The sequence below is a fragment of the Mycolicibacterium neworleansense genome, from assembly GCF_001245615.1.
GTDB lineage: Bacteria > Actinomycetota > Actinomycetes > Mycobacteriales > Mycobacteriaceae > Mycobacterium > Mycobacterium neworleansense.
On record NZ_CWKH01000002.1, the window covers coordinates 168,099 to 398,784 of the forward strand.

The 230,686-nt window shown below is 66.6% G+C and carries 209 protein-coding genes, 1 tRNA gene, 6 pseudogenes and 2 riboswitches (2 of these 218 only partly in view); of the genes and pseudogenes, 98 read left to right on the forward strand and 118 right to left on the reverse strand.

Going from position 1 to position 230,686, the window contains the following annotated elements; translation table 11 throughout:
* The 8 genes in view from BN2156_RS16535 to BN2156_RS16570 are tightly spaced (at most 12 nt apart) and all read right to left on the reverse strand, a layout consistent with a single transcriptional unit that may run on beyond the window.
* Positions 1-1,277, reverse strand: partial view of an MCE family protein gene (locus tag BN2156_RS16535; protein WP_090516133.1) — the 5' portion only. The gene continues 292 nt to the left of window position 1, outside the view; the window shows 1,277 of its 1,569 coding nt (coding positions 1-1,277); the start codon lies at positions 1,275-1,277; its stop codon lies beyond the left edge, outside the window.
* The gene (locus BN2156_RS16540; RefSeq protein WP_090516134.1) at positions 1,277-2,560 is read right to left on the reverse strand and encodes an MCE family protein; all 1,284 of its coding nucleotides are present in this window, start codon (positions 2,558-2,560) and stop codon (positions 1,277-1,279) included. Before BN2156_RS16540 ends, BN2156_RS16535 begins: the two co-directional genes overlap by 1 nt.
* Positions 2,557-4,014: an MCE family protein gene (locus BN2156_RS16545; RefSeq protein ID WP_090516135.1), complete on the reverse strand. Its 1,458-nt coding sequence runs from the start codon at positions 4,012-4,014 to the stop codon at positions 2,557-2,559. Before BN2156_RS16545 ends, BN2156_RS16540 begins: the two co-directional genes overlap by 4 nt.
* Positions 4,011-5,093 (reverse strand): MCE family protein, encoded by a 1,083-nt coding sequence (locus tag BN2156_RS16550; RefSeq protein WP_090516136.1) that lies wholly within the window; start codon positions 5,091-5,093, stop codon positions 4,011-4,013. The genes BN2156_RS16545 and BN2156_RS16550 overlap by 4 nt, the downstream gene beginning before the upstream one ends.
* Entirely contained in the window at positions 5,093-6,124 is a 1,032-nt protein-coding gene (locus tag BN2156_RS16555) for an MCE family protein (protein WP_090516137.1), read from the reverse strand. The genes BN2156_RS16550 and BN2156_RS16555 overlap by 1 nt, the downstream gene beginning before the upstream one ends.
* Complete coding sequence (locus BN2156_RS16560; RefSeq protein WP_090516138.1) at positions 6,121-7,308, reverse strand: MCE family protein; 1,188 nt, start codon at positions 7,306-7,308, stop codon at positions 6,121-6,123. Before BN2156_RS16560 ends, BN2156_RS16555 begins: the two co-directional genes overlap by 4 nt.
* Before the next feature lie 12 nt (positions 7,309-7,320).
* On the reverse strand, positions 7,321-8,181 hold the full coding sequence (locus BN2156_RS16565) for an MlaE family ABC transporter permease (RefSeq protein WP_090516139.1): 861 nt from the start codon (positions 8,179-8,181) through the stop codon (positions 7,321-7,323).
* A complete protein-coding gene (locus BN2156_RS16570; RefSeq protein ID WP_029110801.1) occupies positions 8,178-8,948 on the reverse strand; it encodes an MlaE family ABC transporter permease in 771 nt (256 codons plus the stop codon). The genes BN2156_RS16565 and BN2156_RS16570 overlap by 4 nt, the downstream gene beginning before the upstream one ends.
* A gap of 276 nt (positions 8,949-9,224) precedes the next feature.
* On the opposite strand from BN2156_RS16570, the gene BN2156_RS16575 reads away from it, so the two are divergent.
* Positions 9,225-10,070 carry an alpha/beta fold hydrolase gene (locus tag BN2156_RS16575; protein WP_090517422.1) on the forward strand — a complete coding sequence of 282 codons (846 nt, stop codon included), beginning with the start codon at positions 9,225-9,227 and terminating at the stop codon, positions 10,068-10,070.
* On the opposite strand, the gene BN2156_RS16580 is transcribed toward BN2156_RS16575, so the two are convergent.
* Positions 10,067-10,702 (reverse strand): TetR/AcrR family transcriptional regulator, encoded by a 636-nt coding sequence (locus BN2156_RS16580; protein WP_090516140.1) that lies wholly within the window; start codon positions 10,700-10,702, stop codon positions 10,067-10,069. The genes BN2156_RS16575 and BN2156_RS16580 overlap by 4 nt on opposite strands.
* Before the next feature lie 219 nt (positions 10,703-10,921).
* On the opposite strand from BN2156_RS16580, the gene BN2156_RS16585 reads away from it, so the two are divergent.
* Positions 10,922-11,725: an IclR family transcriptional regulator gene (locus BN2156_RS16585; protein ID WP_235625376.1), complete on the forward strand. Its 804-nt coding sequence runs from the start codon at positions 10,922-10,924 to the stop codon at positions 11,723-11,725.
* Between the two features lie 39 nt (positions 11,726-11,764).
* Here BN2156_RS16585 and BN2156_RS16590 read toward each other — a convergent pair whose 3' ends face one another.
* Genes BN2156_RS16590 through BN2156_RS16615 form a run of 6 tightly spaced genes read right to left on the reverse strand, consistent with a single transcriptional unit; the run spans position 11,765 to position 16,734 of the window.
* The gene (locus tag BN2156_RS16590; protein ID WP_090516142.1) at positions 11,765-12,538 is read right to left on the reverse strand and encodes a hypothetical protein; all 774 of its coding nucleotides are present in this window, start codon (positions 12,536-12,538) and stop codon (positions 11,765-11,767) included.
* A gap of 9 nt (positions 12,539-12,547) precedes the next feature.
* Positions 12,548-13,042, reverse strand: coding sequence for a nuclear transport factor 2 family protein (locus BN2156_RS16595; protein WP_090516143.1), 495 nt, complete (start codon positions 13,040-13,042; stop codon positions 12,548-12,550).
* Complete coding sequence (locus BN2156_RS16600) at positions 13,039-13,887, reverse strand: TIGR03619 family F420-dependent LLM class oxidoreductase (protein WP_162490875.1); 849 nt, start codon at positions 13,885-13,887, stop codon at positions 13,039-13,041. Before BN2156_RS16600 ends, BN2156_RS16595 begins: the two co-directional genes overlap by 4 nt.
* A gap of 2 nt (positions 13,888-13,889) precedes the next feature.
* Positions 13,890-14,684 carry an SDR family NAD(P)-dependent oxidoreductase gene (locus tag BN2156_RS16605; RefSeq protein WP_090516144.1) on the reverse strand — a complete coding sequence of 265 codons (795 nt, stop codon included), beginning with the start codon at positions 14,682-14,684 and terminating at the stop codon, positions 13,890-13,892.
* A gap of 8 nt (positions 14,685-14,692) precedes the next feature.
* Positions 14,693-15,160 carry an SDR family oxidoreductase gene (locus BN2156_RS16610; protein WP_090516145.1) on the reverse strand — a complete coding sequence of 156 codons (468 nt, stop codon included), beginning with the start codon at positions 15,158-15,160 and terminating at the stop codon, positions 14,693-14,695.
* Complete coding sequence (locus BN2156_RS16615; RefSeq protein WP_210436702.1) at positions 15,160-16,734, reverse strand: flavin-containing monooxygenase; 1,575 nt, start codon at positions 16,732-16,734, stop codon at positions 15,160-15,162. The genes BN2156_RS16610 and BN2156_RS16615 overlap by 1 nt, the downstream gene beginning before the upstream one ends.
* A gap of 170 nt (positions 16,735-16,904) precedes the next feature.
* On the opposite strand from BN2156_RS16615, the gene BN2156_RS16620 reads away from it, so the two are divergent.
* From BN2156_RS16620 to BN2156_RS16645, 6 genes are all read left to right on the forward strand, one after another.
* Positions 16,905-17,966: a ferredoxin--NADP reductase gene (locus tag BN2156_RS16620; protein ID WP_090516147.1), complete on the forward strand. Its 1,062-nt coding sequence runs from the start codon at positions 16,905-16,907 to the stop codon at positions 17,964-17,966.
* Positions 17,967-18,064: 98 nt separating this feature from the next.
* Positions 18,065-19,246 (forward strand): acyl-CoA dehydrogenase family protein, encoded by a 1,182-nt coding sequence (locus BN2156_RS16625; RefSeq protein WP_090516148.1) that lies wholly within the window; start codon positions 18,065-18,067, stop codon positions 19,244-19,246.
* Between the two features lie 14 nt (positions 19,247-19,260).
* Positions 19,261-20,169, forward strand: coding sequence for a biphenyl-2,3-diol 1,2-dioxygenase (gene bphC / locus BN2156_RS16630; RefSeq protein ID WP_162490876.1), 909 nt, complete (start codon positions 19,261-19,263; stop codon positions 20,167-20,169).
* Positions 20,166-21,632 carry an FAD-dependent oxidoreductase gene (locus BN2156_RS16635; RefSeq protein WP_210436657.1) on the forward strand — a complete coding sequence of 489 codons (1,467 nt, stop codon included), beginning with the start codon at positions 20,166-20,168 and terminating at the stop codon, positions 21,630-21,632. The genes bphC and BN2156_RS16635 overlap by 4 nt, the downstream gene beginning before the upstream one ends.
* Positions 21,633-21,822: 190 nt before the next feature.
* Positions 21,823-22,662 carry an IclR family transcriptional regulator gene (locus BN2156_RS16640; RefSeq protein ID WP_090516150.1) on the forward strand — a complete coding sequence of 280 codons (840 nt, stop codon included), beginning with the start codon at positions 21,823-21,825 and terminating at the stop codon, positions 22,660-22,662.
* On the forward strand, positions 22,659-23,582 hold the full coding sequence (locus BN2156_RS16645) for a LipP1 family hormone-sensitive lipase (RefSeq protein WP_090516151.1): 924 nt from the start codon (positions 22,659-22,661) through the stop codon (positions 23,580-23,582). The genes BN2156_RS16640 and BN2156_RS16645 overlap by 4 nt, the downstream gene beginning before the upstream one ends.
* Here BN2156_RS16645 and BN2156_RS16650 read toward each other — a convergent pair.
* Positions 23,559-24,764: an NADH:flavin oxidoreductase gene (locus BN2156_RS16650; protein ID WP_090517425.1), complete on the reverse strand. Its 1,206-nt coding sequence runs from the start codon at positions 24,762-24,764 to the stop codon at positions 23,559-23,561. The genes BN2156_RS16645 and BN2156_RS16650 overlap by 24 nt on opposite strands.
* Positions 24,765-24,864: 100 nt before the next feature.
* Here BN2156_RS16650 and BN2156_RS31540 point away from each other — a divergent pair, with 100 nt between their 5' ends.
* Positions 24,865-25,845: a Dabb family protein gene (locus tag BN2156_RS31540; protein WP_090516152.1), complete on the forward strand. Its 981-nt coding sequence runs from the start codon at positions 24,865-24,867 to the stop codon at positions 25,843-25,845.
* 8 nt (positions 25,846-25,853) lie between these two features.
* On the opposite strand, the gene BN2156_RS16660 is transcribed toward BN2156_RS31540, so the two are convergent.
* The 3 genes from BN2156_RS16660 to BN2156_RS16670 are packed head-to-tail and all read right to left on the reverse strand — an operon-like array spanning position 25,854 to position 29,987.
* Positions 25,854-27,125, reverse strand: coding sequence for an HNH endonuclease signature motif containing protein (locus BN2156_RS16660; RefSeq protein ID WP_090516153.1), 1,272 nt, complete (start codon positions 27,123-27,125; stop codon positions 25,854-25,856).
* A 52-nt stretch (positions 27,126-27,177) separates the two neighbouring features.
* Entirely contained in the window at positions 27,178-28,065 is an 888-nt protein-coding gene (locus BN2156_RS16665; RefSeq protein ID WP_090516154.1) for an SDR family NAD(P)-dependent oxidoreductase, read from the reverse strand.
* On the reverse strand, positions 28,062-29,987 hold the full coding sequence (locus BN2156_RS16670; RefSeq protein ID WP_090516155.1) for a flavin-containing monooxygenase: 1,926 nt from the start codon (positions 29,985-29,987) through the stop codon (positions 28,062-28,064). The genes BN2156_RS16665 and BN2156_RS16670 overlap by 4 nt, the downstream gene beginning before the upstream one ends.
* Before the next feature lie 103 nt (positions 29,988-30,090).
* Between BN2156_RS16670 and BN2156_RS16675 the strand changes: the two genes are divergently transcribed.
* The 9 genes from BN2156_RS16675 (at position 30,091) to BN2156_RS16715 (ending at position 39,545) form a co-directional block, all read left to right on the forward strand.
* Positions 30,091-31,677, forward strand: coding sequence for an acyl-CoA synthetase (locus BN2156_RS16675; protein WP_090516156.1), 1,587 nt, complete (start codon positions 30,091-30,093; stop codon positions 31,675-31,677).
* Positions 31,678-31,688: 11 nt separating this feature from the next.
* On the forward strand, positions 31,689-32,795 hold the full coding sequence (locus tag BN2156_RS16680; protein WP_090516157.1) for a zinc-binding dehydrogenase: 1,107 nt from the start codon (positions 31,689-31,691) through the stop codon (positions 32,793-32,795).
* A gap of 12 nt (positions 32,796-32,807) precedes the next feature.
* Positions 32,808-34,238, forward strand: a complete 1,431-nt coding sequence (locus BN2156_RS16685; RefSeq protein ID WP_090516158.1) for an aldehyde dehydrogenase family protein — start codon at positions 32,808-32,810, stop codon at positions 34,236-34,238.
* Entirely contained in the window at positions 34,235-35,014 is a 780-nt protein-coding gene (locus BN2156_RS16690) for a crotonase/enoyl-CoA hydratase family protein (protein WP_090516159.1), read from the forward strand. The genes BN2156_RS16685 and BN2156_RS16690 overlap by 4 nt, the downstream gene beginning before the upstream one ends.
* Complete coding sequence (locus BN2156_RS16695) at positions 35,011-36,129, forward strand: acyl-CoA dehydrogenase family protein (RefSeq protein WP_235625377.1); 1,119 nt, start codon at positions 35,011-35,013, stop codon at positions 36,127-36,129. The genes BN2156_RS16690 and BN2156_RS16695 overlap by 4 nt, the downstream gene beginning before the upstream one ends.
* Complete coding sequence (locus tag BN2156_RS16700; RefSeq protein WP_235625378.1) at positions 36,126-37,187, forward strand: acyl-CoA dehydrogenase family protein; 1,062 nt, start codon at positions 36,126-36,128, stop codon at positions 37,185-37,187. Before BN2156_RS16695 ends, BN2156_RS16700 begins: the two co-directional genes overlap by 4 nt.
* A 69-nt stretch (positions 37,188-37,256) precedes the next feature.
* Positions 37,257-37,742, forward strand: a complete 486-nt coding sequence (locus BN2156_RS16705; protein WP_090516161.1) for a polyketide cyclase — start codon at positions 37,257-37,259, stop codon at positions 37,740-37,742.
* Positions 37,739-38,602 (forward strand): SDR family NAD(P)-dependent oxidoreductase, encoded by an 864-nt coding sequence (locus tag BN2156_RS16710; RefSeq protein WP_090516162.1) that lies wholly within the window; start codon positions 37,739-37,741, stop codon positions 38,600-38,602. The genes BN2156_RS16705 and BN2156_RS16710 overlap by 4 nt, the downstream gene beginning before the upstream one ends.
* A 1-nt stretch (position 38,603) precedes the next feature.
* The gene (locus BN2156_RS16715) at positions 38,604-39,545 is read left to right on the forward strand and encodes an alpha/beta hydrolase (protein WP_090516163.1); all 942 of its coding nucleotides are present in this window, start codon (positions 38,604-38,606) and stop codon (positions 39,543-39,545) included.
* 11 nt (positions 39,546-39,556) lie between these two features.
* Here the strand turns inward: BN2156_RS16715 and BN2156_RS16720 are convergent, their stop codons facing one another.
* The 4 genes from BN2156_RS16720 to BN2156_RS16735 are packed head-to-tail and all read right to left on the reverse strand — an operon-like array spanning position 39,557 to position 43,861.
* Complete coding sequence (locus BN2156_RS16720) at positions 39,557-40,567, reverse strand: zinc-dependent alcohol dehydrogenase (protein ID WP_090516164.1); 1,011 nt, start codon at positions 40,565-40,567, stop codon at positions 39,557-39,559.
* A gap of 50 nt (positions 40,568-40,617) precedes the next feature.
* Positions 40,618-41,367: an SDR family NAD(P)-dependent oxidoreductase gene (locus BN2156_RS16725; RefSeq protein WP_090516165.1), complete on the reverse strand. Its 750-nt coding sequence runs from the start codon at positions 41,365-41,367 to the stop codon at positions 40,618-40,620.
* Positions 41,364-42,614, reverse strand: coding sequence for an MBL fold metallo-hydrolase (locus tag BN2156_RS16730; protein ID WP_090516166.1), 1,251 nt, complete (start codon positions 42,612-42,614; stop codon positions 41,364-41,366). Before BN2156_RS16730 ends, BN2156_RS16725 begins: the two co-directional genes overlap by 4 nt.
* The gene (locus BN2156_RS16735) at positions 42,614-43,861 is read right to left on the reverse strand and encodes a sulfotransferase family protein (RefSeq protein ID WP_090516167.1); all 1,248 of its coding nucleotides are present in this window, start codon (positions 43,859-43,861) and stop codon (positions 42,614-42,616) included. The genes BN2156_RS16730 and BN2156_RS16735 overlap by 1 nt, the downstream gene beginning before the upstream one ends.
* Before the next feature lie 58 nt (positions 43,862-43,919).
* Here BN2156_RS16735 and BN2156_RS16740 point away from each other — a divergent pair, with 58 nt between their 5' ends.
* From BN2156_RS16740 to BN2156_RS16750, 3 genes are all read left to right on the forward strand, one after another.
* Entirely contained in the window at positions 43,920-44,846 is a 927-nt protein-coding gene (locus tag BN2156_RS16740; RefSeq protein ID WP_159402845.1) for a helix-turn-helix domain-containing protein, read from the forward strand.
* Positions 44,847-44,855: 9 nt separating this feature from the next.
* Positions 44,856-45,092, forward strand: a complete 237-nt coding sequence (locus BN2156_RS16745) for a nuclear transport factor 2 family protein (protein ID WP_308208263.1) — start codon at positions 44,856-44,858, stop codon at positions 45,090-45,092.
* A gap of 79 nt (positions 45,093-45,171) precedes the next feature.
* Positions 45,172-46,161: an LLM class flavin-dependent oxidoreductase gene (locus BN2156_RS16750; RefSeq protein ID WP_090516169.1), complete on the forward strand. Its 990-nt coding sequence runs from the start codon at positions 45,172-45,174 to the stop codon at positions 46,159-46,161.
* A 17-nt stretch (positions 46,162-46,178) separates the two neighbouring features.
* Here BN2156_RS16750 and BN2156_RS16755 read toward each other — a convergent pair whose 3' ends face one another.
* A complete protein-coding gene (locus BN2156_RS16755) occupies positions 46,179-47,069 on the reverse strand; it encodes an LLM class flavin-dependent oxidoreductase (RefSeq protein ID WP_159402846.1) in 891 nt (296 codons plus the stop codon).
* Between the two features lie 230 nt (positions 47,070-47,299).
* On the opposite strand from BN2156_RS16755, the gene BN2156_RS16760 reads away from it, so the two are divergent.
* The 3 genes from BN2156_RS16760 to BN2156_RS16770 all read left to right on the forward strand — a co-directional run bounded on the left by BN2156_RS16760 (position 47,300) and on the right by BN2156_RS16770 (position 49,909).
* On the forward strand, positions 47,300-47,842 hold the full coding sequence (locus BN2156_RS16760) for a TetR/AcrR family transcriptional regulator C-terminal ligand-binding domain-containing protein (protein WP_090516171.1): 543 nt from the start codon (positions 47,300-47,302) through the stop codon (positions 47,840-47,842).
* Positions 47,843-47,970: 128 nt separating this feature from the next.
* Positions 47,971-49,047: a hypothetical protein gene (locus tag BN2156_RS16765; protein ID WP_090517427.1), complete on the forward strand. Its 1,077-nt coding sequence runs from the start codon at positions 47,971-47,973 to the stop codon at positions 49,045-49,047.
* A 259-nt stretch (positions 49,048-49,306) separates the two neighbouring features.
* Positions 49,307-49,909, forward strand: coding sequence for a TetR/AcrR family transcriptional regulator (locus BN2156_RS16770; protein WP_159402847.1), 603 nt, complete (start codon positions 49,307-49,309; stop codon positions 49,907-49,909).
* A 16-nt stretch (positions 49,910-49,925) separates the two neighbouring features.
* Here BN2156_RS16770 and BN2156_RS16775 read toward each other — a convergent pair whose 3' ends face one another.
* Complete coding sequence (locus BN2156_RS16775; RefSeq protein WP_090516173.1) at positions 49,926-50,204, reverse strand: ferredoxin; 279 nt, start codon at positions 50,202-50,204, stop codon at positions 49,926-49,928.
* A 2-nt stretch (positions 50,205-50,206) separates the two neighbouring features.
* Complete coding sequence (locus BN2156_RS16780) at positions 50,207-51,352, reverse strand: 3-ketosteroid-9-alpha-monooxygenase, oxygenase component (RefSeq protein ID WP_090517428.1); 1,146 nt, start codon at positions 51,350-51,352, stop codon at positions 50,207-50,209.
* Positions 51,353-51,454: 102 nt separating this feature from the next.
* On the opposite strand from BN2156_RS16780, the gene BN2156_RS16785 reads away from it, so the two are divergent.
* The gene (locus BN2156_RS16785; protein ID WP_090516174.1) at positions 51,455-53,158 is read left to right on the forward strand and encodes a 3-ketosteroid-delta-1-dehydrogenase; all 1,704 of its coding nucleotides are present in this window, start codon (positions 51,455-51,457) and stop codon (positions 53,156-53,158) included.
* Positions 53,159-53,188: 30 nt separating this feature from the next.
* On the opposite strand, the gene BN2156_RS16790 is transcribed toward BN2156_RS16785, so the two are convergent.
* On the reverse strand, positions 53,189-53,854 hold the full coding sequence (locus tag BN2156_RS16790) for a PadR family transcriptional regulator (protein WP_090516175.1): 666 nt from the start codon (positions 53,852-53,854) through the stop codon (positions 53,189-53,191).
* A gap of 127 nt (positions 53,855-53,981) precedes the next feature.
* Here BN2156_RS16790 and BN2156_RS16795 point away from each other — a divergent pair, with 127 nt between their 5' ends.
* The 3 genes from BN2156_RS16795 to BN2156_RS16805 are packed head-to-tail and all read left to right on the forward strand — an operon-like array spanning position 53,982 to position 56,387.
* Positions 53,982-54,518 (forward strand): flavin reductase family protein, encoded by a 537-nt coding sequence (locus BN2156_RS16795; RefSeq protein ID WP_162839238.1) that lies wholly within the window; start codon positions 53,982-53,984, stop codon positions 54,516-54,518.
* Positions 54,519-54,524: 6 nt separating this feature from the next.
* Positions 54,525-55,127: a PaaI family thioesterase gene (locus tag BN2156_RS16800; RefSeq protein WP_090516177.1), complete on the forward strand. Its 603-nt coding sequence runs from the start codon at positions 54,525-54,527 to the stop codon at positions 55,125-55,127.
* A gap of 24 nt (positions 55,128-55,151) precedes the next feature.
* Entirely contained in the window at positions 55,152-56,387 is a 1,236-nt protein-coding gene (locus tag BN2156_RS16805; protein ID WP_090516178.1) for an APC family permease, read from the forward strand.
* Here BN2156_RS16805 and BN2156_RS16810 read toward each other — a convergent pair.
* Positions 56,363-57,034, reverse strand: coding sequence for a hypothetical protein (locus BN2156_RS16810; protein WP_090516179.1), 672 nt, complete (start codon positions 57,032-57,034; stop codon positions 56,363-56,365). The genes BN2156_RS16805 and BN2156_RS16810 overlap by 25 nt on opposite strands.
* An 11-nt stretch (positions 57,035-57,045) precedes the next feature.
* The gene (locus BN2156_RS16815) at positions 57,046-57,519 is read right to left on the reverse strand and encodes a nuclear transport factor 2 family protein (RefSeq protein ID WP_090516180.1); all 474 of its coding nucleotides are present in this window, start codon (positions 57,517-57,519) and stop codon (positions 57,046-57,048) included.
* A gap of 107 nt (positions 57,520-57,626) precedes the next feature.
* On the opposite strand from BN2156_RS16815, the gene BN2156_RS16820 reads away from it, so the two are divergent.
* Complete coding sequence (locus BN2156_RS16820; protein WP_235625379.1) at positions 57,627-58,229, forward strand: TetR/AcrR family transcriptional regulator; 603 nt, start codon at positions 57,627-57,629, stop codon at positions 58,227-58,229.
* A gap of 6 nt (positions 58,230-58,235) precedes the next feature.
* Here the strand turns inward: BN2156_RS16820 and BN2156_RS16825 are convergent, their stop codons facing one another.
* Entirely contained in the window at positions 58,236-59,927 is a 1,692-nt protein-coding gene (locus BN2156_RS16825; RefSeq protein ID WP_090516181.1) for a SulP family inorganic anion transporter, read from the reverse strand.
* 18 nt (positions 59,928-59,945) lie between these two features.
* Here BN2156_RS16825 and BN2156_RS16830 point away from each other — a divergent pair, with 18 nt between their 5' ends.
* Positions 59,946-61,232, forward strand: a complete 1,287-nt coding sequence (locus BN2156_RS16830) for a uracil-xanthine permease family protein (protein ID WP_090516182.1) — start codon at positions 59,946-59,948, stop codon at positions 61,230-61,232.
* Here the strand turns inward: BN2156_RS16830 and BN2156_RS16835 are convergent.
* From BN2156_RS16835 to BN2156_RS16855, 5 genes are all read right to left on the reverse strand, one after another.
* Positions 61,201-62,217, reverse strand: a complete 1,017-nt coding sequence (locus BN2156_RS16835) for an NAD(P)/FAD-dependent oxidoreductase (protein WP_090516183.1) — start codon at positions 62,215-62,217, stop codon at positions 61,201-61,203. The genes BN2156_RS16830 and BN2156_RS16835 overlap by 32 nt on opposite strands.
* Positions 62,214-62,723 (reverse strand): isoprenylcysteine carboxyl methyltransferase family protein, encoded by a 510-nt coding sequence (locus tag BN2156_RS16840; RefSeq protein ID WP_090516184.1) that lies wholly within the window; start codon positions 62,721-62,723, stop codon positions 62,214-62,216. Before BN2156_RS16840 ends, BN2156_RS16835 begins: the two co-directional genes overlap by 4 nt.
* Positions 62,723-63,790, reverse strand: a complete 1,068-nt coding sequence (locus BN2156_RS16845) for a type III polyketide synthase (RefSeq protein WP_235625380.1) — start codon at positions 63,788-63,790, stop codon at positions 62,723-62,725. The genes BN2156_RS16840 and BN2156_RS16845 overlap by 1 nt, the downstream gene beginning before the upstream one ends.
* Before the next feature lie 78 nt (positions 63,791-63,868).
* Positions 63,869-65,305 (reverse strand): M28 family metallopeptidase, encoded by a 1,437-nt coding sequence (locus BN2156_RS16850; protein WP_090516186.1) that lies wholly within the window; start codon positions 65,303-65,305, stop codon positions 63,869-63,871.
* Entirely contained in the window at positions 65,302-66,807 is a 1,506-nt protein-coding gene (locus BN2156_RS16855; RefSeq protein ID WP_210436658.1) for a M28 family metallopeptidase, read from the reverse strand. Before BN2156_RS16855 ends, BN2156_RS16850 begins: the two co-directional genes overlap by 4 nt.
* A gap of 336 nt (positions 66,808-67,143) precedes the next feature.
* Between BN2156_RS16855 and BN2156_RS16860 the strand changes: the two genes are divergently transcribed.
* The gene (locus BN2156_RS16860; protein ID WP_090516188.1) at positions 67,144-67,842 is read left to right on the forward strand and encodes a slipin family protein; all 699 of its coding nucleotides are present in this window, start codon (positions 67,144-67,146) and stop codon (positions 67,840-67,842) included.
* Between the two features lie 7 nt (positions 67,843-67,849).
* On the opposite strand, the gene BN2156_RS16865 is transcribed toward BN2156_RS16860, so the two are convergent.
* The 9 genes and pseudogenes from BN2156_RS16865 to thiO all read right to left on the reverse strand — a co-directional run bounded on the left by BN2156_RS16865 (position 67,850) and on the right by thiO (position 73,927).
* Entirely contained in the window at positions 67,850-68,608 is a 759-nt protein-coding gene (locus BN2156_RS16865) for an ABC transporter permease (RefSeq protein ID WP_090516189.1), read from the reverse strand.
* Complete coding sequence (locus BN2156_RS16870) at positions 68,605-69,516, reverse strand: ABC transporter ATP-binding protein (protein ID WP_090517430.1); 912 nt, start codon at positions 69,514-69,516, stop codon at positions 68,605-68,607. Before BN2156_RS16870 ends, BN2156_RS16865 begins: the two co-directional genes overlap by 4 nt.
* A 47-nt stretch (positions 69,517-69,563) precedes the next feature.
* Positions 69,564-69,854 carry a WXG100 family type VII secretion target gene (locus BN2156_RS16875; RefSeq protein ID WP_090516190.1) on the reverse strand — a complete coding sequence of 97 codons (291 nt, stop codon included), beginning with the start codon at positions 69,852-69,854 and terminating at the stop codon, positions 69,564-69,566.
* A 16-nt stretch (positions 69,855-69,870) separates the two neighbouring features.
* On the reverse strand, positions 69,871-70,170 hold the full coding sequence (locus tag BN2156_RS16880; protein ID WP_090516191.1) for a WXG100 family type VII secretion target: 300 nt from the start codon (positions 70,168-70,170) through the stop codon (positions 69,871-69,873).
* 59 nt (positions 70,171-70,229) lie between these two features.
* Positions 70,230-71,144, reverse strand: coding sequence for a Ppx/GppA family phosphatase (locus BN2156_RS16885; RefSeq protein ID WP_090516192.1), 915 nt, complete (start codon positions 71,142-71,144; stop codon positions 70,230-70,232).
* A gap of 50 nt (positions 71,145-71,194) precedes the next feature.
* Positions 71,195-71,942, reverse strand: a pseudogene (locus BN2156_RS16890) (SGNH/GDSL hydrolase family protein).
* A gap of 17 nt (positions 71,943-71,959) precedes the next feature.
* The gene (gene thiG / locus BN2156_RS16895; protein WP_003883099.1) at positions 71,960-72,718 is read right to left on the reverse strand and encodes a thiazole synthase; all 759 of its coding nucleotides are present in this window, start codon (positions 72,716-72,718) and stop codon (positions 71,960-71,962) included.
* Positions 72,711-72,911: a sulfur carrier protein ThiS gene (thiS, locus tag BN2156_RS16900; protein ID WP_003883098.1), complete on the reverse strand. Its 201-nt coding sequence runs from the start codon at positions 72,909-72,911 to the stop codon at positions 72,711-72,713. The genes thiG and thiS overlap by 8 nt, the downstream gene beginning before the upstream one ends.
* Entirely contained in the window at positions 72,908-73,927 is a 1,020-nt protein-coding gene (gene thiO / locus BN2156_RS16905) for a glycine oxidase ThiO (RefSeq protein ID WP_090516193.1), read from the reverse strand. The genes thiS and thiO overlap by 4 nt, the downstream gene beginning before the upstream one ends.
* Positions 73,917-74,031: riboswitch (TPP riboswitch) on the reverse strand. (Overlaps the previous gene by 11 nt.)
* Positions 74,032-74,066: 35 nt before the next feature.
* Between thiO and thiE the strand changes: the two genes are divergently transcribed.
* Entirely contained in the window at positions 74,067-74,738 is a 672-nt protein-coding gene (gene thiE, locus BN2156_RS16910) for a thiamine phosphate synthase (protein ID WP_090516194.1), read from the forward strand.
* Here thiE and BN2156_RS16915 read toward each other — a convergent pair.
* Positions 74,732-75,238, reverse strand: a complete 507-nt coding sequence (locus tag BN2156_RS16915; protein ID WP_162490877.1) for an NUDIX hydrolase — start codon at positions 75,236-75,238, stop codon at positions 74,732-74,734. The genes thiE and BN2156_RS16915 overlap by 7 nt on opposite strands.
* 134 nt (positions 75,239-75,372) lie before the next feature.
* Between BN2156_RS16915 and glnX the strand changes: the two genes are divergently transcribed.
* The 4 genes from glnX (at position 75,373) to BN2156_RS16935 (ending at position 80,915) form a co-directional block, all read left to right on the forward strand.
* The gene (gene glnX / locus BN2156_RS16920; protein WP_090516195.1) at positions 75,373-76,692 is read left to right on the forward strand and encodes a protein kinase G-activating protein GlnX; all 1,320 of its coding nucleotides are present in this window, start codon (positions 75,373-75,375) and stop codon (positions 76,690-76,692) included.
* A gap of 32 nt (positions 76,693-76,724) precedes the next feature.
* A complete protein-coding gene (locus BN2156_RS16925; RefSeq protein WP_235625468.1) occupies positions 76,725-77,693 on the forward strand; it encodes a glutamate ABC transporter substrate-binding protein in 969 nt (322 codons plus the stop codon).
* A complete protein-coding gene (locus BN2156_RS16930; protein ID WP_090516197.1) occupies positions 77,693-79,969 on the forward strand; it encodes a serine/threonine-protein kinase PknG in 2,277 nt (758 codons plus the stop codon). Before BN2156_RS16925 ends, BN2156_RS16930 begins: the two co-directional genes overlap by 1 nt.
* A gap of 127 nt (positions 79,970-80,096) precedes the next feature.
* The gene (locus BN2156_RS16935) at positions 80,097-80,915 is read left to right on the forward strand and encodes a putative endonuclease domain-containing protein (protein WP_090516198.1); all 819 of its coding nucleotides are present in this window, start codon (positions 80,097-80,099) and stop codon (positions 80,913-80,915) included.
* Between the two features lie 62 nt (positions 80,916-80,977).
* On the opposite strand, the gene BN2156_RS16940 is transcribed toward BN2156_RS16935, so the two are convergent.
* The 4 genes from BN2156_RS16940 to BN2156_RS16955 are packed head-to-tail and all read right to left on the reverse strand — an operon-like array spanning position 80,978 to position 87,098.
* The gene (locus BN2156_RS16940; protein WP_210436659.1) at positions 80,978-82,114 is read right to left on the reverse strand and encodes an acetate kinase; all 1,137 of its coding nucleotides are present in this window, start codon (positions 82,112-82,114) and stop codon (positions 80,978-80,980) included.
* Positions 82,105-84,183 (reverse strand): phosphate acetyltransferase, encoded by a 2,079-nt coding sequence (gene pta, locus BN2156_RS16945; protein WP_090516199.1) that lies wholly within the window; start codon positions 84,181-84,183, stop codon positions 82,105-82,107. The genes BN2156_RS16940 and pta overlap by 10 nt, the downstream gene beginning before the upstream one ends.
* A gap of 19 nt (positions 84,184-84,202) precedes the next feature.
* A complete protein-coding gene (locus tag BN2156_RS16950; RefSeq protein ID WP_090516200.1) occupies positions 84,203-85,525 on the reverse strand; it encodes an aspartate aminotransferase family protein in 1,323 nt (440 codons plus the stop codon).
* A 16-nt stretch (positions 85,526-85,541) separates the two neighbouring features.
* Positions 85,542-87,098 carry an APC family permease gene (locus tag BN2156_RS16955; RefSeq protein WP_090516201.1) on the reverse strand — a complete coding sequence of 519 codons (1,557 nt, stop codon included), beginning with the start codon at positions 87,096-87,098 and terminating at the stop codon, positions 85,542-85,544.
* A gap of 244 nt (positions 87,099-87,342) precedes the next feature.
* On the opposite strand from BN2156_RS16955, the gene BN2156_RS16960 reads away from it, so the two are divergent.
* A complete protein-coding gene (locus tag BN2156_RS16960; protein WP_090516202.1) occupies positions 87,343-88,104 on the forward strand; it encodes a GntR family transcriptional regulator in 762 nt (253 codons plus the stop codon).
* A gap of 91 nt (positions 88,105-88,195) precedes the next feature.
* Here BN2156_RS16960 and fgd read toward each other — a convergent pair whose 3' ends face one another.
* Positions 88,196-89,206, reverse strand: coding sequence for a glucose-6-phosphate dehydrogenase (coenzyme-F420) (gene fgd / locus BN2156_RS16965; protein ID WP_090516203.1), 1,011 nt, complete (start codon positions 89,204-89,206; stop codon positions 88,196-88,198).
* Positions 89,207-89,241: 35 nt separating this feature from the next.
* Here fgd and BN2156_RS16970 point away from each other — a divergent pair, with 35 nt between their 5' ends.
* A complete protein-coding gene (locus tag BN2156_RS16970) occupies positions 89,242-89,982 on the forward strand; it encodes an MBL fold metallo-hydrolase (RefSeq protein WP_090516204.1) in 741 nt (246 codons plus the stop codon).
* A gap of 41 nt (positions 89,983-90,023) precedes the next feature.
* A complete protein-coding gene (locus BN2156_RS16975; protein WP_090516205.1) occupies positions 90,024-93,236 on the forward strand; it encodes an ATP-binding protein in 3,213 nt (1,070 codons plus the stop codon).
* Here BN2156_RS16975 and BN2156_RS16980 read toward each other — a convergent pair.
* The 4 genes from BN2156_RS16980 to BN2156_RS16995 all read right to left on the reverse strand — a co-directional run bounded on the left by BN2156_RS16980 (position 93,233) and on the right by BN2156_RS16995 (position 96,345).
* On the reverse strand, positions 93,233-93,514 hold the full coding sequence (locus BN2156_RS16980) for a hypothetical protein (RefSeq protein ID WP_235625381.1): 282 nt from the start codon (positions 93,512-93,514) through the stop codon (positions 93,233-93,235). The two genes, BN2156_RS16975 and BN2156_RS16980, sit on opposite strands and share 4 nt — an antisense overlap.
* A gap of 66 nt (positions 93,515-93,580) precedes the next feature.
* On the reverse strand, positions 93,581-94,678 hold the full coding sequence (locus tag BN2156_RS16985; protein WP_090516207.1) for an LLM class flavin-dependent oxidoreductase: 1,098 nt from the start codon (positions 94,676-94,678) through the stop codon (positions 93,581-93,583).
* Positions 94,675-95,187 (reverse strand): GNAT family N-acetyltransferase, encoded by a 513-nt coding sequence (locus BN2156_RS16990; protein ID WP_090516208.1) that lies wholly within the window; start codon positions 95,185-95,187, stop codon positions 94,675-94,677. Before BN2156_RS16990 ends, BN2156_RS16985 begins: the two co-directional genes overlap by 4 nt.
* Before the next feature lie 78 nt (positions 95,188-95,265).
* Positions 95,266-96,345, reverse strand: coding sequence for a class I SAM-dependent methyltransferase (locus BN2156_RS16995; protein WP_090516209.1), 1,080 nt, complete (start codon positions 96,343-96,345; stop codon positions 95,266-95,268).
* A gap of 73 nt (positions 96,346-96,418) precedes the next feature.
* Between BN2156_RS16995 and BN2156_RS17000 the strand changes: the two genes are divergently transcribed.
* Entirely contained in the window at positions 96,419-97,282 is an 864-nt protein-coding gene (locus tag BN2156_RS17000) for an SDR family oxidoreductase (RefSeq protein ID WP_090516210.1), read from the forward strand.
* On the opposite strand, the gene BN2156_RS17005 is transcribed toward BN2156_RS17000, so the two are convergent.
* Genes BN2156_RS17005 through BN2156_RS17030 form a run of 6 tightly spaced genes read right to left on the reverse strand, consistent with a single transcriptional unit; the run spans position 97,279 to position 101,418 of the window.
* A complete protein-coding gene (locus tag BN2156_RS17005) occupies positions 97,279-97,692 on the reverse strand; it encodes a hypothetical protein (protein WP_090516211.1) in 414 nt (137 codons plus the stop codon). The two genes, BN2156_RS17000 and BN2156_RS17005, sit on opposite strands and share 4 nt — an antisense overlap.
* Positions 97,693-97,694: 2 nt before the next feature.
* Entirely contained in the window at positions 97,695-98,903 is a 1,209-nt protein-coding gene (locus tag BN2156_RS17010; RefSeq protein WP_090516212.1) for an O-succinylhomoserine sulfhydrylase, read from the reverse strand.
* 20 nt (positions 98,904-98,923) lie between these two features.
* On the reverse strand, positions 98,924-99,337 hold the full coding sequence (locus tag BN2156_RS17015) for a rhodanese-like domain-containing protein (protein ID WP_090516213.1): 414 nt from the start codon (positions 99,335-99,337) through the stop codon (positions 98,924-98,926).
* Positions 99,334-99,786 (reverse strand): Rv0361 family membrane protein, encoded by a 453-nt coding sequence (locus BN2156_RS17020; protein ID WP_090516214.1) that lies wholly within the window; start codon positions 99,784-99,786, stop codon positions 99,334-99,336. Before BN2156_RS17020 ends, BN2156_RS17015 begins: the two co-directional genes overlap by 4 nt.
* A 6-nt stretch (positions 99,787-99,792) precedes the next feature.
* Positions 99,793-101,091, reverse strand: coding sequence for a formate-dependent phosphoribosylglycinamide formyltransferase (purT, locus tag BN2156_RS17025; RefSeq protein WP_090517433.1), 1,299 nt, complete (start codon positions 101,089-101,091; stop codon positions 99,793-99,795).
* Between the two features lie 24 nt (positions 101,092-101,115).
* The gene (locus BN2156_RS17030) at positions 101,116-101,418 is read right to left on the reverse strand and encodes a UBP-type zinc finger domain-containing protein (RefSeq protein WP_090516215.1); all 303 of its coding nucleotides are present in this window, start codon (positions 101,416-101,418) and stop codon (positions 101,116-101,118) included.
* A gap of 43 nt (positions 101,419-101,461) precedes the next feature.
* On the opposite strand from BN2156_RS17030, the gene BN2156_RS17035 reads away from it, so the two are divergent.
* From BN2156_RS17035 to BN2156_RS17055, 5 genes are read left to right on the forward strand one after another with little or no spacing between them, the layout of a single operon-like run.
* Complete coding sequence (locus tag BN2156_RS17035) at positions 101,462-103,054, forward strand: Na+/H+ antiporter (RefSeq protein WP_090516216.1); 1,593 nt, start codon at positions 101,462-101,464, stop codon at positions 103,052-103,054.
* Positions 103,047-105,053 (forward strand): MMPL family transporter, encoded by a 2,007-nt coding sequence (locus BN2156_RS17040; RefSeq protein ID WP_162490878.1) that lies wholly within the window; start codon positions 103,047-103,049, stop codon positions 105,051-105,053. Before BN2156_RS17035 ends, BN2156_RS17040 begins: the two co-directional genes overlap by 8 nt.
* Positions 105,054-105,063: 10 nt before the next feature.
* The gene (locus BN2156_RS17045; protein WP_090517434.1) at positions 105,064-105,870 is read left to right on the forward strand and encodes an alpha/beta fold hydrolase; all 807 of its coding nucleotides are present in this window, start codon (positions 105,064-105,066) and stop codon (positions 105,868-105,870) included.
* 9 nt (positions 105,871-105,879) lie between these two features.
* A complete protein-coding gene (locus tag BN2156_RS17050) occupies positions 105,880-107,085 on the forward strand; it encodes a cytochrome P450 (protein ID WP_090516218.1) in 1,206 nt (401 codons plus the stop codon).
* A gap of 5 nt (positions 107,086-107,090) precedes the next feature.
* On the forward strand, positions 107,091-107,285 hold the full coding sequence (locus tag BN2156_RS17055; RefSeq protein ID WP_090517435.1) for a ferredoxin: 195 nt from the start codon (positions 107,091-107,093) through the stop codon (positions 107,283-107,285).
* Positions 107,286-107,298: 13 nt separating this feature from the next.
* Here BN2156_RS17055 and BN2156_RS17060 read toward each other — a convergent pair whose 3' ends face one another.
* The 4 genes from BN2156_RS17060 to BN2156_RS17075 form a co-directional block, all read right to left on the reverse strand.
* Positions 107,299-108,744 carry an HNH endonuclease signature motif containing protein gene (locus tag BN2156_RS17060; RefSeq protein WP_090516219.1) on the reverse strand — a complete coding sequence of 482 codons (1,446 nt, stop codon included), beginning with the start codon at positions 108,742-108,744 and terminating at the stop codon, positions 107,299-107,301.
* A 50-nt stretch (positions 108,745-108,794) separates the two neighbouring features.
* Positions 108,795-109,466, reverse strand: a complete 672-nt coding sequence (locus BN2156_RS17065; RefSeq protein WP_407661728.1) for a hypothetical protein — start codon at positions 109,464-109,466, stop codon at positions 108,795-108,797.
* 70 nt (positions 109,467-109,536) lie between these two features.
* Positions 109,537-110,160 (reverse strand): PaaI family thioesterase, encoded by a 624-nt coding sequence (locus BN2156_RS17070; protein WP_090516220.1) that lies wholly within the window; start codon positions 110,158-110,160, stop codon positions 109,537-109,539.
* Positions 110,157-111,452, reverse strand: coding sequence for an adenylosuccinate synthase (locus BN2156_RS17075; protein ID WP_090516221.1), 1,296 nt, complete (start codon positions 111,450-111,452; stop codon positions 110,157-110,159). Before BN2156_RS17075 ends, BN2156_RS17070 begins: the two co-directional genes overlap by 4 nt.
* A 105-nt stretch (positions 111,453-111,557) precedes the next feature.
* Between BN2156_RS17075 and BN2156_RS17080 the strand changes: the two genes are divergently transcribed.
* The 3 genes from BN2156_RS17080 to BN2156_RS17090 all read left to right on the forward strand — a co-directional run bounded on the left by BN2156_RS17080 (position 111,558) and on the right by BN2156_RS17090 (position 114,096).
* The gene (locus BN2156_RS17080; RefSeq protein ID WP_090516222.1) at positions 111,558-112,139 is read left to right on the forward strand and encodes a hypothetical protein; all 582 of its coding nucleotides are present in this window, start codon (positions 111,558-111,560) and stop codon (positions 112,137-112,139) included.
* A gap of 29 nt (positions 112,140-112,168) precedes the next feature.
* The gene (locus BN2156_RS17085) at positions 112,169-112,948 is read left to right on the forward strand and encodes a site-2 protease family protein (RefSeq protein ID WP_090516223.1); all 780 of its coding nucleotides are present in this window, start codon (positions 112,169-112,171) and stop codon (positions 112,946-112,948) included.
* A gap of 251 nt (positions 112,949-113,199) precedes the next feature.
* Positions 113,200-114,096, forward strand: coding sequence for a cation diffusion facilitator family transporter (locus BN2156_RS17090; RefSeq protein WP_090516224.1), 897 nt, complete (start codon positions 113,200-113,202; stop codon positions 114,094-114,096).
* A 3-nt stretch (positions 114,097-114,099) separates the two neighbouring features.
* Here BN2156_RS17090 and BN2156_RS17095 read toward each other — a convergent pair whose 3' ends face one another.
* The gene (locus BN2156_RS17095) at positions 114,100-114,516 is read right to left on the reverse strand and encodes a DUF3151 domain-containing protein (RefSeq protein ID WP_162490879.1); all 417 of its coding nucleotides are present in this window, start codon (positions 114,514-114,516) and stop codon (positions 114,100-114,102) included.
* Positions 114,517-114,580: 64 nt separating this feature from the next.
* On the opposite strand from BN2156_RS17095, the gene BN2156_RS17100 reads away from it, so the two are divergent.
* Both BN2156_RS17100 and BN2156_RS17105 read left to right on the forward strand, forming a co-directional pair.
* Complete coding sequence (locus BN2156_RS17100; RefSeq protein ID WP_090516226.1) at positions 114,581-115,372, forward strand: Rv0361 family membrane protein; 792 nt, start codon at positions 114,581-114,583, stop codon at positions 115,370-115,372.
* A 9-nt stretch (positions 115,373-115,381) separates the two neighbouring features.
* A complete protein-coding gene (locus BN2156_RS17105; RefSeq protein ID WP_090516227.1) occupies positions 115,382-115,972 on the forward strand; it encodes a CHAP domain-containing protein in 591 nt (196 codons plus the stop codon).
* On the opposite strand, the gene fbaA is transcribed toward BN2156_RS17105, so the two are convergent.
* Complete coding sequence (gene fbaA / locus BN2156_RS17110; protein ID WP_090517437.1) at positions 115,969-117,006, reverse strand: class II fructose-bisphosphate aldolase; 1,038 nt, start codon at positions 117,004-117,006, stop codon at positions 115,969-115,971. The two genes, BN2156_RS17105 and fbaA, sit on opposite strands and share 4 nt — an antisense overlap.
* A gap of 87 nt (positions 117,007-117,093) precedes the next feature.
* Between fbaA and BN2156_RS17115 the strand changes: the two genes are divergently transcribed.
* The gene (locus BN2156_RS17115; RefSeq protein WP_090516228.1) at positions 117,094-117,786 is read left to right on the forward strand and encodes a DedA family protein; all 693 of its coding nucleotides are present in this window, start codon (positions 117,094-117,096) and stop codon (positions 117,784-117,786) included.
* 8 nt (positions 117,787-117,794) lie between these two features.
* Here BN2156_RS17115 and BN2156_RS17120 read toward each other — a convergent pair whose 3' ends face one another.
* The 8 genes and pseudogenes from BN2156_RS17120 to BN2156_RS17155 form a co-directional block, all read right to left on the reverse strand.
* The gene (locus BN2156_RS17120) at positions 117,795-118,694 is read right to left on the reverse strand and encodes an LLM class F420-dependent oxidoreductase (protein WP_090516229.1); all 900 of its coding nucleotides are present in this window, start codon (positions 118,692-118,694) and stop codon (positions 117,795-117,797) included.
* Positions 118,691-119,842 carry an XdhC family protein gene (locus BN2156_RS17125; RefSeq protein ID WP_090516230.1) on the reverse strand — a complete coding sequence of 384 codons (1,152 nt, stop codon included), beginning with the start codon at positions 119,840-119,842 and terminating at the stop codon, positions 118,691-118,693. The genes BN2156_RS17120 and BN2156_RS17125 overlap by 4 nt, the downstream gene beginning before the upstream one ends.
* Positions 119,843-119,897: 55 nt before the next feature.
* Positions 119,898-120,998 (reverse strand): glycoside hydrolase family 76 protein, encoded by a 1,101-nt coding sequence (locus BN2156_RS17130; RefSeq protein ID WP_090516231.1) that lies wholly within the window; start codon positions 120,996-120,998, stop codon positions 119,898-119,900.
* A 15-nt stretch (positions 120,999-121,013) separates the two neighbouring features.
* Positions 121,014-121,667 carry a TrmH family RNA methyltransferase gene (locus BN2156_RS17135; RefSeq protein WP_090516232.1) on the reverse strand — a complete coding sequence of 218 codons (654 nt, stop codon included), beginning with the start codon at positions 121,665-121,667 and terminating at the stop codon, positions 121,014-121,016.
* On the reverse strand, positions 121,660-122,550 hold the full coding sequence (locus tag BN2156_RS17140; protein WP_090516233.1) for a hypothetical protein: 891 nt from the start codon (positions 122,548-122,550) through the stop codon (positions 121,660-121,662). The genes BN2156_RS17135 and BN2156_RS17140 overlap by 8 nt, the downstream gene beginning before the upstream one ends.
* A gap of 18 nt (positions 122,551-122,568) precedes the next feature.
* Entirely contained in the window at positions 122,569-123,345 is a 777-nt protein-coding gene (locus BN2156_RS17145; protein ID WP_090516234.1) for an SDR family NAD(P)-dependent oxidoreductase, read from the reverse strand.
* A gap of 34 nt (positions 123,346-123,379) precedes the next feature.
* Positions 123,380-124,188: pseudogene (gene ttfA, locus BN2156_RS17150) on the reverse strand (trehalose monomycolate transport factor TtfA).
* Between the two features lie 80 nt (positions 124,189-124,268).
* A complete protein-coding gene (locus tag BN2156_RS17155) occupies positions 124,269-124,892 on the reverse strand; it encodes a TetR/AcrR family transcriptional regulator (protein ID WP_090516235.1) in 624 nt (207 codons plus the stop codon).
* A 70-nt stretch (positions 124,893-124,962) separates the two neighbouring features.
* Here BN2156_RS17155 and BN2156_RS17160 point away from each other — a divergent pair, with 70 nt between their 5' ends.
* Together BN2156_RS17160 and BN2156_RS17165 are read left to right on the forward strand one after the other, a co-directional pair.
* Positions 124,963-126,021 carry a Rieske 2Fe-2S domain-containing protein gene (locus BN2156_RS17160; protein WP_090516236.1) on the forward strand — a complete coding sequence of 353 codons (1,059 nt, stop codon included), beginning with the start codon at positions 124,963-124,965 and terminating at the stop codon, positions 126,019-126,021.
* Positions 126,018-127,097: an NAD(P)H-dependent amine dehydrogenase family protein gene (locus BN2156_RS17165; RefSeq protein WP_090516237.1), complete on the forward strand. Its 1,080-nt coding sequence runs from the start codon at positions 126,018-126,020 to the stop codon at positions 127,095-127,097. Before BN2156_RS17160 ends, BN2156_RS17165 begins: the two co-directional genes overlap by 4 nt.
* Before the next feature lie 68 nt (positions 127,098-127,165).
* Here BN2156_RS17165 and clpB read toward each other — a convergent pair whose 3' ends face one another.
* Complete coding sequence (gene clpB / locus BN2156_RS17170) at positions 127,166-129,712, reverse strand: ATP-dependent chaperone ClpB (protein ID WP_090516238.1); 2,547 nt, start codon at positions 129,710-129,712, stop codon at positions 127,166-127,168.
* 109 nt (positions 129,713-129,821) lie between these two features.
* On the opposite strand from clpB, the gene BN2156_RS17175 reads away from it, so the two are divergent.
* From BN2156_RS17175 to BN2156_RS17185, 3 genes are read left to right on the forward strand one after another with little or no spacing between them, the layout of a single operon-like run.
* Positions 129,822-130,991 (forward strand): macrolide family glycosyltransferase, encoded by a 1,170-nt coding sequence (locus BN2156_RS17175; RefSeq protein ID WP_235625382.1) that lies wholly within the window; start codon positions 129,822-129,824, stop codon positions 130,989-130,991.
* A 10-nt stretch (positions 130,992-131,001) separates the two neighbouring features.
* Positions 131,002-131,670: a GAP family protein gene (locus BN2156_RS17180; RefSeq protein ID WP_090516240.1), complete on the forward strand. Its 669-nt coding sequence runs from the start codon at positions 131,002-131,004 to the stop codon at positions 131,668-131,670.
* A gap of 37 nt (positions 131,671-131,707) precedes the next feature.
* The gene (locus BN2156_RS17185; RefSeq protein ID WP_090516241.1) at positions 131,708-132,331 is read left to right on the forward strand and encodes a CYTH domain-containing protein; all 624 of its coding nucleotides are present in this window, start codon (positions 131,708-131,710) and stop codon (positions 132,329-132,331) included.
* On the opposite strand, the gene BN2156_RS17190 is transcribed toward BN2156_RS17185, so the two are convergent.
* Positions 132,313-132,789 carry a hypothetical protein gene (locus BN2156_RS17190; protein ID WP_159402848.1) on the reverse strand — a complete coding sequence of 159 codons (477 nt, stop codon included), beginning with the start codon at positions 132,787-132,789 and terminating at the stop codon, positions 132,313-132,315. The two genes, BN2156_RS17185 and BN2156_RS17190, sit on opposite strands and share 19 nt — an antisense overlap.
* Positions 132,752-133,180: a hypothetical protein gene (locus BN2156_RS17195; protein ID WP_131725175.1), complete on the reverse strand. Its 429-nt coding sequence runs from the start codon at positions 133,178-133,180 to the stop codon at positions 132,752-132,754. Before BN2156_RS17195 ends, BN2156_RS17190 begins: the two co-directional genes overlap by 38 nt.
* A gap of 150 nt (positions 133,181-133,330) precedes the next feature.
* Here BN2156_RS17195 and BN2156_RS17200 point away from each other — a divergent pair, with 150 nt between their 5' ends.
* The 3 genes from BN2156_RS17200 to BN2156_RS31015 are packed head-to-tail and all read left to right on the forward strand — an operon-like array spanning position 133,331 to position 135,021.
* A complete protein-coding gene (locus BN2156_RS17200) occupies positions 133,331-134,038 on the forward strand; it encodes an EspA/EspE family type VII secretion system effector (protein ID WP_090516244.1) in 708 nt (235 codons plus the stop codon).
* A 25-nt stretch (positions 134,039-134,063) separates the two neighbouring features.
* Positions 134,064-134,390, forward strand: coding sequence for an ESX-1 secretion-associated protein (locus BN2156_RS17205; RefSeq protein WP_235625383.1), 327 nt, complete (start codon positions 134,064-134,066; stop codon positions 134,388-134,390).
* Positions 134,391-134,436: 46 nt separating this feature from the next.
* Complete coding sequence (locus BN2156_RS31015) at positions 134,437-135,021, forward strand: hypothetical protein (RefSeq protein ID WP_210436660.1); 585 nt, start codon at positions 134,437-134,439, stop codon at positions 135,019-135,021.
* 3 nt (positions 135,022-135,024) lie between these two features.
* On the opposite strand, the gene BN2156_RS17215 is transcribed toward BN2156_RS31015, so the two are convergent.
* Entirely contained in the window at positions 135,025-135,654 is a 630-nt protein-coding gene (locus BN2156_RS17215) for a TetR/AcrR family transcriptional regulator (RefSeq protein WP_090516245.1), read from the reverse strand.
* A gap of 100 nt (positions 135,655-135,754) precedes the next feature.
* Here BN2156_RS17215 and BN2156_RS17220 point away from each other — a divergent pair, with 100 nt between their 5' ends.
* Genes BN2156_RS17220 through BN2156_RS17230 form a run of 3 tightly spaced genes read left to right on the forward strand, consistent with a single transcriptional unit; the run spans position 135,755 to position 138,863 of the window.
* Entirely contained in the window at positions 135,755-136,789 is a 1,035-nt protein-coding gene (locus BN2156_RS17220; protein ID WP_090516246.1) for an ABC transporter permease, read from the forward strand.
* On the forward strand, positions 136,776-137,942 hold the full coding sequence (locus BN2156_RS17225) for an FAD-binding oxidoreductase (protein ID WP_090516247.1): 1,167 nt from the start codon (positions 136,776-136,778) through the stop codon (positions 137,940-137,942). The genes BN2156_RS17220 and BN2156_RS17225 overlap by 14 nt, the downstream gene beginning before the upstream one ends.
* A gap of 18 nt (positions 137,943-137,960) precedes the next feature.
* Positions 137,961-138,863 carry an aldose 1-epimerase gene (locus BN2156_RS17230; protein WP_090516248.1) on the forward strand — a complete coding sequence of 301 codons (903 nt, stop codon included), beginning with the start codon at positions 137,961-137,963 and terminating at the stop codon, positions 138,861-138,863.
* Between the two features lie 12 nt (positions 138,864-138,875).
* Here the strand turns inward: BN2156_RS17230 and BN2156_RS17235 are convergent, their stop codons facing one another.
* The 4 genes from BN2156_RS17235 to dnaK are packed head-to-tail and all read right to left on the reverse strand — an operon-like array spanning position 138,876 to position 142,960.
* Positions 138,876-139,262 (reverse strand): heat shock protein transcriptional repressor HspR, encoded by a 387-nt coding sequence (locus BN2156_RS17235; protein WP_090516249.1) that lies wholly within the window; start codon positions 139,260-139,262, stop codon positions 138,876-138,878.
* The gene (dnaJ, locus tag BN2156_RS17240) at positions 139,259-140,425 is read right to left on the reverse strand and encodes a molecular chaperone DnaJ (protein WP_090516250.1); all 1,167 of its coding nucleotides are present in this window, start codon (positions 140,423-140,425) and stop codon (positions 139,259-139,261) included. The genes BN2156_RS17235 and dnaJ overlap by 4 nt, the downstream gene beginning before the upstream one ends.
* 37 nt (positions 140,426-140,462) lie before the next feature.
* Positions 140,463-141,104, reverse strand: coding sequence for a nucleotide exchange factor GrpE (gene grpE / locus BN2156_RS17245; protein ID WP_090516251.1), 642 nt, complete (start codon positions 141,102-141,104; stop codon positions 140,463-140,465).
* Positions 141,101-142,960: a molecular chaperone DnaK gene (gene dnaK, locus BN2156_RS17250; protein WP_090516252.1), complete on the reverse strand. Its 1,860-nt coding sequence runs from the start codon at positions 142,958-142,960 to the stop codon at positions 141,101-141,103. Before dnaK ends, grpE begins: the two co-directional genes overlap by 4 nt.
* A 317-nt stretch (positions 142,961-143,277) precedes the next feature.
* On the opposite strand from dnaK, the gene BN2156_RS17255 reads away from it, so the two are divergent.
* Both BN2156_RS17255 and BN2156_RS17260 read left to right on the forward strand, forming a co-directional pair.
* The gene (locus BN2156_RS17255) at positions 143,278-144,096 is read left to right on the forward strand and encodes an Abi-alpha family protein (RefSeq protein ID WP_210436661.1); all 819 of its coding nucleotides are present in this window, start codon (positions 143,278-143,280) and stop codon (positions 144,094-144,096) included.
* 4 nt (positions 144,097-144,100) lie between these two features.
* Complete coding sequence (locus tag BN2156_RS17260) at positions 144,101-145,408, forward strand: DUF445 domain-containing protein (protein ID WP_090516253.1); 1,308 nt, start codon at positions 144,101-144,103, stop codon at positions 145,406-145,408.
* A 17-nt stretch (positions 145,409-145,425) separates the two neighbouring features.
* Here the strand turns inward: BN2156_RS17260 and BN2156_RS17265 are convergent, their stop codons facing one another.
* The 9 genes and pseudogenes from BN2156_RS17265 to speB all read right to left on the reverse strand — a co-directional run bounded on the left by BN2156_RS17265 (position 145,426) and on the right by speB (position 157,616).
* Positions 145,426-146,928 carry a PucR family transcriptional regulator gene (locus BN2156_RS17265; protein ID WP_090516254.1) on the reverse strand — a complete coding sequence of 501 codons (1,503 nt, stop codon included), beginning with the start codon at positions 146,926-146,928 and terminating at the stop codon, positions 145,426-145,428.
* A gap of 39 nt (positions 146,929-146,967) precedes the next feature.
* Entirely contained in the window at positions 146,968-148,335 is a 1,368-nt protein-coding gene (gene lpdA, locus BN2156_RS17270; protein ID WP_090516255.1) for a dihydrolipoyl dehydrogenase, read from the reverse strand.
* On the reverse strand, positions 148,332-149,273 hold the full coding sequence (gene lipA, locus BN2156_RS17275; RefSeq protein WP_090516256.1) for a lipoyl synthase: 942 nt from the start codon (positions 149,271-149,273) through the stop codon (positions 148,332-148,334). Before lipA ends, lpdA begins: the two co-directional genes overlap by 4 nt.
* Before the next feature lie 5 nt (positions 149,274-149,278).
* Positions 149,279-150,655: an L-serine ammonia-lyase gene (locus tag BN2156_RS17280; RefSeq protein ID WP_090516257.1), complete on the reverse strand. Its 1,377-nt coding sequence runs from the start codon at positions 150,653-150,655 to the stop codon at positions 149,279-149,281.
* Between the two features lie 2 nt (positions 150,656-150,657).
* Entirely contained in the window at positions 150,658-151,926 is a 1,269-nt protein-coding gene (glyA, locus tag BN2156_RS17285) for a serine hydroxymethyltransferase (protein ID WP_090516258.1), read from the reverse strand.
* 2 nt (positions 151,927-151,928) lie between these two features.
* The gene (gene gcvH / locus BN2156_RS17290; RefSeq protein ID WP_090516259.1) at positions 151,929-152,327 is read right to left on the reverse strand and encodes a glycine cleavage system protein GcvH; all 399 of its coding nucleotides are present in this window, start codon (positions 152,325-152,327) and stop codon (positions 151,929-151,931) included.
* 12 nt (positions 152,328-152,339) lie between these two features.
* A pseudogene (gcvT, locus tag BN2156_RS17295) lies at positions 152,340-153,468 on the reverse strand (glycine cleavage system aminomethyltransferase GcvT).
* Entirely contained in the window at positions 153,465-156,338 is a 2,874-nt protein-coding gene (gene gcvP, locus BN2156_RS17300) for an aminomethyl-transferring glycine dehydrogenase (RefSeq protein WP_090516260.1), read from the reverse strand. Before gcvP ends, gcvT begins: the two are co-directional and overlap by 4 nt.
* A 151-nt stretch (positions 156,339-156,489) precedes the next feature.
* Positions 156,490-156,579: riboswitch (glycine riboswitch) on the reverse strand.
* A 35-nt stretch (positions 156,580-156,614) separates the two neighbouring features.
* Entirely contained in the window at positions 156,615-157,616 is a 1,002-nt protein-coding gene (gene speB, locus BN2156_RS17305) for an agmatinase (protein ID WP_090516261.1), read from the reverse strand.
* A 237-nt stretch (positions 157,617-157,853) separates the two neighbouring features.
* Between speB and BN2156_RS17310 the strand changes: the two genes are divergently transcribed.
* Together BN2156_RS17310 and BN2156_RS17315 are read left to right on the forward strand one after the other, a co-directional pair.
* Positions 157,854-158,699, forward strand: a complete 846-nt coding sequence (locus tag BN2156_RS17310) for an oxidoreductase (RefSeq protein WP_090517440.1) — start codon at positions 157,854-157,856, stop codon at positions 158,697-158,699.
* On the forward strand, positions 158,683-159,309 hold the full coding sequence (locus tag BN2156_RS17315) for a TetR/AcrR family transcriptional regulator (RefSeq protein WP_090516262.1): 627 nt from the start codon (positions 158,683-158,685) through the stop codon (positions 159,307-159,309). Before BN2156_RS17310 ends, BN2156_RS17315 begins: the two co-directional genes overlap by 17 nt.
* A gap of 1 nt (position 159,310) precedes the next feature.
* On the opposite strand, the gene BN2156_RS17320 is transcribed toward BN2156_RS17315, so the two are convergent.
* Positions 159,311-160,315: a LacI family DNA-binding transcriptional regulator gene (locus BN2156_RS17320; RefSeq protein ID WP_235625384.1), complete on the reverse strand. Its 1,005-nt coding sequence runs from the start codon at positions 160,313-160,315 to the stop codon at positions 159,311-159,313.
* A gap of 157 nt (positions 160,316-160,472) precedes the next feature.
* On the opposite strand from BN2156_RS17320, the gene BN2156_RS17325 reads away from it, so the two are divergent.
* Genes BN2156_RS17325 through BN2156_RS17340 form a run of 4 tightly spaced genes read left to right on the forward strand, consistent with a single transcriptional unit; the run spans position 160,473 to position 164,394 of the window.
* A complete protein-coding gene (locus BN2156_RS17325) occupies positions 160,473-161,798 on the forward strand; it encodes an aryl-sulfate sulfotransferase (protein WP_090516263.1) in 1,326 nt (441 codons plus the stop codon).
* Positions 161,795-162,634, forward strand: coding sequence for an ABC transporter permease (locus tag BN2156_RS17330; RefSeq protein WP_090516264.1), 840 nt, complete (start codon positions 161,795-161,797; stop codon positions 162,632-162,634). Before BN2156_RS17325 ends, BN2156_RS17330 begins: the two co-directional genes overlap by 4 nt.
* Before the next feature lies 1 nt (position 162,635).
* The gene (locus BN2156_RS17335; protein ID WP_090516265.1) at positions 162,636-163,394 is read left to right on the forward strand and encodes an ABC transporter ATP-binding protein; all 759 of its coding nucleotides are present in this window, start codon (positions 162,636-162,638) and stop codon (positions 163,392-163,394) included.
* Positions 163,395-163,422: 28 nt separating this feature from the next.
* Positions 163,423-164,394, forward strand: a complete 972-nt coding sequence (locus BN2156_RS17340; RefSeq protein WP_090516266.1) for an ABC transporter substrate-binding protein — start codon at positions 163,423-163,425, stop codon at positions 164,392-164,394.
* On the opposite strand, the gene BN2156_RS17345 is transcribed toward BN2156_RS17340, so the two are convergent.
* Entirely contained in the window at positions 164,389-165,168 is a 780-nt protein-coding gene (locus BN2156_RS17345; RefSeq protein WP_090516267.1) for a hypothetical protein, read from the reverse strand. The two genes, BN2156_RS17340 and BN2156_RS17345, sit on opposite strands and share 6 nt — an antisense overlap.
* An 82-nt stretch (positions 165,169-165,250) precedes the next feature.
* Here BN2156_RS17345 and BN2156_RS17350 point away from each other — a divergent pair, with 82 nt between their 5' ends.
* From BN2156_RS17350 to BN2156_RS17370, 5 genes are all read left to right on the forward strand, one after another.
* Positions 165,251-165,970: an oxygen-binding di-iron domain-containing protein gene (locus tag BN2156_RS17350; RefSeq protein ID WP_090517442.1), complete on the forward strand. Its 720-nt coding sequence runs from the start codon at positions 165,251-165,253 to the stop codon at positions 165,968-165,970.
* Positions 165,971-166,007: 37 nt separating this feature from the next.
* Positions 166,008-166,562, forward strand: a complete 555-nt coding sequence (locus BN2156_RS17355; protein WP_235625385.1) for a hypothetical protein — start codon at positions 166,008-166,010, stop codon at positions 166,560-166,562.
* 18 nt (positions 166,563-166,580) lie between these two features.
* Positions 166,581-167,204: a TIGR03085 family metal-binding protein gene (locus tag BN2156_RS17360; RefSeq protein WP_090516269.1), complete on the forward strand. Its 624-nt coding sequence runs from the start codon at positions 166,581-166,583 to the stop codon at positions 167,202-167,204.
* Positions 167,205-167,291: 87 nt separating this feature from the next.
* Complete coding sequence (locus tag BN2156_RS17365; RefSeq protein WP_090516270.1) at positions 167,292-173,954, forward strand: ATP-binding protein; 6,663 nt, start codon at positions 167,292-167,294, stop codon at positions 173,952-173,954.
* Between the two features lie 13 nt (positions 173,955-173,967).
* On the forward strand, positions 173,968-174,909 hold the full coding sequence (locus BN2156_RS17370) for an LLM class F420-dependent oxidoreductase (RefSeq protein WP_162490927.1): 942 nt from the start codon (positions 173,968-173,970) through the stop codon (positions 174,907-174,909).
* Here the strand turns inward: BN2156_RS17370 and BN2156_RS30715 are convergent.
* Positions 174,897-175,382 (reverse strand): hypothetical protein, encoded by a 486-nt coding sequence (locus tag BN2156_RS30715; RefSeq protein WP_159402849.1) that lies wholly within the window; start codon positions 175,380-175,382, stop codon positions 174,897-174,899. The genes BN2156_RS17370 and BN2156_RS30715 overlap by 13 nt on opposite strands.
* A 56-nt stretch (positions 175,383-175,438) precedes the next feature.
* On the opposite strand from BN2156_RS30715, the gene BN2156_RS30720 reads away from it, so the two are divergent.
* The 3 genes and pseudogenes from BN2156_RS30720 (at position 175,439) to BN2156_RS17385 (ending at position 176,920) form a co-directional block, all read left to right on the forward strand.
* On the forward strand, positions 175,439-175,903 hold the full coding sequence (locus tag BN2156_RS30720; protein ID WP_159402850.1) for a hypothetical protein: 465 nt from the start codon (positions 175,439-175,441) through the stop codon (positions 175,901-175,903).
* A gap of 96 nt (positions 175,904-175,999) precedes the next feature.
* A pseudogene (locus tag BN2156_RS31445) lies at positions 176,000-176,113 on the forward strand (type IV toxin-antitoxin system AbiEi family antitoxin domain-containing protein); the annotation flags it as partial.
* Between the two features lie 114 nt (positions 176,114-176,227).
* Positions 176,228-176,920: a putative endonuclease domain-containing protein gene (locus BN2156_RS17385; protein ID WP_328287103.1), complete on the forward strand. Its 693-nt coding sequence runs from the start codon at positions 176,228-176,230 to the stop codon at positions 176,918-176,920.
* 58 nt (positions 176,921-176,978) lie between these two features.
* On the opposite strand, the gene BN2156_RS17390 is transcribed toward BN2156_RS17385, so the two are convergent.
* The 5 genes from BN2156_RS17390 to BN2156_RS17410 form a co-directional block, all read right to left on the reverse strand.
* Positions 176,979-178,787 (reverse strand): Hsp70 family protein, encoded by a 1,809-nt coding sequence (locus BN2156_RS17390; protein WP_090516274.1) that lies wholly within the window; start codon positions 178,785-178,787, stop codon positions 176,979-176,981.
* Positions 178,788-178,817: 30 nt separating this feature from the next.
* Entirely contained in the window at positions 178,818-180,308 is a 1,491-nt protein-coding gene (locus BN2156_RS17395; protein WP_090516275.1) for a dynamin family protein, read from the reverse strand.
* A gap of 68 nt (positions 180,309-180,376) precedes the next feature.
* Positions 180,377-182,218 (reverse strand): isoniazid-induced dynamin-like GTPase IniA, encoded by a 1,842-nt coding sequence (gene iniA, locus BN2156_RS17400; RefSeq protein ID WP_162490880.1) that lies wholly within the window; start codon positions 182,216-182,218, stop codon positions 180,377-180,379.
* A gap of 91 nt (positions 182,219-182,309) precedes the next feature.
* Positions 182,310-183,398: an IniB N-terminal domain-containing protein gene (locus tag BN2156_RS17405; RefSeq protein ID WP_090516276.1), complete on the reverse strand. Its 1,089-nt coding sequence runs from the start codon at positions 183,396-183,398 to the stop codon at positions 182,310-182,312.
* Between the two features lie 285 nt (positions 183,399-183,683).
* Positions 183,684-184,232: an Rv0340 family IniB-related protein gene (locus BN2156_RS17410; RefSeq protein WP_090516277.1), complete on the reverse strand. Its 549-nt coding sequence runs from the start codon at positions 184,230-184,232 to the stop codon at positions 183,684-183,686.
* A gap of 197 nt (positions 184,233-184,429) precedes the next feature.
* Here BN2156_RS17410 and BN2156_RS17415 point away from each other — a divergent pair, with 197 nt between their 5' ends.
* The 3 genes and pseudogenes from BN2156_RS17415 (at position 184,430) to BN2156_RS17425 (ending at position 191,695) form a co-directional block, all read left to right on the forward strand.
* Positions 184,430-186,202: an Hsp70 family protein gene (locus BN2156_RS17415; RefSeq protein ID WP_090516278.1), complete on the forward strand. Its 1,773-nt coding sequence runs from the start codon at positions 184,430-184,432 to the stop codon at positions 186,200-186,202.
* Between the two features lie 10 nt (positions 186,203-186,212).
* Positions 186,213-188,686 (forward strand): annotated as a pseudogene (gene iniR / locus BN2156_RS17420) (isoniazid response ATPase/transcriptional regulator IniR).
* 148 nt (positions 188,687-188,834) lie between these two features.
* A pseudogene (locus BN2156_RS17425) lies at positions 188,835-191,695 on the forward strand (heterodisulfide reductase-related iron-sulfur binding cluster).
* Here the strand turns inward: BN2156_RS17425 and BN2156_RS17430 are convergent.
* Positions 191,620-191,868 carry a hypothetical protein gene (locus BN2156_RS17430; RefSeq protein WP_090516279.1) on the reverse strand — a complete coding sequence of 83 codons (249 nt, stop codon included), beginning with the start codon at positions 191,866-191,868 and terminating at the stop codon, positions 191,620-191,622. The pseudogene BN2156_RS17425 and the gene BN2156_RS17430 overlap by 76 nt on opposite strands.
* Positions 191,869-192,122: 254 nt before the next feature.
* Here BN2156_RS17430 and BN2156_RS17435 point away from each other — a divergent pair, with 254 nt between their 5' ends.
* From BN2156_RS17435 to BN2156_RS17455, 5 genes are read left to right on the forward strand one after another with little or no spacing between them, the layout of a single operon-like run.
* Positions 192,123-193,394 carry a pyridoxal phosphate-dependent aminotransferase gene (locus tag BN2156_RS17435; RefSeq protein WP_090517444.1) on the forward strand — a complete coding sequence of 424 codons (1,272 nt, stop codon included), beginning with the start codon at positions 192,123-192,125 and terminating at the stop codon, positions 193,392-193,394.
* Between the two features lie 40 nt (positions 193,395-193,434).
* Entirely contained in the window at positions 193,435-194,673 is a 1,239-nt protein-coding gene (locus BN2156_RS17440; RefSeq protein WP_090516280.1) for a YibE/F family protein, read from the forward strand.
* 42 nt (positions 194,674-194,715) lie between these two features.
* Positions 194,716-195,240, forward strand: a complete 525-nt coding sequence (locus BN2156_RS17445) for a 2Fe-2S iron-sulfur cluster-binding protein (RefSeq protein WP_090516281.1) — start codon at positions 194,716-194,718, stop codon at positions 195,238-195,240.
* Entirely contained in the window at positions 195,237-196,232 is a 996-nt protein-coding gene (locus tag BN2156_RS17450) for an FAD binding domain-containing protein (protein WP_090516282.1), read from the forward strand. Before BN2156_RS17445 ends, BN2156_RS17450 begins: the two co-directional genes overlap by 4 nt.
* On the forward strand, positions 196,229-198,331 hold the full coding sequence (locus tag BN2156_RS17455) for a xanthine dehydrogenase family protein molybdopterin-binding subunit (protein WP_090516283.1): 2,103 nt from the start codon (positions 196,229-196,231) through the stop codon (positions 198,329-198,331). The genes BN2156_RS17450 and BN2156_RS17455 overlap by 4 nt, the downstream gene beginning before the upstream one ends.
* Before the next feature lie 6 nt (positions 198,332-198,337).
* Here the strand turns inward: BN2156_RS17455 and BN2156_RS17460 are convergent, their stop codons facing one another.
* The 8 genes from BN2156_RS17460 to BN2156_RS17495 form a co-directional block, all read right to left on the reverse strand.
* Positions 198,338-198,706, reverse strand: coding sequence for a nuclear transport factor 2 family protein (locus BN2156_RS17460; protein WP_090517445.1), 369 nt, complete (start codon positions 198,704-198,706; stop codon positions 198,338-198,340).
* Between the two features lie 18 nt (positions 198,707-198,724).
* Positions 198,725-199,477 carry a maleylpyruvate isomerase family mycothiol-dependent enzyme gene (locus BN2156_RS17465; protein WP_090516284.1) on the reverse strand — a complete coding sequence of 251 codons (753 nt, stop codon included), beginning with the start codon at positions 199,475-199,477 and terminating at the stop codon, positions 198,725-198,727.
* A 1-nt stretch (position 199,478) separates the two neighbouring features.
* Complete coding sequence (locus BN2156_RS17470; protein WP_162490882.1) at positions 199,479-200,795, reverse strand: cytochrome P450; 1,317 nt, start codon at positions 200,793-200,795, stop codon at positions 199,479-199,481.
* A gap of 38 nt (positions 200,796-200,833) precedes the next feature.
* The gene (locus BN2156_RS17475; protein WP_090516285.1) at positions 200,834-202,165 is read right to left on the reverse strand and encodes a UDP-glucose dehydrogenase family protein; all 1,332 of its coding nucleotides are present in this window, start codon (positions 202,163-202,165) and stop codon (positions 200,834-200,836) included.
* Between the two features lie 169 nt (positions 202,166-202,334).
* On the reverse strand, positions 202,335-203,966 hold the full coding sequence (locus BN2156_RS17480; RefSeq protein WP_090517447.1) for a DUF7159 family protein: 1,632 nt from the start codon (positions 203,964-203,966) through the stop codon (positions 202,335-202,337).
* 221 nt (positions 203,967-204,187) lie between these two features.
* Positions 204,188-205,522, reverse strand: coding sequence for an ammonium transporter (locus BN2156_RS17485; protein ID WP_090516286.1), 1,335 nt, complete (start codon positions 205,520-205,522; stop codon positions 204,188-204,190).
* 197 nt (positions 205,523-205,719) lie between these two features.
* On the reverse strand, positions 205,720-206,289 hold the full coding sequence (gene dcd / locus BN2156_RS17490) for a dCTP deaminase (protein WP_090516287.1): 570 nt from the start codon (positions 206,287-206,289) through the stop codon (positions 205,720-205,722).
* 16 nt (positions 206,290-206,305) lie between these two features.
* Positions 206,306-207,064, reverse strand: coding sequence for a DUF7159 family protein (locus BN2156_RS17495; protein ID WP_159402851.1), 759 nt, complete (start codon positions 207,062-207,064; stop codon positions 206,306-206,308).
* 361 nt (positions 207,065-207,425) lie between these two features.
* On the opposite strand from BN2156_RS17495, the gene BN2156_RS17500 reads away from it, so the two are divergent.
* The 6 genes from BN2156_RS17500 to BN2156_RS17525 all read left to right on the forward strand — a co-directional run bounded on the left by BN2156_RS17500 (position 207,426) and on the right by BN2156_RS17525 (position 213,574).
* Positions 207,426-207,499 (forward strand) — tRNA-Gly (locus BN2156_RS17500).
* Between the two features lie 170 nt (positions 207,500-207,669).
* A complete protein-coding gene (locus BN2156_RS17505; protein ID WP_090516289.1) occupies positions 207,670-208,785 on the forward strand; it encodes a TIGR03857 family LLM class F420-dependent oxidoreductase in 1,116 nt (371 codons plus the stop codon).
* Positions 208,786-208,865: 80 nt separating this feature from the next.
* Positions 208,866-209,468 (forward strand): TetR/AcrR family transcriptional regulator, encoded by a 603-nt coding sequence (locus tag BN2156_RS17510; RefSeq protein WP_264035157.1) that lies wholly within the window; start codon positions 208,866-208,868, stop codon positions 209,466-209,468.
* 256 nt (positions 209,469-209,724) lie between these two features.
* A complete protein-coding gene (locus tag BN2156_RS17515; RefSeq protein WP_090516291.1) occupies positions 209,725-210,210 on the forward strand; it encodes a MarR family winged helix-turn-helix transcriptional regulator in 486 nt (161 codons plus the stop codon).
* A 139-nt stretch (positions 210,211-210,349) separates the two neighbouring features.
* Complete coding sequence (locus tag BN2156_RS17520; protein WP_090516292.1) at positions 210,350-212,872, forward strand: arylsulfatase; 2,523 nt, start codon at positions 210,350-210,352, stop codon at positions 212,870-212,872.
* Positions 212,873-212,950: 78 nt separating this feature from the next.
* Positions 212,951-213,574 carry a maleylpyruvate isomerase family mycothiol-dependent enzyme gene (locus tag BN2156_RS17525; RefSeq protein ID WP_090516293.1) on the forward strand — a complete coding sequence of 208 codons (624 nt, stop codon included), beginning with the start codon at positions 212,951-212,953 and terminating at the stop codon, positions 213,572-213,574.
* Here the strand turns inward: BN2156_RS17525 and BN2156_RS17530 are convergent.
* From BN2156_RS17530 to BN2156_RS17540, 3 genes are read right to left on the reverse strand one after another with little or no spacing between them, the layout of a single operon-like run.
* The gene (locus BN2156_RS17530) at positions 213,571-215,394 is read right to left on the reverse strand and encodes an ABC transporter ATP-binding protein (protein WP_090516294.1); all 1,824 of its coding nucleotides are present in this window, start codon (positions 215,392-215,394) and stop codon (positions 213,571-213,573) included. The two genes, BN2156_RS17525 and BN2156_RS17530, sit on opposite strands and share 4 nt — an antisense overlap.
* A gap of 38 nt (positions 215,395-215,432) precedes the next feature.
* Positions 215,433-216,335, reverse strand: a complete 903-nt coding sequence (locus tag BN2156_RS17535; protein ID WP_090516295.1) for a hypothetical protein — start codon at positions 216,333-216,335, stop codon at positions 215,433-215,435.
* A gap of 57 nt (positions 216,336-216,392) precedes the next feature.
* Positions 216,393-217,076 (reverse strand): VldE C-terminal domain-containing protein, encoded by a 684-nt coding sequence (locus BN2156_RS17540; RefSeq protein ID WP_090516296.1) that lies wholly within the window; start codon positions 217,074-217,076, stop codon positions 216,393-216,395.
* Between the two features lie 270 nt (positions 217,077-217,346).
* On the opposite strand from BN2156_RS17540, the gene BN2156_RS17545 reads away from it, so the two are divergent.
* Complete coding sequence (locus tag BN2156_RS17545; RefSeq protein WP_090516297.1) at positions 217,347-218,201, forward strand: helix-turn-helix transcriptional regulator; 855 nt, start codon at positions 217,347-217,349, stop codon at positions 218,199-218,201.
* A gap of 35 nt (positions 218,202-218,236) precedes the next feature.
* Here the strand turns inward: BN2156_RS17545 and BN2156_RS17550 are convergent, their stop codons facing one another.
* The gene (locus BN2156_RS17550; protein ID WP_090516298.1) at positions 218,237-219,010 is read right to left on the reverse strand and encodes a helix-turn-helix domain-containing protein; all 774 of its coding nucleotides are present in this window, start codon (positions 219,008-219,010) and stop codon (positions 218,237-218,239) included.
* A gap of 249 nt (positions 219,011-219,259) precedes the next feature.
* On the opposite strand from BN2156_RS17550, the gene BN2156_RS17555 reads away from it, so the two are divergent.
* Positions 219,260-220,114 (forward strand): helix-turn-helix transcriptional regulator, encoded by an 855-nt coding sequence (locus tag BN2156_RS17555; RefSeq protein WP_090517448.1) that lies wholly within the window; start codon positions 219,260-219,262, stop codon positions 220,112-220,114.
* A 12-nt stretch (positions 220,115-220,126) separates the two neighbouring features.
* Here BN2156_RS17555 and BN2156_RS17560 read toward each other — a convergent pair whose 3' ends face one another.
* The 3 genes from BN2156_RS17560 to BN2156_RS17570 all read right to left on the reverse strand — a co-directional run bounded on the left by BN2156_RS17560 (position 220,127) and on the right by BN2156_RS17570 (position 224,267).
* A complete protein-coding gene (locus BN2156_RS17560; protein WP_090516299.1) occupies positions 220,127-220,612 on the reverse strand; it encodes a hypothetical protein in 486 nt (161 codons plus the stop codon).
* Positions 220,613-220,836: 224 nt separating this feature from the next.
* Complete coding sequence (locus tag BN2156_RS31385; RefSeq protein ID WP_210436662.1) at positions 220,837-223,086, reverse strand: hypothetical protein; 2,250 nt, start codon at positions 223,084-223,086, stop codon at positions 220,837-220,839.
* Positions 223,087-223,550: 464 nt separating this feature from the next.
* Positions 223,551-224,267: a GntR family transcriptional regulator gene (locus tag BN2156_RS17570; protein ID WP_090516300.1), complete on the reverse strand. Its 717-nt coding sequence runs from the start codon at positions 224,265-224,267 to the stop codon at positions 223,551-223,553.
* 176 nt (positions 224,268-224,443) lie between these two features.
* Here BN2156_RS17570 and BN2156_RS17575 point away from each other — a divergent pair, with 176 nt between their 5' ends.
* From BN2156_RS17575 to BN2156_RS17590, 4 genes are read left to right on the forward strand one after another with little or no spacing between them, the layout of a single operon-like run.
* Positions 224,444-225,424, forward strand: coding sequence for a phosphate/phosphite/phosphonate ABC transporter substrate-binding protein (locus tag BN2156_RS17575; protein WP_090516301.1), 981 nt, complete (start codon positions 224,444-224,446; stop codon positions 225,422-225,424).
* 6 nt (positions 225,425-225,430) lie between these two features.
* On the forward strand, positions 225,431-226,243 hold the full coding sequence (gene phnC, locus BN2156_RS17580; protein WP_090516302.1) for a phosphonate ABC transporter ATP-binding protein: 813 nt from the start codon (positions 225,431-225,433) through the stop codon (positions 226,241-226,243).
* Positions 226,240-227,832, forward strand: coding sequence for a phosphonate ABC transporter, permease protein PhnE (gene phnE / locus BN2156_RS17585; protein ID WP_090516303.1), 1,593 nt, complete (start codon positions 226,240-226,242; stop codon positions 227,830-227,832). The genes phnC and phnE overlap by 4 nt, the downstream gene beginning before the upstream one ends.
* Positions 227,808-228,821, forward strand: a complete 1,014-nt coding sequence (locus BN2156_RS17590) for a zinc-binding dehydrogenase (RefSeq protein WP_090516304.1) — start codon at positions 227,808-227,810, stop codon at positions 228,819-228,821. Before phnE ends, BN2156_RS17590 begins: the two co-directional genes overlap by 25 nt.
* 75 nt (positions 228,822-228,896) lie before the next feature.
* Here the strand turns inward: BN2156_RS17590 and BN2156_RS17595 are convergent, their stop codons facing one another.
* The 3 genes from BN2156_RS17595 to BN2156_RS17605 all read right to left on the reverse strand — a co-directional run.
* A complete protein-coding gene (locus tag BN2156_RS17595; protein WP_162490928.1) occupies positions 228,897-229,775 on the reverse strand; it encodes a glycoside hydrolase family 16 protein in 879 nt (292 codons plus the stop codon).
* An 87-nt stretch (positions 229,776-229,862) separates the two neighbouring features.
* Complete coding sequence (locus tag BN2156_RS17600; protein WP_090516305.1) at positions 229,863-230,312, reverse strand: cupin domain-containing protein; 450 nt, start codon at positions 230,310-230,312, stop codon at positions 229,863-229,865.
* 48 nt (positions 230,313-230,360) lie between these two features.
* On the reverse strand, positions 230,361-230,686 hold the end of the coding sequence (locus tag BN2156_RS17605) for an Hsp70 family protein (RefSeq protein WP_090516306.1). It continues 1,465 nt past the right edge of the window; the window shows 326 of its 1,791 coding nt (coding positions 1,466-1,791); the start codon falls outside the window, past its right edge — the gene reads right to left on this strand; the stop codon is at positions 230,361-230,363.

The following is a 230,686-nucleotide window of genomic DNA, read 5'->3' on the forward strand; positions in this document are numbered from 1 at the left end:
TAGGTGTCCCGGTCGACGCGGGAATCCGGCGCGATCCCCTGAGCGAGCAAATTGGGATCGATCGGGTATGGGCCAAGAGCGTGCTGGCGCATCGCCAGGGGCTCGTAAGGCCGGTCGCTGTTGCAGATCTCGACGGTGGGTGCCCGCTTGCCCGGCTGGCCCATGCACGGGTAGTTGCGCGCGCCCCGCACACCGATCGGCGAATCCTGCGGCAGTTTGCAATACAGACCGTCAGGGGTGTCGATGTCGGAGGTGTCCTCCGGAGACCGCCATGCCGACGGTGGTAGGAATCCGACGGTGCATGCAGGCGGATCGCCCATCGTAAGCGTGAAGTCGCCCAACGACATACCGACCGGATTGTTCTTCGGCGCACCGTAGGACTGCGTTGACGCGATGGACGGTGGCAGAAGTACCAGGAGCTGTTCCAATGAGGGATGGTAGGTCACACCGACCTGGCCCAGGCTGGTCAAGTTGGCGAGCAACATCGGCAGGGTGGGCTTGACCTGATTGAACAAACGGGAGGCCTCGTCGGCCGTCCCCGGCCCCTCCTTGAGGAGGGTGCGGACGTGCTGGTCGTCGTCGGCGACCTGCTTGGTGATTCCGGCCATGCTGCGAGCCCAGGTACGGATCGCATCGACCGATTCAGCCTGTCCGTCGAGAAGCGGTGCGCTGTCATCGATCAGCGCAAGGGACTGATCGGATGCGGCGTTCGCCTCGGCGATCAGTCGCGACGAAGAGTCCAGTAGCTCGCCCATGTCGTTTCCAGAGCCGTTGAAACCCTTGAAGGTTTCGTCGAGCAGGGGGCTGATCTTGTCCTTGGGAATGCTGTTGATCAAAGAGGAGACCTGATCGAGCATCGGCCCCACCGCTTGAGGTATCGACGTGGCCGATGCCGGGATCACCGACCCGTCCTGCAGATAGGGGCCCGAGTCGTTGCGCGGTTGCAGGTCTACGTACTGCTCACCGACGGCTGACACGCTGAGCACAGCGGCGTGCAGGTCCGCGGGAATCTTGGGTGAAGTGTTCAGTGACAGTGTGGCTTCCGCACCCTCACGGGTGGGCCGCACCTCGGTGACCTTCCCGATCTGCACGCCGCGATAGGTCACGTTGGAGAACTGGTAGAGCCCACCGGTTCCCTGCAGTTGGAGGGTCACCGTCATTCGCCCGATCCCCAACAGGGTGGGCGCCTGCAGGTAGACGATGCCCATCAGGGCCATACCGATCACCGAGGCCACCGCGAAGATGGCCAGCTGGATCCGGACAAACCGGGTGAGCATCAGTTGCCACCTCCGTTCGGTACAACAGGGTCAGAGGGTGCAACTGCGACAGGGGAATCCGGCGCCGGGGCCGTCTCAGCGGACTGGGCAACCGGTGCTGCTTCAGCGGCCTGACTATCGCCCGGGGCCGGGTCGATCAGCGGCGGCATCGTGGCCACCTCGGCCGGCGGCGGCGGTGACAGCGGCATGCCCAGCGGGTCCTTGGTGTAGTTGGCGTACCACGGGTCACCCGGTGCCGGGGTCAGCGGCAGTCCCTCCTGGCCCCACCGGGTGCCCAGGAACAATCCCCTCTTCAACCGCGGAATGGTGAAATCGAAGGTGATGAACTGGTTGAGGTAGTCCCCGCGGATCGCCCGGTCGATGAAGTTCTGCGGGTAGGGATAGGTCGGCGCGTATGCCAGCACGGTGCCGAGGTTCGGCCCGACATCGGCCAGCGCCTTCACGGTCGGCTCCAGGTTACGCAGGTTGGTCAGCAGGTCATCCCGCGTGGCGTTGACGAGATTGTTTGCGGTATCGCTGAACTGACCGAACTTCTCCAACGCCGTTGTGATGCGTGGCCGCTCCTTCACCAGGATGTCGAGCGCCGGAGGTATCCGCTGCAATGCCGTCGTGATCACTTCCTGCTGTCCGGACAGCGTGCCGGCCAACCGGTTCAGCTCAGAAATGGAGGCGTTGATGTCGTCGCGCTGGGTGGCGAACATGCCGACGATGTCGTTGAGCCGCGTGAGTAGATCGCGGATCTTGTCTTCCCGGCCGCCCAGCGCTGCGTTGAATTCGGTGACCAGATCACCGATCTTGCCCAGACCCCCGCCGTTGACGAGCACCGACAGCGACGACAGGGTCTGTTCGGTCGACGGATACGTCGAAGTCTGGTTGAGCTCAAGCGTGGCTCCCGGGGACAGGCGCCCGGATGGCTCCTGTCCCAACGGCGGATTCAGCGCGATGTGCATGGAGCCCAGCAGGCTGGTCTGTCCGACGGTGGCGACCGCGTTGGCCGGGACGACGACGTCGGGCTTGACCGAGACCTCCACGTCCGCGTGCCAGCCCTTGACCACCATGCGAGAGACACTGCCCACGATGACGTCGCTGATCATCACCGGCGAATTGGCTTCCAGGGTACCGATATTGGCTAGTTCGACGTGATAGATCGTCGCGTCCTCCCCACGGCCGACGGTGCCGGGCAGGGGCAGTGAATTCAGTCCGTGGAACGCGCAGCCGGTAAGCGACACCGCCGAGCAGGCGGCCACCGCGGTCAGGCGCGTCAGCGACCGACGAGTGATCATGGGTTGCCTCCTGGGGCCGGCGGGGCCGGGATCGGCGCAGCTTCAGCGGGAAGCAGCATGTCTTGCAACGTCTTCGGCGCTTGTACCGGTGGGTCCGAGACGATCGGTGAACCGGGATACGCCGCGGGCGACGTGTTCGCGGGGAGTCCGTCGGGCGCGTATGAACCGGGCGGTCCCGGAGGTGCACCCCATCCGGCCGGTGGCGGGACGTCGCCCGCACCGGTGTAAGCCGACACGGCCGGCGGCAGATCTGCGTACGGCTGCGGACGCCCACCGGCCCCGCCGGGTGCGAGGTTGGGGTCGGTGTACACCAGGTTCTCCGCGCTGGGTGACTTCTTCAGATACGCGTTGAACGGCATCGGCATGTGGTTGAAGTTGAGCAGCGAAAGGGCCGGTCCGAGGTACTGAGCGCACAGCTTGGACGATTCCGCTGCGGTGGCGTTCTTGACTGCCCCGATTGCCGAACAGACCACCGACAGCGGATCGGAGAAGTTCGCCAGCGCGAATGCGCCGACGGCGGTGCCGCTGTCGGGGTTGTAGATGTTGTAGCCGTTGGCGATCGCATTGGGCGCGACGTGCAGGACGTTCTCCAGCTTGGTCTTGTTGTCCACCAGATTCTGGGTGACGTTGTTCAACCGCTGCAGCTGTTCGGCGGTCTGGTCGCGGCTGCCCTCGATGAATCGCCGAACGTTGCCGACTGCGTCCGCCAGATTCGTCAGGGCGCCGTCCAGGTCGGAACGGCTGCCGTCGACGACACTGGTGACGCTGGCGAGCTGGCCCTGGAACTCCACGATCTGGGTGTTGCTGTCCCGCAGCGCCGTCACGAAAACCTGCAGGTTCTTGATGATGCCGACGACGTCACCACTGCCCTGGCCGAGAATCTTTGCCACACCGGACAACTGGCTGATCGCCTCGTGCAGCTTCTCGCCGTTGCCGTTCATGGCCGCCGCGGCGCTGTCGACGAAACGGCTCAGCGAGGTGGCCGACGCACCGTTGATCGGCCCCAGATCGGATGCCAACCGCATCAGCTGGTCTTTCACCTGGTCCCACTCGACGGGTACGGCGGTGCGCTCGACTCCGATCTGGGCACCATCGGCCATCGTCGGCCCGACGTCTTCATAGGCCGGGGTCAGCTGGACATACCGGGCGGCAACCAGGTTCTGCGCCATGAGGATTGCCTTGGCGTCGGCCGGGATCAACACATCGTGATCGACGGCGAGAGTGATCCGCGCCTGCCCACCGACCGGTTCGATGCTCTTGATGGAACCTACCTTGACTCCGGCGACACGAACCTCGTCGCCCGGGTAGATCGCGGTCGCGGAGGTGAAGTACGCGGTGATGGTGGTCGGCTTGAAGATGGTCTGCCGCACGATCACCGCCGCACCGGCCACGGCCAGCACCGCGAGCAGCACCAGCACGGTGCGGCTGATCCTCTTCCGATTACGGGCGATCATCGACTTCCTCCAGGAATGCCGTTGTGGGGCCACGGGAACTCGGCGCGTGGGCCTGCATTGTCCGGTGGTTGGCCGGCGTTGGTGCCGCGCCGGAAGCCGAATGCGTAGTCGAGGAACGGCTGAATCGTCTGCGCAGGGTTCAGGTTGGCGACAAAGGCGTTGTAGTAAAAGCCGTTGTTCACCGATTCACCCTGGGTGACCTGGTATTTGGCCAGGCCTGCCAGTGCGCCGGCGATGTTGTCGCGGTTCTTCTCCAGCATCGCGGTCACCGAGTTGAGCTGCTTCAGGGTGGGTGCCAGCTCTTCCTCGTTGTCGTGAACCAGTCCGGAGAGCTGCTGCGACAGCGCCGAGGTATTGGCCAGCAGGTTGACGATCGCATACCTGCGTTGGTCCAGCACTCCGGTCAACGCGTTCGCATCGAGCAGCAGCGTGTTGACCTGCTCGCTGCGCTTGGACAGGATGCCGGTTACGTCGGCAGCGCTCTTGAGCAAGTTGGACAGCGACTCGTTGCGGCTGTTCAGCGTCTCCGACAACCGGGACAGGCCCTCGAACGTCGGCCCCAGTTGTGGCGCCATCCGATCGATCGTGTCCGACAACGTATCCAGGGACTGGGTCAGCGCGGCGGTGTCCGTACCGGCGGTGTTGTTGGTGAAGTCGCCGACGGCGTTGGTCAACGAGTAGGGCGACGCCGTCCTGGTGATGGGGATCGTGTCCGATGCCCGCATGGTGCCGGGGCCGGCTGGTTCCAGGGTGAGCATCCGGGCACCGAGCATCGTGCCGGTCCGGATGTGCGCGGTGGTGTCGGCCCCGAGGCGAACTTGGCTGTCGAGGGTGAAGGTCACCAGCGCCTTGCCGTGGCTCAGGCTGACATCGGTGACCAGCCCCTTGGTGACGCCGGAGATCTTGACGTCGTTACCGGTGGTGAGCCCACCGGCCTCGGCGAACAGCGCCCGGTATTTGACCGACGTGGCCCATGACCACAACGCCTGCGGCTGAAGTCCGACAGCGATGACCATCGCGATCAGCACGATGCCGATGAGGCCGCTGCGGATGAGATGCGATCCACGGTATTTCAGCATCAGGGCTCCCCACAGCGTCCGGTGTTCTGCATGATCCAGGGGAAGTACGCGGTGCGCCCCTGCAGGTCGGAGACGCGGACATTCATGCCGCACACGTACTGGTTGATGAAGCTGCCGTAAGCGCCCAACCGGACCAGCTTGCGGTAGTTCTTCGGCGCGTTCTGCAACGAGAGATCCAGTCGGGCCATGTCGTCGGTGTTGGAGAGCAGCGGCGCCAGGCGCGTGAGTTGGTCCACGGTGCCCGACAGCGGCGGCCGGGCCTGTGTCATCAGGTCGGTCAGCGAAGCGGTGCCGTTGTCGAGGGCAGTGATCGCCTCGGCGATGGGGTCGCGTTCCTGCGACAGACCGGTGACGAGCTGTTGGAGGTGCTCGACGGCGGCCGAGAACTTGTCACCGTCCTTGGCCACGGTTGCCACGGTGGTTTTCAGGTTGTCGATCAGTTGCTGCACCGTCTGCCCGTTGTCGGCCAGCGCCTGCGTGAACGAAGTGGTATGTGCCATCAGCGATTCCACGGTGCCGCCCTGCCCCTGCAGGATCTGGATCAGCGAGTTCGTCAACGCGTTGACGTTTTGCGCGTTGAGGCCCGAGATGACCGGCTTGAGCCCGCCGAGGAGGAGGTCGAGATCCAGCGCCGGCTCGGTGCGATCCAGCGGGATCTCCGAGCCCGCCGGCAGGATCTTGGTCGAGCCGGGGCTGTCGAGCAGCTCCAGATAACGGTTGCCGACGAGGTCGAGGTAGCGCACCGCGACCTTGGTGGCGGTCGTCATGACAACTTCACGGTCGGCGTCGAAGTGCACCAGCACGGTGTTGTCAGGTTGCAGCGCAACATCGTTGACGGTGCCGATGCGAATGCCGGCGACACGCACCGAATCTCCGGCCTTCAGGCTGGACGCGTCGGCGAACAGGGCTGAATAGCCGTGTGTCGATCCGGTGCGGTACTGGCCCATGATCGCGAACAGCGCTCCGGTCAAGAGCAGCATCGTCACTCCGAACACGCCGAACTTGACAGCGGTTCCGCGGCTGCGCGTCATCCCGGTTGTCCTATCTGGGTGGTGTTGCGCGGCGGGCCGTCGAGGGGGCCGTACAGCGCTTGCTTGAGTGCGTCGGAGTTCAGCAGGATTCCCTGGTTGCCGTACTGCGCGGGGTTGGCATCGATATCGGTGACGATGAACGGCGGCCGCTTCTCGAAACCGACCTCGGGCAGGCCCTGGCACTGCGGGCCGCCGGTGGCGCCCACCTTCGGCAGGTTGCTCGGGAAGCGATAGCGTTCGGTACCCAGCAGGAACGAGTCCAGCAGCATGACGCCGGGCAATGGCTGGGGCGGCCCGAGCGCCAGCGGCTCCATGCCCTTGAGCGCACAGTTCAGCGCCGGGTTGTACTGGTTGAGCAAGTTCGTGGTCGGCACCAGCAGGCGCATGGCGTCGGTCACCCCGGCGCTGTTGGTCGCAACCACCTCATTGCCGACATCGGCCAGCCCGATCGCGCTGACGAGCAACGCATCCAGGCTGCTCTGGTGCTCGACGAGGGTGTCGCTGAGTTGCGTCGCGCCGCGAGCGGTGTCCATCAGATGCGGCGCGGCGTCGGCATAGGCCTTGAACACCTCTGGCGCGACGGCCATTTCGTGACTCATCGTGGGGAGGCTGGGCGCGATCTTGGCCAGCATGGAATCGAGGTCGACCAGGGTCTGTCCCAGTTTGTCGCCGCGTCCGTCGACCGCTTGGGCCATCGCGCCCAGTGTCTCGTTGAGCTTCTCCGGCTGAATCTGTGCGAGCACCGACACCAATTGCTCGAACACCGTGTTGATCTCGACGGTCGTGTGCGTGGCGTCGAGCACCTGGCCGGCGTACATCGACCTCTGCGACGGCTCCGCCGGTGGGACGAGTTGGACGAACTTGGCACCGAACACGGTGCTCGATGCGATCTCCACACCGGTGTTGGCCGGAATCAGGTGCAGGTCATCAGGGTTCATGGCCAACCGCAGCGCTGCCTGCCCGTCCGGCAGCGCGTCGATGGCGACGACCTTGCCGACCTGCGCACCGTGCAGTTTGACCTTGGCGTCGGGATTCATCACCAGACCGGCCCGAGGGGAGATGACCGTCACCGCCGCCGTAGGCGCCACCCCACCGCGGAACAGCAGGATGGACCCGGTGACGATGGCGGCGATCACCACGACGGTGGCCAGTCCGCTCAGTTGACGTTTAGCGTCACGCGACATCAGATGCCTTCTCTAGCCGGAGAGGTTGAAGTTGCCGTTGGAGCCGTAGACGGCGAGCGAGATCAGCAGCGTGATCGAGACGACGACGATCAGCGACGTCCGCACCGCGTTGCCGACAGCCACACCCACACCGGCCGGGCCGCCGGTGGCGAAGAAGCCGTAGTAGGTGTGCACCAGCAGGATTGCCAACGCCATCAACAGCGCCTGCAGGAACGACCAGAGCAGGTCGATCGGGTTGAGGAACGTACTGAAGTAGTGGCCGTACAGACCGCCCGACTGACCGAGCAGCACGACCGTGGTGAACTGGCTTGCCAGGAACGACAGGATCACCGCGATGGAGTACAGGGGCGTGATCGCGATCATGCCGGCCACGATGCGGGTGGACACCAGATACTCGACGGGCCGGATGGCCATGGATTCCAGCGCGTCGACCTCTTCGTTGATCCGCATCGCGCCCAGCTGCGCGGTGACACCGGCGCCGAACGTGGCGGCCAGACCGATACCGGCGACGATGGGCGCCGAGATCCGGACGTTGATGAAGGCTGCCAGGAATCCGGTGAGCGCTTCGATGCCGATGTTGCCCAGCGAGCTGTAGCCCTGGATGGCCAGGACCCCACCGGTGGCCAGGGTCAGGAATCCGACGATGACGACGGTTCCGCCGATCATCGCCAATGTTCCTGCACCCATGCTTATTTCGGCGATCAGCCGGACGACTTCCTTCCGGTAGTGCGCGGCCGCGAAGGGCATGCCCGCCAGGGCTCGGCCGTAGAACAGGACATGGTCACCGATGCTGCCCAGCACGGCCCCGGGCCGTCTCACGGCCCGCGACAGGCGCGGGTAGGCCGACTGCAGTACCGCGGTCGACGCCGTCATCGCGTCGTCATCTGGATGCCGATGGCGGTGACCACCACGTTGACCACGAACAACGCCATGAAGGCATACACCACCGTTTCATTGACGGCGTTACCCACCGCTTTGGCACCTCCACCTGACACGGTCAGACCGCGGTAGCAGGCGACCAGGCCGGCGATCAGGCCGAACAGTGCCGCTTTTACACAAGAGATGACGACCTCCGGAATACCGGTGAGCAGGGTGATGCCCGCCGCGAAGGCACCGGGGTTGACGTCTTGCACGAACACCGAAAACAGATATCCGCCAAGGATTCCGATGATCACCACGACGCTGTTCAGCAGCAGCGCGACCAGACCCGAGGCCAGCATCCGCGGGGTCACCAGGCGCTGGATCGGGTTGATGCCCAGCACCTCCATGGCGTCGATCTCCTCACGGACGGTGCGTGACCCCAGATCAGCACACATCGCGGTGGCCCCCGCGCCGGCGACGATCAGCACCGTGACCATCGGCCCGACCTGGGTCACGGCGCCGAACGCCGCTCCCGCCCCGGACAGGTCCGCCGCGCCCAGTTCCCGCAACAAGATGTTCAGGGTGAACGACACCAGCACGGTGAACGGGATCGCCACCAGCAGCGTCGGTGCCATCGAAACCCTTGCCACGAACCAGGACTGGTCAAGAAATTCGCGCCATTGAAAGGGTCTGCGCACCACGAACCTGGCGGCGTCCACCGACATGGCGAACAACCCACCCACCCCCTCGAGTGGGCCGGCGAGTTGCCGCTGCAGCATCCGGTTCTCCGTTCTTTGCCTGAATCACATCCGGGGGTTGGTATGACCCGGACCACACGCCTCGACCGGGAACAATCACAGTTCGCCACCGGTCGCGCCACTGGGTGTCCCACCCACCGGGAATTCGCCTCTCCGCGCGCAAAACCTCGCCGATCACCCGGTCAGCGGAACACCCCGTTGCGGCTCCGGTTCGGGCCTGTGAGGGTGGGCACGACGAGTCACCGAGGCGAAAGAGAACCTGTGTCGAATCCCGTTCCGGTCACCAATGACGCCGCCATCGTGGACACCCTGCGTGAGATCCAGACCGGCGCAGGCACTTTGCGCTACTACGACGTCGGTAGTGGTCCAACCGTGCTGTTCCTGCACGGCTCGGGTCCTGGCGTCACGGGTTGGCGCAACTTCCGGGGTGTGCTGCCGACGTTCGCCGAACGGTTCCGGTGCCTGGTTCTGGAATTCCCCGGCTTCGGCGTCTCAGATGACTGGGGCGGACACCCCATGATCACCGCGCAGGGCGCGGTCACGCCGTTCCTCGATGCCCTCGAAGTCGACCGAGTGGACATCGTCGGCAACTCCATGGGCGGCGGCGTCGGTATCCATACCGCGATCAATTCGCCGGAGCGGGTCGGCCGCCTGGTGACGATCGGCGGAATCGGCACCACCATCTTCTCCCCCGGTCCCAGTGAAGGAATCCGCCTCCTGCAGGAGTTCACCGAGGACCCGACGCGTCAGCGACTCGTCGACTGGTTGTATTCCATGGTCTATGACAGGTCGCTGGTCACCGAGGAGCTCATCGAGGAACGCTGGACGCTGGCGACCGATCCTGAGACGCTGGCGGCGGCGCGCCGCATGTACGGCAAGGCGGCGTTCGCGGCGATGATGGCCGCGATGGCGGCTTCGGACCTGCCCATGCCCTGGGCCAGGATGCACAAGGTGGCGGCACCGACCCTCCTGACCTGGGGGCGCGATGATCGCGTGAGTCCGCTTGACATGGCGTTGATTCCGATGCGCACCATCCCGAACGCGGAGCTTCACGTGTTCCCCAACTGTGGACACTGGGCCATGATCGAGGCGAAGACCGCCTTCGAGTCGGTGGTCACGACGTTCTTGAGTCCTGGCGACTAGCGCAACCGCTCGAGGCCGGACAGCACCAGGCCGATTCCGGACCGGTGCGCGGCGATCAATTCGTCGAGTTCGTGCGGTTCCTTGGCGTCGGTCCACCAGATGTAGGCGTTGCTGCTGACGTGGACAATGAGCCTGCTCGGCAGTGACCGGGTGAACTCGTCGTCACCCAGTTTGAAATGGCCGGCCAGGTACTCGGTGATCGCGTCGGCGAGGTTCTCGCTCCATTCCATCCATCGCAAGCGGTACTGCGGTGTCTCCGCGACGAGCGACATCAGTTTCCGTGCGATCTCGACGGACTGCCGATGCTGGGCCCCGGCTGCTTGCCGGTGCCGGACCTCGACTGTGAACATGTCGACGAGGACATCCAGGGGGTCCGAATCCGCTGCAGCGCTGGTCAACAGACCTCGCATGTTGTTCTCGCTCCGCCGGAACAACGGTCCCAGAACGTCTTCTTTGACCGGGAAGTGGCGGTAGAACGTACGCGTCGCGATGCCGACTTCGGCGCAGATGCGCTCCACGGTCGCAGTCGTGTCACCGTCGGCGATGAAAATGTCGCATGCGGTTCTGGCGATATCCAGCCGCAATTCCTCAGCGCGACGCTCCGTGAGCGTCGGCCCCTTACCTCTGGGCATTCGATGATTGTTGCTGCAAGGAGGGGGTAACGGCCAGAGGTGTGGCACCGCGCCGAGCGTGCCGACCGCCGGCAGGCACGTGACGTCCTTTACTTCGCGGATGCGATGTGCCTAGACTCACACCTGTCATCTTGTGACACATATGCAGAGTATGACAGGTATGGAGGTGTTGTGCCAACGTCACATGACGACGGAACTCCAATAGCGATGCTCGATCGAGTGGCTTCTCTTCTGGACGTCTTCGATGCGCGACAAGCGCTCTCGCTGGCGGAGATCAGCCGGTATTCAAACGTTCCCCGCTCGTCAGCTCATCGCATCCTGCAGGGCCTGGTGCAATTGGGTTGGGTCGAACGTCAAGGGGCCAAATACGCGCTCGGACTGAGGATGTTCGAACTCGGCTCGCAGGCGGTACGGCAGCGTCGCGTCCCCGAAGCGGCACTGCCGGTGATGGCGGACCTGCACCGGCGTACCGGCCTGACGGCACATCTGAGCGTCCTGGCGGATACGCACGTACTGCACATCGAACGCTTCGGAGGGTGGCCAAGCGAAGACAATCGTTGGCAGGTCGGCTCAAAGCAGCCCGTGGAGCAGAGTGCCGCCGGACGCGCGCTACTGGCGCAGTTCGACGAGTCGGACTGGCCGGAGTTGCGGTATGCGATGACGTCGCCATACGGAATTCGAAACCGGGCAGAGCTGGATCGGAACCTGGCCACCGTGCGCGCCCGCGGCGGGGTGGCCATCGATGCCGAGGGGTGCGAGCTGGGCGTCACCGTCGTGGCTGCACCTATCGGGGGGAGCGAGGGCGGCAACCGGTTCGCGTTGTCGCTGTGCGGACCCGCCAGGACGACACGCGTCGAACCCGTCGCCGCCGCCGTGCACAGCGCGTCGTGGGCCATCTGCCACAGCCTGTCGCGCGTGCCCCACAACGGCGCCAGACAGGTACGCGCGGCACATCGCACGGTGACGCCGGCCATGATCTATCGGACCGGCGAGACCACTGTGGCGGCCGCCGGAGGTAGATGACAAAACCTCAGCGGCGCAGGTACTCCAGGGCACCCATGGTCACCAGTCCTGCCAGGGAACGATCGTTTTCAGCGGCGTTTCGATGACGCATTCTCCGGCCGTCGCCCCGGACGCAGTCTGTTCCAAACACTCAACGATGGACCCGGTGACGCGGACCGGGTCGTCGTCGAGGTAGAGCAGACGGATCCGCAGTCCGCCGGGCGGATCTGCGGCCGCCACAGAGCGGAGACCGAGCCCGTTGTTCTGGTGATGATCCAGCGCGAACGTCCACGCCCCGGCCACCCCATCGAGTTCCAGCAGTGCCGGAATCGCCACGCGATCCTCCCATTGGTGATGCTCATGGGTATCGGCGCCAAAGGGTTCGGCAAACCGGGTCATCGTCAGGTGCAGCCCCTGATTGGGCCGGTACGGGATGGCACCGGGTGACACCAGCGCAGAGGCCGACGCGTAACCCTTGACCGGCCGGAAGAATGCGAGCACTGTGCGGCGCACTCCGGGGATCATCGGTCCGCGACCCCACTGGAATGAGTCCGCACCGAGGTGCTCCCACTCACGCACCGATTGTTCGACCGGCGATCGAAACCAGTACATCGCGACATAGTCGGTGTCGGCTTGGCCCGGCTCGGCCGTGGAAACCTCACGACAGGCCGCCGGGCGGCTCCACCGGTCACCCCAGGCGATTCCGGGTAGGGCGAGATTCTCCGGCCGGTGATCCAGTTGATGCCACTCGTTGTAACGTCGGTGTTCCTCGGCTCCACCGCCATCGAGTGCGACGAATGAGAAGAACACCAACGGGCATTCGGCAGTGGACATGACGGCTTCTCAGATCTGCTCGGGGACAGGCGCTCCCGCCAATCCAAGGTTGAGTAGAGTGTGCGCGTACGGGTTCCCGTTGAGCAACCGGCTGGTACGCGTCGTGATCCTCCACTGTCCTTCTATACGTTCCAGCGCGAAGTGGTTGGCGGTCGCCCGCCAGACCCGATACCCGGCCTCGCCGTCGCGTAACAGGACCAGTGATTCGCACACCGCGACAGCTCGGTCCCCGTCGACCGTGACCATCGACGGCCCCAGAAAATGACAGCAACCTGAGGCGACGAGATTTTGGTGGTTGGTCGAGCTGACCATGTCGTGCACACCTTTACGCCCGGTCATCAGCCAGTCTTCGACGTCGTACGTACCGTCGATCGCCCACATCGCCGCGGCATTGTCGGCGTTACCGGCATCCACGGACGGACCATACGAGGCAAGCAGTTTCGTGATGGCCAGTTCATCTTCGAGGCGTTGCAGCCGGGTGAGAATCTGCTGTTCGGTGCTCATTGTTCCTCCTGAATGTCACGCAGCCTGGCGAGCTGATCGCAGTAATGGCGGGCATTGTCGGCACGCACAGCACAGGTGATCGCGGTGGCGCCCGCATCCTGCAGCGCCGCTATGGCAGTCCGGGTGCCCGCCGGATCGGCTTCGGGATCCACCGCTGTCGACAGCAACACGTCGAACTCGGGCGGCAGGTCGACTCCAGACAACAGAGTCCGCACCTCGCCGGACGCCAGACCGAACGGCATCCACCCGTCGGCCAGCTCAACCGCGCGCCGCAACGACCCGGCGCTGCGACCACCGACCCAGATCGGCACCCGCTCCTGCTGGGCATGGGGAAGCACCGTCATTCCCTCGTAGGCGTAGAACGGCCCGCGGTATCGCGGAGTCGCGCTGGACAGTGATGTGCGCAGCGCGCGCAGCGCATCGTCAGCCCGTGCGGCCCGTTGCCTCCAGGGTGCTCCGATCAGGCCGAATTCCTCTTCCAGGGAGCCGATTCCGACGCCGAGCACCAAACGGCCGGCACTCACCTTGTCCAAGGTGCCGTAGCGTTTGGCGATCTCCAGCGGGTGGTGATAGCCAAGGACCAGAACCGATGTCGCCAGCCGGATCCGCCTGGTATGGGCGGCCAGGAAACCCAGGGTGGCCAGCGGGTCCCAGTACACCGCACCGCGGGTGGCGGCGTCGGCCGAAGGGATCGCGACATGTTCCGAGCAGGTGAGATAGTCAAACCCGAAGTTGTCAGCCGCAGCGGCAATTCGGGCTAGATCGTCAATCCCGGCTTCGGCCTCCCAAGGCGACGCAACACCGGGAACCTGTACCACCACAGGCGTCGACAGGCCCATCCGCACGGTCAGTGCGCCCCCGCGATGAGCGCCGCGATTGCCCGATGAGTTTCCAGCACCACGCGGCTTCGGTCCGGAGCGCTGTTGGCTTCGGCGCGGTCGGCATTGCCGCCGGCCACCCACACCGGGCCATCCGCCAGATGCTCGAGGCCCTCGGCGGCTACCTCGGCGGGCTCGTTGACCAGGATCCCGGGGGCATCGAAGTTCAATCCGACGCGCTCCATCGCAGGAGTGCGCGTCACACCCAGCACCAGTTCGAGAACGTCGACGTTGCGCTCACGCAGCTCCAGCCACAGGCTTTCGGCGAACATCCGGGAAAACGCCTTGGCTCCGGCATAAATGGAGTGCCGCCAGGCGCCCATGTAACCCGAGAGTGAACCGACGATCATGATTCCGCCTCGGCCTCTGTCGGCCATCAACCTTCCGTAGTGCTGCACCATCTCAAGCATGCGGGTCACGTTGAGATCGGTGACCTTCTGGAACTCGCTCAGGTCGGTGTCGAGGAACAGCTCGTTGCACGTGCTCGCGCCGGCGTTGTAGATCAACAGCCCCACCTCGAGATCGGCGGTATCCTCGGCGATCCGCGAGACCGACTGCAGATCAAGCAGGTCCACGGATATCGCGCGCACCTCGACACCGAACTCACGGCACTGGTCGGCGGTGTCCGTCAGCGGTCCCGGTTTGCGGGCGATCAGAACCAGGTTGAACCCGTCCTTCGCGAGCTGGCGGGCAAACTCGGCGCCCACCCCCTCCGACCCCCCTGCGATGACCGCCCATGGGCCGTATTTGGCCAGATCAGGCATTGCTCCTCCTAACGTTGTGTAGTTCCGGCGTCGACCACGAGTTGAGTACCGGTGATGTACCGAGCTTGGCCGGAGGCCAGGAACACCGCGGCGTTGGCCACATCGACAGGTTCGACCCACGGCACCGGAAGCAGGTTTCGGGCGGTGAGCACCTCGATCGCGTCAGCTTCGGTGGGATTGTCCAGATCTGGCCGAAGCCTCTTGTAAGTGGCGACGTCGAGCCGGCCCAACGCAGTCACACCCGAACCGACTGCGGATGTGACCTGGGCGAGACTGCTGATATCTGCTGTCCCCATGGCACAGCGCCGGCCACGCAGCCGTACCCCTTCAGCCGTCTCGCAAAGGTCGTCGACGGCCTCGTGTCGATTGAGCGCGATGACGTCGGCCCCGGCGTCGGCGAAACGTTCACAGTGCACCCGGCCGGTGCCCCGAGCAGCACCGGTGACCAGGACGACCTGGCCCGTCAGATCCGGCATTACGGCGCCTTCAGCAGATCGAACCCCTTGTATCCAGCCGCCGCTGCCTCGTTGCAGATATCGAGATATGTCCCGAAGCCGCCGATGAACAGCATGAACATCCGGGGCTTGCCGGGCACGTTGGCACCCATGTACCAGGAATTGGCCTTGGTGAACAACGTGGCCTCGGCACGCTGGGCGCACTCGGCGATCCAGCTGTCCACTGCATCGGCCGTCGGTTCGATTGCCGCGTAGCTGTTCTGATCGATATGGGCGATTGCGTCGGCGATCCAGTTCACGTGCGCTTCGGCATGCAGAACCATGTTGGCCAGTACGGCGGGTGCGCCGGGGCCGGATACCAGGAACAGGTTGGGGAAGCCATCGGTGCCCAGACCCAGGTACGTACGGGGCCCGTCAGCCCAGTCGTCTGCCAGCTTCTTGCCGTCCCGGCCGACGATCTCGATCTTGGCCAATGCACCGGTCATCGCGTCGAACCCGGTCGCCAAGACCAGCGCGTCGATGCCATAGTGCGCATCCGACGTGTTGATACCCAACTCGTCGATCGATTCGATCGGCGTCTTGCGGACACTCACAAGCTCGACGTTGGGTCGGTTGAACGTCTGAAAGTAGTTGGTGTCGGTGCAGATCCGTTTGGTACCGATCGGATGGTCGTTGGGGATCAGCGCCTCGGCGAGCGCTGGGTCGTTGATGACGGCACGGATTTTGTTCTCGTAGAACTTGCGGGCCTCTTCGTTGGCTTCCAGAGAGACCATCTGATCGCTGAACGTCTTCGAGAACAGCACACCGCCCAACTCCCAACGCTTCTCGAACGCGTCGTGGCGCTCTTGAGGCGTCGCTTCCATGGTGAGCTTGGGATGTGCGACATATGGGGATCCGCCGCCGCTGCGCCACGACATCCGGCGCCGCTCGGCGTAGTTGGCCTTGATGTCGGCGATCTCATCCGCCGTGAGCGGCCGGTTACCGGCCGGCACACTGTAGTTCGGGGTGCGCTGAAATACGTAGAGCCGTTCGGCTTGTTCGGCGATGATCGGGATGGACTGGATACCAGATGATCCGGTGCCGATGACGGCGACGCGCTTGCCGGTGAAATCCACACTCTCATGGGGCCAATGGGCTGTGTGGTAGACGTCCCCGGCGAAGGTGTCCAGGCCCGGGAAGTCAGGTGTCATCGCGGCCGACAGCGGCCCGGTGGCCATCACCACGAACCGTGCGTCCACGGATTCACCGGTGTCAGTCGTGATGGTCCAGCGCAGCGTCTGCTCATCGAGCACTGCCGAACTCACCCTTGTCTCGAAAGTGATGTCACGACGCAGTTCGAGCTTGTCGGCGACCCAGTTGATGTACGTCAGAATTTCCGCCTGGGTGGCGTACTTCTCGGTCCAGGTCCACTCTTGCTGGAGTTCGTCGGAGAACGAGAAGCAGTAGTCAACGCTCTCGACGTCACAACGCGCGCCCGGGTAGCGGTTGAAGTACCACGTGCCACCCACTTCTGGCGCTGCCTCGAAGACGCGCACCGACAGGCCTTGCGACCGGAACTTGTGCAACGCGTACAGGCCGCCGAAGCCGGCGCCCACCACTACAACATCCACGACGCTCTTCGATCCACTGCTCACACGGCGTACGGTAGGCGCGCGTCGTGGGCCCGGCCGCTGCGATTCCCGGTGACCGGACGCCTTACCCTGCCCTCCCAACCACTGGAATCGGCGGGTTGCCCCATCGGCTTCGTCAGCCAGAATCTCGGCCCATGACCGACGCGAGCCTCCACACCAGACGGAGCGTCCTTGTCACGGTGGCCGATGTCATCGATGAAAGCCCTGACGCCCGTTCTCTGGTCTTCACCGTCCCCGGGGACCAGCAGGAGCGATTTTCCTATCGGCCCGGACAATTCCTGACGCTGCGGGTGCCAAGCGACCTGACCGGCTCGGTGGCCCGGTGCTACTCGCTGGCGAGCTCGCCGCACACGGACCCCGCACCCAAGGTGACCGTCAAACGCACCGCCGACGGGTACGGTTCGAATTGGTTGTGCGACAACATCAAAGTGGGCGACACCATCGAAGTGCTGCCCCCAGCTGGACTGTTCACCCCGGCAAGCCTCGATGCCGACTTCCTCTTGTGGGCTGCCGGCAGTGGAATCACGCCGGTGATGTCGATCCTCAAATCGGTCTTGTCGGCAGGTACCGGCCGGGTGGTCCTGTGCTACGCCAACCGCGACGAACGCTCGGTGATCTTCGCCGGCGAACTCCGCGAACTCGCCGCTCGCTACGCGGGCCGGCTGACCGTGCTGCACTGGCTGGAATCGATCCAGGGCCTGCCGACCCGGGCCCAGCTGAGCGGCTTCACCAAGGGCGTGTTCGGGACCGCCGGCTTCGAAGCATTCGTCTGCGGGCCGGCACCGTTCATGGCGGTCATCAAGGAGACACTCGCCGAGGCTGGTATCCCGAGGGAGCGGATCCACCTCGAGGTGTTCCAGTCGCTGTCCGGCGATCCGTTCGGCGACGACACCGGCGCAGGAGCAACGGCTTCCGACGAGAACGACGCCGCCGCGCTTCAGGTCGACCTGGACGGCACCAGTCACCGGCTGAGGTGGCCGCGCCAGGCAACGCTGGTCGATGTGCTGATTCGCTCCGGTGTCGATGTCCCGTATTCCTGCAAAGAGGGACAGTGCGGATCGTGCGCGGCCACGGTGATACGGGGCGATGTGGACATGTCCGTCAGCGACATCTTGGATCCCGAGGACCTCGCGGACGGCATCATCCTCGGCTGCCAGGCGCGGCCGGCCTCCGACGACATCCACATCGAATTCTGAGCCGGTGGTCGGCACGTTTCCACTGACCGGGATTGGCTCCCGCCACCGGGATCAAAGCGGTACACCATCAGTACAGCCCTCGACGATAGGACCGAACAATGACTGAGCGCGTAATCGACCGGGTGCGCGACATCGCCGACCAGCTGCGCCACCAGGGCGCCGAGGCCGAGAAGATCGGCAAGCTCACCGATGAGACCGTCAAGATGATGAAGTCGGCGGGCAACATCCGCCTCCTGCAGCCGAAGGCTCACGGCGGCCTGGAGGTCCATCCGCGGGAGTTCGCCGAGACCGTGATGGCAACCGCGGCATTGGACCCATCGGCCGGGTGGATCAACGGCGTGGTGGGGGTGCACCCGTACCAGCTGGCCTACGCCGACCCCAAGGTTGCCGCCGAGATCTGGGCTGACGACGTCGACACCTGGGTCGCATCTCCCTACGCGCCCCAAGGGGTGGCCAAGCCTGTCGACGGAGGCTACATCTTCAACGGCCGCTGGCAGTTCAGCTCGGGCACCGATCACTGTGACTGGATCTTCCTGGGCGCGATGCTCGGGGACGCTGAGGGCAAGCCGCTGATGCCGCCGCAGATGCTGCACATGATCCTGCCGCGTTCGGACTACGAGATCGTTGAGGACTCGTGGAATGTAGTGGGACTGCGGGGAACCGGCTCCAAGGACGTAATCGTCAAGGATGCGTTCGTGCCGTCCTACCGGACGATGGACGCGACGAAGGTGATGGACGGTACCGCTCAGCGTGAGGCCGGGATGACCGACACCCTCTATCTGATGCCGTGGTCGACGATGTTCCCGCTCGGGATCAGTTCTGCGACCATCGGCATCGCCGAGGGCGCACTGGCCGCTGCACTCGACTACCAACGCGAGCGGGTCAACTCCAGCGGCGTCGCGATCAAAGACGATCCCTACGTGATGTACGCGATCGGCGAGGCCGCAGCGGACATCAACGCCGCCCGCCAGGAATTGCTGGCCAACGTCGACCGCATCTACGAGATTGTCGAGTCGGGCCGGGACGTCTCCTTCGAGGATCGTGCCGCAGGCCGGCGCACCCAGGTCCGCGCGGTGTGGCGAGCGGTTTCCGCGGTCGACGAGATCTTCGCACGCTGCGGCGGCAATGCAGCCCGGATGGACAAACCGCTGCAACGCTATTGGCGCGATGTGCACGTCGGCCAGGCGCACGCCATCCACGTCCCCGGGACGGTCTATCACGCTTCCGCTCTGAGTTCGTTGGGCGTGGATCCCCAGGGTCCGCTGCGGGCGATGATCTGAGAGGAGACAACTACATGGGATTGATCAAGAGCCTCGGCTACGTCAGCGTCGCGGCCTCCGACATCGAGCGCTGGCGGCACTTCGCCTTCAACGTGCTCGGATTCGCCACCGGTGACGGACCGGACGAATCCGCGCTGTATCTGCGGATGGACGAGCGGGCCGCGCGCATCATCGTGGTGCCCGGAGACGTCGACAAGATCGTCACCGTCGGCTGGGAGGTACGCGACCACGCCGACCTTGAGCGGGTGAAGGCGGCGCTAGAGACCGCCGGCGTGCCGTTCAAACAGCTGTCACTGCAAGAGGCCGACGCCCGCCGGGTCGAGGGAGCCATCGCTTTCGAGGACCCGGCCGGCACCGCGCTGGAGGTGTTCCATGGCCCGGTACTCGACCACTCCCCGGTGATCACGCCGTTCGGCGCGAAGTTCGTCACCGGCGAGCAGGGCCTGGGCCACGTGGTGCTACCCGCACTCGACGTCAGCGGCTTGTTCGAGTTCTACACAGAGGTCCTCGGTTTCAAGTCCCGCGGCGCGTTTCGCGTACCGGTGCCACCGGAGTTCGGACCGGTCCGGGTGCGGTTCATGGGAGTCAACCAGCGTCACCACAGCCTCGCGATCTGCCCCGCACAGACGCTGCGCGATCCCGGCCTCATCCATCTCATGGTCGAAGTGGACACGCTTGACGCGGTGGGCCAGGCCCTCGACCGGGTCAATGCCGAGGGCTTCCAGCTCTCGTCCACCCTGGGCCGCCACACCAACGACAAGATGGTGTCCTTCTATGTGCGCGCCCCCGGCGACTGGGATATCGAGTTCGGCACCGATGGCATGAAGGTCGACGAATCCTATTACACGGCAGAGGAAATCACCGCTGACAGCTATTGGGGCCACCAGTGGGTCACCGATCTACCGAAGGCCATGCAACCGTGACACTCACCGAAGACATCCGGCCGATCCCGGCCAGCACGGTCACCGAGTGGGCCGACGAGGCCGATGTGGTGATCGCCGGTTACGGCGTTGCCGGCGCGGCCGCTGCGGTGGAGGCAACACGTGCCGGGGCCGACGTATTGGTGCTGGAACGCACCGGGTCATGGGGCGGAGCCGCTTCCATGGCAGGTGGATTCATCTACCTCGGCGGCGGCACTGAAATCCAAAAGGCTTGCGGCTTCGACGATTCGGTCGACAACATGGCTGCTTTTCTCAATGTGGCCATGGGTCCTGGCGCTGATGGCGCGCGCATCGCCGACTACTGCGAGGGAAGCGTCGCGCACTTCGACTGGCTCGTCGGTTGCGGGGTGCCGTTCAAAGCCGAGTTCTTCGGCGAGCCGGGCTGGGAGCCGATGGGCGACCAGGGCCTCATGTACAGCGGCGGAGAGAACTCCTATCCGTTCAACACCATCGCCACACCGGCACCTCGTGGGCACGTCCCCCAGATGCAGAACAAGAAGCAGGGCGAGTCCAGCGCGGGTTTCATGCTGATGAAGGGACTGGTCGACAGTGCCACCGCGGCCGGGGCACGGTCGCGGTACGACGTGCGGGTGCAGGCCCTGATCGTCGAGTCCGACGGTCGGGTCGTCGGCATCCGGGCCCGCCGGTATGGCTCCACGATGGACATCCGGGCACGGCGGGGAGTAGTCCTGGCCACCGGCAGTTTCGCCTACAACGACGCCATGGCCGCCCGGTATGCCCCGCGCATCGCCGGACGCCCGGCCGCCTCGATCGAGCAGCACGACGGGCACGCCATCCGGATGGCTCAGGCGATCGGTGCGGACCTGGCGCACATGGATGCCACCGAGGTCGCCCTTTTCATCGACCCTCAACAGTTGGTGCGCGGGATCCTGGTGAACGAACGTGGTCAGCGTTATGTCGCCGAGGACACCTATCCCGGCCGGGCCGGCCAGTTGACGCTGTATCACCAGAACAACACGGCTTACCTGATCATCGACGGCGATGCCCAGGAGGAGGCGATGGCCTCATTGACCCCTCAGCTGATGCTGCGGCCGCCGACGTGGGTGGCCGACACCGTCGCCGATCTGGAGTCGGAAATCGGGCTGCCGCCGAACTCACTGCAAGCAACGGTCGATGCTTACAACGACGGTGCGTCGCGGGGCGAGGACCCACTGCTGCACAAGAAAGCGCAGTGGCTCAGGCCGATCAAATCTCCGGTGGGAGCGATCGACCTGCGTGAGAGCACCGGCGGCTTCACGCTCGGCGGTCTGCACACCACGCTCGATGCCGAGGTACTGCACGTCAGCGGCGAGCCGATCCCGGGGCTCTTCGCGGCAGGGCGCTGCAGCGCCGGCCTGGCGGCGTGGGGCTATGCCAGTGGCGTGTCACTGGGTGACGGGAGCTTCTACGGCCGGCGGGCCGGGCGGGCCGCTGTCAGGGCATAGCCGCTGTTCATAGCATTACCGACAACGTCATGTGAGCAATGGCCCCGTCGTTTCACGGCGGGGCCTTTGCCGTGACGGCAATCGCTTTCCATCAATCATGTGACAGCACCCACACCAATATGCTACAAACAGTCATATGACTAATAGTCATATGTGGCCCAGGCATATGACACCAAGCGGGAGGTCCCTCATGACAATGGCTGTCGAGAAGGCGGGCGAAACGCCCAACGCTGTCATCGACCGGGTTTCCCTGGTCCTCGATGTCTTCAACGGACCGGGCCGGCTCACGTTGGCCGAGATCGTGCGCCGCACCGGATTGCCCCGCTCCTCGGCCCATCGGATCCTGGAGCGCCTGGTCCAGTTGCGGTGGCTGCGACGCGACGGTCGCGATTACGAGTTGGGCATGCGGCTGGTGGAGCTGGGGTCGCTGGCACTGCATCAGGACCGCATCCACCGGGCCGCGATTCCCTTGTTGCGCGACCTGCACCGGGCCACCGGGCTCGTGGTCCACTTGGCCGTGCTGGATGCGGCCGACGTGGTGTACCTGGAGAAGATCGGTGGCCAAATGGTGACAGCCATTCCGACTCGTATCGGAGGACGACAGCCGGCGCACTGTACGGCGGTCGGGAAGGCCATCTTGGCCGACAACCCACCGGTGGACATCGACTTGACTTCAGGCAGTACACGATTCTCGATCTCCAACGAACGGCAACTTGCCGCCGAACTCGCAAAGGTCCGTGCCCATGGCGTGGCATTCGAGCGGGAAGAATCGTTGGTCGGGTTTGGCTGTGTGGCTGCACCGATCGGACCGGCCGGAGCAGCGGTCGCCGCGGTTTCGGTGTGCGGCCCCATGAACCGGATGACGTTCGACCAGCGCCTGGCCGCTCCCGTTCGCATGACGGCGATGGGCATCTGGCGCAACGCCGAAGATGGGCCACAACGAGTGGCCCCGACCTTGCAACCCCTCCGGCCGTTGCGCGTCGGCAGCTCTGCCGGGCCGCGGACCTCTGCCACCCTGCTCCCGGCATGAACCTAGATCCACAGATCGCGGGTCTGATCGAGACACTGGATTCGGGCTTTCCGCCGGTACACACGATGACCGGCGCACAAGCCCGTGAAGCGATCCGCAGCCGGTTCGTCGCAAACCCGCAGCCCGAGTTCATCGCACACGTCGACGACCACCAGGTGGCAGTCGACAACGGGCGCATCGACATCAGGGTCTACCGCCCCGATGCTCCCGAACCACTGCCCATGCTGGTGTATGCCCATGGTGGCGGGTTCGTGTTCTGCGATCTCGACAGCCACGATGGCTTGTGTCGCAACTTGGCGAATCTGATTCCTGCCGTGGTGGTTTCGGTCGCGTATCGGCTGGCCCCCGAGCATCGCTGGCCCACCGCGGCCGAAGACTTCTACGCGGCCCTCCGCTGGGCCGTCGATCATGCCGTCGAACTCGGTGCTGATGCGTCCCGCGTCGCTGTGGGCGGTGACAGCGCAGGCGGCAATCTGGCTGCGGTCGCCACGCATATGGCCCGTGACCGCGGCGGGCCGGACCTGGCCGCTCAGCTGCTCCTCTATCCCGTGATTGCCGCGGACTTCGACACCGAGTCCTACCAACTTTTCGGCCGGGGCTTCTACAACCCTCGACCGGCGCTGCAGTGGTACTGGGACCAGTACGTACCCGCCGTCACGGACCGCCAAAACCCCTATGCCTCACCGCTACACGGCGACCTCGGCGGATTGCCGCCGGCGGTTGTCGTACTCGCGGGCCACGATCCACTGCGGGATGAGGGCATCGCATACACCGATGCCCTCGAGGCGGCCGGGGTACCGACTGTGCGGTGCGCGTTCGACGGTGGCATCCACGGATTCATGACGATGCCGATGCTCGACATCGCGCACCAGGCGAGGCGACAGGCCGGCGACGCGTTAGGTGAGCTGCTCGGCCGGTAGCACGGCACCGTACCGTTGCTCGGGGTCGAGTACGCAGTGGGTACGACCGAACACCGTCACCATGCACTTGTTGTTGTGATTGCAGCGGCCGCGTGACGCGGGTTCGGCGATCATCGCGTTGACCCGGTCCGGTTCCCGCAACAGCGCCCGCCCCATGGCGAAGAAGTCGAACCCTTCCCGCATGCCTATCTCAAGGTGTTCGCGATCGTTGATGCCACCCAGCAGAATCAGTTTGGTGTTGCGCATCAACGGCACGAACTGCCGGGCGGCGTCGAGCATGTACAGGTCTCGATACGGGTAGACCCCCATCGTCTGCTTGCCCACCAGCCTGATGGCCGGGCGCAAGGGCGCCGGCATCACCTTCGCGAACTCCTTGACCGGGACGTCGCCACGGAACAGGTACATGGGCTTGTACACCGACGAACCCTGAGTCAGCTCGATCGCGTCAAGGGTGGCATCGGCATCGAGAAGTTGAGCCGTCCGCAACGCCTCGTCGATCCAGATGCTGCCCGGAAGCCCGTCGTCCATGTCCAGTTTGGCGATCACCGCGACCCGATCACCGACCACCTCGCGGACGCGTGCCGCGATCTCCCGTACGAACCGCGATCGGTTGTCGATGTCACCGCCGTACTCGTCCTTGCGTCGATTGATCAGTGGACTCAGGAACGAACTGGGCAGATAGAGATGCCCGAAATGCAGTTCGACGGCATCGAATCCGGCATCGACCGCTACCTGGGCCGCCGCGCTGAACTGGTCGATCACGCGCGCGATCTCGGCGCGGGTGATCTCGCGGCAATAGGCGAAGGAGGTGGGGTTGACGAATCGGCTCGGCGCCACCGCGGTGACGCCGGTCAGCTTTTTCTGCGCCACCACGCCGGCGTGCCCGAGCTGAGCCGAAATCGCAGCTCCCGCACCGTGCACCGCGTCGGTGAGCCGGCGCAGTCCCGGTAGCGCCTTGCCGTCCATGACGATCTGCCCCGGCGCGCTGGCACCCTGCGGCGACACGCAGCAGTAGGCAACGGTGGTCATACCGACGCCGCCCTCGGCAAAGCTGCGATGGAAGTCGATGAGGTCATCGGTGACGAGACCGTCGGGAGATCGACCTTCCGATGTGGCGGCCTTGATGACCCTGTTCCGCAGGGTTACTGGTCCAAGCTGGGTGGGGGCGAACGGATCGGTCATCGCCACACCATCGCGCCGACACACCATGCCGTCAACGGTGGTTTCCCGATGGCCGGGAACGCTGTGCCGCCGTCAAGGCGGCCGATCGTAATCTCGGTTCATGGCTGAGGTTTTCGTCGTCGATCGGGTAGTCACAAGGCCGGGCTGCGCCCAGAAGTTCATCGACGCCTACTTGGCCGGGTATGCCCCGGGTGCCCGTGATCGCGGCATGACGCTGCGCGACGTCGTGGTCAGCCCGCCCATCTGGTTTGAAGACCGATCCAACGTGGTCACCGCTACCTGGACGCTGCCCAGCCCCCGGGCCTGGTGGCAGATGACCTGGCAGGGCCGGCCCGACCCTGCCGTTGCGCGGTGGTGGGACAGCATCACCGATCTGGTGGTGGAACGCAGCCGCGAAGTGGCTTCCGCTGCCGACTCCATCACCGATGTGTCACCCACCCTGCCGATCGCATCAGCCGGTGCTGCCACACTCGGGGTCACCCGCTTGCTCGACGTCGACGAGTCCGACCGCGACCGCATCCTGGGCGTCCTACGCGATGCAGCCGAACACAGCGGAGCGTCGAGAGCGTTGGTAGAGCCGACCCTGCCGGGTTCACGCAATGGTGGCGATATCCTGGTCCATCTGCGGTTTGCAAACGAAGGTGACTGGCAGAAGAGCGATTTCGACGATTCACTGGCGGACCCGGCGATCATGCGTGTGAATGGAGTGACCTACCAGGGAGCTCCGCTCCGCCGCGGCAGTGGCACCGTGTACCGCGCACTCCTGCTGCGTGTACCCGACGAGGTAGAGGCCGAGACCGTCGCAGCATTCGAAAGCGAGTTGTCGATGATGCCCCGATACGTCCCCACCATCGCCGCATGGCAGCTCAGCCGGGTCGAGCAGGCAATCGGGACCAGCGACTGGACCCACGTCTTCGAACAGGAATTCACCGACGTGGACGGCTTGATGGGGCCATACCTCATGCACCCGATCCACTGGGCGGTGGTCGACCGTTGGTTCGATCCCGAGACCACCGACATCATTGTGCGCGACCGGGTATGCCACAGCTTCTGCGACCTTCCCGCTCCCGTGCTCTCCTGACCTCCCGCCTAAGCGGCTGCGGGTGGGGGTGGTTCGAACGGTGTGTACCACCACCAGTCGGCGCGTTCGCCCATCGGGCCGCGGTAAGACGGGACGTCGGGTAAGGGTGTGGTCGGCGGGCGGGCCAGTGACCCGCCGGGTAATCGTTTTCCGGTTTGATCGGTGACGACGAGATGGTCAGCGGGCCCGGCGATGACAATGAGGCCACGATGGTGTGCCCGGTGGTGATACGGGCAGACGAGCACGAGGTTCTCGAGGTCGGTGGCGCCGCCGTCTTCCCAGTGCACGATGTGATGGGCATGAAGGCCGCGTGTTGCCCCACAGCCGGGGACCACACAACAATGGTCGCGGTGTTCCAGGGCGCGGCGCAGTCGGCGGCTGATGGTCCGCGTGGCCCGTCCCGCGCCAATGGGCTGACCGTTGCGTTCCAGCCATACCTCGCAGGTGGCGTCACACAAGAGGTATTGGCGTTCCTCGTCGGTGAGCACCGGACCCAGATGTAGTGCGGCGATGCGGTCCTTGATGTCCAGATGCACCGCGACGGCGGTGTGTTGACCGTGCGGGCGGCGCGCCACTTCGGTGTCCCAGCCGGCTTCGATCAGGCTCATGAAGGCGTCGACATTGTCAGGGAACGGTCGCGCCTGAACACCCTCGCCGCGATCCCCGTCGGTGTCCCGGTCATCCTCGCCGTGGTCACGTCTCCAGTCGGCGATCAACCCATCGCGGTGCGATTGCATCGCGGCGTCGAATTTCGCTGCTTCCACCCGAGGCAGCCGGATCCGCCACGTGGTGTACCCGTCGCCCTCAGCCTTGTTGAAGAACCGCTGCGGTTCAGGATTGGCTTCGGGTTCGGGGCACGGTTCGAGTTTGACCGCGGTACGGAGCTGTTGCACGGTGGCGTTCTCGGCCAACTGGATGTAGTGCGTATCCGAACCGGGCGCGGCGCGCTTGGCCAGCACCCCGACCTGATCCAGGGACAGCCGGCCCTCGCGCAAAGCATCGGTGCAGCGGGGGAATTCCTCGCGGCGCCGCGCCACAGCCACCAAAGTTTCGGCGTTGGCCGGTGAGACACCAGTTTTCCAGGCCACCATGGCCGGTACCGAGCGAGCGCCGGTGATCCCGCACAGTTCGTCGCGGTCGATCTCGGCCACGATGTCGACGATGCGCCCGTCGATGGCGTTGCGCTGCCCACAGAGCTGCGACAACTCCTCGAACAGCACCTCCAAACGGTCACCCGGCAACACCGGGGAGCCGTCCAAAGAAGCTGTCACCGAGGACATGCCCCCATAATCGCACCGACCACCGACAAAATCGGCGCCGAACAAACCGCTACTACACCCCCGCGGGCAGGATGTTGGGGTTGGCCGATGCCGGCGGCTGCAAGCGCGGCAATACGGTGCTGCCGTCGAGTGAGTGCACAGCCAGATGCTGCGACCAGGGATAGTGCAGGCTGAACGCCACCAGTCCAGTGCGCTCGGCTGCGGGCAGGTGACACATCGCCAGGACCGTTTCGGCCAGGTATTCAACAGGTTCGGTCGGAAAGCTGTCCGGAATCAGAGATGCCGCCCCGGGAGTGCGGATTGCGGTGGACGGTCCAACGCAGTTCACCGCGATATTGGCGTCGAGCAATTCAGCGGCAACGCCTTGGGTGAGCCGATGGAGCGCAGCCTTGCACGACGCATAGATCACGTCGCCGGCAGTCTTGTTGTAATCCCGGTAGGGCCGGACCGGGGCCACTCCGGTGACCGAGCCGATGTTGACGATCCAGCCGGCACCCCGTTCGCGCATATGTGGCACCGCGGCTTTCGTCAAGGCAAATGGTGTCTTCAGATAGTGCTCGACGGTGCGGTCGAAGGTCTCCACCGGCATGTCCTCGACTATCGAATAGTCGGCATAGCCCGCGTTGTTGACCAGAATGTCGATCCGGCCGGTGCGCTCAACCACCGCTCCGATCAGGCCGTCGCGGGCGGCGCTGTCCTCCAGGTCGGCGGCCAGCCCGAAAGCCGACCCGCCGGCCCGTTCGATGAGCTCCACGGTTTCCTCGATCGTGCCCGGGATCGCCTCGGTGATCCCTGCCCGCGTGGACGGTGTGGGGGTATAGGCACGTGCGGTCACCGCGACCGTAGCGCCTTCCGCTGCCAAGCGCTGAGCGATGGCGCGTCCGATGCCGCGACTGCTGCCGGTCACCAACGCAGTTCTGCCGGAAAGCATCTGACTCATCGGAGCACGAAATCCTCTTCGATCGGCGCCCGGTGTTGCTGCCACATGTCCACCAGCCGGAACGGTGTGGCCACCACAACGCGACCCGACCCTGAGCGGTAGTAGGTGTGGGCGTTGGGCGTATGGCACCAGACCGTGCGCTGCATCGCCTCGTCTATCCCCGCGACGTACTCGTCGTACGCACGTTGGGTGACCTCCATCGTCGACGCCCCGCGCAAGGCCATCAGTTGCAGACATTCCATGATGTAGTGCGCCAACACTTCCATCGAGAAATTGGCACCTGCACCATGGCCCGGGCTGTAGTTCGGTGCCGAGGTGATGAACAGATTCGGGAACCCTGCAACGGCACCCCCGCGATAGGCACGGGGGCTGTCGCCCCATTCCTGGACCAGAGTCCTGCCGTCGCGGCCCCGAATATCGATGGTGGACAGGAAATCCAGGTGATAGCCGGTGGCGTAGACGATGACATCGAGGTCGATCTGACGGCCGTCGGTGGTGACGATGCCGCTCTCGTTGATCTGGGCGGGCTCACTGGCTTCGACGTCGACGTGGTCGCGGGTCAAGGCAGCGTAGTAGCCACCGGGATCGCGGATGATCCGTTTGCCGTACGGAGCGAAATCCGGCGTCACCTTCCGCGCCAGTTCGGTTCCGGCGCCGAAAGTCTGGTCGATGTAGTCGAGACACATCTTCAGCAGGACGTCATTGGCCGGCGAGATCGACAGGTGGGTCTCAGACCACTCAGGGTCCCGCAGAATGACCGGGTAGTTGTTGTCCGCGGTCCCCCAGTACGACTTGAGTCGGTGCCACATCGCGTAGTAGGGCAGCGTCTTGCCCAGATAACGACGATGTTCGGGGACTTCGTCGGAAAGGCGCCTACGCGGGGCGACCCAGTGCGGTTGACGCTGGAAGACCGTCAGGTGCTCCACCTCGTCGACACAGGCGTCGACGATCTGCACGGCTGTGCAACCTGCGCCGACGATGGCCACCTTCTTGCCTGCCAGTTCCAGTGCAGGGTCCCACTGGGCGGAGTGAATGCTGGTGCCGGCGAAGGTGTCTCGTCCCTCGATGTCGGGAAGTCGCGGTCGGTTGAGATAGCCGGCCGCGGTGACGACGACGGTCGCGTAGTCGATGCTCCGGGTTCCGTCAGCGACACGGGAGTGGATCTGCCACTGCTGACGCTGCTCGTCCCACCACAGTGCCTCCACCTCGGTGCCGAAGCGGATATGGCGACGCAGGTCGTGTTTGTCGGCCAGCGAGACAAGGTAGGCCTGGTACTCCGCGCCCTGCGGATAGTAATTCGACCAGTCCGGGTTCACCTCGCGCGACAGCGAGTAATACGCCGATGGCGTATCCACCCCGATGCCCGGATACGTTGTGGTCAACCAGGTGCCACCCACCTCATCGTTGCGGTCGAAGATCTCGAACTGCACCCCCTCTTCGGCAGCGGCCAGCGCAACCGCGATACCAGCGATACCGGCGCCGATGATCGCCACGGTGGTGGACGATGGAATCGGCGTGGTGCGCGGCAGCGTCGGGTGCGACGGCCGGAAACCGCCTTGCTCAAGCAGCAGATCCACGTGCTCGTCGTCGACAGCACCACCCAGCGCGACCGGCAGCAACCTGACGAAGAAATCACGGTCATCGACAGCCACTGCGTCGGCCCCCCGGGGACGGCCGAGCGCGGCGATGATCTCGTCGGCCAGCTCCTCTGCCGTCCGCGGATCAGTCGTCCCGGCCCGCTCGGGCGGGTCCGGAACGTGGTCAACCTTGGCGGCATACCGATCGATGACCGACGGGTCACCCGTCATCTGCGCCAGCACCGCGACCAGAACACCGGGATCGGCCTTCAGAAGGTGGGCGCGCAAGACATCCGGGTCTGAGGCGCGATCCGCGAGTGACGACGATTCAGTGGTAGCGGTCATGGATTCGAGTATCGAAGGATTCAACTGCCTGCCGCGCCCACCCTGTCTACTGAGCGGGAGACGAACCACCGCGCCGGCCGGTATCACGCCTACTCTCCGCTCCATGCACTCTGACGACCTTGCCGCCGTCATCGCCCAGGCTCGCAGCCACAGCCTGGCCGACATCCCCCGGCGGTCGGCACGCAAGCAACCGGGCAAGACTGCCATCGTCGACGGCGACGTCGTCCTTAGTTTCGCCGAGTTCGATCATCTGGTGGACCGAGCGGCCGCCGCGTTGCACGAGAACGGGTTGCTTCCGGGTGACCGGGTCGCGCTGCTGTCGCGCAACTGCTGGCAATACGCCGTACTGACCTTCGCCACTGCCCGCGCCGGCGTTGTCCTTGTGCCGGTCAATTTCATGCTCACACCAGAAGAGGTTTCGTATATCCTCGGCCACAGCCGGGCGGCAGGATTCATCGTCGAGGCCGAGCTCATCCCCGCAGCCGAGCAGGCGATGCAGATCGATTCGGTGGTACGGACCAAGGCGGCGCTGGTCCCGGAAGGGCAGTCAGGTCCCCCGGGATGGACCGATTTCGCAGACTGGCTGACCACCACCACCGCCACCCCTGACTGCCGCCTCGACGACGACCAGCTGATGCGGCTGATGTACACCAGCGGCACCGAATCACGTCCCAAGGGCGTCATGCACAGCAGCCGTAGCTTGATGTGGCAGTACATCAGCACCATCGTGGCCGGCTCGATGTCCGGCGACGACGTCGAGATCCACTCCCTGCCTCTGTATCACTGCGCGCAGTTGGACAACTTCCTGGCCACCGACATCTACCTGGGTGCCACCAGCATCATCCTGCCTCGGCCGGATCCGGAGCTGGTACTGCGGACGATCGAGCGCCACGGCGTCACCAATTACTTTGCGCCACCGACGGTGTGGATCAGCCTGCTGCGCTGTCCGGTGTTCGACGAGGTCGACCTGTCCAGCCTACGCAAGGGGTACTACGGCGCCTCACCGATGCCGACCGAGATCCTGCACGAGATGCGCAGGCGTCTACCCAACCTACGGCTGTGGAACTTCTACGGCCAGACCGAGATGGCGCCCCTTGCTTCTGCGCTGGGACCTGATGAACAGGACGCTCATGCGGGGGCTGCGGGCCGGCCGGTGGTCAACGTCGAAACGGTCATCCTCGATGAGAACGACGTCCCGGTGGGAGCAGGGACGGTCGGCGAAATCGCCCACCGCAGCCCACATTTGATGCTGGGATACCTCGACGACGAGGACAAGACCGCCGAGGCTTTTACCGGTGGCTGGTTCCATTCCGGGGATCTCGGCTTCTACGACGAACACGGCCTCCTGCATGTCGTCGATCGCAAGAAGGACATGATCAAAACCGGCGGTGAGAACGTCGCCAGCCGCGAAGTCGAAGAAGTTCTCTATCGACACAATGGGATTGAAGAAGTCGCGGTGTTCGGAGTGGCACACCCGGTCTGGGTGGAGGCCGTGGTCGCCGCAGTGGTAACCCGGACCGGGGCCAGCCTGTCCGAAGAAGAAGTCCTGCGTCACTGCCGTGAACATCTCGCCGGCTTCAAGACTCCCAAACAGGTGTTCTTCGTCGACTCACTGCCGAAGAACCCCAGCGGCAAACTGCTCAAACGTGATCTGCGGCAGCGTTTCGGTCTCGAATTCACAAGCAACTGAAGGGATACACGATGTACAAGGGACGGATCGCGCGATTCGACGAGCCCGGCAAGCCATTCCAGATCGAAACCGTCATGTTGCCCGAGGTCGGGCCCGGCGAAATCCTGATCCGGGTCCTGCGGACGAACATCTGCGGTTCAGATGTACATGCCTGGCATGGCACCTTCGCCACGCGCGGCTTGGGTGGACAGCTACCGACCGTGTTGGGTCACGAGATGGTGGGCGCTATCGAGGTGCTGGGCGACGGGGTATCCGCCGACTCCAACGGCAAACCCTTGGCCGAAGGCACGCGAGTGGTGTTCCCCTACTTCTACTGCTGCCACACGTGCCGTAACTGTCTGGCGGGGCGCCGTAACGCCTGCCTCAACCTGAAAATGGCGATGCTGGGCCGAGCCGACGAGCCGCCCTACTTCGTCGGCGGCTACGGCGACTACTACCTGCTCCCGGCCGGCGCAGTGGTCTACACCGTCCCCGACAGCGTGGGCGACGACGTCGCTGCCGGCGCCAATTGCGCTCTGTCACAGGTCATGTATGGCCTTGAACGTGTCGACCTGCAACTCGGTGAGCACGTCGTGGTCCAGGGCGCAGGCGCGCTGGGCCTCTATGCGGTCGCGGTCGCCAAGGCGCGCGGGGCGGCCAACGTGATTGCGATCGATGGCGTGGCAGAACGTCTGGAGCTGGCCACCGCTTTCGGTGCCGACTCGGTGATCGACCTCAACGAGGTGTCCACACCCCGCGACCGCGCCAAAACCGTGCGCGCGCTGACAGGCGGCCACGGCGCCGACGTGGTGGTCGAGGTCGTCGGGCACCCGTCAGCCATCGACGAGGGCCTGCAGATGCTCGGCCAGTTCGGCCGCTACGTCGAAATCGGCAACATCAACATGGGCCAGACGTTCGCGTTCGACCCGTCCCGCTTCGTATTCACCAACAAGACCATGGTCGGGGTCTCCCTCTATGACCCGGCGGTGCTGTCGCGCGCGTTGACGTTCCTCGAACGGCATCAGCACCAGCTGCCATTCGAGCGGCTTGCCGCGGCGTCGTACTCGCTCGATGACATCAACCAGGCATTCGCCGCGGCCGACGGCAAGCGCGATGTCCGCGCCAGCATCACGCCCTAGACACAGTTGAGGATGACCGTGCCCAATTTCGAACACGACACATTGTTCATCGATGGCCAGTGGGTCACACCGTCCGGGAGCGGTGTCATCGACGTCGTCGACCCGGCAACCGAGGCCGTCATCGGCCACGTTCCCAATGGCGATGTCGCCGACGTCGACACTGCGGTCGCCTCAGCTCGCAGAGCATTCGACCCGTTGATCACCGTTGCCGAACGCAAGGACCGACTGCACCGGGTGATCGACGCGATGGAGAAGCGACTGCCCGACATCGCCGATCTCATCACTGCCGAGATGGGCGCCCCGGTTCGCATCGCCCAGACGGTGCAGACACAGGTGCCGCTAGCGGTGGCCAGAGGCTTCGCCAAGGTGCTGGATACCTTCGAATTCGAAGAACGCATCGGCAACTCGCTGATCCTGCGAGAGCCCTACGGCGTCGTCGGGGCCATCACGCCGTGGAACTATCCGCTCTATCAAGTGGTCGCCAAGGTGTTGCCGGCCATCGCCGCGGGATGCACCGTCGTACTCAAACCCAGCAACGAAGCTCCCCTGTCCGTGTTCGCGTTCGTCGAGGCATGCGAAGAGGCCGGGCTGCCGCCCGGGACCATCAATGTCGTTTCCGGTCCGGGTCGGGTCATCGGTGAGCGTCTGGCGTCGCACTCCGACGTGGATTTCGTCTCGTTCACCGGGTCCACCGGTGTGGGGGCACGTGTCGGCGAACTGGCCGGTCAGTCGATCAAGAAGGTCGCACTAGAGCTCGGCGGCAAGTCGGCCAACGTGATCCTCGAGGGCGCCGACCTGGCCACCGCGGTCAAGGTCGGCGTCGGCAATGCGTTCCTCAACGGCGGGCAGACCTGCATGGCGTGGACCAGAATGCTTGTGCCGCAGAAGCTTTACGGCGAGGCTCTCGACCTGATCGAGGGTGCGGTGGCTCGCTACACCGTCGGAGATCCGAGGGACCCCGCCACGAGGATCGGGCCGTCGGCGTCACGCTCGCAGTTCGACACCGTTCGCGGCTTCATCGAGCGTGCGCAGCGCGATGGCGCCCGACTGCTGGCCGGCGGCGCCGAGCCGATCCGGGACGTCGGGTTCTTCCTTGCACCAACGGTGTTCGCCGACGTGGATCCCGATTCCGAACTCGGTCAGGAGGAAGTGTTCGGTCCGGTATTGGCTGTGATCCCCTACTCCGGCTCCGAGGACGCACTTCGCATCGCCAACGGCACCTCCTATGGGCTGTCCGGCGCGGTGTGGGGCGCCACCGACGACGATGCGATTGCCTTCGCCCGCGGGGTGCAGACCGGTCAACTCGACATCAACGGCGGCGCCTACAACCCGGCAGCTCCGTTCGGCGGCTACAAGAAGTCCGGCATCGGCCGGGAGCTGGGCCGGTTCGGGTTCGAGGAATACCTGCAGACCAAATCGCTTCAGCTGAAGGAGCGCTCGTGACTACTTCGCCGCTGGACGTCCAGACCGACGGTCCGGTGCAGATCTGGACTATCACTCTTCCCGACATCGGCAATGCCATCACCGGCAAGGACATCATCGCGGCGTTCGAGACCGGCGTGGATGCAGTCAACGCTGACAACTCCGTCGGTGCGGTCATCCTCACCGGTGCCGGAAAGATCTTTTCGGCCGGCGGCAACGTCAAAGAGATGGCCGACCGGCAGGGCATGTTCGGACTCGACGCCATCGACCAGCGGCGGGCCTATATCGATGGGATCCAACGGATCCCGCGTGCGCTCGGGCGACTTGAGGTTCCACTGATTGCCGCGGTCAACGGTGCCGCCATCGGGGCCGGCGGTGACCTGGCCATGATGTGTGACATCCGGCTTGCCTCCGAGCGGGCCTCATTCGCCGAGAGCTTCGTGCAGCTCGGCCTCATCCCGGGCGATGGCGGCACCTGGTTCCTCCCTCGCGCCATCGGCTACGCCCGCGCCGCCGAACTGACGTTCACCGGCGAACGGATCGACGCTGCGACGGCTCTGGAATGGGGGCTGGTCAGCCGGGTGGTCCCTCATGACGAACTACTGAGCGCGGCGCGTGCGCTCGCGGACCGGATTGCGGTCAATCCACCGCACGCGCTCCGGATGGCCAAGCGCCTGTTGCAGGAATCGATTACCGGCTCCCTGGAGTCCACGCTCTCCATGGCGGCGGCGATGCAGCCACTGGCCCATCACGACGCCGAGCACCAACAGCGCATCGCGAAGTGGCGGACATCGTGAACGACGCACACCTGGACCAGCTACGCCGGGAGGTCCGCAGCTTCCTCGCCGAGCAGTTGGCCGCCGGTACGTTCACGCCGTCGGTCGATTCCTGGCTGTGCGGCTGGGACGAGAACTTCACCGCAGCCCTGGCCGAGCAGGGCTGGCTGGGCATGACGGTCCCCGCACACTACGGCGGCCATGGCCGCTCGTTTCAGGAGCGGTTCGTGGTGACCGAGGAGCTGCTGGCCGCAGGCGCCCCGGTGGCGGCCCATTGGATCGCCGACCGCCAGATTGTGCCGTCGCTCCTGAAATACGGGACCGAGGAACAGAAATCCACGTTCCTTCCCCGCATCGTGCGAGGCGAGTGCTTTTTCGGAATCGGCATGAGCGAGCCGGATTCAGGCTCTGATCTCGCCAGCGTCCGCACCCGTGCGGTGCGCGCCGAGGGCGGCTGGTCGATCACCGGCACCAAGGTGTGGACGTCGGGAGCGCATCGCGCGCATGCGTTCATCGTGCTGGCCCGCACCGAACCAGTGGATCCGGCGCACCGCCATGCCGGACTGAGCCAGTTCATCGTCGACCTGCACGCGCCGGGGGTGGAGGTCCGCCCCATCGTGTCGATGAACGATGGCCATCATTTCAACGAGGTCGTCCTCGACGAGGTGTTCGTCCCCAACGCCAGGGTTTTCGGCGAGATCGGCAACGGCTGGGCACAGGTGACTTCGGAGCTGAGCTTCGAACGCAGCGGCCCCGAACGATTCCTGTCGACCTTCCCGCTGCTCAGCCAGGGCATTGACCTTATTGCCGGCCAACAGGGGTCCCCCGATGGCGAGCTCGGGCGCCTGGTGGCGCGGGTCGCCGGTCTGCATCACATGTCGACCGCGGTGGCCGGTGCACTACAGCGCGGTGAGACTCCCGACGTGCCCGCGGCAGTCGTGAAGGTTCTCGGAACCACGGTCGAGGGCGACATCGCCGACTACGCCGACCTGCGGACCGGAGACGATACGCAGGCGGAACCGGGATGGGGCCATCTGGTGTCCACTGCAGTGGACCAGCGCCCCGGTTTCACGCTGCGCGGCGGTACCAACGAAGTGCTGCGCGGTGTCATCGCGCGCGGATTGGGTATGCGATGAACACAACCGAACTCGCCCCGAGCCCGCCATCGACCGTGGATCCCGATCTGGCGGCCATGATCGACGGCGTCTTCTCCGACTACCGCAAGACTGCACCCACCGCGCGCCCGGGCGAGCGCATCACGTACGACCGCGCACTCTGGCAGCGACTCCATGCACTCGGGCTGGTCCGGCTGACCGGTACCGAGGAGTCCGGAGGAAGCGGTGCGAGCTGGTTCGAGGCCGCTGAGTTGCTCAGTGCCGCAGTTCGTCACGGCGTTCGCATCCCACTGGCCGAACACGACTTGCTCGCCGGCTGGCTGCTGGAAACCGTAGGCCTGCCGATCGACGACGCGGTGCGGACGGTGTCCATGGCACCGCGCGACGGCGACTCCACCACATCTGTGCCCTGGGCCGGTGAGGTGGAACGGATCGTCGTCCTCCGGCCGACCGGCGACCAGTACCAGCTCACCGACGTCGACCCTGCCGACGTTGTGGTCGAGCCCGGCACCAACTTGATCGGCGAACCACGCGATACCGTCCGTGTCGACACCGCAGGGATCACCGGTTATCCGGTACCCCACGAACTGGTGAGCCAACTCCGTCGCAAGGCTGCGTTGATACGGGCGATCCAGGTGTGCGCGGCTCTCGAGCGTGCAGTCGCGGTGTCCATCGAACACGTGGCGTCACGTGTTCAGTTCGGACGTCCCTTGAGCAAGTTCCAGGCGATTCAGAACCTGATTTCGGATGCAGCGGCAGAGTCAGCGCTGGCCCGGGCCGCCACCGAAGCTGCGCTGCACACCGCCGTCGGAACTGGATGGCAATCAACACATCTCGACTTCCACATCGCGACCGCACGATCATGTGCCGGGCACGCCGCCTCGGTGGTCACCCGCAACGCACACCAGGTTCACGGCGCGATCGGTACCACCCACGAACATCGACTGCACACCTACACCCGCGCCGCGCTGGCCTGGCGGTCGGAATTCGGCTCGGTGCGCTTCTGGGACCAACAGGTTGCCTCGGCAGCCGTTGCGGCTGGCGGCAGGCAACTCTGGGCGTTGATCGCCGGCCATTAGCGGTTTCTGTGTTCCGCTGACCGGTCAACGGTGGTGTTACCGGCGCCACATCCCGGGTTGACTGCCGGCATGAGCAACGAGATCACCCTGCCTGACGTCCAGGAATTCATCTCCGGCTTCTGGTTCCACTACGACCAGGGCCACTTCGAGGAATTGGGCCCCCGCATCGGGGACGAGATGGAGTACCTGAGTCGTTCAGACTCCGGGGCGTGCCCGTTCGAGGACCTGCTCGCCGCCGAGTTGCACGGCAAGGCCGAAACTTTGGCCTGGCTCATCGAGCACCGCAACGTGAATCCGTACCCGTGCCGCCATCACATCACCAACGTGTACCGCACGGGAACCGACGGCGGGGTCACCAACGTCCGGTTCTATCTGTTCGTCAACCAGATCACGAACAATGTTCCGTTCGCGGTGTCAAGTGGAGTCGTCGATGCCGGCATCCGACGTTCGGCAGACGGTCTGGTCTTCACCTCCATGAAAGTCGTGCTCGACGCCGAGGACTCGGTGCCGCTCGCCGAGCACACCGCCAAGGCCGCGGCTGCGCAATCCGCGTGAGCGCCCGAGAGATCTTCAGTGGCGGCGTCGCCGTCATCACGGGAGCCGGCGCCGGAATCGGCGCCGGCCTGGCCCGGTACGCCAGCCAGTTGGGTATGACGGTGGTTTTGGTCGACGTCAATGCCGAGGCCATCGCGGGCCTCCGCGAAGAAATCGACGCCGCAGGCGGAGCGGCGACCGACGTGGTCTGCGATGTGCGTGATGCCGCCGCGATGCAGGAACTGGCCGATGATGTCTGTCGCAATCTTGGACCGGTGCGACTGTTGGTGAACAACGCAGGCATTGAGCAATTCGGATACCTTTGGGACACCCCGGTTTCCAACTGGCAACGCGTCGTCGACATCAACATCAGTGGCGTGTTCCACGGCATCAGGGCGTTCCTGCCGAAGATGATGGCCACGGACGCCCCGGCATGGGTATGGAACCTGTCCTCGATCGGCGGTGTCGCCGTGGTTCCATTGCAGGCGCCCTACATCATGAGCAAGCACGCGGTACTCGCACTGACCGAATGCCTGCATCTGGAAGTGCGGTCCGCCGGGCACGACCACCACCTGCACGTCCAGGCGGTGTTACCGGGTGCCGTGGTGTCGAGCATCTTCGAATCCGCGGGCGGGGTAGACACAGGAGACACCGGCGCGGCCGAAGGACAACGCACCGCGATGCTCGACATCAAGGCCGAGGCGATGGACCCGCTGGCCGCGGCGGAGGTGGTGTTCGACCAGGCCGCCGAAGGCCGGTTCTACCTGCTCACGCAGCCCGACTACGTCGGGTCTGCCATGGCGGAACGGGCTCGCGTATTGAGCAACCAGGAAGCGCCCCGTTTGCGGACTGAGCGCCGCTTCGACCCGGCAAAGAACTGAAATGAATTATCCACCACTTGATCCCGATGCCGCCGCACGGGTGGCATCGTTCGGCGAGATAGCTCCCATGCGGTCCCGCGGCCTCGCCGCCGTCCGTGAGGGCCTGGAATCCGCACCCCTTCCGGAGATGCCGCCCATGGCCGGCATTGAAGACATGAAGGCCAGGGGCCCGTCCGGTCCGATACCGCTACGCCTCTATCGGCCCAGCCGCGAGCCCCGCCTACCGGTGCTCGTGTACCTGCACGGCGGCGGACTGGTGATGGGCTCCAACCATTCGTTCGAGCCCCTCGCCCGTGAATTGGCGTGCGCCAGCGGCGCCGCCGTCGCGGCTGTCGACTACCGGCTGGCACCGGAAGCTCCGCCACCGGCCCAATTCGACGATTCCTATGCCGCCACCGAATGGGTTGCCGCCAACGCCGATCACCTCGGTCTCGACGCCGACCGGCTAGCCGTAGTCGGAGACAGCGCCGGCGGATCACTGGCTGCCGCAGTGGCATTGGCGGCCCGCGATCATGCCGGTCCGCGAATCTGCGTCCAGGTGCTGCTGTACCCCGGCCTCGACCGCGACATGGGCGCAGATTCGATCACAGCCATGCCGGCGTCGCCGCTGCTGCGCAACGAAGACATCGTCTACATGCACGAATTGGTCGACCGCAGCGGCGGAGTGCCACGAGACCCCTATCAGGTTCCAGCCTATGCGACCGACCTGAGCGGCCTGCCGGCGGCGATCGTCGTCACCGGGGAGTGCGACCCGATCCGGGATTGGGGTGAACGTTACGCCGCCCGGTTGCGTGACGCCGGAGTCCAAACCACCGTCACGCGTTATCCCGGTATGTATCACGGCTTTCTGATGCGCTCGGATGCCACCGCGCGCGGCCGATTGGCCTTGGCCGAGACCGGCGCGTTGCTGCGGGCGAAGTTCGCGCACCCCATTTCGTTCTGAGGGCCAGTTCCTCAGTCGAAGGTGACGACGATCTTGTCGGCAGCGCCCGGGGTGGCAGCCAGGCCCAAGGCTTTGTCGACATCGTCGAATCCGAAGGTATGACTGACGATCACCGCGTACTTCTCCCAGTCCGCAACAATGTCGCGGGTGACCTCGAAAATCTCGGTCGGATACCCCATCGAACCGATGATCGTTATCTCGTTGCTCATCACGTTGATCAGGTCCACTGTTACCGGTTCCTTGTGTACCGCAACCACTCCCAGCTTGGCGCCTCGCTTCGCCAACCCCAAGGCGCTGTCGATCACGGCCGGAACACCCGCGGCGTCGAGGTATACATCGGTGCCCGCCTTACCCGGCCATACGGAGTCGCCGGACCCGTGAAGCTGGGTCAGCCTGGCAGCAAGATCGTCCTCGGCGGAGTTGATCACCGCGTCGGCACCGACTTTGAGAGCCTTGTCCAGCCGGGCTGGGAGCACATCGACCACGACAAGGTGGCCTACCCCTCGTGATTTCAACGCGATCGCCGCACCCAACCCGATGGGACCGGCGCCGAAGACGACGATCTTGTCAGCCGGACCAGGCGCAACCTGGTTGACCGCATGCCGGGCAACGGCCATGGGCTCGTTGAGTGCAGCGACCTCGAACGGCACGTAGTCCGGGATGACTTCCAGGCTCTTGCCCCGGACCGCATCGCGGACGAGCAGCAGCTCTGCCAGAGCTCCACGCGCACCGCCATTTCCGATGATGTCATCGGGCGAAGCCATCGGATCGACAACGACGTGATCCCCGACCGCGAGATCGGTCACATCGCTGCCGACCGCGACGATCTCGCCCGCGGGCTCGTGTCCCAATGGCATGGCACCCTGATGCGGAGGCAGGCCACCGATCGAGATGTAGAACGCGTCAGTTCCGCAGATCCCGCACGCCCGTATCTTCACCAAGACGTCCGTTGGCCCCACGGTCGGGTCGGGCCGTTCGACGACATCGGTGTGGCCCGGGCCGTCGACGATCGAAATCTTCATATGCGCTCCTGGTGGTTGGGTAGTTGACGGAATGTTGAGGCCGCAGGCCCCTACTGCACGCTGTAGCCGCCGTCGACGACGAAGGCCGAGCCCGTGCAGTACGACGCACTGCGGGTGCACAGAAACAAGATGGCATCGGCAATCTCGGTGGGAATTCCGAAGCGGCCCAGGGGAATGTGGTCGACCTGCGCCTGCTTCACCTCGGGGACGTAGTCCATCGGAGCAGTCATCCGTGTCTCGATCACCCCGGGCGCCACCGCATTGACCCGGATTCCGTCAACCGCCCACTGTGCCGCCAGATTACGGGTCAGTGACAGCACACCCGCCTTGGCCGCGCCATAACCGGGCACCATTGCCACGGCACGAATTGCCGCCATCGACGCCAGCATCACTACGCTGGCCCCGCCGGCAGCTGTCGAGCTCTTGAGGGCGCCGTGCAGCGCTGTCGTCAGCCGAAACGGAGCCAGGAGATTGACGTTCACCGAAGCCTCGAAGCCCTGGGCGGTCGACTCGTCGAGACCGCCCGGGAAGTTTGCGCCGGCGTTGTTGACGAGGATATCCAGGTTCGAGAACTCGGCGGCGAGCTCACCGGTTCGGTCCACATCCGTCATGTCGAGCTGCCGATAGGTCAGGCCGTCGAGTTCCACTGCGTAGTGGGAGGGATCAGGTTTGGTGCCCGTGACGGTCACCTCGGCGCCGGCGTCGCGCAACCGCAGCGCCGTGGCGTGCCCGATACCGCTGGTGCCACCGGTGATCAGCGCGGTAGCACCGGTGAAGTCGAAGGTCAGGTCGTTCGTCAAGACAGCTCCTTGATGTTTTCTCGCAGCCAGGCGGATTCCCAGAAGTTGGTGCTCTCTTCGAGCAGTAGTTCGTGTGCTCCGCGCAGAACGCCGATTGCCCCGGCATGGTCCCTCTGCACGGCGGTGACCATCTCGGCGAGCCGGATCGAGTTGACCGGGTCACCGTCCTCGAGCAGCGCACGGGCCCGTTCCACCAGCGCGTCGGCGCCGGCGAGTTCGACCAGATGTGCTGAAATTGGTTCTACTGCATCGGGATAGAGCTCGGCTGTCGATTGGTGGTGGAACCAGCCGGCGTAGTTCTCCCAGATCGCGCGGACGTTCCAGCTCACCTTGCCATAGCCCTGTCCGACTTCCAGCTCGGGCGGCAACTGCACTTCGCGCATCAGGGTGCGGACGTCCTTGCCCTGGTTCATGCCGGACACGGTCTCGTCGTGGATGAAGGCCACAGCGTCGCGAAGCCTGCCCAGTTCCCAGGCGATCCGTTCGCGGCCCGAGATGGGCCCAAAGTGACCGGTCAGCAGAACCTCGGCTCCGAGTGCCCGGACCCGCTCAATCGAATCGATGACGGTCAGCGCGTCGCGATAGCGGTCGCCGCGCATGGTCACCAGGTTCGGAATATGGCCGAAGAGCGCCCCGAAGACGTTGCCGCACAGGCAGATCTTCTCGTCGGGGAGCCACACCACCAGACTGTCCGTTGTCTCTCCGCCGGGAGTGGCGAGCAGTTCCAGGCGCCGACCGCCCAGCGACAATTCGAGTCGGTCCTCGACGGTGATCGTCGGGGTGGGCACACCTTGAGGAGGCGGTGGGCCGCCGAAGCGCTTGGTCGAGTAGGCAATGGCAGACATCACCTTTTCGACCCACGCGAACGCTGAGTTCGCGGTTCTGAAGGGTGCCAGCAGTTCGTTGTCCCGTCGCCACGTCACCCAGTCCGCATGCGCGATGACCTCTGTTCCGGGGTCGCTCAGCACGTCGATACCACCCACATGGTCGACGTGTCCCTGGGTGAGGATGACGTAGCGAATCGGCGCCGAATCGACCGCGTCATAGTTCGACCGGTGTACTTGCGCTTCGAAACCCATACCGGTGTTGACGACGATCCTGCCCTCACTGGTTGGGATGAGGAAAGAGTTCGACAGACCCGGAGACCACCAGATACCGGGGACAACCTCCTGTGCGGCAGGGGCATTCGCGCCGACAATCGAGTCGGCCCCCGGGCGGCTGCGGTAGATCGGCTCGAAATCGCTCATCATTGTTCCTTCCTGACGTCGAAACGCTCGAAATAGAAGTCGAATCGGGAACGGATGTCCTCAGGTGACCGGCCGAAGTGGCGTTCGAGTTCGTAGCGCATTCGTCCGTGCTTTCCGCGCGGATTGCCGTCGAGGTAGGCACCAAATGCGGCCTTGGCCTCATCGGTCATGTCGGTACCGTTGTATCCGTACAGCGTTTCGAGGATTGTCAGCTCCTTTCCATTCAGGTCGTGAAAGGCGATGTCGAGGCTCTGATTCGGGGCAATGAGATCGCGGTCCCGCACACAGGCGCGCAGAAGTGTCTCGACACGATCGGTCCAGTAGTCGACCAGAGACTCGGGGTCGACGTCGTGTCGGCGGATGCGGTCGCCGTAGGCCAACATGGTTACCGCCGACTGGATGACCGCAACCGGATCCCGGTGAGTGAAGGCCACCGTGGCGTCCGGGAAGGTGTTGATCAAAGGGCCCAACTGCTCACAGTGTTGTGGAGACTTCAGCACCCAGGTGCGTGGTCCCCGCAGGAAGGTCAGCGCCTTCAGGGTCGTGCGCAGGTATGCGTAATGCTCGTTCTGATCGAGTCCGAAGTAGAAATCGCGCCACGAGGGCACCCGTGCGTGCCATTCCAGGACGTAGCTGGCGAAGTCGAGGTCCAACAGCTCGACTTCCTCTTCGATGGCCGCGGGAAAGCGGTCGTGCATCGCTTGAAGCAGCGGGACCATGATCTGCGCCCCGTCGTGTTCCGCGGCGCAGCGGGCATATCGGGGATCAGTTCCGTCGACGGCAGGCCCCTCCCCTCTGAGCGGGAAGGGTTCCTGAGATTCCCAGTAGGGCAGCGCTCGCCGCCGACGATCCGCAGCGATGAGATTGACGAGGTGGGTCGTCCCCGAACGAGGAAGTCCCACGACGATGACGGGGCGCTCGATCTCGATGTCGTGGATCTCGGGGTGTCGGTGCAGCAGATCGGTCAGCAGCAGCCGTTGAGTGAGCAACCGAACAATTCTCTGGCGCAGGTTGATTCGATTGAGGTTCGTGTTCCCCTCGTCTGCGTCGATCGCCGCCGCATACATGTCGAGGCGGGGCCGAAAGTCATCGGACCCGAAATCGCTGACACCGGCCCGCTCCCTTGCCTCATCAATCAAGGCATCGGGAGAAAGATCTACGGATAGCTCGGCGACCTGGTCCAGAACTGCTTGCTGTGTTGCCGTCAGACGCGGCGAGACCAGATCGTCGACTGTGGTTTCCAGCATGGCCGGTACGCCTCCAGGTATTGCGATGTCGAATATTCGCTATATATTCTCCGAATATATGAACGGAAAGTTAGGCCCGTCTGTGCCTGCGGGTCAAGACCTGTCACCCCCGACCACCCGGGTGGTGGACATCGTCGAGTTGCTGTTACGGCGGCCCGCCGACGCACTCACGTTGGCCGAAATATGCCGTGAGCTGGATGTGAGCCGGTCGACCGGCCACGCGATCATGCACACGTTGTGCGCTCGCCAGTGGGCCTCGCGTGACCCGCTCAGCGGGAGGTTCTCCTTGGGACCCACACTGTCGGGCCTCGGAGGTCCCGATGGATTGCCGTCCCGTTCACTGCGTGAGCCACTTCAGCGCTTGTGCGCCTCGCTCGGCATGCCGATGTGCATCTCCGCACTCCAAGGCCGCACCATCGTCGTCGTCGAGTCCGCCGCCGCACCCGGCACCCGTGCACCCGTGCCCGCCGGTGTCCGACTTCCCTTCGTCGCCCCCTTCGGACGCGAGTTCGTCGCCTGGGCATCGGTGTCCGAACGCGCCGACTGGCTCGCCGCAACAGGTTCGGTCAACCCAGCCTTCCGCCGGCGAATCAGTCAGGTACTGGAGGAGATTCGAGTCCGGGGCTACGGCATCGAGCGTCTCAGCGATCCACTTCTGCAAGTGTTCACCGCCCTCAAGGCGCTCGACAACGGCTCGCCACCCGGGCCGTTGTCCACGCGCCTGGCCGCCGCCGTCGCAGATCTGACCGTGGTCGACCAGCTACCGACCGACGAACCGGATGCGACACCGCTGGCAACCATCTCGGCTCCGATCTTCGACAACGCCGGCACGGTCGTCATGACGGTCTCGGCGCAGCCCTACCGGAGGCTCAACCCCCAGGAACTCGAAACCGTTGGCGCCGGCGTGGTCGAGTTCGCGCGCGACGTCGAGACACTGTGCCGCTCAACGGAACATGAGTCTCCGGCACCCGTCGTCCGCTCCTAACGTTCAACCATGACCAATACCTCCGACCTGACCGCGACCATCACCGAAACGGTGAACCGGTACCTGGACCTGATAGCAGCGGGCACTGCCGACCAGATCCTCGAGCTCTTCGCCGAAGGAGCCAGCGTCGAGGACCCGGTTGGCACAACACCCCGCGTGGGATCGGCAGAGATCCGAGAGTTTTTCGCGTCCTTGGAGGCACTCGAACGCAACACCACGCTTCACTCGAACCGATCGACATCATGACCTTCGACGTAGACGGCAAGATCACCTCAGTCAGGTCCTTCTTCGCCGCACCCGGACATCAAGGCAGTAGGACGATGACATGACCGTGCCGATTCTTCGTTTCAATTTCGCCTCGCCCGGCGGTGATCCTGTCAAAAGACGTGAAATCATTTCTACTGCAATAGAAATGGCGGAATGGGGAGACCGGCGCGGCGTGGCCGCCGTCAGCATCGATGAACACCACGTCACCGGGCATGGCTGGAGCAGCAACCCGGTCATGGCGGCCGCCATGTTCCTGCAGCGCACCGAGAACCTGTTTCTGAGCATCGACTGCGCGCTGGGACCGCTCTGGAACCCCGTCCGACTGGCCGAAGACATCGCATTCGTCGACACCGTGAGCGGAGGGCGGTTGCACACGACCGTCGGACTGGGATATCGCGAGGTCGAATATGGTGCGCTGGGTGCAGATTTCAGCCAACGCGCACCTTTGATGGACCACCTGTTGCGCACCATGTTGGCAGCATGGTCCGGGGCGCCGGTCGTCGAACACGACCCGACTGCGTGCCTGGCGTCTGCCACCTGGTCCAAGCCACATCCGCCGCTCTATGTCGGCGGCGGAGTACGTGCAACCGCGCGCCGCGCCGTACGGTTCGGGCTGGGGCTCAGCCTGCCGGCACATCAGCCAGACCTGGCTCGGTACTACCTAGAGCTATGTGGGCAGGCCGGCATCGAGCCGCTGCTGATCATGCCTGCACCCGTCAATCGCGGCATGGTCTACCTGTGCGAGGACCCGGACAAGGCCTGGCACGAGTTCGGTCACCACATCCTTTGGGAAGCTGTGACTTATGGCGCCTGGTCTCGCGATCGTGCGTTGTCATCGATGCACCTGCCAGGCGTTCAAAGCCTCGAGGAAGTGCGGGCTTCGGGCAGGTACCGCTTCTTGACTCCGGACCAACTCGTCGCCGAAGTCCGCGATTGCCCGGACTACGGAGCACTGGTCCTGCACCCCCTCGTCGGCGGCATGCCGATCGACGAAGCGTGGAAGTCGTTGCAGCTACTGACCGACGACGTGTTGCCGCGGTTGACCTGACATTCGTGCCGGTCAGACTAGATACCGAGCACCTCACGCGCTCGATCTATCTCGTCGGGATCGGCGGTCGTCGGGACGAGCCTGAGCTCGTCGAGACCCGCTTCGCGCGCACCGTTCACCGCGGCAAGAAGCCCGGATACTCCGCAGTTCAGCGTCCCAGCAGTGGGGGCTGTCAGGTATGAGGCCGCCGGTCCGGTGATGGCGACATCCTGGTCCCAGAAGTCCCGTACATGCTCTCGGAGCTGGTTCTCCGGGTCTGGACCGAGCGCGAACCAGACCGGCGCCGAGAAGTGGGGCTTTTCGGTCCTGCCTGCCGCCTGCCAGGCCTGTGTCACGCGCTCGCGCTGCGCGGCCAACGCCTCAGCGTCGAAGTGAAGTGAATGCGCCGGATCACTCACGCCGACAGCCCATTGCGCGGCTCGCGCGAGGGCTTTCGGGCCGACCACACCGGCAACGAGCCGGATACCTCCGGCCTGGGCCGGCGCGGGCCCCACGGGATGGTGTCCCTCGATGGGAGGCTCTTGGGCCCACACCTTGCGCATCGCCAGAACGGCCTCGTCCATGCGCTGCCGTTTCCGGTCGAGTGCGGCGCCGACCGCAACGTAGTCCTCGTCCCACGCACCGATGCCGACCCCGAGCGTCAAGCGCCCGCCCGACAGGACATCGATGGTCGCCAGATCCTTCGCGAACAGCACCGGGTCCCGCATCGGGAGTGCCACGACGTCGGTCCACAGCCGCACGCGCTCGGTCATCGCTGCCGCGGCAGCCAGCTGCGGGACGACCGACCAGCTGTGCGGGTAGAGCAGCCGTTCGTAGGTGGCGAGGCCGTCCCATGGTCCGTCGTCGATCTTGCGGTACCACGAGAGCTCAGTCTCGCGTCCGTGCGGAAAGAGGGTCGGGAGACCCATGGTGATGTGCATGTGGTTATTTGATCAACTTGTCGCGTTAGTGCCGACGTTCATCCCGCTCAGTGGGCACCCCGACAGGCCGGCACGACCGGCGGTATGACACTCGTTGTTGTCCAGCATCATCGAGATCGAGGCACGTGAGCACTTCATCGCATCGCAGCTCGCCGGGTTCGGCATCCAGGTCACGCGTCCGACCCGGTGGTCGTAGCGAGCGGGTCCGTGATTCGGTGATGCGCGCATGCCTGGAGCTGTTGGCCGAGGGGAAGGTCGAGCTTCCGATCGCCGAGGTCGCCGAACGGTCGGGCGTCAACCGCGGCACCGTCTATCGGTGGTGGCCCACCTCGACCGAGCTGCTGACCGACGCCCTCGCATTCCACGCCCGTCATCGCCTGGATACCCCGGACACCGGCGCGTGGGAGAGCGACGTTCGCGCGCTTGTCACCCAACTCGCCTCGCTCGCAGCAGATCCCGTCGAGCGCGGAATCATGGCCACGATGATTTCCGGTCGATACCCATCACTCGACAACGCGATGATGAGCTGGTACCGAAACGACCTCCCGCATTGGCTGGCGATGATCGGGCGAGGGATCGGCCGGGGCGAGGTCAGTCGCGATGTGGATCCAGCCATGGTGCTCCAGATGATGTTGACGCCGGCCGTATCCATCTCCCTGTTCGACGGGCGAGCACTGACCCGGGACGAGATCGACTCGCTTGTGACATTGGTGTGCCGCGCCACGACGGTTCCCCGCAGCCCGGCAACCGACCCCGAGTAGCAGAACGGACCGGCACTTGCCGGTGGCGTCTTGAATTGATCTCCCGATCAGCGGTCACCGCCAAGCTCGAAGTTTCCCACTGCCGCCAGACTCGAGCGAGATCATGAAATGCCTTTGAGGAGAAGATGATGCTGACCGATGAACGGCGCCTCGAGCTGTCGGACATTCTGCGCCCCGCGGCGCCTCCACGCGAGATCACAGACGTATACACCGAGGACCAGAAGCAGCGGCTCCTCGAAGTCGTACGGACTCAAGGGCCGTGGAAGCTGATCATCGCCCAGCACTTCGCCTCCGCCGACGAGCTGATGGCCACCATGAGCGGCGCATTCCCCGAGGGATTCACCCCGTCGCTGGACCTGTTCCTCACCCCGACGTTCCGCGGTTACCTGGCCAACTACGGCACCGTTCTGTACCCCGAGCTGCATGACTGCTTCTACAACGCCGGCTTCGTCGAGCAGGCCAAGAATTACTGGAACGCCGAGTACGCCAAGCCGGAGATGATGCTGTTCAACATCAACGGCCCTTGCGCCAACCGTGATCCCGGACATCTGGACTCCCCCAGCTTCCGCGGTGTGCGTCACGAGAACGCCCCCACCTGGCTCTGCAGTGTGATGGGCAAGTCCGGTCTGTTCACCGACTACCTGATCAAGATGGCCCAGGTGATCACCTGGTTCTCCCTCGACGAGGGCTCGGGCTTCACCTACTGGCCCGAAGGTCCGCTGAAGCCACCTGCCCGGGTTCTGCCGCCGATCAACAACCGCGGCGTCGTGGTGCAAAACGAGATGATGATGCACCGCGGGGAGGCCAACGGCCCACTGGAACAACAGGTTCCAGCCGGACTGGCCTTCGACACCGTGTTCACCGGAGACCCGGCGGATCGCGACCGGTGGTTGCTGAAGAACGGCGAAGATGTGATTGCGCGCCACCACACCGACGAACTGCGGTTCCTGGTGCACTGGTCTGCCGAGGTGTTCTCCGACTACGAAGAACTCAAGAAGAACATGGACGGCTCCGACGACATCACCATCGAACGAGCCATCGGAATGATGGTCGACGATCTCAAGGGCAAAGGCATCAAACTCGAGGTGCCCAGCGAGCCCTTGCACGACCCGCAGTTCATCGGTGCCCTCAACGCCGCCTACGACCTCGGCGGTCCCAGCAGCTATCCGGACGAAGCGCCGATTTCCGCCTTCCAACTCGCCTGATCAGGAAGGGAATACCTGATCCACCGCCTGTCAGATCGCCGTGTCATCGTCACCGGCGCCGACTCCGGGATCGGCGCGATGAAGAAGATCCCGATCATGCCAGTGTCGTCCACGTAGGACGCCCTGCCCGACCCAGCCATCGGAGACCGTTCGGTGGCTGGGTACACGACTGCCCGGTCAGCGAGAACGCGTGTGTTCAGTCAGCCGAGCCCGGCTTAGCCTTCTTGTTGTCAGGCCCCGCGTAGTGAAGGAGTGGGCAGTGTTGCACAGTCTCTCCCGTCCCGAGCCAGATACGCGGACAACGAAAATCCAAACTCGGCGAGCGGAACGGCGTGATCGGATCATCGCCTGTGCGACAGAGCTGGCCGTCCTGGGCTATGACGCTTGCCAGATCCGTTCGGTGACCGCGGCGGCGGGCGTGTCGGCCGGCACTGTGTACCAATACTTCCCATCGAAGGATGACCTTCTGCTCGCATGCTTTTACGAATGGCTATGGGATTTCGAAACGGAGTATCGCTGCCCCACGAACGACCCGGATCCGTTTCAGCGTCTGCTACAGGTTTCCCTGACGCTCACCGACCGACTCTGCTCATCACCTCAGTTCGCCGAAGCCATGATTCGCCCGTATCTGTACGCCGACGGCACCGCAGCGATCCAGGCCGATCTGGTACGACGACAGACGGTCCAGATCTTCATCCGTTCCGTCGGAGGCATCCAATCAGCTGCGAGGGAGATCGGCGCTGCCGAAATCCTCTCTGATGTCTGGATGTCCAACGTTGCCGCATTCACTCAGCAGCGCATCGCTGTGGCGGAACTGACAGAACGGCTCACCCGTACCGTCGGACTCCTGAAGAGGCGGTAACCGACGGTTTCGAGCGTCATTCTGTCTCGTCGACGACCTGCACCGCGCCGGAACGCACCGCGTCAGCGATGGAGACACCCAAAGCCGAGCACGCCAGGAACAAGCCGCGTCCGTCGTCGTGCTCCAACTGTGCTGCGGTACAACGCTCTTCACAGCGCTCCAGCGCGGTACCGGTCCACTGAACACTGGTCTGGTTCCAACTGCTCTTGCGCACCTCGACGCCGGCGCCGCACCGTGCGCACGTCACCGGCGCCATCGGCGCATCGTCGAGTCGATTGTCCTGCCGAACCGCCATCCTCACCCCACAGGCCCAGTGGCGGCAGCGCGGGCAGCCAGGTTGGCTTCCACTTCCTTCATCCAGGCCTCGTAGGGCCGGGTCGTGTCCAACTCGAACTCGAAGCGGTCCACCATGTCGGAAGCGACCTCGTCCGCATCGACATAGAACTGTTCGTACCAGCGCCGCAGCTGATAGACCGGGCCATCCTCTTCGACCAGCAGCGGATTATCGATCCTGGTCTTGTTGCGCCAGATCTCGACGTCCTGCTCGAATCCCATCTTGACGAAGTCGCCGAGCGCGATTGCCGTCTGCATGGCGAGTTCCGGGGGCAGCGCCGCATTCTTCTCCACCACGATGCCGTATTGGAGCACAAAGGAATTGGCGTCGATCGGATAGTGGCAGTTGATCAACACGGTGCGCTGATCAAACTCCTCGTAGTGGTAGGTCAGCTCGTCGATCATGAACGAGGGGCCATGATATGAGGCCAGCGAGGTCGTCCCGAGCACTTTGGATCCCTCCGGGTCTCCGACGTCCGGCCGGCCGCCGCTCTTCATGTACTGAGTAGCGACATGACCTTCGAAGATGTTCTTGAAGTGCGTCGGAAGCGAACCGTGGATGTAGAAGAAGTGCGCCATGTCGACGACGTTGTCGATGATCTCGCGACAGTTGGTGTTGACCACCGTCGTGTACCAGTGCCAGTCCGTCCAGGCGTCACTGGTCGCGCCTTCGATGCGAGGAATCGTGACGTCTGCCGGCGGTGCCTTGCGTTCAGGGTCATTCCACACGAACAGCATGCCGTCCTGCTGCAGCGTGGGCCACGCTGCGGTGCGCGCCAATCGCGGGGTGCGCTTGGCGTAGGGCACCGATTTGCAGCGCCCATCACCGCCCCAGCGCCAGTCATGGAATGGGCAGGCGATCTCGTTGCCTTTCACCGTTCCCTGCGACAGGTCGCCACCCATGTGCCGGCAGTATCCGTCGAGCACGTTGATGGCGCCGTCATCGCCCTGAAATACGACCAGCTTCTGTCCGAAAGCGTTGATCTGGTGCGGCTTTCCATCGCCGAAGTCGCGGATCAGGCCCAGGCAATGCCAGCCGCGGGCGAACCTGGTGGGTACCGAACCGGCCTCGATCAACCGAATTTCGTCGGCATCTGCGTGCGTCGTCATGGCCCCATTGAACTGCGATGACACACCGGCGGGAAGGTCAGTGTTCCGCTCAACAGGAGACCAGAATCAACTTTGCCGGTTGCCGACCTATCGTCTCGGGTCGTGACCGCCATCAGCCACAAGACCATCCCCGCCGGAGTGACCATCGCCGCCACCGACGTCGACCTTCTCGTCGTCGGATCCGGTACCGGCCTGGCCGCAGCCCTGGCCGCCCACGAACAGGGGCTGTCCGTTCTCGTCGTCGAGAAGTCGTCGTACGTAGGTGGTTCGACGGCCCGATCCGGTGGCGCGCTGTGGCTACCGTCGAGCCCGGTGATCCAGGATTGTGGTGGGAACGACCCGGAGTCTCGGGCGCACACGTACCTGGAGGCGGTCGTGGCGGATTCCGCTCCGAAGGAGCGCTCCACGGCTTATCTGAAGAATCTGCCGGCAACGGTCGAGATGTTGCGCCGCACCACTCCCATGAAGCTGTTCTGGGCCAAGGAGTACTCCGACTATCACCCGGAAGCTCCGGGTGGATCGGCGGCAGGTCGCACCTGCGAATGCCGCCCTCTCGACACCAACATTCTCGGTGAATACCTTCCTGACCTGAGACCTGGCGTCATGGAAGTCAAGATTCCGATGCCGACCACAGGTGCCGACTACCGCTGGCTGAACCTGATGAGCCGGGTGCCGCGCAAGGGACTGCCCACTGTCGTCAAACGGCTCGCGCAGGGTCTGGGCGGACTGGCCCTCGGAAGACGGTACGCAGCCGGTGGTCAGGCATTGGCCGCGGGATTGTTCGCCGGGGCGATTCGCGCCAGGATCCCGATCTGGCTCGACACCGCACTGACCGAACTGGTCACCGATGGCAACCGAGTCAGCGGAGCGATCGTGGAACACGGTGGGCAGCGTTTCGTCGTCACCGCCCGGCGCGGGGTCGTGCTCGCCGCCGGCGGTTTCGATCATGACATGGACATGCGGCGCAAATTCCAATCCGAATCCCTCGGAAGCAATTTCAGCCTGGGCGCGGAATCCAACACCGGCGACGCCATCCGACTCGGGCAGGACGTCGGCGCCGACATCGCCTCGATGGATCAATCGTGGTGGTTTCCCGCCGTTGCCCCGTTGCCGGGAGCGGCCCCGGCCGTGATGCTCGCCGAGCGCTCGCTGCCGGGGTCGTTCATCGTCGACCAGAACGGTCAGCGGTTCGCCAACGAATCAGCGGATTACATGAGCTTCGGGCAACGCGTCTTGGATCTCGAGAAGGCCGGTACACCGGTGGAAGACATGTGGATCGTCTTCGATCAGCAATACCGCAACAGCTATGTCTTCGCCGCGGAGCTGTTTCCACGCATGCCCATTCCGCAGACCTGGTATGACGCCGGAATCGCCGTCAAGTCAGACAGTTTCGACCAGCTCGCCATAAAGATGAAGGTTCCGGCCGACGAGTTCTCGGCGACCGTCACCCGATTCAACGAGAACGCTTATGCGGGTGAGGATCCCGACTTCGAGCGGGGCCGCAGCGCCTATGACCGTTACTACGGCGATCCCACGATCACTCCGAACCCTAACCTGCGCCCGCTGGTCAAAGGCCCGTTCTATGCGGTCAAGATGGTACTCAGCGACCTCGGTACGTGCGGCGGCCTGCGAGCCGACGACCATGCGCGCGTGCTTCGCGAAGACGGCACTGCCATCGGCGGGCTGTATGCGATCGGCAACACTGCTGCCAACGCCTTCGGACACACTTATCCCGGCGCCGGCGCGACCATCGCACAGGGGCTGGTCTACGGCTACATCGCGGCTCGTGACGCGGCCGGAAAATAGGCCGCAGACCGAAACACCAACGGGCAGAGGTCAGTCGACGTCTTCGGCGTCGGCTTTCCTCTCGATCTCATACCAGTACGCAGGATCTGGCCACGGGATCTTGGCGCCTTCACCCACTTTCGGGAAGTTGGCCTCAGCCTCGTCGAGATCTTTGATCAGCTGGAGCGTGAGTTCCCGCTCGGACGCGTAGTAGCGGACCGCCCAATCCAGCGCGATCTTGGCGTATGCCCACGCTGGATCAGCCGCGGACCAACGGGCTTCCTTGGCGGCGTCGCGTTGCATCCCGTCTACATAGGCAAGATGCTCATGAAGCATCTGCTTCAGCGTGGCGGGATCACTCAGGTGGCCCATGGTCACCCGCATGAGCGCTGGGTGCTTCAACGACGGGGGATCTGGCGGCGTCTCCCGCGCCCACTGCGTGACGGCGTCCAGGCCGGACTGGGTGATCTTGTACAGGCGGCGGTTTCGCGTGCCCGTGCCGTCCACCCGTGACGTCAGGTAACCCATCTTCTCCAGCTTCTTCAGATCGGAGTAGATCTGGCTGAAGGCCGGGCTGCCGTAGTAGAAACGCATACTCCAGCCGAGCCATTTGCGGATGTCGTAGCCGGAGAGTTCATGCTCGTACGACAGCAATCCGAGCAGCGCCCAGCTGTTGGCGCCCAGCGCCGGCTTGGCTGTCTGCTCGGGGTCATCCATGGCCCAAGGGTAACAATCCAGGTCAGGCGACCGTTCTCGATGAACCGCTGGCCGGGAGACTACGTTGCCCAGGCCCACTCACCTCGACCAATCTGGTTGACGACACGAGATGAGGGAGACGCAATCGATGGGACTTGAGAACACCGCCACACTCAGCACGCCACCTAGACGACCGGGCCCCCAGGACATGCGCAACGTACTAGGGCACTTCTGCACCGGTATCGCCGTAATCACTGGTCAGCACGGACAACGGCCAGTGGGCTTCACCTGCCAATCCATCACCTCGGTGTCGCTGGATCCGCCGTATGTGTCGTTCTGTCCCTCCCTCGGATCGTCGACCTGGCCGTTGATTCGCGCCAGCGGTCGAATGTGTATCAACATCCTGGCCGCCCATCAGGAGGCGATATGTGCGCAGTTCGCTCGTAGCGTCGAGGACAAATTCGCCGGAATCGACTGGAGCCCGGCGACAAATGGGGCCCCTCGCTTGCACGGGACCCTGGCCACCATCGAAGCGGAACTCGAGTACGAGCACGGCGCCGGCGACCACACCATCGTGGTCAGTCACGTCACGGCACTGGAAGCCCACGGTGGGATGCCGCTGCTCTTCTATCGCGGCGATTACGGGGGCTTGGCGGACCATCGGCTCGATCCGATAACGGGGTAAGGCGCCATGTCTGTAACGAGCGAAACCGAGGTTCCGGAAGCGCTTTACGCGTCCCTCACCGAATCTGTTCGCCGCCTGGTCGATGCGACCATCCGCAGCCAGGCCGACCTAGAGGCCGTCGCGTCCGCGAAGGCGAAGATCGATGCGGCGGCCGATGAACTCAGCCAGTCGCTGATCCCAGGTTCTTTCGGTATCCAACCAGCTGCCGACGGACGCTCCCTCGCATGGGGCAACGCAGTCATCGGGCTGCGCAATGCGCTGGCACCCCCGCTGGTGGTCCACCACGAGTCCGACGGCCGGGTCTGGGCAGAGGTAACCCTGGGCGCCGCCTACGAAGGACCCGCAGGCCACGTGCACGGGGGAATCTGTGCCCTCCTCCTCGACCATGTCCTCGGCGCCACCGCGCATCAGCCAGGCCGGCCGGCGGTTACCGGGACTCTCACGCTTCGCTACGAGGCCGGAACCCGACTCGGCCCCGTCCACGCCGAGGCGCGCATCGACCGAGTGGAAGGAGTGAAGACCTTCGCCGTCGGCCACCTGTCCACCTCGGACGGCGTCACGGTACGGGCTGAAGGTGTCTTCTTTCATCCACGCCCCGCTGCCGGATAGCAGTCACGGCACTACGATCGCGGAGTGACCACGCCCGGCGGGCTGCAGCGCAGGCTCGGGACAACTGACGCCGTCGTGATCGGCCTGGGATCCATGGTGGGTGCAGGCATTTTCGCCGCCCTGGCCCCGGCGGCAGCGGCCGCCGGAACCGGACTGCTCATCGGCCTGGCCGTGGCCGCCGTCGTCGCCTACTGCAATGCCACATCGTCGGCGCGGCTGGCCGCGCGCTACCCGCAATCGGGCGGGACCTACGTATACGGGCGTGAACGGCTCGGCGAATTCTGGGGTTACACCGCCGGGTGGAGTTTCATCGTCGGCAAGACCGCGTCGTGTGCGGCGATGGCACTGACGGTCGGGGTGTATGTGTGGCCGCAGTGGGCGCATGCCGTGGCGGTGGCCGCGGTGGTGGCGTTGACGGCGGTGAACTACGCCGGAATCCAGAAGTCGGCGTTGCTGACCCGGATCATCGTGGCGTGCGTGCTGGCGGTGCTGGCCGCGGTGGTGGTGATCATCGCCGGTTCCGGCGCCGCCGACCCGGCCCGTTTGGAGATCGGTGACGACGTCGGCGTCGGCGGTGTGCTGCAGGCCGCCGGGCTGCTGTTCTTCGCGTTCGCCGGGTATGCCCGGATCGCCACATTGGGTGAGGAAGTCCGCGACCCGGCCCGCACCATTCCGCGCGCGATCCCGATCGCGCTGGGTATCGCACTGGTGGTGTACGCGGTGGTGGCGGTCGCGGTGCTCGCCGTGCTCGGTGGCTCCGGGCTGGCAGCCGCACCGGCGCCGCTGGCCGATGCGGTCACGGCCGCCGGCGCTTCGCAGTGGCAGCCGGTGGTGCGCGCGGGGGCCGCGGTGGCGGCACTGGGCTCACTGCTGGCCCTGATCCTCGGGGTATCGCGCACGACGCTGGCCATGGCCCGCGACCATCACCTACCGCACTGGCTGTCCGCGGTGCATCCGCGCTTTGCCGTGCCGCACCGGGCCGAGGTGCTGGTCGGCATCGTAGTGGCAGCACTGGCCGCGGTGGCGGATCTTCGTGGGGCGATCGGGTTTTCGTCGTTCGCGGTGCTGTTGTACTACGCGATCGCGAACGTGTCGGCCTGGACGCTGGAGCCCCAGAACCGGTGGCGCCGCGCGATCCCGGCCGTCGGTCTCATCGGCTGCCTGGTGCTGGCCTTCTCCCTACCCCTCACCTCGGTGCTCGCCGGCCTGGCGGTGGTTGCGGTCGGTGCGGTCATCTACGCCGTGAGGTCGTACACGTAGCGACTGGTCGGCACGGAGTCCAGGTTCTTGTGCGCGCCGAACCGGGTGACGCTCTCGATCATCAGGGTGAGACGCCGCCGTAGCTCAGCATCGTCGCCACCGCTGCCGTAGAAGGCGTGCATATCGGTCATGGCCGCCATCGGGAACAGTTCCTCGACCACGGCGTCCACCCGGTCATCCCCGAGAATCGTTCGCAGGACCCGATTCTGGGTGTAACCGAAGGTCGCCTGGGTCTCGATGGCCACATCGGTGTGCAGCCCCTGCCAAATCTGCAACCACTGTGCGGCGTCCAGTTCCGGTGGGATTCGCAGGAACCCGATCTGGGCGAGGGCCGGGGTACGGACACCGTCGGCCGTATCCGGCGGAACCAGCGGAGTCCGTTCCTCGACCTCCCAGCCCGCGCACCGCTCGGACAGGCCGGACAACACCGCCGAGATGTCACCGGGCTCTGCGTCGGTCCAGACGGTCACCACCGCAGGAACGGGGGTGTCGAAGGTCGTGATGCGCAGCGTAGCCGGCGCGACGTCGGCGTCGTCCACGTTGACCTGCAGCCTGCTCGCGCCTGCGGCCCGCATGGCCTGGTGGAACTCCGGATTGCGCAGGGCGGAGTCGAGCCCCGAGCCCCATAGGGCGTAGATGAACTTCACTAGAGTGAATTTCAGGCGTGTTTCATGGCCGGCGGCTCACTGAGCATGACCCCGCCGGCCTTCAACCAGGCGCCGATCGTGCGGGGTGCGTCGCGGTTGGGGTTGTAGACGTCCTCTTCGCTGGAGAACAAGTTGTCCCCGGCATAGACGAGCCGGGTGACGTTGGGGAAGCCGAACTCCGTCCCGGGCTCGCTCGGGTGGTCGAGGACATTCAGGATCTCCATCACGATCGCGCCGTTTTCCTCGTCAAAGGCCACCCAGGTGTGCGGGAAGCGCATGTGCGGGAACGGCGTCATGGTCTCGGTGATCCAGCGCCGCACCGCCTCGCGACCCTCGAAGACACCGTAGGCGTGCTCGACGTAGGTGACGTCCTCGGTGAACAGGTCCGCGAACGGCGCCCAGTCGCCCGTCTTCGAACAGACCTCCACCGTCTTCGTGTAGTGGTCGAGCGCGCTGGACAACTCTTCACGGGTGAATCTCGGCATGCCGAACCTCTCTCGCAGAACTAGAATGAATTTCAGTTTTGAGCGACGTTACAGGCCAACCGGACTGTGATCTAGGGTGAATTCGCCATCGACAGGGAGAAGTAGCGTTGCCGAGGATCGGGGAACCACGCCCTGCCGCCGAGCCCAGCTCGGAACTCCAGCAGGAGCGGCGAGAGGCGATCCTGCGCGCAGCCGCGGTACTGGGCGCCCTGCGGCCGGTCGACCAGGTCCAGATGCAGGAGGTCGCGAAGTCGGCCGGCGTGGCCCTGGGCACGCTGTACCGGTACTTCCCCTCCAAGACGCACCTGTTCTTGGCCGTGATGGCAGACCGGGTCGCGGGCATGCAGGAGGGCATCCACCGCCGGGCCACCCCGTCAGGGACGGCGGCCGACCGGGTCTTCGACGTACTGATGCGGGCCACGCGCACGATGCTGCGCCAACCCCACCTGAGCGCCACAATGCTCAACGCACTCAACGCCGCCGATGGGACGGTGGTCGCCGAGGTGGGCCGGATCGATCAGCTGGTGCGCGCGATGCTGCTGGACGCTTCAGGCGTGAATGACCCTAGCCCCCAACAGGTCTCGCTGGTACGCCTGGTCCAGCAGACCTGGCACGGCATCCTGCAGTCCAGCCTCAACGGGCGGATGTCGGCCGCCGAGGCTCAGTACAGCCTCAAGACGGCCTGCACGCTGCTGCTCGCGCCGTTGTGAGCAGCCCTACTCGCCCTGACGGTTTCGGAACGCTTCGACCGCGGTCGGCAGGGTGGGAAAGATCCGGTCGACACCGACCCGGTCGAGAAAGCCCGCCGCCACCAGGTCATCACGCAGATCCGACTTGACCCGGGCCATCGCGAACACCATGCCACGGGCAGTCAGATCGCGGCGTAGCTGCTCGAGCGCGTCGACCGCAGTCAGATCCGGATCCACCTGAGCCTCGGCGTTGAGCACGAACCATTCGACCGGACCGTCGGCCTCCTCGACAGCGGCCAGGGCGCGTTGACGGAAATCCTCGGCGTTGGCGAAGAACAGCGGAGCGTCGTAGCGGTAGACGACCAGCCCCGGAACCGCCTCGGCGTCCGGATAGTCGTCGACGTCGTGCATCCCGGCGATCCCGGGGACATAGCCGAGCACACTGTCATGCGGACGGGCTATCCGCCGCAGCGCGTCCATCAGTGACAGCGCGATCGCCACGAGCACTCCGTACAGCACGCCGATGCCCAGCACCGCGACCGTGGTGGCCACCGCCAGGATCAGCTCGCTGCGGCGGAACCGGGCCAGCCGCCGGAACTCCGCCACGTCGATCAGCCGCAGCGCGGCGTAGACCACGAGAGCGCCCAGCGCGGCCATAGGGAAATTTTCCAGCAGGTCGCGCCCGGCAAGCATCACCAACAACACCGTCGCGAGCATCACCAGCGAGTACAGCTGCGTGCGGCTGCCCACGGTGTCGCCGAGCGCCGTACGGCTACCGCTGGAACTGACCGGAAAGCCCTGCGTGACACCTGTTGTCAGGTTGCACACACCCAAGGCGCGCAGTTCGGCGTTGGCGTCGATGGCCTCTCCCTTGCGCGCCGCGAAGGTGCGCGCCGTCAGGGCGTTGTCGGAGAACGCCACGACCGCGATACCGACGGCGGGGATCACCAGGCCGATCAGCTCCGTCATCGCCACCGGCGGAAGGCCGGGTTCGGGTAAACCCGCCGGGATGGCCCCGACCACCCGAATACCTTTGTTCTGCAACGAGAAAAGCCACACCACCGCCGTCGCGGCCAGCACCGCCACCAGCGGCCCGGGGAACCGCGGAGCGATCCGGTGCAGCACCAGCAGCAGCACCAGCACCGTGGCCGACAAGATCACCGTCGGCACGTGCAACGACGGCAGTTCCATGACGAAAGAACGGACCTGGTCGATGAACTCGTCCCCGGTGACATTCTCACCGGTGACCTTGCCCAGCTGGCCGCTGATCATGATGACCGCCACCCCGGTCATGTAGCCGACCAGGACCGGACGTGACAGCAGGTCGGCGAGGAACCCCAGCCGGCACAGACCGGCCGCCAGGCAGATCGCCCCTACCAGCAGCGCCAGCACCGCTGACATCGCGGCGTAGCGAGCCGGGTCCACGATGGTCAGTGGAGCCAACGCGGTGGCCGTCATGAGCGCCGTGGTGGATTCCGGCCCGACCGACAGTTGCCGCGACGAGCCCAGCACGGCATAGACCGCCATCGGCACCAGCGCGGCCCACAACCCCGCGACCGGCGGCAGGCCTGCCACCGTCGCGTAGGCCATCACCTGCGGCACCAGGTATGCCGCGACCGTCACTCCGGCCAGCATGTCCCCGCGCAGCCAGGACCGCTGGTAGCCGGTGAACTGCGCCAGACCGGGGACCCACATTTGGCGTGCGCGACCAACGCTCATGGTGTTCAGTCAACACTCGTGACCTTGCTGAGTTGGAAGTATGTCGAGACCCGTACCGACGACGACTTCGTCGTCAACCCCGGGGAACGGCTCGATTGGGCCAGCACCATCGGAATCGGGGCCCAGCACGTGGTGGCCATGTTCGGCGCCACGTTCCTGGTGCCGGTGCTCACCGGTTTTCCGCCCGCCACCACGCTGCTGTTCTCCGGCGTCGGCACGATTCTGTTCCTGCTCATCACCGGAAACCGGTTGCCGAGCTACCTCGGGTCGAGTTTCTCGGTGATCGCCCCGGTGACCGCGGCGGTGGCCTCGCACGGAACCGGAAGCGCACTCGGCGGTTTGATCGCGGTCGGGCTGTTGCTGATCATCATCGGCGCGGTGGTGCACTTGGTCGGCACCCATTGGATTGATGTGGCACTGCCTCCGGTGGTGACCGGTGCCATCGTCGCGCTGATCGGTTTCAACCTCGCACCGGCCGCCAAGTCCAATTTCGAGCAGGGCCCGCTGGTCGGGCTGGTCACGCTGGTCCTGCTGGTCGTCACGCTGGCGTTTTTCAAGGGATTGATCGGAAGGCTGGCGATCTTCGGCGCGGTGGTGACCGGCTATGTCGTGGCGCTGATCCGCGGCGACGTCGACACCGCGGCGATCGCGGCGGCACCGTGGCTGGGGCTGCCCGAATTCCACACCCCGACGTTCAACCTGGCGGTGCTGCCGCTGTTCCTGCCCGCGGTGATCGCGCTGGTCGCCGAGAACATCGGGCACGTCAAGTCGGTCGGGCAGATGACCGGCACCGATCTGGATCCGCTGATCGGCCGGGCACTGGCTGCCGACGGGGTGGCCACCGTGCTGGCCGGCGCCGGCGGCGGTTCGGCCACCACCACCTACGCGGAGAACATCGGGGTGATGGCGGCCACCCGTGTCTACTCGACCGCTGCCTACTGGGTGGCCGCCACGGTGGCGATCGCATTGTCGTTGTGTCCCAAGGTCGGCGCGGCAATCTCGGCGATCCCGCCGGGGGTGCTGGGCGGGGCCACGATCGTGCTCTACGGCCTGGTCGGGATCCTGGGGGTGCGGATCTGGCTGACCAACCACGTGGACTTCTCCAAGCCGGTCAACCAGATGACCGCGGCCATCCCGCTGATCATCGGGATCGCCGACTTCACCTGGCAGCTCGGCTCTTTGACGTTCACCGGGATCGCGCTGGGGTCCATCGCAGCGCTGCTGGTCTTTCACGGCATGAAGTTGTTGGAGTACCTCGGCGACCTGGTCGGGCCTAGGAGCCCAGAGCGTTCACCACGCGACTGAACACCGAGGGCAGCGCCGCCGACGCCGGGGTGATGCAGGCCCGAACCGGGCCGAAACCGCTGCCGTGCAACAGGGCTGCGGTGAGTAACCGATAGCGCCGGGTCATCGCACGCCACTGCCGGTCGTAGTCACCGGGCCGGTCGGCACGCACACACCGCACCAGAAGTTCGGCCGCACCGAACGCCAGACCCATCCCCTCGCCGGTCAGCGCATCCACGTAGCCGGCCGCGTCACCGACCAACAGCACCCGGCCGGCGCTCCGGTTGCGGACCTTCTGCCGCAGCGGCCCGGCGGCCCGGTCATGACCGTGCTCGAGACCTTGAATCCGCTCGGCCAGCAACGGAAATGCGGCCAGATGCTCATCGAAGCCACCGCGCACCGAGGTCAGGATCGCCACCCCGACACAGTTCTCACCGACCGGCGTCACGTACGCCTCGGCATCCGGCCCCCAGTACACCTCGACACAATCGGACCACGGGGCGATCTGGACATGACGGCGGATTCCCCAGCGGCGCCGCCTGCCCTCACCCGCACTGAGCCCCAGCGAGCGGCGGATCGGTGAATGCAGGCCATCGGCGGCGGCCAGGTACCGGGCCCGAAAACCGGCCGCGCTCACCGATGTCGAGTCCTGGGCCACCGGGCCCACCTCACCGTGGACCACGCGGACCCCGGCTGACGCGGCGGCCTCCGACAGTGCGGCGTGCAGCACCGTACGACGCACACCGCGGCCCGCCCCGTCACGGAACCTGGCTTCCGCGGTGCGGTGCCCGTCCAGATACCGGATGCCCTGAAATGCGCGGCCCTCGACCTCCGCCCCCAGCCGCTGCAGTTGCCGAACCGAGTGCGGCATCAGCCCCTCGCCGCAGGCCTTGTCGATCGGGCCTTGGCGGCGTTCCACCACCACCGCCTCCAGCCCGGCACGCGCCGCGTGCACCGCGGTGGCCAGCCCCGCCGGTCCGCCGCCAGCGACGAGCAGGTCGATCACGTCAAGCCTTGCAACGCTGCGTTTTCCACGCGGATCCTGGTCCGCAGCAACGCGGCGTTGGCCACGGTGAACACCACCGCGGTGATCCACGCGCCGCCGGCCAGCGGCAGTGCGGCCCCCTCGGTGACCACGGCCACGTAGTTCGGGTGCGGCAGTATCCGGTACGGGCCGTCGACGACGCGCGCGGCTCCGGGCACCACCACGACCCTGGTGTTCCACTGCCTGCCCAACGTGGTGATGCACCACCAGCGCAAGGCCTGAGCCGCGAGTACGACCGCGACCATCGTCCGGCCGAGCACCGGCCGCGGCCGGCGGCGACGTGCCTCCACCACCGAGCCCACCAGCAACGCGACGTGCAACGCGACCATCACCGGATAGTGACCGGCCCCGAATTCCTTGCCGCCCTGGGCGGTACTCCACTTCAGGTTACGTTTGGACACCACGAGCTCCAGGACCCGCTCAGCGGCGACGAGAGCAATCAGCGCGGTGAATCTCTTTGCCGTCATCAGCGCCAGCGCAGCAGGACGAGCTCGGAGCAGAATCCCGGACCCATGGCCATCATCACCCCGGGCGTGCCCGTTTCCGGCCGCTTGCAGATGGTTTCACGCAATACGTGCAGGACCGAGGACGACGACAGGTTGCCGACGTCGGCGAGGGACTGCCAGGTCAGATCCAGGGCGTCCTCAGGTAATCCGAGGGTTTCGATGATCGCCTCGATCACCTTCGGGCCGCCCGGATGGCTCACCCAGGCGGACACGTCGTCAACGGAAAGACCGTGGTCGCCGAGGAAACCCGCGACGTCGTCGCCGAGGTAGCGGCCCACGAAGCCGGGGACCTCGGCACTGAGCACGATCTCGAATCCGTCCGCGCCGATGTCCCAACCCATGGCGTGCAACGAGTCCGGGTAGAGATGACTGCGGGAGTCCAGCACGTCGGGCCCGCTCGGGTTCAGCTTCCGAGCCCGTTGCTCGCCGACCGCGACCACCGCGGCCGCGCCGTCACCGAACAGTGCACCGGCCACCAGCGTCGGCATCGAGGGATTGTGTTTGCGGGTCAGCGAACACAACTCGACAGACACCAGGACCGCGACCTTGTCGGGCGCGCCCCGCAGATAGTCGTTGAGCCGGGCGATGCCGGCGGCACCGGCCACACAGCCCAGTCCGAAGATCGGGATGCGGCGCACGTCGGGACGCAGCCCGAGCCGCCCGGCGATGCGGGCATCCAACGAGGGAACCGCGGCGCCCGTGACCGTGGTGGTCACGATCAGATCGACGTCCTGCGGGCTCAGGCCCGCCTCGTCCAACGCCCCGGACAGTGCGGCGCAGCCCAGTTCGGTTGCGTGCTCGATGAACAGGCTGTTGCTCTCACCGAAATCGTCGAGCCCGGCGTATCGCTCGAGCGGCAGGACCAGATATCTGCTGTTCACTTTCGCGCTCTTGTGCAGGGCCCGAACCACGTCCTCGACGTCGGCGTATCCCGGCAGGTCCAGCAGGGCGCCGGTGACCTCGTCCTGGGTATATCGATGCGGAGGCAGGACAGCATGGACGCCGGCAATCGTGCTGTGGCTGGGCATTCTGGCGACGTTAATTCCCATACCCGTACAACGGGGGCCTACCTTCGGCGGTTCAACGCTGCCCCGGTCAATCCGGGTTCATCCACGGTGACGCTTGTCACGCGCCGGCACACCATTGGGGCCCTCGATCGAGCGCGCATACGTGCCGACGGTGAACGCGATCGCCGATCCCATGATCCCGAGCGCACGCGCATCGACGTTGTCGATGGTGTCGCGCGCGGTGTGATAGTTCGGGTCGAAGGCCACTGCCGCCCGCCCGCCCCACAACCTGGCCTGGACCTCGGTCTTGCGCTGCGACGATCCCGTGGTCGCGCCCCCGATCGGCACCCCGGCCTGCAGGAACGGGTGATAGTCGGTGTTGGGACTGATCGGCATGTCCGCGGGCCGCGCCCCGGCCAAGTTGAGGTAACCGGCCATGGTCCGCTCGATGCCTGCCGACCCTTCGGGGATCGCCTTGGGGTCGGTGGCCTGGCCGGACTGGTCACCGTCATAGGTGAAGAACCCGGCGTTCGGCGAACCGACCATGTCGAAGTTCAGGTACAGCGCGAGATCGTCGAGCTGGTCCAAGGGCAGGTTGCGCACATACTGCTTCGACCCGTCCAACCCCATTTCCTCGGCACCCCAGAAGGCGAACCGCACCGCGTTGGTTGCCTTCGGCGAACTACCCAGCTGCAGTGCGGTTTCCAGTACCGCGGCCACGCCGGATCCGTTGTCGTTGATACCCGGGCCCCCGCCGACGCTGTCCAGGTGCGCGCCCACGAGCACCACGTCGGACGTCGACCCCGTCTTGGTCTGCGCAGTCACGTTCCGGGATTTGACCATCTCGGCTTTGCCGTCGAGGGTCAGGCGAACCGGCGCGCTCGTGCGTCGCAGCGCCGCATCAGCGTTTTCGTCGATGACGCCGACCGGGACGGTGAGTTCGCGGTAGTAGCCGGTACTGAACAGCCCGCCCGGAGCGGGCTGATGCCCGGTGTTGACCACCAACACGCCCACCGCGCCCTTGGCCAGCGCGGTGTTCTGTTTGACCACAACCGAACACCCGGTGTCATCGACCACCGCGATGGCGCCGGAGATGTTCAACGACCCGTAATCGGTGGCGGCGCAGCCGGACGGCTTGCCCGGGCGCAGCGTCGGGGCGTTGAGCCCGCCGGGCGCCGTCGTCACCAGCATCGACGCCTGATCCACCTGGTAGTCGGTCCCCGACACGGTCAGCGCGGGCTTACCTCCGCGCATCGCGCCCATGCGCTCGAACTCCGGCGTCTGTACGTCGAAGCCCTTGTCCCGCAGCAGCTGTGCCACATAGTCGACGCTGGCGTCATAGCCGGGACTGCCGACGGCCCGGTTCCCGTCATGTGCGTCGGCGATCTCCTGGAGCTTGCGCAGGTGGGCGAACATCGCGTCGACGGTGATCTCGCCCGCCAGTTCCTGAGGTTCGACGGCCTTCGGCGACGGCTGCGCCGAGCATCCCGCGAGTGCGGCACCGAGCAGTAAGACAGCGAGTCGGCGTGCCGTCACTGCGCGGTGATCTGATGGCGCGTGCGGTCGGAGCGGACCGGTAAACCGTTGCGGCCGCGCTGATCTTGGGCATATAGCCCGACAGCAAATGCGACGCCCTCACCATGTATCTGCAGTGCATCCCGGTTCACGTGGTCAAGGGTATCGGTGTTCTTGTGGTAGTTCGGGTCGAACGGTTGATCCACCTCGCCGGACCACAATTTGGCTTCCTCGGCGTCCATCTTGTCCTCCGCGCCGGAGAACAGCCCACCGGCAGGTATCCCCGACAAGGTGAAGCCGTCATAGTCGGATCTGCCGTCAAAACTGGTGTCGCGCGGTGTCTTTCCCGCATCTTTCAGATAGGCCGCCAGGGTGCGCTCGATGCCCGCCGAGCCTTCGGGGACACGCGGGCGGCCCTGCTCGTCCAGCGGTGCGGACTGGTCGCCGTCGTAGGTGAAGTAGCCCGGGTTGGGTGAACCGAGCATGTCGAAATTCAGGTACATGGCAATGTCTTTGAGCGCTTCGGTGTCCAGGGATTCGACGTAGTTGGTCGATCCCAGCAAACCTTCCTCCTCGCCGCCCCAGAAGCCGAACCGCACCGCGTTCGCCACCTGCGGCGAATCGCCCAGCTGCAACGCGGTTTCCAGCACAGCGGCGACCCCCGAACCGTTGTCGTTGATGCCGGGGCCCTCCGGAACGCTGTCGAGGTGCGCCCCGACCATCACCACGTCCGACGTCGAGCCGGTCTTGGTCTGGGCGATGATGTTGCGGGTGTGCTCGACGCGCACACCCGCGACGAGCTTGAGGGTGGTGGGTCCGGGCGCATTGCGCAGCCGGGTGCCCTCGTCCTTGGTCACGCTGACCACCGGGATCTTGACGTCCGTGTTGCGCCCCAGTGTGCCGCCCATCTTCTCGTCGTTGTTGGTGTTGACGACGATCATCGCGACAGCGCCACGCTCGGCGGCCGCGGCCTGCTTGTCGCCGAAGGGGCAGGAACCGCGGTCGACCAGCACCACCGCTCCGGCCACCGGCAGTCCGTCGTAGTCGGCGGCCTGACATCCCGGGGTGTCTTCCACCTTCGCCGGCACCAGCGGCGCGGACACCCCCTCCTGTGTGGTGCCGATGGTGAACTCCAGCGGTTTTGCGGTGACGGACTGACCGCCGACGGTGACCTGCGGATCCTCGGCGAACGGCAACCGCACCTCGAACTCCGGGGTTTGCACGTCAAAGCCCTTGTCGCGCAGCGCGCCGGCGACGTAGTCCACGCTCGCGTCGTACCCAGGAGTGCCCAACGCGCGGTTGCCGTTGTTGGCGTTGGCAATGTCCTGCAGCTTGCTCAGGTGCCCCATCATGGCGTCGGTCGACACCCGCTCCCGCAATTGGTCGCCGAACTGCGCCGCGGCCGATGAGGACTCTTGGGACTGCTGCCCATCGGTCTGCAATTCGGTCTTTGCATCACAGCCGGCCAGCCCCACGGTCAGCGCCAGCGCGCCGAGAACCGCCCCCGTCGAAGTACGTCGCATTGCACCCACGGTAGCTGCTCGCACGAACGGCCCGGCGAATAAATCGGTTGCCTGGGGATTTGCTGTGATGGCATGGTGTTTCCCGGCGCCGACAGGGAGGCAGGCCGAGCGGGATACCGCAACGTTTCTGCATGTTGCCGGCGGCGCCATGGCACAGGTAAAGGGCCTGAGGTTCGAATCCTCTCCTACAACCCCGATACCGCCGCCGGAGTCACGCAGTCGACGGCCTTGTGGCCCACACCCGCCGGTACGGGGGTGTGACGCCCCGCCCGAGCTTGCGTCCGGCGGCGGTATCCCTTTGCTGCACAGACACATACACCGGAAGGAGGACACGACATGAGTATCTTCACGTTCAACCGAATCACTGTTTCCGCAGGCCAGTGCGCACTGGAGTACCGGGACGGCACGCTGGGTCGTGTCCTGCCCCCGGGCCGTCACCGCATTGATGTGGCGGCCTCGGTGGTGCGTGTCGAGATGCGCGAGCAGGTACTGACGCTGGCGCCGCAGGAGGTGCTGACCTCGGATGCCGTGTCGCTGCGGATCTCCGTCGCGCTGCAGTTCAAGGTGAGCGACGCCGTGGCCTACGTGGAGGCGGCGGCCGATCCGATGGCCGCGGTGTACCTGGCCGCACAGATCGCGCTGCGCGATCTGGCCGCCGGGGCAACCGCCGACGAGGTGATGCAGCGCGGCAACCGCATTGATGCCGACGCGATCGCCGCGGCGGCCCGCGCGGCCGGTGCGCGTACCGGTGTCGAGGTGATCGGGGCCTTCGTCAAGGACGTGATCATCCCGGCCGAGATCCGCGCCGCGGCAATGCAGCTGGCGACGGCCAAGGCCACCGGTGCGGCGAAGCTGGAGGCGGCCCGCGCCGAGACCGCGGCGCTGCGTGCGCTGGCCAATGCCGGCAAGCTGCTGGACGCGCACCCGGCCCTGGCTCAGCTACAGCTGGTCCAGCGCGTGCCGTACGGCTCGAAGGTGGTGCTGGCTCTCGGTGACGCGAGCGGTGCCGCGGATGTGGCGTCTGACCCGGAGTAAATCCGGGTCAGGCGTCACGCCTGTTCAGCACCACCGCGGCGGCGATGAACGCCACCGCCACCCACACCAGGAAATAGACCAGCGAGCCCATCTCGCCCCACGGCATGGCGTACGTCGGGAACAGCCACTCCACGTGAAGGAACGTGAACATGTTGGCGAACGGCAACCAGGGACCTGTCTGGGGGCCGGAGTTGGGCATGTTGCCCAGCAGTGGTTCGGCCACGAGCGGCCACAGCAGCAGGACTGCCACCGCGCCGGCCGCGAATCGCACGAGCGCACCGACGGCCACCCCGAGCACCGCGGCCAGAGCGGCATACAACGCGAACCCGCCGGCCACCCGCCAGGTCGCCGGGTTGGACATCGACAGCTGCGTGCCGACCACCGGATCGGCGACCATCCGGGCCACCAGCACCGAGGCCAGCACCATCACCACCGCGCATACCGAGGAAAACGCCGCGCACACCACCGCTTTGGCGGTCAGTACCTGTGTACGGTTCGGTGTGGCCAGCAAGGTGGTGCGGATCAGCCCGCTGCGGTATTCGCCGGTCATCGTCATCGAGGACAGCACCATCAGCACCGGAACCCCGAACACCGCGACACCCAGTGCGGCCTTCGACGGAGACAGCGCGGTGTAGTGGTGTGCGGTCATGCCCTGCATGGCGGCCAGGCCGAGGCTGAACACCGCCACCCCGACCACCGACCACAGCGGGGAGCGGGTGGTGGACAGTTTGATGCGCTCGGCGTCGAGCGCGGCCAGCGCGCTCATGCCTGGGCCGCCCGGTAGTCGACCGCGTCGTCGGTGAGTTTCAGATACGCCTCCTCCAGCGAGGCCTGACGCTGGCTCAGTTCGTGCAGGGTGACGGCATTGCGCGCGGCGAGGTCGCCGATCACCTCGATGGCCGCGCCGTGCACCGCCAGCGCATCGCCGTCGGCGGCGGCCTCCACCTCGAACCCGGCATCGGTGAGGACCTCGCGCAGCGTCTCCAGCTGCGGGCTGCGCACCCGGACGGTGTCGGCGGACGTGCCGCTGACGAACTCACTGACGGTGGTGGAGGCGATCAGCTTGCCCTGCCCGATCACCACCAGGCGATCGGCGGTGTTGGCCATCTCGGCCAGCAGATGACTGGACACGAACACCGTCCGGCCCTCGGCGGCCAACTTCCGCATCAGGGTGCGGACCCAGTGGATGCCCTCGGGGTCCAGACCGTTGACCGGTTCGTCGAACAGCAGCACCGGCGGATCACCCAGCAGTGCGGCGGCGATACCGAGCCGCTGGCTCATGCCCAGCGACAGCGTCCCGGCGTTGCGGTCGGCCACAGAGGTCAGTCCGACCGTCTCGAGCACCTCGTCGACCCTGGCCGGCGCAATCCGGTTGGCCGCGGCGATCCATCGCAGGTGGTTGCGTGCCGAGCGGTTCGGATGGGCCTGACGCGCGTCGAGCAGGGCGCCGACCGTGCGCAGCGGATCACGCAGCTCGCGGTATTGCTTGCCGCCGATCGTCGCGGTCCCGGTGTTGGGATGGTCCAGTCCGAGGATCAACCGCATGGTGGTGGTCTTGCCCGCGCCGTTGGGCCCGAGGAATCCGGTCACCCTGCCCGGTTCGACGGTGAACGTCAGATCGTCGACAGCGCGGTGAGACCCATAAAGTTTTGTCAGCCCGGTCAGTTCGATCATCACCGCCATCATTGCAGGCGGTGTCGTTGTTACTGCTCAGGTTCAGTTCAACTGAACATTCCGGTCACATCGGACTCGGTGCTGGAGAGTGTGTCGATGCCCTGGTGGACAGCCGCGCACAGCTTGTCCAGCGCCGCCGCCTCTTCGTCGGCTTCCTTGTTCCACTCGGTGTACTGCTGGTTGAACTGCTCCGAGGCGGCGCCGCTCCACATCCCGCGAATATCCGACACCAACGCGGTCTCTTCCTCCAGGATCTGTTTGACCTTGGCGGCCTCGGCATCCAGCTCGGCGGCCAGTTGCTTCGTCCGCTCGAACTGGACGGCGATATCGGTGCTCATTCGGAAACCTTCCGACTCAGATGTTCATGGACTGGGCGAGCGAGCCGGCAGCGCTACTGTCGGTTCCCTCGTACGCCGCAATCGCTTCATCGAGGAGGTGCGACATCTCGACCTCTTCCCGGCGGACGTCTGACGCCTGCGTGAGGTAGTTCGAGAGGGCGGACTGCACAGCGGAGCCCGACGCTCCCGTCCAGGTCGCGGCGAACTCACCGGCGATCTCAGTCACCCGGCGCTCGTGCTGTGCGCGCTCCTGTGCGAACTTCGCCAGCTGCTCGGACTTCTTTCGAAGCTCGTCTCCATTCACCCCGAGAGTCATGGAAAAGATTGTTGCACGCCACGGTCAGCCGTGATCGCACCAATTTCGCGTGGGGACCTCTAGGACATGCGCGGTAAGGCGGTGACCGTCGCGAGCTCCTTGGCGCCGTCGAACCGCAACAATTGCAGCGCGAGGTCGCTCTCGGGTGCCCGCATCGACGACAGGTATTCGAGCATGATCCCCTCGCGTAGGGCCCACGGACTCACCTCTGCCTCGTCGATGCCCAGGCAGCGCATCGTTTCGAACGCCACCACGGCGCCGCCGAGCACCTGCCAGGCCCGAGCCGGGCGGATCCCGCGGAATTGCGCGCGGTCCTGCACGTCGACGGCCATCATGTCGCGGATCGAGCGGCGGATCTGCTCAATGGTCACCGTCCGCCGGATGAACGGGCCCTTGCGGCCGCAGGCGGCGCCGCCGAACCGGGCCAGTTGTTTGAACGTCTTGGAGGTCGCGATCACGCGGCGGGGCGTGCCCTCCCACTGCACCCGGCCGGCGCCCAGCGGCAGCGAGACGGCAAGCTCGGGTACCGCGTCGCGACCGAAGGCGAGTTCCATTGAGCCGCCGCCGATATCGATGTTCAGCAGGCGGCCGGCCTGCCATCCGTACCAACTGCGCACGGCAAAATACGTGAGCTTGGCCTCCTGCTCACCGGTGAGGAATCTCAGCCGGGTCCCGGTCTCCGCAGCGACCGCCTCCAGCACCTCCTCGCGGTTGTCGGCATCGCGGATCGCCGCGGTGACGAAGGGATACAGCTGATCGACATGCAACGCCCGTGCCGCGTCGACCGCGGTGCGGACCGCGGCAACGATCCGGTCCAGGCCACGCTGTCCGATCGCCCCGTCCGCGGTGGCCTCCTGGCCGAGCCGGGTGGGTATCTTCACGCCGCGCAACGGCAACGGCGGCGCGCCGGCGAGCGCATCCACCACCTGCAACTGTGCCGCGTTGGAGCCGACGTCGAGAACTCCCAACCTCATGCCGCTGGATACCCGCAACGGGCGGGCTGAAACGGCGCGGGGCCGTCGGCTCAGATATCGGCTCGGGCCTGCGCCGACACCAATTCGGCGACGGCCCGCATGCCCGCGGCGTTCGGGTGCAGCGGCGCGGGCCGGCCGCGTCCACGGCTCGGCCGACCAGGCATGATGCGTCGTACTGGCCTGCGCGACGCGCACCCAGCCACAGTCCGTCCGCGTGGCGGCCTCTCCGGTGAGCCGTTCCAGCGTGGCCGCGACGTGCCGCCCGAGCGCCGCCTCGGCCTCCGACAGCGGCGAGGCGGCGACGCCCTCCGGCGGCAGCATCGTCAGGTAATCCACGAACAGCACGCGGGCTCGCGGTGCGCGCTGCCGGATCTCACGCCCGACCGTCACCAGGGCCTCGGCCACCTCCGCCAGCGCGGCCTCCCGCGCGTCGGGATCCAGCAGGCCGCGAAGGAACGGCCCCAGCAGCGGCAGGGACCGGGTGAAGCGCGGCAGCGCCGCCGCCATCAACGACGGCACGTAGCCGGCGTCGTTGCCGCCGATCGTCACCGTCACGAGGGCTTCGGATCCGTCGAGTGCATCGATCTGCGGTGGCGCCCCGTTCTGACGATCACGCAGGACGTGCGCGGTGGTGGCCCCGGAGTACGTCACATCGACCAGGTCCAGCCCGAGCTGATCGGCCACCAGATGCGGATAGTTGAGCGCCGAACGGCCCGCCCGCCACGGCGCACCCTCGGCCGACGGCTTGATGCCCGGCCCGGCAGCCATCGAACTACCCAGGGCCACATAGCGCTTCATAACACCCGGCGCCCAGATCACAGAGCCGGACTCGACGCCTGCGCCCAGAACCGCTTCGGAATCCGACCGGCCTGCCGGGCCAGATACCCGGCCGTGACGGCTGCAGACATCGCCGCGGCCATGGTCGGCGGATCGGAAGCCCGGGTGACGGCGGTGGCCAACAGAACGGCGTCACAACCCAATTCCATCGCCAACGCGGCATCGGAAGCCGTGCCGATCCCGGCGTCCAGCACCACCGGCACGCCGGCCTGCTCGACGATCATCTCGATGTTGTGCGGGTTGGAGATGCCCAGGCCGGTGCCGATCGGCGAGCCCAGCGGCATCACCGCGGCACACCCGGTGTCCTCCAAGCGGCGGGCCAGCACCGGGTCGTCGTTGGTGTAGGGCAGCACGACGAACCCGTCGTCGACCAATTGTTCTGCGGCCTTGACCAATTCGATCGCATCGGGCAACAGCGTGCGCTCGTCGGCGATCACTTCGAGTTTGACCAGGTCGGTGCCCAGCGCCTCGCGGGCCAGCTGCGCGGTGAGCACTGCCTCGGCCGCACCGCGGCAGCCCGCGGTGTTGGGCAGCGCGGCAATTCCCAGCCGGTTGAGCAGGTCGAGCACCCCGGTGCCGGTCTCGGCGTCCACCCGTCGCATCGCCACGGTCGTCAGCTCGGTCCCCGAGGCCACCAGGGCCTCTTCCAGCACAGCCAGGTTCGGTGCCCCGCCGGTGCCCATGATCAGCCGGGAACCGAACTCGCGGCCACCGATCTTCAAGACGGAGTCAGCCACCCTGGACCGCCGTCACGACCTCCACCCGGGCACCTTCGGACAATGTCCGGTCCCATTCGGAGCGGGGCAGCACCGACCAGTCCAGCGCGACGGCGATGCCCTTGTCCGGGAAACCCCGGGTTTCCAGCAGACCCTCGATGGTGGTCTGCTCGTCCACTTCGAGGGTCTCGTTGTTGACCGTGATGGTGATCATCTGACTCCCACACCCACTTCGAGTTCAGCCGCGATCCGCTCGGCGGTCCACGGCGCCAACAGAAATCCGTTCCGGCCATGCCCCACGGCCACCAAAGTGCGATCGTCGACCCGCTCGACGATCGGCAACCCGTCCGGCGTCATCGGCCGCAGCCCCGCCGCGGTCTCGGCCAGTTCGTACTCGCCGAGCGCGGGCACCACCGCGCACGCGTCCTCGAGAAGGTCCCGCACCCCACGCACCACGGGCGCGGTGTCTCGGCCGTGCTCGTACTGGGTGGCGCCGACGACCACGCCGTCGGCACGCGGCACCAGGTACACCGGCCGTCCGTGCACCCGGGCCCGGATCACGCGCTGCGGCACGGGCATACAGCCTTTGCGCCACCGCAGCCGTAGGACTTCACCCTTGACCGGACGCACCGGCAGGCCGGGCAGGAGCTTCGGGGCGTCGATGCCGTTGGCGATCACGAGCGCGTCGACGTCTCGCACTTCATCGAGGTTCTCGACCGGCCCGGCCCACCGCACGGCCAACCGCTCACAATGCGCGGCCAAGCCGTCAACCACGGCGCGGTTGTCCACGGCGAGTTCGGTGGTGGCCCGGAACCCGTGCCGGATACCCTGCGCCAACAGTGGTTCCACGTCCCGAGCGGCCGTGGTCGGTTCGACCGGCTGCCCCTGGTCCGAAAGCCAGTCGGCGACGGTACGCAGATCGGCCACGTCGGCGCGGTCCACAGCCACCACGAGGGATTCGCGGGCGGTGACGACCTCGGGCGGCAATCCTTCGAGGAATCCCGAGTGCCACAGTTTCAGCGATTCCAGACCGATCTGCAGGATCTGCTCTTCGCCCGGCCAGCCCTCGCTGTGCGGGGCCAGCATGCCGCCGGCCACCCACGAGGCGCCGCGCTCGGCGGTGCAGTGCAGCCGGACCGTCCAGCCGTCCAGCGCAGCCCGGCGTGCGACAGACAACCCGATGACGCCGCCGCCGATGACGGCAAGTGTCCTGGCTCCTCCGAGTGCCATATCCGCTCCCTTCGCCGGCATGACCCGGATCAGGTGTGACGGTCAGGGCCGGTCCGAATGCCCACTCTCAGCCCCACGTCCCCGGGGCTCCCGTATTGCCAGTCCAGGGTACTCGGGCGGTACCGGCTAGGTTCGCGGTGTGGAATCACCCATCGACCGTTTGCAGCGCGCCACCCTGTACCTGTGCACCGACGCCCGACGGGAGCGTGGTGACCTGGCCGAATTCGCCGACGCCGCGCTGGCCGGCGGGGTGGATCTGATCCAGCTGCGGGACAAGGGGTCGCCCGGGGAGAAGCAGTTCGGACCGCTGGAGGCACGTCAGGAGCTGGCGGCGCTGGAGGTCCTGGCCGACGCGGCACGGCGTCACGGTGCGTTGCTGGCGGTCAACGACCGCGCCGACATCGCCCTGGCTGCCGGGGCCGACATCCTGCATCTCGGACAGGACGATCTGCCGCTGGGGGTCGCCCGCGGCATCATCGGCGAGCGTCCGGTGATCGGCCGCTCCACCCACGACGCCGAGCAGGCCGCGGCCGCCATCGATGAGCAGGTCGACTATTTCTGTGTCGGGCCGTGCTGGCCCACCCCTACCAAGCCGGGCCGGTCGGCCCCGGGTCTGGACCTCGTGCGCTCGACGGCCGCGCTGAATCCGGCCAAACCCTGGTTCGCCATCGGCGGGATCGATCAGCAACGGCTGCCCGAGGTGCTGGCCGCCGGGGCCCGGCGCATCGTGGTGGTCCGCGCGATCACCGCGGCCGAGGATCCCCGCGCCGCGGCCGCGGAATTGAAGGATGCCGTCAACCGTGCCTATTGATGCCGATTGACATTCAGCGGCAGGGACGCCGTCACCACGCGCAGCTGCTGCCAGCTGGCGGCGAAACCGGGGTGCAGCGGCAGATCGGCGACCTCGTCCTCGGCCACCCAGCGCAACTCCGAGCTCTCCCGGTTGGGGATGGTCTCCAGCGGTGCGGGCACGTCGGCGATCACCGTGGTGTAAGACCAGTGCGTGCCGCCGATGCCGGCCACCTCGGCCGTCACCACGGTGGTCCGCACGGTGAGCTGCTCGGCCGTCACCCCGGCTTCCTCATTGGCCTCCCGGACCGCGGCCTGCTCGGCGGTCTCGTGACTGTCGCGGGCACCTCCGGGCAACGCCCAGGTTCCGCCCTGATGACTCCACGGGGCCCGGTGTTGCAGCAGCACCGCGGCCGATCCGCCCGGCCACGGTGCCCGCAGTAACAAGCCAGCCGCGCCGTGGCGCCCCCAATAGCGGGCGCCGTTGTCGGAGAACACCCAGCCGTCACCGTCGCCACGCACCCGTACAGGATAAGGAACGCCGCGAGTTTCGCCTGCCCCCAATTTCTCCGCGAGCCTAAGCGCGGCGCTCTTAGAATTTTTTTATAGTGGTGGGACAGCCGTAAGCACCGAAACTAAATGAGGTCCGTGCGCAGGTGACTGTGGAGTTGGCACATCCCTCGACCGAACCGCTGGCGTCCCGGTCGCCGACCACTCCTGCCCATCCGCGGTGGTGGTTTCTGTGGACCACCCCCGGACGCATCCTGACGATCGGTGTGGTGCTCGCGGGGCTGGTCATCGCCAGCGCGTTCGCGACATCGACGACGATCAACGACCGCCAGCAGGCGCTGACCACGGTGCTGGACCACACCGAGCCACTGGCCTTTGCCGCCGGCCAGCTCTACACCACGTTGTCGGTGGCCGACGCCGCGGCGGCCACGGCCTTCATCGCCGGAGCCGAACCCCGCGACGTGCGTCAGCGGTACGAGCAGGCCATCACCGACGCCTCGGTGGCGGTGACGCGGGCGTCGAGCGGGCTGACCGACGAGACACTGGTGCAGCTGCTCGGGCGGATCAACGCGCGGCTGGCCGTCTACACGGGGCTGGTGGAAACGGCCCGCACCAACAACCGGGCCGGCAATCCCGTCGGCTCGTCATACCTGTCGGAGGCCTCGGCGCTGATGCAGTCGCAGATCCTGCCCGACGCGCAACGGCTGTACGAGGAGACCTCGGCCCGGGTGGACGCCGAGACGACGGCCTCCACCCGAATCCCGGCCGCGGTGATGTTGGTGGTGCTGGCCACGTTGATGTTCGGCGCGTTCGCCAACCGCTGGCTCGCGCGGCGCACCCGGCGGCGGGTGAACATCGGATTCGTGGCCGGCGGCATGGCGGTGCTGATCATGCTGGTCTGGGTGACCACGGCGCTGGTGATCTCGACATCGGACAGCCGCAGCGCCAAGGAGACCGCCGCCGAATCCCTCAAGACCGTGACCAACTTGGCGATCACCGCACAGCAGGCCCGCGCCGACGAGACCCTGGCCCTGATCCGCCGCGGCGACGAGAACCTGCGCAAACAGTCCTACTACCAGCGCATCGAGGCCATGCAGCAGCAGCTGGCGCAGTATCTCGCCCGTGACACCGGAATCGACAAGAGCGACCTGACCGGCGCCGAAGAACTGCTCACCAAATGGCGCGCGGCCGATGACCGGATCAACGCCTACATCGCGGTGGGCAACTATCAGGCCGCGACGCAGGTGGCGCTGGGCACCGGCGAGGACGATTCCACGTCGGCCTTCGACAAGCTCGACAACGCGTTGTCCAAGGGCATCGAGCAGAGCCGCAGCCAGCTGCGCAACGACATCGCCAATGCCCGCCGCGTGCTGTCCGGCGCGACCGTGGGCGCGGCCTTACTCAGTGTCGCCGCGGCGCTGGCGGTCGCCCTCGGGTTGTGGCCTCGACTGAGTGAGTACCGCTGATGAGCGCTTGCGCGAAGAAGAGACAGCTGATGATGCGATCCGTGCGCAAAGCGGTAGCTGCCCTGACCGCGGCCGTGGCGCTGGCCGGCTGCAGTCAGAGTGCGCCGCCGCTGACCCTGCCGACGATGACGCTCGCGCCGCCCAGCCCGGCCGGCATGCAGGAGCTCGCTCCCCAACCGGTGCGGGTGCCCACGGCCGAGACCGACGAGTGCAACCGCACCGCCAGCCTGCGGCCGTTCACCAATCAGGCCGACGCCGACGCGGCAGTGGCCAAGATCCGCGACCGCGGACGCTTGGTGGTCGGGCTGGACATCGGCAGCAATCTGTTCTCGTTCCGGGATCCGATCACCGGCCAGATCAACGGGTTCGACGTCGACATCGCCGGCGAGGTCGCGCGGGACATCTTCGGTACCCCCTCACAGGTCGAGTACCGCATCCTGTCGTCGGCCGACCGCATCACCGCGTTGCAGAACAATCAGGTCGACATCGTGGTCAAGACCATGACCATCACCTGCGAGCGCCGCAAGGAGGTCAACTTCTCCACGGTGTATTTCATGGCCCACCAGCGCATCCTGGCCGCGCGTGACTCCAACATCTCGCAGGCCTCCGACCTCTCGGGCAAGCGGGTGTGCGTGGTGGACGGCACCACCTCGCTCAAACGGATCCAGCAGATCAGTCCGTCACCGATCATCGTCTCGGTGGTGACCTGGGCCGATTGCCTGGTGGCGCTGCAGCAGCGACAGGCCGACGCGGTCAGCACCGACGATTCGATCCTCGCCGGCCTGGTGGCCCAGGATCCCTATCTGCACATCGTGGGACCCAGCCTCAACGAAGAGCCCTACGGCATCGGGCTGAACCTGGAGAACACACCGCTGGTCCGTGTCGTCAACGCGACACTGGAACGCATCCGCCGCGACGGCACCTGGAACACGCTGTACCGCAAGTGGTTGACGGTCCTGGGCCCGGCACCCTCACCCCCGGCCGCGAGGTATGTCGACTGATGAAGAAGCCCGACGACACCGGACTCCCGGAAACCCCCGACACCGAGGGCGGTCCCGGGACGCAGCCGGCGAGCCTCGAAGACCTCGACCTGGATTCGCACTCGACGATGCGTCCGATGGCGACCCAGGCGGTGTTCCGTCCGGAGTTCGACGACACCGAAGACGGGCCGTTCGGTGGCGGTGACACGGAACCGCAGAACCTCGCCACGATCGCCACCCGGATGCTCTCGCCCATCCGCCGGCTGGGCGGCGGGCTGGTGGAGATCCCGCGGGTGCCCGAGCGGGATCCGTTGGCGGCGTTGATGACCAATCCAGTGGTGGCCGAACAGAAGCGGTTCTGCTGGAACTGTGGCAAGCCGGTCGGCAGGTCCTCCTCCGACGGGCACGCCCTGTCGGAGGGCTGGTGCCCACACTGCGGCAGCGCGTACTCGTTCCTGCCGCAGCTGTCCCCGGGCGAGATCGTCGCCGACCAGTACGAGATCAAGGGCTGTATCGCCCACGGCGGGTTGGGCTGGGTGTATCTGGCCTTCGACCACAACGTCAACGAACGTCCGGTAGTGCTCAAGGGTCTGGTGCATTCCGGTGACGCCGAGGCCCAGGCGATCGCCATGGCCGAACGGCAGTTCCTGGCCGAGGTGACGCACCCCGGGATCGTGAAGATCTACAACTTCGTCGAACACGATGACAAGCACGGCAACCCGGTCGGCTACATCGTGATGGAGTACGTCGGCGGAACGTCGCTGAAACAGGCCAGGGGAACTCGACTTCCGGTCGCCGAGGCGATCGGTTACATGCTGGAGATCCTGCCCGCACTGGGCTATCTGCACTCGATCGGACTGGCCTACAACGACCTGAAGCCCGAGAACATCATGATCACCGAGGAGCAGCTCAAGCTGATCGACCTCGGTGCGGTGTCACGACTCAACTCGTACGGATACCTGTACGGCACCCCGGGATTCCAGGCACCCGAGATCGTGCGCACCGGGCCGACGGTGGCCACCGACATCTACACCGTGGGACGCACGCTGGCGGCGCTGACGCTGAATCTGCGCACCAGGCGGGGCCGCTACGTCGACGGCCTGCCGTCCGAGGATCCGGTGCTCGACACCTACGATTCGTTCGGCCGGTTCCTGCGCCGCGCCATCGATCCCGATCCGCGGCGCCGCTTCACCAGCGCCGAGGAGATGTCGTCCCAACTGCTCGGTGTGCTGCGCGAGGTCGTGGCCGCCGATACCGGGATCCCCCGCCCCGGTCTGTCGACGGTATTCAGCCCGTCGCGGTCGACGTTCGGCGTCGACCTGCTGGTCGCACACACCGACGTTTACGTTGACGGACAGGTGCATTCGGAGAAACTGACCGCGCAGGAGATCGTGCGGGCGCTACCGGTGCCACTGGTGGACCGCACCGATGTCGGCGCGCCCATGCTGGTCGCCAGCGTGCTCAGCCAGCCGGTGCACACCCTGGATCAGCTGCGCGCCGCCCGCCACGGGTCGCTCGACGCCGAGGGCATCGACCTGGCCGAATCGGTGGAGCTGCCGTTGATGGAGGCGCGCGCCCTGCTCGATCTGGGCGACGTTGCCAAGGCCACTCGCAAGCTCGACGAGCTGGCCTCCTGGGCGGGGTGGCGCTGGCAGCTGGTCTGGTTCCGCGCCGTCGCCGAGATGCTCTCCGCCGACTACGACTCGGCGACAAAGCATTTCACCGAGGTACTCGACACGCTGCCGGGGGAACTGGCACCCAAGCTGGCGCTGGCCGCTACGGCCGAGCTGGCCGGCACCGCCGACGAACTGAAGTTCTACAACACGGTGTGGAGCACCGACAACGGCGTGATCTCGGCCGGTTTCGGCTTGGCCCGCGCCGAGTCGGTGGCCGGTACCCGCGACAAGGCGGTCGAGACCCTCGACGAAGTCCCGCCCACCTCAAGGCATTTCACCACCGCCCGGCTGACCAGCGCGGTCACCCTGCTGTCCGGGCGGTCGACCGGTGAGATCACCGAACAGAACATCCGCGACGCGGCCCGCCGGGTGGAGGCCCTGCCCGATTCCGAGCCGCGCGTGTTGCAGATCCGGGCACTGGTACTGGGCACCGCGATGGACTGGTTGGCCGACAACTCGGCGAGTAGCAATCACATACTGGGATTCCCGTTCACCGAGCACGGTCTCAAGCTGGGCGTCGAGGCGTCACTGCGGGCGTTGGCGCGCGTCGCCCCCACGCAGTCACACCGCTATGCCCTGGTCGACCTGGCCAACAGCGTGCGGCCGATGAGCACATTCTGATTCCTTGGCTCGCAACCGAGTGTGCGATCACGGCGCCGGCTGTGCATCAGCGGCGGCCTGTGGATAACGTGCTCACCCTGAGCGCACACTCGTCCGCCACGTCGGACCCTGATGCGAACCTCCATCCATGACCGCAATCCCAGCACCTTTCGTGGGAAGCGAGGCCTTGGCCGCCGGCACCGTGAACCGCCACCAATTGCGGACCCGGTTCACGGCCCTCTATCCCAACGTCTACATTCCAGCCGACGTAACGCCAACGCTCACTCAACGCACAACCGGCGCATGGTTATGGTCGCAACGCAACGGTGTGGTGGCCGGACTGGCAGCCGCCGCGCTGCATGGCTCGAAGTGGATTGACCGGACGACAGCAATCGAGTTGATCCACACGAACCCGCGTGCCCCCGACGGCGTGATCACCCGGCGGGACATGCTCCTCGACGGCGAGACGGCCTCGCGACGTGGAGTCATGGTGACGACCTGCGAGCGAACCGCTTTCGATATCGGACGGCGAAGCCCTCTCAGTACGGCGGTCGCACGGCTGGATGCGTTGTTCAACGCAACAGGCTGCGCGATCGCCGACGTCCAGGCACTGGCCGGCAGGCACCCGGGAGCCCCTGGCCTCCGCCGACTCGAAACCACGCTGACATATGTGGATTCCGGCTCGCAATCGCCGAGGGAGAGTTGGCTGCGACTGCTGCTGGTCCGCGACGGGCTGCCCGTTCCCGCCACCCAGATTCCGGTCGCTGTCGAGTACGACGGAATTCAGCATCGGACCGATCGATGGCAGTACGTCACGGACATTCGCCGACTGGACATGCTCAAGGATCTGGGCTGGATCGTGATCCGGGTGGTGGCCGAAGACGGTTCAGCTGCCATCCTTCGACGGGTACGAGCTGCCCTCGCCCAAAGACAATCCAGCGTGCATCAGCGGCGACACATCAGCTGAATCGGCGCCCTACATGCACACTCTGCACCACACACGCACGGTCAATTGCCGGGCTAATCCTGTCAGACCAGGGCCGCCGCGGCCCTCGCGATCGCCAACTCCTCATTGGTCGGGACCACCAGGACCGTCACGGCTGAACCCGGAGTGGAGATCTGGCGCGCCTCGTGCGACGGTGACGCGTTGAGCTCCTCGTCGATCTCGATCCCCAGCCCGCTCAGCCCGGCCAGCGCGTCGCGGCGCACCGCGGCGTCGTTCTCCCCCACTCCCGCGGTGAAGCTGATGACGTCGGTGTGGCCCAGCACCGCCAGGTATGCCCCGATGTACTTGCGCAGCCGGTGGATGTAGACGTCGTAGGCCAATTGCGCGTTGTCATCACCAGATTCGATCCGGGCGCGCAATTTGCGGAAGTCGTTCTCACCGCCGAGGCCACGCACCCCCGACTGGCGGTTGAGCATCGTGTCGATCTCCTCGACGCCCATGCCGGCCGCGCGGCACAGGTACATGATGATGCCCGGATCGACGTCACCGCTGCGGGTGCCCATCACCAGGCCCTCCATCGGCGTCAGCCCCATCGAGGTGTCCACCGGCCGGCCTCCGGCGATGGCCGATGCGGACGCGCCGTTACCCAGGTGCAGCACAATCTGATTCAGCGACTCGTAGGGCCGGTCGAGGAACGCCGCGGCCTGCTCACTGACGTACTGATGGGAGGTGCCGTGAAAACCGTAGCGCCGGATCCCCCAGTGCTCGGCCACCTCGCGGTCGATGGCGTAGGTCGCCGCGGCCGCGGGCAGGTTGTGGAAGAACGCCGTGTCGAACACCGCCACGTGCGGCAGGTCGGGCAGCAACTTGCGGGCCACCTCGATGCCGAGCAGGGCAGGCGGGTTGTGCAGCGGAGCCAGCGGAGACAGCTCTTCGACCTTGGCGATCAGCTCGCTATCGACCAGCGTGGGCTGGTAGAAGGTCTTGCCGCCGTGGACCACCCGGTGCCCGACGGCCACCAGGTCCAGGGTGTCCAGGTGCAGGCCTTCGGCCGCCAGTTCGTCGAACGCCGCCCGCAGCGCGGCGTCATGGTCGGGTACCTGCGCCGAGCCGATCTGCTCGATGATGCCATCGGCCAGGAATTCGCCCGAGTCTGGTTTCACCACAGCATATTTCAGCGAAGACGAGCCGGAGTTGACCACCAGGACCGTCATCGGCACCCCTGGGCCTGGATCGCCGTGATCGCCACGGTGTTGACGATGTCCTCCACGAGCGCGCCGCGGGACAGGTCGTTCACCGGCTTGTTCAAGCCCTGCAGCACCGGGCCGATCGCGATGGCGCCGGCACTGCGCTGCACGGCCTTGTAGGTGTTGTTGCCGGTGTTGAGGTCGGGGAAGATCAGTACCGTGGCCCGGCCCGCCACCGCCGAATCGGGCATCTTGGTGGCCGCCACCGACGGCTCCACCGCGGCGTCGTACTGGATCGGGCCCTCGACCAGCAGATCGGGATCGCGCTGACGCACCAGTTCGGTTGCGGCGCGGACCTTGTCGACGTCGGCACCGGTGCCCGACGTGCCGGTCGAGTAGGACAGCATCGCCACGCGCGGATCGATGCCGAACTGCGCCGCCGTGCGCGCCGAAGAGATCGCGATGTCGGCCAGTTGTTCCGAAGTCGGGTCGGGCACGATGGCGCAGTCACCGTAGGCCAGCACCCGATCGGCCAGGCACATCAGGAAGATGCTCGACACCGTCGATATTCCGGGCGCGGTACGGATGATCTCGAAGGCCGGTCGCACGGTGTGCGCGGTGGTGTGCGCGGCACCCGACACCATGCCGTCCACCATCTTGTTGTGCACCAGCATGGTGCCGAAATACGAGACGTCGTGGATGATCTCGCGGGCCTGCTCGACCGTCACGCCCTTTTTGCGTCTCAGTTCCGCGTACTGCTCGGCGAACTGGTCGCACAACTCACTCGTGCGCGGATCGAGCACGACGGCCGCGTCGATGTTCACGCCGAGTTCAGCTGCCCGGGAACGGATCTGGCTTTCCTCACCGAGGATGGTCAGCTCGGCCACCTCATGCTGCAGCAGCCGGCCCGCGGCCTTGAGGATGCGGTCGTCGGTGCCCTCGGGCAAGACGATGCGCTTGCGGTCCGAGCGCGCCTGGTCGAGCAGTTGGTAGGTGAACATCTGCGGCGTGGTGACCGCGGGGATCGGGATGCTCAGCTGCGCGAGCAGGTCGTTGACGTCGACGTGCTTGTCCATCAACGCCAGCGCGGTGTCGATCTTGCGCTGCGATTTCGCGGTGACCCGGCCGCGGGCACCGGCGACGCGGCTCGCGGTCTCGAAGGTTCCGTACTCGGTGGCCACGATGGGCAGCCGCAGCCCCAGCCCTTCGACGAGCGAGGCGATCGCCGGATGCAGTTCGAGCCCGCCGTTGAGGATGATGCAGGACAGCGACGGAAATCCCTCTGCGGCATGGGCACTCACCACGGCCAGCACCACGTCGGACCGGTCGCCCGGGGTCACCACCGCGACCCCCTCGGTGAGCCGCTCCAGCACATGCTCGGCGGTCATGCCCGCCACCAGCACACCCATCGCCTCGCGGGACAACAGCTCAGCATCGCCGGCGATCATCGTGCCGTCGACCGCCACCTGCAGTTCGGCCACCGACGGCGCCACCAGCAACGGCTCCTCGGGCAGCACGTAGGCGGGCGGACCGAGCGGTTTGAGGGCCTGCGCCACCGCGGTCAACTGCGCGGGGTCGCACCGGTTGGCGACCACCGCGGCGGCGTGCGCATGCTGATGGTTCAACTCGGCCAGGCACACCTCGACCACATGGGCGACCTCATCTGGCGTCCGGTCAGCGGCCTTGACCGCGAGCACCACGGGCGCGCCCAGGTTGACCGCGATGCGCGCGTTCATGCTCAGCTCACTGGGGGTGGCGACGTCGGTGTAGTCGCTGCCGACGATGAGCACCGCGTCGCACTGCTCGGCGACCCGGTGAAACCGGTCGACGATGTCGGCGATGGCGACTTCGGGATCTTCGTGCACCTGCTGGTAGCTGACGCCGACGCAGTCGTCGTAACTCAGCCCCGCGGTGGTCCCGGCCAGCAGCAATTCCAGGATGTAGTCACGATCCTCGCCGAGGCGCGTGATCGGCCGGAACACCCCCACCCTGGGCACGGTCGCGGCGAGACGGTGCAGAATCCCCAGCGCAATGGTCGATTTACCGGTGTCCCCTTCGGGTGACGCTACATAGATCGCGGTCGCGATGTTCCCATCCGGCACCGCTCCAGCATTCCCTAGATCAACCCAGCGCCGCCACCGCCCCCGCAAATTCCGTGCAGAACCAGTCCACGTCGCTGTCCGAGAACACCAATGGCGGCCGCACCTTGAGCACGTTCCCGTCCGCACCGCACACCGAGATCAGCACGTTGCGGTCACGCATCGCGTTGACCAGGTCGTGGGCTCCTGCCCGATCGGGTGTCCTCAGCTCGGGATCGGCCACCATCTCCACGCCGACGTACAGCCCGGCCCCGCGGATGTCACCGATCCGCGGGTTCCCGGCGGTCACCCGGCCCAGCTCGTCGCGCAGCGCCGCGCCGACCCGGGCGGCGTTGTCCATCAACTCCTCGTCCTCGATGACGTCGAGCACCGCGCTCGCCGCGGCCATGGACACCGGGTTGCCGCCGAAGGTGTTGAAGTACGGCACCTCGCGGGCGAACGCCTCGAGCACCTCACTGCGGGCGGCCATCGCCGCCACCGGCAACCCGTTGGCCATCGGCTTGCCCATGGTGGCCAGGTCCGGCACCACGCCGTGGCGGGTGAAACCCCACATCGCCTCCCCGGTACGACCGAAGCCGGGCTGCACCTCGTCGGCGATGAACACGCCACCGGCCGCCCGCACCGCCGCCACCGCCGGTGCCAGCACCGAGGGATCGGGATAGATGCCGTCGGAGGAGAAGAAGGTGTCCACGATCAGACAGCTCACGCCGTGACCCGCCGCCTTCAGCTCGGCGATCGCGGCTTGAACATCGGCGAGGAACCGGTCCGCCACGTCGGTACCCGAGCGGTAACTGTCCGGTGCGGCCACGGCACGCACATGGGGACCGATCGCGGTGGCGCCACCGAGCGACGGTGAAATCGCCGTCACCGCTTCGGTATTGCCGTGGTAGGCATCGCGGGTCACGATCACACCGCGTGCGCCGGTGTACATCTGGGCCACCCGCAAGGCCAGGTCGTTGGCCTCCGAGCCGGTACAGGCATACATGACCTGGTCGACTTCCGCCGGGAACGTGGCCAAGAGCCGCTCCGAGTATTCCACGATGCCGTCGTGCAGATACCGGGTGTGGGTGTTGAGCGTCTCGGCCTGGCGCGTGATCGCGGCCACCACGCGGGGGTGGCAGTGCCCGACGCTGACGACGTTGTTGTACGCGTCGAGGTAACGCGCGCCGTCGGCGTCGAACAGGTGGCTGCCGCTGCCCCGGACCAGGTGTACCGGCCGTTCGTAGAACAGCCGGTACGCCGGGCCCAGCAGATGGGTGCGTGCTTCGATCAGCCTTTCGGTGTCAGGGTCGGTCGCCAGACCCCCCGAATAGCTGTTGGAGTCCATGATGTTCGAAAAACTCATGGCGCTCCCTTTCGGCTCAACGCTCGTGTGCTTCTTCCAACACTGTGCGCCCGAGATCGGAATAGCGTTGCGGATCCCTGAATTTGAGGAACAGTGCCCACAGCACGCCACCGATTCCGACGATGCCGACAACATACGGGATCGAGGTGAAGATCCAGTCCGACGCGGCCGAACCCGCAGCAAACGATGCGTTCTTGGCGAGCAGGTAGATGACGTAGAGCATGCCGACCCCGCCCAGCAGCGGTGCCAGGAACGTGGTGAACCAGTTCGCGGTCTCGGGATGCCGCTTCTGCACGTGGAAGTACGAGACCACCGAGAAGGCCGCCAGGGCCTGCACGATCATGATGGCGGTGGTGCCCAGCAATGCCATCAGGCCGTACAGCCCGGTGTAGGGGTCGCGCCACGTCAGATCGAAGAACAGCACCACCACGGTGGCGAAACCGGTCTGCACGAATCCGGCGATGTGCGGTGAGCCGTGCACCGGGTGAGTGGCGCCGATCGTCTTGCGCATCCCCGGGATGACGTTCTCTCGTCCGATGGCGTAGAGGTAGCGCGCGGCACAGTTGTGGAACGCCATGCCGCAGGCGAACGAGCCCGTCATCAACAGGATCTTGAACAGGTCGACGGCCCACTGTCCCAGATGCTCGTGCACCGGGTTGAAGAAGATGTTGCCCGCGGTGGCCGGATCCTGCGCCAGCGCGATCGCATTCTGCGGGCCGGTGCCGACGATCGCCAGCCACGAAACCAGGATGTAGAACGCGCCGATGCCGACGACCGAACAGATGACCGCGATCGGGATGATCTTCTTGGGATTTCGCGACTCTTCGCCATACATGGCGCTTGACTCGAAGCCCACCCACGACCAGAACGCGAAGAACAGACCGACGCCGGCCGATCCGGCGACGGTGATCATGCTGCCGTCGACACCGGCCACCTCACCCGAGAGACTCTGGAAACCGTTGAGCGGGTTGAGCGATCCCAGCGACCAGCCCTGCGGGCCGCCGCCGGTGAACACCACCGACAGCGCCATCATGGCCAGCATGACGATCTCGGTGATCAGGAAAACGCCGAGCACCTTGGCGGCCAGGTTGATGTCGAAGTAGGTCAGCACGGCGTTCACGGCCAGCATCACCACGGCGAAGATGACCCACGGCACGTCGATGCCGAAGAACGACTTGAACAGATCGTTGCCGAAGAACGAGAAGATGCCGATCAGCGACGCCTCGAACACCATGTACGCCAAGGCGGTCAGGAAGCCCGCGCCCAGTCCGACGACGCGACCCAGGCCGTGCGAGATGTACCCGTAGAAGGCGCCGGTCGAAGTGATGTGCTTGCTCATCGCCGCATAACCGATGGCGAACAGGGTCAGCACGATGGTGGCGACGAAATAGCCGGCGGGCGCATAGGCGCCATTGCCGAAGCCCACCGAGATCGGCACGTTGCCGACCATGGCCGTGATGGGGGCGGCCGTGGCGACCGCCATGAACAGCACGCCGACCAGTCCCACGGCGTTGGGTTTGAGGCGTTGGATGGAGGCACCGGACGGAGCCGGCGGATCGATGATCTCGCTCATTGCGGGTCCTAACTGAAGGACGGTTTTCGGACCACTATTTGGTCTGATTGTTTGGCGTCGACGACGGCTTTGTGGTGCGACGCAGCACATTGTTATCCCGCCCAGGTCGATGGGCAACTCGAAACTTGTTGCGGGTCAAGCCCTTTGTTGCGGCAATGTTTCCAAACTGGGAATCGTGCAACGGCCAGGTAAATCGGTGCCTTTTGGTCTGCTCCGCTGGCCCGATTTGGTTCACACTCGGGGCATGCCCCTGACATCCGGTGGCCCGGTCGCCGAGGACGTGCGCCGGCGCATCCTGTCCATGCTGGCCCAGGGCACCCTGCGTCCCGGCTCGCGGCTGGGCACCGAGCGGGAGATGGCGGAGGAATTCGCGGTGTCGCGGTCCACGCTGCGCAGTGCACTGCTGCCGCTGAGCCAGGCCGGTGTGCTGGAGCGTCGCACCGGGCGCAACGGGGGCACATTCGTGCGGGCCGACGTGGTGGAACGCAATGCCGCCGAGTTGGCCGGGCTTCCGGCCCGGTTGCGCAGCGGCGGCCACAGCAGCGCCACACGGGTGCTGGCGACCGACCGCAGGGCGGCCACCGCCGTGGAGGCACACGCGCTCGAAATCGACGATGGCGCAGAGATATTCACGGTTCGGCGGCTGCGCTTCGCCGACGGAGTGCCGCTGTCGGTGGATCTGTCCTGCTTCACCGCCGAGCGGATGGACGACCTGCTGGAACAGCCGCTCGGCGGGTCACTCTATGAGTTGTTGCGGGTGCGGTACGGCCTGACACCTGCCGTCACCACCGAGACCATCGAAGTGGTCAGCGCCAGCCCGCGCGAGGCCCAGTGGCTGGACGTCGCGCACCGCAAGCCGCTTTTGGCCATCACCCGCATCACGCGTGACAGCAGCGGTGAGCCATTCGAGTACGCCTGCGACCTGTTCCGCGCCGACCGGGTCAGGCTCACGGCGACAAGCCATGGCGCGGTCGGCGCGGTGCAACGCTCGGTGAGCAGCGCCTAACCTTGCCGCGCGAGCGTGCGTGTCTGCTGGTCAACACGCAGACAACTGCCGGCATTGCGCGCACGCTCGCGGTGCAGGGGGGAACCCGTCGCTAGCCCAGCTTGCGCAGCCGGGGCTCCAGATCCTTCTTGAACAGGTCGAGGAAACGACGCTGATCATGCCCGGGTGCGTGGAACACGAGGTGGTTCAGGCCCCACTTGACGTACTGGCCGACCTTCTCGACCGCCTCATCGGGATCCGAGGCGACGATCCAGCGCTTGGCGACCTGCTCGATGGGCAGCGCGTCGGCGGCCTTCTCCATTTCGATCGGGTCGTCGATCGAGTGCTTCTGCTCCGGCGTCAGCGACAGCGGTGCCCAGAACCGGGTGTTCTCCAGGGCCAGCTTGGGGTCCGGATCGTAGGAGATCTTGATCTCGATCATCCGGTCGATGTCGTCGGCGTTGCGCCCGGCGGCCTCGGCGCCCTCCTTCACCGCGGGGATGAGCTTGTCCTTGTACAGCTCCTCGCCCTTGCCAGAGGTGCAGATGAAGCCGTCACCGGCACGGCCGGCGTACTTTGCCACCACGGGACCACCCGCGGCGATGTAGACCGGCACGCCACCTTCGGGCACGTCGTAGATCGAGGCGCCTTTGAGCTTGTAGTACTCGCCGTCGAAGTCGACGCGGTCGCCCACCCACAGTTCACGCATGAGCTTCACCGACTCGCGCAGCCGCGCGAAGCGCTCCTTGAACTCCGGCCACTCACCGATGTAGCCGGTGGCGATCTCGTTGAGCGCCTCACCGGTGCCCACACCCAGGAAGATGCGGTCTGGGTACAGGCACGCCATCGTCGCGAAGGCCTGTGCGATCACCGCCGGGTTGTACCGGAACGTCGGCGTGAGCACCGACGTACCCAGCACCAACCGCTCGGTACGCTCGCCCACCGCCGTCATCCAGGCCAGCGAGAACGGTGCATGCCCGCCCTCGTGGCGCCAGGGCTGGAAATGGTCGCTCACCGTCGCGCTGTCCATGCCCGCTGCTTCGGCCAGCACTGCCAGCTCGACGAGTTCACGCGGGGCAAACTGCTCCGCCGATGCCTTGTATCCCAGTTTCAGTTCAGCCACGGGTTCGTTTCTACTCCTATGCTTAAACTCGCGACATGGCAGCAGCCCTGACCGCGATCACCGAACATGTGCACTTCGCCCAAACCGACTTGGTGAACTGGACGCTGGTGACCGACGGGAATCGGGTCCTGCTGATCGACGCCGGGTTCCCAGGGCAGCGCGAGGACGTCATCGGCACTGTCCGCAGCCTCGGTTTCACCGTCGACGACATCGCCGCGGTCCTGCTGACCCATGCCCACATCGATCACTTCGGAACCGCCATCTGGCTGGCGAAAACCCATGGCACACCGGTCTTTTGCCATGACTCCGAATTGGGGCACGCCAAGCGTGAGTATCTCGAGCAGGCCGCGCCGGCCGATGTGGTGCGCAACATCTGGCAGCCCCGCTGGCTGAAGTGGGCGGCCACCATCACCGCCAAGGGCGGCATGAACCACGCCGGCATCCCGACCGCACAGGCGCTGACCGACAAGGACGATCTGCCGGGCAGCCCGGTGCCGGTGCCCACCCCGGGACACACCGGCGGGCACTGCTCGTACATCGTCGACGGGGTACTGGTCAGCGGCGACGCCCTGGTCACCGGGCACCCGCTGCTGAAGCAGACCGGCCCGACGCTGCTGCCGGCACTGTTCAACCACGATGAGGCAGGGTGCCTGACCAGTCTGAAGGCGCTCGCTGCCGTGGAGGCCGACGTGATGCTGCCCGGGCACGGGCCGGTGTGGCGCGGATCGATCGCCGACGCCGCTGAACAGGCAACATCGGCCCACCGACGCGCTTAATATCGCACCCGTAAGCATTCCGAGACCGTGGAAGGACTCGGATGACCGGAACGGCGATTGCCTGCCCATCGTGTGGCGCCGCCCCTTCGAGGGCCGCAGCCCGGTATTGCGACGCCTGCGGCTCCTCATTGCGCCGACCGGCCAGCAGTGCCGAGTTCAAACAAGCCACGGTCCTGTTCGCCGATGTCGTGGAATCGATGAAAGTCGCCACAATTGTGGGCCCAGAACGGCTGCGGGAGATCATGGGCGAGTTGGTCGGACGCGGTGTGGCAGTAATTCAGCGGTTCGGCGGCACGATGGACAAGTTCACCGGCGACGGTTTGATGGCGGTCTTCGGCGCCCCACAGGCGTTGGAGGACCACGCCATGCGGGCATGCCTGGCGGCACTGGGGATTCAGGCAGAGGCACGCAGATTCGCCGCCGATGTCGGGAAACGCGACGGGATCGAGCTCCGCCTACGGATCGGCCTGAATTCCGGTCAGGTCGTTGCGGGCGAAATCGGTTCGGGCATACCGGGTTACACTGCGGTCGGCGAGCAGGTCGGTTTGGCGCAGCGGATGGAGTCAGTCGCCCCGCCGGGCGGTGTGATGCTCAGTGAGTCCAGCGCCCGCTTGGTCGAACATGCTGCGGAGCTCGACGAAACTCAGCTGGTCCACATCAAAGGGGCCACCCAGCCGATAGCGGCCCGCCGACTGAGGGCCATCCGATCACACCACGGGCTTGTCGGGGGTGTGGAGCCGAGGCTGGTCGGGCGTCAATCGGAGATCGCCGCCCTCGAAACAATGCTGGACCGCTCGTTGACCGGTCGCGGCGTCGTGGTCGGGTTGGCAGGGCCACCGGGAGTCGGCAAGTCCCGGTTGTCCAGGGAGGCAGCAGCACTCGCGGCCGTCCGCGGCGTCGACGTGATCTGGTGTTCCTGCGAATCGCACGCCGGCAATGTCCCGTTCCACCTTGCGACTCGGTTACTGCGCGCCATGACCGGCATCGGGGACCGGGAGGGTCCCTGGGCCCGGGCCCGGGTCCGCGCCCGGTTCAGCGACGCTGACCCGGTGGATCTGCTGATGTTCGACGATCTGCTCGGCATCGCCGACCCCGATGTCGCATTGCCCACCATCGCTCCCGATGCCAGACGGCAGCGGCTGCTCGCATTGATCAATGCTGCGCCGATCGCTGAACCCAGACCCGTGCTCTACATCGTCGAGGACGCCCATTGGATCGACGAGGTCAGCGAAGCCATGCTCGCGGATTTCCTGACGGGCATTCCGCATAGCTACTCGATGGCCATGGTCACCTACCGTCCCGAGTACCACGGGATCTTGAGGCAGCTACCCGAAACTCAAGCGATGACACTCGCACCGCTCAGCGAGGCGCAGACGTTGACACTGCTCGACGACGTGTTGGGGACGGATCCCTCGGTCCGCGATCTGGCGGCGGCGGTCCGCCGGCGGGCGGCCGGCAACCCGTTCTTCGCCGAGGAGATGGTGCGGGACCTCGTCCAGCGGGGCGTGCTCGAAGGCGATCGGGGTCGCTACTTGTGTCATGCGGACACCGCCGACGTGCCCGTGCCCGTCACCGTGCAGGCAGCCATCGAAGCCCGAATCGACCGGTTGGACGTCCGCGGCAAGCGGACGTTGAATGCCGCCTCGGTGGTCGGAACCCGATTCGACGCAGAGTTGCTGGCCGCCATCGGGACCGAGCCGGTTTTCGATGAACTACTCCGGGCCGAGCTCATCGACCAGAACAGCGATATCGCCGGCATCGCCTACACCTTCCGGCACCCCCTCATCCGCACCGTTGCCTACGAATCGCAGCTGCAATCGGATCGCGCGGAGGTCCACCGGCGACTCGCCGCGGCCATTCAAACTCGCGCTGAATCTCGGGGCCCGGACTTGGCCGATCCGGACGCCGCGCTGATCGCCGAGCATCTCGAGGCGGCCGGAGACCTCCACGCCGCGTTCGATTGGCACATGCGCGCCGGAGCATGGTCGACCAATCGTGATATCGCCGCAGCCCGGATGAGCTGGAAACGAGCGCGCCTCATCGCCGACGCGCTACCTGCCGGCGACAGCGCACGACCCGCGATGCGCATCGCTGCCCGCAGCATGCTGTGCGTCAGTTCGTGGCGGGCATCAGGTCCGGACGCAGACAGCGATCTCGACGAGCTCCGCAAATTGTGCGACGAGACAGGCGACAAGGCCTCATTGACACTTGCCCTGAGTGCCCAGCTCACCGCGGTGTTTTGGCCCGGCGACGCGAAGCGCGCATCGCAGCTGGCGTCCGAGCAGATGGCGCTCCTGGATTCGATCGGCGATCCCGCGCTCACCGTCGGCATGGCCTACCCACCCATGTCCGTCAAGGCCGTCACCGGTGAGTACCACGATTTGTTGAACTGGTCGCAGATGGTCATCGACCTGGCCGCAGACGACGCGACCATGGGGTCCAATTTCGGGATGGGCTCACCGTTGGCGGCGGCATGCTCGTTCCGTGGGCACGCGCGGTACGCGCTTGGCCTGCCGGGGTGGCGACAGGACCTGGATGGTGCCGCAGCACTGGCCCGCAGCACCGATCCGGTCACCCACGCATTGGTCGCTGCTAGTGCTTACGGTCCCGCCGTCTCCATGCGCGTGCTGCGGGCCGAGCCCGCGATGACACGCGAGATCGAGGATGCCATCCAGGTGGCCGAGAAGACGATCGATGACACCGCTTTGGGTAGTGCGAAGTGCTTCCTCGGACTCGCGTTGGTCGCCGCGGATGACCCCGCCGATCGTGTCCGTGGAAGCGACATCTTGGTCCAGATACGCGACAGCTGGGTGCGAGAGAAGACACGGCTCTTTCTGGTGCCCGTCGCCGACACCGCGATCGCCTACGAAATGGCGCGGCGCGGCGACCATGAAGGCGCCGTCCCAATGCTTCGGGCGAGCGTCGAGGAGTTGATCCGATCGGGGCAGACCGCGACCGGCATGATGACACTGGTCAATCTCGCTGAAACCCTGTTGGAGCGTTGCGCCGAAGGCGACGTGGCAGAAGCCGAGGCTGTGATCGACCGCGTGGAGAGCCTGGCGGGTCCGGCAGCCTGGGCGGTACGCGACATCTGGGCGATACGCCTACGCGGTCTGTTGGCTCGGGCCGTCGGCGATGATGTCGCCTACCGGACGTTGGTGAGTCGCTATCGCTCCATGGCGGTATCTCTGGGTTTCGAGGGACACATCGCAATGGCCGACGCCGCCGACACCGCGGCGGCCCGGCAAGCCTAGTGCTGCAGGATGCGGTAGCCCAGCAGGAAGAACCCGGTCAGGCACAAGCCGCAGGCCAGCACGATTGTGGGCATCAGGACCATCTGGTCGAGTTCGTCGGGGTCGAACACCTCGTCGTCGTACACCGATCCGAAGAGCACCCGGGCAAACTTGGTCCGGCGAAACGCGTGCATCCGCCGCCGCGATTCGGCCGAGTCCGCCCGGCGACCGATGAACACTCGCAAAGCCACGCCGGTCGCGAACACCACCACAGCCGCTGCCAGCAGCAACGATCCCACGATTACCTGCAGACTCGGCAAACACACCCCCAGCGGCGACGACAGCTCCGAGGGTCAGCCTAGCCGCTAGCTGCCCCACCGCTGCGCTATCAGCTGGTGGGAGCGCAACCGGTCCTCGTGCCGGTGCGTCACCGAGGTGATGACGAGTTCGTCGGCCCCGCTGACCCGCTGCAGGGCCTCCAGCCGCGCGGCCACCTGATCGGGGTCACCGACGAATTGTGTTGCGGTACGGTCCCGGACCACATCCAGCTGCTCGTCGGTCAGCGGTGCGCAGTCGGCCGGGTCCGGGTAGGGCACCGCGCCGCCGCCGGCCCGGATCGAATACACCCACTGGCCGTAGCTGGACGCCAGATAGCGTGCGGTGGCTTCATCGTCGGCCACCACCACATCGGCCGATACCACCACGTACGGCTCGGACAGGTGTTTCGACGGCGTGAATCCGTTGCGGTACACCTCGATTGCCTCCAGCGCGGTGGCCGGCGTGATGTGATAGCTGGCCACGAACGGCAGCCCGCGCGCGGCGGCGACGCGGGCGCTCTGGCCTTTACTGCTGCCGAAAACCCACGGGGTAAGAGCGGCGCCCGCGCCGGGAACGGCCGTGCCGACCGAATACCGGCCGGCCAGCATGTCCAGGATGTCGTCCACCTGTTCGGCGAAATCCGGTGCTACCGCCTCTGGTTGCTGCAGCACCGCCATGCGGGCGCGCAACCGCGGATCACGCATCAGCGCGGCGATGTCGAAGGGTGCCGGGATCACCACGCCGTCGATCTCGTGCCATTCACGCGGCGGCCTCGGCTCACGCGGCTTGTCCCGCACCGCCTCGGCGCGTTTCTGGCCCGAGCGGCCCACACCCAGATCGATCCGGCCTGGATGGAACGCGGCCAGAGTCCCGAAACTCTCCGCCACCGCGATCGCGGTCGTATGGCCGAGTTGCACGGCCGCGGTGCCGACCCTGATCCGTTCGGTGGCCGCGGCGATCTGTCCCACCAGAACCGCGGGCGACGAGCTGGCCACCGACACGAAGTGATGCTCGGCGACCCAATACCGTTGGTAGCCCCACTGTTCGGCGTGGCGAGCCAGGTCGACGGTGTTGCGTAGCGCCGTGGCGGCGTCACTGCCCGCGCTGATCGGTGACAGGTCGAGAATCGAGAGCGGGACCGTCACGTCAGCTCCTTCTCGAACGCGATCGGAAAGACCGTCCCCTCCCCCTCCGGCGGGAGCGGCACCGTCAGCCGGGTGTACCCGGCGGAGTCATAGAGCGCCTCCGCCTCCGGCTGCAGGTGACCCGTGGTCAGGTAGACCCTCCGATACCCGCGCGCGGAGATTTCGGATTCAAGGTGGGCGAGCAGCACCCTGCCGTACCCACGCTTCCGGAAGCGGCTGTCGGTCCAGATGCGCTTGAGTTCTGCCGTCTCGGCGTCGAAGCGGGTGAACGCCCCGCCGGTGACCGGAACGCCGTCGAGCACGCCGATGTACAGTCCGCCGCCGGGCGGGGCGAACTCGTCGGCGGACTTCCCCCGCAGCCAGCCCAACATCTGATCGGGCGTCCCGCCGTAGCGCCCCGAGTACTCCACCGACAACTCGGACAGCAGCGGGACCGCCAGAGGATCATCCAGGCCGACCGCAAGGAACCGCACACCACTCACGGGGGCTGACTTAACCACCGTTTCCATACCCACAGCATTTCCAACGCACGGCGGGCCGCACCATTCCAACCACGATCAGCCTGATTCAAAGCCTGTCCGCCTCGCCTACTTCCTGGCGAGGTAGTAATAGTTCGACGGGTCCTGCTCGAGCTCGGCGACTTCGACGTCGCTGAACCCGGCGTCGGCCAGCATCGACACGGCCAGCTGCCTGCCCCACATCGTGCCCAGCCCGGAGCCTCCCAGGCCCAGCGACACCGACATGCAATGCGTCAGTGACACGGCGTAACGGTACGTACTCATGGCGACGCCGATGTTGTCCTCCAGCCGACTGGAAGCTTTGATGTCGGCCATCACCAGCACGCCACCCGGCCGCAGGGCGCGGTAGATGTTCTCCAGCACCCGGGCCGGCTGCGCCTGGTCGTGGATCGCGTCGAATGCGGTGATGAGGTCGTACGCGGCCGTCTGATCCAGGGCCGCCAAGTCGGCAGGCAGGAACGAGGCATTGGTCAACCCATGTTGCGCTGCGGCGGCCGCCCCGGTGGCGGTCGCCTCCTCGGAGAAATCGATGCCGGTAAAGCGACTGGCCGGATATGCCTGCGCCATCAGGCAGATGGCATACCCACTGCCACAACCGAAGTCGGCAACATCGATACCGCTTTCCAAGCGGCGGGGCAGGCCGTCGACCAGGGGCAGCACCGCATCGATCAGGGCGGCATCGAACACCTCGCTACTCCGCTCGGCCATCACGGTGTGAAAGCGCGGATAGTCGTCGTAGCTCAGACCGCCGCCATCGCGGAAGCAGCCCAGGATCTTCTGCTCGACTTCGCACATCAGCGGGACGTACTGGGCCAGACGCGCCAGATTGTTCAGGCCGCCGGCACGCGTCAGCACCTCGGCGCGGTGGGCGGGCAACCGATACGTGGAAGACTCCGCGTCGTAGTCGACCACGCGTGCGGCGACGACGCCGCCGAGCCATTCGCGGACGTAACGTTCATCGAGGCTGGCCGCGTCGGCGATCTCGGTGCTGGTGGCCGACGGCAGCTTCGCCATGGCGTCGAACAGCCCGGCCTGGTGGCCGAGACTCAGCAGGAGTGTCAACCCTGCGCTGTCGATCACCGACGTGATCCGTTCGGAGAATCCTTCAACCGTCTCGGGAGTTGTCTGCTGATCGGTGCCATTCGCCATCACGCCCGCCCAGACTACGCCGCCTCCGCCACCCCCTTCCGCGCAAAACTTGACACGTGTAAAGTTCGCCGCCATGGACAACATCAGGGGCAAGACCATCGCGATCACCGGCGCCGCCCGCGGCATCGGTTACGCCACCGCCAAGGCCCTGCTGGCCCGTGGCGCCCGCGTCGTCATCGGTGACCGTGACGTGGCACTTCAGGAGTCGGCCGTCGTCGAGCTGACCAAGCTCGGCCAAGTCTCCGGCTACCCGCTCGACGTCACCGACCGCGAATCGTTCGCGACGTTCCTCGACAAGGCCCGCACCGACGGCGGCGGCCACATCGACGTGCTGATCAACAACGCCGGTGTCATGCCGGTCGGCCCGTTCCTGGAGCAGACCGAGCAGTCGATCCGGTCCAACATCGAGGTCAACGTCTACGGCGTGCTCACCGGCTGCCAGCTCGCGCTGCCGGAGATGGTGAAGCGCCGCAGCGGCCACATCATCAACATCGCCTCGCTGTCGGGCTTGATCCCGCTGCCGGGTCAGGTGGTCTACGTCGGCGCCAAGTACGCCGTCGTCGGACTGTCCACCGCGCTGGCCGACGAGATGGCCCCGCACGGCGTGGACGTCTCCGTGGTCATGCCGCCGTTCACCAACACCGACCTGATCTCGGGCACCAAGTCCGGTGGAGCGATCAAGCCGGTCGAGCCCGAAGACATCGCTGCCGCGATCATCAAGACGCTCAACAAGCCCAAGACGCACGTATCGGTGCCGCCGCCGCTGCGCTTCACCGCGCAGGCCGCGCAGATGCTGCCGCCCAAGGGCCGCCGCTGGATGAACAAGGCGCTGGGCCTGGACAACGTGTTCCTGGAGTTCGACGCCGCCAAGCGCAAGAGCTATGAGGACCGGGCACAGTCAGCCCAGGGCGTCATCGATTCCGACAGAAAGTCCTAGCCGAATTCCGGCAGCGGCCGGCCCGCGCGGTAGCCCTCGATCACGTCGAGGGCACCGCCGAGCAGTTCCTCGTGCGTGAACTCATAGCGCTCGACACTGCCGACGAACACCACCCGCACGATCTCGCCGTCTTCGGCCGCATCCAGCCACAGCGAGGTCACCGCGAGGCCGTCGTCCACCTCGGCCCCGGACGGCTCGTAGAACCACACCGCGAAGTCGTCGTTGGACTCTTCCTCGTCAAAAGTCCAGCCGCGTGCGGTGATTCGCTCATCGAACTCGGCCAGATCGGCCACGACAGCGTCGGGGATGTCGGCCAGCTGCTCGACTGATTCCGCCGACACCCGGCTCACGCTCCGAGTGGCCTGCCGCTTGCGGCGGCGGGCCTTCTTGGCGTCGGAACCCTTGGACACGCCTAGCCCAGCGCCTGGTCCAGGTCGGCGATCAGGTCCTCGGTGCCCTCCAGGCCGACGGAGATGCGGACCACGCCGTCGCCCAGCCCGATGGCGGCACGGCCCTCCGGACCCATGGCCCGGTGTGTGGTGGTGGCCGGGTGGGTGATCAGCGTCTTGGCGTCGCCCAGGTTGTTGGAGATGTCGATGACGCGCAGCTTGTCGAGCACCTCGAAGGCGCGGTCCTTGCCGCCATCCAGTTCGAAGGTGACGACGGTGCCGCCGCCACGCATCTGCCGCTTGGCCAGGTCGTACTGCGGATGCGATTGCAGGAACGGGTATTTCACCCAGTTCACGCCGGCCTTCGCCTCCAGGAACTCAGCCACCGATTGCGCCGACCGGTTCGAGTAATCCACCCGGACCGAAAGCGTCTCAAGGCCTTTCAGCAGCGTCCAGGCGTTGAACGCACTGATCGCCGGGCCGGTGTGGCGCATGAGCTTCTGCACCGGGCCGTCGATGTACTCCTGGTCGCCCAGGATCGCCCCGCCGAGCACGCGGCCCTGCCCATCGATGTGCTTGGTGCCCGAGTACACCACCACATCCGCACCGAGCGGGATACCCTGCTGCAGCAGCGGGGTGGCAAAGACGTTGTCCAACACCACCTTTGCACCGGCGGCATGCGCCAGTTCCGACACCGCCGCGATGTCCACCAGGGACTGCATCGGGTTGGACGGCGTCTCGAAGAACACGGCCTGGGTGGGCACCGACAGGGCTTCCTCCCACTGCGAGAGGTCGTCGCCGTCGACGAACACGGTCTCCACACCCCAGCGCGGCAAGATCTCGTTACACACCACGAAGCAGGACCCGAACAGGCTGCGGGCGGCCACCAGGCGGTCACCGGCCCCCAGCAGCGCGCCCAGCGCGGTGAACACCGCCGCCATGCCGGTGGCGGTCGCGAACGCGGCCGGAGCGCCCTCGATGAGCCGCAGCCGCTCCTCGAACATCGAGATGGTCGGGTTGCCGTAGCGGGAGTAGACGAAGCGGTCGATCTCGCCGGTGAACGCCTTCTCGGCCGCCGACGCGGATTCGTAGACGTAGCCCGAGGTCAGGTACATCGCCTCGGCGGTTTCCTCGAACTCCGATCGCAGCAGGCCGCCGCGCACGCCGATGGTGGCCTGGCTGACGCCCTCGGGCAGGGCAGCCGGGATCCGGACAGATGGGATGTCAGTCATGTTGTTTTCGACTCTGCTACTCAACTTTGTTTCCAAGGCAGACCGACTGCCTTCCAGCCGGTACCGCCGCGGTGGCGGTTCTCGTCGAGATTGCCCTCGAACCCGTCGAGCACGTTGTAGGACGGCGCGATGCCGGCGGCGGTGGCGGCCTCGGCAGCGCCGATCGAACGGTTGCCGGAGCGACACAGGAACACCACCGGCCGCTCACCCGGGGTCACCCCGGACGTGACGAGATCATCGACGAACGCATCGTTGTGGCTGCCGTCGGTCCGGTTCCACTCCACGTACACCACGTCACGCTCAAGGGTGGACAGGTCCGGCACACCGACGAACCGCCATTCGGCGTCGGTGCGACAGTCCACCAGCACGGCCTCGGAGTTCTCACTCAGAAGTTTCCAGGCCTCCTCAGGCGTGATATCTCCCGCATAGCTCACGGGCGTGAGTCTCCCATACTCGAACAGACGCGCCATTGGCCGTCCTCACGCACGAAGGACGTCTCGCTGTTCACCTTGGCGTCGGGGGTGTTGCCGAAGTGGTAGACCACCTTCGCGGTGGCCCGGTCACCCTCGACGCGCACGTCAGTCACGTCGTCCACGTACCTGGCACCCTTCTTGGCCACCGAATCGCGCTGGCGGGCAATGAAATCTGCCTCGGGAACCCGCTGGGCGGCGCAGGTGTAATCGGAGAATTCGCGGAAACTCTCGCGCTGCAGGGCGTCGTTCTGGCCGACCGCCGCGAGGCTTACCTTCTGCTCCTCGCTCCGCCCGTCGCTGCCGAACGTGTTGAGCAGGACCACAACGATCACCGCGAGCACAATGACCGCCAGGGCACCCAGGAACGGCGCCATCGTGGGCCGATCGGCCCCCGATTCGTCCTCAGTCATCCCGGCCTACCACAGCTTGCGCAGCGCGGTGCCGACCCGGCGCGCACGGTCACGGGCGATGATGACGTCGGGAGCGGTGGCCAGCGCGACCCCCAGACGGCGCGGGGCCTCGGATTCACCCGGGCGGCCGAACAGCCGCACATCGCTCTCCGAGGTGGCCAACGCCTCACCCAACACCGTGCTGATGTCGGCTGACGGCTCGCCGGCATCGGCCCCGCCGTAGCTGACCTCGGCGGCCGCCGGCGAGATCATGATGGTGTCCACCGCCAGCCCCAGGATCGCCCTGGCATGCATCTCGAACTCGGACAACCGCTGCGAACGCAGCGTCACCAGGCCGCTGTCGTGCGGACGGATCCGGACGTCGGAGAAGTACACGTCGTCGCCCTGAACCAGCAGCTCGACCCCGAAGACGCCGCGTCCGCCCAGCGAGTTGACGATCCGCGCGGAGATGGACTTCGCGGCGTCCAGCGCCGCCGGTGACAGCGGCTGAGGCTGCCACGACTCCAGCACATCGGTACCCACCTGGCGGTGCCCGATCGGCTCGCAGAACTGCACGCCGGGACCGCTCGGCCCGGTGGTGCGCACGGTCAGCATCGTGATCTCGTATTCGACCTCGACGACGGACTCGGCCAGCACCCGGTTGTGCGCCATGTGTCCGGCGGTGGTGGCCCGCTGCCAGGCCGGCTCGACGTCATCGGGACGCAGCAGCACCGACTCACCGTCGCGCTGCGCGCCCACCACCGGCTTGACCACCAGCGGGAAGCCGGCATGCTCGGCCACCGCGGTCAACTCGTCGACCGACCCGGCGAACCAGAACGGCACGGTGGGCAGGCCCAGCTCGTCCGATGCCAGCCGGCGCAGACCCTCGCGGTCCTGACTGAGCCGGATGCTGCGCGGGGCCGGCAGCACCTCGATGTCGCCTCGTTCGGCCACCGCGATCAGTGCGTCGGCGGCGATGACACCCGACTCAGCCACCACATAACGCGGCTTCTCCCGCTCGATCAGCGCGGCGAGTTCCTCGGCGTCGTTCATCTTGATCACCGCCGAGCGGTCCGCGACGCCGTGCGCAGGTGCGTAGTACCGGTCGGCGGCGACGACGACGCCGCCCAGCCGCTGGAAGGCCAGCGCCAGCTCACGGCTCAGATCGCCCGACCCCAGCAGCAGAACCGTGGCCGCCGAGTCGGCGGGTTTGACGACTTCCCGTCCATTGTCAGACGGGGTGGCCTCGGCCGGAGCATCTTCGGCGCCGTCGACCTGATCGTCGGTCAGGTCATCGGTCTGCGCGTCCTCAATCGATTCACTCATCGCACACACCAGCCTGCCAGATCGTCACCCGACCCGATGGTCGATATAGCACCAACGCCAACTCTCGCCGGGCTCCGCCGAACGCATGACCGGATGACCGCTTTGCTGAAAGTGCTTGGTGGCATGCTGATGCGGGCTCGAGTCACAACAACCGACGTGGCCGCACGCCATGCACATCCGCAGATGCGCCCAGTTGCTCTCGCCGAGCTCCTCGCATTCCTGGCAATGTCCGGGGGTCAACGGTTGCGGCTCGTCGACCTCGGCGTCGAGATGCGCACAGGTGCGAGGCGCCGGATTCTGCTCACGCCGACGTGATCTCCTCAACATGTTGATCAAGGATAGGCACGGCACACGAAGGAGGAACGACAACGTGGGTGCCTCACTCCTGGCGGCGCTGGTCGCCGCAGTCTTGCTGGCCGCCGTCGCGCGCCGCTTCGACGTCTCGGCGCCGCTGGCGCTCGTGGTGGCCGGGCTGGCCTGCAGCGCGCTGCCCGGCTTCGACGATGTCCATCTGGATCCCGAGCTTGTGCTGTTCGTGATCCTGCCGCCGCTGCTGTGGTCGGCGGGGCTGGAGAGCAGTTACGTGGCGCTGCGCCGCAACATCCGGCCGATCGGGCTGCTGGCCGTCGGGTTGCCGCTGGCCACGACGTTCGTCGTCGGCATCGTGGCCTACCACACGGTGCCGGAACTGACCGTCGCCGCGGCGCTGACCCTCGGCGCCATCGTGGCCCCGCCCGACGCGGTCTCGGCCACCGCGGTCGGCCGTCGGCTCGGCCTGCCCCGGCGCACCATGACCCTGCTCGGCGGGGAGAGCCTGCTCAACGACGCCACCGCGCTGACCGCCTACAAGGTCGCCCTGGGAGCCGCGATCGGGACGGCGGCCACCTGGAGCAGCGGCTTGGTGACCTTCGCGCTGGCCGCGGTCGGCGGCGTCGTGGTCGGCGGGGTGATCGGGATGGCGGTGCACTACGTCCGCACCCGGCTCGACGACCCGCTGGTCGAGAGCGCGATCGGCCTGGTGGCCCCGTTCTTCATCTACCTGCTCGCCGAGGAGATCCACGGCTCGGGAGTGCTGGCCGTCGTGGTGGCGGCCCTGCTGCTGGGCCAGCGGGAGACGCAGGCCGGGTATGCCACCCGGCTCCAGGACAAGGCGGTGTGGAAGGCCCTGCAGCTGATCCTGGAATCGTTCGCGTTCCTGTTGATCGGTCTGCAGCTGCCCAAGGTGATCGGCGAACTGGCCGGCATCTCGGCAGCAACCCTGGCGATCTCGTCGGCGGCCGTGCTCACCGCGGTGATCGGGGTGCGGATCGTGTGGGTATACGGCTCGACGTACATACCCCGGCTGCTGTCCAAGAAGCTCTGCTCCCACGAGCCCGCACCGTCCACCGGGCAGTTGTTCGTGGTGGCCTGGGCGGGCATGCGCGGCGTGGTCTCGTTGGCCGCGGCCTTCGGTGTTCCCGCCACCACCCTGGCCGGCGATCCGTTCCCCGGCCGCCCGCAGTTGGTGTTCCTGACCTTCGTGGTCGTGGTCGGGACGCTGTTGCTGCACGGGCTGACGCTGCCGTGGTTCATCCGGGTGCTCGGTGCCCAGGGCGACGAGGCGCACAGCGATGCGATCGCCACCGCCGCGGCCCAGGACAAGGCGGCCCGCGCCGCGGCAGAACGGCTCGACACGTTGATGGCCGAACAACCGGCCACCAACGACGTGCCCGAACGTGCCGCCGACGTGCTGCGGGCGTGGAACACCCGGCGCCGCAACGCCGCGTGGGAGCGGCTGGGACGCGACGACGCCGACATCGGCGAGAGCCCGGCGTCGGCATTCCGCCGGCTGCGACTGGAAATGCTTGCCGCCGAACGCGACACGTTCATCGCCGAGCGCGACGCAGGCCACATCGACGACGAGGTCCTGCGTACTGTGCTGCATGGGCTCGATCTGGAAGAGGCAACACTGAATCGTGATTAAACGTTTGGCGTGGCTGGCCGTACTGGTCGTGGTGGTCTCCGGCGGTCTGCTGGGCCTGCTCAGCGGCAGCGACGCCGCCTCTCAGTCACCGGTCGCCGTTCCCTCCGATGCCGAGTCGGCGCGCGCCGACGCCCTGCGTGCCAAGTTCCCCGGCGGAGATCAGGTTCCGGCGATCCTCGTGGTGACCCGCACCGACGGCGGCGAACTCACCATCACCGACGTCGACGCCACCGCCGATGCGCGCCACCGGATGTCCGATGCGCCCGGCCCGCCGGTCATCGTCGCCAACGACGGCAAGGCCGCGGTGGCCACCGTGCCGCTGAAGTCCGGCCTGTCCGGGTTCGCGCTGAACGACGCCGTCAAGGATCTGCGCACCACCGCCACCAACGGCTTACCCGCCGGGCTGCGGGCCGAGATCACCGGCGGCCCCGCGTTCGGCGCCGACATCGCCAATTCGTTTGCCGGAGCCAACATCACACTGCTCGCGGTGACCGCGACGGTGGTAGCCCTGCTGCTCATCGTCACCTACCGCTCGCCGGTGCTGTGGCTGGTGCCGCTGCTGGTCATCGCCTTCGCCGACCGTGTGGGCGCCGTCGTCGGGACCGCGGTGGCCTCCGGATTGGGCCTGAGCCCGGACGGGTCGACATCGGGCATCACCAGCGTGCTGGTGTTCGGCGCTGGCACCAACTATGCGTTGCTGCTGATCTCGCGGTACCGGGAGGAACTCGGGCGGACCGACCAGCATCGCGAAGCCTTGACGGTGGCGCTGCGCGCCGCCGCCCCGGCGATCGTGGCCAGCAACGCCACCGTGGTGCTGGCCCTGCTGACCCTGCTGTTCGCCTCCGCGCCGAGCAACCGCAGCCTCGGCGTACAGGCCGCATCCGGTCTGGTGGTCGCCGCGATCTTCGTCCTCGTGGTGCTGCCGCCGCTGCTCGCCCTGTGCGGCAAGCGGCTGTTCTGGCCGTTCATCCCCAAGGTCGGCGCCACACCGCTGACCGAAAGTGGTATCTGGCACCGGATTGCGGACTCGGTGGCACGCAAGCCTGCCCGCGTTGCGGTGGCCTCGCTGGCCGGCCTGGCCGTGCTGTGCACCGCCCTGCTGGCCACACCGATCGGGCTGACACAGACCGAGCAGTTCCGCGTCAACGCCGAATCGGTGACCGGCTACCAGACCCTGGCCGCGCATTTCCCCAGCGGCCTGACCGACCCCACCCGCGTCATCGCTTCCACCGCGAAGGCTGGTGCGGTGCAACGGGCCATCACCGACACCCCCGGCGTCGTGTCCGCCGCGCCGGTCGGGCAGTCCCCGGACGGGCTGAGCCAGTGGTCGGTGGTGCTCAAAGCCGAACCCGCCTCCGACGAGGCATTCGAAACCATTGACGCCCTGCGCGATTCGGTGCATTCCGCGGACCGCACCGCACTCGTGGGTGGGTCCGACGCCCAGGCCAGGGACACGGCCGCGGCAGCCCAACGCGACCGGCTGGTGGTGATCCCGGCGATCCTGGCGGTGGTGCTTGCGGTGCTCTACCTGCTGCTGCGCTCGGTGCTTGCGCCGCTGGTCCTGGTCGGGGTTACCGTGCTCAGCGCGCTGGCCGCGCTCGGACTCGGCGGCTGGGCCAGCGTGCACGTGTTCGGCTTCCCGGCCCTGGACAACAGCACCCCGCTGTTCGCGTTCCTGTTCCTCGTGGCCCTAGGCGTGGACTACACGATCTTCCTGGTCACCCGGGCGCGCGAAGAAACCCCCGAACACGGCACGCGGCAAGGCATCGTGCGCGCGGTGTCGGCCACCGGTGCGGTGATCACCAGTGCCGGCGTGGTGCTGGCAGCGGTCTTCTGCGTGCTGGGCGTCCTGCCGCTGATCGTGCTGACGCAGCTGGGCATCATCGTCGGCCTGGGCATCCTGCTGGACACCTTCGTGGTGCGTACCGTCATCATTCCCGCGCTGTTCACGTTGATCGGCCCACGGATCTGGTGGCCAGGCCTGCACGCCGAGCGCTAGCTTGGCAGGTGTGCAGGAGCTGCGAGTACCGACGAAACTCGGCCGCCTCCGTGTCCAGGTCCGCGGCGAGGGCGATGCAATCCTGTTCTGGCCCAGCCTGTTGATGACAGGTGACATGTGGGCCGCGCAGGCAGCGGAGTTCAGCACCACCCACCGGGTCATCCTCGTCGACCCGCCTGGCCACGGCGGCAGCGAAAAACTCACCGCGCCATTCAGTTTCACCGATTGCGCCGATACCGTCGCCGATATCCTCGACGGGGTAGGGGTCGAACGAACGCATTTGGTCGGCAACTCGTGGGGCGGAATGATCGGCGGGACATTCGCGGCGGCGCACTCGAGCCGCGTCGGCCGGTCCGTGTTGATGAACTGCACGGCGTCGGCTGCCGGCGGGCGTCAGCGGTTCGAGTACGGGCTGCTGCTCCGCACGGCAAAGGTGCTCAACGGGATCCGCGGCCCCCTCACCCGGTCCGTGCTCAAGGCTTTCCTCGGACCGACCACGTTGCGTACGCGTCCCGAAGTGGTCTCCTTCGTGCGAGATGCGGCACACCGGGTAGACGTGGATTCCGCCGCTTGGGCAGTGCGAAGCGTCGTTCCGCGACGTCCGGATCAGCGAACCCTGCTGTCGCAGGTGCGTACCCCGGTACTCGTGGTCGCGGGCGCCGAGGACGCGACTTTCCCGCTCGCCGAGACCAAGGCGATGGCCGATTCCATCCCCGGCGCCGAGTTCGTGGTTGTCGACGGTGTCGCCCACCTGGCCGCCCTGGAGAATCCAACCCTCACCAACGCCCTGATCAGGGACTTCCTCGAACACGCGTAGCGTCTAAGCATGACTGAGCCGGTCACTCTGCCGCCGCTGCACATGCGGCGCAACGCCTTCGACCCCACGCCCGATCTGGGCGAGATCCGCGAGAACGACGGGGTACGCACCGTCATCAGTGCGCTGGGCAACCCGGTGTACCTGATCACCCGCCACGAGGACGTCAAGGCCGTGCTGGGTGACCACGAACGGTTCTCCAATGCTCGACCACCGGGTTTCACCCTGCCCGGGGCGCCAGAGATGTCCGAGGAGGAGCTGGCCAGCGCACGGGCCGGCAACCTGTTGGGCCTGGATCCGCCCGAGCATCAGCGGCTGCGCCGCATGCTCACCGCGGAGTTCACCATCCGCCGGATGAAGCGTCTGGAACCGCGCATCATCGAGATCGTCGACGCCCGCCTCGACGCGATGACGGCGGCCGGCCCACCGTCCGATCTGGTGGCCGACTTCGCACTCCCCATCCCGTCTCTTGTGATCTGCGAACTGCTCGGCGTGCCCTATGAGGACCGCGACGACTTCCAGCACCGCTCGACGCTCCAGCTCGACCTCTCGCTGCCCATCGCGGAACGCCTTGCGCTGCAACGGCAGAGCCGTGACTACATGCGTGGCCTTGTCCGGCGGGCCCGCCAGGATCCAGGCGAGGACATCCTCGGCATGCTCGTGCGCGAGCACGGTGACGAACTTTCCGACGACGAACTCGTCGGCATCGCCGGGCTGCTGTTGCTCGCCGGGCACGAGACCACGTCGAACATGCTCGGCCTGGGCGTTCTGGCGCTGCTGCGCCACCCCGATCAGCTGGCCGCGGTACGCGACGACCCGGATGCCGTCGGCCCCGCCGTCGAGGAACTCCTGCGCTGGCTGTCCATCGTGCAGAACGCCATACCGCGGTTCACCACGACCGATGTCGACGTGGCCGGTGTGCGGATTCCCGCGGGCGAGTTGGTGTTTGCCTCACTGCCCGCGGGTAACCGCGACCCCGACTTCATCGACACCCCCGACGTCCTCGACATCAGCCGTGGCGCACCGGGACATCTTGCCTTCGGCCACGGCGTGCACCATTGCCTCGGCGCTCCGCTGGCCCGCATGGAGATGCGGATCGCCTTCCCGGCGCTGCTGCGCAGGTTCCCGGACCTCGCGCTTGCCGAACCCTTCGAGGACGTCGCCTACCGGTCTTTCCACTTCATCTACGGGCTCAAATCGTTGGCGGTAACGTGGTGAACGCCATGAAAGTAGAAGCAGATCGAGACGCCTGCATCGCCTCGGGCAACTGCGTGATGGTCTCCGACGCCATCTTCGATCAGGACGACGACGGCGTGGTCCAGGTCCTCCTCGACGAGGTGCCCGACGATCAGCTCGACAAGGCGCGCCAGGCCGTCAAGCTGTGCCCGGCATCAGCATTGAAGCTGACCGGGGAGTGACGCGCGGTACCACTCAGAATGGTGGTGGTGGTCCGTATTCTTCGGCGAGCCAGGCTTGGTAGTGGCGTTCGTATGCGAGGTCGTTGTTGAGTTCGGCGCGCAGGCGTCGTTCTTCGGCGATGCGGTCTTGGCGGTCTTGTTCGCGGGTGCGTGAGCGTTTGGGCATCTTCGCGCCGCGGTTCGAGTTCGGGGTCGGAGCTTGGGGTTCGGGCAGGTGCAGGTTCCCGGTCGGGGTGGCCAGGGTCGGAAACATCGCGGCGCCGTGCGGTTCGGTGGTGTAGGTGTGCCCGGTGGGTGTGGTGATTTCCACTGTCCCATCGGGTAACTGACGATCCGACCAGCCCGGGCAGAACGTCTTCACCAGGTGGTGTGCCCGGCAGTACAGCTTGGTGTTGGACGGATGGGCCGGACCCTGCGGATAGGGCATGGTGTGGTCGATGTCGCAGCGTTGCACCGGGGCATCACAACCGGGGAAGCGGCACGTCAGGTCACGGAAGCGGATGAACTCCGACAATGCCACCGACGGGCGATACCCCGGCTCGGCGCCCTCGGGGACGGTGGGTACGGCGGGTATCCGTACCGGCTTGAGCCTGGCCGTGGCGGCAAGGGCGCGCACGCTGTGGGCGGGCAGGATCCCGTGCCCGGGCAGATACCCCGGATCCTCACCTGTTCCATCCAGGGTCGATTGCTCGGCCAACACGTGAACCACCGCCGCGTCAGCGGCCGCGCGTTTCTGCCCGGCCGGGCAGTCCTCACGGCCGCACCGGCAGTCCAGCTGGGCTTGCAGCCGGGCCAACGGCCCCACCGCATCGGCACGACGCCGCTCACGGGTGCGCGGATCATGCTCACACACCGTGTCAGCCAACGCATCCAGGCGTTGATCCAAGGCAGCCCCATCGGCGGCGTCGATGTTGGCCACTACCGTGGCCGTGCCCGGGCGGCCCGGATCGACCTGCACAAACCGATCCTGGGCCAGATCCGGCGGGACCCGTTGCCCGTTCGGGTCGAGTTTGGCGACCCACTGATCGATCCGATCGCGCAGTTGGTTTTCCGAGAATCGCATCCACCGATGCGCCCGAGCCGCCAGCTCAGCGTCCAGCCCCGACCACACCGACCGATCCGCGGTCTCGGTGCGGGCGATGATCATCCGCACCACCCGATAATCGATATCGCCGACGGCGAAGCGGGCCGCCACCTGGGGCAGCTTGTCGCGCAACACCCGGGCGTGATGCACCTGGGTGCGGGCCCGGCCCCGGCTGATCCGCATCGCCGCCGACACCTCGGCGCACACCTCCTCGTAGGGGTCGGTGCGCCACAAAATGCTGTCGATCAGTTCCTGTTCACGCAGGGTGTCCAACGCCCCGATCGCGGCGAACCGGGCCGCGATCGCCACCGACTCGGCCCGCGAAGCCGCACCGACCTGGTCGATCAGGACCACATCAGACACCACATCGAACATACGTTCGAGTATGCCACCGGGGGCCGACAGGCCAACTCAGCAAACCTGGGCTACGCGGATTGGTCCCGCTCGCCGTGCAGGTCGATTACTCCGGCGCGGATCAGGATCAGGACACTCACGACGAGCACCCAGATCGGGAACGCGAGGACGATCCACATCGTGACATCGCCGGCGATCAGAAGGCCGACTGCGACAAGGTAAGTCGTGTACACAAGCGGGCGTGGCATCAAGCCTGTCTTCAGCCAGATCGTCGCCAGCGAGATCATGAAGACCGCCGCCATCCGGACGCCGTAGGTCTTGCTCAACGCCATCAGCACCATCTGCCCGAATGTGGCGACATGGCTGTAGGCGGTGGCGTCGGTGATTCCCGCCCGGCTGGCGATCAACCCGGCCCCGACCGCTGATGAAGTGAACATCATCGCCAGGAACAGGATTCCGCTACCGAGGAACACCGATGAGAAGAATCGATCCTCATAGCGGCCGAAGCCGTCCCGCACCACGCCGATGAACCACAGGAACGCGATGCCGGCGAACGGCATCAACACCGACGCCACCCGCAATCGGGTGGTCGCTCCGTCGATCCATTGCGAACCAGGCTCGGCGCCCTCGGGCAGCGCGGTGCGGATCAGCACCAGCGCAATTCCGAACAGCACAGCGAACAGCACGCCCGCCAGCGCGGCTGCTCTCGGAGTCGACAAGCGGTGCAAATGTTGTTGAACCACGGCGACATAGTGACACCCGGCACCGCAAAGTGGCGGGAGATCGCGATTCGATGCGAAATCGAGTCCGGTGCTACGGCTGGCCCGGCAGCAGTCTGATCATCAGACCGTTGGCCTCGGCGAGCAGATTCTCGTCTGGATCCCGCAGTTCGGCATTTACAAATGCCTTGCGCCCCTCGGCCTCTCGCACCCAGCCCCGCGCGGTCAGCAGCGTGTCGATCGGCGTCACCTTGCGGTAGTCCACGTGCAGGAAAGCCGTGCGGCTGATCGGCCGGCCCGCGGCATGGATGACCATGCCGAACACCGAGTCGAACAGCAGCGGCAACACACCGCCGTGCACCGCGTAGTTGCCGCCGACGTGGTACCGGCTGAACTCGACCTGCAATTCGACGCCCTCGGGCTCGAACTTCGCCACCGTGAACGGCGGCATCAGCAGACTGCCCACACCAGGCAGCGACGGCACCCGGTTGGCCGGGCCGACGCCCTCGGCAGCTTCATACGGGGCGAGCAGCTTGACCAGTTCCTCGACGCGGTCGGCGGCGTCGTCCCAGGTGTCGCTGTCGGGGTCAGCCGAGACGGCCAGATCCTGAGCGCGGCGCATCGCGGTCAGGAACCGTTCGAAACCCGGTCCTGGGTTGGCCGGTTTGAAGACCGGGAATCCGCCGTGCTGCTCAAAGACCGATGGTTCGTCACTCACTTGGCGGCCAAGATGTCACGGCGCACAATCGTCTGCTCGCGGCCCGGCCCCACACCGATGCACGAAACATGCGCGCCGGCAAGCTCTTCCAGCCGCAGCACGTAATCCTGGGCCTTGGCGGGCAGATCGGAGAACTCACGCGCGCCGGAGATGTCCTCCCACCAGCCGGGCAGCTCCTCGTAGATCGGCTCGGCCCGGTGGATGTCGGACTGGGTCATCGGCATCTCGTTGGTGCGCTTGCCGTCGACCTTGTAGCCAACGCACACCGGCACCGTCTCCAGGCTGGACAGCACGTCGAGCTTGGTCAGGAAGTAGTCGGTGATGCCGTTGACCCGGGTTGCGTAACGCGCGATCACCGCGTCGAACCAGCCGCAGCGCCGGGCCCGGCCCGTGGTCACGCCCACCTCCCCGCCGGTCTTGGCCAGGTACGCGCCGTGCTCGTCGAACAGCTCGGTCGGGAACGGACCCGAGCCGACACGCGTGGTGTAGGCCTTCAGGATTCCCAGCACGGTGGTGATCCGCGTCGGACCGATGCCGGAGCCGACGGCGGCGCCGCCGGCCGTCGGGTTCGAGGAGGTGACGAACGGGTACGTGCCGTGGTCGACGTCGAGCAGGGTGCCCTGAGACCCCTCCAGCAGCACCGTCTCGCCCTTCTCCAGCGCCTCGTTCAGCAGCAGGCGGGCGTCGGCGATACGGTGCTTGAAGCCTTCGGCCTGGGTGAGCAGGCTCTCCAGCACCTCAGCCGGCTCGAGCGCCTTGCGGTTGTAGATCTTTACCAGCACCTGGTTCTTGAATTCCAGTGCCGCCTCGATCTTTTCGGCCAGCAACTGCTCGTCGAGGACGTCGGCGACCCGGATACCGATACGCGCGATCTTGTCCTGGTAGCAAGGCCCGATGCCGCGGCCGGTGGTGCCGATCTTCTTGCTGCCCGCATACCGTTCGACCACCTTGTCGATGGCGACGTGATACGGCATCAGCAGATGCGCGTCGGCCGAGATCAGCAGGCCGGAGGTGTCGACGCCGCGATCTTCCAGGCCCTGGAGCTCGGTGAGCAGCACACCCGGGTCGACCACGACACCGTTACCGATGACGTTGGTGACCCCTGGCGTCAGGATGCCCGAGGGGATCAGGTGCAGTGCGAAGTTCTCTCCGGTGGGCAACACGACGGTATGCCCGGCGTTGTTGCCGCCTTGGTAGCGAACGACCCACTGCACGCGTCCACCGAGCAGATCGGTGGCCTTACCTTTGCCCTCGTCGCCCCATTGGGCGCCGATGAGGACGATTGCCGGCATGGCGTAATCTCCCGCCTAATCTTCCGCACTAATGTGATGCAGCCGGTAGGTCACCTTATCCCAGCTCACGCCAGGAACACATTTGTCTGACCGCAAGGAGCAGTTTTGACCACCTCAGACGGGGTTGCGGTGGTCGGTACGGCGCCTGTTCCACGCCCGCTGCGCAACCTGCCCAGGGTTGATGTCGACGACCTCGGCACCCATCGCAGACTGGTCGTGACCGGCGGCGAAGCCGAACTGGCCGCCGTGCTCACCTCGTTGCTGCGCGCCGATCGACTCGACGTCGAGGTCGCCGCGGCGGCAGGCAGCTGGTCCGCCCGGCGAGCGCTCCGCGCGCCCGCTCGGCGTGTCCCGCTGATCCGCGACGAGACGGGAACGGTGCTGGTAGGCGCCGCGCAATGGCATGGGCCCGACGGCGAGCCGCTGCAGGGTGAGGCCATCGTCGACGACGTCGTGCTGTTCGACGGCGAGGCGCCCGGGGTCCGGGTCGAGCCCACGTTGAACATGCCGGGACTGCGCGCGAGCGTGCTGTCGGATCGAGGCCGCCCGGGCCGCTGGGTCGCCGGACGCGCCGCGCAGCTGGGCACCCCAGGTGCGCAGGTGATCCGGGACGGCGTGCCCGCGCCGCGGACCACGCGACGTTCGACGTTCTACCGGCACACCGAAGGCTGGTTGCGCGTCGGCTGAACCAGGCGATATTGCCGTAGCGTCGAATCGTGAACATCCGCCCGCTGCATCAGTCGGTACGGCCGAGCCCGGTCTTCCTCGCTGTCGTCGCGCTCACCGCCGCGGGCGGAGTGCTGGCCTGGATGGCCGCCGACACGGTCAAACCGCTGTCCTACGTCGGCGTATTCATCCTCGTGATCGCGGGCTGGCTGGTTTCGCTGTGTCTGCACGAATTCGGCCACGCCTTCACGGCATGGCGCTTCGGCGACCACGACGTGGCAGTACGCGGCTATCTGACCCTGAATCCCTTCAAGTACTCCCATCCCCTGCTGTCACTGGGGTTGCCGGTGTTGTTCATCGCCCTCGGCGGCATCGGACTGCCCGGCGGGGCGGTCTATGTGCGCACCTCGTGGATGACCGCCCGGCAGAAAACTCTGGTCAGCCTGGCCGGCCCGGCCGCCAACCTGGTGCTGGCGGTACTACTTCTGGGCATCACGAAGATCTTCTTCGACCCGGCTCACGCGGTGTTCTGGTCCGGCCTCGCCTTCCTCGGTTTCCTGCAGGTCACCGCCGTCGTACTGAATCTGCTGCCGATTCCCGGTCTGGACGGCTACGGTGCGCTGGAACCGCATCTGAGCCCCGATACCCAGCGGGCGCTGGAACCCGCCAAGCAATGGGGTTTCTTCATCCTGTTGATCCTGCTGATCACGCCTGCACTCAACCGATGGTTCTTCTCGGTGGTGTTCTGGTTCGTCGACCTCTCCGGCGTGCCGAGCCAGCTCGTTTCGGTGGGCAGCCAGCTGACCCGGTTCTGGTCCGCCTGGCTCTAGTCTTCGCCGGCGACCGGCCGTCGCGGCCACGCACGCCGCCGCGTCACGCCGGTGTGACACTCGGCAGCGACAGCCACTCTGGCGTGACAAAGCACCCACGCCTCCGGGCCATCTCGACCCTGGCGTCACGCTGGCGTGACACTCGGCGGCGAGGGCCACTCTGGCGTGACAAAGCGGTCGCGGGGTGACGCGGCCAGACCGTGCGGTCCAGAACCTTGCAACATATGCATACTTCCGCATATATTTCGGGCATGGGTGCCGGCCACAATCACAGCCACAGCAGCGATACCCGCGTCAGCAGGATGATCATCGCCGCGGCGATCCTCAGTGCGTTCTTCGTCCTTGAGCTGGTCACCGCGCTGCTGATCAACTCGATCGCCCTGCTGGCCGACGCCGGCCACATGCTGACCGACCTGGTCGCGATGTTCATGGGGTTGACCGCGGTGTTGCTGGCGAAGCGCGGCAGCACGTCCCCGGCTCGCACCTACGGCTGGCACCGGGCCGAGGTGTTCACCGCGGTGGCCAATGCCGCCCTGCTGCTGGGTGTGGCGGGCTTCATCCTGTACGAGGCCATCGAGCGCCTCGGCAACGCTCCCGACGTCCCCGGCGTGCCGATGATCGTCGTGGCCCTGGCCGGCCTGGCCGCCAACGCCGTCGTGGTGATGCTGCTGCGGTCGCAGTCCAAGGACAGCCTGGCGGTCAAGGGCGCCTACATGGAGGTCGTGGCCGACACCGTCGGCAGCATCGGCGTCCTGGTCGCAGGCATCATCACCGTCACCACCGGGTGGCCCTATGCCGACGTGGTGGTCGCGGTCCTCGTCGCCCTGTGGGTGCTGCCGCGGGCCATCGCCCTGGCCCGCGCCGCGCTGCGGATCCTGAGCGAGTCCTCACCGCAGCACATCGACGTGGACGAACTGCGGACCGCGCTCGAATCGGTGGACGGCGTGACCGGCGTGCACGACCTGCACGTGTGGACGCTGGTTCCCGGCAAGGACATGGTCACCGCGCACCTGACGAGCAGTGCCGACACTGCCCGGGTGCTCGACGACGCGCGAGCGGTCCTGAACGCCCGCGGCCTGGCGCACGCCACGGTGCAGGTGGAACCGCCCGACTCGGCCGAAGACTGCTCCTGCGAGGCGAAAGACTGAGGATCAGGCCAAGCCGAGTTCGGCGCGCGCCGACGGATCGCAGTCGTCGATCAGGTCCAGGCACCGCTGGAACTCGTCGGTCTCGCCGATGTCGTCGGCGGCCCGTGCCAGCGCGGCCACACACCGCAGGAATCCCTGGTTCGGCTCGTGCGCGAACGGCACCGGGCCGAAACCCTTCCAGCCGTTGCGACGCAACTGATCCAGCCCGCGGTGGTAACCGGTGCGGGCGTAGGCATATGCGGTGACGGCCTTGTCGTCGGCGAGCGCTTGCTCGGCCAGCACCGCCCATGCGATCGACGCCGACGGGTGGGCGGCAGCCACCACGGCCGCCTTTTCACCCGCAGCCAGTTCGTCCTCGGCCTCAGGGTCCCCGGGAAGGAGGACCGGCTCCGGCCCCAACAAATCACCCATCCGTGTCATGGGCCTATTGTGCACCGACCGATAAGCTCCACCGGTAGCGACGTACGGGAGGACCGCAGCAGGGATGTCGAACCCAACCGGACCTGACGAGGACCGCGCCGACCACAGCGACACACCGACCGAGAAGGTCGAGTTGCCGAACATGTCCGAGGCGACCGAGCCGGCCACCGAGATCTTCGGCTCGGCCGACGAAGTCACCGGCGAGGTGCACCTCAGCGAGGAACGTCGCTTCACCGCGCCGTCCGGCTTCGACTCGTCGACGCAGAAGATCGACACCCCTCCCGACCCGGAGACCGAGGTGTTCGCACCGCCCGCCGAGGGCGACACCGTCGCCGCCGAGGCGCCCAAAGGTGCTGCCCCACAAGTTATCCCACCGCGCGAGGAACAAGAGCAGAAGCCGCAGCCCGCTGCCCGCCGCAGTTGGGGGTGGGTGGTCGCGGTCGTGTTGGTGATCGCCGCGTTGGTGGCGATCGCGGTACTCGGCACCGTCCTGCTGACCCGCAACTCGCCGTTGACCGTGTCCGAGGAGGACGAGGTCCGCTCAACGATCCAGGACTTCGACTCCGCCATCCAACGCGGGGACCTGGCGGCGCTGCGGTCGATCACCTGCGGCACCACCCGCGACAACTACGTCAAGTACGACCAGAAGGCCTGGGATGAAACCCATGCCCGGGTGGAGTCGGCCAAGCAGTACCCCGTGGTGGCCAGCATCGACCAGGTCATCGTCAACGGCGATCACGCCGAGGCCAACGTCACCAGCTTCATGGCCTTCGCCCCGCAAACCCGCTCCACCCGCAGTTTCGACCTCCAGTTCCGCGACAACCAGTGGAAGATCTGCCAGGCGCCCACCGGCTAACCTGGTCGGGTGACCCTGCGCGGACCCAAGCTCTGGCTGGCCATCTTCGCGCTCGGGGCAGTTATCGTCGTCGGCGTTGCCGCGCTGGTGGTCCGGCAACCGGACTCGGTACTCGACGTCCTGCCCGGCAAACGGGTTGCCTTCCCCCAACTCGACCGTGCCGCCCTCGACCCGGGCCAGGCGCGCGTCGTCGACGTACTGCAGGCCCAGTACGAAGCCCAGCCCGGCGGCAGTCACTTCTCCGAAGGCGTCGACGAGCCGTGGTGTGCCGATTTCGTCAGCTGGGTCCTCAACGAGGCAGGCCAGCCGCTGTCCAACCCGAACTCGGGCGGCTGGCGGATCCCGGGGGTGTACACGCTGCAGGAGTACTACCAGGGTGCGGGCCGGTTCGCCGAGCCAGGGGCTTACCGGCCGCGCAGCGGTGACGTGGTGATGTACGCCGATGGCAGCCCGCTCGGGCTGCACGCGAATTTCGTTGTGGCCGTGGATGACACCGCGATCACCACAGTCGGCGGCAACGAGGAGGGCGGCATCCGTGTGCACACCCTCGACGACGCCGAGATCGCGGGCATCCTCGGGTACGGCCGGCTGGCCGCCTAACCGGCGGTGACGCTGCGCCCGGCGCTGTGCAGGTCGTTGCAGGCCTCGATGACACGCTCGGCCATCGACGCCTCGGCCTTCTTCAGGTAGCTGCGCGGGTCGTAGACCTTCTTGTTGCCGACTTCGCCGTCCACCTTCAGAACCCCGTCGTAGTTGGTGAACATGTGCGCGGCCAGCGGACGGGTGAACGCGTATTGGGTGTCGGTGTCGACGTTCATCTTCACCACCCCGTACTTGAGCGAATCCTCGATCTCGGACTTCAGCGATCCCGATCCGCCGTGGAAGACGAAGTCAAAAGGCTTTGCATCAGCGGGCAATCCGAGCTTGGCAGCGGCGACGCGCTGCCCCTCGGCCAGCACCTCGGGCTTGAGCACCACGTTGCCCGGCTTGTACACGCCGTGCACGTTGCCGAACGTCGCGGCCAGCAGATAAGCCCCCTGCTCTCCGGAACCCAGCGCGTCAATGGTCTTCTCGAAGTCCTCCGAGGAGGTGTAGAGCTTCTCGTTGATCTCGGCCTCGACGCCGTCCTCCTCGCCGCCGACCACACCGATCTCGACCTCGAGGACGATCTTGGCCGCGGAGGCGAGCTTCAACAGCTCCTGAGCGATGGAGAGGTTCTCATCGATCGGGACGGCCGAGCCGTCCCACATGTGCGACTGGAACAGCGGGTTGCGGCCCGCGGCGACCCGCTCGGCCGAAATCGCCAACAGCGGCCGCACATAGGTGTCCAGCTTGTCCTTCGGACAGTGGTCGGTGTGCAGCGCCACGGTGATCGGGTACCTCTCGGCGATCACGTGGGCGAACTCGGCCAGCGCGACGGCGCCGGTCACCATGTCCTTGACCCCCAGCCCGGAGCCGAACTCGGCCCCACCGGTGGAGAACTGGATGATGCCGTCGCTGCCCGCATCGGCGAAACCCTTGATGGCAGCGTTGATCGTCTCCGACGACGTGCAGTTGATGGCCGGGAACGCAAAGGAATGCTCCTTGGCCCGGCCCAGCATCTCGGCATAGACCTCAGGCGTGGCGATCGGCATGGCTTGTCCTTCCATCTGGACGCGTGTTCTAGCTCGGGGTTATCGCAGGTGAAGACCGGTGGTGGGGCCCAGGTACCCTTAGGAGTCGTGATCGACACCGCCCTGAATGAGGCTACGACCAATCTGGCGCTCATGCCGGATTTCATGGATCCGCTGCACCTCATCGGATCCTTCGGCACCTGGGCCCTGGTGGGCATCCTGGTGGTCGTCTTCGTCGAGTCCGGGGTGCTGTTCCCCGTCCTCCCCGGTGACTCACTGCTGTTCGTCGCCGGCATGCTTGCCGCGGGCACGGCTGCCCAGGGAACGGCGGTGGACGCCAACTTCGAACTCTGGCAGCTGTTGGTCTTCATTCCGGTGGCCGCGGTCCTCGGCGGCCAGGTCGGCTACCTCATCGGCCGGTTCATCGGAGTCGAGATGTTCAAGCCGGACGCCCGAGTGTTGAAGCAGAAGTACCTGGACGAGGCCCACGCGTTCTTCGAGCAGCGCGGGCCGTTCGCAATCGTCATCGCCCGTTTCGTGCCGATCGTGCGGACCCTGGCACCGATCGTCGCGGGCGCGGCCAAGATGCGGTACTCGGTGTTCACCACGTTCAACGTGCTGGGCGCCATCGTGTGGGGCGTCGGCCTCGTGCTGCTCGGCTACTGGCTGGGCCAGTTCGAGATCATCCAGAAGCTTCTCGAGCCGATCTTCATCCTGATCGTCGTGGCCTCGGTCGCGCCGATGTTCATCGAGTGGTTCAAGCGCCGCCGCGCCGCCAAGAAGGCCGCCGAGCAGGTCTGACCGAGCCGCTACCCCAGGCTCAGCGCGGCCGCCAGTTCACGTAGCGCCGGGCGCGGATCAGCCGTCGGATTCTCCCCCAGCGCCTGCACGACGACGTGATCGGCGCCGGCATCCAGGTGCGCGGTGATCACCGCGGCTGCCTGCTCCACCGGGCCCATGCCGACGAGCCCGCGTGCCAGGCGGTCCGATCCGCCGCGAACCAGGTCGGATTCGTCGAAACCTTGCCGCAGCCAGGAGTTCCGGTAGTTCGGCAGGCCGCTGTAGACCTCGAGGTGCTTGTGCGCCCGAGCCAGCTGGTCGGCGTCGTCACCGCCGATGGCGACGGCCTGCTCGGACACCACCCAGCGGTCCGATCCAAGGATCTCGCGCGTCGTCGCGGTGTGCTCGGGAGTGACGAGATACGGGTGCGCGCCGTCAGCGTGCGTACCGGACAGCTCGATCATCTTGGGACCCAAGGCCGCCACCAGACGGGGCGGGCGTCCGACACCGGGTTCGATCTGCTCGGGCACGGCCGCCATCCGCTCGAGGTAGGTACGCATCGTGGCCAGTGGCTTGGCGTAGGTGCCGCCCAGTCCGTGCTCCACCAGGGGTCCGTGGCTGACGCCCAACCCCAGCACGAACCGTCCCGGGTAGAGCGCGGTCAAAGTCCGCGCCCCGGATTCGGCGGCAGACGGCACCCGGACGTGAATGTTGGCGATGCCGGTGCCCACCACGAGACGCTCAGTGGCAGCCAGGAACGCCGCCGACTGGGTGAGGGCCTCCTTGCCGACCACCTCCGGCAGGAACAACGAGCCGAATCCGAGAGACTCGATCTCCCGCGCCACCTGCTGCGCGTCCGGCATCGACCAGGTGTCGCTGGCCCACCACACACCGATCCGGCTGGGGAAATCGATCCTGGCTCGTGTCACTGACCACTCCTCAATTCGCTCGGTTCGTTGTGCTCGTGATGAATACGCCCGCCGGTGTCGGTCAGCGGCTTGCCGGTCCCGCCCCACCGTTGGGCGATGATCTCCGCCGCGATCGACACCGCGGTCTCTTCAGGCGTCCTGGCCCCGAGGTCCAATCCGATGGGGCTGGACAGCCTCGCCAATTCTTCCTCGGTCACGCCGACTTCGCGTAGCCGGGCCATCCGGTCCTCGTGCGTGCGCCGCGACCCCATGGCGCCGATGTAGCCGATCGCCGGCAACCGCAAGGCCACCTCGAGCAATGGCACGTCGAACTTCGGGTCGTGGGTGAGCAGGCAGACGACGGTACGGCCGTCGATCGCACCTGCGGCGGCCTGCGCGGCCAGGTAACGGTTGGGCCAGTCGACGACGACCTCGTCGGCAGTCGGGAATCGGGCGGCGGTGGCGAACACCGGACGCGCGTCGCAGACCGTGACGCGGTAGCCGAGCAGTGATCCCTGCCGCGCGACGGCGGCCGCGAAGTCGATCGCGCCGAACACCAGCATTCGAGGCCGCGGCGCGAAGCTCGAGACGAACACGTCCATGCCCTCACCGCGCCGCTCGCCGTCCGGTCCGAACGTCAATATGCCGCTGCGGCCGGTGTCGAGCAGGCCGCGGGCATCGTCGGTGACCGCGGCGTCGGCGCGGGCCGAGCCAAGGGTGCCGGTCACCTCGTCAGTGCGGATGACCAGTCGCCGACCCAGCCACGCCGGATCGGGATGGGAGATGACCGTCGCGGTCGCGGCCGGTTGGTGCGCCTCGATGTCGTGGACGAGGGCTTCCAGTTCCGGGAACGTCTGCTGCGACACCGGTTCGACGTACACGTCGAGCACGCCGCCACACGTGAGACCCACGGCGAAGGCGTCGTCGTCACTGACGCCGTAGCGCTGCAATACCGGGGTGCCGTCGGTGACCACCTCGCCGGCCAGTTCGTACACCGCACCTTCGACGCAGCCGCCGGATACCGAACCGGTCACCGTGCCGTCAGGCGCTACCACCATCGACGCTCCGGCCGGTCGTGGTGCGGAGCGGAAGGTGCGCACCACCGTCGCCAGGCCCGCGGTGCCGCCGGCACGCCAGACGGCAAGCAGCTCGGCGAGCACATCTCTCACGATGCTTAACCTAGCCCTCGCTGAGCGATCGCTCAGTCCGGGGCCGGAAACGTGGTCACTCGGCGAGAGTGTGCGCGGCTTCCATCAGCATCCATCCCGAGACCTGAACCGATAGGTCACGTTCGGGGATCGCCGACGCATTCACCGCACCGTCGACGAACTCGGCTTGTTTACCCTCGGCACCGGGTACCTCGGCGCTGCGATCCCAGAAGGGTCCGAACAACGGCAACCCGTCGACGGTCTGCCGGTAATTCCACGCCGACTCAGCGGATTTGAGGACGATCGAGCGCGCCGTATCGCGCGCGGCCCGATCGTCGGCCGTATCCCCCGGCAAGGTATTCGCCACCAGCGCCAGGTAGCGCGCCGTGACGCCGTTGAACAGACCGCCGTCGCCGCCGCCTGCACCCTTGATGACTCCGTCGGGCGCCATTTCCTTGTCCACCGCGGCCACCAGGCGGCGCACCCGTTCGGCGTGCCGGTCGTCCTTGGTGCGCACGGCGAGTTCGACCTCGAGTCCGAGTACCACGCCCTGGCAGTAGGTGTACTGCGCGCGCACCATCGAGCCGGCCTTGATGCCGTCGAACACCAGGTGGGTTTCCGGATCGATCAGGGTGTCATCGATCCAGTCGGCCATCTGCTGGGCCCGGCGCAACCGGTCGTCGTAACGGGCCAGGAAGATGCCGGCCGGACCGTTGGCCGGGGCGTTGAAAAATTGGTCCTGCTTACGCCAGGGGATGCCGCCGCCGTCCTCGGGCACCCAGGCGTCGACGAACTGCTGGCACAGCTTCCTGAGCGCACGGGCTTTCTCGACCCCGACCAGCCGACCGGCCCGTTCGAGAGCCAAGGCCAACCAGGCCATGTCGTCGTAGTAGTTGTTGGTCCAGGACAGATTGTTGCGCAGATGATGGGCGCGGATCTGCCGTTCGATGCGGGTTTTCCGCTCGGGCTGCGGATCACGCACCTGTGCGTCGACCAGGGTGTCCAGCAGATGCGCCTGCCACCAGTAGTGCCAGGTTCCGAACTTGCGGTACTTCTTGGTCGCCGGCCAGGCCACCACGCCGAGCTGGGTGCCCGGCAGACCCCAGAGCTTCGTCAAGTGCCGTTGGGTGATCGCAGCTTCGGCGCTGGCCGCACGGTTAGCCCATAGCTGATCCATGAAGACGATCCTGCCTTACCAGGCCGCCGAAATGTCGGCATGTCGGGTGATCCACGCGTGCATGACGATTCCGGCGGCAACCCCGGCGTTGATGCTGCGCGTCGACCCGAACTGCGCGATGGACACCGTGACGGCCGCCCCGGACTGCGCCTCCGGGGTGATGCCCGGGCCTTCCTGACCGAAGATCAGCAGGCAGTCGCGAGGTAGTTCGGTCTCTTCCAGCCGCACGGCGCCGGGCACGTTGTCCACCGCGACGACGGTCAGCCCGGCGTCGGCGGCGAAGGACAGCAATTCGGCGGTGGTGTCATGGTGGCGCAACCGTTGATAGCGGTCGGTGACCATGGCGCCCCGCCGGTTCCACCGGCGCCGCCCGACGATGTGCACCGTGTCGACAGCGAAGGCGTTGGCCGTGCGCACCACCGCGCCGATGTTCGCGTCGTTGCCGAAGTTCTCGATCGCGATGTGCAGCGGGTGCCGGCGCCGGTCGATGTCGGCGATGATCGCTTCCCGGGTCCAATACCGGTAGGCGTCAACGACATTGCGGGTGTCTCCGTCGCGCAGGAGGTCCTGGTCGTAGCGCTCGGCGTCATCCCCGGACGGCAACGGCCCCTCCCAGGGGCCCACACCCGGCGACTCTCCCCACTCAGTGGGGCCGACGGACTCAGCCACGGGTGGTCCACAACGCGGCATGGGTGCCGATCACCGAAACCGAGGCGTACAACAACGCCGCGTTCATCTCGCCCTGGGTACACAGCGAGGCCCGCACATTGACGGCCTCACGGGAGGCCTCCGGCAGGATCAGCACCGACGAGCCGTACACCGAGCAGGCGTGGCTGAGCCCCGGCGGCGGCAGCGACGGGCCGGCCACCACCATCAGCGGACCTCCGCGGGCCGCCGCATCGTCCGCGTACCGCTGTGCCGCGCCATCGATTTCGAGACCGAGCAGCATGTAGCCCTTGCCGTTGAACGCGCTCGGGTCGCCGAGCGCGGTCGGTGCCAGCTGCCCGCCGTCGGCCCTGAATGCGTCGACGCTGGTGGACTTCACCGTGACACCGGTGTCGTTGACGTTGGTGGGCAGCACTCCGACCGGGAACGCTGCCGGGTAGGCGACGGTGGTACCCGCGATGCGCTCGCGCGGTGAGTACACGTAGACCCCACGCACCTGACTCTGGTCCCGCTGCGGTCCCAGACAGACTGTGCCGCTGAGCTTGTCGGGTGCCGGAGCGGACAAGGGCCGGATTCCCAGGTTGGTGATGTCATCGCAGCCGTGCAAGGCGTCGGCCTCGATCGGATGCGCCAGGGCGCCGTACAGACCGAACCGGATGTCCTCGGGCTTGGCGCGGGCATCGCTCGAAGCGGAGCCCTCCACGTCGATCAGGACATGGTCGGAGTCGAAACGCAGATCCGACACCGTCAGGTGCCAGCCGAGAATGTCCAGCGATTCTCCGAGCGCGGCGGTCGGCGCCTCGTACGTGCGACCGGGTTGATCGGATGAGCAGCCCGCGGTGACGACGAGCAGTACCGCCATCACCGCCGCGATCAGCGCCCGCACTGCCACGACAGTTCTGTACTAAGTTCTCCCACGACCTTTTCCCACTGCTTTTGTGATGGCGCGCACCAGGTTTCGCGGAACCAGCCGGCCCCCGGTGGTGAGCACCTTGTACTGCAGGCCGGGCACGATGACCACTTTGCCTGCGGCCACGTCGGCCAGGCAGTCACGCACCACGTCCTCGACCTGCAGCCACAGGAACGACGGTGTGCCCGCCATGTCGATGCCCGCACGGGCATGAAACTCGGTGTGGACGAAACCTGGGCACAACGCATGCACGCCGACCCCGGTGCCGCCCAGTCCATTGGACAGCCCTTCGGTGAAAGAGACGACCCAGGCCTTGGAGGCCGAATAGGTCGAGCCGCGGCCCGGCACCAGGCCGGCCACACTGGCCACGTTGATGACCGTGCCGGTGCCCGCCTCGATCATGTACGGCAGCGCGGCGTGCGTCAGCTCCATCACCGCGGTCACGTTGACATCAAGCTGAGCCTGCAATCGGGCGATGTCGGCGGTCCAGAACTCACCTGACGTGCCGAAGCCGGCGTTGTTCACCAACACTCGCGCACCGGCGCGCAACCGGTCGGCGACCTTGGCCCGGTCAGGGGCGCAGGCCAGGTCCGCGGGAAGCACTTCGACGTTTGCGCCGGCCTGGTCGTGCAATTCGGCGGCGAGCTGTTCCAACCGTGCGCCATCACGCGCCACGAGAACGAGGTCATAGCCGTCACGCGCGTACCTGCGGGCGAAGCCGGCGCCGAGCCCCGAGGTCGGTCCAGTGATCAGCGCGACGGGGCGAGGCATGCCGACAGGTTACTGAACTGTTCTGCTGCGCCGGCTAGCGCTGGTAATGCGGCGCGTGACGCCCGTTGCGCGCCGGCGGCGGGGTCCGACGGATCACATCCGGACGGCCCGGCTCCTGGCGCGGCTGGGTGTAGCGGCTCACGTCACCACGACCGGGTGCCGGCTGGGCGAACCTGCGCGACGCGCCAGCGCAGCCTGGCTGCCCTGACCCGACTGCGGTGCGACACCGTTCTGCGGAACCGGCGGCAGGACCCGCAGCAGGTCGTTGAACTGGCGCACGGTGCGCAGCCCCTCGTCCCACTGGGCGCGGGTACTTGTGACCGGCATGCTGACGAGCGTCCAGTTCTGCTCGTTCCACATGATCTCGGCGCAATCGGGAGCGGTGTGGGCGAACGTGACCATCCGGCGGTCGCACGCGCGACGGGCGGCGTCGAGGTTGGTGGAGTACACCATCCTCGGGCCGATCGCGCCGAGCAGCCAGATGTCGCTCTCCCGGGGCTCCTTGATGCCCTTGAGCCGCAGATCGACGACGACGTTCGTGCCGACCTTGCGGTGCAGCGCGATCACTGTCGCCACCTCTTCGATGTCAAAGATGAACACCGCCTCGCCACGAATTTGGCCGAGCACGACGTTCTTGGCCGTGACGTCACCGACGGTCGACATCACCCCGCGCTTCCAGCGCTTGAGGATCTCGTGCGACTCGTGCTCGTAATCGAAGCCATGCGACTTCGCCCACGACTTGCGGCGCCGTCCCAACCCACGTCGACGGTCGATGTCGACGTACAGCAGCACCGCCGCACCCACGAAACAGAGTGCGGACAGCGTGAACCAGAGCGGGACCATCGGGCCTAGCCTACTTGTTGACTGCACGAATGCCCCAGCCTTGTGAGGTCACAACCCGATTACTGGTGATCAGGCCGCTGTTACCGGGGGGCTTCGAGGTACGTGACGATCGCGTTGGTGAGCCCCCGCCGGGCCACATCGAGGTCGGTATACGTGCCGAGCTGGCGCTCAGAGGTGATACCGCGCATCGCCCCCGGGATGAACGACGCGACCTCGCGGACCCGCTCGGGGTCGACGTCCAGATCGGCGAATGCCTGCTGACAGGTTTGCAGCCAGCTGTGCCCCCACGACGACAGCTCGGCCGCGGTCTTCGGGTAGAGCCGTTCCAGTTCGGCATGGTCACGCGGCAGGGCCGCCCGCAGGTTCTCGATCGCCCGCGAATCACTGGCGGTCAGGCCGTCATAGAGCAGGTCGATGATGCCGGCGACGCGCTGTCGCAGCGGCGCACCGTGGTCTTGGTGGCTGAGCATGCCCGCGCGACGTTCGGCGGTGCGCTGCAGGACCGCGGCCCAAAACCCGTCGATATCGCCGAACTGGTACTTCACCGCGCCCCAGGTGGCGCCGATGTCCTTGGCAATCCGGTTGGCCGAGACGGCGCCCGGATCTCCGGTGGCCAGCGCCTTGCGCGCGGCCTCCAGCATGCTCTCCCGGGTGGCTTCGCCGCGCCTGTTGGTGCGGCGCGCAACAACGTCGGCGTCGGTCATCGTCGAGAGGCTACCCCGTTTTCACAGAACCCTCTTCCAAAGTTTCACAGAACCTCCTACGATTCGCGTCATGGCCAAACCACCGTTGTCGATGAAGCCGACAGGATGGTTCCAAGTCGCCTGGTCCGACCAGGTCGACGTCGGGGCTGTACATGCCATGAAGTACTTCGGCGAAGAGATGGTCGCCTGGCGCTCGGAGTCCGGGCAGGTGACGGTGATGAACGCCTATTGCGAGCACCTCGGCGCCCACCTCGGGTTCGGTGGCCACGTCGTCGGCGAGGTCATCCAGTGCCCGTTCCACGGCTGGCAGTGGAACGCCGAGGGCCGCAATGTCCGCATCCCCTACCAGGATCGGCCCAATCGCGGCCGTCGGATGCGCACCTACCCGGTGACCGAGCGCAACGAGGCCATCTATATCTGGCACGACATCGAAGGACGTGAGCCGTTCTTCGATGCCCCCGACGTGTTCGCCTCCTTCAACGACGGCAGCAGCGCGGCCGACTACTACGCCCAGCAGCGGTTGTTCCGCGAAGGGCTCGAGCTGCATCCGCAATACGTGCTGGAGAACGGCGTCGACTTCGCGCACTTCAAATTCGTGCACCAGACCCCGATCGTCCCGGTGTTCACCCGCCACGACTTCGCCGCACCGATCTCCTACGTCGACTTCACCATCACCTTCGAGGGCGACGACCAACAGTCGATCGACGATGTGCGCAGCGGCGTCGAGGCGATCAACGGCGGACTGGGCATCGCGGTGACCAAGAGCTGGGGAATGATCGACAACCGCACCATCTCGGCGGTCACTCCCGTCGACGAGTCCACCTCCGACGTGCGGTTCATGGTCTACATCGGCCGGACCCCCGGCAAAGACAGCCCTCGGGCGGCCCAGCGGGCCAGCGAGTTCGGCGACGAGGTGATCCGCCAGTTCACCCAGGACATCCACATCTGGTCACACCAGCGGTACTCCGATCCCCCGGCGCTGGCCACGGCTGAGTACGAGGGCTTCACCGCAATTCGCAAGTGGGCCATGCAGTTCTATCCCGACGGTCTGGGCGGTAGTACCGCGGACCTGGCTTCCGGTGGCGGAGCCGCCAATCCAACATCAAGGAGAAAGGCAGACACCGTATGACCGAGAAGATCCGCGTTTTCCAGGTGGCAACCGGCAACGTCGGCACCGAGATGATCAAACGCATCGGTAAGCGTCCTGATCTCGAACTGGTCGGATTGCATTGCTATACACCGGAAAAGGTCGGTCGCGACGCCGGTGAGATCGCCGGCATCGATCCGATCGGAGTGACGGCGACGAGCTCGATCGACGAGATCATCGCCGCACGCCCCGACGTATTGACATTTCACGGTGTTTTTCCGGATGAGGACCTCTACGTCAAAGTCCTTGAGGCCGGGATCAATATCGTCACCACCGCGGACTGGATCACCGGCTGGCACCGTGACACCAACCACCCGCATCCCTCCGGCAAGCCGGTGTCGCAGCTGCTGGCCGAGGCGTGCGCCAAGGGTGGTTCGACGTTCTACGGCACCGGTATGAACCCCGGCGTCAACCAGATCCTCGGGGTGGTGTGTTCGGCCGACGTCGCCGAGATCGAGAACGTCACCACCATCGAATCCGTCGATGTCTCATGCCATCACAGCAAGGACACCTGGATCGAGGTCGGTTACGGCCTGCCCGTCGACGACCCGTCGATCCCGGCCAAGTTGGAGAAGTACACCCGGGTTTTCGCCGACAGTGTGCTGATGATGGCCGACTGCTTCGGCCTGACGCTCGACGAGGTGAAGTTCAGCTACGAGCTCGGCGCCTGCACCAAGGATGTCGACCTGGGCTGGTACACGTTGCCCAAGGGATCGCTGGGCGGCAACTACATCAAGTATCAGGGCATGGTCGACGGGGTGCCACGGGTCGAGACCCACCTGGAATGGCAGATGACCCCGCACACCGATCCGAGCTGGGACATCAAGGGCTGCTACATCACTCAGATCAAGGGCGATCCGTGTGTCTACAACAAGCACATGATCTTCCCGAAACCCGGTGTGGACCTGTCCGATCCGGACTCCTTCGCCTCGATCGGCATGACCGTGACCGGGCTGCCCGCACTCAACTCCATCGCCGCGGTGGTGGCAGCCCGGCCCGGATTGCTGACGAGCGCCGACGTGCCCCTGCGGGGCTTCGCCGGCCGGTTTGCTCTTTAGCGCGAAACGGCATTCCAGCAGGAAAAGTCCGAGAGGACCCCTGCTGGAATGCCGTTTCGGCGGTTAGGTCAGCCCAGCACCAGGCCTTCGCCGTCCGCGCTGACGTTGACCGGCACGACGTCGCCGTCGTGCACCTGCCCGGCCAGCAGCATCTTGGCCAGCTGGTCGCCGATGGCCTGCTGCACCAGGCGGCGCAGCGGGCGGGCACCGTAGAGCGGGTCGAAACCACGCTCGGCCAACCACTTCTTGGCGGGCAGCGACACCTCGAGGGTGAGCCGGCGCTGCGCCAGCCGCTTCTGCAGCTGTTGCAGCTGGATGTCGACGATCGACACCAGCTCCTCGGGATTCAGTGCGTCGAACAGGATCACGTCGTCCAGCCGGTTGATGAACTCCGGTTTGAACGCGGCCCGCACCGCGGCCATCACCTGCTCCTCGGTGCCGCCGGCACCCAGGTTGGAGGTCAGGATCAGGATAGTGTTGCGGAAGTCGACCGTGCGGCCCTGACCGTCGGTCAGCCGGCCCTCGTCGAGCACCTGTAGCAGCACGTCGAACACGTCCGGGTGGGCCTTCTCGATCTCGTCGAACAGCACCACCGTGTACGGACGCCGGCGCACGGCCTCGGTCAGCTGACCGCCCTGGTCGTAGCCGATGTATCCCGGAGGCGCACCGACCAGGCGAGCCACCGAGTGCTTCTCGCCGTACTCACTCATGTCGATGCGGACCATGGCGCGCTCGTCGTCGAAGAGGAACTCCGCCAACGCCTTTGCCAGCTCGGTCTTACCGACACCGGTCGGGCCAAGGAACATGAAGGAGCCCGTCGGCCGGTTCGGGTCGGCCACCCCGGCCCGGCTGCGGCGCACCGCATCCGACACCGCGGTCACCGCGGCCTTCTGACCGATGACGCGCTTGCCCAGCTCCTCCTCCATGCGCAGCAGCTTGGCGGTCTCGCCTTCGAGCATGCGTCCGGCCGGAATGCCGGTCCACGCCTCCACGACCTCGGCGATATCGTCGGGCCCGACCTCTTCCTTGAGCATGACGTTCTCGCGGGCCTCGGCCACCGGCAGTGCGGCGTCGAGCTTCTTCTCGACCTCCGGGATGCGTCCGTAGCGCAGCTCGGCGGCCTTGGCCAGGTCACCGTCGCGCTCGGCCCGGTCGGCCTCACCGCGCAGGCTGTCCAGCTGCTCCTTGAGCTCGCGGACGATGTCGATGGCGCCCTTCTCGTTCTGCCAACGAGTGGTCAGCTCGGCCAACTTCTCCTTGTAATCGGCCAGCTCACCGCGCAGCTTCTCCAGCCGCTCCTTGGAGGCGTCGTCCTCCTCCTTCTCCAGCGCCATCTCCTCGATCTCGAGGCGACGGACCAACCGCTCGACCTCGTCGATCTCGACGGGCCGCGAGTCGATCTCCATACGCAACCGGGACGCGGCCTCGTCGACCAGGTCGATCGCCTTGTCCGGCAGGAAACGTGCGGTGATGTAGCGGTCCGAAAGGGTTGCCGCGGCAACCAGAGCGGAGTCGGTGATACGTACACCGTGGTGAACCTCGTAGCGGTCCTTGAGACCGCGCAGGATGCCGACGGTGTCCTCGACGGACGGCTCGCCGACCAGCACCTGCTGGAACCGGCGCTCCAGCGCGGCGTCCTTCTCGATGTACTTGCGGTATTCGTCGAGCGTGGTAGCGCCGACCAGGCGCAGCTCACCGCGGGCCAGCATGGGCTTGATCATGTTGCCCGCATCCATCGCAGACTCGCCGGTGGCACCGGCGCCGACGATGGTGTGCAGCTCGTCGATGAACGTGATGACCTGCCCAGCCGAGTCTTTGATGTCATCGAGGACAGCCTTGAGCCGCTCCTCGAATTCACCGCGGTACTTGGCACCGGCCACCATGGACCCGAGGTCCAGGCTGATGACCGTCTTGTCCCGCAGGCTCTCGGGTACGTCGCCGGCCACGATGCGCTGGGCCAGGCCCTCGACGATCGCGGTCTTACCGACACCGGGCTCACCGATGAGTACCGGGTTGTTCTTGGTACGGCGGCTCAGCACCTGCACGACGCGACGAATCTCGTTGTCCCGCCCGATAACCGGATCGAGCTTGCCTTCGCGGGCGCGGGCGGTCAGGTCGGTGGAGTACTTCTCCAGCGCCTGGTAGCTACCCTCGGGGTCGGGGCTGGTGACCCGGGCGCTGCCGCGCACCTTCGTGAACGCCTCACGCAGCGCCTCGGGTGAGGCGCCGTGCCCGGTGAGCAGCTTGGCGACCTCGGAGTCGCCGGTGGCCAGGCCGACCATCAGATGTTCGGTGGAGACGTACTCGTCGTCCATCTCGGTGGCCAGGCTCTGGGCCGTGGTGATCGCGGCGAGCGATTCCCGGCTCAGCTGGGGTTGGCTGCTGGCGCCACTGGCGCTGGGCAACCGGTCGAGCAACCGCTGCGCCTCGGTCCGGATCGTCGCGGGGTCCACGCCGACGGCCTCGAGCAGGGGTGCGGCAATGCCCTCGTTCTGCGTGAGCAGTGCCATCAACAGGTGAGCGGGCCGGATCTCCGGATTGCCTGCGGAACTGGCCGCCTGCAACGCTGAGGTCAGCGCCGCCTGAGTCTTGGTCGTCGGGTTGAACGAGTCCACGACACCTCCCTTTTCTGATAGAGAAAATGCTTGTCGCGATGTACAACGTAGTCAAGGTTGAGTCTGTTCCGCTCAACTTTAAAAATTTTTCCCGGGCAGACTCGGATGCGTGCATATCGCCGTCGTCGCCGCCTCCGCCCCAAGCCACATGTACCCCCATCTGGCCATGGTTCACGAATTGGTTCGGCGCGGGCACCGGCTGAGTTACCTGGTCGGCGGCCATCTGGCGGGGCTGGCCACCCCGACCGGGGCCGATGTGATCCCCTGCACCTCAGTGCTGCCGGGGGCGCCGGGCGCACCGGAGACGTTCGACGAATCCGACCCGGTGGCCGGCATGCGGATGTTTCTCGACGAGGCAGTCCATGTCCTGCCGCAGCTGCACGACGCCCTCGACGCCGACCGGCCCGATCTTGTGCTCTACGACATCGGCGGCATGGCAGGGCCGGTGGCCGCCGACCGTTGGGGCGTGCCTGCCGCCCAGTTGTCGCCCAGCGAGGTGGCCTGGGACGGCTACCACGACGACATGGCCGAGATCCTTGGTCCGATCCTCGGCAGTCCGGCCGGCCTGGCGTACCGCCGCGCGTTCGACGACTGGCTCACGGAGTCGGAGTGCAGTTTGACGTTCGACGACGTGACGGGCGCGCCTCGACGGTGCCTGGTGTTGATCCCGAGGGTCATGCAACGACATGCGGATCGGGTCGGCGATCGCTACCGGTTCGTCGGCCCCTGTATCGACCCGCGCCGCGGGGATCCGGGCGATTGGACTCCGCCGGCCGGGGACGGCCCGCTGGCGCTGCTGGCCTTCGGCACCGCCTACACCGAACGAGCCGACGTGTACCGCAACGTGATCGAGGCGCTCGACGGGCAAGGCTGGCGGCTGGTGTTGGCCACCGGCCGCGCGGACGTCGGTCCGGTTCCGCCATGGGTTCAGACACGAGAGTCCGTTCCCCAGCCGGCCGTACTGCAACAGGCCGACTGCTTCATCACCCACGCCGGCATGGGCTCGTGCACCGAGGGATTGTGGTTCGGAGTCCCGATGGTGGCGATTCCGCAGGCCGTCGATCAGCCCGCCAATGCCGCTCGCCTCGAGACCATCGGCGTCGGCCGTCACCTGACCGACCATCTGCCCAGCGTCGGCGACATCCGCGAAGCGGTGCTCGGCGTCGCGGCCGATCCGCAGATTCGACGCACCCTCGACACCGTCCGTGCGGAAATCCATGCCCACGGCGGGCCGCAACATGCCGCCGACACCGTCGAGGACATCGTCGCCGGTTGCTAGGTTTTTGCTCATGACGGAGAGCTGGGGTTCTGTTTTCGCCGAACTCATCCCGCTGGCAATGGTGGTGGCCCTGTCGCCGCTGTCTATCATCCCGGCGGTACTCGTGCTGCACACTCCCCGCCCCCGGCCGGCCGGCCTGTCCTTCCTCGCCGGGTGGTTCCTCGGTCTGGCCGCGCTGACCGCGATCTTCGTCGGCATCTCCGGCCTGTTCGGCCGGCTCGACGAACCTCCGACGTGGGCATCGTGGTTACGCATCGTCGTCGGCGTCGCCTTGATCGCCTACGGCGTGTACCGCTTTCTCACCCGCGCCAAGTCCGAGCACAGCCCCAAGTGGATGGCCAGCCTGAGCAAGCTCACGCCGGCCCGGGCCGGTGCGGCCGGCCTGGCGCTGACGGTGGTGAACCCCAAAGTGCTGTTCATCTGCGTGGCAGCGGGTTTGGCGATCGGTTCAGCCGGTCTCGGCCAGCCCGGCGTGTGGGCCGCTGGGCTGTACTTCGTGGTGGCCGCGGGGTCGACGGTGGCTCTGCCGATCCTCGCGTACGCGGTGTCCGGCGAGCGGTTGGACCCCGCACTGGGCCGGCTCAAGGAATGGATGGAACGCAACCACGCGGTCTTGGTTGCGGCGATTCTGGTGGTGATCGGCCTCCTCGTGCTCTACAAGGGAATTCACGCCCTATAGATGACGCATTCGGCGCAGATCGGGCTACGGTGTGCGCATGTCCGAATCCGGTTTCGGTGATTTCGAATTTGAGCGGAAGTTCTTTGTCCGCGAATTGCCCGCGGTGGCAGCATCGGATCCCATGCCCGCCCTCATCGTGCAGGCGTATCTGTTCGCGTCCGACGGATACGCGGTGCGAGTCCGGGTACAGGGACCTGCCCCAGCTGAATTGAACGGCACTCCCGCCGAACTCGTAGCGACATTGGGCGAGCAATCACTTGGGACGATGACGGCCAAAGGCCCCGCCGTCGGCGGCACGCGCTACGAGGCCGAACGAGAGCTTGACCCATTGGTCGCCGCCCAGATCGTCGGCCGAGCGGAACACGTCGTCGCGAAGGTTCGCTATTCGATGTGGCTCGGCGAGGACGGCTGGATCATCGATCAGTTCCTCGGCAGGAACGCACCGCTGTTGCTTTCCGAAGTCGAACGCGGCGGGCCGGTGGTGGATCTCGCCATTCCCGCCTTCTGCGTTTCCGAAGTGTCCGAGGACGACCGGTTCCGCAATGAATACCTGGCACATCAGCCATTCGGTACGTGGGCCGACGAGTATCTAGGTGAGCTCGATCGCCGCGGCCCCACATTTGTGGATACCTTGGGGCACAATCATTTCGAAGGCAGCTGAGGCCCGCGGCCCTGCGATATCGCGTAGTTCATCGCGTTGTGAACCGAGTTGAGCATCGGTTCGTAGGAAGCGAGCTGAATTTCGGCATTGTCGTAGGCCCGCCGGGCATGTCCAGTCGCCGGCCGCACGTTCGATCCGCGCTCCCCCTGAAAGATCTCGACGATCCGCGCACATCTGGTCGCCTCGGCCGCCAACTGGTCGTATGGCGCTTCGAACAGGCCGTTGCCCGGCCACCGCGCCCAGAACGCTTCGGAGTGGGTAAACAGCCGCGCCTTCTCGGCGTCCTCTCGGTCCCGCGCCGTCGACGGAATCAACGCAATGAGAACAAACACTGCCACGCAGAAAGCGGATATCACCAGGCCAATTGTCAAGAGCGTGGCGAAGCTCTTGGGCTCGTGCGGGCCCACGGCGAGCATGCGGTCAAACATCGGCTTGCCGTCCGCGGGAAACAACGACATTCATTGCGTTGACGACTGTGGTGATCCAGCTGCGGACCGCACCGATTTGGGTGTCAAAGTCGCCGCCTCTGCCTCGGCGCATGAGGTCGCGCCGCCTTTCCAGGACAAATACATGGCGCCAACAACGCTCCGCCTCTGCTTCGAGTTCTTCGTATGGCGCCTGCCACAGCAGCTGCGCCGGCCATCGCGACCTGAATCGGGCGGACTCGACCATGAACGCTTCTTCCTGCGCCCGAAAACGTTTGGACGCGCTGAAGCCAGCGTATAAGTTCAGCAACCCAAGCGTTACGCCTACCACAGCAAAGAGCGCAAGCAGGCCGAGCCACTCTTCTTTGGTGCTCGGCAGCCGCCCCCGCGCGACGAACTCCGCTGCCAATTTGTCCCCTCGCACGACCACAGCCTAGCCACGGTGTGCCAGCTAGCAGCGTTTCAGGTTGCCTCAAATTCGGTGCGTTGGCGCTGCACCGCAGCAAGTTAGGCTGGGCAGGCCGAAGATGGGGGATGCGGAATGGGCGCGGAATCAGTTCGAAAAGTAGTCGAGGTGGCGTTCGCCGCCAAAGGAACCACCGAGCATGCCCTCGATCTTCCCAGTTTCACGTCGATCATCGGCCTACAAGCCGACTTCACCGGCGCAGCTCAGATGGTCGCGACGTCCAAAAAAGGAGCCGACTGGCTCGGCAAGTACGGCGTGAAGACTGCCAGTTGGGCCACACCGATCATCGCCAACGGGTTGCTGGGCATCAACGCCATGCAGCTGACGTTGGGAGTCGGCGACCCGAACGACGGCAGCGACTTCACAACGGGCGCCGAAGCATTCCGGAAAATCCAAAGCGGCCTTGAAGGAACGGCACCTAACGACAACTGGGTAGGCGAAGGCTCCGAGTCGTACGCCCAGCAGAACAAGAAGCAACAGGAGCGCGCAGGCAAGCTCGCCCAGGTTGACGGCGAAGTTCAGAAGGTCATCAACGAGCAGGCCGCTCAGGTCACCGAGGCCCGAAACGTGCTGGATATCTCGGCGACAGTCCTCACCGCTGCGATTCCGGCTGCGATCATCGCGAGCTTCACGCTGCCACCGCCCGTCGGCCAAGCCCTCAAGACCGGGATCGAGATCGGTGCCGTAGCCGGGTCTGTGCCGCGGTGTGTCCTCACAGTGGAAATGCTTGGCCTGCACACACTCCGCAACGCAAGCCAGATCGAGAACGCCATCAGCAAGTACAACGCCCTGGCTGCGGCCGCAGCCGGCGATTGATTCGCCGAGCAATAAGGAGCAAGTAGTGACCGGTGGATTCCTGCAAGTCATCCCCGCCCATATCCGCGAATTGTCCGAAGGTCAGTCCAAGGCGGACTCCGCGTTCAATGCAGTAGCCAAGCTGACCGAGGGTGTCAGTGGATCTATGTGGTTGAACCACGGAGTGATCTGCGTTGCGTCGAACACCGCTGTTGACGCGGCGCACAACGCCCGCGCAGCCGCCTGCGCGGCAATGGCAGCCAAGTCGCGGGATCTGTCGGAGAAGCTCAACATCGCTGGATCACGGTACGACCGGACGGATTCTGAAGCCGAAGCCAATATCGGCAAGGAGATGTACCCGCGGTGGGTTTGATCGACCGACTGACGGGTGGTGGACCACGATGGGATATGACTGACATATGACGCCGCATGGCCCGAACGACTGGGACGACGCCGATGACAACGGCCTCGACGCGCTCGACTTCGACACCCCGGTGTTCGACGACGATGTGTCCGGACTCGATGCCCTGCCGGACTACCACGACGACCACGGCGTCGCCCACGGCAACGGGCTCGACGCCGTCCACGACTACGCCAACCATGAAGTCGAGGAGGCCGAGGACGACGGTTTCGGTGCCGTCGACGCCGAGACTTCCGTTGAAGACGAAGAACAGATCCCGGTCGTCCAGGCCATCAACCCGCCAGGCACTGTCACGGTCACTGCCTATCTCAACGGCTCAGTCGCCCAGGTGGACCTGGATCCGAAGGTGACGGCCATGACCGAGGCCCAGTTGGCTGACGAAATCCGTTTCGTGGCCGGCGTTGCCGCCAAGCGCGCGACGGCGGTGGTGCACATCGGGGTGGTCAACATGATGGTCGAGCAGGGCATGGACTTCCAGGAAGCGCGGGACTTCGTCGGAACGAACATGCCGTTCGCCACTCCCGAACAGGCCGGCGAGGCCGAGCTCGCACTCATCGCGCGGCATTCCGACCCTCAGCGCTGACCACTACAACTCAGGCAACCCCAGCTCGGCCGCATCGGCGGTGAGATAGCGGGTGACCGTCGGCGCGAGCAGGCGCACCACGTCTTCGCCGTCGAGTGTCGCCAACGGCGGCACGGCCATCACATAGCGCAGCATCGCGGTGCCGACCAGGTTCGATGCGGCGAGCATGGCCCGTAATCGGGCCTGCTCGCCACCACCGAGCACTCCGGAGACCGCGGCGAGCACGTAATCCTGCATGAACGTTCGAAACGCCACGTGCGCATCGGAATTCGACGTAGCGGACTGCAGCATGACCCGCATGCTGGCTGCGGTGTCGGGTGTCTCCCACATCCTCAGATAGACGCGGACCATACGTTCGCCGATCTCCTCGGCCGGCCCTTCGAGTGCGGCCACGAGCACGTCGGGGTCGAGGATCAGGCGCAGCGATTCGCGGAACAGGTCGGCCTTGGAGCCGAACAGGTAGAGCACCATCGACGCATCGACGTTCGCGTCCGAGGCGATGGCCCGCAGCGTCGTCTTCTCGTATCCCTCGGCCGCGAAGCGCAGTTTGGCGGCCGCGAGCACCGCGTCGCGCGACACCGGATCACCCTGGCGGCGCCCGCGCCGTGTGGCAGTTTTCCCAGGTGAAGGCATACATCGACATTATCATTTCAATCATTGTTGAAAAACGGCCCAACACAGCGTTACCCTCACATCAACCGATTAATTCAACGTCGGATGAAAAGAGGGAACGATGCTCTCGACCCAGGCCGCCACGCCCGCCCACCACGCCGCACCCGAACATGAACCGCCCGCCGCCCTGCGTGCGGCGGGCATCATCGCCGTGCTGACCATCGCGATCGCCATCGTCGCCATCGCCTTCGCCCTGCCGGCGTCGCGATCGAAGCCCCACGACGTCCCCATCGGTGCCGCGGGACCCCAGGCCGCCACCAGCCAGATCGCCGAGCGCCTCGAGCAGCAGGCTCCGGGGGCCTTCGCGGTGACGTACTATCCCGGCGAGGACGCTCTGCGGGAGGCAATCCTGAACCGAAACGTCTACGGCGGTATCACCTTCGGACCGGAAGGCCCGAAGCTGCTGACCGCCACCGGAGGTAGCCCCGCCGTCGCACAACTGCTGACCCAGATCGGGAACGGTATTGCCGCGAAATCGGGCGTGACCCTGCACGCCGAGGACCTGGCCCCACCCACGAGTCAGGATCCGCGCGGGACCGGGCTGGCCGCCTCGGCCCTGCCGATCACACTGGCCGGGATGCTGCCCGCCGTCGCGCTGGTGCTGGTGTTGCGACGTGAGGTGTGGACCCGCCTGATCGCCACGATCGTGTTCGCCGCGGTAGCAGGCATCACGGTCGCAGCCCTGCTCCAGTACGTATTCGGCTCGACCGACTCGAACTTCTGGGGCGTGGCGGCAGGTCTGACCCTGGGGATCTCCGCGGCGGGGCTGCTCATGCTCGGTCTGGGCTCTTTGTTCGGCAGGGTAGGCCTGGGTGTGGGCGCGGCTCTGGCCCTGTTGCTGGGCAACCCGCTGTCCGGGCTCACCGCCGCACCGGAGATGCTGCCCGCCGGCTGGGGCCAGCTCGGCCAGTTGTTGCCGCAGGGGGCCACCGCCACGCTGCTGCGATCCACGGCCTACTTCGGCGGCGCCGGGGCCGACACCGCGATCATCGTGCTGAGTTGTTGGGCAATGGTCGGGCTGATGTTGGTGATCAGCGCCGCTTTGCGGCGGCCCGGGCGGACCGCGCCTATGATGCGACTCCGTGGGACTCGATGACCGTGAAGCGCTGCAGACACTGCAGAGCGCCGTCGACCCCAAGCAGGGCTCCGCGACGCTGATCCGTGACTTCTATACCCAGTGGTTCGCCACCGACCTCTCGGCCCGTGATCTGTTCCCTCCGGACATGGACAGCCAGCGCGACGTCTTTGCGCGCGCCCTGACCTGGTTGTTCGGGGAACTGATCGCCCAGCGCGCCGAGGAGCCGGTGGCGTTCCTGGCTCAGCTCGGCAGGGACCACCGGAAGTACGGCGTCACGCAGAGCCATTACGACTCCATGCAGGATGCGCTGTACAACGCCCTGCACAGCCATCTCGAGTCCCAGTGGGATGACCGTCTGGCCGAGGCCACGCGCGATGCCGTGGCCCTGATCATCGGGGTGATGCGCGGAGCGGCCGACGCCGAGGATTCCCCCGCCTACTGCGACGGCACCGTCATCGAGCATCACCGCGTCACGCGCGACGTCTCGGTGATCCGGCTGCAACTCGATCAGCCGCTGTTCTATTACCCCGGCCAGTACGTCACCGTCCAGGTACCCCAATGGCCGCGCCGCTGGCGCTACCTCAGCCCGGCCGTTCCGTCCGACCGGTCCGGGGGCATCGAGTTCCACATCCGGTCGGTGCCCGGCGGCATGGTGAGCACCGCCATCGTCGCCGAGACCAAGATCGGCGACCGCTGGCGGATGTCCAGCCCCCACGGCGGGCTGCACGTCGACCGTGACGGCGAAGATGTGCTGATGGTGGCCGGCAGCACGGGCCTGGCCCCGCTGCGCAACATCATCATGGACATGACGCTGCACGGCGAGAATCCGCGCGTGCACCTGTTCTTCGGTGGCCGCTATCCGTGCGACCTGTACGACCTGAAGACGCTGTGGCACATTGCCTCCACCAATCCGTGGCTGTCGGTGACGCCGGTCTCCGAGTACAGCACCGACCCGCCGTGGGCCGGCCAGTATCCCGATGTCCAGCCGCCGCGGGGGCTGCACGTGCGCCAGACCGGCACGCTGGCCGAAGTGGTGACCAGATACGGCAACTGGGGCGATCGTCAGATCCTCATCTGCGGTGGACCGGACATGGTCACCGCCACCAAGGCCGCCCTGGTCGAGCGCGGAGCCCCGGCCGAGCGCATCCAGCACGACCCGCTGACGCGCTGAGAATGCCAGACTGGCGCCATGGCCGCGGTTCAACCAGTCACCTTGTCTGACCCGTCGTCGTCGCTGACTGCCACCTACGTCCCGGCGGCGGGAATGATCTGCACCTCGCTGGCCGACGGCGACGTCGAATACCTGGGCCAGCGCCGGGGTTTGCAGGCCTATCTCACCGACGGCAAGACGATGGGGATCCCGATCCTCTACCCGTGGGCAAACCGATTGAGCGCCAACGAGTATCGCGCCAATGACACCGCGGTGACCTTGACGCCCGGGGTCAACGGCGTACGCGGTGACGCCAACGGGGCGCCGATGCACGGTGTGCTGGCCGCCAGTCCGGACTGGCAGGTGATCGAGAACACCGAGAACGCGCTGACAGCCGACCTGGATTGGGGTGCCGTTCCGGCGCGGCTGGCCACCTTCCCGTTTCCACACCGCCTGACCATGGCGGTGACGTTGGCCGACCGAACCCTCACGGTGTCCACGACGGTGGCGCCAACGGCCGAGCAGCCGGTGCCGCTGTGTTACGGCTACCACCCCTACGTGACGGTTCCCGGCGTGCCGCGCCAGGATTGGCAGTTGCAGACGCCGACGATGCGGCATCTGTTGGTGGATGATCGGGGCCTGCCCACCGGTGAGTCCCGCGACTGGCCGGGTGGGCCGGGACGGCTGGATGCCACCGAACTCGACGACGGTTTCGATGGCGTCGAGCCGGGCGCGGTGTTCGCGCTGTCGGGAGGAAGCCAGCGGGTCGAGGTCACCTTCGAGGCGGGCTATCGCGCCGCGCAGCTGTTCGCACCGGGCAATGACAGCGTGGTGGGCATCGAGCCGATGGCCGCACCCACCGACGCATTGCGCGGGGGGAAATACACGATGGCCGCCCCCGGAAGTCCGGAGACGGCCACCTTTTCGATCAGAGTGGGCTAGCGCGCACCGCGGCTACGGCCTATGTCGCCGCCGAGCGGCTCCGGGCTGCCACAGGACCACCGCTTTCGACGCCACCGAGACGTCGCGGCGCTGATCGCTGAGTTGTTCGACCTGCTGGGTCAGCTCGGAAACCCGGTTGCGCAGCGCGTCGACCTGATTGGTCAGTTCGATGATGCGCTTGATGCCGGCCAGGTTGACGCCCTCGTCCTGTGACAACCGCTGCACCTCACGGAGCAGGTCGACGTCACGCTCGGAGTAGCGGCGCCCGCCGCCGGAACTGCGCTGCGGGCTGACCAGGCCGAGCCGGTCGTATGTGCGCAGGGTCTGCGCGTGCATACCAGCCAGCTCGGCGGCCACCGAGATCAAAAACGTTCGGGCTTCTTCTTTCCGCTGGCTCATATGTTTCCTGCCCATCCGGCCCGCGGATCGAAACCGCTGGCCCGTTCGGCTTTCGCATATGCCTCCAACGCCTCGGCCGCTTCGTCTTCCAGATTGGGCGGCACCGCGACCTTCACCGTGACCAGCAGGTCACCGTGGCCGCCGGAGCGTTTGGGCACCCCGCGTCCGCGCACCCGCAGGATCCGGCCGTCGGAGGTGCCCTTGGGCACCCGCACTCCGACCTTGCCGTCCAGGGTGGGAACGGAAAGCGTTGTCCCCAGAGCCAATTCGTGGAAGCTGACCGGAACGCTGACGGTCAGATCGTCACCGTCACGCCCGAACACCTTGTCCGGGCGCACGTGCACGGTGACGTAGAGGTCGCCCGACGGCGCGCCCCGAAGCCCGGCTTCACCTTGGCCGGCCAGCCGGATGCGCTGACCGTCCTCGACACCCGGCGGGATCCGCACGTTGATCGTGCGGGTGCGGGTGGTGACGCCGGTGCCCTGGCATTCGGCGCAGGGGTGCTCGATGATCGAGCCGCTGCCCCGGCATTCGGTGCAGGGCTCGGAGAATCCGAACGCCCCCTGGTTGCGGTTGACCACACCGGAGCCGTTGCAGTTCGGGCACACCTTGGGGCTGGTGCCCGGCCGTGCACCGCTGCCGTGGCAGTTGGTGCAAGGGGCCGGGCTGGTCAGCCGCAGCGGCATCGCCACGCCCTTGGTGGCTTCCAGGAAGGACAGCTCGGTTTCGGTTTCCAGGTCGTTGCCCCGGCGCGGCCGACTCGGCCGCGGTTGCGCACCGCGCCCGAACAGCCCGCCGAAGAGGTCACCGATGTTGGCGCCGCCGCTCTGGCCGGCCGCGTCGAACAGGTCACCCAGGTTGAATTCGGCTCCGTCAGAACCGAATCCGCCACTGAAATTCCCGCCCGGGTTGAACCGACGCCCACCCCCGGCGAACAGCCGGCGGGTCTCGTCATACTCCTTGCGCTTCGCGGGGTCCGACAGGACGCTGTTCGCCTCGGAAACCGCCTTGAACCGCTCCGCCGCTCCCGCATCGGGATTGCGGTCGGGATGCAGTTCGGAGGCCAGTTTCCGGTAGGCCTTCTTGATCTCGTCGGCGCTGGCGTCAGAGGAGACGCCGAGTTCTTTATAGAAGTCCTTCTCGACCCACTCGCGTTGGGCCATGCGCCACCTCCTTACCTCTTCTCTCTAGTTGGATTGTCTAGTTGTCTGATTCTGCGGCCTGACCGCCGGCGGCGTCACCGTTATTCGGTGTCGCCGACGCGGAATCAGCGCCGCCTTCGGGCTCGGGCACCGTGTCGACCACGCCGACGAGGGCGTGCCTGACCACCTGGTCACCGATCTTGTAGCCGCGGCGCATCACGGTCCCGACCACGGGATGGGTGCCCTCGCCCTCATGCTGCACAGCCTCGTGCAGTGACGGGTCGAACTCGTCACCCTCGACCCCGAACGCGGAAAGACCCTGTCCTTCAAGGGCCCCGACGAGCTTGTCGGCGACCGACTTGAGCGGCCCGGATTCCAGGTCGCCGTGGCTGCGGGCCCGGTCCAGATCGTCGAGCACACCCAGCAACTGGGTGATGACGGTGGCCTTGGCCCGGTCGGCGGTGACCTGCTGATCACGCAGCGCGCGCTTGCGGTAGTTGTCGTATTCGGCCTTCACACGTTGCAGCGTGGCCTTGAGCTCGGCGACCTCGTCGCTATCGCTCGCCGACTCCCCAGCAGCGGAGGCGGCCGACGCCGGCCCGCTGGGGGCCGGCGCCTGCTCACGAACCTCACCGGAGTCGGGATCGATGCGCCGTTTGTCGGTGATGGTCACCGGCTCGTGCGAATCGTTCTCGCTCACTTGGTCTCCTGGTCATCGTCGACAACCTCGGCGTCCACCACGTTGTCGTCCGCGGCACTCGAGGAGGCTCCGGCGTCAGCTCCCGAGGCCTGCTCGGCCTGGGTGGCCTCGTAGATCGCCTGGCCCAGACCCTGCGACTCGACACCGAGCTTCTCCATCGCGTCCTTGATCGCGGAGATGTCGGAGCCTTCCAGCGCCGTCTTCGCCGTGGCGATGGCGCCGTCGACCTTGGCCAAGGTCTCCTCGGGAACCTTCGATCCGCCCTCGGCCTCGCGCTGCTCCTTGACGAACTTCTCCGTCTGGTAGACCAGCGACTCGGCCTGGTTGCGGACGTCGGCCTCTTCGCGACGCTTGCGGTCCTCGTCGGCGTGCGCCTCGGCGTCCTTGATCATCCGGTCGATCTCTTCCTTGGACAGGCCGGAGCCTTCCTGGATCTTGATCGTGTTTTCCTTGCCGGTGCCCTTGTCCTTGGCAGTGACGTGCACGATGCCGTTGGCGTCGATGTCGAAGGTGACCTCGATCTGCGGCACGCCGCGGGGGGCCGGCGGGATACCGGTCAGCTCGAAGGAGCCGAGCAGCTTGTTGTGCGAAGCGATTTCGCGCTCACCCTGGAAGACCTGGATCTGCACCGACGGCTGGTTGTCGTCAGCGGTGGTGAAGGTCTCCGACCGCTTGGTCGGGATGGTGGTGTTGCGCTCGATCAGCTTGGTCATCACGCCACCCTTGGTCTCGATACCGAGGGACAGCGGGGTGACGTCAAGCAGCAGAACGTCTTTCACCTCGCCCTTGAGCACGCCGGCCTGCAGCGCAGCGCCCACCGCGACAACCTCGTCGGGGTTGACGCCCTTGTTGGGCTCCTTGCCGCCGGTGAGTTCCTTGACCAGGTCGGTGACCGCGGGCATACGCGTCGAGCCACCCACCAGGACCACGTGGTCGATCTCGCCGACCGAGATGCCGGCGTCCTTGATCACCGACTGGAACGGCGCACGGGTGCGGTCCAGCAGATCCTGAGTGATCTTCTGGAACTCGGCGCGGGTCAGCTGCTCGTCGAGGAACAGCGGGTTCTTGTCGGCGTCGACGGTGATGTAGGGCAGGTTGATCGAGGTGCTCTGCGAGGAGCTGAGTTCGATCTTGGCCTTCTCGGCGGCTTCACGCAGCCGCTGCATCGCCATCTTGTCCTTGGTCAGGTCGATGCCGCTGGTGGCCTTGAACTTGTCGACCAGCCACTCGACGATCCGGTCGTCCCAGTCGTCGCCACCGAGGTGGTTGTCACCGGAGGTGGCACGCACCTCGACGACACCGTCGCCGATCTCCAGCAGCGAGACGTCGAACGTGCCGCCACCGAGGTCGAAGACCAGGATGGTCTGTTCCTTGCTGCCCTTGTCCAGGCCGTAGGCCAGGGCGGCTGCGGTCGGCTCGTTGACGATGCGCAGCACGTTCATGCCGGCGATCTGTCCGGCTTCCTTGGTGGCCTGCCGCTGAGCGTCGTTGAAGTACGCGGGCACGGTGATGACGGCGTCGGTGATGTCCTCACCGAGGTAGGCCTCGGCGTCGCGCTTGAGCTTCATCAGCACGCGCGCGCTGATCTCCTGCGCCGTGTAGTTCTTGCCGTCGATCTCGACGGTCCAGTCGCTGCCCATGTGACGCTTGACCGAACGGATGGTCCGGTCGACGTTGGTCACCGCCTGGTTCTTGGCGGGCTGGCCGACCAGCACCTCACCGTTGCGCGCGAACGCGACGACCGACGGGGTGGTCCGGGAGCCTTCAGAGTTTGCGACGACGACGGGGTCGCCGCCTTCCAGGACCGCCACGCATGAGTTGGTGGTCCCGAGGTCGATACCGACCGCACGAGCCATGGTGTTGCCTCCTGATAGAGATAGGGGTCTGAGCGGACTGCGCTCAAGCTTGCTCCGGGTGAGCCTAGATTGTCAACCCAGACTTGAGTCACTGTCACTCAACTTGCTGTCGATCTGGTCAACGGGGGTTTCTGCGGATTTGTTCCCGGTCCCAGCGACTTATTTCGGACCGACCCGGGGTCACCGCTCGGCCCTGCCCCGACCGGGTACCGTGCCCCATAATCAAATGCCGCCGGCCGGGGCTCGAGGCCGGCTCGGCGTCCAGCGCAGACCGTGACCCGGGGCGCACACAGTCATTCGAGGGGGATCGATCGACGATGTCAGACGAGATAACGACGACCGAACCGAACGTGCCCGCGGACAAGCCGGCCAAACGCGGCTACCAGCGCCGGGCGTTCAAACTTGACACCCCGATCGGCGAGATCGCCTTCGCCATCCGCACCCCGCGCAATCCCCGTCCGCTCGTGCCGAAGCGGTTCGATCCGTTCGGGCTCGCCGACCGCGCCCTCGACGCCGCGAAGACGAGCATGAAGGTGGCGGCCTGGGGCGAGGAACAACTCGCCACCCTGGTGAAGAACCGGCTGGAGGCCATCGAATCGGCGCCGCGGCCGGCCCCGGTGGCCACACCGGAGGAGCCGACGCCCGAATCGCTGAACCTGAAGATGGACCGGCTGCTGGACCGCGCCCTGGACCAGAGCACCGCCGGCAGCCAGGTCGAGCTGTACCACCGCCTGCTCGACCAGCTGGTCGCCGACGAAGCCCGGATCATCGGCGCACTCTCGGAGGGCGCGGCATCGCCGTTGGTCAACGTCTACACCTGGACACGGGCCCGGACCCCGGGCCAGGCTGTGCTGGAGAACGCCTGCCTGATCGGTCGCACAGCGAATGTGGCGCTGCCCGCGATGGTCCCCCAGTACGTCGGCCATCTGCTGTCGCTGGGCTTGGTGGAGACCGGTCCCGAGGATCCGTCTCAGAAGGCCGAATACGAGGTGCTCATGGCTGAGCCCATGGTGCTGCGGGCGATCAAGAGTGCGTCCCGTGGGCCGCTGACCGCCCGGGTGGACAAGTTGACGCTGACGCTGTCAGGCCTCGGTCGTGGCTTGTGGGAGGCTGCGGTGGAACGGGACGGTTCGTAACCGCATGAGCGGCAGCGAGACAGTTCTCGCGATCCAGACCTGGCAGGAGATCAAGGCAGATTTCAGCGTCAACTGGCTGATCTATCTGTCCATGCCGTTCGTCGCCGCCTTCGTCGGGTGGAGCACCAAGATCGTCGCGCTGGAGATGCTGTACCGGCCGATGGAGTTCAGGGGCTTCGGCCTGCTCGGCTGGCAGGGCATCGTTCCCCGGCGCGCGGGCAAGGTGGGGTCCAAGACCATTGAGCTGCTCACGCAGAATCTGCTGAAACCAGAGGAACTACTGGAGAAGGTCGACGCCAGGGAGGCCGTCGACTCGCTGCGCGAGCCGCTGACCCAGGCAGTCGACGACATCTCCCGCGACATCGCCGAGCAGATCCGCCCCGGGCTGTGGGACTCACTGCCCGACGCCGCGCGCAATGCGATCCAGGCCCGCATCCACGACCAGACCCCGAAGGTCGTGGAGAAGATGCTCAACGAGATGCGGGCGGACCTCAACCGGTTCGTCGACATCCAGTACCTGGCGGTCACGACGCTGGTGCGCAACAAGGACAAGCTGAACAAGCTGATGCGCGGGCTCGGGGACAACGCGATGGCCTTCGTCCGCCGCAGCGGCATCTACTTCGGGCTCGTGATCGGCGTGGTCCAGATGGTCGCGTGGGCCTTGTTCCAGAACCCGTGGATCATGCCGGCCTTCGGCTTCGGGGTGGGTCTGATCAGTGATTACATCGCGCTGAACATGTTGTTCCGGCCCGTGCATCCCACGAAGTACCTCGGCTTCATCCCGTTCCAGGGCTTGCTGCACGCCGAGCGCGAGAAGATCACTGAGGACTACGCGCGGATCCTGGCCGAAGACCTGTTCTCACCGGAGATCCTGTTCGACGGCGTGCTCCGGGGCCCGGGCGCCGACAAGTTGTTCGCGTTGGTGGGCAAGGAGGTCGAAGCCGCCATCGACGCGCAGACCGGCATCGCGACCCCTCTGGTCAAGTTCGCCGTCGGCACGCAGCGCTACAACGCCATGAAGGACAACATGGTCAAGTTGGTGCTCGAGCGGCTCCCGACCACGCTGGTCGAGGCTCAGGACTACGCCATGAACGCGCTGGATCTGGAGAAGACCATCATCGACAAGATGGGCCAGCTCACCAATGAGGAGTACGAGTCGATCCTGCGGCCGGTCTTCAAGGACGACGAACCGACCATGATCGCGGTCGGCGCGATTCTGGGCGGCATCGTCGGCGAGATCCAGGTTCAGGTTGTCGAGCATTTCGGCAACGATCCCGAGGCCGTCGCACTGCGCACCCTGCTGCACCACTAGCCGGGTCGGGCCGGTACTTACTTGCCGCCGGCCAACAGGTCGCGGGACTGCAGGGCCAGCCAGAATTGGGCGATGTCCGCGGTGTCGGACAGCCGCGCACCGGTGAGTTCCTCCACCTTGTGCACGCGGTAGAGCACAGTTTGCCGATGGATGTTCATCGCCGCCGCGGTGCGTTGCCAGGACCGCTGGTTGGCCAGGAACGCCTCGAGGGTCTCGACCAGCCCGGTGCGGTGCTGGGTGTCATGCTCGATCAGCGGGCCGAGCCAGCGCTCCACCATGGCCCTGGCGTCATCCACGCCGCCCATGCCGACCCACGAGGTGGCGGTGCCGTAGCGCACCACCGGATCCCCGGTTCGCTGCGCGGTGCCCAGCGCCCACGTCGCCTCACGAGCGGATTCCGCCGAGCGGGCAACGGTTTTCAACACCCGGCCGGTACCCACCCTGGCCGTCGGACCGAGCGAGGCGGTGATGGCCTCGACCGCTTCGTCGGTACCGGGCACCACCGCATGCGCGACACCTGAACGGAACGCCGACACGTGCGGGATCCGCCGGCGCCACAACGCCACGTGCAAATCCCGCAGCCGCCGTTCGTCGGTACACGTGGCCGAGACGAACATCGACGACGCCGGGTCCAGTCCCGAGGACAGCAGCTGACGACGCGCGAGCCGTTGGTCCATCCGTCCGTCGATGAGCTGCGCGGTGAGCTCGGCACCCGAGCGCCGGGTGTGTTCGAGGGCCAGATGGGTCTGGGACAGTTCCAGCGCGACGACGGTCGCGGCGTGCTGGATCAGCACACCGTCGAGTGCGGCCCCTCCTTCACGGATGACGGCCAGCACCGCGTCGTCGTGTGTCGGCACCTCGCCGACCAGCACTTCCACCCCGCCGGGGGTGAGAACGGACCGCGCGCCCGCGGCCAGCGTGCCCTGCGATGCGGTCCGCACCGTCTCCTTGATGTCGTCGGACGGGTGCGGTCCATCGGGGTGATAGGCCTCTCCGGAGACGCGGTCACAGACGAAGACGGCGCAGCGCAGTTCCTTGGTCAACGCATCGGCGATACGTGAGCGCGCCGCATCGCCGGCCGTGGAATGGCGCAGCGCGTCGTAGATGCGCGCCGTGCGCATCAGCCGCTGCGACTGTTCGAGCAGGGTCGCCTCGGCGACCGCACGCGAAATCGCCACGAACGGCATGGGATAACGGATCCACAGCACCGGTAACTCCAGCCGCTCACTGGCGCGGGTGAACCGTTGGGTGAGCCGCGGGCAGAACATGTCCTCGCCGATCGCCAGTCCACTGGCCCCGACGCGATGCAGCTCCTCGAGCAAGTGCTCCTGCTCGTCCGCCGACGACCCGAACGACATGCCGTTGGTCATGAGCAGTTCCCCTGCGCTGACCCATTGCCACGGCTCGGGCAGATCCGAGGTGTGCGTCCAGGTCACCTGGCGGTCCAGCCCGGCCTTGCCGGAGTGCAGGCGCAGCTGCAGGTGCGGCATGTCGCACAATTCCCGCACCGTGATGCTCACCTGCCAACCGTATCGATTCGCCGACACCTCGGGTGAGCGTTACCCGTGCAGGTGAAGCGGCGCGCCGGACACCGCCATCAACGCCTCGCCCAACGCCTCGTTCTGGGTGGGGTGGGCATGCACGAATCGGGCTGCCTCGTCCGCTTTGACGCCCAGGTTGTACAGCATCTGGGCCTCACCGATCAGCTCCGAGACGCCATGGCCGATCATGTGCACGCCCGCGACCGCCCCGGCGGGGTCGACGACGAGCTTGATCGCCCCGGACGCCTTGAGGATCTGGCTGCGCCCATTGCCGGCCAGGTCATAGGTGACGGTTTCCACGCCGTCGCCGTAGCGTTCCCGCGCCGCCTCCTCGGTGAGCCCCACCGAGGCGATCTCGGGATTGCAGTACGTGACCCGCGGGATACCGAGGTCTGCGACGGCCTCTGGCTCGCGGCCGACGATCTGCTCGGCGACGAAGATTCCCTGTTGAAATGCCCGGTGCGCCAATTGGAGTCCACCGACGATGTCGCCGATCGCGTACACGGTGGGCACGCTGGAGCGCAGTGCGGCATCCGTCACCACGAAACCACGGTCGAGTGTCACCCCGGCCTCTTCCAGCCCCAGATCGGCGGTCCGCGGGGCCCGGCCGACGGCGACCAGCAGCACCTCGGCGGTCAGCTCGTCGCCGGATTCGAGGGTCACCCGCACGTCGTCGCGATCGGTGGCGACCGCGGTGACGCGGGCTCCGGCCTTGGTGGTGATGCGACGACGACGGAACAGCCGCTCCAGATAGGTGGAGATGGCGGCATCCTCGTTGGGCACCAGCCGCGGCAGCGCCTCGACGATGGTCACCTTGGTGCCGAACGACGCCCAGAGACTGGCGAATTCGACGCCGATCACGCCGCCGCCGAGAATGATCGCCGATTCGGGGATGGTCTGCAGTTCCAGGGCCTGATCGCTGGTGAGCACCCGGTCGGAGGTCGCGATGAGCCCGGGGAGCTTCGGCGCGGACCCCGTGGCCAGCACAATCGACTTTCCGGTGAGGGTGGTGCCGTCGACCTCGACGGTGGTCGGTCCGGTGAGCCGGCCCCGGCCGTTGACGACCGTGATGCCGAGGGCGTCGATCAACCCGGACAGCCCCTTGTGCAGGCGTGACACCACGGTGTTCTTGAAGCCGTGCAACTTCTCCGGGTCGATGCTGTCGAAGGTCGCGTTGACTCCGAACTGCGCTGCGGTGCGCGCGGTATCGGCGACTTCGGCCGCGTGCAGCAGCGCCTTGGTCGGAATGCAGCCGCGATGCAGGCAGGTGCCGCCCACCTGGGCCTCGTCGATCAGGATGACCGACTGGCCGAGCTGTGATGAGCGGATCGCGGCGGCATACCCGCCCGGCCCACCGCCGAGGATGACGACGTCTGCGGAATTCACGAAACGCTCCTTGAGAGTTCGATTGCGGTACGGGCCTGGGTGTAGAGCCAGCCGGCCCGGTAGGACGAGCGCACCAGCGGGCCGGACATCACTCCGAGAAAGCCGATCTCGCGGGCGATGCCGTCGAGCTCGGCGAATTCGTCTGGGGTGACCCAGCGTTCGATGGGGTGGTGCCGCGGGGTCGGTCGCAGGTATTGGGTGATGGTGATCAACTGGCAGCCGGCGGCGTGCAGATCCCGGAGGGCAGCCACGACCTCGTCGCTGGTCTCCCCCATCCCGAGGATCAGGTTCGATTTGGTGATGAGATCCCGGCTGCGGGCCCGTTCGAGTACGGACAGCGAGCGTGCATAGTCGAAGCCCGGCCGGATGCGGCGGAAGATACGCGGCACCGTTTCCAGATTGTGCGCGAGCACTTCCGGTGCGGCGTCGAAGACTTCGTCGAGTTGTGCCGGGGTGCCGGTGAAGTCGGGGATCAGCAGCTCGACGCCTGCGTCCGGGCAGGCTACGTGGATCTGGCGAACCGTCTCGGCGTACAGCCACGCACCGCCGTCGGGCAGATCGTCACGCGCCACCCCGGTGACCGTGGCGTAGCGCAACTGCATCTGGGCCACGGATTCGGCGACGCGCCGCGGCTCATCCCGGTCCAGCGGCTCGGGACGGCCGGTGGCGATCTGGCAGAAATCGCAACGCCGTGTGCACTGGTCCCCGCCGATCAGGAAGGTGGCCTCTCGAGCTTCCCAGCATTCGAAGATGTTGGGACATCCCGCTTCCTGGCACACGGTGTGCAGATCGTTGCGCTCAACGAGAGCTCGGACCTCACGGTATTCGGGCCCGGTCCGCAGCTGGGTCTTCATCCAGGCCGGTTTGCGTTCGACCGGGGTCTGCGCGTTGCGGACCTCCAGGCGCAGTAGCCGGCGGCCTTGTGGAGTGACGGTCATATCCCTCAGCATTCGACGACGTTGATCGCCACGGCGAGCCCGCCGGTGGAGGTCTCTTTGTACTTGGCGCTCATGTCCATTCCGGTGGCACGCATGGTCTCGATGACCTGGTCCAGGCTCACCCGGTGCGTGCCGTCGCCGCGCAGCGCCATGCGGGCCGCATTGATCGCCTTGCCCGCGGAAATGGCGTTGCGTTCGATGCACGGGATCTGCACCAGGCCGCCGATCGGGTCGCAGGTCAGGCCGAGGCTGTGCTCCATGGCGATCTCGGCGGCGTTCTCCACCTGTTGCGGTGTGCCGCCGAGGATCTCAGCCAAACCGCCGGCGGCCATCGACGCCGCGGAGCCGACCTCACCCTGGCAGCCGACCTCAGCACCCGAGATCGAGGCCCGCTCCTTGTACAGCGAACCGATGGCCCCGGCGGTCAGCAGGAAACGGACGGTGGTGTCGTCCGGGTCGGCGATGCCGGCCGGCGTGTAGCGCAACGCGTAGTGCAGGACCGCCGGGATGATCCCGGCCGCGCCGTTGGTCGGGGCAGTGACGATGCGGCCGCCCGACGCGTTCTCCTCGTTGACCGCGAGCGCCACCAGGTTCACCCAGTCCTCGGCGAAGGCCGGATCACGGTGCGGGTCTTCTGCATCGAGCCGCACGAACCAGTCCTTGGCACGCCGCCGCACCTGCAGGTTGCCGGGCAGGTAGCCGTCGCGGGACATCCCGTTGTCCTGGCAGGCGACCATCACCTCGCGGATGTGCAGGAGCCGCTCCCGCACCTCGGCTTCGCTGCGGTTCACGCACTCCTGCCGCATCATCGCCTGGCTCACCGACAGCCGGTCCCGTTCGGTCAGGGCCAGCAGTTCGGCGGCCGAGCGGAAGGAACCGTCGGCGCAGGCCGCCGTCTCCGCCCGGACCGGCGTGTTTTCGGTGACGACGAAGCCGCCACCGACCGAGAAGTACGTCTCGCGGTAGACGACGTCACCGCCGGCCGAAAATGCCGTCAGCGTCATGGCATTCGGGTGCTGGTCGAGCCGGCGGCCCGGTTGCAGATGCATGTCGGATTCGGTCAGCGCGATGACGACCCGCCCGGCCAGCAGGATCTTCCCGTCGGCACGAATGGTCGCCAGCCGCCGTTCCATCTCGTCGGTCTCGATCGTCTCGGGCCGGCAGCCCTCGAGGCCCAGCAGGATGGCCGGCATCGTGCCGTGCCCGGCCCCGGTCGCCGCCAGCGAGCCGAACAGATCAACCCTGACCTCGGCGACGTGATCGACCATGTCGCGGCCGACGAGTTCGTCGACGAACATGCCGGCCGCCCGCATCGGGCCGACGGTGTGTGAGCTCGACGGGCCGATGCCCACCGAGAACAGGTCGAACACGCTGACCGCCATGGCTACAGCTCCGGATACAGCGGGAACTGCCCGGCCAGCGTACGCACCTGTGCGGCAAGGTGTTCGGTTTCGGCGTCAGGCCCGGCGATCAGCGCGGCGGCGATGACGTCGGCGACGCGCGCGAACTCCTCGTCACCGAACCCGCGCGCCGCCAGCGCCGGGGTGCCGATCCGGAGGCCCGAGGTGACCATGGGCGGCCGCGGATCGAACGGCACCGCGTTGCGGTTCACGGTGATACCGACGGCCTCGAGCCGGTCCTCGGCCTGCTGCCCGTCGATCGCGGCGTTGCGCAGATCCACCAGCACCAGGTGCACGTCGGTTCCACCGGTGAGGACGGTGATCCCGGCGTCCAACACGTCGGGCCGGCTGAGCCGCTCGGCCAAGATCCGCGCGCCGCTCAGGACCCGCTGTTGGCGTTCGGCGAATTCGGGCTGGGCGGCCATCTTGAATCCGACCGCCTTGGCCGCGATGACGTGCTCCAGCGGTCCACCCTGTTGGCCGGGGAACACCGCCGAGTTGATCTTCTTGGCGATGTCGGCCTCGTTGGTGAGGATGACGCCGCCGCGGGGCCCGCCCAGGGTCTTGTGGGTCGTGGAGGTCACGACGTGGGCGTGCGGTACCGGCGACGGGTGCAGACCGGCGGCGACCAGGCCCGCGAAGTGCGCCATGTCGACCATCAGGTAGGCACCGACCTCGTCGGCGATCTCACGGAACCGGGCGAAATCCAGCTGCCGGGGGTAGGCCGACCAGCCGGCGATGATCAGCTGCGGCCGGTGCTCGCGTGCCGCCTCGGCAACCGCATCCATGTCGATCAGGTAGTCCTCTTTGGACACCCCGTAGGCGGCGACGTTGTAGAGCTTGCCGGAGAAGTTCAGCCGCATGCCGTGGGTCAGGTGCCCACCGCAGTCCAGTGACAGGCCGAGGATGGTGTCGCCGGGCTTGATCAGCGCATGCATGACCGAGGCGTTGGCCTGGGCACCCGAATGTGGTTGCACATTGGCGAATTCAGCCCCGAACAACGACTTCACCCGGTCGATGGCGAGCCGCTCGATCACGTCGATGTGCTCGCAGCCGCCGTAGTAGCGGCGGCCCGGATAGCCTTCGGCGTACTTGTTGGTCAGCACCGAGCCCTGCGCCTGCATGACCGCGAGCGGAGCATGGTTCTCCGAGGCGATCATTTCCAGTCCCAACCGCTGCCGGTGCAGCTCGTGGCCGATCGCCGAGAAGATCTCGGGGTCGAAGTCGGCGAGACGTTCGTCGAGGATGCTCATGGCTAGGCCTCGCTCTTCTGTGCGTATTCGGCTGCGGTCAGAAGGTTTCCGGCCGCGGTCGGCTGAACTTCGAACAGCCAGCCCGATCCGTACGGATCGGAGGTGACCAGGGCGGGGTCGTCGACGGCTTCGGTGTTGACCGCCGTGACGGTGCCGCTGACGGGCGGGTAGAGCTCCGACACGGTCTTGGTGGATTCCACCTCCCCGCAGGTCTCGCCCGCGGTGATGGTGGCTCCGACCTCGGGGAGGTCGAGAAACACCAGGTCACCGAGTGCTGCGGCGGCGACGGAGGTGATGCCGACGCGCACCGGGGTGTCCGGCAGGGCAGCGCCGGGAGCGATCAGCACCCATTCGTGTTCCTCGGTGTAGCTGCGGTCGTCGGGGATGGTCTGGCTTGTCATGTGGGGGTCCTTTCAGCTGCGGCGGTAGAACGGCGCCGGGGTGACTTCGAATTGCTCTTTGTTGCCGCGGATGTCGACCTGCAGCAGGGTTCCGGGTTCGGCCAGGCTCGTGTCGAGGTAGGCCAGCGCGATGGGGTAGCCAAGGGTCGGCGACAGTGCGCCTGACGTCACCGTTCCCACCGCGGCCCCCTCGGCGTCGACGACGGGGTAGCCGGCGCGGGCCGCGGCTGTCGAAGGAAGAGCGCAAGGTGGCGCCCTTCAGCCCGACCAGGACGCGCGAGACGGGCTGTTCGGAAAGTCCTTGCAGCGCCTCGCGTCCCACGAACTCCTTGCCCAGGCGGACGACCTTGCCGAGACCGGCCGCATACGGGTTGAGCTCGCGGGTGAGTTCGTGCCCGTAGAGCGCCATCCCGGCTTCCAGCCGCAGCGTGTCGCGGCAGGCCAGGCCGGCGGGTGCGCCGCCCGCGGCGGTGGTGGCCGCCAGCAGCGCCCGCCACAACGCCACGGCCTGCGCGTTGGGCACGTAGAGCTCGAAGCCGTCCTCGCCGGTGTAGCCGGTACGGGCCAGCAGGACATCGATGCCGTTCACCTGCGCCGCGGTCACCGCGTAGTACTTCAGGTGCGCGACCAGTTCCAGCTGCTCGTCGGGCACCAGTGAGCTGATGATGGCTTCGGAGGCCGGCCCCTGAACGGCGATCAGCGCGGTGTCCGTGGACTGGTCGTCCACGTCGGCATCGAATTGCGCGGCGCGGTCTGCCAGTTCGCGTGCCACGGTGGGAGCGTTGGCGGCGTTGGCGACGACCAGGAAGCGGTTGTCGGTCAGCCGGTAGACCACCAGATCGTCGATCACCCCGCCGTCGGCGTCGCACATGAGCGAGTACTTGGCCCGGCCGATGCCGATCTTGGACGCCTCGCCGACCAGTGCGAAGTCCAGCGCCTCACCGGCTTGCGGCCCGGTGACGGCGATTTCGCCCATGTGGGACAGATCGAACAGTCCGGCGGTCTCGCGGACCGCCTTGTGCTCGGCCAGCTCGCTGCCGTACTTCAGCGGCATGGCCCATCCGGCGAAGTCGGTGAATGTGGCTCCCAGCCCTCGATGTTCGTTGAGCAGCGGGGAAGCCGGGGTGTGGTTGTCGGTCATGCGAAAGCCTCCTGAAGGATCTCTGCGGTGTCGGTCTGGAACGCCTCGGGTGCCGGGCACGAGCAGGCGAGATTGCGGTCGCCGTGCACGCCGTCGATACGGCGGACCGGCGGCCAGTACTTGTTGAGACGCAGGGAGGCAACGGGATACGCCGCGTACTGCCTGCTGTAGGGAAGTGCCCACTCGGCGTCGGTGACCTGTTCGGCCGTGTGCGGGGCCTGACGCAGGGGGCTGTGGTCGAGCGCCCACTCCCCCGAGCCGACCCGGCTGATCTCGTCGTGGATGCCGATCATCGCCTCGATGAACCGGTCGAGCTCGGCCAGGTCCTCCGATTCGGTGGGCTCCACCATGAGTGTGCCGCTGACTGGGAAGGACAGGGTCGGGGCGTGGAAACCGTAGTCGATCAACCGCTTTGCGACATCCTCTGCGGTCACTCCGGTGCGCTTGGTGATGTCCCGGAGATCGAGGATGCATTCGTGCGCGACCAGCCCGGTGTCCCCGGTATAGAGCACCGGGTAGTGCCCGGCAAGCGACCTCGCGAGGTAGTTGGCGCCCAATACCGCGGCCTTGGTGGCGGCCGTCAATCCGTCCGGGCCCATGAGTGCCAGGTACGCCCAGGTGATCGGTAGAATGCCGGCCGACCCATAGTTGGCCGCCGACACCGGTGCCGCACCGTCCTGCAACGGGTCGCCGGGCAGGAACGGTGCCAGGTGGGCACGGACCGCGACCGGCCCGACGCCCGGGCCGCCGCCACCGTGCGGGATGCAGAACGTCTTGTGCAGGTTCAGGTGCGAGACGTCGCCGCCGAACTCACCGGGTTTGGCTAGTCCCACAAGCGCGTTCAGGTTGGCACCGTCGACGTAGACCTGTCCGCCGGCGCGGTGCACGAGATCGCACACGGCGCGGACGTCGGTCTCGTACACCCCGTGGGTGGACGGGTAGGTGAGCATTATCGCTGCCACCTGGCCGTCGTGGTCGGCGAGCTTGGCCGCCAAGTCGTCGTGGTCGATGTTTCCGTTGGCCGCCGTCTTCACCACGACCACCCGCATTCCGGCCAGAACCGCCGAGGCCGCGTTGGTGCCGTGGGCCGACTGCGGGATGAGGCAGATGTCGCGGTGGTCCTCGCCGCGCGACCGGTGGTAGGCGTTGATCGCCAGCAGGCCGGCGAGTTCACCCTGGGATCCGGCGTTGGGCTGCAACGAAACCCGGTCGTAGCCGGTGATCTCGGCCAGCCACGATTCCAGGTCGCCGATCAGCTCGCGGTAGCCGGCGGTCTGCCCGGCCGGCGCATACGGGTGGATGCCGGCGAACCCGGGCCAGCTGATCGGTTCCATCTCGGCGGCGGCGTTGAGCTTCATGGTGCACGACCCGAGCGGGATCATGGTGCGGTCCAGCGCCAGGTCCCGGTCGGAGAGCTCCCGCAGGAATCGCAGCATCGCCGTCTCGGACCGGTGCGAATGAAACACGGGGTGCCGCAGGTACTCCGACGTGCGCAGTAGCGCGGCGGGCAGTGCGAACGGATGGCCGGCGGCGGCTGGGGCCGCACCGAACACGTCGAGCACGCGCCCGATCACCTCGTCGGTGGTGCACTCGTCGCAGGAGATCCCGACATGGTCGGTGTCGACCAGCCGCAGGTTGATACCGGCGGAGTCGGCGGCCGCCACGATCAGGGGTGCCCGGCCGGGGACCCGGACCATCACGGTGTCGAAGAACCGGTCGTGGACGATCTCGCGGCCGGCGGCGCGCAGACCTTCGGCCAGCGCGGCGGCATGCCGGTGGACGCGGGTTGCGATGGCACGCAACCCTTCCGGACCGTGGTAGACGGCATACATGGCGGCGACGTTGGCCAGCAGCGCCTGCGCGGTGCAGATGTTGCTGGTCGCCTTGTCCCGGCGGATGTGCTGCTCGCGGGTCTGCAGTGCGAGCCGGTAGGCGGGCTTGCCATCGACATCGACCGAGACGCCCACCAGGCGGCCGGGCAGCATGCGCTCCAGCCCGGACCGCACCGCCATGTACCCGGCATGGGGGCCGCCGAAGAACAGGGGCACACCGAATCGCTGGGCCGACCCCACCGCGATGTCGGCACCCTGTTCACCGGGGGCCGTGAGCAGGGTCAGCGACAGCAGGTCGGCGGCGACGGTGGTGAGCATGCCCCGTTCACGTGCCGCGGCGATCAGCGGAGCGAGATCACGGACGGCACCGCTGGCGCCCGGCGACTGGAAGACGACGCCGAATGCGTCGCCGTCGGGCAGTGCATCGGACAGATCGGCGACCACGACTTCGACGCCGAGCGCTTCGGCCCGCCCACGCACGACGGCCAGGGTCTGCGGCAGGCAATCGGCGTCCAGGATCACGCGGTCGGAGGACACCGATTTGTTGGCCCGCCGCATCAGCAGCACCGCCTCCGTCACCGCGGTGGCCTCGTCCAGCAGGGACGCACCGGCCACCGGCAGCGCGGTGAGATCTTCGATCAGCGTCTGGAACGTGAGCAGCGCCTCGAGCCGGCCCTGCGAGATCTCCGGCTGGTACGGCGTGTACGCGGTGTACCAGGCCGGTGACTCCAGCATGTTGCGGCGCAGGACGGCCGGGGTGACGGTGTCGAAGTACCCCAGACCGATCATCTGAACTCGCTGCTGATTGGCCTCGGCCAGCTCGCGCAGCGCCGCCAGCACCTCCGGCTCGGACCGCGCGGCGGGCAGGCGCAGGCCTTCGGGGCAGCGGATCTGCTGCGGCACCGCGCTGTCGATCAACTCGTCGGTGGAGGCGAACCCCAGGACACCGAGCATGTGCCGCTCGCCCACATCATCGGGGCCGATGTGTCTGTCGCGAAAAGTGTTGACGTCGTTGACAATTGCGGTGCACTCAGGCATGAGGTGACTCCGGTTTCGGGCACCGCGGTTACGCGATGCGTCGTGAAGTAACACCTCCCCGCTCTGTCCTGAAACCTGAGAGCTTTAGCGCGTAGCGCCTGTCCCCTTCGGTAAGCCCGATACACGTGATCGCGCTGTTCTCCAGAGTTGTCTCGACACTGCGGTATTGGGCCTGAGAGATTCCCGGGGAGGAGTTGCTCCTACGGCGCCTCCGAAGCGGAGGTTCTCCCACAGTGCGTCAACGACGTATTGAGTTATGTGACGGATGCTACTCGACTAGGGCGCTGTGGCCGCAACTTCTCCGTTCACGGGCAGATTTGACACCCGTCCAGCGACGATCAGCGACACGATGTCGAACACCACGGTGGCCGCTGCCACGCTGGTGATCTCGGCATGGTCGTAGGCGGGGGCCACCTCGACGACGTCGGCGCCGACGATGTTGAGCCCCGACATCTTGCGCAGCATCTTCAGCAGCTCGCGGGAGGTCAGACCACCGGATTCGGGGGTGCCGGTGCCCGGCGCGAACGCCGGATCGAGCACGTCGATGTCGACGGACAGGTATACCGGTACGTCGTCGACCCGGCGGCGCACGACGTCGACGGCCGCGTCGGTGCCGATCACATCGAGGTCGCCGGCCCGGATGATCTTGAAGCCCATGCGGGCGTCGTCGTCGAGGTCGATCTGGTCGTAGATCGGGCCACGGATGCCGACGTGGATCGAGTGATCCTCGATCAGCAGGCCCTCCTCGAACGCCCGCCGGAAGATCGTGCCGTGGGTGACCGGGGCGTTGAAGTAGGTGTCCCAGGTGTCGAGGTGGGCGTCGAAGTGGACCAGTGCGACGGGGCCGTGCTTGGCGTGCAGGGCGCGCAGGTTCGGCAGCGCGATGGTGTGGTCACCGCCGATGGCCACGATACGCCGGTCGCCGCCGGCCAGGATGTCGGAGGCGTGATCCTGGATCTGCCGGCAGGCCTCGGCAATGTTGTACGGCGTGACGGCGACGTCGCCGGCGTCGACCACCTGCACATGCTCGAGCGGGGCGACGCCGAGTTCCACGTGATAACCGGGGCGCAGCGTGCGAGCAGCCTGGCGGACGGCCATCGGACCGAAGCGGGCACCGGGCCGGTAGGACGTGCCGCCATCGAAGGGCACACCGAGGATCGCGATGTCGTAGTCGGACACCTCGTGGATGTCCGCGATCCGGGCGAACGTGCCCTTGCCGGCATAGCGGGGGACCTTGGTGGCGGGCAGTGCGCCGATGATGCCGTTACGCGTGCTCATCTGTGGTTTCCAGCCTTTCGACTTGCCGGGTGTTCGACTGCCAGCATCACTGGAGGCGGACATCCGTAGCGAGCAGATATCGCCCAAACACCGACGACCGCCTTTGAGCATTCGCACAACCACACTGCCTCTTCGACCGGGCCGGAATAACTCCGCCGTCGCCCCGGTTGCAACGGCCATCAGCACAACTAAACTGGACGTACAGTTCAGATACACAAAGAACAGGTGGTCAAAGACATGAGCGTTTGGTTCATCACCGGAGCTTCCCGCGGATTCGGATTGCAGATCGCGCGCGACGCCCTGGACCGCGGCCACCAGGTGGTTGCCACCGCGCGCGACGCCGCCGCCGTCACCGCCGCCCTCGGCGAGGACGAGAACGTGCTCGCCGTAGCCCTGGACGTGACCAATGAGGAGCAGGCCGCCCAGGCCGCCCAGGCCGCGGTGGATCGCTTCGGCCGCATCGACGTTCTGGTCAACAACGCCGGCCGCGGACTGCTGGGCGCTGTCGAGGAGGCCACCGACGCCGAGGTGCGCGCCGTCTACGAGACCAACGTCTTCGGCCTGCTGACCGTGACCCGGGCTGTCACCCCGATCCTGCGGGCCCAGCGGTCGGGCACCATCGTCAACATCTCCTCGGTCGGCGGGTTCGTCGGCTCGCCCGGCTGGGGCGTCTACGCCTCGACCAAGTTCGCCGTCGAGGCGCTGTCCGAGGCACTGCACGCCGAACTGCAACCGCTGGGCGTGCACGTCACGGTCGTCGAGCCCGGCTACTTCCGCACCGACTTCCTGGACTCATCGAGCCTGCAGACCCAGCGCACCATCATCGACGACTACACCGACGGCCCCGCCGGCCAGATGCGTGTCGCCGCGGGCGAACGCAACCACGACCAGCCCGGCGACCCGGTGAAAGCCGCCAAGGCCATCATCGACGTCGTGGAATCACCACAGCCGCCGCTGCGCCTGCTGCTGGGCAACGACACCATCGCGGCAGTCGAGGGCAAGATCGCCCACGTACAGGCCGAGCTCGCACAGTGGCGGAATGTCTCGGAATCAACGGATTTCGACGATGTCGCCGCAAGCTGAGACAGCGGTCGGCGGGGCGGGCGAGGAATTCGTCCGCCCCACCGGCGCACGCAGCGACCGCATCCATCAGGCCATCCTGGTCGCGACGTCCGACCTGCTCGACGAGGGCGGGTTCCCGGCGGCCACCATGGACGCGATCGCGGCCCGGTCCGGCGCCAGCAAGGCCACGCTGTACAAGCACTGGCCGTCGCGAACCGCCGTGGCCGCCGAGGCGTTCGGAGCGATGATGGCCGAAGCGTTGCCCCTGCCCGATACCGGCAGCACCGCAGGGGACCTGGAAGAACAGGTGGTGCGCGTCTCGGCGTTCTACGGCGGGGCTCGGGGTGAAGTATTCGCGCAGTTGCTCGCGGCGTGCGTCGAGGATCAAACGGGCGCAGCATATTTCCGGCAGTACTTCCTCAACGGCCGGCGCGCCGCCATCACCGAACTGTGGCAACGCGGCGTGGCCCGCGGCGATGCCGACGCGAGTATCGCGATCGATGATGTCATCGACATCTTATTCGGCCCGTTGATCTTCCGACGCCTCAGCGGCCACTATGCCCTCACCGAGGAACACGCCCGGCGATTGGCCGAAACCGCGCTCCGGGGGTTGCTTTTCTCGGCCGCCTAGCTCATTCGCAGCCGCAGGTCTCCCCCACCCGCAGCGTGGGCACCAGTTCGTCGTCGACCGGCGGATCCCCGAGCAACCGGCCGAGCGCCCGGCAGGCCAACGCGTCGACGGGTTGTTGCGCGGTGGTGAGGCGCAGCCGTCCGTAATCGACGGCGGCACCGTCGAATCCGACCACCCGGACGTCGTCGGGGACGCGCAGACCCGCATCGGCGATCGCGCGAATCGTGGCCGCCGACTGGCCGTAGGTCCCCACCACGAGCGCCCGCGGGACCCGGGCCGCGCTCCGCAGAAATTCGCTGACCGCGGTATACGCCCCGGAGGGGGTGAGGTCGGTCCGGATGAGCGGGACGTCGCCACCGACGACGGAGGCGACACCCTCGAAACGCTGCTGCACGGTTTCGCGGTCACCGTGCTGGACGTCGGCCTCGGTGTATCCGCCCACGAATGCTATCGCCCGACAGTCGTGGACGCCGAGCAGGTGCCGGGCGAGGAGTTGACCGGCGTGGACGTGGTCCACCCCGACGATGTCGGCCTCGACCTCACCGCGAATGTTGTGCATCCACACCACCGGGATACGTTCCTGCTGACACAGATTCGCGGTCTGCGCGGCGTTGGCCGCCCCGACCACCAATAGCCCGTCCACGCCGACCTCGGCGAATGCGGTGGCGAATTCGAGTTCCCGCTCGGGGTCATATCCGGTGTTGCCGATCAGGGTCAGGTGATCACGCGCCCGCGCTTCCACCTCGATGCGCCCCACGAACTGGCCGAACAGCGGCAACGTGAGGTCGGGTACCAGCAGGCCGATCTGCCGCCATCGCCGCGACCGGCGCAGCGCCCTGGCCCGCACGTCCGGCCGGTAATTCAATTCATCGATCGCACGGATCACCTTGGCCCGCAAAAATTCTGAAACCGGACGCGGGCCGTTGTTGATCACATAGCTCACCACCGCCGTCGAGGTACCGGCGCGGCTGGCCACATCTGCCAGGGTCGGACGTTTCCCACTCACAACGGGTGGACCCTCCGCTCGTCGATGATCGCTCGAAAGAGTTTGAATCACCTCGATTGTGACGGTTCCGCCCACGCTTCGCCTGCCTACGCTAATCGATTAGAACCGTAACGAGGAGGACCCGTGGTTGTAACCGGACGTTGGTGGAGTAACTGACATGGCATTCGTACGTCTCAGCGGAGTCAGCTACCTCGATCCCCATCTTGTCCATGACAGCTATGTCCTGTTCACCGGCGCCGACGGCGTTACCCGGGTGATCGACCTCAACGGCACGGTGGTGCACGAGTGGCCGTATGCCGGTGTGCCCCCGCGCATTCTGGATCCGGCCCTCAACGCCGGCCGCCTCGGCGACGTCGGAGTGCAACTGTCCGACAGCGACGATGCCCGCGGCGGCATCTACGCCAACGGCACCGTCGGCCTACTCGACTGGAATGGCGACGTCGTCTGGGAATGGGGCGCGCAGGCACCCGGCGGCGCGGCACGGCAGAACCATGACTGGGAACTGCTGCCCAACGGCAACCGGCTGATCCTGGTGACCGTTCCGCGCGTGGTCCCGAGCCTCGGCACACATACCGTCGGTGATCAGGGACTTTATGAAGTCACACCTGAGGGCGAGATCGTCTGGCAGTGGCTGGCCGGTGATCACCTCGACGAATTCGGATTCTCTGAGGCGGGCTGGGATGCCCTGCGCCAGACCGTCACCCGCGACCCCGACGATCCCTGGGGTTATCTGGAGATGAACAGCGCCAAGACGCTGGGGCCCAACCGGTGGCACGCCGCCGATCCAGACTCCGTCTTCCATCCCGACAACATCCTGATCAGTTTCCGCAAGGCCAACATCATCGCCTTGATCGACAAGTCGTCCGGAACGATCGCCTGGCAGCTGGGCCCCTATTACGACGCCGAGTTCGGCGCGCAGCACCAGCGGATCAACGTACACAAGGTGCCTCGTCCGGTCGATCAGACGTCCGGTCAGCACAATCCGCACATGATCGCCGCCGGGCTGCCCGGCGCCGGGAACATCCTGGTGTTCGACAACCAGGGCGGCGCCGGTTACCCGCCGGCACCACTGGGCATCTACGCCGGTTCCCGGATTCTCGAAATCGACCCCGCCACCAAGGAAATCGTGTGGCAGTACACCGCTGAAGACTCCGGTCTGCCGTCGTGGACCTTCTTCAGTTCGTTCGTCAGCAATGCCCAGCGGCTGCCCAACGGCAACACCTTGATCACCGAGGGCATGCAGGGCCGGTTGTTCCAGGTCACCCCCGACGGTGACGTGGTGTGGGAATACCACAGCCCCTACCAGGGCTATGGCGTGGCCGGCGAGCCCGAGGTCAAGCAGACCAGGGTGCCCGGCGTCGACCGGCTCACAAGGACCGCGCTGGTATACCGGTCGCAGGCCGTGCCGTTCGACTGGGTGCCGGCGGATACTCCGCGCGCATCCCTGCAGGCTGTCGGTACCGATCCGGGAAGCCTTCCATGACAGCCGGTTTGGCGGTCCGCACGCCTGCGATGAGCCGCCCCGACGGTGCCCGCCCGGCACGGCTTCGGTCGGCGTTCACCCGGTTGGGTGTCCTCGGGTGGACGGTCGCCGGGTTGGGGATCGCCGCTGCGTTGTGGTCGCTGCTGGTGGCGACCGGACGGTTCCCGCGGCAGCTGTTCCCGAGTGTGCCCGAGATCCTCGCGGCCGGGCACACCTTGTGGACCGAGGGCCTGCTGGCCGACGACATCCTCGCCAGTCTGCGCAGGGCCGCAGTCGGTTTCGCGATCGGTGCGGCCATCGGGATCGTCGTGGCGGTTTTCACCGCGACCACCACGGCTGGTCGCAACCTGCTGCAACCGGTGCTCCGGGTGTTCTCACCGATCCCGACGATCGGTCTGGTCCCACTGGCGATCCTGTGGTTCGGGCTGGGCGAGAGCAGCAAGATCCTGGTGATCGCGCTCGGCGTCTTCGTGCCGGTGTGGATCAACAGCCACACCGGGTTGGCCGGCACACCGGTCGACTATCTGAAGGCCGCCCGCTGCCTGGGGGCCGGCCGTTGGCAGACGTTGTCCAAGGTGGTGTTGCCCGAGGCCGCCCCCGATATCGCCTCGGGTCTGCGGGTGGGCGCCGCGATGGCGTTCGTACTCATCGTGGTGGCCGAGATGACCGGCACCACTGCGGGCATCGGCTACCGCATCTCGCAGGCACAACTGTTCTCCCAAGCGGACCGGCTGATCTTCTGCCTGATCATCCTGGGCATTGTCGGCGCCCTGTGTGACCTGCTGGTCGCCTCGGTCACATCCCCATTTACCCGCTGGGCCCAAGAGGAGCGCTGAGATGGCCATCCAGACCCACGATCTCGTGGTGAGGTTCCCCGGCAAGCAGGAGCCCACGCTCAAAGGCATTTCACTGACCGTTCCCCACGGCTCCTTCTCCGTCCTCGTCGGCGCCTCGGGCAGTGGCAAATCCACGCTGCTGCACTGCCTGGCCGGTCTCATCACCGCGACCACGGGCACGGTGACCGACAACGGCGAGACCGTCACCGCACCACATCCTCGGCGGGGTGTGGCGTTCCAGCGCGACGTGCTGTTCCCGTGGATGACGGTCGCCGACAACATCGACTTCGCCCTGGCTGCTCGACGACTGTCAAAACCCCAGCGGCGGAACAAGATTCACGAGCTGCTCGACCTGGTGGGCCTGCGTGACGAGGTGGCCGCGCAGCGGCCCGGCGAATTGTCCGGCGGAATGCGGCAACGGGTCAGTATCGCCCGCGTGCTGGCCGGAGAACCGGCCGTGATGCTGATGGACGAACCGTTCGCGGCGCTGGACGCATTGACCCGCCTGCGCATGCAGGATCTGCTGATCGATCTGTGGACGCGGTTGAACCGCACGATCGTCTTTGTCACCCATGACATCGACGAGGCGATCCGGCTCGCCGACACCGTCAGCGTGCTGCGCGACGGCCAGATCGTCGACCAGATCACCAACCCGCTGAGCCGACCCCGGCCGGCCGACGCGCTGGCAGACCAGCCCGGCTACAGCGAGATCCGCAAGACCCTGCACCACCAGCTGGGCATCGACCACGTCGTGCACTGACCCTCCACCCCCGCAAAGGAATCCATCCGTGAAGACCCCTCTTCGGCGCATCGCCGCCGCTGCCGTTGCCGTTGCCGCCCTTGCTGTGACCGGCACCGCCTGCTCGGACTCGGGCACCGCGAACGCCGACCAACTCACCGTCGGTTTCGTCGTCGACCCGTCCTGGGCACAGATCCCCGTCGCGGCCGACACCGGCCTGTTCGACAAGCACGACGTGGACGTCAAGGTGGTGAACTTCCAATCCGGTGTGGAGGCATTGCAAGCCGCAGCCGCCGGCCAGGTCGACATCACCACCGCCGCCGATGTGCCGACCTCCGCCGCACTGACCCGCACCCCCACCCTGCGGGTGATCGCCGACGGCTCCCGATGGGAAGGCTCACGCATCGTCGCCCGCCGCAGCGCCGGCATCAACACCGTCGCGGACCTGGCCGGCAAGTCGATCGGCACCCCACTGGGCACCAGCGCGGCATACTACGTCTCGAACGCGCTGGCGCAGAACAACATCAAGGCCGAGCTGGTGCAGGTCGCCCCGTCGGCGATCGTCACCGCCGCCACCCAGCACAATGTCGACGCGGTGTCGATCTTCCAGCCGTACCAGGCGCAGACGATAAAGTCCCTCGGCGACGACGCGGTGACGCTGTCCGGCGGCACCTACAACCAGCACAGCCTGTTCGTCGCCACCGAACCGGCCGTCACGACCAAGGGCAAGGCGATCAGCGCCTTCCTCGCCGCACTCGATGACGCCGGCACCGCGCTGGCCCAGCACGACAAGGCCGCCACCGACGCCGTCGCCAAGGCCACCCAGCTGGACCCCCAACTGCTGGACACCGTGCTCGGCGAGTTCGACTTCACCCTCCAGCTGAAGCCGGACCTGGCGGACAAGCTGGCCGAACTCGGCGCGTGGGCCAAAACCCAGAAGTCCATCGACCCGGCCACGCAGCTGCCCGATTACGCGAAGTTCCTGGACAACCAGTTCCTGCCGGAAGCCGGCCGGTCATGACGACCGCGCCCTATGATCGCGCAGCCGTAGCAGTGCCGTCCCGAACGCGCCGATCACCACCAGATCGGACGCCACCCCGCTGCTGACCGTCGCCAACAGCCAACCGGCGACACCGGTGGCCAGCACGAACGGTGGCAGCCACTCGAACACCTGTGACCACGACGGCACCGGGTGGCGCGCGTGCGCGGCGTCCTTGGCGCGGGCGTATTCGGGATAGAACTCGGTGACGGCCACGGCGAAGAACAGTGCGCCCAGTTGCAGGATCCAGCCGGTCCAGAAGTTGTCAGTGCTGCCGTAGACCACATCGCCGAGGAAGCCGACCGACGCCGAGAAGCCGAAGGCCGCCGCCCACACCGCCGTCACCACCACGTTGGTGCGCTTGAACAGCGGCGTGTCCCAACGGTCCGGCGGAATGACATCGCGCGCATACGCCGTCGTGTAAGGCCGGCCAATCAGCAGGCTGACCAGGGCGAACAACGCCAGCGAGGCGTTCGTGACCTCCCCCGACCACATCTCCAGCCACGCTTTCTGGCCGCTGGTCGCCACCAGCCCCACGGCGGCCAGCACCACGAAGTAGGCCACCCCCAGTACCTCAAGCACGTGCACCGGGATGTGGCGACGCCAGGTCAGGCCGAGAATGAGCAGCGAGATGCCGAGCGCACTCATCACCGCGATCTCGTACCGGCCCGGACCGGCCAGGATGGCCATCAGCGCCCACGGCAGGATTCCGGACAGCGGGGAGTCCAGAAACGCGTCGAGGGCTTTGCCGAGCACGCGACGACTGTAGGTAAGGCAGCTGGGAAAACCCCAAGACGCCGCGTTCCCCTGGGCGCACCATGGAGCCATGGCCTCCGACCTGGAAACCCGCGTCGACGAGATCGCCCCGGACATCTACCGGCTGTCCACCTGGATACCGGGGATCACCGAGCACGGCTTCACGTTCAACCAATTCCTGCTCACCGGCGACGAGCCGTTCCTGTTCCATACCGGTCACCGGTTCCTGTTCGCACAGGTCTCGGCGGCCATCGGGCGCGTCCTGCCGCTGACCCGGCTGCGCTGGATCTCATTCGGCCACCTGGAGGCCGACGAGTGCGGAGCGGTCAACCAGTTCCTGGCGGCCGCACCTCATGCCGAAGTGATCCACGGCCCGCTGGCCATCATGTTGTCGCTGACCGACATGTGTGACCGGCCGCCGGTCGAAGCACCCATGGGCGGCGTGCACGACATCGGTGGCCACCGTCTGCGCTTCATCGCCACCCCACATGTGCCGCACAACTGGGAAGCCGGGCTGTGGTTCGACGAGGCCACCTCGACGTTGCTGGCCGGCGACCTGTTCACCCATACCGGGCAATGCCCGCCGCTGACCGAGTCGGATTGTGTGGCACCGGCATTGGCAGCCGAGGGGCTGTTCCACGCCACCGGCCTGACCACGAATCTGGCGCCGACGCTGGCCGGGCTCGCCGAGCTGAATCCGGCCACCTTGGCAATCATGCACGGCGCGTCGTTCCACGGCGACGGAGCCGGGCAGTTGCGCGCCCTGTCTGACGGCTACGCAGGGCTGTTCGGCGCGTCATGACCCGGTGCGCCCCTGCGCGATGCGTAGCCTTGGCGCGGTGAAGGCGTGGCAAGCCCTGGCCGCCCTACTGGTCGCCGGTTCCGTGCTGTCCGGCTGCGAATCGAGCATCGACGGCACCCCCAGCACCAGCCCACAATCACCCACCGAGCCCAGTTTCCCGACGGCGCGGCCCACCCGATCCAGCCCGGCACCCTCGCCGAGCACCACCGCCGCGGCTCCGCCCAGCACCTCCCGTACCGTCCCGCCGTCCGGCGCCGAAACGCTGCAGCCGCAGAACGGGTACGTCTTCATCGAGACCAAATCCGGCCGAACCCGCTGCCAGCTGTCAAAGCAGGATGTCGGGTGCGAGTCGGAGTTCGATGATTCACCGGTGATCGACGGGGAGCACGCCAACGGCATCAGACTCACCCCGGACGGACAGATCAAGTGGATAGTGGGCAACCTCGGCGATATACCGGTGGTCACCCTCGACTACCGCAGGTACAGCGCCTTGGGCTGGACCATCGATGCGAGCAAGGACGGCACCCGGATCAGCAATGACAGCACCGGGCACGGGATGACCATCGCTGTCGAAGGGGTGAAAACCTTCTAGAGCTTCTAGAGTCGGGATATGACTGTCGCTCGGCGCGAACGTGCCGCCCTGGTCGAGTCCATGCGCGCAGCAGGACCTGATGCGCCCACCCTCTGTGAGGGCTGGACGACCCGAGACCTGGCTGCCCATCTGGTGGTGCGGGAACGTCGCCTCGATGCCGCCCCCGGCATCCTCGTTCCCCAGCTCGCCGGCTACACCGAGCGCGTGCAGAAGAAGGTCACCGAAAGCACCGACTGGACCGAGCTGGTGGATCAGATCGCCGCGGGACCGCCGCTGTACTCGCCCTTCAAGGTGTTGGACCCGCTGGTCAACGTGGCCGAGATGTTCATCCACAACGAGGATGTGCGCCGAGCCCAACCCAATTGGGAGCCAAGAGATCTCGATGAGGCGACGGTGTCCGCGCTGTCCCGCGGGATCGCCGGGATGGCTCGGATGGCGATGGGCAGATCCCCGGCCCGGGTGAAGCTGACGACGCCGGAGGGCAAGACGCTGGCAACCGTCGGTGCCGGTCCGGAGGTGACCGTCACCGGGGCGCCGGGTGAGCTGCTCATGTTCGCCGCCGGCCGAGAGCCCGCCCAAGTGACGTTCGAGGGCGATGACGACGCCGTCGCCGCGCTGCGCGCCGCACGTCGCGGGCTGTAGAACCGCAGGTAGTCCGCGGCTTTACCGGTTCTTGACCGGGTTTTGAATCGGCCCACCGACGATTGCTGCGTGAGTACGCTTTCATCGGTGGAACTGGAGGTTTTGGGACCTCTTCAGGTCCGACAGGACGGTGCGCCCGTCGCGATACCGGGCGCGAAGCCGCGCGCCATCCTCACGATGCTCGGACTGCACAGTGGTTCGGTGGTACCGGCCGACGTGCTGATGGAGTTGCTCTGGGGCAACGACCCACCCCGCACCGCCGCCAAGGCCCTGTTGACGCACATCTCCGGTCTGCGGCATGCGCTCGGTGACGGTTTCGTGTTGACCGAGGGCACGGGCTGGCGCCTGGGTGCGGCCGAGGTCGATGCCCCGCGCTATCAGTCGCTCGCCCGGGCGGGCCGGACCGCCTTCAGCGCCGGCGATATCAGCGGCGCCGTCGCGCGATTCGACGCGGCGGTAACCCTCTGGCGGGGAATCCCCGAACTGCCCGAGGGTCAGCGGGGAGTATCGGAGAAGACCCGGTGGATCGAGGACCACGCCGCGCTGGTCGAGGACCGGGCCGATGCACTCCTTGCCACAGGCCGTGCCGCCGAGATCATCGGTGATCTCGAGGCCGCGGTGGCGGATGCACCGCTGAGCGAGAGACGCTGGGGCCAGTTGATGCTCGCGCTCTACCGGGCAGGCAGGCAAGGTGAGGCCCTCGGGGCGTACCGGCGGGCCCGGTCCCTGCTGGCCGACGAGCTGGGCGTCGACCCGGGGCCGGACCTGCGGCGGCTCGAGCACGCGATCGTTGCACAGGATTCGGAACTCGACATCCCTGCGGCACAACATGTTCCGTCGGTGACGCGGGCGGTCACATTCCTGCTCACCGATATCGAAGGGTCCACCGCGGCCTGGGAGGCCCAGGCTGACGCCATGGCCGTGGCGCTCGCCCGGCACGACGAGCTGGTCGAGCAGGTCGTCACATCCCGCGGCGGCAGGCTGATCAAGACCCGTGGTGAGGGCGACGCCACGTTCTCGGTTTTCGACCGCCCATCCGCCGCTGCGGCCGCCGCGATCGAGTTACAGGACGCGATCTTTCACGAACCGTGGGCGCTGGCCGAACCCATGCACATTCGGGTGGCCCTGCACACCGGGGAAGCCGAACTCCGCGATGGCGACTACTTCGGCCGCGCCGTCAACCGCGCCGCTCGGTTGCGGTCACAGGCCTCAGGTGGCCAGATCCTGTGTTCGGGCGCGACCGCCGAACTGGTCATCGACTCGTTATCCGACGACGTCGCCCTCGTCGATCTCGGGATGCGCCAGCTGAAGAACCTGGCACGACCCGAGCACGTCTTCGAGCTCCGGCTCGATACGGCCGAAAGTCCACCGGCGACAAGCAATTCGCCTATTGATCGGCCAGGAGTACCGGCGGTTCTTGCAGGCCCGGGCCCATTCGTCGGGCGTGGCCGTGAGCTCGCAGACCTTCTCGCCGCCTGGCACCAGACAGTTATCGCCGGCACCCGTGCCGTGCTGATCGCGGGAGAGCCAGGCGTGGGCAAGACCCGCCTGGCCGGCGAATGGTCCCGGCAGGCCTACGATCTGGGTGCGGTGGTGCTGTACGGCCGCTCCGACGAGGATCTGGGTGCGCCATATCAACCGTTCGCGGAAGCCCTGCGCGCGCTCGTGCCCTGCATCGGTTCCGATCGATTGCGCGGGATGCGCGGTGTCGAGGCCTTGCTGCCGCTGGTTCCCGGTTTGACCGATGTGCTCCCCGACCTCGCCGCATCACCGCATGGCGACCCGGACACCGAACGCTATGCCCTGTTCGACGCGGTCGTCGCGGTGCTGGGCATCGCGTCGGTGGAGGTGCCCATCGTCCTGGTACTCGACGACCTTCATTGGGCGGCCAAGCCCACCCTCCTTCTCCTGCGCCACCTTTTGCGCTTCGGCGAGCACGCCCGTGTTCAGATCGTCGGCACGTACCGCAGTACCGACCTCGACAGGTCCCACCCGCTGGCGGCCATGCTCGCCGATCTTCATCGTGATGGCAGCTCCAGCCGCATCGCCCTCAACGGCCTCGACGAGGAGGACGTGACCGCGTACGTGGCCGAAGCCGGCTACGACGATCAAGAGTTGGCGCGCGCGTTGGCGTCGGTCACCGGCGGCAACCCGTTCTTCCTCATCGAGGCATTGCGCCATGTCGACGAAAGCGGCGGGTACTGGGACCCGAGCACTCTGCCACAAGGAGTCCGGGAAGCCGTGAGCCGCCGACTTTCCCGGCTTCCGGCCGAAACGAACAAGGCGCTGGCCGCAGCCGCGGTGGTCGGCAGCCAGTTCTCCCTCGACCTGGTCGAGCAAGTGGTCAGCCAGGATCTCGTCGACGCGTTCGACGAGTCTTGCCAGGCCGGCATCCTGATCGAGGAGCCGGGTGGACTCTACCGATTCAACCACGCCATCGTCCGGCAATCACTCCTCGCCGAACTGGCCTCCGTGCGCCGCATGCGGCTGCACCAGCGGATCGCCGCGACATTGGAGACGATGCCAGGCGCCGACGATGAACTCCTGGCTGAACTGGCCCACCATTACTTCGAATGCGCTTGGGCGGGAAACGCACTCAAGGCCGTCGAGTACTGCCGTCGCGCCGGCGACCAGGCCATGGCGCGACTGGCATACGAAGGTGCCGCCGATCTTTACGACCGTGCCCTGCACGCGCTGGACGAACTGGACGACGAGTTGCCCGACCGCGACGATCAGCGAGTCGAACTTCTCGTGACACGCTGTGAGGCGCTTCTGGCCGCAGGCGATGTGTCATCAGCGGCGAGTGCGGTGTCGCAACTGAAAGAGGGAACCCGCGATTCAGCTCGTCTGGCCGCATGGGCGACGTGCTTTGACGGTCAACTGTCGATGCTCGTCGATCCCGAGCGCCTGGACGAGATCGAAACCGCGGTGCGGGCTGCCGCCGTCACGCTGGCCGAATTGGGCGATGCCGCAGGGGAAGCCAAGGCGCACACGGTGCGGGCGGGATGCCTTGCCCGCCTCGGGCGGGTTGCCGACTGCGAGCTCGCGCTGGACAACGCGCTGACCGCGGCGCGCCAGGCGCGCGAGCACCGTCTGGTCAACGCGGTGTTGGCGGGCGCTCCACTGGCAGCGTTGTGGGGGCCCAGTCCGGTGCCGCGTGCGGGCGGACGGTGCCTCGACGTGGTGCGGCTGCTACGGATAACCACGGATTCGCCTGCGGTCGAATCGATGTCGACGCGCTGCCAGGCGGTCTTGGAGGCGTTCCGGGGCCGGGCCGCTGCCGCCCGGCGGATGATCGACTCCGCGCGGCGCACGGTCGCCGAACTGGGATTGCGTCATGCGCTTCTCGAAGTTGAGCACTTCGCCGGCATCGTCGAGTTGGTGCTCGATGACGCCGCTGCAGCCGAGGAGCATCTTCGTCTGGCCTACAACGGTTTCCGTCGCATGGGACTGGATGCCGATACGGCGGAGGTGGCCGCGTTACTGGCGCGTGCCTGCCTGTTGCTGGACCGAGACGTTGAGGCTGAAGGACTGTGTTCGGAGAGTGAGCGGCTCGCGGGGCATGCCTTGAAGGCCGCCATCGCCTGGCGCACGGTTCGCGCACAGCTGCTTTCGCGGGGTGAGGACCACGATCGAGCGCGGCGTGTCGCCGAAGAGGCGGCAGCGCTGGCTGGACGCACCGATGCTCTGATCGACCACGGTGACGCGTGCCTGGCACTGGCGACGGTCTTGAGCGCCGCTGGTGATGCCGCCGGCGCACAGGCCGCTGCCGAACGGGCGGTCGCGTTGTACGAGCAGAAAGGGGCTGTGGCCCTTGCGGAAAAGGCGCGAGGCCTGCTCGGCGAACGGCCGGTTCCGACGTCCCCGGCCGAGGTGGAGGCGCCGGACGTCACACTGGACAACACCTGTCTGCGGCTGGGAAGCCAGGTGATCGACGCCGTCAATCGTGAGGCCTGGGACGAGGCGGTCCAGCTACTCGCACCATCGGTGTGCATCGAAAGTCGCCGCAAGATCGTCGGCTTCCCGCCGGCCGATGTCACTTCGGCCCAGTGGTGTCAGCATATGAGGCGATTCGTGGAGATCGGGATGGTTCGCTATCACCATTCGGCCGTGGCGGTGCGCGGCGAGCGGCTTGCCCTCACCCGAATGGTATCCGCCACCGCGGATGTGAGTTCGGATGCACCGCAAGATGAGATGCTCCATATCGCGGGCCTCGACGAACATGGGCAATTCGCGTTGCAGATATGGTTCGACCTGGACGACATGGTGGCTGCACTCGCCGAACTCGACGCGCTGTACGCGCGCTTCGAGAACGAACGTCCGCGCCCGTCGCCGGAGAACGTCGCGACTCGGGCCGACGATCTGCTGATCGCCCTCTTCAGCGACAGTCGTCTGGACGAGATCGGTGCGTTGTTCACCGAGGACACTCAGCTCGACGACAGGCGCCAGGGCTTCCGCTGTGAGAGCAATGACCGTGCGACAGCGGTCGACAACATTCGTTCGATCGCGGCTTTGGGAGCCGCAGTCTCGAAATCTACTCTCGCTCTGCGAGGTGATCGCTTGTGTCTCAGCCGCCTCAGGTTCGAAGATCCGGACGAGTTCTGTGTTGAAGCGCTGGAGATCACCGAGGTCAATGCCGACGGATTGATGACCGCTAAAGTCGATTTCGACCTCGCGGACATCGATGCCGCGTTCGCTGAACTAGATGCTCGGTACCTCGCCGGCGAGGCGGCGCCGTGCTCGCAGGCGTGGAAGGCAGTCGTGGGCGCCTACGCCGCGTTCAACCGGCGCGAAATCCCTCCGACGACACCTGACTGGGTGAACATCGACAAACGTCACGCAGCAGCAGCGTTCGCGCCCGGCGACATGGTCAGGTATATCCAAGCCGCATGGGAAGATTCACCTGACACGAAGATCTACATCGCAGTGGTGTGCCGCCTGTGTGATTACGGGGCCGTCGTCATCCATGTGGCGTTTGGGACCTCACAAGATGGCTTCGAGGCCGAGTGGAGGGACCTCCACGTCTTGATGGTCGCGGGCGATACCGTCTGCCGCTCTGAGCTGTTCAATGAGAGCGACCTCGAAGCGGCGCTCATCCGCTTCGACGAACTCAGCCGGCCAGGTCATCGGCTGGAGAACGCGGCAAGCCGAGCGACCGACCGCTTTCTGGAGCGATTCGCCGCCCGCGACTGGGACGCCATGGCGAAATCGGTGACCGAGGACATCAGCTTCGACGACCGTCGTCGGGTGATCAACGCCGACCTGCAGATCGGCCGGGAATCCTTCATCGAGAACTTCCGGATAGCAGCCGATCTCGGCGCTACCCAATCTCCAACTGCAATCGCCACCCGTGGGGAACGCATCATCCTCGCCCGAGCCCGATTCTCGCTCGGCGGCGGCGCACCCGAGGAGTTCGGCCTCGAACTCCTGCACGTGATCGAGATCGACTCCGACAATCGAATCGCAGCCACAGTCACTTTCGACCCCGACGACTTCGACGCCGCGATCGCCGAACTCGACACTCGATATCTCGCCGGCGAAGCCGCGAACTACGCACACGCGTGGGCGGTCATCGCGCGGAATGTCGCGGCGTTCAACCGGCGTGAGCAATTGATGACGACGCAGGACTGGGCAACCATCGACCACCGGCGCGCGACAGCGTTCGAACCCGGCGACATTACCCCCTACATTCACGCGACGTGGAAGGTCGCGCCGGACATCAACCTCTACATCGAGACCGCACATCGGCTGAGGGACTCAGGAGCGCTGTTCACCCAAGTGTTGAAAGGCACCTCGCACGCGGGCTTCGATGCCGAGTGGCGGGATGTCGTCATCCTCACCGTCGACGGCGAGCAGCTCAGCAGCTTGGAGGTCTTCGACGAGGCAGACCTCGACGCCGCACTCACTCGCTTCGATGAACTCAACCGGCCCGAGCAGCAATTGGAGAACGCGGCCAGCCGGGTCTACGACCGCATATTCGACTATTTCGCTTCCCGCGATTGGGCAGCAATGGCGGAGGTGATGGCCGAGGACGTTCGCGACGACGACCGTCGGCGGGTTGCGAACGCCGGCATCCGACACGGCCGGGACGCGATGATCGCAAACATGCGCACGGGCGCCGACCTCGGAGCCAGGTCCATAACATCGACGGTCATCGCGACCCGTGGGAACTGCCTCGCCCTTCGTCATCTCCGTTTCTCGGGCCACGGGCCCGAGGCGTTTCATGCCGAGTTGTTCGGTATCGCCGAGATCGACAGGGACCAACGGGTTGTGGTCGTCGTCCAATTCGACATCGACGACCTCGACGCAGCTTTCGATGAACTCGATGCCCGATACCTGGACGGCGAAGCGGCCCCCTATGCGCGCGTGTGGTCAGCCATCGTCGCTGGCTACGCCGCGCTGAACCGGCACGAGATGCCCCCCGCGACCCCCGGCTTTGTGAACATCGACCACCGGCCCGCGGTTGCTTTCGCGCCCGGCGACTTGCTTCCTTACCTCCAGGCCTCCTGGGATCTGTCGCCGGATCTGAAGATTCACATCGAGACAGCGCATCGCCTGACCACACTTGGCGCAGTCATCACCCAAGCGGCGAGCGGGAGTTCCCGCGAGGGCTTCGATGCCGAGTGGCGACAGATCGTGCTTTTCACGGTCGACGGCGACGAGGTGAACCGCTGCGAGATGTACGAGGAAGCCGACCTCGACACCGCGCTCGCCCGGTTCGACGAACTCGGCCAGCAGCCGCCCACTTGATATCGCCGATAGGCTGGCTTCCGTGGATTTCCGTGTGTTCGTCGAACCCCAGCAAGGTGCTACCTACTCCGATCAGCTCGCGGTGGCCCGCGCCGCCGAGGCCCTCGGCTACTCGGCGTTCTTCAGGTCGGACCACTACCTGGCGATGAGCGGTGACGGCCTGCCCGGGCCGACGGATTCCTGGGTGACGCTGGCCGGCATCGCACGCGAGACCTCGACGATCCGACTGGGCACCATGGTCACCTCGGCCACCTTCCGCCACCCCGGCCCGTTGGCCATCTCGGTGGCGCAGGTCGATGAAATGAGTGGTGGCCGTGTCGAATTAGGCCTCGGTGCGGGCTGGTTCGAAGCCGAACACCAGGCCTATGCCATCCCGTTCCCGCCACTGGGCGAGCGATTCGACCGGCTCGAAGAGCAGCTGCGGATCCTCACCGGCCTGTGGGATACCCCCATCGGCGAGACGTTCGACTTCTCCGGCGAGCACTACACCGTCGTCGACTCACCGGCACTGCCCAAGCCCACCCAGACACCGCACCCGCCGATCGTCGTCGGCGGCATGGGTGCCAAGCGCACCCCGGCGCTGGCCGCTGAGTTCGCCGCGGAGTTCAACGTGCCTTTCGTGCCGCTGGACACCCTCAAGACGCAGTTCGCCCGGGTGGCCGCGGCCGTGGCCGATGCCGGTCGCGCGGCAGATTCCCTGACCTACTCGGCGGCGTTCGTGGTGTGTGCGGGCCGCGACGAAGCACAGATCGCCAAGCGGGCGGCAACGATCAACCGCGAGGTAGACGAGCTGCGCAGCAACTCGCCGCTGGTCGGCACTCCCGCCGAGATCGTCGACAAGTTGGGCCCGTTCCTTCAGGCCGGGGTACAGCGGGTCTACCTGCAATTGCTGGACCAGTCCGATCTCGACCATCTCGAGCTCTTCGCCGGCGAAGTCATCCGTCAGCTGAGCTGACCGAGACCCGCTCCCAAGCCCGGCATAGTATCGGTGCCCGTGACCGGTGACGACGACGACCAGGGGCAGCCTCCCGAGGCGCCCTGGCACCACTCGACGCCGGCGGTAGCGGGGGCGAGCGCGGCCGCTCTCGCGGTGATCGGCCTGGTCGTGTGGGCGGCGATCTCGCTCACCAGCTCCGGCGGGCCCGAGGATGCACCGATAGATTTCGTCCCGCCCAGCTTCACGTCGACGTCGGTGAAGACCTCGAAGTCCACCACAACGCGGACTACCAGCAGCAGCCTCCCGGTGACCACCGAGTTCGGCCTGCCGGGTGAGTCAGAGACCCCGACCACGACGTCCTCAGAGACTTCCGGCTCCTCGACCACGACGACGACCACCACCACCACCACCACGACAACGGAGTCGGGCGCTGAGGACGAGTACCCCACCACGACGACGTACCACCGGCCACGCACCAACGTGACACGCACGCTGTATCCGCCGCCGTATCCGCCGCCGGGCGGCTGAGCCCGCCTACCATCGGCGCGTGTCGAACTATTACGACGACGACGAGCCCACCCAGTACGCCCCCAGCTACGGCGAGTACTCCGAGGCTTCAACGCCGCCCGAACCCGAGCCCGTTCCCTGGTACCGCAAGCCCGCCGCACTGATCGGCATGGGCGCGGCGGGCGCAGTCATCGCAGCGCTGGTGATCTATGCCCTGGTGCAGCTGTTCTCATCAGATTCCCCAGCGTCGACGACAACCACGTCGACGACCACACCGACGACCACCACATCGGTCGTCACGTCGGCCCCGGTTGTCCCGGCGCCCACTCACACCGTCACCGAGACCGTGGCACCGACCACCACGACGGTCGTGGAAACCACCACCACAACCACAGAGACGACCACAACCACCACCGCGACAACCACCACGACTACGGCGCCGACGACGACAACCACCACTGCGCCCGTGACGACGACAACCCAGCCGCCTGCGGGTAACCCTTAACCAGGCTCGTCGTAGCCGGTTATCCACAGGCCCTCGAAATGCGTCTGGCTGCCGTCACGGCTGTCCACGAGTATCGAGTCGGTGGACGTTGACAATGTGCTCCGCCAACAGGACGGGGTGATCTCGCGCCGGCAGGCCTTGGACGCGGGCCTGCGGGAGCACGAAATCCGGCGACTACTCAGGCGCAATGAGTGGGCGCGGGTTCACACGGGCGTGTACGTCGACCACACCGGACCGCTGACGTGGCCACAACGCGCTTGGGCCGCAGTGCTTTACGCGTCTCCGGCCGCGCTGTGTTTTGAATCTGCCCTCGGAGCCGACACGATGCCCATCCATGTCGCAGTCGCGCAGCAGCGGGCGATATTGGCTGAACCGGTGGGAGTCCGCATTCACCACCTTGTGAAGCTTCAGGAGCGGGTGCTGTGGAACGTCAGCCCACCGCGGATGCGTTACGACGAAGCTGTGCTCGACGTCGCGTGCCGCGCCGCGGCCGAACTCGATGCCATCGCGGTCCTGGCCAACGCCTGCCAATCGCGGCGAACTACCGCACATCGGCTATTGCAGGTAATCGATTCTCGCGCACGGGTCCGGCGTCGCCGGTGGTTACGCGCGGTGTTGGTCGATATCGCCGACGGCACCTGCTCTGTTCTTGAGCACGCCTATCTCGTTCGCGTCGAGCGGCCGCACGGTTTGCCTCGGGCCGTCAGACAGAAGCGGGCCGCGTCATCCGTCGGCGTCTGCTACCGCGATGCCGAGTACGGCGACCAGCTCATCGTCGAACTCGATGGCCAGGTCTATCACGATTCCGCGACCAGGCGTGATGCCGATTTCGAGCGAGACCTCGACGCTGCCGTCGACGGCCGTTCGACAGTCAGGCTCTCCTACGGGCAGGTCTTCGACCGGCCTTGCCAGACCGCGGGCAAGATCGCTCAGGTGCTGCAGCGGCACGGGATCGCGGTGACCGGCCACCCGTGTGGGCCGGGCTGCGAGTTCACTCCACTCGACCGGGCCGCATAGCCGTCAACACCGAGGATTCCAGTCAATATCAAGCAGTAATCCTAGGTTTAGGTGTGGCTCAGGGTGTGGGCGCCGCCGATGTGGGAGTGGGCTCAACTGTCGGCTCCGGCGTCTGCGTGGGCTCAGGCGTCGGTGTGGGCGTAGCGGTCGCCGTCGGCTCAGGCGTCGCAGTCGGCTCAGGCGTGGGCGACGGGCTAGGCGAAGGTGACGGCGACGGACTCGGCGACGGCGACGGCGAAGGTGACGGACTCGGCGACGGCGACGGCGGTATGAACGTCGGGATCGGCAATTGCGGGATCGCCACCGGCGGAAAGACCAAGGGCGGAACCGGAATCGGCGGAATCCCAACAGGCGCAGGTGCGGGCGCAGGAGCAGGCGCGGCCGGTCGCGGCCGGGGTGCCTGCACCCGCTGCGGAGCCGGGGCCAGCGGTGCGCTCTGGCGGCTCTGCACCAACCACGGCGCGCCGGCCGGCCGGGGGGCGGCTTGCGCGGGCGCTCCGGATCCGGGCCAGGACGGATCCCGCACCACCACGGTCCGGGTCGGCGGTGCGGGTGCGGTCTGGGCCAACGGAGACTCCGCCGGAACGGTCTGCGGCGCCAACAAACTGGACCCGGCAGACGCGGCGTCGAGGCGGTCGGCCCGGGCCGAGAGCACCATGCCGACCGTGCCGACCACGGCCAGGAACACCCCCGCGTAGGCAACCACGCCTCCCCGCCGATACCAGCGCACCCGCGGAGGTGCGGGCGGCACGGGCGGCTCGGCGAACACGAACTCGGGCCGGGCCGACTCGTCGGTCACCGACTCCGGGACGAACGCGGCGACCTCGGCCACCGAATCTTCCACCGACCAGGCCAGCGCGGATGCCGCCACGGTGCCGGTGCCCGAAACGGGAAGCACAGGAGCAGAGGACGCATACGCCACCTGCGTCGCGGTGTCGTCGGCCCCGCGGCGACCCAGCAGTGCAGCTCCGACTGCGGCGATCACCTGGGATTGCGGCACCGTGGTGACCGGCATACGGAAAGCCTCGGAAAGCCGTTGGGTGACAAACGGTATCCGCGCCCCGCCGCCGACGGTGACGAGCGCAGCCAGCTGTGCCGGGTGAATACCGTTGCGCCGCAAAAGGTCCAGCAGGGCCTCGATCACACCGCCGAGTGGCTGGTCCACCACCGCGTCCAGCTCAGGACGGGTGAGCCTGATCGCGCCGTTGGGACCGGCCAGGCTGGTGGCGCCCTCATCGCTCAGCCGTTCCTTGGCGGCCCGGCACTGGTCGCGCAGGTGCGCCAGCGTGGTCACCGCCGCCGTGCCCGCCGGTTCGGCATCCAGAGCGTTCAGGACGTGCCTCAGCACTTCCTGGTCGATCAAATCGCCGGAGAATTCCTGGTAACGCACCGTCTGCCCGATGGTCGCAAACCCTGCCGAAGCGTCGGCCAGGGTCAGGCTGGTGCCGGAACCGCCGAAGTCGCACAGGGCGACGACGCCGCGGGCCGGCAGACCGGGATGCGACTGGATGGCCGTGAGCGCGGCGACGGAATCGGGAACCACTCGGACGCCGGGCATCGTGCGCCGCACAGAATCGAAGGCCGCCGAGCTCCAATGCGCCGGCACCGTCACCACCGAGACGTCGGGACGATGTGCCGGGCTGGACTCACGGGTCAGCGCCTCGACCGCACCGGCCAACAGATGTTCGGCGCGGTGTGTCGAGCCGTCGGCGGCGACCAGCGGGATCGGGTCGCCGACCCGCTCGACGAATCCGTCGATGACCGGGCCGCCACCGAGCGCGAACACCGCCGGCCGCACCAGCGGCGCATAATCGGCGATCGCCACCAGATTGGTCGCCCCCACGGACAACCCCAGGCAATCACGCATACCTGTATGTCGACGGAGAGCCCTGATTCGTTAGTGGCGCGACGAATACTCGGCGACCAGCGCCTCGGCACTGCGCACCGCGGCCCGGCAGGCCCGGGTGGTGAACGGGTCGTTGAGCGGATGATCGGCGCGCCGCCGCCAGCGCTGGGCCGCGGCGAAGGCCGAGCGGGGCCCGTCGAACGGGGCATCGGGTTGCAGTCCGAGCCGGCTGGCCGCGTCGGTGCCCGACCCACCGATGATGCGGCGCAGCGAGGCCATCTCGTCCTCGTTCAGCGTCGTGGGGCGCGAGCGCAACAGGCTGAGCAGCCGCAGTTCCTCGAAGGCATGCGTGTCGGCCAGCAGCGGGTCGATGTCGGCAAGGATGTAGGGCGTCGCGTAGATCGGGTTGGCCTGCACGAACTGTCGCAATGACAGCAGCGCCGTGTGCGCCTTGAGCAGCTCCGATCGTTGCGCGAACTGCTGGTCGATCACATCGCGCAGGGCGATCAGGCCGCTGCGTTCCAGCAGTTCATCGGCAAGCGCCACAGAGTCGGACACCCCGGCGTGGATCACCGCGATCGAGATCCGGATACCGAACATGCCGAACCGGTCCAGCAGCGCCGCGCGGGTGGACGCGTCCACGGGCAGCGCGCTGTCCTCCCGCACGAAGCGGTCCACGCTCAGCATGGCCTTCGTCAGTTCGGCCGGCTCGACGCCGGCCAGCTTCTGCAGGGCGACGAACTCGCTCTGCCGCAGCGTGCGTGCGGTCAGGGCGAGCAATCCGGACACCGGGACGACGGCCTGGCAGATCCCGGTCTTGTCCATCTCTTCGGTGAACCGCTTGGCCACGTCTTTGGCCGACATCATCGCGTCGATGCGGCCGGCTCCGATCTCGTCGGCCCGTGAGGCCACTCCGATCACGCCGAGCGCGCCCGAAGATCCGCCGACCAGCTCACCGATCTGCTTGAGCAGTGCGATGTCGGCGGCGTTGAGGGTGCGCAGCAGGAACACCACCGCGTCGACGCGGGGCACCCCGTCCTCGGGCACGAGTAGCCGGTGGGTTCGCAGGGAGACGTCCCGCGACAGCGATGACGTTCCCGGGGTGTCGATGATCGTGGTGTCGACGAGTTCGGCGGCCGGCCACTCGACATCGAGGTCCACCACGTCGTCGGGGTTGAGCCCGGCGAAGCTGAAGGTCAGGCCCCGGTCGTGCGGGTCCCGCGCGATCGGCACATTGGCACGCCGCCCGCCGCGGTGGTTGGCAGTCACCTTCGGGGTGGGCCCGTGCCGGAACCAGGTGACGATGCGGGTCGCCTCGGTGGCGTCGGTGGGCGCGATGTCCTCCCCGACCAGCGCATTGACGAGCGTCGACTTGCCCGCCTTGAGCGTGCCGGCCAACGCGATACGGATCGGCTGGTTGAGCCGGCGCCCGATGCGGTCGAGCTCGTTGTGCACGTCGGGCCGATTCCGGTAGACCGGGTCACCCCGGTACGCCTTGATGGTGCCGCCCAGAATCGAGCGCACCTGATCGGCCGTGCTCACGCTGCGGAATCCACCTCTTCCGACCCGGAAATCAACCGGGTGTTCATTCGAAAACTAGCTCTTGGAGCTTAGTTGCCCGCCGCGGCCAGGTTCTGGGCGTGGTCGACGACCTGGGTCAGGATGTTCTTCTGGCGTTCCAGTTCCCGGACGCGGGCGTTGCGCTCGGTCTCCTCGGTCTTGGCCGCGGCGAGCGTGGCCTGCAGCGATTCGTTGAGCGAGCGGGTGGTCTGGTTGGCGATGTCGCGATAGTGATCGCGCAGCTGGCGCTGGATGCCCTTGAGCCGGTCCCGCGATTCCTTGCCGACGACGAAGGCGACGTCGTCGATGAACCTGCGCATGTTGGTCTTGGCCTCACTGCGGACCCGGAGCATGCGGTTCTCCATGTCCTCCTTGTAGGCCTTGCGGCCGAGCACCAGGCCGGCACCCAGGGACAGCGGGTTGAACATGCCCAGCCCGGCGAATGAGGTGAGCATGCCGAACATCAGCACACCACCGTAAGAGCCACGCATACCAGTGATGACCTTGTGCCCGGCCTTGATCGGCTTGGCCTCCAACCTGGCCAGCGATTTCATCTCACCGAAGCCGGCGCCCATGTCCCTGGCGTCGATCTGGGGCAGCTGCACCGCCTCCAGGCCGGCCTCGGTGAAGGTGCGGGCCACCTCGGCGGCCAGTGCCTCGGCGCGCTGGTAGGCCCACACGAAGTTGTCGCCGACAGCGGTGGCGACCGCCTCCTCGAGCTCCGAGCCGATCTCGGCCCAGTGCAGGGTGGGGTCTCCGGAGTCGATCACCTTCTCGGCGTGGGTGGTGATGTTGCGGAAGCGATTTCGCAGATCGTGGTCGACGTCGGCGGTCAGGTCGGCGATGCCGTCGTTGAGCACCTGCTGCCACAGGGCGGTCTGTTGCAGCGCGTCCTGGGCTTCCTGCTTGCGCCGCTCCAGGTCGGCGGTCAGCCGTTCGCGCTCACCAGGATCGTTGAAGGCAGACAGCTCGGAATTCACCGCGAGCAGCAGATGCTCTGCCGCCGAATGGACTTCAGCCACCACCTGGTCACGGATACGGTCGGTCTCGCGCGTCAGCACCCGGTCGGACAGGAACTTCACGATGGCCGGAAAGTTCGATTCCTCGTTGAGTTCCTTGTCGTTGAGCTGGATCGCGTGGCTGCGCAGCACGGACGACACCGCGGTCACCGGGACATCGAGCCCGGCCCGCTGCAGGTGGCCGATGTTGGCGCCGACGATCTCCCGCCAACGCGGGTACAGGTCAGTCTTGGTCGCGACAATGGTTGCCACCGGGCAGATTTCGATCGCCTGGCGGATGAAGGTCATTTCCGGTTCGGTGAATTCCTGACTGGTGTCGCTGACCATGAGCAGGGCATCGGCGTCGGGCAGCAGGCCCAGGGTCGCCGAAAGGTGCGGCTGCCCAAGGCCGCCGACGCCAGGGGTGTCGACGAACGCCAGCCCGCCCTTGAGCAGTGGGCTGGGTGCGGTCACCTCCACGCGCAACACCTCGCGGCCACCGGCCTGCGGCGCGCGTCGCAGGTCGTTGGTCACCTCCGACGGCGGGATCTCGATCAGTTCTGGTTCGGCCCCGTCGGGCCGGGCCACCACCAGCCGCGCCGACGGCTGCTCGCCGTAGGACACCACGGTGGCCAGCACGGTGGACTCGTCATCGCCGACGCGGGCCACCGGGATGTTCAGCAGCGAGTTGAGCAGCTGACTCTTGCCCTGCTTGAGCTGCCCGGCGATGACCACGCGGATCTGCGGGTCGCTGATGCGCACCTTCGCCACCCGCAGCCGCTCCACGAGGTCGCCGCGGTCGTAGGTGGCGGCGATCGTGCTGGTGTGGTCGATGAGTTCGACGATCACCTTGACCGGCCTGGCCGGCCCGCCGGTCCCGTTGGGTTGCGTCATCGAAGTTCCTTCCTGCCCCGCTCAACCGTAGGCGCGCCAATAGGGCGGGGACCACCCGCGTACGGATGGCCCCCGCCCCTTGTGGATCGGATCAGAAGGCGTCGAACCCGGTGTCGGTCGCGTTGTGCGATGCGACGTCGGTGTGGGACTGCGAGTGCGAGTCGTAGCTGTTACCCGAGCCCAGCGCCGAGCTGCTGTCGTAGCTGTTGCCCGACGCGAGCGCGGTGTTGGTCTCGTTGCCCGAACCGAACGCAGTCTCGTTGCCCGAGGCGATGTTCGACGAGTAGGACGAGGAGTTGTCCTCCACGCTGGAGTGCGTCTCGGTCTGCACCGAGGTGCTCACCGAGTTGTCCTGGGTGTTGCGGCTGCCGTAGTCACCGTCAACCTGGTTGCCGCCGACCGCCGTGGTCGAGGCGTCGGTGAGGATGATCGAGCCGGCGTTGCCGCCGTCGCCGCCGGACGCACCGCCGCTGCCGATACCGATCAGGCTGTCGCCGCCGGATGCGCCGCCACCGTGGCCGCCGCTCATGTCGACGTCACTGATGACCGGACCGTCATTGCCGGAGATCAGGTCGCCACCGGCAGTCTGCGAGTTGTCCTCGATGTCGTTGTCCTTGCCGACGGCGACGTTGGAGCCTGCGCCGGCCCAGATGTCGCCGTTGTTGGTGGTGTTGCCGTCACCGAGCACGGCGCCGTCACCGCTGACGATGTCGCCGTCGTTGTCACCGTCGACCACCACGCCGCCGTTGGTGGCGGTGTTGGTGCTCTTGTCACCGAGGGTGATGTCACCGAAGCCCAAGTTGAACGCACCCTGCTGGGCGTTGGCGCCGGCGTCCTGGTTGGGGCTCATCACCGGCACGTTGTTGTGGCTGGCCCACTCGGTGTCGTTGTTGCTGGCCACCTGCGTCTGCGGGGAGAACGGCGAGGCGACCTGGTTGCCGAACTGGGCCGGGATGCTGTGGTGGTCGGCGACCGCACGCTGCAGGCCCACCACCGGGTTGCCGCCACCGAGCAGGACGCCGGCCGGAGCCGCGGTGGCCGCAACGGCGTGCAGCTGGGCCGCGGTCACGTTGGGCAGGCCGGCGTCACGCAGGCTGCCGTCCGGGTCGGCGATGAACGACGCGGCCGAGGCCGGGCTGCGGAACAGGTCGAGGATGAAGTCGATCAGAGAGATTGCCATTGGTCCAACCCTTTCGGTTGTTGTGGGAAGTCTTTTCGGAAGTCCCCCGCCGGGCTCTCCGGCGATCTGGAGACAACGTTATGGGTGCGCCGCAGCCCCGGAAACGGGGTCGGTTCCCCTCCCCGCACTGCCCCTACTCGGGCTGCAGGGGGATGCCCCAATAGGGGGATAGGGGATATCTAGGGGCGGGCGTGGGTAGCCCCGCATCTATTGACGTTATCGCAGGTAAAACGCAGTAAGCGCACGCCCCAAAGGGGTCGTGCGCTTACTGAGGGTTGAGCCAGATCAGTCGAAGATGTCGAATCCGCCGGCACCGTCGGTGTGGTGCTGGTCGTCAACGATCGGCTGGGCCCAATCTTCGGCCGGGGCCGGGTCGACAATCGTCGCGTCATCGAAGACGGCATCGTTGACCTGCAGCGAAAGGTCGTCGAGCGGCTGGCTGAGCGGCCCGATGTCGTCGATCGCGGACCCGGACGCCACCAACTGGTCCACGGAGCCCGACTGATCGATGACGTGGCCGGCCGCCGCGTCCCAGGCGTCGTTGGGGGTGTCGAGCGGCACGTGATCGCCGAAGGCATCGAACGCCGCAGTAGCGGCCCCACTGGCCCACACGTTGCCGCCCGCATCGGCGGCGCCGAGGTCACCGAGCCCGCCGTTGGCACCGGTCATCGACAGCGACTCCGAGACCACCGGGATCAGATTGTTGACGTCCGTGCTGGTCACATCGGTCAGATTGGCATCGGCGATCGCCTGTGCCGGGTCAGCGGCATAGTGGGCAGCGGCGTCGGGGTCGCGTACCAGCGACATCACAAAGTCCAGCAATGTGTTCGCCATGCTCCACCTCCTCAACGGTTCGATTTGAATGCTAGCCAGCTGCGAGGTCCCTGGGATCGGTGCCGAACCCACCCCTGCCCGCGACCCATTAGGGGGGCGAGCGTTAGGGGATTCACGCCACTAGGGGTTCAATCACGGGCCGTCGGGGTTCCAACGGTTAGGGTGAGGGTCGGCCGAGACAACAGGAGTGACGCCTGATGACCGACTCACTGGGGTTGTCGATCGGGATGACCAACCTGGTGGCAGCCCGCGAAGGTCGCCAACCGGTAATCCGCCGATCGATCCTCACCCTGCACAACGACCGTGCCCCCGATGTGGGCGACTACACCGGCAGCGGACTGCCACTGGCCGGCTTCGTGGAGCGGGTGGGCGATCCGGTGCCGCTGGTCGCCGCCGACGGCTCCCAACACCGGGGCGAGCTGGTGCTGGGCGAGGCGCTGGCCGCGATGGCGCGCCTCGCCGGTGGCGGTACGCCGGTGGTGATCGCGGTCCCGGCGCACTGGGGTCCGAGCACCGTCAACGCATTGCGCGGCGTCCTGCCTCGCTATCCCGGACTGGCTCCGGGCGGTACACCACCGGGCCTGGTGCCGGATTCCCTGACCGCTCTGGCCGCCCTGCAGGCCGATCCGGGGTTGCCCACCGAAGGTGTCGTGGTGTTGTGCGATTTCGGCGGCAGCGGCACCAGCGTGACGCTGGCCGACGCCGGCGCGGCGTTCGCCACGCTCGGTCCGACCGTGCGCTATCCCGATTTCTCCGGCGACCTGATCGACCAGGCCCTGCTCAACCACGTGCTCAGCGGAGTCGCCGCGGCCAACGACACCGATCCGGCGGGCACCGCCGCGGTCGGCTCGTTGGCACGGCTGCGGGCGGAATGCCGGCAGGCCAAGGAGCGGCTGTCGGCCGAGACCGCCACGGTGGTTCACACCGAACTGCCGGGATTCAATTCCGATGTCCGGGTAACCCGGCCCGAACTCGACCAGCTCATGTCCGCGCCGCTGGCAGGCCTGCTGGACGCCATCGAAGACACATTGCAGCGCAGCAACATTGCGTTGTCGAGCGTGAACGTGGTGGCCACCGTCGGCGGTGGTGCGGCGATACCCCTTGTCACCCAGCGGCTTTCGGAGCGCCTTCGCGCACCGGTCGCAACGACGGCCCACCCGCAGTTCGATGTGGCTGCGGGGGCCGCGCTGGTCGCCGAGCGGGTCATCGACGCGGGTGCACCGACGGGCATGGCCCCCGCGGTGGCTGCCGCCGACGCTCCGACGGGTTTGGCTCCCGAGGTCACCGGCGCCGACGCTCCGACCGGCATGGCCCCGACAAGCCAAGCGCCAGCAGCCGGTACCGGGAACTTCGGCGCACTGGCCTGGTCGCAGGACGACGCACCCGGTAATGAGCCGGTGCCGTATGCGGGCGGTGAGTACGAGACGCCCGCGGGCAATACGGCGGCGCGACCGTCCGTCGAGTTCAGCCACGACGAGGAGATGTTCGACGCCGGACCGGCGCCGCTCCCCTGGTACAAACGGCCGCCGATCCTGTTCGGGGCGGCAGCCGCGGCCGCGCTGCTGGCCGCCGGTGGCCTCGCGGTGACTTTGACCAGTTCCGAAGGGGATTCGACGCCGGTCACCGAGACCAGCACCACCTATTCGATGGAGGCGCCGCCGCCTGAGCCGGTCACGACCGTGACCGAGGGGCCGGACGGAGTCAAGACCACCACGGTCGTGGTACCACCACCTCCGCCGCCGGAAACGACGACCCCACCGCCGGAAACCACCACGACGACCAGCCCGACCACAACGACGACCACCACGACGACAACAACGCCGACGACAACAACGACCACCCGCACCACGACCACCACGACGCAACCTCCGACGACGACCACGCAGCCGCCGACAACGACAAAGCCGCCGACCACCACCCAGCCGCCGGTCACGACCACTGCGGCGGCGGAGGGCGACGGCGGCGCCTAGGCGGGCACTGATGACCGCACCGGAGCCCGTTCCGGAGCTTCCGTCGGCCGCCCGGTCGGTGATCGATGCGGTGCTCGCCAACCCGGACGCACCGGCCAAGCTGCTGGTCTCCGGCGGCGTCGGCAGCGGGAAGAGCACGGTGCTCGCCGAGATCCGCGGCGCGCTGCGCGACGCCGGCCGCGTCGTGCTCACTCGGGCACCCCGACCTGGTGACGCACCCGAGTCCGCTTTCGTCGTCGACGATGCCCATCTCCTCGGCGACAGTGAAATCGACAGTCTCACAGAGAAAGTCGCTGATCTGTCGGCGACTGTTGTGGTGGCGGCCGAGCCACTGACACACCGCCAGGCCCTGCACACGTTGGCCACCGCCCTGGCGCGAGAGAATCCGGTGGTACGGCTGGGGCCGCTGACGGCAGCTGAGGTCGGACAGGTTCTGAGCACGGCGCTGGGCACCCCGGCAACGCACGAAACCGTCAGGTCGGTGCTGGCCGCGACGGCCGGGCTGCCGTTTCTGATGGCGGCGGCAGCGGCGGCCGAGGCACCGGCGGAGGCGGCCCGGTTCGCGCTGCTGCAACGGCTGCGCCGGGTTGACGACGACACCCGCGACGCGCTGCTGATCCTGTCGCTGAGCCATGATCTCGGTCCCGACGACGTGGCGGCGGCCCTGCGCTTGTCCGGTGCCGAAGCGTCAGACCTGGTGGACCGGGCCCGGGCCGGCGGGTTGGTGGAGCCGTCACATGACCGGCGCTTCGTGCGGACGGTTCACGAGTCACTCGCCCAGATCGCCGGCGCCGCCCGCCACCATGAAATCGAAACCTCTCTTCTCGCTTCACAACTCGAGCTGTCGACGTTGTCGGCCGACCTCGCGGTGCGGCTGGCCGAGCATGGACTGCGTGATGATCGCCTGGCCGAGGCGCTCGCCGAGCACGCGGCGCACAATCGCGCACGCCCGGCGCGGCCGCGGGCGCGGCGGCGGTGAGTACCCGGCTGGCCGATGCGCTGGCACTGGCCGGCGACTGCACCACGGCGGCCCGGATGTCCGATGAGTTGCTCGGTTCCGACGACCCGGCTGAACGGGCCACCGCGGTGCGGATCGCGGCCAGCGTCGCCATGCACGACGGCAGCGCCGCTCAAGCCGCTGATCTGTTCCGTTGGCTCGGTCCCTACCCCGACGTATTGACAAGTTCGGCGAGCACGACAGCTTTTCTGGCAGCCGGGGACGGCGAGGCCGCGCGGGCGTCGTCGAGTTCCGAAGCAGCCGGGCCACCAACCTCGACGGCACGCGCCGCCCGAAGCCTGGCCGAAGGTTTGGTGCTGTCGCTCGATCAGCCGTTCGCCGTGACCGTGGCCCGGTTGGGCCAGGCCGTCACCGCCGAATATCAGGCCGGTGGCGTCGCACCCGATACCCCGGCGGCGCTGGTGACGCTGGCGGCCCTCCACGGCGGCGACTCGGTCCGCGCGCGCAGCGTGATCAGCCGGGCCGTACGAGCCGGCGGGACCGACGGCTCGGGCGACGAAGTGTTCAGCGCGGCTCGGCACCGCCTGCTGTTGGGCTGGGTGAAGATGCAGGACGGCCAGCTCGCCGCGGCCGGTGCCGACGCCTCGGCCGCCGAATCGGGTGAGGATCTGCACCGGCGTGATGCCTTGTGGGCGGCGGCCCTGCGGACCGCGATCGCCCGGCGCAGCGGGGACAGCGGCGCGGTTCAGAAGTATTGGTACGCCGCGGTGGAGGTGCTCGCCGAGTACTCGATCGACCTCTTCTCCCTGCTGCCGCTGGGCGAACTATGGGTCGCCGGTGCCCGTATGCGTCAGGTCGACCGACTGGAACACGCCCTGGCCGAGGCGTGGGATCTGCTCACCCGGCTCGGCAACCCGGTGTTGTGGTCGGTGCCCCTGCACTGGGCCGGCGTCCACGCCGGGATTCTCGCCAACTCACCCGGCGCCGTCGCCCCGCACGGTCAGGCGCTCACGGCCGCGGCCGGGCAGAGCACCTTCGCCCGGGCCCTGGCCAACGCCGGTCGCACCTGGCTGCGGGTATTGGCCAACCACGTCGATACCGACGAGGTCACCGCCGCCGCCAAGTCCCTGTCCCAGTTCGGCCTGACCTGGGATGGCACCCGGCTGGCCAGTCAGGCCGCACTGCAGACCCCCGACGCCCGGGTATCGCAGGCCATGCTGCAACTGGCCCGCGATCTCAAACAGACCAGTGCGGTCGAGGAGGTCGAGGTCGCTTCACCGGCAGCGCCGGTCGGCGCCCCGACACAGACAGCTCCGGCCCCGTCGTCGACCAAGTTGTCCGACCGCGAACGCGAGGTCGCCGAACTGCTACTGCTCGGGATGCCCTACCGCGATATCGGCAGCCAGTTGTTCATCTCGGCGAAGACGGTGGAACATCATGTCGCCCGGATTCGTCGCCGCCTCGGAGCCGAGTCCCGGACGGAAATGCTGTCGATGTTGCGGGCGATGCTGACACCACAGGGCTGAGAGCTATACCACAGTGGCCTCAAAGTTAGGTAAGCCTCGGTAGCGGTGAGAAACACCGAAATGTCACTATGAGCTGAAGGAAGCTAAGTTACCGACGGGTAACTATGTCCAAGTTACCCGCGAGTAACTCGCGAATGGAGGCGTTTCTGTGGAGAGTCTCGAACACACCCTTGCGGTGTCGCGGCTGATTCTCGGTCTGCTCGCCACGCTCGTCGTTCTGGCGTTCGCCGCCAAGCGCGTGCTGTGGCTCACGAAGCTGATCAGCTCGGGCCAAAAGGTCGGCGACGAGCGCGGCCGTAAGGACCATCTGGTTCAGCGCTTCCTGAACCAGAACAAGGAAGTCTTCGCCCAGTCGAAGCTCCTGAAATGGTCGATCCCCGGCATCGCGCACTTCTTCACCATGTGGGGCTTCTTCGTCCTGGCGACGGTGTACCTCGAGGCCTACGGCGTGCTGTTCGACCCCGAGTTCCACATCCCGCTCGTCGGCCGCTGGGCGATCCTTGGCTTCCTCCAGGACTTCTTCGCCGTCGCCGTGCTGGCCGGCATCATCGTCTTCGCGATCATCCGCATCCGCAAGAACCCCGAGCAGCTGGGCCGGGAATCCCGCTTCTACGGCTCGCACAACGGTGGCGCCTGGACGATTCTGATCATGATCTTCCTGGTCATCGCGACCTACGCGGTGTTCCGTGGTGCCGCGGTCAACGTGCTGGAAGAGGACTTCCCGTACCAGTCGGGTGCCTTCTTCTCCGATGGCATGGCCGCGTTGCTGGCTCCGCTGGGTCACACCGCCAACGTGTGGCTGGAGTCCATCGCACTGCTGGCCCACCTCGGCGTCATGCTGGCCTTCCTGCTGATCGTGCTGCACTCCAAGCACCTGCACATCGGCCTGGCCCCGATCAACGTCACCTTCAAGCGCCTGCCCGACGGCCTCGGCCCCCTGCTGCCGATGGAATACAAGGGCGACAAGATCGACTTCGAGGATCCCGCCGAGGACGCGGTGTTCGGTAAAGGCCGTATCGAGGACTTCACCTGGAAGGGCAACCTCGACATGGCGACCTGCACCGAGTGTGGTCGCTGCCAGTCGCAGTGCCCGGCCTGGAACACCGGCAAGCCGCTGTCTCCCAAGCTCGTGATCATGAACCTGCGCGACCATCTGTTCGCCAAGGCCCCGTACATCATCGAGGGCAAGCCGATGCCCGAAGAGGGCTCGGTCGACTTCGCCAAGCTGGGCGACAGCCTGCACGGCCACGGTGTGCCCGAGGACGGCTTCGCCCGCATCGAAGGTTCGGGCCCCGAGCAGGCGCTGCGCCCGCTGGTCGGCACGGCTGAGCAGGGGGGCGTCATCGACCCCGACGTGCTCTGGTCCTGCACCAACTGTGGTGCCTGCGTCGAGCAGTGCCCCGTCGACATCGAGCACATCGACCACATCGTCGACATGCGCCGCTACCAGGTCATGGTCGAGTCGGAGTTCCCCGGTGAGCTCGGCGTGCTGTTCAAGAACCTGGAGACCAAGGGCAACCCCTGGGGCCAGAACGCCAAGGACCGCACCAACTGGATCGACGAGGTCGACTTCGACGTCCCGGTCTACGGCGAGGATGTCGAGAGCTTCGACGGCTTCGAGTACCTGTTCTGGGTCGGTTGCGCCGGCGCCTACGAGGACCGCGCCAAGAAGACCACCAAGGCCGTCGCCGAGCTGCTGGCCGCCTCGGGTGTGAAGTTCCTGGTCCTGGGCACCGGTGAGACCTGTACCGGCGACTCGGCTCGCCGCTCCGGCAACGAGTTCCTGTTCCAGCAGCTGGCCGCGCAGAACGTCGAGACCATCAACGAGCTGTTCGAGGGTGTCGAGACGGTCGACCGCAAGATCATCGTGACCTGCCCGCACTGCTTCAACACGATCGGCCGCGAGTACCCGCAGCTGGGTGCCAACTACACCGTGGTGCACCACACGCAGCTGCTGAACCGCCTGGTCCGGGACAAGAAGCTGGTGCCGGTCAAGTCCACCGGTGGCCCCGAGGTCACCTACCACGACCCGTGCTTCCTGGGCCGTCACAACAAGGTCTACGAGGCTCCGCGTGAGCTTGTCGAGGCCTCCGGCGTGACGCTGAAGGAAATGCCCCGCCACGCCGACCGCGGCCTGTGCTGTGGTGCCGGTGGCGCGCGGATGTGGATGGAAGAGCACATCGGCAAGCGCGTCAACGTGGAGCGCACCGAAGAGGCGATGGACACCGCCTCGACCATCGCGACCGGCTGCCCGTTCTGCCGCGTGATGATCACCGACGGTGTCGACGACGTGGCCGCTGCCCGCAACGTCGAGAAGGCCGAAGTACTCGACGTGGCTCAGCTGCTGCTGAACTCACTGGACAAGAGCGGCATCACGCTGCCTGAGAAGGGCACGGCGGCAAAGGAATCCGAGAAGCGGGCCGAGGCACGCGCCGAAGCCGAGGCCAAGGCGGCAGCCGCGGCACCGGCACCGCAGAGGCTCCGGCTGCCCCTGCGGCCCCGGTGAAGGGTCTGGGCATGGCGGCCGGCGCGAAGCGTCCGGGTGCCAAGAAGGCTGCGGCTCCTGCCGCGTCGGCTGCACCTGCCGCTCCCGCGGCTCCGGCTGAAACTGCCGCTCCGGCGGCGGCCGAGCCGGCCAAGCCGGAACCCCCGGTGGTGGGCCTGGGTATCGCTGCGGGCGCGCGTCGCCCCGGTGCCAAGAAGTCCGCCCCGGCGGCTCCCGCGGCTCCGGCACCTGTTGCCGAGTCGGCGCCGGAGCCGGCGGCTGAAGAACCTGCCGCAGCGCCCGCCGAGGAAGCCAAGCCGGAACCGCCGGTCGTGGGTCTTGGCATCAAGCCGGGCGCCAAGCGTCCCGGTAAGCGCTGAGCACGTCCCTAACGCACCGAACGGCCATCTCCGCAAGGGGGTGGCCGTTCGGTGTATCCGGGGGTGTGTCAGCCGCCACTGCCGCCGAAGGGCTTGGCTTTTACCGCGGGCGCCGCGACGACCGGGGCGATGGTGCCGGTGTAGGTGACGGTCGTGGTTTCACCGAGGGTCATCGGCCCGCCGGAGATGACGGTAGCCGCCCCTTGCTGCGGATCCCCGCCGAGCGTCGCAGCCAGAACACCCATCGCGATGACGGCGCTTCCGCCCAGGGCCGCGGCCAGGGTGTTGACTCGGAGGATGCTGGTGATTCGTACCATGTGGATTGCCAATCGTGTTGAGCTGTTGCCGATTCAAATACCCTTTGACCTGGGAAAATCGTCGGCCATTTGTGTTCCAGCCATGGTTGCGCAGCTTTTTGGCCAGCGCGCGGCCACCCAAGCGAATACACAGGGGGCTGACACGCGAATCCCAGAAATGAGGACGGACTCCATGCGTTGGCAAATCGGCCGGGTGTGGCGGTGGCCACTCACAAGTTCGGCAAATTCCAAAATCAGTGGACGGTGATGAGACCATGGAGCTCGTGACTACCCATCAGTTGCCGTGGCATACCGGTCAGCACCCGAAGCCGCGTACGTTTACCCAGTCCACGAAGCTGCAGGACGTCCTGTACGAAATCCGCGGACCGGTACACGAGCATGCCTCACGGCTGGAAGCTGAAGGTCACCGCATCCTCAAGCTGAACATCGGCAACCCCGCGCCGTTCGGCTTCGAAGCACCTGACGTGATCATGCGCGACATGATCCAGGCCCTGCCGTACGCGCAGGGCTACTCCGACTCCAAGGGCATCGCCAGCGCGCGCCGCGCGGTGTTCACCCGGTACGAGCTGGTCGAGGGCTTCCCCCGGTTCGACATCGAAGACGTATACCTGGGCAACGGGGTCTCCGAGCTCATCACGATGACCCTGCAGGCGCTGTTGGACAACGGCGACCAGGTGCTCATCCCGGCGCCCGATTATCCGCTGTGGACAGCCTCGACCGCGCTGGCCGGCGGCACCCCGGTGCACTACATGTGCGACGAGACCCAGGGCTGGAATCCCGATGTCGCCGACATCGAATCCAAGATCACCGAGCGCACCAAGGCGCTCGTCGTGATCAACCCGAACAATCCCACCGGCGCGGTGTACAGCCGCGAAACCCTGGAGCAGATGGTCGAGTTGGCCCGCAAGCATCAACTCTTGCTGTTGGCCGACGAGATCTACGACAAGATCCTGTACGACGACGCCAAGCACATCTCGCTGGCGACCCTGGCTCCCGACCTGTTGACGCTGACGTTCAACGGGTTGTCCAAGGCCTATCGGGTGGCGGGCTACCGCTCGGGCTGGCTGGTAATCACCGGCCCCAAGGAGCACGCGAGCAGCTTCATCGAAGGCATCAGCCTGCTGTCGAACATGCGGTTGTGCCCGAATGTTCCTGCCCAGCACGCGATTCAGGTGGCCCTGGGTGGCCATCAGAGCATCGACGATCTGGTTCTGCCCGGCGGCCGGCTGCTCGAGCAGCGTGACACCGCGTGGACCAAGCTCAACGAGATCCCCGGAGTGTCCTGTGTGAAACCCGCGGGTGCGCTGTACGCGTTTCCGCGGCTGGATCCGGAGGTGCACGATATCCACGACGACGAGCAGCTGGTGCTCGATCTGTTGCTGCAGGAGAAGATCCTGCTGACGCAGGGCACGGGATTCAACTGGCCCACACCGGATCACCTGCGGATCGTCACCCTGCCGTGGGCGCGCGACCTGGCCCAGGCCATCGAGCGGCTGGGTAACTTCCTGGCCGGCTACCGCCAGTAGGCGTCAGGAACCGGCCAGCCACCCCCTCTACTCTGTCGGGGTGGCGCACACGCATTCCCACTCCCATTCGCTGGCCGGCCCGTCTCCGCTGGGCCCGCTGGCCGCCCGCATCGTCGTCGGCCTGCTGGTCGCCATCGGGTTCGCGGTCCTCGTCGGCGCCGTCGTGCTGTGGCCCAGCCATCAGAAGGTCGACATTCCGCTGCCCTTCCAGAACGCCGCGGGCGGCGCCGTCACCACCGAGGCCGGGCACGTCACATCCAGCACCCTGGCCGACTGTGGCAGCCCATCGGCGGGCGGCGTGCTCACCGCCAGACCCCAGCCTGCCGTCCCGGGCGGCGGCACATGTGTGCAGAACCTGGTGGCCATCGATTCGGGCCCGAACAAGGGCGCCAACACGCTGCTGGAGTTCACCACCGGGCCCGGGCAACCGAATCTCGTTGCCGGAGACAACATCCGGATCAGTCGGCAGGTCGATCAGGCCGGCACAACGAGCTACGCGTTCTTCGACTACGAGCGCACCTGGCCGTTGATCGCATTGGCCGCGGCGTTCACCGTGGTGATCGTGGCGGTGGCACGCTGGCGCGGCTTGCGGGCGATCATCGGCATCGTGGTGGCGTTCGCGGTGTTGATGATCTTCCTGTTGCCCGCGCTGCGCGACGGCGCCCCGGCGGTCCCGGTGTCACTGGTGGCCTCGGCGGCGATCCTCTACGCGGTGATCTATCTGGCCCACGGCGTCAGCCTGCGCACCAGCGCGGCTCTGCTGGGTACCCTGACCTCATTGCTGCTGGCGGCCATATTGTCCTGGGCAGCAATCGAGTTGGCCCATTTGACCGGGTTGTCCGAGGATCAGAACAACGAAGTTGCGGCGTACATGGGCAACGTGTCGATCACCGGTCTGCTGCTGGCCGGGTTCATCATCGGCTCACTCGGTGTGCTCAACGATGTGACCATCACGCAGGCCTCGGCGGTGTTCGAGCTGGCCGAGCACGGCGGCACCAGGCGCTCGATCTTCGCCGGCGCCATGCGGGTGGGCAGCGACCATATCGCCAGCACGGTCTACACCCTGGTGCTGGCCTATGCCGGCTCCGCGCTGCCGCTGCTGCTGTTGTTCAGCGTGGCCAACCGCTCCTTGCCCGACGTGTTGACCGGTGAGAGCGTGGCGATCGAGATCGCGCGGTCCGCCGTCGGTGGTATCGCCTTGGCGCTGTCGGTTCCGTTGACGACCGGGATCGCCGCGGTGCTCGCGACACCGCAGACCAGGCAGACCAGCAGACACTGAGCCGCCACGTTTGGCGAGCATCAGCCAGGGTATTCGCCGACGGTGAGCCAACCCGATCGTCATCACAGCGAGTTGACCCTCGAGGTCGACGGAACCCGTCGCCATGTGACAGTCGACAATCGCATGACACTGCTGGATGCGCTGCGCGAACGGCTCGGGGTCACGGCACCCAAGAAGGGCTGCGATCACGGTCAGTGCGGCTCATGCACCGTGCTGCTCGACGGTCGTCGCGTCACCACGTGCCTGACGTTCGCGGTAGCCGCCGACGGAGCGCAGATCACCACGGCCTCCGGACTTGAGCAGAACGGCCGCCTTCACCCAGTAGCCCAGTCGTTCTGCGATGAGGACGGCTTCCAATGCGGATACTGCACGCCGGGCCAGATCTGTTCTGCGGTCGGCATGTTGGACGAGGCCAAGGCCGGCGCACCGAGCTTCGTCACCGAGGATCTCGAACTCACACCGGTGCTGACCGACGATGAGATCCGGGAACGAATGAGCGGCAACCTGTGTCGCTGCGCGGCTTATCCGAATATCGTCGCCGCGATCGGGCGGGCGGCTAGCCAATGAAACCGTTCGGCTATCACCGCGCGACCAGCCCCGCCGATGCGGTGGAGATGCTCACGAAGAACCAGCATGCCGCGTATCTCGCCGGCGGCACCAACCTCGTCGACCACATGAAACTCGGTGTCGCCGAGCCGGATCTGCTCGTCGATGTCAGCCATCTCGACCTGTCGGAAACCGTGCTCACCGGCGACGGCGGCGTGCGCATCGGCGCAAATGTCCGTAACAGTGATCTCGCCGCGGACCCGGTGATCCGCTCGCACTATCCGATGTTGGCCCGGGCCTTGCTGTCCGGGGCGTCGGGGCAGCTGCGCAATGCGGCCACCACGGCCGGAAATCTCCTGCAGCGGACCAGATGTGTGTATTTCCAAGACGTCACTACGCCGTGCAACAAGCGCGTTCCCGGCAGCGGGTGCTCAGCGCTGGGCGGTTATGTCCGCTACCACGCGATCCTCGGCGCGTCCCCGCACTGTGTAGCCGTGCACCCGTCGGACATGGCGGTGGCGATGTGTGCTCTGGACGCGCTGGTGGTGGTGCAGACGCGTGACGGCGAGCGCCGCATACCGGTCGAGGATTTCCATCGACTCCCGGGCGACCAACCCGAGCGGGACACAGCACTGGAGCACGGCGATTTGATCACCGCGGTCGAACTGCCGGCTCCGCCCGCCGGGGCGGTTTCGGACTACCGCAAGGTGCGTGACCGGGCGTCCTACGCATTCGCCCTGGTGTCCGTCGCCGCCGAGCTGACCTTCACGTCGACGTTCCAGATCGGTTCGGCGCGCATCGCGCTGGGCGGTGTGGCGCACAAACCCTGGCGAGCACGCAGAGCCGAGCGTCTGTTGGTTGGCGACCAGCCTTCCGATGAGACGTTCGCCGCCGCGGCCGACGCCGAACTCAAGCAGGCCGAACCGCTGCCGGGCAATGAGTTCAAGGTGGAGCTGGCCCGCCGCACCCTGATCGCGCAGCTGCGCATGCTCACGGAGCGGAGGCGGCCATGACCCTCATCGAACCGCATGCCATCGGACAGCCGATGGCCCGCACCGACGGACATGCGAAGGTCACCGGTGCCGCGCGCTACGCATTCGAGCAGCAGGTCGAGCATCCGGCCTACCTGCACCCGATCCAGGCCACCATCGCTCGGGGTCGGGTCGCTGCGATGGACACCACCGCGGCACTCGCCCTCGACGGAGTTCTCGATGTGCTGACCGTGTTCGACGCGCCCGAACTTGCCGATACGTCCGACGGCGAACTGGCGATCCTTCAAGACGACCGAGTGCACTTCCGCGGTCAGATCATCGGTGGCGTGGTCGCCGAGACCGCTGAGATCGCCCGTGAGGCAAGCGCTCTGGTGCGGGTGCACTATGGCGAGGAACCACACGACGTGGAGCTGTCGGCGGATCACCCCGGCCTCTACACGCCCGAGTCGGTCAATCCGTCGTTCCCCGCCGACACCGATCAGGGCGACGTGGAGACCGCGCTGGCCACCGCCGAGGTGACTGTCGACGCGACCTACAGCACGCCGATCGAGCACAACAACCCGATGGAACCGCACGCCTGCATCGCGCACTGGACGATGCGCGACGGCCGGCCCGCGGTGACCCTGTACGACTCGACGCAGGGCGTCCATGTGGTGCGCAAGACGCTGGCTCCGCTGCTCGACCTGCAGCCCGAGCAGCTTCGGGTGGTGGCGCCGCATGTCGGCGGTGGATTCGGGTCGAAGGGCGCGCCGCACGCGCACGACGTGCTGGCACTACTGGCCGCCCGACGTGCCGATGGCCGGCCGGTGAAGCTGGCGCTGACCCGGCAACAGATGTTCTCCGTCGTCGGCTATCGCACCCCGACCATCCAGCGCCTGCGACTGGGCGCCGATACGGATGGCCGCCTCGTCGCCCTGGTACACGATGTCGTCGAACAGACCTCAACCGTCAAGGAATTCGCCGAGCAGACCGCTGTCACCTCCCGCAAGATGTACGCCTGCCCGAACCGGCGCACGTCGCATCGGTTGGCCGCTCTCGACGTGCCCGTTCCGTTCTGGATGCGAGCACCCGGCGAATGTCCCGGCACGTTCGCGGCCGAGGTCGCGATGGACGAGCTCGCGGTGGCGTGCAAACTCGATCCGATCGAGCTGCGGGCACGCAATGAGCCCGAGGTCGATCCGGAATCGGGGAAGCCGTGGTCGGGACGTCATCTCGTCGAGTGTCTACAGGTCGGCGCGGAGCGATTCGGCTGGTATCCCCGTGATCCACGACCCACCAAACACCTTGCCGGCAACTGGTTCATCGGCACCGGGGTGGCCGCGGCGACCTTTCCCGGCATGGCCATGGAGGGCAACACGGCACGGATCAGCCACCCTGGGCATGGCCACTACACGGTGCAGATCGGCGCCGCCGACATCGGCACCGGCACCTGGACCGCGCTGACGCAGATCGCCGCCGACGCACTGGGATGCGACGTCGCCGCGGTCGACCTGCAAATCGGTGACACCGACCTACCGCAGGCGTCGGTGGCCGGCGGCTCGTCCGGAATCACCTCGTGGGGATCGGCAATTGTGGCCGCGGCCAAGCAGTTTCGACGCGAGCACGGAGAGCATCCGCATGTCGGTGTAACAGCGACGGCGGAGGCGCCGCAGAACCCCGACGCCGAGGCATTCACCGTCCAGTCGTTCGGCGCCCACTTCGTCGAGGCCCACGTCAACCGCGACACCGCTGAGATCCGGATCCCCCGGATGCTCGGCGTCTTCTCGGTGGGCCGTGCCATCAATGCGCGCACGCTGCGATCACAGTTGATCGGCGGCATAACCATGGGGTTGTCCATGGCGCTGCACGAGGAGAGCGTCCGGGACCCGCACTTCGGGCATGTGGTCACGCAGGACCTCGCGTCCTATCACATCAGCGCCCACGCCGATGTCCCCGATGTCGATGCGATCTGGCTCGACGAGGTCGAGGAACACCTCAACCCGATGGGCTCCCGCGGAGCGGGCGAGATCGGCATCGTCGGGGCGGCCGCGGCGGTGGTCAACGCCATTCACCACGCCACTGGGGTTCGGGTCCGGGACCTGCCGGTCACCCTCGACAAGGTGTTGGCCGGGCTGCCCTGAGAGCGGTCAGCCCGCGAGGTCGTTCTCGGTGAGTTCGGTGGCGGCCAGCGCGGCGGCCAAGGTGTCATGGCGGAACACCGAGGTGACGTGGTCGTGCACCACCCGGAAGGCGGCCGCACCGGCGTGAGCTGTCCCGTCCGCGGTCCGGACGGTCTGCTCGACGACGACGACGCCGTCGTGGACGAACATCCGGCCCGGCGTCACGGTGTCGCCGGCGGATGCGGCCCAGTCGCGGAGGGCGGCATGTCCCTGGGCGGCCCCGCCGGCGTTGCCCAGCTCGATGTCATCGCTGGACAGCGCGATCAGGGTGTCGATGTCCTTGTCGTTCAGCGCGTCGTGCCAGGCCAGAACCGTGGCGATCTCGGATGTGGTCATGAACGAAACGTACGCCACTCAGAACGGTGTGCGCTCCAGCCAGGCGTCCCAGGTTGCGGTGTCGCCGAACACTTCCAGCCCGAGGTCGGCCGCAGTCCCCCGCCGGGTGATCGCCAACAACAGGTCGTTGGCCGGGCCGCGAAGTGCGACGGTGCCCTTACCGTGGCTGTGGGACCACCCGAGGCCGTCCTCGTCGTTCTCCACCGTCCACTCCCCCGTCGGGCCCAGACCGTCGTCGGTGGCGTGCAGGTGGATGCTGGTGTCCGACGGGAGCGGTTCTCCGTGCCGCTTCTTGGCCATGCCGGTGGAGATGTCCAGCCATTCACTGATCGCATCGGCGGCCAGGTCGGGCGGCAGCTTGAATTCGGTCCCTACGGCCAGCGCGGCGTCGGCGTGGTGTACCGCCGCTTCGTGCACCCGTCGCCGGATCCACCAGCCCCCGGGCTTGGGGCCCAGGAACGTCCACACCCTGGTGTCGGTGCCCACCTGGTCGACCGCCTTGAGGACTTGAACCGCACCGGCGTTGAGCCATTCGATCGCGCCGTCGAGATCGTCAGGTGGCCTGCCCTCATGAACCTCCCGCGGATCCAGCGGCGAGACCCGGCGCTCGGAGATAATCTGTGCCGCCCAACGGTTTCCGCGCCCGACGTGGCGGAACAGTTGCTTGAGCGTCCAGTCCGGGCACGTCGGCACCGGCGTCTCGGGATCGCTGGAGGCGATCAGCTCCCCGAACGAACGGGTCTGGTCGAGCAGAGCAGCTCGGAAGTCCACGTCACGAACTTACCGCTGTGCGTGCCTTCCCGAGCGTGATCGGCAGAGTCGACCAGCCGCGCAGGATGCGGGTCTCGCGGCGGCTACCAACGCCGGCTGCCCGTGCGTCGGGGAACCGGTCGAAGAACGTCTGCAGGCCGACCTGGCCTTCGGCCCGGGCCAGTGCCGCACCCAGGCAGAAGTGTCTGCCGCCGGAGAACGACAGGTGCCGTCCGGCGTTCTCGCGTTCGATGTCGAAGCGGTGCGGATCGGTGAACACCGCCGGGTCACGATTGGCGCCGGCGAGGTGGACGATGACGAGTTCCCCGGCCTGCACCGGGGTTCCGGCCACTTCGGTGTCCCGGAGGGCCACCCGCGCGCTCATCAGCACCGGGGAGTCCAGGCGCAGAATCTCCTCCACCGTGTTCGGCCACAGCTCGGGGCGGGCGGCCAGGGTGGTGAGGTGTTCGGGATGGTCGAGCAGCATCCGGATGCCGTTGCCCAGCAGGTTGACCGTGGTCTCGAACCCGGCGGCGAGCACGAGCCCGGCCAGCGCCCGCAGTTCTGATTCGTTGAGCGGTTCCCCGGCCGCACCGGCCTCGGAGGCTTGGATGATCTGGCTGAGCAGGTCCTCGCCGGGGTTGCGCCGCAGGTGACGCAGGTGATCGGTCAGCCAGGTCTCGAATCCGTGGATGCCGGAGTTCACCTCCTGGTACTGCCGCCACGTCAGGCCGATGTCCAGGCTGGGTGCGCCGAGCTCGCCGAAGCGCAGGATCTGGGACCGGTCGGCGTCGGGCACGCCCAGGATGTCGCTGATCACCGCGACCGGCAGCTGGGCGCAGTAGCGGTCGACGATGTTGACCACGCCGGCGTCGCCGTCCATCGAATCCAGCAGTTCGTTGGCGGTTTCCTGCACCCGTTCGCGCAGCCGGGCCACCGCCCGGGTGGTGAACACCGAGGAGACCAGCTTGCGGTAGCGGGTGTGATCGGGCGGTTCCACGGCGAGCAGTGAGGGCGGCAGCAGCGGGTGCAGCGATCCGGTGTCGGTCTTGTCGGCCACCCAGCGCAGCGGCTTCGGCAGGTTGCCGCCCAGCCGCGACACCCGGAAATCCTCGGAGCGCAGCAACGCGGTGGCCACGTCGTGGTCGAAGGTCATCAGCAGGGCGCGACCACGCACAATTGGTCCTTGACGGCGCATTTCGTCGGCGAACGGCGCCGGATCGGCCCGCACCTGCGGGTCGGCGATCAGCCGAGCCTGCGGATCGCCGTGGCGCATCCCGTACGCAGATATACCTCGAACCACCCCGTGCAGGGCCATCCACCGGATTCGTTCCCGCATGGCCCGAGCCTACGACCGCGGAATTTGTTCTACAAGCGTCAAACAGTGGCGACGGGTCGTCCCAGGGCGTACACCCGCCAGCCGGCGTCCCGCCACCGCTGCGCGTCCAGGCAATTGCGGCCGTCGACAACGACTTTGACGCGCACCGTGTCGGCGAGCTCGGCGGGATCCAGGTCGACGAACTCGGCCCACTCGGTGAGGACCAGCACCGCGTCGGCCCGGTCGCAGGCCTCGATCACCGACGTGGAGTAGTTCAGCGTGGGAAACACCCGCTGCGAGTTGTCCATCGCCTTGGGGTCATACACGTTGACCGCGGCGCCGTTCAGCTGCAGCATGCCGGCGACGTTGAGCGCGGGCGAATCGCGCACATCGTCGGATTCGGGTTTGAAGGCCGCGCCCAGGACGGCGATGTTGGCGCCCAGTAGGGATCCGCCGCAGGCCCGGGTGGTCAGCTCCACCATGGCGGTGCGCCGGCGCATGTTGATGCTGTCGACCTCGCGCAGGAAGGTCAGCGCGTGGTTGGCGCCGAGCTCACCCGCCCTGGCCATGAAGGCGCGGATGTCCTTGGGCAGGCAGCCGCCGCCGAAACCCAAGCCCGCGTTGAGGAATCGCCGCCCGATGCGCGGGTCGTAGCCCAGCGCGTCGGCCAGCAGGGTGACGTCGGCGCCGACGGCCTCGCACACCTCGGAGATCGCGTTGATGAACGAGATCTTGGTGGCCAGGAACGCGTTGGCCGAGACCTTCACCAGCTCGGCGGTCTGCAGGTCGGTGACCAGGAACGGCACCCCGTCGGCGATCAGCGGGGCATACAGCTCGCGGACCGCGGATTCGGAGCGGACCGAATCATGCTGAACACCAACCACAATCCGATCCGGGTGCAGCGTGTCGTGCACGGCGTATCCCTCGCGGAGGAACTCCGGGTTCCAGGCCACCTCGACATCCACATCCGCAGGCGCGAGCCCCCGGGCCCGCTCGGCCAGGTCGGCGGCGGTGCCGACGGGGACGGTGGACTTGCCGACGATCACCGCAGGCCGGCGCAGCCGTGGCACCAGGGTGTCGATGACGGCGTGCACGTGACGCAGGTCGGCGCTGTACTCGCCCTTCTTCTGCGGGGTGCCGACGCCGAGGAAGTGCACGTCGGCGAAATCGGCGGCCTCGTCGTAGTCGGTGGTGAACCGCAGGCGGCCGGCAGACAGGTTGTCGTTCAACACCTTGCGCAGGCCGGGCTCGTAGAACGGGATGTCTCCGGCGGCGAGTTTGGCCACCTTGCCCGGGTCGATGTCGACCCCGATCACCTCATGGCCGAGTTCGGCCATCCCCGCGGCATGTGTCGCGCCCAGATAGCCGGTGCCGAAAACGGTGCATCGCATACTGCCTGGATAGGCCGCCAGAATGAGCTAGCTGCTACGTGACACTGAGCGGCAGACCAACGTCAGGTAACGGTTGGTGGCGGGGCCCCGGATCAGCGAAATCAACGCCATGGTCGTTGTCACGCGCGCAGCGCACCCACAGCGTTGATCTCGAAGGACTCGAGGGGACCTAGTGCCCGCCGAACGGGAATGGCCACGTCGGCCCGTCGCCGCCCGAGTTGTGTGAACCACCGGAGCCGGAACGACCGGGATTCCAATCACCGGAGCCCGAACCACCGGGGTTCCAGTCACCCGAGCCGCTGGAGCGGCCAGGATTCCAGTCGCCCGAGCCCCGGCCCGGGTTCCAGCCCGAGCTCGGACCCGACCCGGATCCCGGGCCCCAGTCGTCCGAGCCTGAGCCCGGCCACCGCGGGGTTTCCGGTTCGTGGCGCGACGGCGGCTGCCACGGCGGAGTCTGCTCACGCGGCTCCCACGGCGGCCGGAAGATGTTCGGCAGCCGCGGCGCGGGCGGCAGCACGACCAGCGGCGGAATGTACGGCGCCGGCGGGTTGTAGATCGGGGCCGGCGGGGGCGCCACCGGGATCGGCGCGGGCGGCGGAGCCTCGGGCGCCGGGGCGGGTGCCTGCGGCGGCGGCGCGGGGACCGCGGCGGGCTGCTCGACGTAGACAGTGCGCGGCGGCGCCTGCGGTGCCGGGGCCGGAGCTTCCTGGACCACCGGGATCGGAGCCTTGATGGTCTCTGGCGGCGGAGCCGGTGGCGGGGCCGCCGGCTGCGCGGGCTGGGCTTCCGGTGCGGGTGCGGGCAGCTTGGCCGGGGCGCTGGGCACCACTGCGCCCTGCGCCGGGGCGGGACGCTGATCGACCGTCGGCCGGATACTCACCGCGAGTGAAATAACCAGGGCCACAACGCCAACCACGAACACCGATGTCAATGCGGAGCCGACGAGAAGGAACGGTTTGCGCTCCTCGTCCATCGGCATCTCGTCGGCGACGAGGTCCACCCCGTCGAGCGATTCGGCACCGACCGGGGCCATCTCGGTGGCCAGGCCGGACAACGCGTAGGCACTGCCGGCGGTCGTCCCGTCGGGATCCTGCGAGTAGGCCAGGCCGACGGTGGTGGCCTCGAACGCCGGGGCGTTGGCGGAGGCAAGGGCCGCCCCGCGGGCCAGTGCCATCTCGGGCTCGTCCGGGGCGCTGATCGGAAGCGACACCAGCGGCTCCAGATGGGCCTTGACCGAGGCGACGTCGACACCTGAACCGAGGACGAACATGCCCTGCGGAGCTGAATCGGCGGCGGCGACCGCGGCGGCCATATCGGTGAGCACGGCCATGGCGTCGGCACTGTGCAGAGACCGGCTCAGCACCTTGACCACCGAGCCGTCATCGGTCTTCACCACCGACAGCGTCGCGGCGTCACGGTCGATGAACAGCAGAGCTGTGGTGTCGTATCCGACCGCGCGGCCGACCGCCTGGGCCAGGGCCGCGGCGGCATGGCTTTCGGAGACCAGCATGACGTCATCGATGCCGTGCGCGGACAGTGTGTCGCGCAACGCGGCGGCGTCGGAATGGTCGGTCCACGTGACACCGATCGACTTCAGATGGTGTCCGCCCGCAGTGGCGCTCTCCTGGGTTCCGAGGATGGCGGCGACGACCTGATCGGACGCACTGGTGGTTGCCGAATCCTCACCGGAAGTGACGTCGAAGACGTCGTGATCGACGGTTACCCCGTCGGCTTTCTCCCCCTCGACCAGCACCATGCGGACCGTCGTAGGTGCCATCGCCACACCCAATACGATGTCCACCGAGTCCTCCAATGTGTTTGCTGCACTGCCTTTGTCGCCATTGCGCACACATTCCGCACGAACCGACAACTAGAACCTTCATCGGTGCAACGTGCTCGATCGTTACACCCGCGCTCATTAGCTACAGCGCTGAGATTCCGGTCGGACCGCGACAGCCTGGTGCGTGCCGGCGCCGGTTAGTTAGACCCTACTCGGCATTACGACAAACGGCGCCGGCCGGTTCAGCCCGCGCTGTCTTCCTGGGCCGGATCAGGGCGCTGATCCAGGGATCCCAACTGGCCCAGCGTCCCGCCGAACAATCCGGGCCGGCGCTGCGGCAGATGCCCGTGCACGCCCTCGGCGTACGCGGATTCGGCGTGCTGGGTGAAGTCGACTCCGGTGGTCTCGTCCTCCGGGCTGAGCCGGAATCCCATGAACCGGTCGATCGCCTTGGCGATGACGTAGGACATCGTGAACGCATAGACGGCGACGGCGACGGCTCCCAGCAGCTGCTTGCCCAGCTGGGTCAGCCCACCGCCATAGAAGAGGCCCTGCGGACCTGCCGTCATCACCTCGGTGGCCAGGAATCCGATCAGCAGCACGCCCACCACACCGCCGACGAAGTGCACGCCCACCACATCGAGCGAGTCGTCATAGCCGAAGCGGAACTTCAGGCCGATCGCGAAAGAACAGACCACACCGGCGGCCAGGCCGACCACGACCGCGCCCAGGGTGTTGACGGTGCCGCACGACGGGGTGATCGCGACCAGACCGGCCACCACACCGGAGGCCGCGCCGAAGGTGGTGGGCTTGCCGTCACGGATCTGCTCGACGGTCAACCAGCCCAGCATGCCGAGGCAGCCGGCGACCAGGGTGTTGAGGAAGATCGCGGCGGCCGTGCCGTTGGCCGCCAGCGCCGAGCCGGCGTTGAAACCGAACCATCCGAACCACAGCAGACCGACGCCGAGCAGCACGAAGGGCAGGTTGTGCGGACGCATCGCCTCCTGCTTGAAGCCGATGCGCGGGCCGAGCACCAGGGCCAACGCCAGGGCCGACGAGCCGGAGACGATTTCGACGACGAGGCCGCCGGCGTAGTCGAGGACGCCGAGGCCGGCCAGCCAGCCGCCCGGGCCCCAGACCCAGTGCGCGACGACGGCGTAGACGGCGACGGCCCAGATCGGGACGAACAACATCCAGGCCGCGAACTTCGCGCGGTCCGCGATGGCCCCGCTGACCAGGGCGGCGGTGATGATCGCGAAGGTCAGCTGGAACGTGGCGAACAGCAGTTCGGGTACCGCGCCGTGGGCGGTGCTGGGCGTGATGCCGAGCATGCCGAAGTGCTGCAGGCCGCCGATCAGACCGCCGCCGGCGTCATCGGAGAACGCCAGGGTGTAGCCGACCAACAGCCAGGCCACGGTGACGAGCGGGATCGAGATGAAGCTCATCATGATCATGTTGAGCACGCCGGTGGTGCGGACCATACCGCCGTAGAAGATGGCGAGGCCGGGGGTCATCAGCAGGACCAGCGCGGTGCTGGCGAGCAGCCAGGCTGTGGCGGCCGGATCGATTTCGGGCACGTCGAGCTCCTTTGGTCTCGACGAGAATGTCCGGCCCGCGTTTCAGCCGCGCGGCGCGCGTGTTTCAGCCGTGTTTCGTGTTGCGGTGTGGTTACTGAAAGTTCACCGGCCGCCGGTTCCGCCTGCCGAGCGTGCGTGTCTGCCGGTGGGCGCGCCGTGTTTCGTCAGCAGTTCGTGCACGCTCGCGATGCCGCGGCCTACGACTTGATGAAGTTCAAATGCGAGCGTGACGGCGTCGGGCCACGCTGACCTTGATATTTCGAGCCGACCTTGTCACTGCCGTACGGGTGCTCGGCCGGGCTGGTGAGCCGCAGCAGGCACAGCTGGCCGATCTTCATCCCGGGCCACAACGTGATGGGCAGGTTGGCGACGTTCGACAGCTCCAGGGTGATGTGCCCGGAGAAACCGGGGTCGATGAACCCGGCCGTCGAGTGCGTCAACAATCCGAGCCGGCCCAGCGAGGACTTGCCTTCCAGCCGTCCGGCCAGGTCATCGGGCAGCGTGCACACCTCGAGCGTGGAGCCCAGTACGAACTCCCCCGGGTGCAGCACGAACGGCTCGCCTTCCGCGGGTTCGACCAGCGTGGTCAGCTCGTCCTGTTGTTTGGCCGGGTCGATGTGGGTGTAGCGGGTGTTGTTGAAGACCCGGAACAGGTTGTCCAGACGTACGTCGACGCTCGACGGCTGTACCAGGGCATCGTCGAACGGCTCGATGGCCAGGCGATTCGCGGCGATCTCGGCCCGGATGTCTCGATCGGAGAGCAGCACCCGACGAGCGTATCGGTTAGCGACGGACCACCCCCGGCACCGGCGGCAAGCTGGTGTCGGCGTGGGGCGCCAGCAAGGATTTGTCAGCTGCCCGCCCGACCATCGGCACCACCTTGCGCACCACGGTGTGAACCGGCTCGGTGGGCGGGGCCGGCGCGGGATGTCCAGCGGGGGTCGACGCCTGCGGCGGGGTGGCGGTGTCGTGGCCGCCGCGCACCGTCATCGCCAGGAACGCCGAACCCGCCACGATCAGCACCGCTGTCGCCACGGCCATGGCCAAGGTGTGCGTCAGTGCGGCGGGTTTGACTGCCGGCGCGGCCTCGTCGCGAATGTCGGCACTGGCGATCAGCGCGCCGCGCGCCAGCAGCAGGGTGGCATCATCGTTGAGCGCCGAGTTCGACTCCCCGCCAGGGCTTTCCGCTGTATGTGTCGCCGACCCAGCGGCCGCCTCCAACGCATCGGCACTGGAGACCACCGCGACGTTGGTGAGGCCCAGCTCCTCGAGCGCGTCCAGAACCAATCTGGCCTCGCTCGACACCGCATCGGTCCAGGTCAACGCAACACGTGCAACGGTGTAGCCGTTGGCAGGGGCGGCCGCACGGGTGTCGATCACCGCGCTGACGACCTGGTCGCGGAAGCCGGGCTGCTCGACGCCGATACGAGTGTCGGCACCGAACGATTCGCGATCGATCACCGATCCGTCACCGCGGGTGCCCTCGACCAGGAGAAGCCGGGCGTCGCGCGAGGCCATGGCAATACCGATAACAACATCCATTGGGTTGAGTCCCTCGATTGGTTCGGCCCGACCTGCGGACCTGTTCGCTCCATTCAGCGCCGGATGGAGCCCACGACTACCGACGGTAGAGAAGCTGCCTGAGAACGACAGCCCGAGGATTTACGTGACTCTCAGGGTGATGCGTGAGCGGCAATCATGTTCTGGGATCGAACGTTTCGCCACGCGGGTTCGGGCGCCGGGTCCGCACTGGGCAGCCCCGTGTCAGCTGCGTCGAAGGCCTTCGCCAAATGCCGGCCACCGCCCGTCGGGTCCACCGGCGTCAATTTCTTAGACTCACCGCGCGTCGTCCGCCCGCCTTACCCACAACTGCGGGCGAGTTGCTATCCTTCGTCAGCACCATGCCGATGTAGTTCAATGGCAGAACATCAGCTTCCCAAGCTGAATACGCGGGTTCGATTCCCGTCATCGGCTCCACGTTTTACCGGTCAGACCAGCGCCGATCAGCAGGCGCCCGGCTTCCCAGTGCACACCGTCACTGCAGAAATCTCGCGTAGAACCAGCCCTCGCCCCCTTATCTCCCATTCATTGAGAACCCTCATTGACAATCGCCGTCGCCGCGGATGACAGTGCTAGGCGTCCACGGAATGAGAGGCACGTCATTGAGCACCAACCACCCCGACGACCAGCTCAACGAGCTCGGCTACTACGCCGTGACCCGCCACCCCGCGGATGTCCGGGTGGTTTTGCCCGAGGCACGTACGGCGGAGGCGCTCGGCCTGGGGTCGTGCCATATCGGTGAACGGTTCACCGTGAAGGACGCGGCGGTGCTCTCAGGCGCGGTGGCGGGCTGCAGCACGAGCTTGGGGATCGCGCCGTCGACGAACTATCACACCCGCCACCCCACGGTCACCGCCACCGTGGGGTCGACCATGCACGCCCTCACCGAGGGCCGCTTCGCCATGGCGTTCGGCCGTGGGATGGCGGCGTATTGGCAGGCGATCGGTCTTCCCGTGGTGACCGAGGCCCGGCTGCGCGATTTCTTCGGCATCCTGCGCCGGCTCTGGGCCGGCGAGATGATCGTGAATCACGAGGGTCCGGCCGGGAAGTGGCCGCTGCTGCGTCATGTGAGTGGCCTGGCGGACGGTCCGCCGATCGGTCTGGTGGCGGTCGGCCCGAAGACCATGGAACTCGCCGGTGAGATCTGCGATTTCGTTGTGCTTCATACGTTTTTCTCCGACGAGGCGACGACGGCGTCGGTCGCGGCGGTACGCCGGGGCGCCGAACGCGCGGGCAAGGACCCCGACAGCGTCCGCATCTGGGCGTGCCTGGCGACGGTGCCCGACGCGTTGTCGGAGGACGACCAGTTGCGTCGCGGGGTCGGCCGGCTCGCGACCTATCTGCAGGCGTACCCGGATGTGCTCGTCAAGGCCAATGGCTGGGACCGCGGAGCGTGTGACCGGATCCGGCAGTCCGAACTGTTCACCGATGCGGCCACCGCCGGGCCGATCGACGCGAGTGCCTCGTTCGAGACGCTGCAGCGGATCGCCGAACTGATTCCCGCCGAGTGGTTGGACTCCGTGGCCAAGGGATCACCGCAGGACTGCGCGAAGACGATCGCCCGGCAGTACGACCTTGGCGTTCACTCCGTCATCATGCACGGGGCAAGTCCACATGAGCTCGAGCCGGTCGTGCACGCCTACCGCGCTGATCGGCCGACACTGCGCCGGGCGGTCGCGGCGAACCCCGGGAGGTTTGCCTGAACGCCCGCGAATCCCCGCAGGCGGCGCGCGCCCGGGAGCAGTGGCGGGCCGCGGTCGTCCAGTCGGCCGCGGGCACGCGGCTGAACAAGCGGGGCCTTGAGACCCGCGCCCGTCTGCTCGACGTCGCCATCCGCTGCCTGGCCGACAGCGGTGGCGAGCCGGTGTCGGCGAATCGCATCGCCAAGGATGCGGGCGTCACCTGGGGCACGGTGCAGCACCAGTTCGGCGACCTCGACGGGCTGTGGGTAGCGGTGATCACCGAAATCCATTCTCGCAGTTGGGCCTCCGACGACGGTGACCCTCAGCCCCGCAACGATACGTTGGGGGAACGCGTGGCCGCCGCCATCGATTCCGTCTGGGCCTACCTCGAAACCACCGAGGGCCGGGCACTCACCGCGCTACGTACCTCACTGCCGCCGCGCCGTTCTGACATCGCCGCTGAATACCCTCAGACCGCAGCGGCTTTCGCGGCACGGGAACTCGATTGGATTCAAGGCTTCGACTATCTGATGGACGGGCTCGACCTCGACCCGGACCAGTTGTACCGGGTCCGGTGCCTGCTTCCCGCCGCCATCCGGGGCCTGAGCAATGAACGCCAGATGGGTTTCACCTCGGATCTCGACGTCGCCCGTGCAGCTTTGACCGACGCGGTGGTGGCGTTGTTGTCCCAGCCGCGGCGGTGAGGGCGCGCGGCGGGCGGGTCGGAAATCAGTTGGGCATCAACCGGTTCCTACCTGCCAACGGAAACATTCGGCGCGGGATGAATACAAACGGGCCTCATCGCTCACTGCCGTACTGCCACGAATTGCGTTGGTGCAAAACCGTTTCCCAGCCAGCGACAGCCCCCAATTGACGGCACTGCAAGCGCCGTACTCAACAAAACAAATTGCGCCGACAACTCACGGTCACCGCGGCGCCTACACGTGGGATACTCACGAGATGGGCAGCGCGCCGCAGCACGACATGACCCGAACTCCGGTCGACGAACTGTCGGCGTTCGAAATAGCAACCCGAGATCTGGTTGGCGTGGCGCTGCGCAGCGTGGACCAACTCGAGATTTCACTGCCGCAGTTCCGGCTGCTGCTCGTGCTGCAAGAGCGCGGCAAGTCGACCTCGACCGAGTGCGCCCAGGCGCTCGGCGTCGTCGGGTCGACGGTCACCCGACTGGCCGACCGGCTGGATGCCTCCGGTCATCTGGTCCGCGGTTCCGATCCCACCAACCGCAGCGTTGTCACCTTGGCGCTGACCGACCGTGGGCGCAAACTGGTCCGGCAAGTCACCACCCGGCGCCGGCGCGAGTTGAGCAGAGTCCTCGACCGGCTCGACCCCGCCGAGCGCGCGGCATGCGCATCAGCTTTGCGGAGTTTTCATGAGCTACTGGTCGATGACGACGGCGACGACCTGAATCGCCCGATACCGCTGTAGATATCACCCAAAACGGGCAATTGACAGATCAGCACTGCCAGGCACGAAATGCGTTGGGCCACAACGCTTTATCGGCTGTTTCCAAATCGCCGGTGTTTTATCCGGACAACGCGGACAGACCGTGCATAGTGTTGCCCCCATGGAATCGAACCACGAGGACATCACCGAGACCGACAAACGCGGCAAGTTGTCGAGACGTTCGATGCTGGGGGGCATCGCAGCTGCCGGAGTAGGTGCCGCCGCGGTCGGCACGCTGGTTTCCGGTTGCGACGACTCAGGAAAACCGGGTGCCAGTGGTGCCGGAGGCGGAAACGCCGGCCCGCCGGACTACGGCACGGGCATCAACGAAGGCTTCGATGGAAAGATCGAACTGGACATTCGTGATTCGAAGCCGGATTGGAAGCCCTTCGAACTCAAACACGCGCCCGAGGGCGCACCAAACGTCCTGGTGGTGTTGTTCGACGACACCGGTATGGCCTCATGGTCGCCCTACGGTGGCCGGATCAACATGCCGACGCTGCAGAAGTTGGCCGACAACGGACTCACCTATTCGCAGTGGCACACCACCGCGCTGTGCTCGCCCACCCGGTCCTGCCTCTTGACCGGCCGCAATCATCATGTGAACCGGTTCGCGAGCATCACCGAGGGTTCCGACGGCTTCCCGGGCGCGGCGGCCCGGCTGCCCGCGCAATGCGCGACCGTGGGGCAGGTGCTACAGGACAACGGCTACAGCACGTTCTGGGTGGGCAAGGACCACAATGTCCCCGAGGAGGATGTCTCCAGCGGTGGCAGCAAATCGGAGTGGCCGCTGCAGAAGGGCTTCGACCGGTTCTACGGCTTCATCGGCGGCGAAACCAACCAGTGGTATCCCGACCTGTCCGAGGACAATCGGTTCATCGACCAGCCCTACCCACCCGAACAGGGCTATCACCTGTCCAAAGACCTTGCCGATCAAGCCATCCGGATGCTGCGCGACCAGCGTTCCAGCAACCCGTCCAAGCCCTGGTACATGTGGTTCTGCCCGGGCGCGAACCACGCACCGCACCACAGCCCCGAGGAGTACTCGGCAAAGTACAAGGGCAAGTTCGACGACGGCTACGAGGCCTACCGCGAGTGGGTGCTCCAGCGGATGGTCGACAAGGGCATCATGCCCAAGGGCACCGAGCTGACCCCGATCAATCCGCTGCCCGAGGACGTGGCGTCGGAGGCCGACGCGGTGCGGCCGTGGGATTCACTTAGCCCCGACGAGAAGAAGTTGTTCTCGCGCATGGCGGAGGTGTTCGCCGGGTTCTCGGAGTACACCGATGCTCAGGCCGGGCGGGTGGTCGACTACCTGGAACAGACCGGGCAGCTGGACAACACCGTCATCTTCTACTGCGCCGACAATGGTGCCTCCGGTGAGGGTTCGCCGAACGGTTCGGTCAACGAGAACAAGTTTTTCAACGGCTACCCCGATGATCTCGCCGAGAACATGAAGATGCTCGACAAGCTCGGCACACCCGACACATACAACCACTACCCGACGGGCTGGGCGGTGGCGTTCTCCACGCCGTTCCAGATGTTCAAGCGGTACTCGCAGTTCTCCGGCGGCACCTGCGATCCGATGGTGATCCACTGGCCCAAGGGCATCAAGGCCAAGGGCGAGGTGCGCCATCAGTACCACCACGCCACTGACGTCGTCCCGACCATTCTCGACGTCGCGGGCATCGAGATGCCCGCGGAGTATCGCGGCATCAAGCAGTATCCGATCAATGGCGTTTCGATGCGGTACAGCTTCGACGGTGCCGATGCCCCGACCACCAAGAAGCGCCAGTACTACGCAATGCTCGGCACTCGCGGAATCTGGCAGGACGGTTGGAAGGCCTCGTCGCTGCACGCACCAATTAGTGGAAAAGGACATTTCGACCAGGACAAGTGGGAGCTCTTCCACGTCGACGAGGATCGCTCCGAATCGAAGAACCTCGCCGATCAGAATCCGGACAAGCTCAAGGAGCTGATCGACGCGTGGAACGAGGAGGCCAAGAACAACTACGTGCTACCCCTGGATGACCGTGCTGCCGTCGAACTCATCACCATTGAGCGGCCTCAGTTCGAACCGCCCCGCAATCGCTATATCTACTACCCGGACACCGCTCCGGTGCCCGAGGGCGTGGCGGCCAACATCCGCGGCCGGTCCTACAAGATCATCGCCGATGTCGACATGACCAAAGACGCGCAGGGCGTACTGTTCGCGCACGGTTCACGCTTCGGCGGTCACGCCTTGTTCATCAAGGACAACAAGCTGCACTACGTCTACAACTTCCTCGGCATCAAACCCGAGCAGGTGTTCGTCTCAGGACCGCTACCTGAAGGCAAGCATGCGCTGGGCATGGAATTCATCTGGGAGAAGAAGGGCGACCACGGTGAATCCCTGGGAACGACAATTCTTTACGTAGACGGCAAGGAAGCGGCCAAGGGACCGATGCGGGCGCAAATCGGCAAGTTCACCCTCGCCGGTGACGGGCTGTGCGTCGGGTTCGACAGCGGTGACAACGTGTCGGATCTGTACCAGAATCCGGGCCGGTTCACCGGCGGGACCATCAAGGGTGTCGCGGTCGACGTGAGCGAGGAGAAGTACGTCGACCTCAACCGGGAGGCGCAGGCCGCGTTCGCGACGGACTGATGCGTGGGTCCCCGCCGGCGCCGAGGCGCCGGCGGGGACGGCTATTTTGTTCAGGTAAACCTGACGACAGGAGCGGCCGTGGACTCCGACACGATCTGGCGCAACATCGACGAGCAGCGGGGACAGCTCGCCGATCTGCTCGACACCCTCCGGCCCGAACAGTGGTCGACACCGTCACTGTGTGCCGGATGGACGGTGCGCGAGGTCGCGATCCACATCACGCAGTCCCAGGCGAGCTTCGGCGAGTTCTTGCCGGCCGCGCTCAAGTCGGGCTTCCGGTTCGACGTCATGGTCCGCCGGGCGGCGCTGGACGATCCGTCCGATCCTCCTGCCATCACGGCGCGGCTGCGTGGCATGGCAGGTTCGCGCAAGCGGCCGCCCCTGACCAAGGAAGTCGACCCGCTGCTGGATGTGCTGATCCACACCCAGGACATCTGTATCCCGCTCGGGATCGACCGGACGATGCCCACCGATGCGGCAGTCGCCGTGGCGGAACGGTTGTGGCACATGAAGTTCCCGTTCGCGCCGCAACGCGATCTGCCGGGCTACCGTTTCGTGGCAACCGATGCCGATTTCGCGGTGGGCCCGGAGTGGGGCGCGCTGCGGGAGGCGCCGATCCATGACATCGTGCTGATGCTCTCGCGACGACGCCCCGTGCCCGATTCGGAACCCGAGGCGGACGACGACGCCCAGGCCGACTAGCGCCCATTCTGCACGTCGTGCAGCCGCCTGTACAGACCGCCTTGGGCCATGAGTGTCTGATGGTCACCGCTCTGGGTGATACGACCGTCTTCGAGCACCAAGATCCGATCGGCCACCGCGGCAATGAAATCCAGGTCGTGGCTGACCACCAGGCAGGTGCGGTCTTCGGCGTAGTCTCGGATCACGCCGATCATCCTGGTCCGCTGGTCGGCATCGAGGTTCTCTGTCGGCTCGTCGAGCAGTAGCACCTCGGGGCGGCGCAGCAGGCAGCGTGCCAGTGCGATCAGCCGTTTCTGCCCGCCGGAGGGCACCTGCACGTCCACCACGGTGTCGTAGCCGTCGTGCATCTTCGTCGTGATGACGGAATGGATGTGGGCCTCGGCGCAGGCTTCTTCGACGTCGGCGTCCGTGGCATCCGACCGGGCCAACCGGATGTTCTCCCGGATGGTGTCTTTGGTGAAGAACGGGAACTGGGCGAGCTTGGACACCTGTTCGCGCAGTGAGTCGATGGTAACCGTCGAAATGTCCTTACCGTCCAACAGGATTCGTCCGTGTTGAGGGTCCCGGAACCGCAGCAGCAGGTTGAACACCGTCGACTTGCCCGACCCGATACCGCCCACCAGTCCCACCGTCTCCCCTTCGGCGACGGTGAACGACAGCTCTTCGAGGACGTTCTCGCCGGGCACGTATCCGAACGTCACGTCCTCGAACACCAGGTTGCCGTGCACCTCACCCAGCGCCACGGCATTGTCGGCTTCGCGCACGGACGGTTGGGTGTCGAGCAGTTCGTAGGTGGACGTCACATTGGGTGCCAGCGACTGATACGTGGTGTACGCCCCCAGAACTCGTTGTGCGGCACTGAACATCACGGGCACCACACCCGCGAAGACCAGCAGTCCGGCGAACGTCAACCCGAAGTGCCCACTGAGCCCGACGCCGACGAGTAGCACGACCACGGTGCTGAGAGCAACGAAGATCTGTGAGCCGTTGACGGTGGCCTGCATCCAGACCACCGACGCCGCCGATCCTTTCGCGGCTTCCTCGGACACGTCGTGAAAGCGCTTGCTGCGGACCGGTTGCGCGTTGAACATCTGAATCTCGGCGATCCCGCTGATGGTCTGCTCGACCTCGGTGGCCATTGCCCGCTCAGCGTTCCTCACCCGGGTCATCACCGCCTGCACGTGGCGGCCGGCGAATCTCAGGGTGAGCAGCGCCAGCGGGGTCAGCACCAACGCGGCCACCGTCATCTGCCATGAGATGGCCAACAGGTAGCTGATCACCACCGCCAGCACCACCACGTCGATCAGCGGCGGAAGCAGGCAGTCGGTCAGAAGCCGTTGCACAGCAGTGGATTCCGTCATCACCCGGTGCATCAGCTCGCCGCTGCGCGAGGTCAGGAAGAAATCAAGGGACAGCGACTGCAGGTGGTCGTGGACGCGCTGCCGGATGTCGACCACCAGCACCCGCTCGACTCTCGCGCCGATCCAGGCGTTGACGAAGTACATGAGCTGGGTCAGCACCAGCGACGAGGCCCAGACCACCAACAGCACCGCGAACGGCACCGGGCCGGCGAGTGACTTCAGCAGGCCGTCCTGGCGGGCCACCAGCGGGCCGCTCAAATCCCATACCCCGCTGAGTTTTCCGCTGTTCCCGGCATCTGCGATGACCTGGACCATCGGGCCGAATGCGGCCACCGTGACGTAGGGCAGCGCCGAGGCGGTCACGCCGATCACCAGTAGCAGGACCAGCACGCCGCGGACCGCGCGCAGCATACCCAGGCTGCGCCAGACCAGACGCAGCGACGATGCCACCGTGCCCACGCGTACCCCCTTTTTCCCGCGAAGGCTAACCTGTGGGTTCAATCGCTGTCGCGCGGAGCATCCGGAAGCGCGGCGGGTGCATCGTCTTCGAAGAAGCGCCGGATCGCGACGAACCCGCCGTGCCGGTAGGCCTCATAGGCCCAAATCGCGGCGATGATCGGCAGTGGTCCGAATGCCACCCACCACCGCGCCGAGGGCGGAACGAGCTCGGCGATCACCTGGGCGCTGGGCTGGTCGTCGACGACGGCGGGCAACCACTCGTGCAACAGGATTGTCAGCATGCGGGTCGCCTCGAATGGCCCAGCGACGGTGGCCAGCACCCAGCTCAGCGACGCGATGATCAGCGCCCACGGCCAGGCCAACAGCAGCGACTGGTCGTCGACGATGTCGGCGGCCGAGCGGATCGACTCGGCAATGAACGCGAAACCGAGCGCCACCAGCAGCACACCGATCTGCGCGGCCAGTAGATCGTCGAGCACCGAGTTGGCCAGCTCGTCGCCACTCCGCGTCGGCAGCCCGAATGCCAGCGACAGCAAGCCGGCCAGTAGTGCCAGCAGCATCAGCGCCGAGGTGGAGTCGTCGATGCGCATGAAGGAGTCGGTGAGGATGCGCATCACCAGCCGCGAGGAGGACGACGGCCGGGTCCGGTACAGGATCATCACCACGAGACCGGAGATGACGATGGCGATCAGCCAGGCCACCACGGCCGCACAGATGATCACCAGTGCCAAAGACCCGATGACCGGGACCAGTTGCTCGTTCGCGGTCTCGCCGTTGCGGACCACCAGCAGGGGCACCACGCCGATGGCCAGCACGCCCAGGGCGCGCACCAGGATCGGCAGGGTGAATCCGGCGATGTCACCGGCGTCGAGGTCAGGGTCGGTGCGGCGGATCGCGGCGATCTCGGCGCTCATCACCGAGCGAGCCCGGCGGAACGACATTTTGCGCGCCACGACGCGAATCTAAGCGCCGCGGCGGCCCCTGATCAGGCGACACGCTCAGCGCAGGTAGAGCTCGCCGCCGGTCGGGTAACCGCCACCCTTGGTGGTCAGATGAACGTGGTCGTAGTGGCCGTAGCCGCCGGATTTCGCACCGCCACCGGGCGTGTAGTACGTGCCGCGCCAGATGGCGTCTTGCAGGGCGAACCGCTCGGCGTTTTTCAGGGCGTAGGCGACGATCCGGTTGCCGAGTTCGATGCCGTGCGCGCTGCTGGCGTTCGGAATCATGATGTCGAGGGCCAGACCGTTGGGATGCCAGCGCAGAGCGTCCGGGCGGACGCCGCCGATGTCGCGGATCTCGGGGAAGTCGGCGCTGACGGCGCGGGACGCGAGGATGGTCTTGACCTGCAGTCCGCGCTCCGGGGCGTCTCCGACCGGTAGCAGCTGCGGGATGTTGATGACGCGCCAGCGTGAGGCCGCGGCGGGCGCCGCTTGGTCGGCGCTCAGGCCGACGGTCTGCGCGACGGCGGTCGACGAGGAGGCAGCCGGCGCGGCCACGATCTCCATGCAGCACGGCGGCTCGGTGGCCGGGGCGGGTGCCTCGACAGGTTTGGCGGCGTCGGAAAAGGGGGATGAAGGAGCATCACTGCCGCCGGCGAAGAACGCAGCGACCGGCGCGATGATCGCAGCCGCGACAGCCGGCAGTTTGCGCTGTCTGGGGCTGGCTAATGCGTGTCGGCCCACACGGGCACCATACGGGCACTTATCTGCCGCTGCAGCAACCGCTCCCCTGTTCTGAGAGTTTCCTTAAATGACTGTCAAGCACATTTGCGGCGTGTTTACCCAGGTCAAAGGTCACGAATTGGTCACGGACGCCGCGTCTTCTTAAGGGAGGGATCTGCGCGTCGTTACGTATTTCAATTCAAAAACACCGCCCAGTTCGCCGCCGCATCGCTACGCTGCTGTCCAGATTTACGGAGCCGCAAATCGCGCAGGAGGTTGTCTCGTGTGGCGATGAAGCTCTGGAAGGCCGACCGGCCCCTTACCCGTCGCGTCGTGCTCGGCGAGAGGGCCATGTCCACCCGCGGTCTGTCGCTGCGGTTCGCCACTGAACAGATCGGCACCACGACCGACTGGTGTTGTTTCGACGGCACCCGCCACCTGGTCTTCGTGCACCGGGCCGGCGTCCTGCGCTCAATGGAAACCGATCTGGACTGGGGCCCGTCGGGCCGGGCGCTGCCGAGCGTGGGCGATGTGTGGGTCGTGCCGGCCGGTGACAAGTGCGCGTCACTCGTGGAAGGGGACACGGCTCAATACTGCGAGATCGCCATCCCGGATCAGCTGCTGGGCGAGACGACGTTGATCCCGCGGGTCAAGCACCACGACCCCTTGATCCATCAGATGGTCGAGCGCATCCACGACGTTGCCGATCGTGATGACGCCCTCGCACGCCTACTCACCGAATCGATCGGCGAAACCCTTCGACTCCTGATCGCCGACAACTACACGGAGGCCACGCCCCGACGGACGGATCAACGGGCCGAGGGCCTGGATGCGGCCGCGCGATCAATGATCATCGCGTTCCTCGAGGACAGCTTGGACTCCGAGATCACCCTCGAAACGCTTGCGCAGCAAGCGAAGATGTCCGTAGGCGGCTTCATCAAGGCATTCCGGGCAGCGTTTCACACCACGCCGTACCAGTACCTGCTCGATCGCCGGATCGAACGTGCCAAGACCCTGCTGCGGACCACGCAGCGGACCGTGACCGAAATCAGTGCGATGGTCGGATTCTCGACACCGAATCATTTCGCCACCGCGTTCCGGCGCCGGGTCGGCGTCTCGCCCCGCACCTACCGCGACAAGAGCTGACACCTCCCAGTTGGCCCGTCAGGTCAACACCCGGCTCATCCATGACCGCGGCGATATGCGCTGGGCGAGACGCCGACGCGTCGCTTGAATGTCGTTGCGAATCGTCCTGGTGCCGAAAAACCTACTGACACTGCGATTTCCGCGATGCTCGCCGACGTGGCCAGCAGGAGCGTCTGCGCACGTTCGATCCGCAGATCCAGGACGTACTGGTACGGCGTCCGCTGAAATGACTGACGGAATGCGTTGATGAATCCCTGGACCGACATCCCGGTCAGCCGGGCCAAGGCCCCGAGGTGAATGTCGGAGTCGAGACTGTCGTGGAGGTGTTCGGCGAGCATCCTGCGAGTCACGGCGTCGAAGCTCCGGTGTTGACGGGGCGCACGCGGGGCCTTCGCGCACTTGTCCCGGATCAGCATGAGGATGTTCTCGGCAACGGAGTCGATGAGCAGTCGCGCAGCGGCGTCGCTGCGATCGGCGACGTTGTAGATCTCCTCGATCAGGTGATGAATCAGCGGATCACGGTACTCGGTACGCGGTAGCAATACCGTGTCGGCCAACACTCCTCGCGGGATGGCAATCTCGCAGTACTGCGCGACCTGCCCTTGCACGATTGCGTGCGGACTGCGGGCCGGCATCCACCAGACATCCCCGCCCAGAAAGACGTACACCCGGTGGTTGTCGTCATCATCGCTACCCCAGTGTTCGAGAGGTGATATCTGCTCTCTCACGAAGGAGAACGAGATGCCGCGCGCCGCAATCTCCTTGCGGCCAGGGTTCGGAGAAACCGGGTCGCCGCTTACGCCTGTCATAGATTCATCTCCGCAGATCGACTTCGCGCGGCAAGACGCACACTTTTGGATCCGCGCGAAACATACGACCGTTGTATCTCATATACAAGCACTTCATCGCCTTTCGAGCCACGAGACTCGAGTGCTACAAGACGCAAACAAAACAGCGGCAATTTTTAGATTGAAACTGGCCCACGCATCGTTCTTGCCCCACTACTCTGCTGCCCAGATTGACGGAGCCGTAGATCCTGTAGGTGGTTTTGCGTGGCGATGAAGCCCTGGAATGATGACCGACCTCAGACTCGACGCATCGTTCTGGACGAGACCCGCGTGGCGACGCGCGGCCTGTCCCTGCGGTTCGCCACCGAACAGATTCACACCACGACCGACTGGTGCTGTCGCGACGACACCCGCCACCTGCTCTATCTGCACCGTGCCGGCCACCTACGCTCCATGGAAACCGATCTGGACTGGGGCCCGTCAGGCCGGACGCTACCCAGCGTGGGCGACATCTGGGTGGTGCCTGCCGGCGCCAGATGCGCGTCCCTGGTCCAGGGTGACATCGCCGAATACTGCGAGATCGCCATCCCCAGTGACGTTCTCGGCGCCACCACCTTGATCCCCCGGATCAAACACCGCAATCCTTTGATCCATCAGGTGGTGGAGCGCATCCACGCCCTCGCCGGTCGTGACGACGCCGCCGCGCGACTCCTCACCGACTCGCTGAGCGAAACATTGAAACTGGTGGTCACCGAAATGTGCGCGGTAGACCCGCCACCGGCGATCGAGCGCAGGCCCGACACCCTGGATCGGGCCACCCGCTCAAAGCTCGTGGAGTTCCTCGACGACAGCATCGACTCGAACATCACCCTCGAAATGCTTGCCCAACTGGCGAGAATGCCGGTGGGCGTTTTCATCACAGCATTCCGCGCCGCGTTCCACACCACGCCCTACCAGTTCTTACTGGACCGCCGGGTCGAACGCGCGAAGTTCCTGCTGCGGAACACAACTCGGACCATCACCGACATCAGCGCCGCGGTGGGATTCTCATCGCCCAGTCATTTCTCCACCGCGTTCCGGCATCGGGTCGGAGTGTCACCCCGCACGTACCGCGGCGGCCGTTGACTACGGCACGGCTTACTCGCAGAGCGCTTCGATGCGCTCGGTCTCGCTTTGCGCCTTCTGCAGCAAGCCGGCCTGGTCAGGCGCATCATTACCGATGCCGGCCAGAGCGTTCACCGCGACCGTCTGCAAGGTACCGGCGAATGCCTTGACCGCATCGTTGAGGTCACCGGGTGCGGCCGGGTCGATGTTGTCCAGCAGGTAGGTACCACCGCCGAGCATCGACAGCCGGGCATTCGCCGCGACGGCCTGCCCCGAGGTGGGATTGTCTTCCGGCTGAGTGTGCGTCTGGATGCCGACGCCGGACGCGACCTTCTTGAAGTTGTCGCACGTGCGCGTGCGGGCGGCGCTCACCTGCTCTGAAGTCGGAGTCGGCGCCGAACCGCTGTTGAGCGCCTCCGGCTTGTCCAACAGCGCCGTAATCGCGACCCCGGCCGCGGCCAACGCGGCCACCAATGCGACGATCGCCACGACCAGTGGGGTGCGGACGGACTCTGACATAGCCGCGACGCTAGCAGCGCTACTTACCGAAATCTGGTAATTCCCAAATCTTTTCGCACTGTGTCGCTGAACAGACTGACCTGCAACGCAATCCACCCCCTCCGTGATGGCGGGGAGGGGGTGGATCGTCGTCGTCATGACGGGCTAGAGCGGAACTCCTGTGCCGATGTCACGACCAGATTTGGTGGATTGCACTGGACCACCAATGTTTTGACTTAGTGGGTTCAGAGGCCACCTCCTGCCCCACCGGCGCCACCGGATCCACCGGTTTTTCCGTCGCTGGACGCGTTGCCAGATTCTCCGGCGCTGCCCGGACGGCTGCCGCCGAATCCCGTGCCACCGGTGCCGCCCGTACCGCCGGAGCCGGCGGGTTTTGTGGTGCTGACGCTGGCTGTGCCGCCTCTGCCGCCGGCACCACCTTTACCGCCGTTGATTCCGCCGGCCCCTCCGTTGCCTCCGGTCCCACCGTTGCCGGCGCCGCTGGTGGAGCTGCCGGTGGCGATACCGCCACTGCCGCCGGCACCACCGTTGCCGCCGGTGCCGAGAATTCCGGTGCTGCTGCCGCCATTCCCGCCGCGGCCGCCCATGCCCTGGAGAGCTCCAAAGATGCTGCCGGTGCCGCCCTGCCCGCCGGTGCCACCCTGGCCGAACACCTTGCCGCCACTGCCGCCATCACCGCCGGTGCCACCGGTCTTGCCCAGACCCGATTGACCATTGCCACCTTGACCGCCGGTACCGCCATTGCCGACGAGAGAGATCGCGTCACCGCCGCGGCCGCCATTACCGGCCTCCCCAGCGGTGGCCGCGCTGCCGTTCACGCCGGCGCCGCCGGTCCCGCCGCTGCCGAACGTCGGGTTGTTGGCGTTGCCGGCACCACCGGTGCCGCCGTTGCCGATGGCGCGGGCATCACCGCCGGTGCCGCCACCGGTCCCACCGGTTCCACCGTTGCCGGCGAGCAGGCCACCCAGTCCGCCGGTGCCTCCGGTCCCACCGGTCGAGCCGGCCGCCCCGCCTGTGCCACCGTTCCCGAATATGCCGGAGTTCCCACCGGTTCCACCGTTTCCTGTGCCGAAGCCGGCGCCTCCGGCACCGCCGTTGCCGAAGATGCCGCCCGTGCCGCCGACGCCACCATTCAGATTCTCGGCGGTGCCCGCACCGCCGGCGCCGCCGTTGCCGATCAGACCGACGCTACCGCCGGACCCGCCGCCGAAGCCGTTGCCGCCCTGGCCGAACAACATTCCGCCGCGACCACCGTCGCAGCTGGATGCGCAGTCCCCGGCCACCGTGCCGTAGCTGTAGCCCTTCCCGATCAGGAGTCCGGCGTTGGGGTTCTCAGCAGTCCCGTCACCGACGAACATCCCGATGAGTCCGCGGCCCCCGGTGTCGAAACCATCGAGGTTCACCCCGGCCGGCCTGGCAGCCACGCCGTTACCCGTAAGCGCGACCAAGGGCTGCCCGCCACCATCCTGGCTGACCGAGTTGACCTGCGCACCAGTCGAGTTCGCAGCACTGCCACCGCCACCGATCAACCCGCCCAACGCTCGGCCGGTCACATTCAGCACTGCTTGCGGCAAGCCCTGCAGCCCAGCGGCGATGCCCGCCGGGATGCTCGCCAGTTCCTCGGGCGTGGGCCACTCCGTGGTCATTTGGGTGACAAAGTCCTGCACCGCCGCCTCGACAGTGCCCCCGGTCATGATGTTCTGTGCGCCTGGGCTCGCAATCTTCAAGGCAAGTTGCTGGGGCAGGGTCTGCACGAGCAGACCCAAGAAGCCACCGCCGGTGACAATGCCGGCGGCAGGCCCGGTCACCCCGTTTACCCCGTTCACCCCGTTGAGGACGGCGTTGCTCACCGCGCCCGGCAGGTCAGCCAGCGCAGCGATCGTGCCTACCCAATTACCGCTGGTGGCCGCGTCGTAACTTGCCTGCAGGTCGGCACCGATCGCAGCGGTGATTGCCGGCAGCATCCCCTGCACCACCACCGCCCCCGCAGCGGTCACGAAGTCGCTTGCGAGGTAGATGGCTGCGGCTGCGAGGCTGGCCGCAATATGCTGCGGGATCACGAGTGCCCCCTGCAATGGCAACAACACATTGAAGAATGTGCCGAAGATGGCCGAGTTCACGCCGCTCATGAACCCCTGGAAATCACCGGCATCCAACGCAGCGACCGCGGTTTGCATGATCTCCGGGTACGTCGTCCCGAAGTACGTCACCGCCGCAGCGGCCGCCGACTGATACGCGCCGATATCGACCGCGGCGTACTCGATCACATTGGCCGTGATCTGCCGCAACAGAGGCGCGGGTAATGCCCACTCAGCCTGCGCCACGGTTGTCACGTTGTTGGCCACATTGATCGCGGTGTTCAGCCATGTCTGCAACGGGAACGGTGCGGCCGACAACCCCACATCCGCTTCCACCACAGGAGCCCGCAGGTCGTCCGGGCTCGGATCGACGGGGCTGAGCGGACTCAAAGCCATCGCACCCGCACCGACAAGTGCGGTGGTGGCGGTGAGGCATGAACGAACGGATACTTCCACTTGGACTTCCCTTCGAGATGACACTGGAGATTGGTGGCGTTTCGTTCTGAACCGACACCGGCGTTCAAGCCGACGGGCGAAATGTAATCCGGCCCTCGCACCGATACCAGCATTTTTCTGAAACACGTTTCAGTGCCGACTTTCGCACTTACGCATTTCATTTCACCGACGGACCGCAATCTGAAAGCGTCGGCGGCGGGTAAGGCAGATAATCCCTGCTCAAAGGAGACGAACCGCTGTCGAACAACCTAGTTCCGGGTTTGCCGCCCTGGAATTATTCGAACATTACGACCCGTAGTGAACAACACCTCGAAACAGGCTTCGAATGCCACCATACGGAAGCGACAGCACAATTCCGGCTAACCACTTGGTTGGGACTACCGATGCACCAGAAGGGGCCGCTCCTACGGCGCGGTCATCACTGCGGTGAAAGTCATCCGGTCGCCTCGATAGAGGGACCGCCGCTGTTCGATCGGAATTCCGTCCTGGTCGTATGACACCCGATTCAGCAGAAACATCGGCGTTCGACTGTCGACGGTGAGCAAGGCCGATTCGCGCGAGTCGGGCAGTGCGGTCTCGATGGTGTCGACGGTGCGCGCGAAGTGGATGCCCCGGCTGCGGATCTCCGCATACAGCGACTCGCGGTAGTCGAAGGTCTCCCGCAATCCCGGATATCGCGCAGCCGGCAGCTTGGTGGTCTCCAGACCCACCCGGATGCCATCGGTGGTCAGGACGCGTTCCAATTGCAGTATGGGAGTGCCGATTTCGATCGCGAGCTGGCCGGCCAGGATCTCGTCGGCAACGAGATCGCTCCAGCCGACCAGGATGCGCCCACCGCTGCGACCCTGCTCCTTGGCGGCCTCGGTGTAGGAACCCATGGACAGGGGCTGCAAGATCTTGGGCCGCGCCACGACGGTGGTCCGGCCCCGGCGTTCAATCCGCCCGGCCAGCAACAACTCTCGTAACGCCTGGCGGACGGTCTCGCGGGCGACATCGAATCGTTCCGCGATCTCCCGTTCCGCGGGGAACGGGTCGCCCACCTCAAGGTCGTCGAGCAATCGCTCCAGTTGCGCGCGGACAACCTGGTGCTTGAGAACCCTCGGTTCTGCGCTCGCGGCCACCCGCCCACAGTAGCAAGTCTTGGTATAGACCAAGACTTGCCGTGTTGTTAACCTCCTCGCCAACTTGGATGCACCCACTGGTATAGACCAACGCACAGGGTGTGAGGCAGGGCAGTTGCGCACCCCCGCTCGCGCACTGCCCGTCAACCGCCCTCGCCCGAAAGGTCCCACGCGCCATGAAGTTCCGCGCTCCTCGTCCCCCAGCCCGTATCGCCGCCGTGGCAGCCGCCTGTACCGCACTGGCGTTGTCCGGCTGTTCGAGTTCCGATTCCGGGTCCGACGCCAAGACCGCCCAGGGCTTTCCGGAGACCCTCACCCTGGCCGCGATCCCGGCCGAGAACTCCACCGACCTCAAGGCCAGCTACCAGCCGCTGATCAAGCTGTTGGAGAAGGAGACCGGCTCCAAGGTGGAGTTCGTGCAGGCCTCCGATTACGCCGGGGTGGTCGAGGGAATCATCGCCGACAACGTCGACCTCGCATTCTTCGGTCCGTTCGCCTATGTGGTGGCCGGCGTCAACGGCGCCAAGATCACCCCGGTCGGCGCGGTGATCCAGGAGCAGGGGGCCAAGCCCGGCTACCAGTCCTATGGTCTGGCTCGCGCGGACGAAGCGAACGTCAACGGCCTCAAGGACTTTGCCGGCAAGAAGGTGTGCTTCGTCGACCCGAGCTCGACGTCGGGATTCCTCTACCCGACCGCGGGGCTGATCGAGGCCGGCGTGATCAAATCCGGCTCCGAAGGCGACCTGTCCGCGGCGATGTCGCCGATCTTCGCCGGTGGCCATGATTCCTCCGCCCTGGCGATCGCCAACGGCGACTGCGACGCCGGCTTCGCGTTCGACACCATGGTCGACAAGACCATGATCGCCAAGGGGGATCTGAAACCCGGTCAGCTCAAGACGGTGTGGAAGTCGGAGATGATCGCCGGCTCGGTGTTCGCCGCCAACGACTCCCTGGGCAGCGAGGCCATCGGCAAGCTCAAGACGCTCTTCGCGGACAAGGTCAACGTGCCCAACCTCGAGGCGGAGGGCTTCTGCGAGGGCGAGGCGTGCCGGATCACCGACGAACGTGCCTGGGGGTTCGTCCCGGTCCAGGATTCGGACTACAGCGGCGTGCGCCATGTCTGCGACATCACCGGCTCCGAGAAGTGCAAGGGCTGAAAACCCATGAGCACCAGCGGACCCCACCATCCCGTCGCGGGCGACGATCTCGTCGTCATCGCCCGCGACGTCACCAAACGCTTCGGTGACACCCTGGCCCTCGACCATGTCAGCCTCGAGGTTCGGCGCAGCGAGATGCTGGTGCTGCTCGGGTTGTCCGGCTCGGGCAAGTCCACACTGCTGCGCTGCCTCAACGGGCTGCACCCGGTCACCTCCGGCAGTGTCGAGGTCGGCGGCACCCACGTCGATACCGCCTCTGCCAAACAACTGCGCGCGCTGCGCCGCAACGTGGGGTTCGTGTTCCAGCATTTCAATCTTGTCGGGCGGTTGAGCTGTCTGGAGAACGTCCTGATCGGCGGCCTCGGCCAGTTGCGGCTCCCCCGCTACGGCGCGCTGACCTACCCCAAAGCGATGCGTGCCGAAGCCCTGACCTACCTGGACCGGGTGGGGCTGGCCGACTACGCCGACCGCCGCGCCGACACCCTCTCCGGTGGCCAACAGCAGCGGGTTGCGATCGCCCGCACGCTCATGCAGAAGCCCGGGCTGCTGCTGGCCGACGAACCCGTCGCCTCGTTGGACCCCGAAAACGCCAGTGTGGTCATGGATCTGCTGTTCCGGGTGTGCATCGAGGAGAAGCTGACCGTGGTCTGCACGCTGCACCAGGTGGACCTCGCCCTGGGCTGGGCGCATCGGCTGGTGGGCCTGCGCAACGGCCAGAAGATCCTGGACCGGCCCGCGGTCGGTATGACCCGCGACGATGTCATGGAGATATACCAACGCGTCGACCCCGCAGCTCATTCGGCGGCCCGTCCGTCGTGAGTACCGACCTGACCGAGCGCCCGGCACCCGCGCCGCCCGTCTCCGAACACAGGGCTCTACCCGGCCTGCTGCATCTGGTTGCGATCGGCGCGGTGCTGGCCACGATCGTGGCGGCCTGGTCCATCGACTTCGCCCCGGGGACCTTGCTGGACGGCGTCGACGAGGTTGTGGCGTTGCTGGAGCGGATGATCCCGCCCCGGCTGGACGATCCGGGACGGATCGGCGGGCTGGCAGTCGAGACGCTGTTGATGGCGGTGCTGGGCACGGTGCTCGCGGCAATCGCCTCCGTACCGCTGGCCTTCCTGGCCGCCCGAAACACCACGCCGCACCCGGCCGTGCAGGCCGTGGCCCGGGCCATCATCACGTTCTGCCGGGCCATGCCGGACCTGCTGTTCGCCGTGCTGTTCGTCCGGGCCCTCGGAATCGGTGTGCTCCCGGGAATTCTCGCGCTGGCTCTCCACTCCATCGGCATGCTCGGCAAGGTGTTCGCCGATGCCATCGAGCAGACCGACCCGGGGCCGCGTGAGGCCGTGCGCAGCACGGGCGTCGGCTATTTCCGCGAGATGCTCAACGCCGTCGTCCCCCAGGTGATGCCGTCCTGGATCGCCACATTCATCTACCGCATCGACATCAACCTCCGGATGTCGGTGGTGCTGGGCTTCGTCGGCGCCGGCGGGATCGGCTTTGCGTTGCAGGATGCGTTGCGTGGCTTGATCTATCCGCGCGCCCTCGGCATCGCCTGCGTGATTCTGGCGATCATCGCCGCGATGGAACTGCTGTCCATCGTGATCCGCCGAATGCTGCTGGATTCTGCGAGTTCGAACCCGGCCCGGGATCGCGCCGCCCGGTTCATCTTCGGTGGCGCCCTGATCGGTGTCTGCGTGGCGGCACTGGTGGTGTTGAAGATCAATCCGGTGTCCCTGATGACCTGGGTGGGTCCGGCGGTCGAGGTGTTCGCCCGGATGGTTCCGCCCAATTTCTCGGCCCTGGGCATTGAATTGTTCGCCGCCGCAGGGCAGACCGTGGCGATCGGCGTGGTGTCCACCGCCATCGGTGTCGTGCTGTCGATCCCGGTCGGCATCCTGGCCGCCCGCAACGTCACGCCCCACCCCGCGGTCTACTGGGCTGCCCGTGGCTGGATCCTGGTGGTGCGGGCGGTACCCGAGCTGATCCTGGCCGTGGTGTTCGTCGCGGCGCTGGGGCTCGGACCCATCGCCGGCACCTGCGCCCTGGCCATCGGATCGATCGGCTTCCTGGCCAAACTGGTCGCCGACGCGGTCGAGGAGATCGATCCCGGCCCGCTGGAGGCGGTGCGCTCGGTGGGCGGCGGCTGGTGGAAGACGTTGTTCGCCGCGGTGATTCCGCAAGCCATGCCGGCGATGGTCGGGTCAAGCCTGTACCTGTTCGACGTGAACGTACGAACCTCCACCATCCTGGGCATCGTCGGCGCAGGTGGCGTCGGGTACCTGTTGTTCGAGTCGATCCGCACGCTGAACTTCGATGTCGCCGGCGCCATCGTCCTCGTCATCTTCGTCATCGTCTACGCCATCGAAAGGTTGTCCGGATGGATTCGGTCCCGCCTCGTGTGACGGCAGCCGCGGTCTGGACCGGCTCCGGTCTCGACGTGCGAACGGTCCCGGTCCCCGAACTCGGCGCCGGAGAGGTCCTGGCCCGGGTCCGGTTGGCCACCGTGTGCGGTAGCGACCTGCACACCGTCATGGGCCGGCGTACCGCGGCGTGCCCGTCTATCCTCGGGCATGAGGCCGTCGGCGAAGTCGTCGCCGTCGGTGCGGGTTCGGATGCCCAACTCGGCCAACGCATCATCTGGTCGGTGACCGTAACCTGCGGTGAGTGCTCGCGGTGCCGATCCGGCCTGAGCGCCAAATGTCTTTCGGTGCGCAAGGTGGGTCACGAGGCGTTCGAGGGCGACTGGCCGTTGTCGGGTTCTTATGCTGCACATGTCGTTCTGCCCCGCGGCACCACCATCGCCGTCGTGCCCGACACCCTGCCGGATACCGTCGCCGCACCCGCCGCATGCGCGACAGCGACGGTGATGGCCACCCTGGAGGCCGCCGGTGAGCTGACCGGCCGACGGGTGCTCATCAACGGCGCAGGCATGCTCGGCCTCACCGCCGTCGCGGCATGCACGGAGGCCGGGGGTGATGTCCAGGTCGTCGACCGCAATGCCGACCGCCTGGTGCTGGCGGCGCGCTTCGGTGCGGGTGCGGGCGATGGCGGGCCGGTCGATGTGGCGATCGACTACACCGGCTCCTCCGTGGCCGTCGCGAATGCCTTGGGCCGCCTCGACATCGGCGGCACCCTGGTCCTTGCCGGGTCCGTCACTCCGGGGCCACCGCTGACGGTCGACCCGGAAACCGTTGTACGGCAATGGCTCACCATCACCGGTGTGCACAACTACGAGCCCCGGCATCTGCACCGTGCGGTCGACTTCCTGGACCGCACCCGCGAGCGCCATCCGTGGGAGTCGCTCGTCACGGCGCCGGTGGCGCTCACCCAGATCGATGCGGCGTTACGCCCACCGCCCACGGGAAAGCTGCGGATGGCGGTCTGCCCCTGATACGCCGAAAGTTGGCTTGTGTACGAAATTCTCGCGAAATCTCGCACCTAAGCCAACTCTCGGCGCAAAAGATACTCAGCCCTGGAAGACGCGGATCCAGTCGACCAACATCTCGGCCGGGTAGTTGCCGCCACTCGGATCGCGACCACCGGACCCACCGACGGCGATGTTGAACACCGGCACCATCGTGTAGCCGGGGTCGTTGAAAGGCCAGTCCTGCAAGGAGTTTGCCGGGACCTCGAAGAAGGGTTCCATGCCCGGGGCATAGTCCTTCCAGAAGTACATGCCCTGCGGCGTCCACGACATCCGCCAGGTGTGCCACCCGCTGTCGATCGGGTGCGGGTCGGTGGCGAAGGACTCACCGTCCAGGCGGGCGTGCACCGTGGTGCCCGACGGCCAGTCACGGTTGCCGTACCACTCCACCAGGTCGACCTCGCCGCCACGGACGGGATCGTCGTTGAGAAGCCAGAACGCGGGCCAGGCACCGTCGGTCAGGCAGTTGAGCTTGACCCGGGCCTCCCAGGTGGTGCCGATACCGCCACGCCAGTTTCCGACGACCTTGGCGCTGGCGTACTTCTCCTGCACGGTGGTGCCCGGGCCGCGCGTCGCGCGGATCACCAGGTTGCCCTTGCCGTCCTGGAAAGCGTGTTCGGTGTCGGTGACGTAGCGGCCCATGTTGAACGGCTTGTCCCACTCGACCGGGTTCTTGATGGTCTCGCGCTCCGGGATGAGGTGCCACCACGTCGGGTCCGGCGGCGACCCGGCCGGACCATTGAACTCATCCTGGAACAGGAAGGTGGGCTGCGCCGCTGCGGCAGCCGGCGGGGTGGGCGCTCCGGGGGCCGGCGCAGGCGGGTTATCGCCAATAGCCGGGTCGGCGTTGGCCGTTCCGGCAGGCAATGCCGCCGCTGCGACCCCCAGACCCATCATGAACATCACACTGCGACGATCCATCTCAGGCACAGCAGAACCTTAACCGAACTCTTACCAAGATTTCCGACCCCTGCCCAAAGTATCGCTATGCCAGATGTGTTTCTGCAGCTAGTGACACAGCGCAGGGGCGTCGTCGCGTACCGGTGCGTCGGCGGGAAGGGTGTAGGTCACCACGACATCGGCATCGGCCTCGCCGTCATTGGTCACCCGGTGCGGCACCCCGGCCGGAATGACCACCGCCTGGCCCGCGGTGTACTCGACCGGTGTGCAGTCGGCCGCGGTCTGCACCACCACCGCGCCCTCGTTGATCACCGATTGCTCCCACCCGGGATGGCTGTGCCAACCGCTGCCGGCTCCGGGCTTGAGCAACAGGCTCTGCACGTGCAGCGTGGTGGGCTGGCCGGTGGTCACCACCCAGATCGGGGCGGTGGTGGTGCCTTTGCCCAGATCGGTGCGCACCACGTCGCCTTCGGCGGGGGTCGCCGAGGCCGGGGCGGCCAGCACACCCGCGGTGAACAAGGTCAGGGCGCCGCCGGCGACGGCATGGATGCGGTTCACAGTGCCTCCCGATTGTTGATCGAAAGGTAGCCTGCTCAGCCGCTTTCGTCACGGATAGGGCTGATACGGATACTGCGGCTGCTGCTGGTACGGGTACTGAGGCTGCTGCGTCTCACCCCGGTTCGGCACCTGGATCGGGATCGGCACCGGGACGAACGGCACCGTGACGTAGGTCGTCGTCATCGGGTTCGTCGTGGTGGTGGTCGTCGTCGGCGTCGTCGTAGTGGTCGTCGTCGGCGGCGGCGTCGTTGTGGTTGTGGTCGTCGTGGTGGTGGTTGTGACCGGAGGCGGGGTGGTCGTCTGCGTGACGACGCGCGTCTCCGTCACCGGCGGGGGCGGCGCCCACACCCCCAACTCTATGGCTGGCCGGCGTT

Bases quoted from the DNA above. Each gene is read 5' to 3' on its own strand.
- BN2156_RS31015 (WP_210436660.1), top strand. From the start codon at position 134,437: ATGACGCCGCATGGCCCGAACGACTGGGACGACGCCGATGACAACGGC.
- BN2156_RS17535 (WP_090516295.1), bottom strand. From the start codon at position 216,335: ATGTCGTTCCGCCGGGCTCGCTCGGTGATGAGCGCCGAGATCGCCGCG.
- BN2156_RS16760 (WP_090516171.1), top strand. From the start codon at position 47,300: ATGCGCGCATGCCTGGAGCTGTTGGCCGAGGGGAAGGTCGAGCTTCCG.
- BN2156_RS16580 (WP_090516140.1), bottom strand. From the start codon at position 10,702: ATGCCCAGAGGTAAGGGGCCGACGCTCACGGAGCGTCGCGCTGAGGAA.
- BN2156_RS16845 (WP_235625380.1), bottom strand. From the start codon at position 63,790: ATGCCCAGCCACAGCACGATTGCCGGCGTCCATGCTGTCCTGCCTCCG.
- BN2156_RS16875 (WP_090516190.1), bottom strand. From the start codon at position 69,854: ATGAGCACCGATATCGCCGTCCAGTTCGAGCGGACGAAGCAACTGGCC.
- BN2156_RS16605 (WP_090516144.1), bottom strand. From the start codon at position 14,684: ATGCCTGATCTGGCCAAATACGGCCCATGGGCGGTCATCGCAGGGGGG.
- BN2156_RS17325 (WP_090516263.1), top strand. From the start codon at position 160,473: ATGGCATTCGTACGTCTCAGCGGAGTCAGCTACCTCGATCCCCATCTT.
- BN2156_RS17100 (WP_090516226.1), top strand. From the start codon at position 114,581: ATGTCGAACCCAACCGGACCTGACGAGGACCGCGCCGACCACAGCGAC.
- thiS (WP_003883098.1), bottom strand. From the start codon at position 72,911: ATGATCACCATCACGGTCAACAACGAGACCCTCGAAGTGGACGAGCAG.
- BN2156_RS17000 (WP_090516210.1), top strand. From the start codon at position 96,419: ATGGACAACATCAGGGGCAAGACCATCGCGATCACCGGCGCCGCCCGC.
- BN2156_RS17315 (WP_090516262.1), top strand. From the start codon at position 158,683: ATGTCGCCGCAAGCTGAGACAGCGGTCGGCGGGGCGGGCGAGGAATTC.
- BN2156_RS16840 (WP_090516184.1), bottom strand. From the start codon at position 62,723: ATGACGGCAAAGAGATTCACCGCGCTGATTGCTCTCGTCGCCGCTGAG.
- BN2156_RS17090 (WP_090516224.1), top strand. From the start codon at position 113,200: ATGGGTGCCGGCCACAATCACAGCCACAGCAGCGATACCCGCGTCAGC.
- BN2156_RS16755 (WP_159402846.1), bottom strand. From the start codon at position 47,069: ATGGGTCTCCCGACCCTCTTTCCGCACGGACGCGAGACTGAGCTCTCG.
- BN2156_RS16885 (WP_090516192.1), bottom strand. From the start codon at position 71,144: ATGAGGTTGGGAGTTCTCGACGTCGGCTCCAACGCGGCACAGTTGCAG.
- BN2156_RS17235 (WP_090516249.1), bottom strand. From the start codon at position 139,262: ATGAGCCAGCGGAAAGAAGAAGCCCGAACGTTTTTGATCTCGGTGGCC.
- BN2156_RS16675 (WP_090516156.1), top strand. From the start codon at position 30,091: ATGCACTCTGACGACCTTGCCGCCGTCATCGCCCAGGCTCGCAGCCAC.
- BN2156_RS31540 (WP_090516152.1), top strand. From the start codon at position 24,865: ATGGCTGAGGTTTTCGTCGTCGATCGGGTAGTCACAAGGCCGGGCTGC.
- glyA (WP_090516258.1), bottom strand. From the start codon at position 151,926: ATGAGCATCCTCGACGAACGTCTCGCCGACTTCGACCCCGAGATCTTC.
- dnaJ (WP_090516250.1), bottom strand. From the start codon at position 140,425: ATGGCCCAACGCGAGTGGGTCGAGAAGGACTTCTATAAAGAACTCGGC.
- BN2156_RS16825 (WP_090516181.1), bottom strand. From the start codon at position 59,927: ATGAGCGTTGGTCGCGCACGCCAAATGTGGGTCCCCGGTCTGGCGCAG.
- BN2156_RS17385 (WP_328287103.1), top strand. From the start codon at position 176,228: ATGCCCATCCATGTCGCAGTCGCGCAGCAGCGGGCGATATTGGCTGAA.
- BN2156_RS17335 (WP_090516265.1), top strand. From the start codon at position 162,636: ATGGCCATCCAGACCCACGATCTCGTGGTGAGGTTCCCCGGCAAGCAG.
- BN2156_RS17590 (WP_090516304.1), top strand. From the start codon at position 227,808: ATGGATTCGGTCCCGCCTCGTGTGACGGCAGCCGCGGTCTGGACCGGC.
- lipA (WP_090516256.1), bottom strand. From the start codon at position 149,273: ATGACCGTCACTCCACAAGGCCGCCGGCTACTGCGCCTGGAGGTCCGC.
- BN2156_RS17470 (WP_162490882.1), bottom strand. From the start codon at position 200,795: ATGCGGGAACGAATCCGGTGGATGGCCCTGCACGGGGTGGTTCGAGGT.
- BN2156_RS17520 (WP_090516292.1), top strand. From the start codon at position 210,350: ATGGAATCGAACCACGAGGACATCACCGAGACCGACAAACGCGGCAAG.
- BN2156_RS16775 (WP_090516173.1), bottom strand. From the start codon at position 50,204: ATGGCGGTTCGGCAGGACAATCGACTCGACGATGCGCCGATGGCGCCG.
- BN2156_RS16935 (WP_090516198.1), top strand. From the start codon at position 80,097: ATGACCGCAATCCCAGCACCTTTCGTGGGAAGCGAGGCCTTGGCCGCC.
- BN2156_RS17460 (WP_090517445.1), bottom strand. From the start codon at position 198,706: ATGACCACATCCGAGATCGCCACGGTTCTGGCCTGGCACGACGCGCTG.
- BN2156_RS17505 (WP_090516289.1), top strand. From the start codon at position 207,670: ATGAGAGGCACGTCATTGAGCACCAACCACCCCGACGACCAGCTCAAC.
- BN2156_RS17155 (WP_090516235.1), bottom strand. From the start codon at position 124,892: ATGACCGACGCCGACGTTGTTGCGCGCCGCACCAACAGGCGCGGCGAA.
- BN2156_RS16990 (WP_090516208.1), bottom strand. From the start codon at position 95,187: ATGGAAACGGTGGTTAAGTCAGCCCCCGTGAGTGGTGTGCGGTTCCTT.
- BN2156_RS17185 (WP_090516241.1), top strand. From the start codon at position 131,708: ATGTCCGAATCCGGTTTCGGTGATTTCGAATTTGAGCGGAAGTTCTTT.
- iniA (WP_162490880.1), bottom strand. From the start codon at position 182,218: ATGACGCAACCCAACGGGACCGGCGGGCCGGCCAGGCCGGTCAAGGTG.
- BN2156_RS17060 (WP_090516219.1), bottom strand. From the start codon at position 108,744: ATGTTCGATGTGGTGTCTGATGTGGTCCTGATCGACCAGGTCGGTGCG.
- BN2156_RS16590 (WP_090516142.1), bottom strand. From the start codon at position 12,538: ATGTCCACTGCCGAATGCCCGTTGGTGTTCTTCTCATTCGTCGCACTC.
- BN2156_RS16610 (WP_090516145.1), bottom strand. From the start codon at position 15,160: ATGCCGGATCTGACGGGCCAGGTCGTCCTGGTCACCGGTGCTGCTCGG.
- BN2156_RS17180 (WP_090516240.1), top strand. From the start codon at position 131,002: ATGACGGAGAGCTGGGGTTCTGTTTTCGCCGAACTCATCCCGCTGGCA.
- BN2156_RS16930 (WP_090516197.1), top strand. From the start codon at position 77,693: ATGAAGAAGCCCGACGACACCGGACTCCCGGAAACCCCCGACACCGAG.
- thiO (WP_090516193.1), bottom strand. From the start codon at position 73,927: ATGGCACTCGGAGGAGCCAGGACACTTGCCGTCATCGGCGGCGGCGTC.
- BN2156_RS16865 (WP_090516189.1), bottom strand. From the start codon at position 68,608: ATGAGCGCGCTGGCCGCGCTCGACGCCGAGCGCATCAAACTGTCCACC.
- BN2156_RS16730 (WP_090516166.1), bottom strand. From the start codon at position 42,614: ATGAGCGATTTCGAGCCGATCTACCGCAGCCGCCCGGGGGCCGACTCG.
- BN2156_RS16970 (WP_090516204.1), top strand. From the start codon at position 89,242: ATGGCAGCAGCCCTGACCGCGATCACCGAACATGTGCACTTCGCCCAA.
- BN2156_RS16640 (WP_090516150.1), top strand. From the start codon at position 21,823: ATGACAATGGCTGTCGAGAAGGCGGGCGAAACGCCCAACGCTGTCATC.
- BN2156_RS16750 (WP_090516169.1), top strand. From the start codon at position 45,172: ATGACCGTGCCGATTCTTCGTTTCAATTTCGCCTCGCCCGGCGGTGAT.
- BN2156_RS16795 (WP_162839238.1), top strand. From the start codon at position 53,982: ATGGGACTTGAGAACACCGCCACACTCAGCACGCCACCTAGACGACCG.
- dnaK (WP_090516252.1), bottom strand. From the start codon at position 142,960: ATGGCTCGTGCGGTCGGTATCGACCTCGGGACCACCAACTCATGCGTG.
- BN2156_RS16700 (WP_235625378.1), top strand. From the start codon at position 36,126: ATGAACACAACCGAACTCGCCCCGAGCCCGCCATCGACCGTGGATCCC.
- BN2156_RS16595 (WP_090516143.1), bottom strand. From the start codon at position 13,042: ATGAGCACCGAACAGCAGATTCTCACCCGGCTGCAACGCCTCGAAGAT.
- BN2156_RS17075 (WP_090516221.1), bottom strand. From the start codon at position 111,452: ATGCCGGCAATCGTCCTCATCGGCGCCCAATGGGGCGACGAGGGCAAA.
- BN2156_RS17575 (WP_090516301.1), top strand. From the start codon at position 224,444: ATGAAGTTCCGCGCTCCTCGTCCCCCAGCCCGTATCGCCGCCGTGGCA.
- BN2156_RS17030 (WP_090516215.1), bottom strand. From the start codon at position 101,418: ATGTTGAGGAGATCACGTCGGCGTGAGCAGAATCCGGCGCCTCGCACC.
- fbaA (WP_090517437.1), bottom strand. From the start codon at position 117,006: ATGCCGATCGCCACGCCTGAGGTCTATGCCGAGATGCTGGGCCGGGCC.
- BN2156_RS16670 (WP_090516155.1), bottom strand. From the start codon at position 29,987: ATGACCGCTACCACTGAATCGTCGTCACTCGCGGATCGCGCCTCAGAC.
- BN2156_RS16790 (WP_090516175.1), bottom strand. From the start codon at position 53,854: ATGGATGACCCCGAGCAGACAGCCAAGCCGGCGCTGGGCGCCAACAGC.
- BN2156_RS17020 (WP_090516214.1), bottom strand. From the start codon at position 99,786: ATGACTGAGGACGAATCGGGGGCCGATCGGCCCACGATGGCGCCGTTC.
- BN2156_RS17390 (WP_090516274.1), bottom strand. From the start codon at position 178,787: ATGCGTGATTGCCTGGGGTTGTCCGTGGGGGCGACCAATCTGGTGGCG.
- phnC (WP_090516302.1), top strand. From the start codon at position 225,431: ATGAGCACCAGCGGACCCCACCATCCCGTCGCGGGCGACGATCTCGTC.
- BN2156_RS16960 (WP_090516202.1), top strand. From the start codon at position 87,343: ATGCCCCTGACATCCGGTGGCCCGGTCGCCGAGGACGTGCGCCGGCGC.
- BN2156_RS16570 (WP_029110801.1), bottom strand. From the start codon at position 8,948: ATGCTGCAGCGGCAACTCGCCGGCCCACTCGAGGGGGTGGGTGGGTTG.
- BN2156_RS16650 (WP_090517425.1), bottom strand. From the start codon at position 24,764: ATGACCGATCCGTTCGCCCCCACCCAGCTTGGACCAGTAACCCTGCGG.
- BN2156_RS17220 (WP_090516246.1), top strand. From the start codon at position 135,755: ATGCTCTCGACCCAGGCCGCCACGCCCGCCCACCACGCCGCACCCGAA.
- speB (WP_090516261.1), bottom strand. From the start codon at position 157,616: ATGAGCACGCGTAACGGCATCATCGGCGCACTGCCCGCCACCAAGGTC.
- BN2156_RS16680 (WP_090516157.1), top strand. From the start codon at position 31,689: ATGTACAAGGGACGGATCGCGCGATTCGACGAGCCCGGCAAGCCATTC.
- BN2156_RS16925 (WP_235625468.1), top strand. From the start codon at position 76,725: ATGCGATCCGTGCGCAAAGCGGTAGCTGCCCTGACCGCGGCCGTGGCG.
- BN2156_RS16955 (WP_090516201.1), bottom strand. From the start codon at position 87,098: ATGAGCGAGATCATCGATCCGCCGGCTCCGTCCGGTGCCTCCATCCAA.
- BN2156_RS17475 (WP_090516285.1), bottom strand. From the start codon at position 202,165: ATGCGATGCACCGTTTTCGGCACCGGCTATCTGGGCGCGACACATGCC.
- BN2156_RS17455 (WP_090516283.1), top strand. From the start codon at position 196,229: ATGACCCTCATCGAACCGCATGCCATCGGACAGCCGATGGCCCGCACC.
- BN2156_RS17145 (WP_090516234.1), bottom strand. From the start codon at position 123,345: ATGCCTCGCCCCGTCGCGCTGATCACTGGACCGACCTCGGGGCTCGGC.
- BN2156_RS16685 (WP_090516158.1), top strand. From the start codon at position 32,808: ATGACCGTGCCCAATTTCGAACACGACACATTGTTCATCGATGGCCAG.
- BN2156_RS17515 (WP_090516291.1), top strand. From the start codon at position 209,725: ATGGGCAGCGCGCCGCAGCACGACATGACCCGAACTCCGGTCGACGAA.
- BN2156_RS16720 (WP_090516164.1), bottom strand. From the start codon at position 40,567: ATGAAGATTTCGATCGTCGACGGCCCGGGCCACACCGATGTCGTCGAA.
- BN2156_RS16950 (WP_090516200.1), bottom strand. From the start codon at position 85,525: ATGAGTTTTTCGAACATCATGGACTCCAACAGCTATTCGGGGGGTCTG.
- BN2156_RS17560 (WP_090516299.1), bottom strand. From the start codon at position 220,612: ATGTCAGAGTCCGTCCGCACCCCACTGGTCGTGGCGATCGTCGCATTG.
- BN2156_RS17050 (WP_090516218.1), top strand. From the start codon at position 105,880: ATGACTGAGCCGGTCACTCTGCCGCCGCTGCACATGCGGCGCAACGCC.
- BN2156_RS17555 (WP_090517448.1), top strand. From the start codon at position 219,260: ATGAAGCCCTGGAATGATGACCGACCTCAGACTCGACGCATCGTTCTG.
- BN2156_RS17165 (WP_090516237.1), top strand. From the start codon at position 126,018: ATGACCGAGAAGATCCGCGTTTTCCAGGTGGCAACCGGCAACGTCGGC.
- BN2156_RS17415 (WP_090516278.1), top strand. From the start codon at position 184,430: ATGACCGACTCACTGGGGTTGTCGATCGGGATGACCAACCTGGTGGCA.
- BN2156_RS17405 (WP_090516276.1), bottom strand. From the start codon at position 183,398: ATGGCAATCTCTCTGATCGACTTCATCCTCGACCTGTTCCGCAGCCCG.
- BN2156_RS16540 (WP_090516134.1), bottom strand. From the start codon at position 2,560: ATGATCACTCGTCGGTCGCTGACGCGCCTGACCGCGGTGGCCGCCTGC.
- BN2156_RS16780 (WP_090517428.1), bottom strand. From the start codon at position 51,352: ATGACGACGCACGCAGATGCCGACGAAATTCGGTTGATCGAGGCCGGT.
- BN2156_RS16735 (WP_090516167.1), bottom strand. From the start codon at position 43,861: ATGCTGGAAACCACAGTCGACGATCTGGTCTCGCCGCGTCTGACGGCA.
- BN2156_RS16645 (WP_090516151.1), top strand. From the start codon at position 22,659: ATGAACCTAGATCCACAGATCGCGGGTCTGATCGAGACACTGGATTCG.
- BN2156_RS17230 (WP_090516248.1), top strand. From the start codon at position 137,961: ATGGCCGCGGTTCAACCAGTCACCTTGTCTGACCCGTCGTCGTCGCTG.
- BN2156_RS16560 (WP_090516138.1), bottom strand. From the start codon at position 7,308: ATGTCGCGTGACGCTAAACGTCAACTGAGCGGACTGGCCACCGTCGTG.
- BN2156_RS17430 (WP_090516279.1), bottom strand. From the start codon at position 191,868: ATGGTACGAATCACCAGCATCCTCCGAGTCAACACCCTGGCCGCGGCC.
- BN2156_RS16705 (WP_090516161.1), top strand. From the start codon at position 37,257: ATGAGCAACGAGATCACCCTGCCTGACGTCCAGGAATTCATCTCCGGC.
- BN2156_RS17160 (WP_090516236.1), top strand. From the start codon at position 124,963: ATGGCCAAACCACCGTTGTCGATGAAGCCGACAGGATGGTTCCAAGTC.
- BN2156_RS17595 (WP_162490928.1), bottom strand. From the start codon at position 229,775: ATGGATCGTCGCAGTGTGATGTTCATGATGGGTCTGGGGGTCGCAGCG.
- BN2156_RS16855 (WP_210436658.1), bottom strand. From the start codon at position 66,807: ATGCGACGTACTTCGACGGGGGCGGTTCTCGGCGCGCTGGCGCTGACC.
- bphC (WP_162490876.1), top strand. From the start codon at position 19,261: ATGGGATTGATCAAGAGCCTCGGCTACGTCAGCGTCGCGGCCTCCGAC.
- BN2156_RS16555 (WP_090516137.1), bottom strand. From the start codon at position 6,124: ATGACGCGCAGCCGCGGAACCGCTGTCAAGTTCGGCGTGTTCGGAGTG.
- BN2156_RS16715 (WP_090516163.1), top strand. From the start codon at position 38,604: ATGAATTATCCACCACTTGATCCCGATGCCGCCGCACGGGTGGCATCG.
- BN2156_RS17410 (WP_090516277.1), bottom strand. From the start codon at position 184,232: ATGGCGAACACATTGCTGGACTTTGTGATGTCGCTGGTACGCGACCCC.
- BN2156_RS17545 (WP_090516297.1), top strand. From the start codon at position 217,347: ATGAAGCTCTGGAAGGCCGACCGGCCCCTTACCCGTCGCGTCGTGCTC.
- BN2156_RS17330 (WP_090516264.1), top strand. From the start codon at position 161,795: ATGACAGCCGGTTTGGCGGTCCGCACGCCTGCGATGAGCCGCCCCGAC.
- BN2156_RS16995 (WP_090516209.1), bottom strand. From the start codon at position 96,345: ATGGCGAATGGCACCGATCAGCAGACAACTCCCGAGACGGTTGAAGGA.
- BN2156_RS17215 (WP_090516245.1), bottom strand. From the start codon at position 135,654: ATGCCTTCACCTGGGAAAACTGCCACACGGCGCGGGCGCCGCCAGGGT.
- BN2156_RS16545 (WP_090516135.1), bottom strand. From the start codon at position 4,014: ATGATCGCCCGTAATCGGAAGAGGATCAGCCGCACCGTGCTGGTGCTG.
- BN2156_RS17260 (WP_090516253.1), top strand. From the start codon at position 144,101: ATGAGCGGCAGCGAGACAGTTCTCGCGATCCAGACCTGGCAGGAGATC.
- BN2156_RS16550 (WP_090516136.1), bottom strand. From the start codon at position 5,093: ATGCTGAAATACCGTGGATCGCATCTCATCCGCAGCGGCCTCATCGGC.
- BN2156_RS17280 (WP_090516257.1), bottom strand. From the start codon at position 150,655: ATGGCGGTCAGCGTGTTCGACCTGTTCTCGGTGGGCATCGGCCCGTCG.
- BN2156_RS17450 (WP_090516282.1), top strand. From the start codon at position 195,237: ATGAAACCGTTCGGCTATCACCGCGCGACCAGCCCCGCCGATGCGGTG.
- BN2156_RS16620 (WP_090516147.1), top strand. From the start codon at position 16,905: ATGACCGACGCGAGCCTCCACACCAGACGGAGCGTCCTTGTCACGGTG.
- BN2156_RS16665 (WP_090516154.1), bottom strand. From the start codon at position 28,065: ATGAGTCAGATGCTTTCCGGCAGAACTGCGTTGGTGACCGGCAGCAGT.
- BN2156_RS16880 (WP_090516191.1), bottom strand. From the start codon at position 70,170: ATGACTCTCGGGGTGAATGGAGACGAGCTTCGAAAGAAGTCCGAGCAG.
- BN2156_RS17095 (WP_162490879.1), bottom strand. From the start codon at position 114,516: ATGACACGGATGGGTGATTTGTTGGGGCCGGAGCCGGTCCTCCTTCCC.
- BN2156_RS16745 (WP_308208263.1), top strand. From the start codon at position 44,856: ATGACCAATACCTCCGACCTGACCGCGACCATCACCGAAACGGTGAAC.
- purT (WP_090517433.1), bottom strand. From the start codon at position 101,091: ATGAGTGAATCGATTGAGGACGCGCAGACCGATGACCTGACCGACGAT.
- BN2156_RS17310 (WP_090517440.1), top strand. From the start codon at position 157,854: ATGAGCGTTTGGTTCATCACCGGAGCTTCCCGCGGATTCGGATTGCAG.
- BN2156_RS16975 (WP_090516205.1), top strand. From the start codon at position 90,024: ATGACCGGAACGGCGATTGCCTGCCCATCGTGTGGCGCCGCCCCTTCG.
- BN2156_RS17130 (WP_090516231.1), bottom strand. From the start codon at position 120,998: ATGGATCAGCTATGGGCTAACCGTGCGGCCAGCGCCGAAGCTGCGATC.
- BN2156_RS17255 (WP_210436661.1), top strand. From the start codon at position 143,278: ATGTCAGACGAGATAACGACGACCGAACCGAACGTGCCCGCGGACAAG.
- BN2156_RS17495 (WP_159402851.1), bottom strand. From the start codon at position 207,064: ATGGATGTTGTTATCGGTATTGCCATGGCCTCGCGCGACGCCCGGCTT.
- BN2156_RS16860 (WP_090516188.1), top strand. From the start codon at position 67,144: ATGAGTATCTTCACGTTCAACCGAATCACTGTTTCCGCAGGCCAGTGC.
- BN2156_RS16765 (WP_090517427.1), top strand. From the start codon at position 47,971: ATGCTGACCGATGAACGGCGCCTCGAGCTGTCGGACATTCTGCGCCCC.
- BN2156_RS17010 (WP_090516212.1), bottom strand. From the start codon at position 98,903: ATGACTGACATCCCATCTGTCCGGATCCCGGCTGCCCTGCCCGAGGGC.
- BN2156_RS17550 (WP_090516298.1), bottom strand. From the start codon at position 219,010: ATGACAGGCGTAAGCGGCGACCCGGTTTCTCCGAACCCTGGCCGCAAG.
- BN2156_RS16625 (WP_090516148.1), top strand. From the start codon at position 18,065: ATGACTGAGCGCGTAATCGACCGGGTGCGCGACATCGCCGACCAGCTG.
- BN2156_RS17190 (WP_159402848.1), bottom strand. From the start codon at position 132,789: ATGTCGTTGTTTCCCGCGGACGGCAAGCCGATGTTTGACCGCATGCTC.
- BN2156_RS16870 (WP_090517430.1), bottom strand. From the start codon at position 69,516: ATGATCGAACTGACCGGGCTGACAAAACTTTATGGGTCTCACCGCGCT.
- BN2156_RS16815 (WP_090516180.1), bottom strand. From the start codon at position 57,519: ATGCCGAGATTCACCCGTGAAGAGTTGTCCAGCGCGCTCGACCACTAC.
- BN2156_RS17360 (WP_090516269.1), top strand. From the start codon at position 166,581: ATGACTGTCGCTCGGCGCGAACGTGCCGCCCTGGTCGAGTCCATGCGC.
- BN2156_RS31385 (WP_210436662.1), bottom strand. From the start codon at position 223,086: ATGGCTTTGAGTCCGCTCAGCCCCGTCGATCCGAGCCCGGACGACCTG.
- gcvH (WP_090516259.1), bottom strand. From the start codon at position 152,327: ATGACAAGCCAGACCATCCCCGACGACCGCAGCTACACCGAGGAACAC.
- BN2156_RS17435 (WP_090517444.1), top strand. From the start codon at position 192,123: ATGGAGCTCGTGACTACCCATCAGTTGCCGTGGCATACCGGTCAGCAC.
- BN2156_RS16565 (WP_090516139.1), bottom strand. From the start codon at position 8,181: ATGACGGCGTCGACCGCGGTACTGCAGTCGGCCTACCCGCGCCTGTCG.
- gcvP (WP_090516260.1), bottom strand. From the start codon at position 156,338: ATGCCTGAGTGCACCGCAATTGTCAACGACGTCAACACTTTTCGCGAC.
- BN2156_RS16740 (WP_159402845.1), top strand. From the start codon at position 43,920: ATGAACGGAAAGTTAGGCCCGTCTGTGCCTGCGGGTCAAGACCTGTCA.
- BN2156_RS16660 (WP_090516153.1), bottom strand. From the start codon at position 27,125: ATGTCCTCGGTGACAGCTTCTTTGGACGGCTCCCCGGTGTTGCCGGGT.
- BN2156_RS17055 (WP_090517435.1), top strand. From the start codon at position 107,091: ATGAAAGTAGAAGCAGATCGAGACGCCTGCATCGCCTCGGGCAACTGC.
- BN2156_RS16800 (WP_090516177.1), top strand. From the start codon at position 54,525: ATGTCTGTAACGAGCGAAACCGAGGTTCCGGAAGCGCTTTACGCGTCC.